191 protein-coding genes, 4 tRNA genes and 1 other RNA gene (2 of these 196 running past the window's edge) are annotated in these 230,686 nt (G+C 65.9%); 96 read left to right on the top strand and 100 right to left on the bottom strand.

Going from position 1 to position 230,686, the window contains the following annotated elements; genetic code table 11:
• The 4 genes in view from P0M04_RS14980 to P0M04_RS14965 are tightly spaced (at most 38 nt apart) and all read right to left on the bottom strand, a layout consistent with a single transcriptional unit that may run on beyond the window.
• Window positions 1-395, bottom strand: partial view of a S49 family peptidase gene (locus tag P0M04_RS14980; protein ID WP_259450037.1) — the start only. It extends 607 nt beyond the left edge of the window; only the first 395 of its 1,002 coding nucleotides appear in the window; its start codon is at window positions 393-395; the stop codon falls past the left edge of the window.
• A 15-nt stretch (window positions 396-410) separates the two neighbouring features.
• Window positions 411-809: a Rieske (2Fe-2S) protein gene (locus tag P0M04_RS14975; protein WP_259450036.1), complete on the bottom strand. Its 399-nt coding sequence runs from the start codon at window positions 807-809 to the stop codon at window positions 411-413.
• Window positions 806-1,465, bottom strand: a complete 660-nt coding sequence (locus tag P0M04_RS14970) for an HAD-IIIA family hydrolase (protein ID WP_259450035.1) — start codon at window positions 1,463-1,465, stop codon at window positions 806-808. Before P0M04_RS14970 ends, P0M04_RS14975 begins: the two co-directional genes overlap by 4 nt.
• 38 nt (window positions 1,466-1,503) lie before the next feature.
• Window positions 1,504-2,526, bottom strand: a complete 1,023-nt coding sequence (locus P0M04_RS14965; protein ID WP_259450034.1) for an RluA family pseudouridine synthase — start codon at window positions 2,524-2,526, stop codon at window positions 1,504-1,506.
• 822 nt (window positions 2,527-3,348) lie between these two features.
• Here P0M04_RS14965 and P0M04_RS14960 point away from each other — a divergent pair.
• The 5 genes from P0M04_RS14960 (at window position 3,349) to moeA (ending at window position 11,522) form a co-directional block, all read left to right on the top strand.
• The gene (locus P0M04_RS14960) at window positions 3,349-6,543 is read left to right on the top strand and encodes an Rne/Rng family ribonuclease (RefSeq protein WP_259450033.1); all 3,195 of its coding nucleotides are present in this window, start codon (window positions 3,349-3,351) and stop codon (window positions 6,541-6,543) included.
• 255 nt (window positions 6,544-6,798) lie between these two features.
• The gene (locus P0M04_RS14955) at window positions 6,799-7,167 is read left to right on the top strand and encodes a VOC family protein (protein WP_259450032.1); all 369 of its coding nucleotides are present in this window, start codon (window positions 6,799-6,801) and stop codon (window positions 7,165-7,167) included.
• Between the two features lie 42 nt (window positions 7,168-7,209).
• Entirely contained in the window at window positions 7,210-8,538 is a 1,329-nt protein-coding gene (chrA, locus tag P0M04_RS14950) for a chromate efflux transporter (RefSeq protein ID WP_259450031.1), read from the top strand.
• Complete coding sequence (gene moaA, locus P0M04_RS14945) at window positions 8,531-9,649, top strand: GTP 3',8-cyclase MoaA (protein WP_259450030.1); 1,119 nt, start codon at window positions 8,531-8,533, stop codon at window positions 9,647-9,649. Before chrA ends, moaA begins: the two co-directional genes overlap by 8 nt.
• A 4-nt stretch (window positions 9,650-9,653) precedes the next feature.
• Window positions 9,654-11,522 carry a molybdopterin molybdotransferase MoeA gene (gene moeA / locus P0M04_RS14940; protein WP_259450029.1) on the top strand — a complete coding sequence of 623 codons (1,869 nt, stop codon included), beginning with the start codon at window positions 9,654-9,656 and terminating at the stop codon, window positions 11,520-11,522.
• Here the strand turns inward: moeA and P0M04_RS14935 are convergent.
• From P0M04_RS14935 to P0M04_RS14920, 4 genes are read right to left on the bottom strand one after another with little or no spacing between them, the layout of a single operon-like run.
• A complete protein-coding gene (locus tag P0M04_RS14935; protein WP_259450028.1) occupies window positions 11,519-12,844 on the bottom strand; it encodes a DNA recombination protein RmuC in 1,326 nt (441 codons plus the stop codon). The genes moeA and P0M04_RS14935 overlap by 4 nt on opposite strands.
• A gap of 1 nt (window position 12,845) precedes the next feature.
• On the bottom strand, window positions 12,846-13,274 hold the full coding sequence (locus P0M04_RS14930) for a group II truncated hemoglobin (protein ID WP_036233936.1): 429 nt from the start codon (window positions 13,272-13,274) through the stop codon (window positions 12,846-12,848).
• Between the two features lie 37 nt (window positions 13,275-13,311).
• Window positions 13,312-15,843, bottom strand: coding sequence for an ABC transporter permease (locus P0M04_RS14925; RefSeq protein WP_259450027.1), 2,532 nt, complete (start codon window positions 15,841-15,843; stop codon window positions 13,312-13,314).
• Between the two features lie 5 nt (window positions 15,844-15,848).
• Window positions 15,849-16,865 (bottom strand): adenosine deaminase, encoded by a 1,017-nt coding sequence (locus P0M04_RS14920; protein ID WP_259450026.1) that lies wholly within the window; start codon window positions 16,863-16,865, stop codon window positions 15,849-15,851.
• Between the two features lie 621 nt (window positions 16,866-17,486).
• On the opposite strand from P0M04_RS14920, the gene P0M04_RS14915 reads away from it, so the two are divergent.
• The 16 genes from P0M04_RS14915 (at window position 17,487) to P0M04_RS14840 (ending at window position 36,412) form a co-directional block, all read left to right on the top strand.
• Complete coding sequence (locus P0M04_RS14915; RefSeq protein WP_105378977.1) at window positions 17,487-19,409, top strand: PrkA family serine protein kinase; 1,923 nt, start codon at window positions 17,487-17,489, stop codon at window positions 19,407-19,409.
• A 184-nt stretch (window positions 19,410-19,593) separates the two neighbouring features.
• The gene (locus P0M04_RS14910) at window positions 19,594-20,865 is read left to right on the top strand and encodes a YeaH/YhbH family protein (RefSeq protein WP_025511496.1); all 1,272 of its coding nucleotides are present in this window, start codon (window positions 19,594-19,596) and stop codon (window positions 20,863-20,865) included.
• A gap of 11 nt (window positions 20,866-20,876) precedes the next feature.
• The gene (locus P0M04_RS14905) at window positions 20,877-22,403 is read left to right on the top strand and encodes a SpoVR family protein (protein ID WP_025511494.1); all 1,527 of its coding nucleotides are present in this window, start codon (window positions 20,877-20,879) and stop codon (window positions 22,401-22,403) included.
• Between the two features lie 570 nt (window positions 22,404-22,973).
• Window positions 22,974-23,639 carry an energy transducer TonB gene (locus P0M04_RS14900; RefSeq protein ID WP_259450025.1) on the top strand — a complete coding sequence of 222 codons (666 nt, stop codon included), beginning with the start codon at window positions 22,974-22,976 and terminating at the stop codon, window positions 23,637-23,639.
• Window positions 23,640-23,723: 84 nt separating this feature from the next.
• Window positions 23,724-24,659, top strand: a complete 936-nt coding sequence (locus P0M04_RS14895; protein ID WP_259450024.1) for a MotA/TolQ/ExbB proton channel family protein — start codon at window positions 23,724-23,726, stop codon at window positions 24,657-24,659.
• Window positions 24,660-24,662: 3 nt separating this feature from the next.
• Window positions 24,663-25,091: an ExbD/TolR family protein gene (locus tag P0M04_RS14890; RefSeq protein WP_259450023.1), complete on the top strand. Its 429-nt coding sequence runs from the start codon at window positions 24,663-24,665 to the stop codon at window positions 25,089-25,091.
• 79 nt (window positions 25,092-25,170) lie between these two features.
• Window positions 25,171-25,602: an ExbD/TolR family protein gene (locus P0M04_RS14885; protein WP_197071585.1), complete on the top strand. Its 432-nt coding sequence runs from the start codon at window positions 25,171-25,173 to the stop codon at window positions 25,600-25,602.
• Window positions 25,603-25,671: 69 nt separating this feature from the next.
• Complete coding sequence (locus P0M04_RS14880) at window positions 25,672-26,904, top strand: tetratricopeptide repeat protein (RefSeq protein WP_259450022.1); 1,233 nt, start codon at window positions 25,672-25,674, stop codon at window positions 26,902-26,904.
• Window positions 26,905-27,065: 161 nt separating this feature from the next.
• Window positions 27,066-28,037 carry a bifunctional riboflavin kinase/FAD synthetase gene (locus P0M04_RS14875; protein ID WP_259450021.1) on the top strand — a complete coding sequence of 324 codons (972 nt, stop codon included), beginning with the start codon at window positions 27,066-27,068 and terminating at the stop codon, window positions 28,035-28,037.
• A 93-nt stretch (window positions 28,038-28,130) separates the two neighbouring features.
• Window positions 28,131-31,019 (top strand): isoleucine--tRNA ligase, encoded by a 2,889-nt coding sequence (ileS, locus tag P0M04_RS14870; protein ID WP_259450020.1) that lies wholly within the window; start codon window positions 28,131-28,133, stop codon window positions 31,017-31,019.
• Window positions 31,020-31,072: 53 nt separating this feature from the next.
• A complete protein-coding gene (lspA, locus tag P0M04_RS14865; RefSeq protein WP_259450019.1) occupies window positions 31,073-31,594 on the top strand; it encodes a signal peptidase II in 522 nt (173 codons plus the stop codon).
• A gap of 31 nt (window positions 31,595-31,625) precedes the next feature.
• The gene (coaBC, locus tag P0M04_RS14860; protein ID WP_259450091.1) at window positions 31,626-32,846 is read left to right on the top strand and encodes a bifunctional phosphopantothenoylcysteine decarboxylase/phosphopantothenate--cysteine ligase CoaBC; all 1,221 of its coding nucleotides are present in this window, start codon (window positions 31,626-31,628) and stop codon (window positions 32,844-32,846) included.
• Between the two features lie 25 nt (window positions 32,847-32,871).
• Window positions 32,872-33,321: a dUTP diphosphatase gene (gene dut, locus P0M04_RS14855; protein WP_259450018.1), complete on the top strand. Its 450-nt coding sequence runs from the start codon at window positions 32,872-32,874 to the stop codon at window positions 33,319-33,321.
• Window positions 33,322-33,335: 14 nt separating this feature from the next.
• Window positions 33,336-34,433 (top strand): M48 family metallopeptidase, encoded by a 1,098-nt coding sequence (locus P0M04_RS14850; RefSeq protein ID WP_259450017.1) that lies wholly within the window; start codon window positions 33,336-33,338, stop codon window positions 34,431-34,433.
• Between the two features lie 201 nt (window positions 34,434-34,634).
• Window positions 34,635-35,531: a DMT family transporter gene (locus tag P0M04_RS14845; protein WP_259450016.1), complete on the top strand. Its 897-nt coding sequence runs from the start codon at window positions 34,635-34,637 to the stop codon at window positions 35,529-35,531.
• Window positions 35,528-36,412 carry a DNA-3-methyladenine glycosylase family protein gene (locus P0M04_RS14840; RefSeq protein WP_259450015.1) on the top strand — a complete coding sequence of 295 codons (885 nt, stop codon included), beginning with the start codon at window positions 35,528-35,530 and terminating at the stop codon, window positions 36,410-36,412. The genes P0M04_RS14845 and P0M04_RS14840 overlap by 4 nt, the downstream gene beginning before the upstream one ends.
• Window positions 36,413-36,511: 99 nt before the next feature.
• On the opposite strand, the gene P0M04_RS14835 is transcribed toward P0M04_RS14840, so the two are convergent.
• Both P0M04_RS14835 and P0M04_RS14830 read right to left on the bottom strand, forming a co-directional pair.
• Entirely contained in the window at window positions 36,512-36,934 is a 423-nt protein-coding gene (locus tag P0M04_RS14835) for a T6SS immunity protein Tdi1 domain-containing protein (RefSeq protein WP_259450014.1), read from the bottom strand.
• Window positions 36,935-37,094: 160 nt separating this feature from the next.
• Window positions 37,095-37,171: transfer RNA gene (locus tag P0M04_RS14830), tRNA-Met, on the bottom strand.
• 172 nt (window positions 37,172-37,343) lie between these two features.
• Here P0M04_RS14830 and P0M04_RS14825 point away from each other — a divergent pair.
• From P0M04_RS14825 to P0M04_RS14810, 4 genes are all read left to right on the top strand, one after another.
• Window positions 37,344-37,928, top strand: a complete 585-nt coding sequence (locus P0M04_RS14825) for an NUDIX hydrolase (protein ID WP_025511499.1) — start codon at window positions 37,344-37,346, stop codon at window positions 37,926-37,928.
• A gap of 13 nt (window positions 37,929-37,941) precedes the next feature.
• Window positions 37,942-38,664 carry a leucyl/phenylalanyl-tRNA--protein transferase gene (gene aat, locus P0M04_RS14820; protein ID WP_259450013.1) on the top strand — a complete coding sequence of 241 codons (723 nt, stop codon included), beginning with the start codon at window positions 37,942-37,944 and terminating at the stop codon, window positions 38,662-38,664.
• Between the two features lie 61 nt (window positions 38,665-38,725).
• The gene (locus tag P0M04_RS14815; protein ID WP_259450012.1) at window positions 38,726-39,454 is read left to right on the top strand and encodes an arginyltransferase; all 729 of its coding nucleotides are present in this window, start codon (window positions 38,726-38,728) and stop codon (window positions 39,452-39,454) included.
• A 67-nt stretch (window positions 39,455-39,521) separates the two neighbouring features.
• Window positions 39,522-40,565 carry a quinone-dependent dihydroorotate dehydrogenase gene (locus tag P0M04_RS14810; RefSeq protein ID WP_259450011.1) on the top strand — a complete coding sequence of 348 codons (1,044 nt, stop codon included), beginning with the start codon at window positions 39,522-39,524 and terminating at the stop codon, window positions 40,563-40,565.
• A gap of 134 nt (window positions 40,566-40,699) precedes the next feature.
• On the opposite strand, the gene P0M04_RS14805 is transcribed toward P0M04_RS14810, so the two are convergent.
• From P0M04_RS14805 to P0M04_RS14775, 7 genes are all read right to left on the bottom strand, one after another.
• Window positions 40,700-41,632 (bottom strand): CysB family HTH-type transcriptional regulator, encoded by a 933-nt coding sequence (locus tag P0M04_RS14805; RefSeq protein WP_259450010.1) that lies wholly within the window; start codon window positions 41,630-41,632, stop codon window positions 40,700-40,702.
• Window positions 41,629-42,702, bottom strand: a complete 1,074-nt coding sequence (locus P0M04_RS14800; RefSeq protein WP_259450009.1) for a sulfate/molybdate ABC transporter ATP-binding protein — start codon at window positions 42,700-42,702, stop codon at window positions 41,629-41,631. The genes P0M04_RS14805 and P0M04_RS14800 overlap by 4 nt, the downstream gene beginning before the upstream one ends.
• Window positions 42,703-42,706: 4 nt before the next feature.
• Window positions 42,707-43,621, bottom strand: coding sequence for a sulfate ABC transporter permease subunit CysW (gene cysW, locus P0M04_RS14795; RefSeq protein WP_259450008.1), 915 nt, complete (start codon window positions 43,619-43,621; stop codon window positions 42,707-42,709).
• Window position 43,622: 1 nt separating this feature from the next.
• Window positions 43,623-44,465 (bottom strand): sulfate ABC transporter permease subunit CysT, encoded by an 843-nt coding sequence (gene cysT / locus P0M04_RS14790; protein ID WP_259450007.1) that lies wholly within the window; start codon window positions 44,463-44,465, stop codon window positions 43,623-43,625.
• Window positions 44,466-44,622: 157 nt separating this feature from the next.
• The gene (locus P0M04_RS14785) at window positions 44,623-45,396 is read right to left on the bottom strand and encodes a sulfite exporter TauE/SafE family protein (protein WP_259450006.1); all 774 of its coding nucleotides are present in this window, start codon (window positions 45,394-45,396) and stop codon (window positions 44,623-44,625) included.
• A 159-nt stretch (window positions 45,397-45,555) separates the two neighbouring features.
• On the bottom strand, window positions 45,556-46,194 hold the full coding sequence (locus tag P0M04_RS14780) for a peroxiredoxin (protein WP_036239855.1): 639 nt from the start codon (window positions 46,192-46,194) through the stop codon (window positions 45,556-45,558).
• A gap of 28 nt (window positions 46,195-46,222) precedes the next feature.
• The gene (locus P0M04_RS14775) at window positions 46,223-46,609 is read right to left on the bottom strand and encodes a diacylglycerol kinase (RefSeq protein WP_036239856.1); all 387 of its coding nucleotides are present in this window, start codon (window positions 46,607-46,609) and stop codon (window positions 46,223-46,225) included.
• 129 nt (window positions 46,610-46,738) lie between these two features.
• Between P0M04_RS14775 and P0M04_RS14770 the strand changes: the two genes are divergently transcribed.
• Entirely contained in the window at window positions 46,739-47,524 is a 786-nt protein-coding gene (locus P0M04_RS14770) for an IclR family transcriptional regulator (RefSeq protein ID WP_259450005.1), read from the top strand.
• A 3-nt stretch (window positions 47,525-47,527) separates the two neighbouring features.
• Here P0M04_RS14770 and pbpG read toward each other — a convergent pair whose 3' ends face one another.
• The 3 genes from pbpG to P0M04_RS14755 form a co-directional block, all read right to left on the bottom strand.
• Window positions 47,528-48,652: a D-alanyl-D-alanine endopeptidase gene (pbpG, locus tag P0M04_RS14765; protein ID WP_259450004.1), complete on the bottom strand. Its 1,125-nt coding sequence runs from the start codon at window positions 48,650-48,652 to the stop codon at window positions 47,528-47,530.
• 180 nt (window positions 48,653-48,832) lie between these two features.
• Window positions 48,833-49,528: a nitroreductase gene (locus P0M04_RS14760; RefSeq protein WP_259450003.1), complete on the bottom strand. Its 696-nt coding sequence runs from the start codon at window positions 49,526-49,528 to the stop codon at window positions 48,833-48,835.
• 11 nt (window positions 49,529-49,539) lie between these two features.
• Entirely contained in the window at window positions 49,540-50,400 is an 861-nt protein-coding gene (locus P0M04_RS14755; RefSeq protein WP_259450002.1) for a DMT family transporter, read from the bottom strand.
• Between the two features lie 324 nt (window positions 50,401-50,724).
• Here P0M04_RS14755 and phaP point away from each other — a divergent pair, with 324 nt between their 5' ends.
• The gene (gene phaP, locus P0M04_RS14750) at window positions 50,725-51,300 is read left to right on the top strand and encodes a TIGR01841 family phasin (protein ID WP_025511745.1); all 576 of its coding nucleotides are present in this window, start codon (window positions 50,725-50,727) and stop codon (window positions 51,298-51,300) included.
• A 197-nt stretch (window positions 51,301-51,497) separates the two neighbouring features.
• Here phaP and P0M04_RS14745 read toward each other — a convergent pair whose 3' ends face one another.
• From P0M04_RS14745 to P0M04_RS14715, 7 genes are all read right to left on the bottom strand, one after another.
• Complete coding sequence (locus tag P0M04_RS14745; RefSeq protein ID WP_259450001.1) at window positions 51,498-52,220, bottom strand: ABC transporter ATP-binding protein; 723 nt, start codon at window positions 52,218-52,220, stop codon at window positions 51,498-51,500.
• Window positions 52,220-52,987 carry an ABC transporter ATP-binding protein gene (locus tag P0M04_RS14740; protein ID WP_259450000.1) on the bottom strand — a complete coding sequence of 256 codons (768 nt, stop codon included), beginning with the start codon at window positions 52,985-52,987 and terminating at the stop codon, window positions 52,220-52,222. The genes P0M04_RS14745 and P0M04_RS14740 overlap by 1 nt, the downstream gene beginning before the upstream one ends.
• Window positions 52,984-54,195 (bottom strand): ABC transporter permease subunit, encoded by a 1,212-nt coding sequence (locus P0M04_RS14735; RefSeq protein ID WP_259449999.1) that lies wholly within the window; start codon window positions 54,193-54,195, stop codon window positions 52,984-52,986. Before P0M04_RS14735 ends, P0M04_RS14740 begins: the two co-directional genes overlap by 4 nt.
• 13 nt (window positions 54,196-54,208) lie before the next feature.
• Window positions 54,209-55,138, bottom strand: a complete 930-nt coding sequence (locus tag P0M04_RS14730; protein WP_259449998.1) for a branched-chain amino acid ABC transporter permease — start codon at window positions 55,136-55,138, stop codon at window positions 54,209-54,211.
• Between the two features lie 108 nt (window positions 55,139-55,246).
• The gene (locus P0M04_RS14725) at window positions 55,247-55,789 is read right to left on the bottom strand and encodes an adenine phosphoribosyltransferase (RefSeq protein WP_259449997.1); all 543 of its coding nucleotides are present in this window, start codon (window positions 55,787-55,789) and stop codon (window positions 55,247-55,249) included.
• An 8-nt stretch (window positions 55,790-55,797) separates the two neighbouring features.
• Window positions 55,798-56,742 carry a 4-hydroxy-3-methylbut-2-enyl diphosphate reductase gene (gene ispH, locus P0M04_RS14720; protein ID WP_259449996.1) on the bottom strand — a complete coding sequence of 315 codons (945 nt, stop codon included), beginning with the start codon at window positions 56,740-56,742 and terminating at the stop codon, window positions 55,798-55,800.
• 20 nt (window positions 56,743-56,762) lie between these two features.
• Window positions 56,763-57,218, bottom strand: a complete 456-nt coding sequence (locus tag P0M04_RS14715; RefSeq protein ID WP_025511734.1) for an FKBP-type peptidyl-prolyl cis-trans isomerase — start codon at window positions 57,216-57,218, stop codon at window positions 56,763-56,765.
• A gap of 187 nt (window positions 57,219-57,405) precedes the next feature.
• On the opposite strand from P0M04_RS14715, the gene radC reads away from it, so the two are divergent.
• The 7 genes from radC to P0M04_RS14680 all read left to right on the top strand — a co-directional run bounded on the left by radC (window position 57,406) and on the right by P0M04_RS14680 (window position 61,452).
• A complete protein-coding gene (gene radC / locus P0M04_RS14710; protein ID WP_259449995.1) occupies window positions 57,406-58,080 on the top strand; it encodes a RadC family protein in 675 nt (224 codons plus the stop codon).
• A gap of 185 nt (window positions 58,081-58,265) precedes the next feature.
• Window positions 58,266-58,628, top strand: a complete 363-nt coding sequence (locus tag P0M04_RS14705; RefSeq protein ID WP_259449994.1) for a hypothetical protein — start codon at window positions 58,266-58,268, stop codon at window positions 58,626-58,628.
• 81 nt (window positions 58,629-58,709) lie between these two features.
• Entirely contained in the window at window positions 58,710-59,249 is a 540-nt protein-coding gene (locus P0M04_RS14700) for an NADPH-dependent FMN reductase (RefSeq protein ID WP_259449993.1), read from the top strand.
• Between the two features lie 158 nt (window positions 59,250-59,407).
• Window positions 59,408-59,644, top strand: a complete 237-nt coding sequence (gene rpmB, locus P0M04_RS14695; protein WP_025511730.1) for a 50S ribosomal protein L28 — start codon at window positions 59,408-59,410, stop codon at window positions 59,642-59,644.
• 13 nt (window positions 59,645-59,657) lie between these two features.
• Window positions 59,658-59,825: a 50S ribosomal protein L33 gene (gene rpmG / locus P0M04_RS14690; RefSeq protein ID WP_029755886.1), complete on the top strand. Its 168-nt coding sequence runs from the start codon at window positions 59,658-59,660 to the stop codon at window positions 59,823-59,825.
• 136 nt (window positions 59,826-59,961) lie between these two features.
• Entirely contained in the window at window positions 59,962-61,062 is a 1,101-nt protein-coding gene (locus P0M04_RS14685) for a hypothetical protein (protein WP_259449992.1), read from the top strand.
• 144 nt (window positions 61,063-61,206) lie between these two features.
• Window positions 61,207-61,452: a hypothetical protein gene (locus tag P0M04_RS14680; RefSeq protein ID WP_259449991.1), complete on the top strand. Its 246-nt coding sequence runs from the start codon at window positions 61,207-61,209 to the stop codon at window positions 61,450-61,452.
• On the opposite strand, the gene P0M04_RS14675 is transcribed toward P0M04_RS14680, so the two are convergent.
• From P0M04_RS14675 to P0M04_RS14645, 7 genes are all read right to left on the bottom strand, one after another.
• On the bottom strand, window positions 61,449-62,483 hold the full coding sequence (locus tag P0M04_RS14675) for a GGDEF domain-containing protein (RefSeq protein ID WP_259449990.1): 1,035 nt from the start codon (window positions 62,481-62,483) through the stop codon (window positions 61,449-61,451). The genes P0M04_RS14680 and P0M04_RS14675 overlap by 4 nt on opposite strands.
• 51 nt (window positions 62,484-62,534) lie before the next feature.
• Window positions 62,535-62,768, bottom strand: coding sequence for a hypothetical protein (locus P0M04_RS14670; protein ID WP_259449989.1), 234 nt, complete (start codon window positions 62,766-62,768; stop codon window positions 62,535-62,537).
• 190 nt (window positions 62,769-62,958) lie between these two features.
• Complete coding sequence (locus P0M04_RS14665; protein ID WP_259449988.1) at window positions 62,959-64,170, bottom strand: DesA family fatty acid desaturase; 1,212 nt, start codon at window positions 64,168-64,170, stop codon at window positions 62,959-62,961.
• 150 nt (window positions 64,171-64,320) lie between these two features.
• Window positions 64,321-65,658 carry a mechanosensitive ion channel family protein gene (locus P0M04_RS14660; RefSeq protein ID WP_259449987.1) on the bottom strand — a complete coding sequence of 446 codons (1,338 nt, stop codon included), beginning with the start codon at window positions 65,656-65,658 and terminating at the stop codon, window positions 64,321-64,323.
• Between the two features lie 9 nt (window positions 65,659-65,667).
• Window positions 65,668-66,969, bottom strand: coding sequence for an RsmB/NOP family class I SAM-dependent RNA methyltransferase (locus P0M04_RS14655; protein ID WP_259449986.1), 1,302 nt, complete (start codon window positions 66,967-66,969; stop codon window positions 65,668-65,670).
• Between the two features lie 18 nt (window positions 66,970-66,987).
• On the bottom strand, window positions 66,988-67,599 hold the full coding sequence (gene purN, locus P0M04_RS14650; protein ID WP_259449985.1) for a phosphoribosylglycinamide formyltransferase: 612 nt from the start codon (window positions 67,597-67,599) through the stop codon (window positions 66,988-66,990).
• Between the two features lie 64 nt (window positions 67,600-67,663).
• On the bottom strand, window positions 67,664-68,113 hold the full coding sequence (locus P0M04_RS14645; RefSeq protein ID WP_259449984.1) for a barstar family protein: 450 nt from the start codon (window positions 68,111-68,113) through the stop codon (window positions 67,664-67,666).
• A 386-nt stretch (window positions 68,114-68,499) separates the two neighbouring features.
• Here P0M04_RS14645 and P0M04_RS14640 point away from each other — a divergent pair, with 386 nt between their 5' ends.
• The 5 genes from P0M04_RS14640 to P0M04_RS14620 all read left to right on the top strand — a co-directional run bounded on the left by P0M04_RS14640 (window position 68,500) and on the right by P0M04_RS14620 (window position 72,234).
• Window positions 68,500-69,021: a glycine zipper 2TM domain-containing protein gene (locus P0M04_RS14640; RefSeq protein WP_259449983.1), complete on the top strand. Its 522-nt coding sequence runs from the start codon at window positions 68,500-68,502 to the stop codon at window positions 69,019-69,021.
• Window positions 69,022-69,152: 131 nt separating this feature from the next.
• Window positions 69,153-69,941 (top strand): spermine/spermidine synthase domain-containing protein, encoded by a 789-nt coding sequence (locus tag P0M04_RS14635; protein WP_259449982.1) that lies wholly within the window; start codon window positions 69,153-69,155, stop codon window positions 69,939-69,941.
• A 1-nt stretch (window position 69,942) separates the two neighbouring features.
• Window positions 69,943-71,715 carry a type IV pilus assembly ATPase TfpB gene (tfpB, locus tag P0M04_RS14630; protein WP_259449981.1) on the top strand — a complete coding sequence of 591 codons (1,773 nt, stop codon included), beginning with the start codon at window positions 69,943-69,945 and terminating at the stop codon, window positions 71,713-71,715.
• Window positions 71,716-71,770: 55 nt separating this feature from the next.
• Window positions 71,771-71,846 (top strand) — tRNA-Lys (locus P0M04_RS14625).
• Window positions 71,847-72,158: 312 nt separating this feature from the next.
• Window positions 72,159-72,234 (top strand) — tRNA-Lys (locus P0M04_RS14620).
• A gap of 60 nt (window positions 72,235-72,294) precedes the next feature.
• Here the strand turns inward: P0M04_RS14620 and P0M04_RS14615 are convergent.
• Window positions 72,295-72,690: a GYD domain-containing protein gene (locus tag P0M04_RS14615; protein WP_259449980.1), complete on the bottom strand. Its 396-nt coding sequence runs from the start codon at window positions 72,688-72,690 to the stop codon at window positions 72,295-72,297.
• A gap of 279 nt (window positions 72,691-72,969) precedes the next feature.
• Between P0M04_RS14615 and P0M04_RS14610 the strand changes: the two genes are divergently transcribed.
• Entirely contained in the window at window positions 72,970-73,521 is a 552-nt protein-coding gene (locus P0M04_RS14610; RefSeq protein WP_259449979.1) for an energy transducer TonB, read from the top strand.
• 3 nt (window positions 73,522-73,524) lie between these two features.
• Here P0M04_RS14610 and P0M04_RS14605 read toward each other — a convergent pair whose 3' ends face one another.
• A complete protein-coding gene (locus P0M04_RS14605) occupies window positions 73,525-76,212 on the bottom strand; it encodes a bifunctional diguanylate cyclase/phosphodiesterase (RefSeq protein ID WP_259449978.1) in 2,688 nt (895 codons plus the stop codon).
• 170 nt (window positions 76,213-76,382) lie between these two features.
• On the opposite strand from P0M04_RS14605, the gene P0M04_RS14600 reads away from it, so the two are divergent.
• Complete coding sequence (locus P0M04_RS14600; RefSeq protein ID WP_259449977.1) at window positions 76,383-77,768, top strand: hypothetical protein; 1,386 nt, start codon at window positions 76,383-76,385, stop codon at window positions 77,766-77,768.
• Here P0M04_RS14600 and P0M04_RS14595 read toward each other — a convergent pair.
• Window positions 77,741-79,237: an FAD-dependent oxidoreductase gene (locus P0M04_RS14595; protein WP_259449976.1), complete on the bottom strand. Its 1,497-nt coding sequence runs from the start codon at window positions 79,235-79,237 to the stop codon at window positions 77,741-77,743. The two genes, P0M04_RS14600 and P0M04_RS14595, sit on opposite strands and share 28 nt — an antisense overlap.
• Window positions 79,238-79,307: 70 nt before the next feature.
• Here P0M04_RS14595 and P0M04_RS14590 point away from each other — a divergent pair, with 70 nt between their 5' ends.
• Window positions 79,308-79,787, top strand: coding sequence for a MarR family winged helix-turn-helix transcriptional regulator (locus tag P0M04_RS14590; RefSeq protein ID WP_307734410.1), 480 nt, complete (start codon window positions 79,308-79,310; stop codon window positions 79,785-79,787).
• Between the two features lie 12 nt (window positions 79,788-79,799).
• Here the strand turns inward: P0M04_RS14590 and P0M04_RS14585 are convergent, their stop codons facing one another.
• Together P0M04_RS14585 and P0M04_RS14580 are read right to left on the bottom strand one after the other, a co-directional pair.
• Entirely contained in the window at window positions 79,800-80,237 is a 438-nt protein-coding gene (locus P0M04_RS14585; protein WP_259449974.1) for a hypothetical protein, read from the bottom strand.
• Between the two features lie 241 nt (window positions 80,238-80,478).
• Window positions 80,479-81,444: a diguanylate cyclase gene (locus P0M04_RS14580; protein ID WP_259449973.1), complete on the bottom strand. Its 966-nt coding sequence runs from the start codon at window positions 81,442-81,444 to the stop codon at window positions 80,479-80,481.
• A 160-nt stretch (window positions 81,445-81,604) separates the two neighbouring features.
• On the opposite strand from P0M04_RS14580, the gene P0M04_RS14575 reads away from it, so the two are divergent.
• The 4 genes from P0M04_RS14575 (at window position 81,605) to P0M04_RS14560 (ending at window position 86,519) form a co-directional block, all read left to right on the top strand.
• Window positions 81,605-81,680 (top strand) — tRNA-Lys (locus tag P0M04_RS14575).
• A 196-nt stretch (window positions 81,681-81,876) separates the two neighbouring features.
• A complete protein-coding gene (locus tag P0M04_RS14570; protein WP_259449972.1) occupies window positions 81,877-83,898 on the top strand; it encodes a TonB-dependent receptor plug domain-containing protein in 2,022 nt (673 codons plus the stop codon).
• 2 nt (window positions 83,899-83,900) lie between these two features.
• A complete protein-coding gene (locus tag P0M04_RS14565; RefSeq protein ID WP_259449971.1) occupies window positions 83,901-84,431 on the top strand; it encodes a YfiR family protein in 531 nt (176 codons plus the stop codon).
• Window positions 84,432-84,446: 15 nt separating this feature from the next.
• On the top strand, window positions 84,447-86,519 hold the full coding sequence (locus P0M04_RS14560) for a putative bifunctional diguanylate cyclase/phosphodiesterase (protein ID WP_259449970.1): 2,073 nt from the start codon (window positions 84,447-84,449) through the stop codon (window positions 86,517-86,519).
• An 18-nt stretch (window positions 86,520-86,537) separates the two neighbouring features.
• Here P0M04_RS14560 and P0M04_RS14555 read toward each other — a convergent pair whose 3' ends face one another.
• Window positions 86,538-88,379 (bottom strand): glycoside hydrolase family 13 protein, encoded by a 1,842-nt coding sequence (locus P0M04_RS14555; RefSeq protein ID WP_259449969.1) that lies wholly within the window; start codon window positions 88,377-88,379, stop codon window positions 86,538-86,540.
• Between the two features lie 128 nt (window positions 88,380-88,507).
• Here P0M04_RS14555 and P0M04_RS14550 point away from each other — a divergent pair, with 128 nt between their 5' ends.
• Together P0M04_RS14550 and P0M04_RS14545 are read left to right on the top strand one after the other, a co-directional pair.
• Window positions 88,508-89,122, top strand: a complete 615-nt coding sequence (locus P0M04_RS14550; protein WP_259449968.1) for an IMPACT family protein — start codon at window positions 88,508-88,510, stop codon at window positions 89,120-89,122.
• Window positions 89,123-89,225: 103 nt separating this feature from the next.
• The gene (locus P0M04_RS14545) at window positions 89,226-90,395 is read left to right on the top strand and encodes an MFS transporter (protein WP_259449967.1); all 1,170 of its coding nucleotides are present in this window, start codon (window positions 89,226-89,228) and stop codon (window positions 90,393-90,395) included.
• Window positions 90,396-90,401: 6 nt separating this feature from the next.
• Here the strand turns inward: P0M04_RS14545 and P0M04_RS14540 are convergent, their stop codons facing one another.
• Window positions 90,402-90,956: a cysteine hydrolase family protein gene (locus P0M04_RS14540; RefSeq protein ID WP_259449966.1), complete on the bottom strand. Its 555-nt coding sequence runs from the start codon at window positions 90,954-90,956 to the stop codon at window positions 90,402-90,404.
• A 103-nt stretch (window positions 90,957-91,059) separates the two neighbouring features.
• Here P0M04_RS14540 and P0M04_RS14535 point away from each other — a divergent pair, with 103 nt between their 5' ends.
• The 6 genes from P0M04_RS14535 (at window position 91,060) to P0M04_RS14510 (ending at window position 97,530) form a co-directional block, all read left to right on the top strand.
• Window positions 91,060-91,968, top strand: coding sequence for a LysR family transcriptional regulator (locus P0M04_RS14535; protein WP_259449965.1), 909 nt, complete (start codon window positions 91,060-91,062; stop codon window positions 91,966-91,968).
• Between the two features lie 91 nt (window positions 91,969-92,059).
• Entirely contained in the window at window positions 92,060-92,824 is a 765-nt protein-coding gene (locus P0M04_RS14530) for an isocitrate lyase/PEP mutase family protein (RefSeq protein WP_259449964.1), read from the top strand.
• Window positions 92,821-93,861: a hypothetical protein gene (locus P0M04_RS14525; RefSeq protein WP_281042420.1), complete on the top strand. Its 1,041-nt coding sequence runs from the start codon at window positions 92,821-92,823 to the stop codon at window positions 93,859-93,861. The genes P0M04_RS14530 and P0M04_RS14525 overlap by 4 nt, the downstream gene beginning before the upstream one ends.
• Before the next feature lie 91 nt (window positions 93,862-93,952).
• Window positions 93,953-94,717, top strand: coding sequence for a DUF4198 domain-containing protein (locus P0M04_RS14520; protein ID WP_259449962.1), 765 nt, complete (start codon window positions 93,953-93,955; stop codon window positions 94,715-94,717).
• 48 nt (window positions 94,718-94,765) lie between these two features.
• The gene (locus P0M04_RS14515) at window positions 94,766-95,578 is read left to right on the top strand and encodes a helix-turn-helix domain-containing protein (protein WP_259449961.1); all 813 of its coding nucleotides are present in this window, start codon (window positions 94,766-94,768) and stop codon (window positions 95,576-95,578) included.
• A gap of 143 nt (window positions 95,579-95,721) precedes the next feature.
• Window positions 95,722-97,530, top strand: a complete 1,809-nt coding sequence (locus P0M04_RS14510) for a family 49 glycosyl hydrolase (protein WP_259449960.1) — start codon at window positions 95,722-95,724, stop codon at window positions 97,528-97,530.
• 12 nt (window positions 97,531-97,542) lie between these two features.
• Here P0M04_RS14510 and P0M04_RS14505 read toward each other — a convergent pair whose 3' ends face one another.
• From P0M04_RS14505 to P0M04_RS14450, 12 genes are read right to left on the bottom strand one after another with little or no spacing between them, the layout of a single operon-like run.
• Entirely contained in the window at window positions 97,543-100,047 is a 2,505-nt protein-coding gene (locus tag P0M04_RS14505; protein WP_259449959.1) for a glycoside hydrolase family 31 protein, read from the bottom strand.
• Window position 100,048: 1 nt separating this feature from the next.
• Window positions 100,049-101,029 (bottom strand): glucokinase, encoded by a 981-nt coding sequence (locus tag P0M04_RS14500; protein ID WP_259449958.1) that lies wholly within the window; start codon window positions 101,027-101,029, stop codon window positions 100,049-100,051.
• A gap of 8 nt (window positions 101,030-101,037) precedes the next feature.
• The gene (locus P0M04_RS14495; RefSeq protein ID WP_281042419.1) at window positions 101,038-102,390 is read right to left on the bottom strand and encodes a hypothetical protein; all 1,353 of its coding nucleotides are present in this window, start codon (window positions 102,388-102,390) and stop codon (window positions 101,038-101,040) included.
• Window positions 102,351-103,601, bottom strand: a complete 1,251-nt coding sequence (locus P0M04_RS14490; protein ID WP_281042418.1) for an MGH1-like glycoside hydrolase domain-containing protein — start codon at window positions 103,599-103,601, stop codon at window positions 102,351-102,353. The genes P0M04_RS14495 and P0M04_RS14490 overlap by 40 nt, the downstream gene beginning before the upstream one ends.
• Window positions 103,598-104,851 (bottom strand): sugar MFS transporter, encoded by a 1,254-nt coding sequence (locus tag P0M04_RS14485; RefSeq protein ID WP_259450090.1) that lies wholly within the window; start codon window positions 104,849-104,851, stop codon window positions 103,598-103,600. The genes P0M04_RS14490 and P0M04_RS14485 overlap by 4 nt, the downstream gene beginning before the upstream one ends.
• Window positions 104,852-104,897: 46 nt before the next feature.
• Window positions 104,898-106,058 carry an ABC transporter ATP-binding protein gene (locus tag P0M04_RS14480; protein ID WP_259449956.1) on the bottom strand — a complete coding sequence of 387 codons (1,161 nt, stop codon included), beginning with the start codon at window positions 106,056-106,058 and terminating at the stop codon, window positions 104,898-104,900.
• Between the two features lie 4 nt (window positions 106,059-106,062).
• Window positions 106,063-106,887, bottom strand: coding sequence for a carbohydrate ABC transporter permease (locus tag P0M04_RS14475; protein WP_259449955.1), 825 nt, complete (start codon window positions 106,885-106,887; stop codon window positions 106,063-106,065).
• Window positions 106,884-107,822 carry a carbohydrate ABC transporter permease gene (locus tag P0M04_RS14470; RefSeq protein WP_259449954.1) on the bottom strand — a complete coding sequence of 313 codons (939 nt, stop codon included), beginning with the start codon at window positions 107,820-107,822 and terminating at the stop codon, window positions 106,884-106,886. The genes P0M04_RS14475 and P0M04_RS14470 overlap by 4 nt, the downstream gene beginning before the upstream one ends.
• Window positions 107,816-109,084: an ABC transporter substrate-binding protein gene (locus tag P0M04_RS14465; protein ID WP_259449953.1), complete on the bottom strand. Its 1,269-nt coding sequence runs from the start codon at window positions 109,082-109,084 to the stop codon at window positions 107,816-107,818. The genes P0M04_RS14470 and P0M04_RS14465 overlap by 7 nt, the downstream gene beginning before the upstream one ends.
• Window positions 109,085-109,105: 21 nt before the next feature.
• Window positions 109,106-111,031, bottom strand: a complete 1,926-nt coding sequence (locus tag P0M04_RS14460) for a glycoside hydrolase family 66 protein (protein ID WP_259449952.1) — start codon at window positions 111,029-111,031, stop codon at window positions 109,106-109,108.
• A gap of 13 nt (window positions 111,032-111,044) precedes the next feature.
• Window positions 111,045-112,556: a tryptophan halogenase family protein gene (locus P0M04_RS14455; protein ID WP_259449951.1), complete on the bottom strand. Its 1,512-nt coding sequence runs from the start codon at window positions 112,554-112,556 to the stop codon at window positions 111,045-111,047.
• 8 nt (window positions 112,557-112,564) lie between these two features.
• Entirely contained in the window at window positions 112,565-115,267 is a 2,703-nt protein-coding gene (locus P0M04_RS14450; protein ID WP_259449950.1) for a TonB-dependent receptor, read from the bottom strand.
• A gap of 319 nt (window positions 115,268-115,586) precedes the next feature.
• Here P0M04_RS14450 and P0M04_RS14445 point away from each other — a divergent pair, with 319 nt between their 5' ends.
• The gene (locus P0M04_RS14445) at window positions 115,587-116,651 is read left to right on the top strand and encodes a LacI family DNA-binding transcriptional regulator (protein ID WP_259449949.1); all 1,065 of its coding nucleotides are present in this window, start codon (window positions 115,587-115,589) and stop codon (window positions 116,649-116,651) included.
• A 12-nt stretch (window positions 116,652-116,663) separates the two neighbouring features.
• Here the strand turns inward: P0M04_RS14445 and P0M04_RS14440 are convergent, their stop codons facing one another.
• The 4 genes from P0M04_RS14440 to P0M04_RS14425 form a co-directional block, all read right to left on the bottom strand.
• A complete protein-coding gene (locus P0M04_RS14440; protein ID WP_259449948.1) occupies window positions 116,664-117,500 on the bottom strand; it encodes an HDOD domain-containing protein in 837 nt (278 codons plus the stop codon).
• A 129-nt stretch (window positions 117,501-117,629) separates the two neighbouring features.
• A complete protein-coding gene (locus P0M04_RS14435; RefSeq protein ID WP_259449947.1) occupies window positions 117,630-118,679 on the bottom strand; it encodes a BON domain-containing protein in 1,050 nt (349 codons plus the stop codon).
• Between the two features lie 112 nt (window positions 118,680-118,791).
• Window positions 118,792-119,481, bottom strand: coding sequence for an NUDIX hydrolase (locus P0M04_RS14430; RefSeq protein ID WP_259449946.1), 690 nt, complete (start codon window positions 119,479-119,481; stop codon window positions 118,792-118,794).
• Window positions 119,482-119,587: 106 nt separating this feature from the next.
• A complete protein-coding gene (locus tag P0M04_RS14425; protein WP_259449945.1) occupies window positions 119,588-120,547 on the bottom strand; it encodes an AraC family transcriptional regulator in 960 nt (319 codons plus the stop codon).
• Between the two features lie 78 nt (window positions 120,548-120,625).
• On the opposite strand from P0M04_RS14425, the gene P0M04_RS14420 reads away from it, so the two are divergent.
• On the top strand, window positions 120,626-121,852 hold the full coding sequence (locus P0M04_RS14420) for an MFS transporter (protein ID WP_259449944.1): 1,227 nt from the start codon (window positions 120,626-120,628) through the stop codon (window positions 121,850-121,852).
• A gap of 13 nt (window positions 121,853-121,865) precedes the next feature.
• A complete protein-coding gene (gene curA, locus P0M04_RS14415) occupies window positions 121,866-122,873 on the top strand; it encodes an NADPH-dependent curcumin/dihydrocurcumin reductase (protein ID WP_259449943.1) in 1,008 nt (335 codons plus the stop codon).
• On the opposite strand, the gene P0M04_RS14410 is transcribed toward curA, so the two are convergent.
• The 5 genes from P0M04_RS14410 to P0M04_RS14390 all read right to left on the bottom strand — a co-directional run bounded on the left by P0M04_RS14410 (window position 122,874) and on the right by P0M04_RS14390 (window position 130,847).
• A complete protein-coding gene (locus tag P0M04_RS14410; RefSeq protein WP_281042417.1) occupies window positions 122,874-124,514 on the bottom strand; it encodes a methyl-accepting chemotaxis protein in 1,641 nt (546 codons plus the stop codon). It abuts the gene before it with no gap.
• A 257-nt stretch (window positions 124,515-124,771) separates the two neighbouring features.
• Entirely contained in the window at window positions 124,772-126,481 is a 1,710-nt protein-coding gene (locus P0M04_RS14405) for a DUF8614 domain-containing protein (protein WP_259449942.1), read from the bottom strand.
• 146 nt (window positions 126,482-126,627) lie between these two features.
• On the bottom strand, window positions 126,628-128,082 hold the full coding sequence (locus P0M04_RS14400) for an efflux transporter outer membrane subunit (RefSeq protein WP_259449941.1): 1,455 nt from the start codon (window positions 128,080-128,082) through the stop codon (window positions 126,628-126,630).
• Window positions 128,083-128,104: 22 nt separating this feature from the next.
• Window positions 128,105-129,610, bottom strand: coding sequence for a DHA2 family efflux MFS transporter permease subunit (locus P0M04_RS14395; RefSeq protein WP_281042454.1), 1,506 nt, complete (start codon window positions 129,608-129,610; stop codon window positions 128,105-128,107).
• A gap of 118 nt (window positions 129,611-129,728) precedes the next feature.
• Window positions 129,729-130,847 (bottom strand): HlyD family secretion protein, encoded by a 1,119-nt coding sequence (locus P0M04_RS14390; protein WP_259449939.1) that lies wholly within the window; start codon window positions 130,845-130,847, stop codon window positions 129,729-129,731.
• 125 nt (window positions 130,848-130,972) lie between these two features.
• Between P0M04_RS14390 and P0M04_RS14385 the strand changes: the two genes are divergently transcribed.
• The 9 genes from P0M04_RS14385 (at window position 130,973) to P0M04_RS14345 (ending at window position 142,836) form a co-directional block, all read left to right on the top strand.
• On the top strand, window positions 130,973-131,626 hold the full coding sequence (locus tag P0M04_RS14385; RefSeq protein WP_259449938.1) for a TetR/AcrR family transcriptional regulator: 654 nt from the start codon (window positions 130,973-130,975) through the stop codon (window positions 131,624-131,626).
• 131 nt (window positions 131,627-131,757) lie between these two features.
• Window positions 131,758-131,943, top strand: a complete 186-nt coding sequence (locus P0M04_RS14380; protein WP_259449937.1) for a hypothetical protein — start codon at window positions 131,758-131,760, stop codon at window positions 131,941-131,943.
• 166 nt (window positions 131,944-132,109) lie between these two features.
• Window positions 132,110-132,529: a DUF2141 domain-containing protein gene (locus P0M04_RS14375; RefSeq protein WP_259449936.1), complete on the top strand. Its 420-nt coding sequence runs from the start codon at window positions 132,110-132,112 to the stop codon at window positions 132,527-132,529.
• A gap of 14 nt (window positions 132,530-132,543) precedes the next feature.
• Window positions 132,544-134,037, top strand: a complete 1,494-nt coding sequence (locus P0M04_RS14370; RefSeq protein ID WP_259449935.1) for a carotenoid oxygenase family protein — start codon at window positions 132,544-132,546, stop codon at window positions 134,035-134,037.
• 12 nt (window positions 134,038-134,049) lie between these two features.
• Window positions 134,050-135,159, top strand: coding sequence for a sensor histidine kinase (locus P0M04_RS14365; RefSeq protein ID WP_259449934.1), 1,110 nt, complete (start codon window positions 134,050-134,052; stop codon window positions 135,157-135,159).
• A gap of 64 nt (window positions 135,160-135,223) precedes the next feature.
• Window positions 135,224-135,979: a LytR/AlgR family response regulator transcription factor gene (locus P0M04_RS14360; protein ID WP_259450089.1), complete on the top strand. Its 756-nt coding sequence runs from the start codon at window positions 135,224-135,226 to the stop codon at window positions 135,977-135,979.
• 250 nt (window positions 135,980-136,229) lie between these two features.
• Window positions 136,230-138,464 (top strand): NADP-dependent isocitrate dehydrogenase, encoded by a 2,235-nt coding sequence (locus P0M04_RS14355; protein WP_259449933.1) that lies wholly within the window; start codon window positions 136,230-136,232, stop codon window positions 138,462-138,464.
• A 236-nt stretch (window positions 138,465-138,700) separates the two neighbouring features.
• Complete coding sequence (locus P0M04_RS14350; protein WP_259449932.1) at window positions 138,701-139,252, top strand: PEP-CTERM sorting domain-containing protein; 552 nt, start codon at window positions 138,701-138,703, stop codon at window positions 139,250-139,252.
• A 23-nt stretch (window positions 139,253-139,275) separates the two neighbouring features.
• Complete coding sequence (locus P0M04_RS14345; protein ID WP_259449931.1) at window positions 139,276-142,836, top strand: pectinesterase family protein; 3,561 nt, start codon at window positions 139,276-139,278, stop codon at window positions 142,834-142,836.
• On the opposite strand, the gene P0M04_RS14340 is transcribed toward P0M04_RS14345, so the two are convergent.
• Genes P0M04_RS14340 through P0M04_RS32875 form a run of 3 tightly spaced genes read right to left on the bottom strand, consistent with a single transcriptional unit; the run spans window position 142,837 to window position 145,934 of the window.
• The gene (locus tag P0M04_RS14340) at window positions 142,837-144,420 is read right to left on the bottom strand and encodes a DUF4139 domain-containing protein (RefSeq protein WP_259449930.1); all 1,584 of its coding nucleotides are present in this window, start codon (window positions 144,418-144,420) and stop codon (window positions 142,837-142,839) included.
• 7 nt (window positions 144,421-144,427) lie between these two features.
• Window positions 144,428-145,780, bottom strand: a complete 1,353-nt coding sequence (locus tag P0M04_RS14335; RefSeq protein WP_259449929.1) for an RNA-guided endonuclease InsQ/TnpB family protein — start codon at window positions 145,778-145,780, stop codon at window positions 144,428-144,430.
• Complete coding sequence (locus P0M04_RS32875; RefSeq protein WP_371877333.1) at window positions 145,752-145,934, bottom strand: MerR family transcriptional regulator; 183 nt, start codon at window positions 145,932-145,934, stop codon at window positions 145,752-145,754. Before P0M04_RS32875 ends, P0M04_RS14335 begins: the two co-directional genes overlap by 29 nt.
• Window positions 145,935-146,131: 197 nt before the next feature.
• Here P0M04_RS32875 and aqpZ (P0M04_RS14330) point away from each other — a divergent pair, with 197 nt between their 5' ends.
• A complete protein-coding gene (aqpZ, locus tag P0M04_RS14330; protein ID WP_259449928.1) occupies window positions 146,132-146,860 on the top strand; it encodes an aquaporin Z in 729 nt (242 codons plus the stop codon).
• A gap of 142 nt (window positions 146,861-147,002) precedes the next feature.
• On the top strand, window positions 147,003-147,749 hold the full coding sequence (gene aqpZ / locus P0M04_RS14325) for an aquaporin Z (RefSeq protein ID WP_281042416.1): 747 nt from the start codon (window positions 147,003-147,005) through the stop codon (window positions 147,747-147,749).
• Here the strand turns inward: aqpZ (P0M04_RS14325) and P0M04_RS14320 are convergent, their stop codons facing one another.
• A complete protein-coding gene (locus tag P0M04_RS14320) occupies window positions 147,750-148,055 on the bottom strand; it encodes an amidohydrolase family protein (protein WP_259449926.1) in 306 nt (101 codons plus the stop codon).
• On the bottom strand, window positions 148,012-148,662 hold the full coding sequence (locus tag P0M04_RS14315) for a CCXG family PEP-CTERM protein (RefSeq protein ID WP_259449925.1): 651 nt from the start codon (window positions 148,660-148,662) through the stop codon (window positions 148,012-148,014). The genes P0M04_RS14320 and P0M04_RS14315 overlap by 44 nt, the downstream gene beginning before the upstream one ends.
• Window positions 148,663-148,795: 133 nt before the next feature.
• On the opposite strand from P0M04_RS14315, the gene P0M04_RS14310 reads away from it, so the two are divergent.
• Window positions 148,796-149,140 carry a hypothetical protein gene (locus tag P0M04_RS14310; protein ID WP_259449924.1) on the top strand — a complete coding sequence of 115 codons (345 nt, stop codon included), beginning with the start codon at window positions 148,796-148,798 and terminating at the stop codon, window positions 149,138-149,140.
• On the opposite strand, the gene P0M04_RS14305 is transcribed toward P0M04_RS14310, so the two are convergent.
• Window positions 149,141-150,019, bottom strand: a complete 879-nt coding sequence (locus P0M04_RS14305) for an NAD(P)-dependent oxidoreductase (RefSeq protein WP_259449923.1) — start codon at window positions 150,017-150,019, stop codon at window positions 149,141-149,143.
• 321 nt (window positions 150,020-150,340) lie between these two features.
• Between P0M04_RS14305 and P0M04_RS14300 the strand changes: the two genes are divergently transcribed.
• Window positions 150,341-152,785: an alginate lyase family protein gene (locus P0M04_RS14300; RefSeq protein ID WP_259449922.1), complete on the top strand. Its 2,445-nt coding sequence runs from the start codon at window positions 150,341-150,343 to the stop codon at window positions 152,783-152,785.
• 125 nt (window positions 152,786-152,910) lie between these two features.
• Window positions 152,911-153,351, top strand: coding sequence for a potassium channel family protein (locus P0M04_RS14295; RefSeq protein ID WP_259449921.1), 441 nt, complete (start codon window positions 152,911-152,913; stop codon window positions 153,349-153,351).
• Between the two features lie 14 nt (window positions 153,352-153,365).
• Here P0M04_RS14295 and P0M04_RS14290 read toward each other — a convergent pair whose 3' ends face one another.
• Entirely contained in the window at window positions 153,366-155,063 is a 1,698-nt protein-coding gene (locus P0M04_RS14290; RefSeq protein WP_259449920.1) for a tetratricopeptide repeat protein, read from the bottom strand.
• A 383-nt stretch (window positions 155,064-155,446) separates the two neighbouring features.
• Here P0M04_RS14290 and P0M04_RS14285 point away from each other — a divergent pair, with 383 nt between their 5' ends.
• Window positions 155,447-157,894, top strand: a complete 2,448-nt coding sequence (locus P0M04_RS14285) for a discoidin domain-containing protein (protein ID WP_259449919.1) — start codon at window positions 155,447-155,449, stop codon at window positions 157,892-157,894.
• Window positions 157,895-157,940: 46 nt separating this feature from the next.
• Here the strand turns inward: P0M04_RS14285 and P0M04_RS14280 are convergent, their stop codons facing one another.
• Window positions 157,941-158,753: a class I SAM-dependent methyltransferase gene (locus tag P0M04_RS14280; RefSeq protein ID WP_259449918.1), complete on the bottom strand. Its 813-nt coding sequence runs from the start codon at window positions 158,751-158,753 to the stop codon at window positions 157,941-157,943.
• Between the two features lie 207 nt (window positions 158,754-158,960).
• Between P0M04_RS14280 and P0M04_RS14275 the strand changes: the two genes are divergently transcribed.
• Entirely contained in the window at window positions 158,961-159,992 is a 1,032-nt protein-coding gene (locus P0M04_RS14275) for a S41 family peptidase (protein ID WP_259449917.1), read from the top strand.
• Between the two features lie 248 nt (window positions 159,993-160,240).
• Entirely contained in the window at window positions 160,241-160,537 is a 297-nt protein-coding gene (locus P0M04_RS14270; RefSeq protein WP_259449916.1) for a hypothetical protein, read from the top strand.
• A 61-nt stretch (window positions 160,538-160,598) separates the two neighbouring features.
• Here P0M04_RS14270 and lpdA read toward each other — a convergent pair whose 3' ends face one another.
• The 3 genes from lpdA to aceE all read right to left on the bottom strand — a co-directional run bounded on the left by lpdA (window position 160,599) and on the right by aceE (window position 166,554).
• Window positions 160,599-162,425, bottom strand: coding sequence for a dihydrolipoyl dehydrogenase (gene lpdA, locus P0M04_RS14265; RefSeq protein ID WP_259449915.1), 1,827 nt, complete (start codon window positions 162,423-162,425; stop codon window positions 160,599-160,601).
• Window positions 162,426-162,434: 9 nt separating this feature from the next.
• Complete coding sequence (gene aceF / locus P0M04_RS14260; protein ID WP_259449914.1) at window positions 162,435-163,769, bottom strand: dihydrolipoyllysine-residue acetyltransferase; 1,335 nt, start codon at window positions 163,767-163,769, stop codon at window positions 162,435-162,437.
• 88 nt (window positions 163,770-163,857) lie between these two features.
• On the bottom strand, window positions 163,858-166,554 hold the full coding sequence (aceE, locus tag P0M04_RS14255; protein WP_259449913.1) for a pyruvate dehydrogenase (acetyl-transferring), homodimeric type: 2,697 nt from the start codon (window positions 166,552-166,554) through the stop codon (window positions 163,858-163,860).
• Between the two features lie 296 nt (window positions 166,555-166,850).
• On the opposite strand from aceE, the gene folD reads away from it, so the two are divergent.
• The 6 genes from folD (at window position 166,851) to P0M04_RS14225 (ending at window position 172,645) form a co-directional block, all read left to right on the top strand.
• On the top strand, window positions 166,851-167,708 hold the full coding sequence (gene folD, locus P0M04_RS14250; protein ID WP_259449912.1) for a bifunctional methylenetetrahydrofolate dehydrogenase/methenyltetrahydrofolate cyclohydrolase FolD: 858 nt from the start codon (window positions 166,851-166,853) through the stop codon (window positions 167,706-167,708).
• A gap of 59 nt (window positions 167,709-167,767) precedes the next feature.
• Entirely contained in the window at window positions 167,768-169,855 is a 2,088-nt protein-coding gene (locus tag P0M04_RS14245; protein ID WP_259449911.1) for a M3 family metallopeptidase, read from the top strand.
• 5 nt (window positions 169,856-169,860) lie between these two features.
• A complete protein-coding gene (locus P0M04_RS14240) occupies window positions 169,861-170,475 on the top strand; it encodes a glutaredoxin family protein (RefSeq protein ID WP_259449910.1) in 615 nt (204 codons plus the stop codon).
• Window positions 170,476-170,623: 148 nt separating this feature from the next.
• On the top strand, window positions 170,624-171,049 hold the full coding sequence (locus P0M04_RS14235; RefSeq protein WP_259449909.1) for a DNA polymerase III subunit chi: 426 nt from the start codon (window positions 170,624-170,626) through the stop codon (window positions 171,047-171,049).
• Entirely contained in the window at window positions 171,046-171,417 is a 372-nt protein-coding gene (locus P0M04_RS14230; protein ID WP_259449908.1) for a DUF2486 family protein, read from the top strand. Before P0M04_RS14235 ends, P0M04_RS14230 begins: the two co-directional genes overlap by 4 nt.
• Window positions 171,418-171,508: 91 nt before the next feature.
• Window positions 171,509-172,645: a branched-chain amino acid ABC transporter substrate-binding protein gene (locus tag P0M04_RS14225; protein ID WP_259449907.1), complete on the top strand. Its 1,137-nt coding sequence runs from the start codon at window positions 171,509-171,511 to the stop codon at window positions 172,643-172,645.
• 63 nt (window positions 172,646-172,708) lie between these two features.
• Here P0M04_RS14225 and P0M04_RS14220 read toward each other — a convergent pair whose 3' ends face one another.
• Window positions 172,709-173,023 carry a c-type cytochrome gene (locus P0M04_RS14220; protein ID WP_259449906.1) on the bottom strand — a complete coding sequence of 105 codons (315 nt, stop codon included), beginning with the start codon at window positions 173,021-173,023 and terminating at the stop codon, window positions 172,709-172,711.
• A gap of 175 nt (window positions 173,024-173,198) precedes the next feature.
• Between P0M04_RS14220 and P0M04_RS14215 the strand changes: the two genes are divergently transcribed.
• A complete protein-coding gene (locus P0M04_RS14215) occupies window positions 173,199-173,423 on the top strand; it encodes a TIGR04438 family Trp-rich protein (protein ID WP_259449905.1) in 225 nt (74 codons plus the stop codon).
• A gap of 208 nt (window positions 173,424-173,631) precedes the next feature.
• Here P0M04_RS14215 and ilvD read toward each other — a convergent pair whose 3' ends face one another.
• Entirely contained in the window at window positions 173,632-175,317 is a 1,686-nt protein-coding gene (ilvD, locus tag P0M04_RS14210; RefSeq protein ID WP_259449904.1) for a dihydroxy-acid dehydratase, read from the bottom strand.
• Between the two features lie 116 nt (window positions 175,318-175,433).
• Here ilvD and P0M04_RS14205 point away from each other — a divergent pair, with 116 nt between their 5' ends.
• Both P0M04_RS14205 and lgt read left to right on the top strand, forming a co-directional pair.
• Window positions 175,434-176,321 (top strand): LysR family transcriptional regulator, encoded by an 888-nt coding sequence (locus P0M04_RS14205; protein ID WP_259449903.1) that lies wholly within the window; start codon window positions 175,434-175,436, stop codon window positions 176,319-176,321.
• Window position 176,322: 1 nt separating this feature from the next.
• Window positions 176,323-177,135 (top strand): prolipoprotein diacylglyceryl transferase, encoded by an 813-nt coding sequence (gene lgt / locus P0M04_RS14200; RefSeq protein ID WP_259449902.1) that lies wholly within the window; start codon window positions 176,323-176,325, stop codon window positions 177,133-177,135.
• Between the two features lie 99 nt (window positions 177,136-177,234).
• Here the strand turns inward: lgt and P0M04_RS14195 are convergent, their stop codons facing one another.
• From P0M04_RS14195 to P0M04_RS14180, 4 genes are all read right to left on the bottom strand, one after another.
• Window positions 177,235-177,711 carry an EVE domain-containing protein gene (locus tag P0M04_RS14195; protein ID WP_259449901.1) on the bottom strand — a complete coding sequence of 159 codons (477 nt, stop codon included), beginning with the start codon at window positions 177,709-177,711 and terminating at the stop codon, window positions 177,235-177,237.
• Window positions 177,712-177,781: 70 nt separating this feature from the next.
• Window positions 177,782-177,962, bottom strand: a non-coding RNA gene (gene ssrS / locus P0M04_RS14190) — 6S RNA.
• A gap of 44 nt (window positions 177,963-178,006) precedes the next feature.
• The gene (locus P0M04_RS14185) at window positions 178,007-178,318 is read right to left on the bottom strand and encodes a cell division protein ZapA (RefSeq protein ID WP_259449900.1); all 312 of its coding nucleotides are present in this window, start codon (window positions 178,316-178,318) and stop codon (window positions 178,007-178,009) included.
• Entirely contained in the window at window positions 178,315-178,542 is a 228-nt protein-coding gene (locus P0M04_RS14180; RefSeq protein WP_259449899.1) for a DUF4403 family protein, read from the bottom strand. Before P0M04_RS14180 ends, P0M04_RS14185 begins: the two co-directional genes overlap by 4 nt.
• Before the next feature lie 363 nt (window positions 178,543-178,905).
• Here P0M04_RS14180 and groES point away from each other — a divergent pair, with 363 nt between their 5' ends.
• From groES to P0M04_RS14165, 3 genes are all read left to right on the top strand, one after another.
• Window positions 178,906-179,196 (top strand): co-chaperone GroES, encoded by a 291-nt coding sequence (gene groES / locus P0M04_RS14175; RefSeq protein WP_056130611.1) that lies wholly within the window; start codon window positions 178,906-178,908, stop codon window positions 179,194-179,196.
• 38 nt (window positions 179,197-179,234) lie between these two features.
• The gene (groL, locus tag P0M04_RS14170) at window positions 179,235-180,878 is read left to right on the top strand and encodes a chaperonin GroEL (RefSeq protein ID WP_259449898.1); all 1,644 of its coding nucleotides are present in this window, start codon (window positions 179,235-179,237) and stop codon (window positions 180,876-180,878) included.
• A 133-nt stretch (window positions 180,879-181,011) separates the two neighbouring features.
• Window positions 181,012-181,434, top strand: a complete 423-nt coding sequence (locus P0M04_RS14165) for a hypothetical protein (RefSeq protein ID WP_259449897.1) — start codon at window positions 181,012-181,014, stop codon at window positions 181,432-181,434.
• On the opposite strand, the gene P0M04_RS14160 is transcribed toward P0M04_RS14165, so the two are convergent.
• Window positions 181,424-182,833 (bottom strand): serine hydrolase, encoded by a 1,410-nt coding sequence (locus tag P0M04_RS14160; protein ID WP_259449896.1) that lies wholly within the window; start codon window positions 182,831-182,833, stop codon window positions 181,424-181,426. The genes P0M04_RS14165 and P0M04_RS14160 overlap by 11 nt on opposite strands.
• Before the next feature lie 7 nt (window positions 182,834-182,840).
• On the bottom strand, window positions 182,841-184,925 hold the full coding sequence (locus P0M04_RS14155; RefSeq protein ID WP_259449895.1) for a TonB-dependent receptor plug domain-containing protein: 2,085 nt from the start codon (window positions 184,923-184,925) through the stop codon (window positions 182,841-182,843).
• A 226-nt stretch (window positions 184,926-185,151) separates the two neighbouring features.
• Here P0M04_RS14155 and P0M04_RS14150 point away from each other — a divergent pair, with 226 nt between their 5' ends.
• On the top strand, window positions 185,152-186,828 hold the full coding sequence (locus tag P0M04_RS14150) for a serine hydrolase (RefSeq protein ID WP_259449894.1): 1,677 nt from the start codon (window positions 185,152-185,154) through the stop codon (window positions 186,826-186,828).
• Between the two features lie 56 nt (window positions 186,829-186,884).
• Complete coding sequence (locus P0M04_RS14145; protein ID WP_259449893.1) at window positions 186,885-187,334, top strand: hypothetical protein; 450 nt, start codon at window positions 186,885-186,887, stop codon at window positions 187,332-187,334.
• 131 nt (window positions 187,335-187,465) lie between these two features.
• On the opposite strand, the gene P0M04_RS14140 is transcribed toward P0M04_RS14145, so the two are convergent.
• Window positions 187,466-188,260 (bottom strand): AraC family transcriptional regulator, encoded by a 795-nt coding sequence (locus tag P0M04_RS14140; protein ID WP_259449892.1) that lies wholly within the window; start codon window positions 188,258-188,260, stop codon window positions 187,466-187,468.
• A gap of 75 nt (window positions 188,261-188,335) precedes the next feature.
• Between P0M04_RS14140 and P0M04_RS14135 the strand changes: the two genes are divergently transcribed.
• Window positions 188,336-189,553, top strand: coding sequence for an MFS transporter (locus P0M04_RS14135; protein ID WP_259449891.1), 1,218 nt, complete (start codon window positions 188,336-188,338; stop codon window positions 189,551-189,553).
• Between the two features lie 112 nt (window positions 189,554-189,665).
• Here the strand turns inward: P0M04_RS14135 and glk are convergent, their stop codons facing one another.
• Both glk and P0M04_RS14125 read right to left on the bottom strand, forming a co-directional pair.
• Complete coding sequence (gene glk / locus P0M04_RS14130) at window positions 189,666-191,528, bottom strand: glucokinase (protein WP_259449890.1); 1,863 nt, start codon at window positions 191,526-191,528, stop codon at window positions 189,666-189,668.
• Window positions 191,528-193,156, bottom strand: a complete 1,629-nt coding sequence (locus tag P0M04_RS14125) for an alpha-amylase family glycosyl hydrolase (protein ID WP_259449889.1) — start codon at window positions 193,154-193,156, stop codon at window positions 191,528-191,530. Before P0M04_RS14125 ends, glk begins: the two co-directional genes overlap by 1 nt.
• 198 nt (window positions 193,157-193,354) lie before the next feature.
• Here P0M04_RS14125 and P0M04_RS14120 point away from each other — a divergent pair, with 198 nt between their 5' ends.
• Window positions 193,355-196,069, top strand: a complete 2,715-nt coding sequence (locus P0M04_RS14120; RefSeq protein WP_259449888.1) for an alpha-1,6-glucosidase domain-containing protein — start codon at window positions 193,355-193,357, stop codon at window positions 196,067-196,069.
• A gap of 7 nt (window positions 196,070-196,076) precedes the next feature.
• Here P0M04_RS14120 and P0M04_RS14115 read toward each other — a convergent pair whose 3' ends face one another.
• Both P0M04_RS14115 and P0M04_RS14110 read right to left on the bottom strand, forming a co-directional pair.
• On the bottom strand, window positions 196,077-196,823 hold the full coding sequence (locus P0M04_RS14115; protein ID WP_259449887.1) for a LytR/AlgR family response regulator transcription factor: 747 nt from the start codon (window positions 196,821-196,823) through the stop codon (window positions 196,077-196,079).
• A gap of 7 nt (window positions 196,824-196,830) precedes the next feature.
• Entirely contained in the window at window positions 196,831-198,525 is a 1,695-nt protein-coding gene (locus P0M04_RS14110; protein WP_259449886.1) for a sensor histidine kinase, read from the bottom strand.
• A 174-nt stretch (window positions 198,526-198,699) separates the two neighbouring features.
• Between P0M04_RS14110 and ahr the strand changes: the two genes are divergently transcribed.
• A complete protein-coding gene (gene ahr / locus P0M04_RS14105; RefSeq protein WP_259449885.1) occupies window positions 198,700-199,728 on the top strand; it encodes an NADPH-dependent aldehyde reductase Ahr in 1,029 nt (342 codons plus the stop codon).
• 4 nt (window positions 199,729-199,732) lie between these two features.
• Here ahr and P0M04_RS14100 read toward each other — a convergent pair whose 3' ends face one another.
• Complete coding sequence (locus P0M04_RS14100; protein ID WP_259449884.1) at window positions 199,733-200,779, bottom strand: sensor domain-containing diguanylate cyclase; 1,047 nt, start codon at window positions 200,777-200,779, stop codon at window positions 199,733-199,735.
• Between the two features lie 185 nt (window positions 200,780-200,964).
• On the opposite strand from P0M04_RS14100, the gene P0M04_RS14095 reads away from it, so the two are divergent.
• Window positions 200,965-202,455 (top strand): pectinesterase family protein, encoded by a 1,491-nt coding sequence (locus P0M04_RS14095; protein ID WP_259449883.1) that lies wholly within the window; start codon window positions 200,965-200,967, stop codon window positions 202,453-202,455.
• Here P0M04_RS14095 and P0M04_RS14090 read toward each other — a convergent pair.
• On the bottom strand, window positions 202,443-203,453 hold the full coding sequence (locus P0M04_RS14090) for an AraC family transcriptional regulator (RefSeq protein ID WP_259449882.1): 1,011 nt from the start codon (window positions 203,451-203,453) through the stop codon (window positions 202,443-202,445). The genes P0M04_RS14095 and P0M04_RS14090 overlap by 13 nt on opposite strands.
• Window positions 203,454-203,610: 157 nt before the next feature.
• On the opposite strand from P0M04_RS14090, the gene fabF reads away from it, so the two are divergent.
• Together fabF and P0M04_RS14080 are read left to right on the top strand one after the other, a co-directional pair.
• Window positions 203,611-204,858: a beta-ketoacyl-ACP synthase II gene (gene fabF / locus P0M04_RS14085; protein ID WP_281042453.1), complete on the top strand. Its 1,248-nt coding sequence runs from the start codon at window positions 203,611-203,613 to the stop codon at window positions 204,856-204,858.
• Between the two features lie 60 nt (window positions 204,859-204,918).
• Window positions 204,919-207,222, top strand: coding sequence for a DUF4214 domain-containing protein (locus P0M04_RS14080; RefSeq protein ID WP_259449880.1), 2,304 nt, complete (start codon window positions 204,919-204,921; stop codon window positions 207,220-207,222).
• A gap of 9 nt (window positions 207,223-207,231) precedes the next feature.
• On the opposite strand, the gene P0M04_RS14075 is transcribed toward P0M04_RS14080, so the two are convergent.
• The 3 genes from P0M04_RS14075 to P0M04_RS14065 form a co-directional block, all read right to left on the bottom strand.
• Window positions 207,232-208,038 carry a DMT family transporter gene (locus P0M04_RS14075; protein ID WP_259450088.1) on the bottom strand — a complete coding sequence of 269 codons (807 nt, stop codon included), beginning with the start codon at window positions 208,036-208,038 and terminating at the stop codon, window positions 207,232-207,234.
• A 55-nt stretch (window positions 208,039-208,093) separates the two neighbouring features.
• Window positions 208,094-209,962: a glucokinase gene (locus P0M04_RS14070; protein ID WP_259449879.1), complete on the bottom strand. Its 1,869-nt coding sequence runs from the start codon at window positions 209,960-209,962 to the stop codon at window positions 208,094-208,096.
• A gap of 152 nt (window positions 209,963-210,114) precedes the next feature.
• On the bottom strand, window positions 210,115-211,455 hold the full coding sequence (locus P0M04_RS14065; protein WP_259449878.1) for an MFS transporter: 1,341 nt from the start codon (window positions 211,453-211,455) through the stop codon (window positions 210,115-210,117).
• Between the two features lie 133 nt (window positions 211,456-211,588).
• Here P0M04_RS14065 and P0M04_RS14060 point away from each other — a divergent pair, with 133 nt between their 5' ends.
• Both P0M04_RS14060 and P0M04_RS14055 read left to right on the top strand, forming a co-directional pair.
• On the top strand, window positions 211,589-213,697 hold the full coding sequence (locus tag P0M04_RS14060; RefSeq protein WP_259449877.1) for a sensor histidine kinase: 2,109 nt from the start codon (window positions 211,589-211,591) through the stop codon (window positions 213,695-213,697).
• Window positions 213,694-214,293, top strand: a complete 600-nt coding sequence (locus P0M04_RS14055) for a response regulator transcription factor (RefSeq protein ID WP_259449876.1) — start codon at window positions 213,694-213,696, stop codon at window positions 214,291-214,293. Before P0M04_RS14060 ends, P0M04_RS14055 begins: the two co-directional genes overlap by 4 nt.
• Here the strand turns inward: P0M04_RS14055 and P0M04_RS14050 are convergent.
• From P0M04_RS14050 to P0M04_RS14010, 9 genes are all read right to left on the bottom strand, one after another.
• On the bottom strand, window positions 214,290-215,291 hold the full coding sequence (locus P0M04_RS14050) for an alpha/beta fold hydrolase (RefSeq protein ID WP_371877326.1): 1,002 nt from the start codon (window positions 215,289-215,291) through the stop codon (window positions 214,290-214,292). The two genes, P0M04_RS14055 and P0M04_RS14050, sit on opposite strands and share 4 nt — an antisense overlap.
• A 51-nt stretch (window positions 215,292-215,342) precedes the next feature.
• On the bottom strand, window positions 215,343-217,025 hold the full coding sequence (locus P0M04_RS14045) for an alpha-amylase family glycosyl hydrolase (RefSeq protein ID WP_259449875.1): 1,683 nt from the start codon (window positions 217,023-217,025) through the stop codon (window positions 215,343-215,345).
• 143 nt (window positions 217,026-217,168) lie between these two features.
• Entirely contained in the window at window positions 217,169-218,800 is a 1,632-nt protein-coding gene (locus P0M04_RS14040) for an alpha-D-glucose phosphate-specific phosphoglucomutase (RefSeq protein WP_259449874.1), read from the bottom strand.
• A gap of 73 nt (window positions 218,801-218,873) precedes the next feature.
• The gene (locus P0M04_RS14035; RefSeq protein WP_259449873.1) at window positions 218,874-220,208 is read right to left on the bottom strand and encodes an MFS transporter; all 1,335 of its coding nucleotides are present in this window, start codon (window positions 220,206-220,208) and stop codon (window positions 218,874-218,876) included.
• Between the two features lie 189 nt (window positions 220,209-220,397).
• Window positions 220,398-222,170 carry a DEAD/DEAH box helicase gene (locus P0M04_RS14030; RefSeq protein ID WP_259449872.1) on the bottom strand — a complete coding sequence of 591 codons (1,773 nt, stop codon included), beginning with the start codon at window positions 222,168-222,170 and terminating at the stop codon, window positions 220,398-220,400.
• A gap of 67 nt (window positions 222,171-222,237) precedes the next feature.
• Window positions 222,238-223,746, bottom strand: coding sequence for a tryptophan halogenase family protein (locus P0M04_RS14025; protein WP_259449871.1), 1,509 nt, complete (start codon window positions 223,744-223,746; stop codon window positions 222,238-222,240).
• An 81-nt stretch (window positions 223,747-223,827) separates the two neighbouring features.
• Window positions 223,828-226,569, bottom strand: coding sequence for a TonB-dependent receptor (locus tag P0M04_RS14020; protein ID WP_259449870.1), 2,742 nt, complete (start codon window positions 226,567-226,569; stop codon window positions 223,828-223,830).
• A gap of 361 nt (window positions 226,570-226,930) precedes the next feature.
• Window positions 226,931-228,442 carry a tryptophan halogenase family protein gene (locus P0M04_RS14015; RefSeq protein ID WP_259449869.1) on the bottom strand — a complete coding sequence of 504 codons (1,512 nt, stop codon included), beginning with the start codon at window positions 228,440-228,442 and terminating at the stop codon, window positions 226,931-226,933.
• 91 nt (window positions 228,443-228,533) lie between these two features.
• Window positions 228,534-230,686: the 3' portion of a TonB-dependent receptor gene (locus tag P0M04_RS14010; protein ID WP_259449868.1), read on the bottom strand. 721 nt of this gene lie beyond the right edge of the window; only the last 2,153 of its 2,874 coding nucleotides appear in the window; the start codon falls outside the window, past its right edge; the stop codon is at window positions 228,534-228,536.

The following is a 230,686-nucleotide window of genomic DNA, read 5'->3' as shown; positions in this document are numbered from 1 at the left end:
GCCTGTACCGGACTGCCGCCCGGGCTGTTGATACGCAGGACGATGGCCGCCGACCCCGGATCGGAAAACGCCTTGTTCAGCGACGGGATGACGGTATCGGCGGCGCCGCTGCCTTCGTCCTCGATGGCGCCGTCGATTTCGATCAGCGCAGTGTGGCGGCCCAGCGCCTCGATATCCGAGCTACCGAAGTTGAAGTCGAAATAAGCCCAGATCGCGAAAAATGCCAGCAAAAGAAAGGACAGCTTGAAGAAGATGCCCCAGCGGCGCGAGGCCCGCTGCTCGCGTACGGTGGCAAACACGAGACGCTCCAGGGTCTCGCGCTCCCAGTTGCTGAAGGTCGCCGGGGCAGCCGGCCGGTTGTCGTTCGGATTGTCGTTCCTGGTGTTGTCGCTCATAGATACCTGGTGTGGTTACCCCATCTGGCTGTCGCGCAGGCCCGCTGTCGGCGGACGGATATGCTGGTCCGGTTGCCAATAAATCCGGCTATCGGCCTCCCGTACGGTGATCGGCCGCAGTTTGCCGCCACGGCAAGGTCCGCCCGCGCAGGCGCCGCTCTCGGGCAAGTAAATGGCGCCATGCGTCGAGCACATGAGGTAAAGCTTGCTCGATTCGAAGAATTCGCCCTTGAACCAGTCCAGTTCGACCGGCACGTGGGCACAGCGGTTGAGGTAGGCGTAGATCTTGCCGCCGAAGCGCACGACAAAACCGGTCGCATCGTCGCCGAACGCCAGCACGGGGAAACGGACGCCCTTGCCGCCATCCTCGACGGTCGCGGAATCGCAGATGTAGACGTCTTCGGTATCGCTCATGCGTTCTCGACCAGCCACTGGTGCAATTCGGGCACGTTTTTCGCGGTGAACACCGGATGACATGCCTGCAGTTGCTGGACCGGGTGGGCGCCATACTCGACGGCGATGCCGGAGGCGCCGGCATTATTTGCCATAAGCAAGTCATGCGTTGTGTCGCCGATCATAACGGTACGCCGCATGTCCTGGCCGAGTTCCCTTGTCAATTCTTGCAACATTGCCGGGTGCGGTTTGGAAAATGTCTCGTCGGCGCAACGGGTTGCGTCGAACACGGACAGCAGGCCTGCCGCGTTCAGGGCGCGGTTCAGGCCGACCCGGCTCTTGCCTGTCGCCACTGCAAGGAAGTACCCCTCCTGGGAAAGCGCGTCCAGCATCGCCCGCACACCCTGGAACAGGACCAATTCGTGGTCCTTCGTCAGGAAGTGGTAGCGATAGCGTTCGACCATGCGCGGATACAGGGCCGGATCGATGTTCGGCATCACGGCCTGCATGGCTTCGCCCAGGCCGAGGCCGATCACGTGCGAAGCCGCGGCGTCGCTCGGGACGGCCAGGCCCAGGTCCTTGGCCGCAGACTGTATACATTTGACGATGGTGGCGGTGCTGTCCATCAGCGTGCCGTCCCAGTCGAAGACAATCAGGTCGAATTGCTTTCTTGCCATGTCTCCCGGCGCTCGTGGCGCCGGCTCCTCATTCCGCGTTATCGATGGGTACTGCGTGTTTTGAGTTCCTGCGCTGGCCCCAAGCTTACCAAGAAACGCTCGCATTCCGCCGGCAACGGCGCCTTCAGGGTGAGCGGCTCGCCCGTGTCGGGATGCTGGAACGTGATCTGGTACGCGTGCAGGAACATGCGGCGCAAGGCGCCACGTGCGTCGGTTGCCTTCTGAAGCTGCTTGTTGAGCGCAAAATCGCCGTATTTCTCGTCACCGAGGATCGGAAAGCCACTTGACGCCAGGTGCACGCGGATCTGGTGCGTGCGCCCCGTCTTGAGCTCCGCCTCCAGCAAGGCGTATTCCGGCCATTTGCGCAGCAGGTTGAATACCGTATGTGCTTCCTGACCGCCGGCCTGCACGACGACGCGACGCTCGCCATCCGGCGTCGTGTATTTATGTAGCGGCAATTTCACGTGCTGGCGCGGATTGCGCCAGTCACCCGCGACCATGGTCAGGTAGCGCTTGTCGGTTGTGCCGTCGCGCATCTGCTCGTGCAGGCTCGTCAACGCGGAACGTTTCTTTGCAAGCAGCAGCAAGCCGGACGTTTCACGGTCCAGGCGGTGCACCAGTTCCAGGAATTTGGCATCCGGCCGGGCCGCACGCAATTGTTCGATGACGCCATACGACACGCCCGAACCGCCGTGCACGGCTACGCCAGCCGGCTTGTCGATCACGAGCAGGTGGCTGTCTTCGTGCACGATGGCAAATTCCGCGCCCGGCACAGGGGCGCTGCCGGCGGCCTTTTCGGCAATGCGGACAGGCGGGATACGGACGATGTCGCCCGTCGCCAGGCGGTACAACTGGTCGATGCGGCCTTTGTTCACGCGCACTTCGCCAGAGCGCAGGATCCGGTAAATATGGCTTTTTGGGACACCTTTGCAGACGCGCAGCAGGTAGTTATCGATGCGCTGGCCTGCTTCTTCCTCGGTGATTGTGACAAACTGAGCAGTGGCAGGGGGGCGGCTATCTGTCTGTGATGAAGGGGGAACAACATCGTTTTGCAAGGTCATTCGCTCTGTCTTCCCAGAAATTCTCTCTAAGTCCTTCATTTTGAATATATAATCGACAGGCGGCGGTCAAACCTCTGCAGGTGTAAGAATTAAAACGATATTTTACACAGGGGCGTCTCCATCGGCCCCGCCAAAATGCAAATTCGATGGAAAAAAACGGAATCCCCAAACCGTCGCAAGCGGCAGCAGTGTCGCGGCATCGCAGCGACAATGCGAAAGCGCAGCGGCGGATTTCAAGGATTTCTAGATGTGTACGCACATTCCTGTGCGAACCTGGGTTGCACCGCAGTTGCAATCGGGTAGCCGCACAGGATGCAGGATTGGATTGTTTGGAACTGTAAGGATAAGTACCGGCAAGCCGGCCGCAGGGTCGGCTCGCCGGGTGATGGCGTCGATAACGCTTGCCGTTTGCCCGACCCGAAGTAAGGAGCCGCTAGACCGTCGTGAGCTGTAGCAGTGTTGTTGAAGACAGTCATCCGGGAAGATCCTGCAGGTGCGCAGTACGCACCGCGGTCTTCACGCCCCGGAGCGCCCGTTTCGCCAACACCCTTCCGCTCCCCGGCATGCACGCCGACTGAAGATCTGGCTGTGTCGCACCGCTTGCCAGCCCCTGTGCCGCCCCGATCGGGCCGCCCGGGCCGGCAAGGACGTTCGTGCGCGGGCAATTACGTTCGACGCCACTGCGCCCTGTGGCCGGCCATGCCGTGTCACACCCCGGGCATACCACCGCCAACACTCCCTTCCCCGCGTACATCCCTGTACTTTCGCCGCTCTTGCATAAAGACGGCATGAAACGGCCCACGGGTCGCGGAGTTTATAAAAATGAAACGTATGTTGTTTAACGCTACGCAGCAAGAGGAGCTGCGCGTAGCGATCGTCGATGGCCAGAAACTGATCGACATCGATATCGAGACCGCCGGTCGCGAACAGCGAAAGTCGAATATCTACAAAGGCGTCATCACCCGCATCGAACCCTCTCTTGAAGCCTGCTTCGTCAGCTACGGCGAAGAGCGCCACGGTTTCCTCCCCTTCAAAGAAGTTGCCCGCTCCTATTTCCGCGACGGCGTCGACGTCCGCAACTGCACGATCAAGGAAGCCCTGCGCGAAGGCCAGGAAATCATGGTCCAGGTCGAAAAGGAAGAACGCGGCAACAAGGGCGCGGCCCTGACCTCGTTCATCTCGCTGGCCGGCCGCTACCTGGTCCTGATGCCGAACAATCCGCGGGGTGGCGGCGTGTCGCGCCGCGTCGAAGGCGAAGAGCGCCAGGAACTGCGCGAGACGATGGACAAGCTGGACCTGCCGCAGGGTATGTCGGTCATCGCCCGCACCGCCGGTATCGGCCGCAACGTCGAAGAACTCCAGTGGGACCTGAATTACCTGATGCAACTGTGGCGCGCGATCGAAGGCGCCGGCAAGTCGGCCCCCGGTCCGTTCCTGATCTATCAAGAGTCCTCGCTGGTCATCCGCGCCATCCGCGACTATTTCCAGCCTGACATCGGCGAAGTCCTGATCGACACCGACGAGATCTTCGACCAGGCCCAGCAGTTCATGAGCCACGTGATGCCCGACATGGCGCACCGCGTGAAGCGCTACACGGACGACGTGCCGCTGTTCTCCCGTTTCCAGATCGAACACCAGATCGAGACCGCGTATTCGCGCACCGTCCCGCTGCCGTCCGGCGGCGCGATCGTGATCGACCACACGGAAGCCCTCGTCTCCATCGACGTCAACTCGGCGCGCGCGACGCGCGGTTCGGACATCGAGACGACCGCCTTCAACACCAACTGCGAAGCGGCCGACGAAGTGGCCCGCCAGCTGCGCCTGCGCGACCTGGGTGGCCTGATCGTCATCGACTTCATCGACATGGAAGTCGCCAAGAACCAGCGCGAAGTGGAACAGCGCCTGAAGGATGCCCTGCACCATGACCGTGCACGCGTCCAGATGGGCAAGATCTCGCGCTTCGGCCTGATGGAACTGTCGCGCCAGCGCCTGCGTCCGTCGCTGTCGGAAGGTTCGCACGTGACCTGCCCGCGCTGCTCGGGCACCGGCCACATCCGCGATACCGAATCGTCCGCCCTGCAGGTGCTGCGCATCATCCAGGAAGAGGCGATGAAGGAGAACTCGGCCGCGATCCACGTCCAGGTCCCGGTCGACGTCGCCGCTTTCCTGCTGAACGAAAAGCGCGGCGAAGTGCTCAAGATCGAGACGCGCCACCGCATCACGGTCATCCTGGTCCCGAACAAGCACCTGGAAACCCCGCACTACAAGCTCGAGCGCATCAAGCACGACGATCCGCGCCTGGACGACGACGCCGCCAGCTACACGATGGCCGAGTCGGCCGACACGGACATGGCCTTCGCCAAGCGCCAGAAGGAAGAAGCGAAGCCGCGCCAGGAAGCCGTCGTCAAGACGATCACCCCGGCCCAGCCGGCACCGGTGGTCGACCGCCAGCCGGCCAAGCCGGTCGAGGCGCCCGCCCCGGCAGCGGCCGCGCCCGCCGCGCCGGCCTACGCGCCGCCGGTCCAGGAAGGTTTCTTCGCCAAGCTGCGCAACTTCTTCTTCGGCCGTCAGGTCCCGATCGCCCCGCCACCCGCCCCGGTCGCACCGCCCAAGCCCGCTGAAGCGGCACCGGCTGCCGGCGAACGCGGCGAGCGCGCCGGCCGTGGCCCGCGCAACGCCCGCGGCGGCCGCAACGCCACCGCCGGCGGCAATGGCCGCAACCGCGCCGAGCGCGAGGAACGCGATGTGAACGCCGCCGTGGAAGGCGCCAAGCCGGTCGAGGCCGAAGGCAAGCCGGCACGTCCGCCGCGCCAGCCGCGTCAACCGCGCGAAGCCCGCGAGCCGCGCGAACAGGCAGCCGTCACGGCGGATGCACAGCCGCAGGCCCCGCGAGGCGAGCGTGCCGAACGCGGCGAGCGTCCGGAGCGTGGCGAACGTCCGGAACGCGCACCGCGCCAGCCGCGCCCGCCGCGTGAAGGTGGCGAGCGTGCCGAGCGTACGGAACGCACCGAACGCGCCCCGGCCGAGGCCAAGAGCGAAGAGCTGAATGCCGCCCAGGCCGTGGCGGCCCAGGCGGCCATCACGCTGGCCGGCGAGCCGCAGATTCCGGAAGCGCTGAAGCCGGTGACGGCGAACGCAGCGGTAGCGACCGTCGGCCCGGATAACGAGGAACTGGAAACGGACGCGCATGGCGACGAGCCGCGCCGCCGTCGCCGTCGTGGCGGCCGCAACCGCAACCGTCGCGACCGTGACCAGGTCGAGGGCGCCGAGCAGGACGTCGTCGAAGGCGAAGCACCGGCCTTCACGCCGGTGGCCGACGAGGAAGCCGCCAAGGTCCAGGCCGAAGCGAAAGCTGCACAAACCAAGCCTGAGGCGGCGCCCGTCAAGGCCGTCGCACTGGGTCCGTGGCCGTTCCCGACCACGGAATCGGTCAAGGCTGCCGCTGTGAAAGCCGCCGCCGAGAAGGCTGCCGCCGAGCAGGCGGAAGCGGCCCGCGCCCAGGCTGAACAGGCTGCGGCCGCTGCCGCAGCGGCTGCAGCTGAGCAGGCCGCCGCGCCGGCCGAACCTGTCGTCGAGGCCGCCCCGGCTGCCCAGACGCCGTGGCCGTTCCCGACCACCGAGTCGGTCGCCGCCGCCGTCGCCGACAAGGCCGAGGCCGATGCAGCCGCCCAGCCGGTCGAAACCACCGTCGAAGCCCCGGCCGCTGCGCCTGCTTCTGCTCCTGCTCCTGTGTCGGCGCCGGTATCGGCTCCGGTCGAGGCCGAACAACCTGTCGTCGCGCAAGCGGCACCGGTTGCCGCCGCACCGGCCCCGGCACCGGTCGCCGCAGCACCGGCCAACCTGAACGACCTGCTCGAGAAAGCCGGCCTGACGCTCGCGTCGACGGATCCGGAAAAGCTGCGCGCCGCCCAGGAAGCGGCCGCGCAGGTGGAGCCGCCGGCACGTCCGCGCCGCACGCGCAAGCCGGCGCCGCCGCCGGTCGACGAGCCGCTGATCCAGGTGGATACACGCCAATAACGAGCCAATAAGCGCGTCGGCATCGTAAAAAAGGGAAGCTTCGGCTTCCCTTTTTGCTTCCTGTGCTACGATGGCGGCGTCGAAAAAGGCAGGATCGTCTTTGGTAAGCCCGGTCCCTTCGCGCGACATGCGCCGAAGCTCTGTTCCATGCGTACGCGCATGAGTACCCGCGACGAACCGTCCGGCGCTGTTGCGCCCAACGGGTTCGTTCGCGCATGCCTGCATCCCGAGCGAGCCCATCTATCGGAGCATGCCATGCAACTGAATCACCTCGACCTTCCCGTCCCCGACGTCGCGGCCACCGCCGCCTTCTTCACGACCCATTTCGGCTTCCGCCTGCTCGACACACGCGGCAATAACGGCTTCGCCCTGCTGCTCGGCGAAAGTGGATTCGCACTCGTCCTCACGCGGCGCCGCGCAGAAGGCGTACAGGACTATCCCGACAACTTCCACATCGGCTTTCTCGTCGAGTCCGACGCGGCCGTGCACGCCGCCCACGCGCGGATGCAGGCCGCGGGCGTGCCCGACCTGCCGCCCGTCTCGTCCCAGCGCGGCGCGACGCTGTTCTACGTCCACGCACCGGGCGGCATCCTGGTGGAAGTAAGCCATCGCTCACCTGCCTGATGCGTGTAAGATGGGCAACTCATCAACCGTTGCCCATCCGCCTTGTCCGCCCCGCCCGCTCCCGTTTCCTTCCGCACCGCCCTGCGCTACTGGCTCAAGCTGGGCTTCATCAGTTTCGGCGGCCCGGCCGGGCAGATCGCCATGATGCATGCCGAGCTCGTCGAGCGCCGCCGCTGGATATCCGAGCGCCGGTTCCTGCACGCGCTGAATTACTGCATGCTGCTGCCGGGGCCGGAAGCGACACAGCTCGCCATCTACATCGGCTGGCTGCTGCACCGCGTGCCGGGCGGGATCGCGGCCGGGATGCTGTTCGTGCTGCCGTCGCTGCTCGTCCTGATCGCGCTGTCGTGGATCTACATGGCATGGGGCCAGGTGCCCGCCATCGCCGGCATCATGACGGGCATCAAGCCGGCCGTCGTCGCGATCGTGCTGGCGGCCGCGTGGCGCATCGGCAGCCGGACACTCCGCAATGGCCTGCTGGTCGGCGTCGCGCTCGCGGCGTTCGTCGGCATCGACCTGCTGGGCGTGCCGTTCCCGCTGATCGTGCTCGGGGCGGCGGTGGTCGGACTGGCTGGCGGCCGGTGGAGGCCCGCGCTGTTCGACCTGGGCGGTGCGCACGCGGTCGCGGCCGATGGCTCGCCCCATCCGCCGGCGCTGATCGACGACACGACGCCGACGCCGGCCCACGCCCGCTTCACCTGGCGGCGACTGATGACGGTCGGCGTGGCCGGCTGCGCCATCGGGCTCGCGGGCTGGGCGGGACTGGCCCTCGTCTACGGGCCGGACGGCGAGTTGCCGCGCATGGGCGCGTTCTTCGGCAGGATGGCGCTGCTGACGTTCGGCGGCGCCTATGCCGTACTGCCATACGTCGTGCAGCACGCCGTCGAGCAGTACCACTGGCTCGACGCCGGCCAGATGATCGACGGCCTCGCGCTGGGCGAAACGACGCCGGGTCCCCTGATCATGATCGTCGCGTTCGTCGGCTTCGTCGGCGGCTGGACCCATGCGCTGTTCGGTCCGGACGCCCGCTTCCTGGCCGGCACGGCGGCAGCTTGTGTCGTGACATTCTTCACGTTCCTGCCGTCGTTCGTGTTCATCCTCGCGGGCGGCCCGCTGGTGGAGTCCACGCGCGGGGACGTGCGGCTGACGGCGCCGCTGACGGCGATCTCGGCGGCCGTCGTCGGCGTCATCGCGAGCCTGGCCGTCTTCTTCGGTGCCCACGTCTTCCTCGATCACGGCGCGCCGCGCTGGGACGCGATCGCCATCGGCACGGCCGCCGCGGTGGCGTTATTGCGCTACAGAACCGGGACGATCAAGACCATCCTTGCCTGCGCCCTCGCCGGCCTTCTGCTATCGTATTGGCATGGCTGAAAAAATCATCATGGTGGCCGATGCGCGCGCCCCCGCGCTGGCCGTCCCCGACACGCTGGAGACACCGAACGGCCTGCTCGCCGACGCCCTCGGACGCCCCCTGCACGACCTGCGCATCTCCGTCACGGACCGCTGCAACTTCCGCTGCGTGTACTGCATGCCGAAGGAAGTCTTCGACAAGGATTACGCCTACCTGCCCCACTCGGCCCTCCTCAATTTCGAGGAGATCGCGCGCGTGGCGCGGCTGTTCGTCGCGCACGGCGTCGAAAAGATCCGCCTGACGGGCGGAGAGCCGCTGCTGCGCAAGAACCTGGAGCGCCTGGTCGAACAGCTGCGCGCCATCGAGACGCCGTCCGGCCGCCCGCTCGACCTCACGCTCACCACCAACGGTTCGCTGCTGGCGAAAAAAGCGCAGCTGCTCAAGGATGCGGGCCTGGACCGCGTGACGGTCTCGCTCGACGCCATCGACGACGCCGTGTTCAAGCGCATGAACGACGTCGACTTCGCCGTGGCCGATGTCCTGGCCGGCATCGACGCCGCCCACGCCGCCGGCCTGGGGCCCATCAAGGTCAACATGGTCGTCAAGGGCGGCATGAACGACGACCAGATCCTGCCGATGGCGCGCCACTTCAAGGGCACGCCGGCCATCCTGCGCTTCATCGAATACATGGACGTGGGCGCGTCGAACGGCTGGAACATGACGGAAGTCGTGCCGTCGGGCGAAGTCGTGCGCCGCATCTCGGCCGAGATGCCGCTGGAGCCGATCGGCGCCAACTACGCGGGCGAGACCGCACAGCGCTGGCGCTATGTGGACGGCGGCGGCGAAGTGGGCATGATCTCCAGCGTCACGCAAGCGTTCTGCCGCGACTGTTCGCGCATCCGCCTGTCCACCGAGGGCAAGCTGTACACCTGTTTGTTCGCGACGCGCGGCCACGACCTGCGCGAGCTGCTCCGGGCGGGGCGTACGGACCAGGAGATGCAGACGGCCATCGCCCGGCTCTGGCGCGCGCGCGACGACCGCTACTCCGAAACCCGCACCGTCAACACGGCGGGCCTCTCGCCGCGCGCGGAGAGCGCACAGAAAATCGAAATGTCCTACATCGGCGGATAACAAAATGAACAAGGAATCCATCAGCGGCCTGATCCTCGCCGGCGGCCGCGGCACGCGCATGGGCCACGTCGACAAGGGCCTGCAGCCCTTCGGCGGCACGACCATGGTCGCGCACGTGCTGGCGCGCCTCGCGCCGCAGGTGGCGACGGTCGCCATCAACGCCAACCGCAACGAGGACACGTATGCCGGGTACGGGGTGCCCGTCTGGCCGGACGATACGCCCGACTTCGCGGGCCCGCTCGCCGGCCTGCAGGCGGGCCTGCGCCGCTGCGCGACCACGTACCTGCTCACGGCGCCGTGCGATTCGCCGTTCCTGCCGGCCGACCTCGCGGAGCGCCTGCACGACGGCCTGCGCGCGGCCGGCGCCGATCTCGCCGTCGCCGTCACCGAGGAAAACGGCCGGCGCCAGGTGCACCCCGTGTTCTGCCTGCTGAAGGCGGGTCTGGAACCGGTGCTGTCCGCGTATCTCGACGGCGGCGGACGGCGCATGGACGGCTGGTACCCGCAGATCAAGGTAACCGAGGTGCTGTTCGACGATGCCGACGCCTTCCGCAACATCAACACGCTGGACGAGTTGCACGCGCTCGATACCGTGAAAGTGCCGCGCCTGGCCGACGTGGTCAGCTGCCTGTCCGCGTACGATCCGGATGCCCTGCCCGTGCGCGACGCCCAGCGCATCATCCGCGAATTCGTCACGCCCGTGCGCGCGACGGAAATGGTGGCCCTGCGCGCCGCGCTGGGCCGCGTACTCGCGGCCGACATCATCTCGCCGATCAACGTGCCGGCCCACGACAACTCGGCGATGGACGGCTATGCCTTGCGTGGATCGGACCTGCCGGCGGACGCGCCCGCGCGCCTGCGCGTGATCGGCACCGCGTACGCGGGCCGCGCGTTCGAGGGCAGCCCGCAGCCGGGCGAATGCGTGCGCATCATGACGGGCGCCGTCATGCCGGCCGGCTGCGACAGCGTCGTGCCGCAGGAATTCGTCAGCGTCGAGGACGACACGATGGTCATCGCGCCCGGCACCCTGCGCGCCGGCGACAACCGCCGCCTGGCCGGCGAAGACCTCAAGGCCGGCAGCGCCGCCCTGCGCGCCGGCAAGATCGTGCGTCCGGCCGACCTCGGGCTGCTCGCGTCGCTGGGCGTGGCGGAAGTCCCGGTGCAGCGCCGCCTGCGCGTGGCCTTCTTCTCGACCGGCGACGAACTGCGCTCGATCGGCCAGCCGCTGGACGAGGGCTGCGTCTACGACAGCAACCGCTACACGATCTACGGCATGCTGCAGCGCCTGGGCTGCGACCTGATCGACATGGGCGTCGTGCGCGACGATCCGCAGGCCCTGGAACAGGCCCTGCGCGACGCGTGCGAAAACGCGGACGCCATCATCACGTCGGGCGGCGTCTCGGTCGGCGCGGCCGACTACACGAAGCAGATCATGGCGCGCCTGGGCGACGTGACGTTCTGGAAGATCGGCATGCGCCCGGGCCGCCCGCTGGCCTTCGGCCGCATCGCGTCGAACGGCCGCAGCGCCTTCCTGTTCGGCCTGCCGGGCAATCCGGTGGCGGTGATGGTGTCGTTCTACTTCTTCGCACGCGAGGCGCTGCTGCGCATGATGGGGGCCGAGGCGCCACTGGAACTGGTCCGGGCCCGCTCGGCCGCGACGATCCGCAAGAAGCCGGGCCGCACGGAATACCAGCGCGGCATCCTGGCCCGCGGCGCGGATGGTCAGCCGACCGTCACCATCACGGGGGCGCAGGGGTCGGGGATTCTGCGGTCGATGTCGGAGGCGAATTGCATGGTGGTGCTGCATGACGAGCAGGGCACGGTGCAGGCCGGCGACATGGTCGACGTGTTGTTGTTCGAAGGTTTGATTTAATCGTCGGCGTCGACGTTCGACGCGCCCAACATCAACTGCGCCGCCTCGCTCGGCAACGCCTCCACCGACTTGAGCTTGCGTGCCATCTGCCGGCTGCGCACCTCGGCGCTTTCGATGTTTTTCGCCGCGCGCTCCAGCGTCAATTTGGTCTGCGCCAGCACGTCGCCGAACTTGCCGAACTCCGTCTTCACGGCCCCCAGCACCTGCCACACTTCCGACGACCGCTTTTCCAGCGCCAGCGTGCGGAAGCCCATCTGCAGGCTGTTGAGCAGCGCCGCCAGCGTCGACGGCCCCGCGATCGTCACGCGCAACGTGCGCTGCAGGTCGTCGGCCAGGCCCGGGCGGCGCATCACTTCGGCGTACAGGCCCTCGGTGGGCAGGAACAGGATGGCGAAGTCCGTCGTCGCCGGCGGGGCCACGTATTTTTCGCAGATGGTCTTCGCTTCGCCACGCACGGCGCGTTCCAGTTCCGCACCCGCGCGCGCGACGCCGTCCGCATCGCCCTGCTCGGCCGCTTCCAGCAGGCGCTCGTACTGCTCCTTCGGGAACTTGGCGTCGATGGGCAGCCACAGCGGGGGGCCGCCGTCGACGACGCCCGGCAGCTTGATCGCGAATTCGACGCGCGCGTTCGAGCCGCGCACGGTCTCGACGTTCTTCGCGTACTGGTCGACGGTGAGGATCTGCTCGAGCAGCATCTCCAGCTGCACTTCGCCCCACGTGCCGCGCGTCTTCACGTTGACGAGCACGCGTTTCAGGTCGCCCACGCCTACGGCCAGCTGCTGCATCTCGCCCAGCCCCTGGTGCACCTTTTCCAGCCGGTCGGACACCTGGCGGAACGATTCCGTCAGACGCGTCTCCAGGGTCGCGTGCAGCTTTTCGTCGACGGTCTGGCGCATCTCTTCCAACCGCTTGGCGTTATCGTCCTGCAGGTCGCGGATCTTGGCCTCGAGCGTCGCGCGGATCTCCAGCATGCGCTGCGCGTTCGATTCCGTCAGGTTCGCCAGCGCGCCGTTCAGCGTGTCGGAAAAACGCTTGAGCGCGCGCGCCTGTTCTTCGCGGCCGCCCTGGGAATTCAACTGGATCTGCTGGCGCATGCCGTCCAGCTGCTGCACGGTGGCGGCCTGGTTCTGCGCGAGATGCGCGGCCAGTTCCTGGCGCGTGGACTGGGCGCTGATCTGCAATTCCTGGCGCAGTTCGCGCTCCAGGCGTTCGAAGGCGTGGCGCTCGTCGCCGCCTCGGCGCGCGCGACTCAAGAGGACGACCTGCAAGCCGAGCACGGCCAGCAGCGCCACCGCGAGCACGATGAATTCAAGCGTTGGCATATTAATGCGGACGGTTCCGCATCCAGTCGGCCGTCTGATAAAAGGATTGCATCAGCGCGAGCCGCAGGTCGTAGTCATAGCCGAGATCTTCCAGCGCCATCGCCATGCAGCGCAGCCACTGGTCGCGCTCGGACGTGCCGATGGCGAACGGCAGGTGGCGCGCGCGAAGCATCGGATGACCGTAGCGTTCGATGAAGAGGTTCGGCCCGCCCATCCAGCCGGACAGGAACATGAACAGCTTCTCGCGCGAGCTGTCGTTGGGGACGGGGTGCATCGCGTGGATGCCGGCGAAATCCGGCTCCAGTTGCATCAGGTCGTAGAAACGGTCGACCAGTTCGCGCAGGCGGGTTTCGCCGCCGATGATTTCGTAGAGGCTGCGAGTCTCTTCCTGCGCGTCCTGGGACTCTTGGGGTGCGTTGGTATCGGACATCTATCCATGATAGCGCAACGCACGCACCACGGGTAAATCAAGCTTCCCGCAACGTCTGCAACGGCGGCTGCCGCAACACATTGCGCAGTCCGAGCCAGCCGCCGACGAGCGCGCACACCGCGCCCACGACCAGTCCCGCGATCCACACGGTCGGATCGAACGTCCACGGGAACTTGAACTGGTAGTTGGCCAACGCCCAGCCCAGCGCCGCCGCGCCCGATGCCGCCAGCAACCCGGACAGGCCGCCGACCAGCATGAACTCGATACGCTGCGCCTGCGCCAGCTGGCCGCGCGTGGCGCCCAGCGCGCGCAGCAGGCCCGCTTCGCGCGTGCGCTCGGCCTGGGATCCCATCAGTGCCGCGTACAGGACCAGCACGCCCGAGGCCAGCGTAAACATGAACAGGAATTCCACCGCCACGACGACCTGGTCCAGCACTTCCTGCACCTGGCGGATGATGCCGCTGACATCGATGACGGTGAGATTCGGCCACGCGCGCGTCAGCGTGTTGGCCAGGCCGATGCCGCGCGCGGCCAGGTGGAACGCGGTCATGTACGTCGTCGGCGCATCCTTCATTGCGGCCGGGTTGATGATGACGAAGAAGTTCGCCCGCATCGAGCCCCATTCCAGCTTGCGCAGGCTCGTGATCTTCGCCTCGACGATCTGGCCGCCCATGTCGAAGCGCATCGTATCGCCCAGTTTCAGGCGCAGCGTGTTCGCGAGGCCCTGCTCGACCGAGGCCTCGGCGACGCCCGGCGCGTCGCGGTACCAGCGGCCCGCCACGATCTCGTTCGTCGTCGGCAGGTCGCGCGTCGAGGACAGGTTGAATTCGCGCTCGGCGAGGCCTTTCGCGCGCTCGTCCGTGTACGTGGTCGCGGTGACCGCGTTGCCGTTCACGGCGACGAGGCGGCCGCGGATCATCGGGTACAAGGTCGGGGCGGGCACGCCGGCCGCGCGGATCGCGCCGGCGACGCCGTCGCGCTGGTCGGGCTGGATGTTGATGATGAAGCGGTTCGGCGCATCCGGCGGCGTGGCGAGGCGCCAGGCGGCCATCAGGTCGCCGCGCACGACGGTCAGCACGAGCAGCGCCATCAGGCCCAGCGACAGCGACACGATCTGTACGACCGTCGCGCCCGGACGCCGCTGCAGCGACGTGATGGCGAAGCGCCACGCCTGGTGGCGGAACACGCCGCGCAGACGGCGCAAAGACAGCAGCGCAAGCCAGCCGACGAGCGCGAACAGGGCGAACGCGCCGACGAAGCCGCCGGCGGTGAGCAGCGCGAGCTGCAGGTCGCCGGCCTGCCACAGCAGCAGCCCGACGAAGACGGCCGCGCCGAAGCCGTACGTGACCAGCGCGAGCGGCTTCGGCGCCGCCTGTTCGCGTCGGATCACGCGGTTGTGCGGCACGTTGCGCAGCTGGAGCACGGGCGGCAGCGCGAAGCCCACGAGCAGCAGCATGCCGGTGGCGATGCCCTGCAGCGCGGGCAGCAGCGACACGGGCGGCAGCTCGGTGGGAATCAGACCCTTGACCATCTCGAGCAGCACGAAGTGGGCGCCGAAGCCGACCAGCACGCCGAGCACGCTGCCCGCGAGTCCGACGATGACGAATTCGATGAGGAACAGCGCCCCGACCTCGTTCTGCGTCATGCCGAGGCAGCGCAGCATCGCGCAGGCATCGAGGTGGCGCTGCATGAAGCGGCGCGCGGCCATCGCGACGGCCACCGCGGCCAGCATCGCAGACAGCAACCCGACGAGCGACAGGAAGCGCTCGGCGCGGTCGATCGTCGAGCGCATCTCGGGGCGGCCGTTTTCCAGCGTCTCGATGCGCACGCCGCGCACGTTGTCCGCCGCGATCCTGCCGCGCAGCCAGCGCTCGTAATCGGCGATCGCCGCCTGGTCGTTGGGCGACTTCGCCGCCACCTGCATGCGGTATGTGACGCGCGCATAGTTGTCGACGAGGCCAGTGGCTTTCAGGTCGCCGAGCGCCAGCATCACGCGCGGCGCGAAGTTGGCGAACGATGCGCCGCGGTCCGGCTCCGACGCGATCAGGCGGGAAATCTTGAAACTCTTGTCGCCGAGCTGGATCGTCGAGCCGACCTTCACCCGCAGCGGCGGCAGCAGATTGACGTCGACCCAGACCGTGCCCGGCGCGGGCGTGTCGTGCGTGATGTCGCCGAGGGCCTCGCTCGCATCGATCGTGCTCGTCGTCACGCGCATGGCGCCGCGCAGCGGATAGTTGGTCGACACGGCCTTCACGGACGCCAGCAGCGCCTGCGACTCGTCACCCTGCCCTGCCTGCGCCATGCTGGGAAACGTCACGGTATCCGCCAGCACCAGGCCGCGCCGCGCCGCTTCATCGCGCCAGGCTTGGGAGAGCGGCTGGTCGGCGTTCACGAGCAGGTCGGCGCCGAGCAGCTGGCGTGCGTCGCGGTTCAATCCCGCGCGCATGCGGTCGACAAAGAAGCCGACGGCCGCCAGCGCCGACACCGCGACCACCAGCGCCACCAGCAGGAACCGCAGTTCGCCGGCACGCCAGTCGCGTGCGGTCATGCGCAGGGATTGGATCAGCATGGCGGTCACGCGGCCTGTGCGGCGTCGAAGAAGGCGTCGACTTCGGCCAGCCAGGCACGCTTGCGCTCGGGCTCGAGGAACGCGGCGGCGAAGCTGTTCTTCGCCAGCCGGCGCGCATGGCTGGCGTCGAGCGGCAGCGCGTCGAACGCGGCCAGGTAGTTGTCGTTGATGTAGCCGCCGAAATAGGCCGGATCGTCCGAATTCACGGTGGCCGCGAGGCCTTCGTCGAGCAGGCGGCGCAGGTTGCTGTCGCCCATCACGTCGAACACGCGCAGCTTGATGTTCGACAGCGGGCACACGGTCAGCGCCATCTGTTCGCGCACCAGACGCGCCGTCAGTTCGGCATCCTCGAGGCAGCGCACGCCGTGGTCGATGCGCTCCACGTTCAGCACGTCGAGCGCGCTCTCGATATAGGCCGGCGGGCCCTCTTCGCCGGCGTGCGCGACGAGGTGCAGGCCCAGGTTGCGGGCACGCTCGAACACGCGCGCGAATTTTTCCGGCGGGTGGCCGACCTCGGACGAGTCGAGGCCCACGCCGATGATCTTGTCGCGGAACGGCAGCGCCTCTTCCAGCGTCGCGATGGCCTCTTCCTCGGACAGGTGGCGCAGGAAGCACATGATGAGCGTGGCGCTGATCGGCCCGTCCTGGCAGGCGCGCCAGATGCCGTCGACGACGGTCTGGAACGGCACGCCGCGCGCCGTGTGCGTCTGCGGGTCGAAGAAGATCTCCGCATGGCGGACGTTGTCCGCGGCCGCGCGGCGCAGGTACGCCATCGTCATGTCATAGAAGTCCTGCTCGGTCAGCAGAACACTTGCGCCTGCGTAATATATGTCCAAGAACGACTGTAGATCGGTGAAAGCGTACGCTTGACGCAACGCTTCGACCGATGCATACGGGAGCGACACACCATTTCTTTGCGCGAGCTCAAAAATCAGCTCGGGCTCGAGCGAGCCTTCGATGTGGATGTGCAATTCTGCTTTCGGCATCGCCTGCAACATATGGCGCAGCTGTTCGTTCAGCATGGGATCTCCGCGTTGAATCATTGGAATGGAATCAGGCAGCCAGTGTAGCGCATGGATGCAAGCCTTTCATTCCACTGAAGAATTCCTGATATGTCAGTACACAATACGCGTGCGCCACTGCTTAGCAAGATGGTGCACTATTTACTTAACGATTAATAAACATGATCGTGGCTGACGGGATCAAAAGTCTTGGTTGGAAACCATGTCTGAAATACCAAAAAAGGGGTAAAGGCATGGTTCGCAATGATCTTAAAAATGGTTATTTCCTTATTCGTTTCAAAGACTTGGAAAGGCCGGACACGCGTGCACGACACTGTTTTGACTTCGAGAACTAATAGGCAGATAATAAATTTCATAAGCGTAAGAAGACGCTCTCAGCGGGCGCTAACAAAACCGGCTAGGGACCTCGCTGCCACTGCGGAACCACCACAGCGGGCTGCACGAGGTCCTGGTTAAAACCGGATGAGAACAAGAACATCGCCCTTCGTTTTGTGTCAGATCTTCTGACCTCCAAATCCGGACGGCGACCCCAACAAGAACACCTGCCAAGGCCGGGGCTTGGGCGGCAATCTCAGTCAGCCGCCAGACGTGATCAGTGTTAGCACATTAGAGGACATTCACATGACCATTTTTGATAACTACGCAGCCCGCTATGAGCGTACCCGGGAAGAGGAATACTCCCTGTCTGAGTACCTTCAGCTTTGCAAAAAAGATCCCCTGACTTACGCCAGCGCTCCCGAGCGCATGCTGGCCGCAATCGGCGAACCCACCCTGGTCGACACCCGCCTCGACCCGCGCCTGTCGCGCATCTTCGCCAACAAGGTCATCAAGGTATATCCCGCATTCCGCGAGTTCTACGGCATGGAGGAAGTGATCGAACAGGTCGTTTCCTATTTCCGCCATGCGGCGCAAGGCCTGGAAGAGCGCAAGCAGATTCTTTATCTGCTCGGACCCGTCGGCGGCGGCAAGTCGTCGATCGCGGAGAAATTGAAACACCTGATGGAACAGGTGCCGTTCTTCGCGCTGAAAGGCTCGCCGGTGAACGAATCGCCGCTCGGCCTGTTCAACGAAGAAGAGGACGGCGCGATTCTCGAGGAAGACTACGGCATCCCGCGCCGCTTCCTGCGTGCGGTGCCGAGCCCGTGGGCCGTCAAGCGCCTGCATGAATACGGCGGCGACATCAGCAAGTTCCGCGTCGTAAAACGTTATCCGTCCATCCTGAAGCAGATCGCGATCTCGAAGACGGAACCGGGCGACGAAAACAACCAGGACATTTCCTCGCTGGTCGGCAAGGTCGACATCCGCAAACTGGAAGACTATGCCCAGGACGATCCGGACGCCTACAGCTATTCCGGCGGCCTGTGCCTGGCGAACCAGGGCCTGATGGAATTCGTCGAGATGTTCAAGGCGCCCATCAAGGTCCTGCACCCGCTGCTGACGGCCACGCAGGAAGGCAACTACAAAGGGACCGAGGGCTTCGGCGCGATCCCGTTCGAAGGCATCATCCTGGCGCACTCGAACGAATCCGAGTGGAAGACCTTCCGCAACAACCGCAACAACGAGGCATTCCTCGACCGTATCTATATCGTCAAGGTGCCGTATTGCCTGCGTGTGTCGGACGAGGTCAAGATCTACGACAAGCTGTTGCGCAATTCCTCGCTCGACAAGGCGCCCTGCGCCCCGGGCACGCTGCGCATGATGGCCCAGTTCGCGATCCTGTCGCGCCTGAAGGACCCGGAAAACTCGAGCGTCTATTCGAAGATGCTGGTGTACGACGGCGAGAACCTGAAGGACACCGATCCGAAGGCGAAGTCGCTGCACGAATACGTCGACTACGCCGGCGTGGACGAAGGCATGAACGGCCTGTCGACCCGCTTCGCGTTCAAGATCCTGTCCAAGGTCTTCAACTTCGACAACACCGAAGTGGCGGCGAACCCCGTGCACCTGCTGTACGTGCTGGAACAGCAGATCGAGCGCGAGCAGTTCCCGGGCGAGACCGAGCAGCGCTACATGTCCTATATCAAGGAGCACCTGGCGAACCGCTACGTTGACTTCATCGGCAAGGAGATCCAGACGGCCTACCTGGAAAGCTATTCCGAGTATGGCCAGAACATCTTCGACCGCTACGTCACGTTCGCCGACTTCTGGATCCAGGACCAGGAATTCCGCGATCCGGACACGGGCGAAAGCTTCGACCGCGAAACGCTGAACGCCGAGCTCGAGAAGATCGAGAAGCCGGCCGGCATTTCGAACCCGAAGGATTTCCGCAACGAAATCGTCAACTTCGCGCTGAGAGCGCGGGCGACGAACGGCGGCAAGAATCCTGCGTGGACCAGCTACGAGAAGTTCCGCACCGTGATCGAGAAGAAAATGTTCTCGAATACCGAGGAACTGCTCCCGGTGATTTCGTTCAACGCGAAAGCCAGCGCGGAAGATGCGACCAAGCACGCCGACTTCGTGGCCCGTATGGTCGAAAAAGGCTATACGCCCAAGCAGGTCCGCCTGCTGTGCGAGTGGTACTTGCGCGTAAGGAAGTCCTCGTAAAGGCCATCGCAAAACCAGGAGCGTGGGGCGGGCGATGGAGCGCCCGCCGGGCAGGACCGGTGGACCGGCACGACGCCGTCCACCGAATCCGCGACGCCAACCACGTTACGACGCGGCGCGTTATATTATGTAAGGAACCGGGAAGCTTATCCGGCCCGCCGCGACTTTCAGCAGGAGGCCTGTTTTGACTTACCTCATCGACCGACGCTTGCAGGGCAAGAACAAGTCTGCGGTCAACCGCGAACGCTTCTTGCGCCGCTATAAGGCGCAAATCAAGGATGCGGTGGGCCGGGCGATCAAGGGTCGCTCGATCACCGACGTAGAGAATGGCGAGAAGGTCTCGATTCCCGTCAAGGACGTGAGCGAGCCGCATTTCGGACACGCCCATGGCGGCGTCTGGGAGACCGTCAACCCCGGCAACACGGAATACCAGAAAGGCGACACGATCAACCGTCCCCGCGGCGGTGGCGGCGGCGCCGGACGCGGCCGTGCCGGCAACAGCGAGCAGACGACCGAAGACGATTTCATCTTCGAGCTCAGCCGCGAAGAATTCATGAATTACTTCTTCGAAGACCTCGAGCTGCCGAACATGGTCAAGACGCAGTTGACCCAGGTCGTCGAATACAAGAACCAGCGCGCCGGCTACAACATTTCCGGCACACCGTCGAACATCCACGTGCTGCGCTCCCTGCGCGGCGCGCTCGGCCGGCGCATCGCGGTGGGCGGCCCCTCCCGCAAGCAACTGACTGCGCTCGAGCACCAGTTGCGCGACCTGCGCGAACAGGGTGCGGAGGACGACGACCCGCAGGTGATCGAACTGAAGCACAAGATCCACCACCTGCACACGCGCCTGCTGGCGATCCCGTTCATCGACCCGATCGACCTGCGCTACAGCAACCGCATCAAGATCCCGAAACCGTCCACGGCAGCCGTCATGTTCTGCATCATGGACGTGTCCGGATCGATGGATGAAAGCCGCAAGGACACCGCCAAGCGCTTCTTCATCCTGCTGTACCTGTTCCTCAAGCGGGTTTACGAACGGATCGACGTCGTCTTCATCCGCCACCACACGGCGGCGGCCGAGGTCGACGAAAACGAGTTCTTCCACTCGCGCGAATCGGGCGGCACGGTCGTCTCGTCGGCGCTGCACCTGCTGAACAAGGTCATCACCGAACGCTACAGCAACGGCGACTGGAACAGCTACGTGGCCCAGGCTTCGGACGGCGACAACTGGGATAACGACTCCGTGCTGTGCAGGCAGATCCTGAGCAATGCGATCATGCCCAGGGTCCAGTACTACACGTATGTCGAGATCACCGACGGTCCGCCCCAGAACCTGTGGGAGCAGTACGCTGAAGTGGCGTCCACGCACCAGAACTTCGCCATGCAGAAGATCGTGACGCCGGCGGACATCTATCCGGTGTTCCGCGAATTGTTCAAGAAGCAGCCCAAGTAGCGAGGCCCGCTATGCCAAGAGATCCCAACAACCCGCGTGCCCTGCCCGAGCAGTCGGAATGGACGTTCGACCTGATCGAACAGGCGCACGAGGAAATCCGCAGGGTGGCCAGGAAGTTCGGCCTGGACACCTATCCCAACCAGCTCGAAATCATCACGGCCGAGCAGATGATGGACGCGTACACGTCCGTCGGCATGCCCGTCTCGTACAACCACTGGTCGTTCGGCAAGCATTTCCTGACGACGGAAAAGAGTTACAAGCGTGGCCAGATGGGCCTCGCCTACGAAATCGTCATCAACTCGAATCCCTGCATCGCCTATCTGATGGAGGAAAACAGCCTGACGATGCAGGCGCTCGTGATCGCGCACGCGGCCTACGGCCATAATTCTTTCTTTAAAGGCAATTACCTGTTCCGAACGTGGACCGATGCCGACGCCATCGTCGACTACATGGTCTTTGCGAAGAACTATATTGCCGAGTGCGAACAGCGGCATGGTATCGATGCCGTCGAGGAATTGCTCGATTCCTGCCACGCGATCCAGAACTATGGCGTGGACCGGTATAAACGGCCGGCCAAGCTGTCGGTCGCACAGGAAGCGGCGCGCCAGAAGGAGCGCGAGGAATACATGCAGTCGCAGGTCAACGAGCTGTGGCGCACCTTGCCGCGGCGCGAGGAACAGATCAAGGACCAGCCGCCGCCGCGCTTCCCGCCCGAGCCCGAGGAAAACCTGCTCTACTTTATCGAGAAGTACGCACCGCTGCTCGAACCCTGGCAGCGCGAGCTCGTACGGATCACGCGCAAGATCTCGCAGTATTTCTATCCGCAGCGCCAGACCCAGGTGATGAACGAAGGCTGGGCGACCTTCTGGCACTACACGATCCTGCAGGAGCTCTATAAAGAAGGAATCGTCGGCGACGGGTTCATGCTGGAATTCCTGCAGAGCCATACGAACGTCGTCTACCAGCCGCCGGCCACGAGCCCCTATTACAATGGCATCAATCCGTATGCTCTCGGGTTTGCGATGATGACAGACATCAAGCGCATCTGCGAAGAGCCGACGGACGAGGACAAGGCCTGGTTCCCGGACATCGCGGGCAGCGACTGGCTCAAGACGCTCGACTTTGCGATGCGCAACTTCAAGGACGAGAGCTTCATCGCCCAGTACCTGTCGCCCAAGCTGATCCGGGAATTCCACTTCTTCGCCGTGCTGGACGACGACCGCAGCGACAAGCTGACGATTTCGGCCATCCACGACGAGGCCGGATACCGCTATGTTCGCCAGCAGCTCGCTGATCAATATAATATCGGCAACCGCGAGCCGAACATCCAGGTCTGGCAGGTCAACACGCGAGACGACCGCGCGCTGACGCTGCGTCACACCCAGTTCCAGCGCCGCCCCCTGAACCAGCAGGCGCATGAGGTTCTGAAGCACGTCGCGCGGCTGTGGGGCTTCGATGTGCGCCTCGAGACCGTTGACCCATCCGGGCGTGTCGTCAGCAGCCTGGAGTGCCGCCGCGAGAAGCGCGCGCGTTACTGATCTCCCTGCCCGCGCTGCTCGGCGCGGGCATTTTTTTCTTCCATCCTGTTGACACCATCTTCCCCTTGTGATGTAGTTCAACTAACATCTGACGTGGTGAGTGAGCCATATCAAGTGCCTGTATCGACATAAGGACTTGTTATGGCTGACCCCTCTTATCCGGGGTCAAAACCGCTTCAACAGTACGCGCTCCCGCTTGAAACTTCGATATAGTTGGCAGAAACGCCACGCGTCTTTCTTATGATATTTGCTGAGCTGCAAAATAGGCATGGAAAATTTGGCGTTTTGGGGGCGTTCGCCTCATCTTCTACACATCATGAAAGGGGTCCATATAACATTGCAAAACAACTAACTTCCACCTCCATCGGCATGCCCACGGCCCTTCTTTATTGATCACTTTCTTTGCCTGTTTTTACAGACAAATAGGCTCACTTTGAGGGTGTAAAAATGTATGTGCAAAAAAGAATTCGTAGGTATAATTCGCCGATGTCCCGGATGCGGCTCTTAGCTTTTTGTCGTGTTTTGTGGGTTTAGTAGCAACAAAAAAAGGTTGGTATTGGAGAAAGCAGGATGAATTTTTCGCATGAGAAGAACCCCGGGAAGAATTTGACTGGTATCGCCATTGTCATCATCTTGCACCTGATCGTTGCTTACGGGATCGTGACTGGTCTCGGCAAAAAGATGATCAGCAAGGTGACCGAGGCAGTGGAGACCAAGATCATTGAAGATGTAAAACCGCCGCCACCTCCGGAGACGCCGCCCCCGCCGCCGCCGCCGGAAATGAAGGCTCCGCCTCCGCCGTTCATCCCGCCGGTGGAAGTGCAAGTGCAGACCCCGCCGCCGCAGCAGAATGTGATCGCTAACACGACGCAGGCCAAGCCGCAGACGACGGAACTCCAGAAGGCATTGCCGCAACCGTCGGCCCCGCCCGCTCCGGCCGCCAAGCCGGCAGGCCCGGCCCGGACCCCGGCAGTCGCGGACTTCAATACGTGCTCGAAGCCGGAATATCCGAAGTCGTCGCTGCGTAACGAAGAAACGGGTGTGTCGACCATTTCGTTCCTGATTGCTGCGGACGGTGGCGTGAAGGATTCCAAGGTCACGAAGTCCAGCGGCTTCCGCGACCTGGATAAGGCTGCTCAGGTGGCACTGGGCAAGTGCCGGTTCAAGCCGGCAACTGAGAACGGCCAGGCCATCGAGTCCTGGCAGCCGGTTCAGTACGTCTGGACGCTGGAATAACCAGAGACAGCGTATCGTCTCAAAAGCATGATTTTCGTTGTTATTAGTTCAGCGAACTGTTCATTTTAAATTTTTGGAGGAAGCATGTTTAAGAATACCCGTTTGTCCGCTACCGTAGCGGCTCTCCTGTTCTCGGTCACTGCGGCATCGGCACTGGTGTCCGCTCCGGCCTTCGCCGACGCTCCGGCCTCGGCAGCAGCGAGCGCACCGGCAGCGGCACCGGCGGCTGACGCAGCAGCACCGGCAGCCGACGCTGCCGCTTCGGCACCGGCAGCAGCCCCGGCAGCTGGCGGCGAAGCCAAGAAAGAAGAAGTCGAGAACCCGTTCGGCCCTGAAGCTGTGTGGAACGGCGGCGTCGTGTCGCGCAGCACCCTGATCATCCTGGCGATCATGTCGATGGGTTCCTGGTACATCATCATCACCAAGCTGCTGGACCAGATGAAGATCTTCAAGCAGTCGAAGGAAACCAACCAGAAGTTCTGGAAAGCTCCGTCGATCGCTGCTGGCTCGGCTCAACTGAGCGAAGGCTCGCCTTTCCGCTTCATCGCTGAAACCGGCACCAAGGCAACCCAGCACCACGACGGCGCCCTGCTCGAGCAGATCGACCTGTCGACCTGGGTGACCATGCAGATCCAGCGCGCCGTGGACAAAGTCCAGTCGCGTCTGCAGGATGGCCTGTCGTTCCTGGCAACCGTCGGCTCGACCTCGCCGTTCATCGGCCTGTTCGGTACCGTCTGGGGTATCTACAACGCACTGACCAACATCGGTATGACGGGTAACGCGTCGATCGACAAGGTCGCAGGTCCGGTGGGTGAAGCACTGATCATGACCGCATTCGGTCTGTTCGTTGCAGTTCCGGCCGTTCTGGGCTACAACTGGCTGGTCCGCCGCAACAAGTCGGCAATGGAAGACGTCCGTTCGTTCAGCGCTGACGTGCACTCGGTCCTGATCTCGGGCGCAATGCACACCTCGGAAGCTGCACGTGCACAAGGCGCCAGCACCGCTAAAAAGGTTGGCTAAACCATGAGCATGAGTGTTGGCTCCGATAGCGGAGATGAAGATGCAGTGATGTCAGAGATCAACACCACGCCCCTCGTGGACGTGATGCTGGTTCTCCTGATCATCTTTCTGATCACCAGCCCGGTTGTCCTCCACCTGCAGAAGATTGCCCTGCCGATCGAGACCAACCAGGTCGTGAAAACCACGCCGGAAGACGTGAACATCGTCGTCAACAAAGATGGCGAGATGTACTGGAACCAGAAGCACCTGAACAACACCGACGAACTGTTCGATTTCCTGGCCAAGGAATCGGTGAAAGTTCCGCAGCCGGAAGTGAAGATTCGTGGCGACCAGCAAACCCGCTACGAAGCTATCGGCAAGGTTCTGTACACGGCCCAGCGTGCCGGGATTCAGAAGGTCGGTTTCATCACCGAACCGCCTGATAAGGGCTGATCCTCCAGGATGCAACCCGCCAGCGTGATAGTGGTTTACTGCTGTCACGCTGGTTTCCCAAGATTTGAAAGGAAACACCATGGGTATGAACGTTGGTTCGTCCGGAGCTAAAGGAGCAGATCCGGAACCGATGATGGAAATGAACATGACGCCGCTGATCGACGTCATGCTGGTGCTGATCATCATGATGATCATCACCATTCCGAAGCAAAACCATTCGGTTAACTTGAACATGCCGGTTGGCAACCCGCCACCGCCGACCAAGGAACCGGTAGTGATCACGATTGACGTGGACTTCGACGGTACGATCCTCTGGGATAACGCCCCGGTCCCGGATCGTGCCACCCTCGAAGCGAAGCTGGCGAACGTGGCAGCCCAACCTGATCAGCCGGAAGTGCACCTGCGTCCGAACAAGCTGGTCGAGTACAAGGTTGTCGCTGGCGTGATGGCATCGGCCCAGCGTCTTGGTGTCACCAAGATCGGTATGGTCGGTAACGAACAGTTCCAGTAATCGCTTTGGCTATAATGAACACGGCAGGGTTTCCCTGCCGTGTCTATTTTGAATGAGAGAATTTCGATAATGGTTAAATTCCGCCTCGCACACCTCGGCCTCGCACTGGCCGCACTCGGATTCACCGCCGCCGCTCCGGTGGTCGGCCTGGCCCCGGTCTACGCCGCGGAGACCCTCCGTCCCGAAATCGGCAAGCCCCTGCAGGAAGCCCAGCAGCTGATGAAGTCGGGCAAGAACAAGGATGCCCTCGCCAAACTGCGCGACCTGGACAAGGTCGGCGGCAAATCGGCCAACGAGACGTACCTGATCGAACGTACCCGCGCGGGTGCAGCCTCCGCCGCCGGTGATTACGACACCGCTGCCAAGGCATTCGAATACCTGATCGGTTCCGGTAAGCTGTCGGGCGCCGAAAAAGCCCAGTTCTCGGAAGGCCTGATCGGCATCTATATGCGCGCCGGCGACCTGGGCAAGGCCAATGAAGCCATCCAGCGCCAGCTCAAGGATCACGACGATCCGAAGCTGCGTGCCTACCTGATGCAGAACTATTACAAACAGGGCAATATCAAGGCCCTGGAAGACGAGCTGCGCGCGGCCGAAAAGAGCGGCCGCATGAGCGAAGACCAGCTGGGCATGCTCGCCAACATCCAGCTCAAGAAGAACGACAAGGCCGGCTACGTCAACACGATCGAGAAACTGGCCGCGAACTATCCGAAGGCCCAGTACTGGACCGACCTGCTGAACCGCGTGCAGGGCAAGCCGGGCTTCTCGGGCCGCCTGCAGGTGGACCTGTACCGCCTGAAGCTGGCCAATGGCCTGCTGAAGAAGCCGAGCGAGTACATGGAAATGGCCCAGCTCGTGCTGCAGGCCGGCGCGCCGGCTGAAGCCCTGAAGGTCATCGACAAAGGCTACAAGGCGGGTGCACTGGGCACCGGTCCGGACGCCGCGCGTCACCAGCGCCTGAAGGACCTGGCCGAGAAGACCCTGGCCGACCAGAACAAGAACCTGGCCGCCACCGAAGCCCAGCTGGCCAAGGACGGCGACAACGACGGCCTGGCATCGCTGGGTTACGCTCTGGTCCAGTCCGGCCAGGCCGACAAGGGCCTGAAGATGCTGGAAGCAGCGTCGAAAGCCAAGGACCTGAAGCATCCGGAAGACGTCAAGCTGCGCCTGGGCGAAGCGTATGCCGTCGCCGGCAAGAAGTCGCAGGCGATCAGCACGCTCAAGTCCGTCGGCGGTACCGATGGCACGGCGGAAGTGGCCCGTTACTTCATCATGGCGATCAACAAGCCGATCTCCGGCTGATCTCCCTGCCCGGGCTGAAAAAAAGCGCAGTCTGCGTCATGCAGGCTGCGCTTTTTTATTGGGGGCAACGCTACCCCATCCATTGCAACAAAGGCATTGCGCTGTGCAACATGCCCTTTGCCGTATAATCTGGTATTTCGCCTAGAAGCACGAACCATCCCATGAAGGTATTTCGCGGACTTCCCAACGACAGGGCACGCGCGCCTTGCGCTCTCACGATCGGCAATTTCGACGGTGTCCACCGCGGGCACCAGGCGCTGTTGGCCCACGTGACAGCGAGCGCCCGCAAGCTCGGCCTGGAAGCCGCCGTGATGACCTTCGAGCCCCATCCGCGCGAATATTTTGCGCAGCGCAGCGGCGATTTGTCGAAGGCGCCGGCGCGCATCGCCAACCTGCGCGACAAGCTCGAATCGCTGGAACATGCCGGCGTCGATCGCGTCATCGTCGAACACTTCAACGAGCATTTCGCGTCGATGTCGCCGGACGAATTCACGCAGCGCGTGCTGGTCGACGGCCTGCACGTAAAATGGCTGATGGTCGGCGATGACTTTTGCTACGGCGCCCGCCGCGCCGGCAACGTCGCCCTGCTGGCCGAAGCCGGCAAGCGCTACGGCTTCGAAGTGCACAGCCTGCCGGCCGTGCTGCACGACTCCACGCGGATCTCGTCCTCGGCCGTGCGCGCCGCGCTCGCGGCCGGCGATTTCGACGCCACCCGCGCCCTGCTGGGCCACCCGTATTCCATGTCCGGCCACGTCATCCATGGCCAGAAACTGGGCCGCACACTGGGCTTCCCGACGCTGAACCTGCGCGTCGCCCACCGCCCCGCACTGGCCGGCATCTTCGTCGTGCAGGTGCACGGCCTGGCCGACCGGCCGCTGCCGGCCGTCGCGAGCCTCGGCGTGCGCCCGACCGTCGAGGACGCGGGCCGCATGCTGCTGGAAGTCCATGTGTTTGACTGGAACCAGCCCTGCTACGGCAAGCTGGTGCGCGTGGAATTCCTCACCAAGTTGCGCGACGAGGAAAAATACGTCGACCTCCCCACACTGACGGCCGCCATCGACCGCGACGCGCAGCAGGCCCGCGCCTGGTTCGCCCAGCGCGCCGGCGCGCTCACCGCCACCGACCGAATTTGACCGGGACTTCCAGAGTCTCAACGGCGCCAAGAACGGGATAACGGCGCGCCGTCCCGTCATCACGAATAACAGCAGTCCATTTTAGAAATCACCATGTCCGATACCAAGCAAGGCCAGAAAGGCCAACAAGGCAACAAGAAGCCGGAGAGCAAGTACCCAGTCAACATGACCGACACCCCTTTCCCGATGCGCGGCGACCTCGCCAAGCGCGAGCCGGGCTGGGTCAAGCAATGGCAGGACAAGAAGATCTACGAACGCGTCCGCAAGGCCGCCGCCGGCCGTCCAAAGTTTGTCCTGCACGACGGTCCGCCGTACGCGAACGGTGACATCCACCTGGGCCACGCCGTCAACAAGATCCTGAAGGACATGGTCGTCAAATCGCGCACCATGGCCGGCTTCGACGCACCCTACGTGCCGGGCTGGGACTGCCATGGCATGCCGATCGAGATCCAGATCGAAAAACAGTTCGGCAAGAACCTGCCGACGGCCGACGTGCTGCAAAAAGCCCGTGCCTACGCACTCGAACAGATCGACCGCCAGCGCACCGGCTTCATCCGCCTGGGCGTGCTGGGCGAATGGGACAACCCGTACCTGACGATGAACTTCAGTAACGAGGCGGACGAACTGCGCGCCCTCGGCACGATGCTCGACAAGGGTTACGTCTACCGTGGCCTGAAGCCCGTGAACTGGTGCTTCGACTGCGGTTCGGCGCTGGCCGAGGCGGAAGTGGAATACCAGGACAAGCGCGACCCGGCGATCGACGTCGGCTTCCCGTTCGCGGAAGGCGACAAGGTCGCGCAGGCGTTCGGCCTGGATGCCCTGCCCCCGGGCGACGGCTTCATCGTGATCTGGACGACGACCCCGTGGACGATCCCGTCGAACCAGGCGCTGAACGTGCACCCGGAAGTGACGTACGCGCTCGTCAAGGCGGATCGCAACGGCCAACCGATCCTGCTGATCGTCGCAAAAGACCTGGCCGAAAGCGTCCTGCAGCGCTACAAGCTGGAAGGCGAAGTCGTCGCGACGACGACCGGCGAGAAGCTGGGCGGCATCCGCTTCAAGCACCCGCTGCACGCGGCCGATCCGTTCTACGATCGCACGTCGCCCGTCTACCTGGCCGACTACGTGACGACCGACAGCGGCACGGGCGTCGTCCACTCCGCGCCCGCCTATGGCCTGGAAGACTTCCAGTCCTGCAAGGCGCACGGCATGAAGGACGACGAGATCCTGAAGCCCGTGATGGGCGACGGCCGTTTCGCGAGCACGCTGCCGCTGTTCGGCGGCATGACGATCTGGGAAGCGTCCAAGCCGATCTGCAATGCCCTCTCCGAAGCCGGCGCCCTGTTCGAACTGAAGATGTTCGACCACAGCTACATGCATTGCTGGCGCCACAAGACCCCGATCGTGTACCGCGCGACGAGCCAGTGGTTCGCCGGCATGGACGTCAAGCCGAAGGACGGCGGCCCCACGCTGCGCGAATCCGCGCTGGCCGGCATCGCCGAGACGCAGTTCTTCCCCGACTGGGGCCAGGCGCGCCTGCACGGCATGATCGCCAACCGTCCGGACTGGACCCTGTCGCGCCAGCGCCAGTGGGGCGTCCCGATGGCCTTCTTCCTGCACCGCGAAACGGGCGAGCTGCATCCGCGCACGCCGGAGCTGCTGGAGCAGGTGGCCAAGCTGATCGAACAGGGCGGCATCGACGCGTGGCACAAGCTCGACCCGCGCGACCTGCTGGGCGATGACGCCGCGATGTACGAAAAGAACCGCGACACGCTGGACGTGTGGTTCGACTCGGGCACGACGCACCAGACCGTGCTGCGCGGCTCGCACGCCGCGCAATCGCACTTCCCGGCCGACCTGTACCTCGAAGGCTCGGACCAGCACCGCGGCTGGTTCCACTCGTCGCTGCTGACGTCGTCGATGCTGAATGGCCGCCCGCCGTACAAGGCGCTGCTGACGCACGGCTTCACGGTCGACGAGCAGGGCAAGAAGATGTCCAAATCGCTCGGCAACACGCTGGCGCCGCAAAAGATCTCCGATACGCTGGGCGCCGACATCCTGCGCCTGTGGGTTGCATCGACCGACTACACGGGCGAGCTGTCGATCGGCGAAGAGATCCTCAAGCGCGTGACGGAATCGTACCGCCGCATCCGCAACACGCTGCGCTTCCTGCTCGCGAACACGTCGGACTTCGATCCGGTCAAGAACGCCGTGCCTGTCGCGGAACTGCTCGAGATCGACCGCTACGCAATGGCCGAGACGGCGCGCCTTCAGGCGGACATCGCCGCGCACTTCGAGCGCTACGAATTCCACCCGGTCGTCGCGCGCCTGCAGAACTTCTGCTCGGAAGACCTGGGCGGCTTCTACCTCGACATCCTGAAGGACCGCTTGTACACCACCGGCGTGGACTCGTTCGCGCGCCGCTCGGCGCAGACCGCGCTGTGGCACATCGCGCACGCGCTGCTGCGCATCATGGCGCCGATCCTGTCGTTCACGGCCGAGGAAGCGTGGGCCGTGTTCGCGGGCGAACAGGCCTACAAGGACAGCGACGAGACCATCTTCACGCAGACGCTGTGGACCTTCCCGGCCATCGCGGACAGCGCCGCCCTGCTGGACAAGTACGCGCTGCTGCGCGCCGTTCGTGCGGACGTCACCAAGCAGCTGGAAGAAGTGCGCGCATCGGGCGCGATCGGCTCGTCGCTGCAGGCGGAACTGGCGATCAAGGCCGCCGGCGAGAAGTACGCCACGCTGGCCAGCCTGGACGACGACCTGAAGTTCGTGTTCATCACGTCGCAGGCCACCGTCGAACAGGTGGCGGATGCGGCGGCGGAAGCCGTCACCGTCACGCCGTCCGACGCCGCCAAGTGCGAGCGCTGCTGGCACTACCGCCGCGACGTGGGACATGACCACGCGCATCCGGGCCTGTGCGGCCGCTGCACGAGCAACCTGTTCGGCAGCGGGGAACAGCGCCGCTTCGCCTGACGTACCTGCGCCCCGGGCCACGTGCCCGGGGTTTCCACTCTACGACCATCGACATGGCCAGCAAAAAAAAACCAACATTCTCCGCCGTCTCGTCGCGCTCGGGCGGCAGCCTCACCCCGTGGCTCGGCATCGCCTTCATCGTCATCCTGCTCGACCAGATCAGCAAGATCACCATCACGCGCACCTTCGTGCACGGCGAAGAGAAACACATCACCAGCTTCTTCAACCTGGTCCTCGCGTATAACAAGGGCGCCGCATTCAGCTTCCTGTCCGACCAGGGCGGCTGGCAGCGCTACCTGTTCGCCGGCATCGCCATCGCGGCCGTCGGCTTCATCATCTACCTGCTGCGCAAGCACGCGGGCCAGCGCATGTTCTGCTGGGCCCTCGCGCTGATCATGGGCGGCGCCCTCGGCAATCTCGTCGACCGCGTCGCGTACGGCCACGTGATCGACTTCCTCGACTTCTACTGGCGCGGCGTCGGCCACTTCCCGGCCTTTAACATTGCGGATACCGCCATCACGATCGGCGCCTTCCTGTTCATCATCGATGAACTGCGCCGCGTGAACAAACACTGAGCAAGCACTGAGCATGGGAGAGATCATGAGCATGGACCTGAAGGGCAAGAAGATCGTCCTCGGCCTGTCCGGCGGCGTGGCCTGCTACAAGGCCGCGGAACTGTGCCGCGCCCTCACCAAACAGGGCGCGCACGTGCAGGTCGTGATGACCGAAGCGGCCACCCATTTCATCGGCACCGTGACGATGCAGGCGCTGTCCGGCCGCAGCGTCTACACGGACCAGTGGGATGGGCGCATCCCCAACAACATGGCGCACATCGACCTCACGCGCGATGCCGACGCCATCCTCGTCGCGCCCTGCTCGGCCGACTTCCTGTTCAAGCTCGCGCACGGCGCCACCGACGACCTGCTGTCGACCCTGTGCCTCGCGCGCCCGCACCACGTGCCGCTGCTCGTCGCGCCGGCGATGAACGTCGAGATGTGGGAAAAGGCGCCCACGCAGCGCAACGTCGCGCAACTGCGCGAGGATGGCGTATGCATCCTCGGCCCGGCCGCGGGCTCGCAGGCCTGCGGCGAGACGGGCATGGGCCGCATGCTCGAACCGGACGAACTGCTCGAGGAACTCGTCGCCTCGTTCCAGCCGAAACTCCTGGCCGGCAAGCGCGTCCTGATCACGGCCGGTCCGACGTATGAAGCGATCGACCCCGTGCGCGGCATCACCAATCTGTCGTCCGGGAAGATGGGCTATGCGATCGCGCGTGCCGCGCGCGAGGCCGGCGCCGACGTCACGCTCGTCTCCGGCCCGACGTCGCTGCCCGCGCCGCATGGCGTGCGCCGCATCGACGTGCAGAGCGCGCGCCAGATGCTGGACGCCGTCATGCAGGCCGTCCCGGGGCAGCACATCTTCGTGGGCGTGGCGGCCGTCGCCGACTGGCGCGTGGACAATGCCAGCGACCAGAAGATCAAGAAGGACGGCAGCGGCGACGCCCCGCAACTGCACTTCGCCCAGAACCCGGACATCCTCGCGACCGTCGCCGCGACCACGTCGCTGAACGGCTGGCCGTATTGCGTCGGCTTCGCGGCCGAATCGGAAAACCTGATCGAATACGGCGCCGTCAAGCGCGAGAAAAAAGGCATTCCTCTGCTCGTGGGCAATATCGGCCCGCAGACGTTCGGGCAGGATGAGAATGCGATCGTGCTGTTCGACGAAAGCGGCCACACGGTGCTCCCGCGCGCGACCAAGCTGGAACTGGCGCGCCAGCTCGTTTCCGAGATCGCCAAGCGCCTGGAACAGCGTTCGCTGCTGGCCTGATTCACCTGTACCACTCAAGCACTCCATGAAGACTATCGACCTGAAAATCATCGACCCGCGCATGAAGGACTTCCTGCCGGCCTACGCCACCGCGGGCAGCGCCGGCCTCGACCTGCGCGCCTGCATCGAGGCGCCCATGACCATCGCCCCCGGCGAGACCGTGCTGGTGCCGACCGGCCTCGCCATCCACATCGGCGATCCGGGCTATGCGGCGATGATCCTGCCGCGCAGTGGGCTCGGCCATAAGAACGGCATCGTTCTGGGTAATCTGGTAGGCTTGATCGACTCCGATTACCAGGGCCAGCTGATGGTCTCGACCTGGAATCGCGGCCAAGCCACGTTCACGCTGCAGCCGATGGACCGCCTGGCGCAGCTGATCGTGGTGCCTGTCATGCAGGTGGGCTTCAACGTCGTGGAGGATTTCGCAACGAGCGACCGGGGCGCCGGAGGATTCGGCTCCACCGGCAAACAATAAACTATGAGGAGCACATGACCGGACATCGTCGTCAGCGCCCCGCGGGCATCAAGACTGCCGCGCTGGGCATCACCGCAGCCCTGCTGCTGTCGGCCTGCGCCACGCAGGCACCGCGCCAACCATCGGCCACGCCGCGCGTCACCGAACGCCCCGTCGAAGCCCCGGCCCTGAGCCCGCAGATGGCTGCCGCCGCCGACACCCTGACGAAGATGGCGGTCCTGCAGGAGCGTCTGTACAAGGTCGCAGCGCCCCTGCTGATCCAGAATGCGGAACTGTGCAAGGGCCAGGCCCGCAACCTGCTCGGCTTCACGGCGAAGAACCGCTGGTCCTATCCGGGCGAATACAACGAAGCCGCGCACGTCGCCTTCGGCATGGACGAGCGCCTGCAGGTGACCGACGTGCTGGCCGGCAGCGGCGCGGCGCGCGCCGGCCTGCAGTCCGGCGACGTGCTGCTCGCGGCCGCCGGCAAGCCCCTGCCGACCGGCGAACATGCGCTGTCCCAGGCGGGCGCCGTGTTCGGCAAGATCATCGCGTCGCAAGCGAGCCTGCCGATGACGATCGAGCGCCGCCGGAGCGAGCGCCAGCTGACCATTCCCGTCACGCGTGCGTGCGCCTTCGCGATCGAACTGGGCAACGCCGACAACGTCAACGCGTACGGCGACGGCAGCCGCGTGCTCGTCACGCGCGGCATGATCAACTTCACGCACGACGACGACGAACTGGCCTTCGTGCTGGCGAAGACGATGGCCCACAACATGCTGGGCCACCCGTCCTCGCAACGCAACAGCGCAACGCTCGGCAGCATCATCGACAACCTGAAAAGCATCACGCCCGACACGTCGATGCTGATCGGCAGCGGCGGCATCAAGGCCATGCCGGCCGATGCCGATGCAGCCGCCGACCGCCTCGCCATCTACCTGGCCGCGCGCGCCGGCTACGACGTCAAGGATGCGCCCGCGTTCTGGAACCGCCTGGCCGAAAGCTATCCGCCCAGCGTGTTGAACGGCTACAGCGCCAATCATCCCGCGCTGCCGCAGCGCCTGTCCGCCATGGAGAAAGCGATCGCGGACGTCAAGGCCAAGCGGTCCGCGAAGAAGCCGCTGGTGCCTTGAGCATCGACGCATCCGCGTGATCGACCAGGGCCGCGCTTGCGGCCCCTTTTCATGCCCCCTCCGGCAGGGTTTCCCACCTTTTTGTATCATTACCAATTCCCCGCCCCCGTCGCGCAATTCGAGCGCAAGAAACGGGAAGGCGAAGGAAGCCCGCGCGTCCATCATCCGGCGCCGGCCCGACCTGATACCGATCCAGGAACCATGAACACTGCCAACCTGCTGCGCCTCATCCTGCTTGCCTCCATCTGGGGCGGCTCCTTCCTGTTCATGCGCATCAGCGCGCCGACACTCGGCCCCGCGGTGCTCATCGAATTCCGCGTGCTGTTCGCGGCGCTGTTCCTCGCCATCGTCGGCGTCGTCCTCAAGAAGCGCCTCGACCTGCGCGCCCACTGGAAGCATTACTTCATCCTCGGCTTCTTCAACTCCGCGTTCCCGTTCCTGCTGTTCGCGTTCGCGGCGCGCACCTTGCCGGCGTCGGTGCTGGCCGTGCTGAACGCGACCGCGCCGATGTGGGGCGCGCTGCTCGGCGCCGTGTGGAGCCGCCAGGCGATCCGCGCGCGGACGGCCCTGGGCCTCGTGCTCGGCACCGTCGGTGTCGCGCTGCTCGTCGGCTTCGACCACGCGACGAGCCGCCCCGGCGCCGGCCTCGCCGTCGCCGCCGCGCTGGTGGCCGCGTTGAGCTACAGCGTCGCGAGCCTGTACGCGCGCACGGCGAAAAGCGTGGAGCCCTTCGCCAACGCGCACGGCACGATGTGGACGTCCGCATTGATGGTCCTGCCCGCCCTGCCCCTGTTCCCGCCCGCCGGCGCGCCGACCGTGGGCATCGTCGGCGCCGTGATCGCACTGGGTGTGCTGTGCAGCGGCATCGCGTACATCCTGTACTTCAGGCTGATCGAGCAAGTCGGCACGACGTCCGCCCTCACCGTCACGTTCCTGAGCCCCGTCTTCGGCATCCTGTGGGGCGCGCTGTTCCTCGGCGAGGCGATCGGCTGGTACACGATCGTGGGCTCGGCCATCACGCTGGTCGGCACCGCGTTCGTCACCGGCTTCGTTCCCCGCTTCGGCCGCACCGCGCCGGTGCCGGCATCCAGCAAATGAGCCACAGCCGTCATACGATCGCGCTGCCTGCCGGTTATCGGCACGCGGACGCCTGTACGTTCCATGGCCGCGATGCCGATGCGCTGGCCGAAGTCGTCGACGCGGACGCGGGCCGCATCCGCAAGGGCGTGCTGCTGGGTGGCGTGCCGACGCTGATCGACATCGCGCTGCATGCGGACCGCGCCGAGTGCGTCGTCGAGAGCGACGGCACCGTCTCGGCGGCTGCAATCCACGACGCCCTCGTGAACATGCTGGGCCTGCGCATCGACCCCGCGCCGTTCGAGCAGGCCGTGCGCGACGATCCGTTGTTCGGCCCCGTCGTCGCGCGCCAGCCGGGCCTGCGCGTCATCCAGTCGGCCACCGTGTTCGAGGCGCTGACGTGGGCCATCATCGGCCAGCAGATCAACCTGCCGTTCGCCATTTCCCTGCGCCGCACGTTCATCGGCCTGGCGGGACGGCCGCATTCGAGCGGCCTGTGGTGCTATCCGGAGGCGGCCGACGTGGCCCGTCTAGATCTCGATCAACTGACCAGTCGAAAATTTTCCGGCGCAAAGGCGGAGACGCTGCTGCGCTTCGCCCGCCTCGTGGCCGACGGCGCGCTGCCGCTGGACCGCAGTGATGACCCGGCCGGCGTGAGCGAGCGCCTGCTCGCGGTCAAGGGCATCGGCCCGTGGACCGTCAACTATGCGCTGCTGCGCGGCTGGGGCTACGCCGATTGCTCGCTGCACGGCGACGTGGCCGTGCGTAACGCCATCGGCCGGCTGACGGGCGGCGAGCGGCCCGGCATGCGCGAAGCCGAAGCATTTCTCGAAGCCTATCGTCCGCACCGCACGATGGCTGCGGCCTACCTCTGGGCCAGCCTGAACCAGCCCGCCGGCTGACGCCGCTTTGTGCCGCCACAAGGCGCGGCCGTCCCGCTTGTGGTGCCCGATGGACGAGCAGCCCGTCACCCGGTCGGCCTGCTGCGGCGGTTCCAGGCTCTAGTTGTAGTCCTGCCAGCGCGGCAGCCCGTCGAACTGCTGGGCGCCTTCGCCGGCGAACCGGATCAGTTCCGGCAGCGGCACCATGGCCAGGTTGTCGCGCCCGTAGTGCCCGCCCAGCGCACTGGGTATTTTCAGACAATACTTGCGCCCGGCCGTCAGCGGGCCCAGGGCCGTCTCGGCCAGGCGGACCTGCTCGGGCATGTACCAGCCATCGAGGAATTCCTGGTTGTACGACAGGGCGTCGAGGGCGGCGCGGTCTTCGGCCACCGGTTCGCAGCGCAGGTCTTGCGGCGACAGGCGCCAGTACATGCCGTCCTCGTCGCGGACGATCAGATTGCCGAAGGCGTTCTCGCCCAGCACCTCGACGGCGTGGAGGCCGGTCCAGCCCCACGCCTCGTTGATGTCTTCCACAGTAATCATTCGTTGGCTCCGCTTTCAACGCACACGGAGACTTCGACCGGGCCGGGCGGCGATCGTTGCGGGGATCGTTGGTATGCTTGAGACGGGTCGAACGGGCCGGCGCGGCCGGCCCAAAATGAAAAAGCCGCTGATCCGGAACAGGATCAGCGGCTTTGGAATCTGGTTGCGGGGACAGGATTTGAACCTGTGACCTTCGGGTTATGAGCCCGACGAGCTGCCAGACTGCTCCACCCCGCGTCTGATGATTCGTATTATACGCACCTTCCACACTTTAGGCAATCGCAGTTCTCCGGCTCGCCCGGATCGCAGCATAAGCTGCCTCCGCCGGGGTGCGAAGCGCCGGCGGATTGCGGCCCAGTCGCCCCCAATACAGTGGTAAAGTAAAGGCAATTCAATTCATCCGTTTCCTATGAAATTCTGTTCCGAGTGCGCCCACCCGGTCACGGTGGCCATCCCCGAGGGCGACAACCGTCCGCGTTTCGTGTGCACCCATTGCGGCACGATCCACTACCAGAACCCGAAGATGGTGATCGGCTCGATCCCCGTGTGGGAACAGGACGGCGAACTGAAGGTCCTGCTGTGCAAGCGCGCCATCGAGCCGCGCTACGGCTACTGGACGCTGCCGGCCGGCTTCATGGAAAACGGCGAGACCACCGGCGCGGCCGCCGCACGCGAAACGGAAGAGGAAGCGGGCGCCAACATCGAACTGGGCAATCTGTTCACCCTGCTGAACGTCGTGCACGTGCACCAGGTCCATATGTTCTATCTGGCGCGCCTCGTCGACCTGGACTTTGCCCCTGGCATCGAAAGCCTGGACGTGCAATTGTTCAGCGAAGCCGAGATCCCGTGGGGCGACCTGGCCTTCCCCACGATCCGCACGACGCTCGAACTGTTCTTCGCCGACCGCGCGCGGATGCGCGAAAGCGGCGGCACCTATGAATTCCACACCCGCGACATCGCGGGCCCGATGCGGGCGCCCGTCCAACCCGACTGAAACACGCACGACGATGATCCCCTGGCTCGAGGCCCATACGCCGTTTCCCGACGTGTCCGAGGCGTTGACGACCGACGCGCCGGGCCTGCTCGCGGCCGGCGCGGACCTCTCGCCGCAACGCCTGCTGCAGGCGTACCGGAACGGCATCTTCCCCTGGTTTTCCGAAGGCCAGCCGATCCTCTGGTGGAGCACCGACCCGCGCATGGTGCTGTACACCGACCGCTTCAAGGTCAGCGCAAGCCTCCAGAAGACGCTGCGCAAGATCGAGCGCAGCCGCCAGGCCGGCGGGCCGTGGGTCGTGCGCTTCGACGGCGCCTTCGAAGCCGTGATGCGTGCCTGCGCCGCGCCCCGCAAGGACGGGCCCGGCACGTGGATCTCGGAAGACATCATCGCCGGCTACACGGGCCTGCACCGCATGGGTTTTGCGCACTCGTCCGAAGTGTGGCTGGACGGCGAGCTGGTCGGCGGCGCCTACGGCGTCTGCATCGGCCGCATGTTCTACGGCGAATCGATGTTCGCGCGCGTGTCGGACGCGTCGAAGGTCGCGCTGGCCTACCTGGTCGCCTTCTTGCGCAACCACGGCGTCACGATGATCGACTGCCAGCAGGAGACGGGCCACCTGGCCTCGCTCGGTGCCGTGCCGATCCCGCGCCGGGAATTCCTGCAGCACCTGCGCCAGGCGATCCAGGAACCGCCGATCGCGCGCTGGGAAGTCGCGTCACCGTTGACCACCTAACGGTGCGCGGCGCCGTCTTTGGCTACAATGGGTCCAACACACGTCGTTCCGAGAGCTTTGCATGACGCACCTGAATGATCTGCCATTTTCCACGCTGCAGTTCTATACGACGGCACCGTATCCTTGCAGCTACCTCGACGCACGCCAGGCCCGCTCGCAGGTCGCCACGCCGTCGCACCTGATCAATGCGGACGTGTATTCGGAACTCGTGCGCAACGGTTTCCGCCGCAGCGGCATCTTCACCTACCGTCCCTATTGCGACGGCTGCCGGGCCTGCATCCCCGTGCGCGTCGCCGCCGAGCGCTTCACGCCCAACCGCAGCCAGCGGCGCGCGTGGAAGCATCACGAGGACCTGACGGCGATGGTGGCCAACCTGTCGTTCTCCGACGAGCACTATGCACTGTACCTGCGCTACCAGACCACGCGCCACGTGGGCGGCGGCATGGACCAGGACAGCCGCGACCAGTACGCGCAATTCCTGCTGCAGAGCCGCGTCAACACGCGCCTCGTGGAATTCCGCGAGCCGGACGGGACGTTGCGCATGGTGTCGATCATCGACGTGCTGTCGGACGGCCTGTCGTCCGTCTACACGTTCTTCGACCCGGACGTGGCCGGCGCCTCGTTCGGTACGTACAACGTCATGTGGCAGATCGGCCAGGCGCGCGAACTGGGCCTGCCCTACGTCTACCTCGGTTACTGGATCGAGCAGAGCCCGAAGATGGCGTACAAGATCAATTTCAAGCCGCTGGAAGCCCGTATTGACGGCGTATGGGGTGTGCTGGATCGTTGAAGGCCGAAGGACATGCGGTATTGCTGCCACACAAGGTAAAATGTCGCGAATTCTCGATTAGGCCACCATGTCCGACAAACTCCTGTACGCCCTCGCCCGCCCGCTGCTGTTCTCTCTCGATCCCGAAACGGCCCACAACGTCACCCTGCCCGCCCTGCGCCGCGCGGCGGCATTGGGATTGACGGGCATCGTCAGGAAACCGAAACCGGATCCGCGCACGGTCATGGGCATCACGTTCCCGAACCCGGTCGGCCTGGCCGCCGGCCTGGACAAGGACGGCGCCTACATCGACGGCCTGGCTGCCCTCGGCTTCGGCTCCATCGAGATCGGCACCGTGACGCCGCGTGCCCAGCCGGGCAATCCGCGGCCGCGCATGTTCCGCCTGCCGGCCGCGCGCGGCATCATCAACCGGATGGGCTTCAACAACGGCGGCGTCGACGCCTTCGTCGCCAACGTCCAGGCATCGCGCTTCTATCAGGAACGCCAGGGCGTGCTGGGCCTGAACATCGGCAAGAACGCCGACACGCCCATTGAACGCGCGGCCGACGACTACGTGGCTTGCCTGCGCAAGGTGTATCCGTATGCCAGCTACGTCACCGTGAATATTTCGTCGCCGAATACGAAGAACCTGCGCCAGCTGCAGGGCGCGTCCGAACTGGATGCCCTGCTGTCGCAGCTGAAGGAAGAACAGTCGCGCCTGGCCGACAAGTACGGCCACTACGTGCCGCTGGCGCTGAAGATCGCGCCGGACGTCGACGGCGACCAGATCCGCAATATCGGCGGCGCCCTCGTCCGTCACGGCATCGATGGCGTGATCGCCACCAATACCACGCTGGCCCGCCGCGACGTGGAAGGCATGCGCCACGCGACCGAACAGGGCGGCCTGTCGGGCGCACCCGTGTTCGAGCAGTCGACCATCGTGATCCGTGCGCTCAGGGCCGAAGTCGGCACCGCCGTGCCGATCATCGGCGTGGGCGGCATCCTGAGCGGACGCGATGCGAAGGCCAAGATCGATGCGGGCGCCCAGCTCGTGCAGTTGTACAGCGGCCTGATCTACCGGGGGCCCGCACTCGTGCGCGAGTGCGCAGACGCGCTGCGCGCGCAACGCTGACAAGGGCGTTTGCCCTAGCACGTCGTCCCCGCGGAGGCGGGGACCCAAGTATGAGGATTAGCCCATAAACCGTCATTCCCGCCTGCGCGGGAATGACGTTGGTTTATGTTGCGTTCGATTGTGTGTAGCGGCTTTTAATCCGCTACCACCGGATGCAGCGCCTTCTCGATATCCATCTTGGTAAAGCCCTGCGCGAAGCGCTCAATGAAGTCATAGGCATACGCGCGCAGGTAGGCACCGCGGCGCACCGCGAGACGCGTCACGTTCGGCGCGAACAAATGCGACGACTCGATCGCACGCAGCCCGCGGTCGCGGCCGTGGTCGAACGCCATCGAGGCGACAATACCGACACCCATCCCCAGCGACACGTATTGCTTGATGACGTCCGAATCCATCGCCGTCAGCATGATGTCCGGGCTCACGCCGGCAGCGGCGAACGCGGCGTCGATGTGGCTGCGGCCGGTAAAGCCCACGTCGTACGTGATCAGCGGGAATTCGGCCAGGTCGGACAGTTTGATGGGCGACTGCTGCAGCAGCGGATGACCATCCGGCACGACGACGAGGTGGCTCCAGCGGTAGCACGGGAACGACACGAGGTCGGGGAACGTCGACAGGCCTTCCGTCGCGATGCCGATGTCGGCGCGGCCCGACAGCACCCATTCCGCGATGTGTTCCGGCGCACTCTGCTGCAGGGCGATGCGCACGCCCGGGAACGCCGTACGGAACGCCTGCACCACCTGCGGCAGCGCATAGCGCGCCTGCGTGTGGGTGACGGCGACCGTCAGCGTGCCGCTGTCCTGCGCGGCGTATTCGCTGCTGGCCTGCTGCAGGTTTTCCGCTTCGACGAGCAGGCGCTCGATGATCTTCAGGATGCCCTTGCCCGGATCCGTGAGGCCGGTCAGGCGCTTGCCGTTGCGCTCGAAGATGACGACGCCCAGCTCGTCCTCCAGCTCACGGATCTGGCGCGACACGCCCGGCTGCGACGTGAACAGGGCATTCGCCACATCGGTCAAATTAAAATTGCGGCGCGCGGCTTCGCGCACCGAACGCAACTGCTGGAAATTCATATGTCCGCTCCCTGATCAACAAATACGTGCATGCGCTTGGGTTTCACCAGCAGCGTCTCGCCGTCGCGCAGTCCCAGTTCGCGATAGCGCTCGTTCGGGATGACGGCTTCGATGATCTGGGCGTTGTCGGCGCGCTCCAGGTCCAGCTGGGCCAGCGGGCCGATCGCGTGCGCGCGGCGCAGTTTCACCGCGACCCCCTCCCCGCCTGCGACATAGCGCTCGACGTCGAGGTCGTGGGGACGGACGTAGGCGATGCCTTCGCCGTTCTTCACGTCCGCGAACTGGGGCGCGTGGAACGTGGCGTCGCCGCTGGCCAGCACGCCGTCGTTCACGCGGCCGTGGAACAGGTTGACGTTGCCCAGGAAGCCGTAGACGAATGGCGACACGGGGTGGTTGTACACGTCGCTAGGCGTGCCCAGCTGCTCGATATGGCCCTTGTTCATCAGGACGACCTGGTCCGCCACTTCGAGCGCCTCTTCCTGGTCGTGGGTGACGAAGATCGACGTCACGTGCAGCTCGTCGTGCAGCTGGCGCAGCCAGCGGCGCAGTTCCTTGCGCACTTTCGCATCGAGCGCGCCGAACGGTTCGTCCAGCAGCAGCACGCGGGGCTCCACGGCGAGGGCGCGCGCGAGGGCGATGCGCTGGCGCTGGCCGCCGGACAGTTGCGGCGGATAGCGGTCGGCAATCCAGTCCAGCTGCACGAGCTCCAGCAGCTTTTTCACTTTCTCGCGGATCACTGCTTCCGACGGACGCTCCTTGCGCGGCTTGACGCGCAGGCCGAAGGCGACGTTCTCGAACACGGTCATGTGCTTGAACAGCGCGTAATGCTGGAACACGAAACCGACCTGGCGCTCGCGCACATGGCGGTTCGACGCGTCGTCGCCGTCGAGCAGCACGCGGCCCGCGTCCGGGAACTCCAGGCCGGCGATGATGCGCAGCAGCGTGGTCTTGCCGCAGCCGGACGGGCCCAGCAGCGCCGTCAGCTCGCCGTCGGCAAACTTCAGCGACACGTCGTCCAGGGCCGTGAACTGGCCGAACTGCTTGCGGATGTGTTGGACTTCGATCGTCATGGTATTACTCCGTGGTGTGGTCCTGCACGCTGGCCTTCCGGGCCTGGTGCATGCGCCATTCGATAAAGGTTTTCACCGCCAGGGTCACGAGGGCCAGCAGTGCCAGCAGCGACGCGATCGCGAACGCGGCGGTGAAGTTGTATTCGTTGTAGAGGATCTCGACCTGCAGCGGCATCGTGTTCGTCTCGCCGCGGATGTGGCCGGAGACGACCGACACGGCGCCGAACTCGCCCATCGCCCGGGCGTTACAGAGGATCACGCCGTACAGCAGGCCCCACTTGATGTTCGGGAGCGTGACCTTGAAGAAGGTCTTCCAGCCGGACGCGCCCAGCACGAGGGCCGCCTCTTCCTCTTCGCTGCCCTGCGCCTGCATCAGCGGGATCAGTTCGCGGGCGACGAACGGGAACGTGACGAAGATGGTCGCCAGCACGATGCCCGGCACGGCGAACAGGATCTTGATGTCGTGGTCCATCAGCCACGGGCCGAACCAGCCCTGCGAACCGAACAGCAGCACATAGATCAGGCCCGCGATCACGGGCGACACGGAGAACGGCAGGTCGATCAGCGACAGCAGGATGCTCTTGCCGGGGAAGTCGAACTTGGCGATGGTCCACGCGGCGGCCACGCCGAACACGAGGTTCAGCGGCACGGCGATGCCGGCGGCGATGAATGTCAGCTTGATGGCGGACAGCGCGTCCGGATCGATGACGGCTTCCTTGTACGTGTCCCAGCCCTTCTTCAGGGCTTCGGTGAACACGGCCACGAGCGGCACGAACAGGAACAGCGTGAGGAACAGCAGCGCCACGGCGATCAGCGCATAGCGCACCCAGCTTGGCTCCAGCGTATTGGTGGCCTTGCGCGGCGCCTGGGCGACGACCGCCGCCTTGTCTTTCAGGTGATTGTCGAGAACGGCACTCATATTATTTGCCCGCACGCTTGCGCGCCCAGGCCTGCAGCAGGTTGATGGCCAGCAGGAGGATGAACGACACGAGCAGCATCACGACGGCGATGGCCGTGGCGCCCGTGTAGTCGTACTGCTCCAGCTTGGTGATGATGAACAGCGGCGTGATCTCGGAGATCATCGGCATGTTGCCGGCGATGAAGATGACCGAGCCGTACTCGCCGGTGGCGCGGGCGAACGCGAGGGCGAAGCCCGTCAGCAGCGCCGGCACGACGCTCGGCAGGATCACGCGGGTAAAGGTCTGCCACGGGCTGGCACCCAGGCTGGCGGCCGCTTCTTCCAGTTCGCGCTCCGCGTCTTCCAGCACCGGCTGCACCGTGCGCACGACGAACGGCAGGCCGATGAAGGTCAGCGCGATGACGACGCCCAGCGGCGTGAACGCGACCTTGATGCCGAGCGGCTCCAGGTGCTTGCCGATCCAGCCGTTGGACGAATACAGCGACGTCAACGTGATGCCGGCGACGGCGGTCGGCAGCGCGAACGGCAGGTCGACGAGCGCATCGACGAAGCGCTTGCCGGGGAACTGGTAACGCACGAGCACCCACGCGACGATGCCCCCGAACACGACGTTGATCCCGGCGCCGATCAGCGCGGCGCCGAAGCTCAGGCGGTACGACGCCATGACGCGCGGCGACGTCACGGCGCTCACGAAGGCATCCCAGCTCATCGTGAACGTCTTCAGGAAGATGGCCGACAGCGGGATCAGCACCAGCAGCGCCAGATAGAAAATCGTGAACCCGAGCGAGAGCCCGAACCCGGGGATCACCCGGTTGGCGCTGTTACGGGATAGTAAAGTGGTCATCGGTCGCCTTATTACAATTTCTTCTAACGGAACGAAATAATCTCACTGGAAAGACATATTACAAACGAAGCATTCCTCATTTGCATAGACGTTTCCCGCATTAGCAAGATCCAAAAAGCAGGAAAGGCGCCTTGCGGCGCCTTTTCCTCAGTTCAACTTAGTGGAGCAGCTTGACCGCCACTCCCGCCAGTGTCATCGCCAACAATCCCCGCAATACTTTCTCGGGAACGGCCCGGGCGGCCCATGAGCCGATCGTGATCCCGGGCAGCGAGCCGACGAGCAGCGCCGACAACAGCGCCCAGTTGATCGAGCCCAGCCACCAGTGGCCGAACGCCGCGATCGCGGTCAGCGGCACGGCATAGGCGATGTCGGTGCCGGCCACCTCGGCCGGCGTGAGGCGCGGGTACAGCATGACGAGCAGCGTGGCGCCGATCGCACCGGCGCCGATCGACGAGACCGTCACGAGCGTACCCAGCACCGCGCCGGACACGACCGTGGCAACGACGAGGCTGCGACCCTGCAGCTGGCGCGACGGCTTGGCGTTGACCCAGGCGAGCATCTTGCCGCGGAACAGGATGGCGACGACGGTCAGCAGCACGGACACGGCGATCGAATAGCGGATGACCTTGCCGAGGGACGCATTGAGCGGCCCGAAATATTGCAGGGCGAGCGTCGCGACGATGGCGGCCGGCAGCGCCCCGAGGCACAGGCGGCCGACGATGTCCCAGTGCACGGTCCCGCGTACACGGTGGGTGACGGTGCCGGCGGTCTTGGTGATCGAGGCGAAGGCGAGGTCGGTGCCGACGGCCACGGATGGCGTGACGCCGAACAGCAGCGTCAACAGCGGCGTCATCAGCGAACCGCCGCCGACCCCGGTCATGCCGACCAGCAGGCCAACGGCGAATCCCGACAGAATGTATTGAATGGACATGCTTTACCCCCAGAATGGCTCCAAGGGTAATGGTCCTCAGCCGCAAAACAAACAACACGTTCCTTATTTGCTTATGCGGGCTGTGCTTGAGGCCAACATGATGCCGGCGTCACGCGTGGACAGCGGAGCTGTCCACCCTACGAATAACGCGCTAAGCGATTATTTATTTGGCTGCGGGGTCAGACGGAGATACGGCTTCGGTGCATTGAAACCCTTCGGATATTTCTGCTTCAGCTGCTCCGGATCCTGAATGGTCAGCGGGATGATCACGTCGTCGCCATCTTTCCAGTTGCCCGGCGTCGCCACGGTATAGCCGTCGGTCAGTTGCAGGGCGTCGATCACGCGCAGCACTTCGTCGAAGTTGCGGCCAGTGCTCATCGGGTAGGTGATGATCAGGCGCACTTTCTTGGCCGGATCGATCACGAACAGCGAGCGCACGGTCGCGGTGGCCGACTGGTTCGGGTGGATCATGTCGTACAGCGTCGATACCGATTTATCGGCATCGGCGATGATCGGGAAGCCGACGACGGTCTGCTGGGTTTCCTCGATATCCTTGATCCATGCCTTGTGCTGCTCGGCCGGGTCGACGGACAGCGCGATCGCCTTGACGTTGCGCTTGTCGAATTCCGGCTTCAGTTTCGCGGTCAGGCCCAGCTCGGTCGTGCACACCGGCGTGAAGTCGGCCGGGTGCGAGAACAGCACCACCCAGGAATCGCCCGCCCACTCGTGGAAGCGGATGCGGCCGATGGTGGAATCCTGTTCGAAATCCGGAGCCGTGTCGCCCAGGCGTAAAGTCATGTTGTTCTCCTTAGTGTGAAGGGGTACGTCAGAAAAAGCGGTTGTACAGGACGACGGCCCAGGTTGCGCCCGCCATCGTGATCGCCAGCGCCACCGCGGCGCTGCCCAAGTCCTTGGCGGCCTTGGACAGCGGATGGCGCTCCAGCGAGACGCGGTCGACGACGGCCTCGATGGCCGCGTTGATCAGTTCCACGAGCAGCACGAGTCCCAGCACGGCGATCAGCGCCAGTTTCTGGAAGGCCGAGATCTTCAGCAGCAGCGCGACGACGGTGAGCGGCACCGCGACCATCACCTCCTGCCGGAACGCGTGCTCGTTCTTCCAGGCGGTCTGGAAGCCCTGCATCGAATAGCGGAACGCGCCCGCAATACGGCCCAGGCCGCCCTTACTCTTGAACTCGCTGCTCGGTTGATCCATGTATGTTCGACAATCTGTACAGAAACGCCATTATGCCCATACAGCTCGGCTCCCACGCAACATCATTACCTAATATTTTCACATTATGGTATAAAGTAGAGAAATATACCGCACTGCACCAACCACATCATGAAAATGGAAACCCCTGAACCGGCGAAGACTTCCATCCAGGTGATCGAGCGCATGGTGGCGCTGCTCGACGTACTGGCCAGTTATCCCGACCCCGTGAGCCTGAAAGAGTTGTCGAAGATCTCGGGCCTGCACCCGTCGACGGCGCACCGCATCCTGAACGACATGGTCGTGACGCGGTTCGTCGACCGCGTGGAACCGGGCACCTACCGTCTCGGCATGCGGCTGCTCGAACTGGGCAACGTGGTCAAGAGCCGGCTGTCCGTGCGCGAGGCGGCAGTCGACCTGATGCGGGCGCTGCACAACAAGACCAAGCAGACCGTCAACCTGTCGGTGCGCCAGGGCGACGAGATCGTCTACATCGACCGCGCCTTTTCCGAGCGTTCCGGCATGCAGGTCGTGCGCGCGATCGGTGGCCGCGGCCCGTTGCACCTGACGTCGACCGGCAAGCTGTTCTTGTCGATCGACGAACCGAAGGCGATCCGCGCGTATGCCACGCGCACGGGCCTCGCGGGCCACAACAAGAACTCGATCACGGACCTGACGCGCCTGGAGCGCGAACTGTCGCTCGTGCGCGCACGCGGCTATGCGCGCGACAACGAGGAACTGGAGCTGGGCGTGCGCTGCATGGCGGCCGGCATCCACGACGACAGCGGCAAGCTGGTCGCGGGCCTGTCGATCTCGGCGCCGGCGGACCGCCTGCAGGACGAATGGCTGGAAGACCTGGTGAACACGGCCGCGCAGATTTCCGCGACCCTGGGCCACCGCGTCGGTGGCGCGGTCTGACCCTTACTGAACGACCGGCGCGGTCGCTGCGGCGGAGACCGTCGCCGGCACCGTCGCCGACACGGTGACAGGCACGCCGGTGGCGGCCGTGGCGGGCACGCCGGCCGGCTTGAGCGCTTCGAGCCAGCGGCGCATGCGGCCCGCATCGGCCGTGCGCGACTGCTTGCCCTTCGAATCGAGGAACACCATGATCACGTTGCGGCCCTGGATCATGGCCTGCATCACGAGGCAGCGCCCCGCTTCGTTGATGAAGCCCGTCTTCTGCAGGCCGATGTTCCAGTCGGGCGAAGCGACAAGGTAGTTGGTGTTGTGATACTGCAGCGCCCGGCCGCTGGCCTGGACGACGTAGTTCGGATCCGTCGTGTACTGGCGCAGCAGCGGTTCCTGGTGCGCCACCTTGACGAGCTTGGCCAGATCGCGCGCGCTCGAGATGTTCTGGCTCGACAGGCCGCTCGAATCCACATAATGCGTATCGTTCATGCCGAGTTCGCGCGCCTTCGCATTCATCGCTTCGACGAAGGCCGTGATCCCGCCCGGATAATTGCGGCCCAGCGCCGCGGCGGCGCGGTTTTCCGAGCTCATCAGCGCGATGTGCAGCAGGTTGCCGCGCGTCATGCGGGCGCCGACGGGCAGGCGGGAGCTGGTGAATTTGTGGCGGTCGACGTCGGCCTCGGTGACCGTCAGCACTTCGTCCAGGTCCTGATGGGCCTCGACGACGAGCAGGCCCGTCATCAGCTTGGTGATGGAGGCGATCGGCAGCGCGACGGCGGCATTCTTTTCGAACAGTACTTCCGAGCTCTGCTGGTCCAGCACGTAGGCGACGTTCGAGCGCAGGTCGAGCGGATCGTGCGTGCGGCTCAGGCCGGCGATGTCGCCGGCGCTGAGCATGGCGACGGCGGGCGCGGCGCGGCGGACGCGCTGGATGACGACGCGGCGCTTGCCGTGCACCATCTCGATCCGGCGCACCATGCGCTGGCGGTTGTCGTCCGCGATGACCTTGGCCAGGTTGGTGCGCTTGGCCTTGACCCGCTTGGTCGCGGCCGCATGCCCCTTGTGCTTGGTCGCGGCTGCGGCGGGTTCGAGCACGAACATCATGGAAATGGCGGCTGCCAACGCGAGCTTAAGCATCTGAAAATCCTTGAACGCGAACTGAAGAGCACACAATGCAGTGTAGCGGATGACGAATGGAGCGCAAGTGCGCATCCGACGACTGTACCATCTACGCCCATTTTTTTCTACAACGCAAAATGCGATGCGTTGTAGAAATCTCTTGGTTTTTCAATAGCTTGCGAAGACAAGTATAGCGTGCTAGTCCAGGAAACGGGTGAACGACGAGAGGGGTTCGCGTTCCGTGACGAGCGTATTTTCCACCTTGCCGGGGTCGGCGAACCCCAGTGCCATGCCGCACACGACCATCTCGTTCTCGGGCAGACCGAGCTCATCGGAAATGATGCGGTGGAATTGCGTGAACGCGGCCTGCGGACACGTGTCGAGCCCGCGGCCGCGCGCGGCGACCATGATGTTCTGCAGGAACATGCCATAGTCGAGCCAGGAGCCCTGCTCCATGATGCGGTCGATGGTGAAGATCATGCCGACGGGCGCATCGAAGAAGCGGTAGTTGCGGCCGTGCTGGGCCGCCATGCCGGCCTTGTTGTCGCGCGTGAGACCCAGCAGCGCATACAGGTCCCAGCCGACCTTGCGGCGCCGGTCGACGAACGGCGACACCCATTCGCGCGGATAGTACGCGTACTCCTCGACGTGCTCGCGGTTCTGCACCGGGTCCGCATAGGCGGCCAGGATGCGGTCGGACAGCCGTTCTTTTGCCGCCCCCGTCAGTACGTGCACCTTCCACGGCTGCGTGTTCGTGCCGGACGGCGCGCGCGCCGCCACTTCCAGGATGGCTTCGATATCCTCGCGCGCGACCGGAGTCTCCAGGTAGGCGCGGATCGACCGCCGCGAGGTGATGGCGGCGTCCACCGCGCGTTGTTGTTCGTTGCTGATCATGCAATCTCCATTTATTTTTTGACGACGAATGCGACGCCCAGTACCGCGACGACCATGCCCGCCAGGCCAAGGATGTTCAGCTTCTCGCCGAACATCAGCCAGGCCATCAGGGCGGTGGTGGGCGGCGTCAGGTACAGCAGACTCGTCACGCGGGTCGCGTCGTTGCGGCTGATGAGGCGGAACAGCAGGAAGATGGCGCCGATCGACAGCGCCAGGATCGCCCACAGCAGCGCCCCCACGAATTGCGGCGTCCAGTGGATGTTTTCCAGGCGCGGCCCAAAACCTTCCAGCAGCACGGCAAACGGCAGCAGTGCGAGCACGGACGTCGCGTACTGGATCACGGTGCCGGTGCGCAGGTCGAATGTCGGACAGAAGCGTTTCTGGTACATCGTGCCCGCCGTGATGGACAACAGGGCCAGCACGCACAGCGCGATCGCGGCCGGCGACAATCCGTTCAGGTGGATCTTCGCGGCGACCACGAGGCCGACCCCGCACAGGCCCAGTCCCAGCCCCAGCCATTGGCGCGGCCGGACCTTTTCGCCGATCAATGGCGCGGCGATGGCCGTGAGGATCGGCTGCATGCCCACGATCAGCGCGGACAGCCCGGCCGGCATGCCCAGCTTGATCGCGCCCCATACACCGCCGAGGTAGCCCGCCTGCAGCAGCAGCCCGGCCACCGCTACGTGGCGGATGCGCCCACGCGGCCAGGCGGCACCCGTCAACAGTACGACGGGCAGCAGGATCAGGACGGCGCCCAGGCAACGCAGGATGAGAAAGGACATCGGCGGCGCGTACGGCAAGCCGTATTTCGCGGCAATGAAACCGGTGCTCCAAAGGACAACGAAAAACAGCGGCATCGGTTGAATGATCATTCGGCAAGTCTAGCATGGCTGACCTTACTCGTTTGCCCTTGCTGCAAAGCACTAAAGTGTTGTAACGGCGCAAACAAAAACGGCGCAAACGTTTGTATTTGTTGATCTTACTCAAGAGAGTACGGTTGTATTGTGCGACGCATCAAAAGTGCTTGACGCATAATCGAAAACCGGGAAAAATGACTTCATGTTGCGGCGCACCATCAGCGCACTTTATCAGGCAGTCCCGAGTTTTTCCCTGTTTCACCGCTTCACTGGTCCATGCAGGTGTCCCAAGACACCTGAAAAGCAAAAGTTCATAACGATCCATTACTGGAGAACCATATGTTTGCATTCCCTGAGCAGTTTTCGAACGCGACCAAAGCCAACCTCGAATCCCAGTTCGCCCTGTTTTCGGCCCTGACCTCCAAGACTTTCGAAGGCGTGGAGAAGCTGGTGGACCTGAACATCAACACCGTCAAGGCCGCCCTCGAGGACTCGTCGGCAACCACGCGTCAGCTGCTGGCTGTCAAGGATGCCCAGGAATTCTTCGCCGTGTCGGCTTCGCAAGCCCAACCGGCTGCTGAAAAAGCCCTGGCCTACAGCCGCCAGGTGGCATCGATCGCCGCCGACACCGGCGCCGAATTCTCGAAAGCTGCCGAAAGCCAGTTCGCTGAAGTCAACCGCAAGGTGATCTCGCTGGTCGACGAAGTGACCAAGAACGCCCCGGCCGGTTCGGAGACCTATGTCTCGGCCCTGAAAACCGCCATCAGCAACGCCAATGCCGGCTACGAACAGTTCACCAAGACGACCAAGCAGGCCGTCGAGGCGATCGAATCGAACCTGAACGCCGCCGTATCGCAGTTCACGCAAGCCACCCGCAAGGCTGGCGCTGCCGCCAACTCGGCTGCTGCTGCCTAAGCTGTACTAGTCACACCGCGCTGCTTCCTCTCCTGGAAGCCGAACGGCCCGGACCGCGCAAGCGGTTCCGGGCCGTTTGTTTTAGTTAGCGCTTGCTCCGTCGTTCCCGCGCAGGCGGGAACCCAAGTTGGTTGCATTTCGATAGCTCAAGCAAAATTGGGTCCCCGCCTTCGCGGGGACGACGATATACAAGGCAACTATTCTCCGAGGTACGCCGCCTGCACCCGCGGATCGTTCAACATGTCCTGCGCATTCCCCGTCATGGTGATCGCGCCGGATTCCATCACGTAGGCGCGGTGCGCCGCCTGCAGCGCCAGCTTCGCGTTCTGTTCCACGAGCAGGACCGTGATGCCCTGCTTCGACACGTCGCGGATCACCTCGAAGATCTTTTCGACCATGATCGGCGCGAGCCCCATCGACGGCTCGTCCAGCAGCAGCAGGGTCGGATGGCACATCAGCGCGCGCGCCATCGCCAGCATCTGCTGCTCGCCGCCGGACAGCGTCCCGGCCAGCTGGCCGGAGCGTTCTTTCAGGCGCGGGAACACCGTGTACCACTTCTCGACGTCGGCCTCGATGCCGGCCTTGTCGTTGCGCGTGTAGGCGCCCATCAGCAGGTTTTCGTGGATGGTCATGCGCGTGAACACGCCGCGGCCTTCCGGCACCATGGCCAGCTTCTGCTCGACGAGCTTGAACGATTTATTTGCGTTCAGCGCCTGGCCGAGATAAGTGATCGTGCCTTCCACCTTGCATGGCGGGAGCGTGCCCGTGATCGCTTTCAGCGTGGTCGTCTTGCCCGCGCCGTTGGCGCCGATCAGCGTGACGAGTTCGCCGCGGTTGACTTCCAGGTCGATCCCTTTGACGGCCTTGATGCCGCCGTACGCCACCTTCAGGCCGGAAATTTTCAAAACATTATCGGCCATCAGTGGGCACCTCCTAGATAGGCTTCGATGACGGCCTGGTTCTTCTGGATCTCGGCCGGCAGCCCTTCCGCGATCAGTTTGCCGTACTCCAGCACCGAAATGCGGTCGCACAGCCCCATCATGAGTTTCACGTCGTGTTCGATCAGCAGGATCGTGACGCCCGCGCCCTGGATCTTGACCAGCAGCTCGCGCAGCGCGACCTTTTCCGTCGCATTCATGCCGGCCGCGGGCTCGTCCAGCGCGAGCAGCTTCGGTTCCGTCGCCAGTGCGCGCGCGATTTCCAGGCGGCGCTGGTCGCCGTACGACAGGAAGCGCGCCGTGCGCTGGGCAAATTGCCCGATGCCGACGAAGTCCAGCAGCTCCTGCGCGCGGGCGCGGATCGCGGCCTCTTCCCGGCGCGCGGCGCCGTGGCGGAAGATGGCGCCGAACACGCCCTGGTGCGTGCGCACGTGGCGCCCGACCATCACGTTTTCCAGCGCGGACATTTCACCGAACAGGCGGATATTCTGGAACGTGCGCGCGATGCCCGCCTTGGCGACGGCATGCGGCGCGGACGGCGAATACGGCTTGCCGTCCAGCTCGAACGTGCCCGTGTCCGGTTGATACAGGCCCGTGATCACGTTGAAGAACGTGGTCTTGCCGGCGCCGTTCGGGCCGATCAGGCCGTAGATCTGGCCTTTCATGATCTTGATGCCGACGTCCGTCAGGGCCTGCAGGCCGCCGAAGCGTTTGTTGACGCCGGAGATGTTCAGCAGGATGTCGCTCATGCTTCGCTCTCTTCTTTCTCTTCCTTGGCGAGGGCGGCCGCCGGGCGGTCTTCCTTCACGGGCGACGGCCACAGGCCCGCCGGACGGTTCAGCATGATCAGGACCATCGCCAGGCCGTACAGCAGCTGGCGCAACACCTCGGCTTCGATGACGACCTTGCCGAACAGCGCCTGCTGCGCCGGCTCGACGACGTGGCGCAGCACTTCCGGCAACGCGGCCAGCAACACGCCGCCCATCACGACACCGGGAATGTGGCCGATACCGCCCAGCACAACCATCGCCAGCACGGCGATGGATTCCGTCAGCGAGAACGATTCCGGTGAGACAAAGCCCTGGAACGCCGCGAACATGGCGCCCGCCACGCCGCCGAACGACGCGCCCATCGAGAACGCGAGCAGTTTCACGTTGCGGGTGTTGATGCCCATCGCCTTCGCGGCGATCTCGTCTTCGCGGATCGCGACCCAGGCGCGGCCCAGGCGCGAATGCTGCAGGCGGCTCGTCATGAAGATCGTCACGATGCACAGCAGCAGGAACAGGAAGTAATAGGCATTCACGGACGGCATGCCGAAGCCGCCGATGTACACCGTCGCGCGGGACCCCGCCTCGCCGGCCAGCGACACGCCGAAGATCCGGATCGGATCGATCAGGTTGATGCCTTGCGGGCCGTTGGTGAAATTGATCGGATCGTTCAGGTTGTTCATGAAGATCCGGATGATCTCGCCGAAGCCCAGGGTGACGATCGCGAGATAGTCGCCGCGCAGTTTCAGCGTCGGGGCGCCCAGCAGCGCGCCGAACAGCGCGGCCACGAGCCCCGCCAACGGGACGACGAACCAGACCGACAAATGGATGCCGTTCGTGCGCACGTCCTCGCCGAAGGTGCGCACGATGGCGTCCTGCAGTTCGGGGTGGTAGTTCACGACGGATTCCAGCAGCGCGGCGAACTGCGGCGATGCGAACAGGCCCGTCAGGTACGCGCCGACGGCGAAGAACGCGATGTAGCCCAGGTCGAGCAGGCCGGCGAAGCCGACGACGATGTTCAGGCCCAGCGCCAGCATGATGTACAGCAGCGCCATGTCGAGGATGCGCACCCACGAGTTGCCGAACTGGGCGGCCACGAATGGGAAGATGAGCATCACGGCCAGCAGCACGGCCATGCTGGCGTACGACTGGCGCGGTTTGTGGACGGTGTCGAAAGTGAGGAGAGCCATGGGATCGATCTCCTTACGCGCGGTCGGCCACACGCTCGCCCATGATGCCGGACGGCCGCACGGTCAGCACGAGGATCAGCACGATGAACGCGAAGATGTCCTGGTAGTGGCTGCCGAGGAAGCCGCCGGTCAGGTCGCCGATATAGCCGGCACCGAGGCTTTCGATAATGCCGAGGACGATCCCGCCGATCATGGCGCCGTAGATATTGCCAATACCACCCAGCACGGCGGCCGAGAACGCCTTCATGCCCGGCACGGTTCCCATCGCGAACTGGATCGACGCATAGTTCGCGCCCCACATCACGCCGGCGACAGCGGCCAGCGCGGCGCCGATGGCGAACGTGGCGACGATGACGCGGTTGGAGTCCACGCCCATCAGCCCGGCCACGCGCGGATTCTCGGCGACGGCGCGCATCGCGCGGCCCATCCGGGTCTTCTCGACGAGGAACACGAGGCCGACCATCGCGGCGGCGGCCAGCACGAGCAGCAGCACCTGCGTATGCGAGATCACGGCGCCGCCCACCATGATCGGGTCGGACGACAGCAGTTGCGGGAACGGCAGCGGGCTGCGGCCCCAGATCATCATGGCGAACGTCTGCAGCAGGATCGACACGCCGATCGCAGTGATCAGCGGGGCCAGGCGCGGCGCGTTGCGCAGGCGGCGGTAGGCGACGCGTTCGATGAGGACGTTCACGAGCATCGTGACGGGGATGGCGCCGACGATGGCGATGGCGAGCTGCACGCCGCCGGGCAGGCCTGGGAAGGCGCCGTCCAGCAGTTTCAGGATCGACAGGCCGACCATGGCGCCGATCATCAGCACGTCGCCGTGGGCGAAGTTGATCAGGTTGAGCACGCCGTAGACCATCGTGTAGCCGAGTGCGACGAGCGCATACATGCTGCCCAGCACCAGCCCGTTCAGGATCTGTTGGACAAAAGTTTCCATGCTTGTGTGGTTTCCTTTCGAACTAACAAAAACGGCACCCGTGGTACGAGTGCCGCCATTCAAGCAACATAATTCCAAGCGTCATCATATCAGATGGCTTGATGAATATTACACGTCGCGCAGGGTCACCACCGGCATGGTCAGGTCGCGCTTGTCCTTGAAGAACGCCACGTCGAACAGGGCTGCGGCGCCGACTGCGTCCTTGCCGATACGGCGCAGCAGCGTTGCCGCCGCCTCGATCGTGCCGCCGGTCGCCAGCACGTCGTCGACGATCAGCACGCGCTGGCCCTTGATGCGCTCCGGCTGGATCTCGATCGTGGCGCTGCCGTATTCGCGGCGGTAATCGATGCCGATCGCGGCGCCGGGCAGCTTGCCCGGTTTGCGCGCCATCGCGAAGCCGATGCCGCGCTGGTACGCGAGCGCGCCCGCGAGCATGAAGCCGCGCGCATCCATCGCGAGGAGGAAGTCGACGTCGAGGTGGGCCGTGCGTTCGGTCAGCGCGTCGATGGCGAGCTGCCAGTGGGTCGGGTTGTCGAAGACGCAGCCCACGTCGATGAAGTTGACGCCCGGCTCCGGGTAATCCTGGAAGAATTCCAGCGGAATGGTGTCGAAACCGGAGGGCGAGCGCGGGCGCAGGTCGAATACGTTCATCGGATTGATCAGGCTGCAGCCTTGCCGCCGTCCAGGCCCTTGGGCAGCGGGAACGTGACGTTCTCTTCGACGCCCTCGAGCGCGCGCACGCTGGCGGCGCCCAGTTCCTTCAGGCGTTCGATGACGGCCTGCACGAGCACTTCCGGGGCCGACGCGCCGGCTGTGACGCCGATGCGCTTCCTGCCGGCGATCCAGGCCGGATCGATGCCGGCGGCGTTGTCGACCATGTAGGCCGGCGTGCCCATCTTGTCCGCCACTTCGCGCAGGCGGTTCGAATTGGAACTGTTCGGGCTGCCGACGACGATCACGACTTCCACCTGCGGCGCCATGAACTTCACGGCTTCCTGGCGGTTCGTCGTGGCGTAGCAGATGTCGCCCTTCTTCGGCTCGACGATGTTCGGGAAGCGGACCTTCAGCGCGGCGATGATCTCCGCCGTGTCGTCGACGGACAGGGTGGTCTGCGACACATAGGCCAGCAGGTCGGGATTGCCGACGTTCAGCTTCGCCACGTCGTCGACCGTCTCGACGAGGTGCATGCCCTGTTCCGCCTGGCCCATCGTGCCCTCGACTTCCGGGTGGCCGGCGTGGCCGATCATGATGATCTCGGCGCCCTGCTTGCGCATCTTGGCCACTTCCACGTGCACCTTGGTCACCAGCGGGCAGGTGGCGTCATAGACCTTCAGGCCGCGCGATTCGGCTTCCTCGCGCACGGCCTTCGACACGCCGTGCGCGGAAAACACGAGCGTGTTGCCGGCCGGGACGTCGTCCAGGTCTTCGATGAAGATGGCACCCTTGTTCCGCAGGTCGTTGACGACGTAGGCGTTGTGGACGATTTCGTGGCGCACGTAGATGGGCGCGCCGAACTGCTGCAGGGCACGCTCGACGATCTCGATCGCACGGTCGACGCCGGCGCAGAAGCCGCGCGGCTGGGCTAACAGGATCTCGTTTTCCATGTATCGGTGATGGGCTGTGGTCAGAGTACGGAAATCAGCTGGACTTCGAACTTCAGCGGCTGGCCGGCCAGCGGGTGGTTGAAGTCGAACACGGCGTCGTTGGCGCGCATCTCGCGCAGCACGCCGGCAAAGCGGCCGCCGCCCGGCGCACGGAAGTCGACGAGGTCGCCGACCTGGTAATCGGCATCCGGTTCCGAGTTCTCGTCCAGGGTCTTTTTCGTCACGACCTGGATCAGATCCGGGTTGCGCTCGCCGAATCCTTCTGCGGCGGTCAGGTCGAACGTCGTGTGCGTGCCTTCGGCCAGGCCGAGCAGGCGCTGTTCGAGGAACGGGGCGAGCTGGCCCTGGCCCAGCAGCAGCGTGGCCGGGGTGCTGCCGAAGGTCGTGACGATGTCCTTACCGTCGGCAGTGGCAAGACGATAATGGAGGGTCAGGTACGACGATTCGGTGACGACGGGAGCGTTAGTGGAGGACATTGTTGCGTGTTCGGTTGACGTGCAAACCGCTATTGTAAGCCACCCGTGCCCGTCCCGCCTCAGCCGGTGCGATTTCTGTCGCCGATCTGTTGCACTTGCAAAAACGTTACGATCATCGGCTTGCGCGTGCCCAAACCGCCCTCCTCCGGTCGCGCGAATAATGCACGGTCTTACATGGAGGGCACGGATGGGTATCGAAGACTGGCCGGAGCAGACCCGGCCGCGCGAACGGCTCGTGCGCGAAGGCGCGCAGGCGTTGTCGGATCCGGAACTGCTGGCATTGCTGCTGCGCGTGGGCGTGCGCGGCAAGAGTGCGGTCGAGTTGGGCCGCGACATCCTGCAACACTTCGGCTCGCTGCACGGCCTGTTCGGCGCGACCCTGGACGACTGTACCGAGGTGCACGGCCTCGGCATGGCGAAATATGCGCAATTGCAGGCCGTGATGGAACTGGCCCGCCGCGCCATCGCCGAACAATTGCAGGCGGGAGAGGCGTTCGGCTCGCCCGAGCTCGTCAAGCGCTACCTGCGCATGAAGCTGGGCGGACAGCGCCACGAATCGTTCGTCGTCCTGTTCCTGGACGTCAAGAATCGCCTGATCGCCGATCGCGAACTGTTCCGCGGCACGCTCACGCAGACGAGCGTGTATCCGCGCGAAGTCGTCATCGAAGCGCTGGACTACAACGCGGCCAGCGTGATCCTCGCGCACAACCACCCGTCCGGGCTGCCGGAGCCGAGCGACGCCGACCTGCGCCTGACGGGCGCCCTCGTCAAGGCGCTCAGTCTCGTGGACATCCGCGTGCTCGACCATTTCGTCGTCGCCGGGCCGCTCGTGCATTCCTTCGCGGAGCATGGGCAGATATAAGTGGTGCCGCGAACGGGAGAGCGATAAGCGCGCGATAAGCTGCGCCCTCAGCAAGAACCACGCAAACCGGCCCGGGTCGAACCCCTGCGCGTTGATGCTATCAATCGCGCAGCGCCTCGCTATCGCGCGGGCCGCATGACCTTCGTCACTTGAGATTTGCAACGACTGTTAGAAGGGGAACAAAAATGAAAACAACCGGGTTATGGGCTGCGGCGGCGTTCCTGTCGGCGCCCCTGGCAGGTAATATTGCCAACGCACAGGACGCGAATTTTATCCTGGCCAACAACACAGCGTTCACAGTGTCTTCCGTGTATATCTGGCCGACCGGGTCCCCTTACCAGGGACCGGACCTCCTGGGGGACACCACCATCGACAGCGGCGACACTTATCCACTCGAGCCGGACGCCGGCGTATGCACGTACAACATACGCGTCGTGTTGGAAGCTGCTTACCAAAAGCAGTGGAATGGCGTCGACTTGTGCAGGTTGTCCACGCTCACGCTGACGTACAACTATCTGAACCGAAATCTTTCGGCCAGCACGCAGTAGCAAGGCCTGCCTCGGCCATCCATTCGCGGCGCATGGACGGATCTGAGCTAGCATGGCTGTTTTCACAAGCCAGACGAGCCCATGCCTCTCAGCATTCTTGCCCTCTGCGGCAGCCAGCGCGCCCGTTCGATGAGCGCCGGCCTGCTGCGCGCCTGCCGCGACCTCGCCCCTGCCGGCGTTGCCATCGACCTCTTCGAGCAGCACAAGGATTTCCCGCTGTTCAATCCCGAGCGCACCGACATGCCGCCCGGCGTGCTCGCCCTGCAGGAGGCGATCACGGCGGCCGACGCCCTCCTCATCGCCAGCCCCGAGTACGCGCACGGCGTCACGGGCACCATCAAGAACACGCTGGACTGGGTCGTGGACCACGCCCCGTTCGCGGGGAAGCCGGTCGCCGTGCTGAATCCGTCGTATCAATCCTTCCACGCGGACGAAGCGCTGAAAGAGACGTTGCGCACGATGTCGGCCGACCTCGTCCTCGACGCCTGCCTGCGCATTCCCGTCATCGGCTCCCGCGTCGATCCGGACCGGATTGCATCCGAACCACGCTTCGCGGCGCCGGTCACGGCCGCACTACAGGCGCTCGTGGCGCATGTCGGACGCGCGAATAACAGTGTGTAAACAAGCCCTTACGAAGCAAACATTGCGAAAATTTACGATTGTTAAATTCCGACGATTTATCGAGTAACAATTTTTTTCCGCAAGTTGTTGATTACTCGACGGTTTTCGAGCTATACTCTCGTTTTTCCGATTGTGGAAGTTTATTCAAGGAGTGCGCTATGGCACGTGTTTGCCAAGTTACTGGCAAGGGTCCGATGGTTGGCAACAACGTCTCCCACGCCAACAACAAAACCAAGCGTCGTTTTCTGCCGAACCTGCAGAACCGCCGCATCTTCGTAGAATCCGAAAACCGCTGGGTCTCCCTGCGTATTTCGAACGCCGGCCTGCGCGTCATCGACAAGCTCGGCATCGACGCTGTGCTGGCCGATATGCGCGCCCGCGGCGAGAAAATCTAATTAGGGAGTCATCATGGCAAAAACTGGCCGCGACAAGATCAAACTGGAATCGACCGCAGGTACCGGTCACTTCTACACCACGACCAAGAACAAGCGCACGATGCCGGCGAAGATGGAAATCACCAAATTCGACCCGAAAGCTCGCAAGCACGTGGTCTACAAAGAAACCAAGATCAAGTAATCTGGTTCTTTCAAAAAAAGCCGCCCACTTCACAGTGCGCGGCTTTTTTGTTTTTCTGTGCCATTGATTGGGGTCATTTGATCCACTCTCCCGCGTCGCTATAGTCGATCGTCCGCCTTCGCTGGAGAATCGCCTTATGTGGCACAACCTGTGGCATACCCGACTGTCGCTCCTGCCTGTCCTGGCTTTTCTTTCCGCCTGCTCCACGCCCTACCGTCCACCCGTCGTCGTGCATGACAGCGCGACGTTTCCCGGCATTGCCAGCATCGTCGCGGAAGCGCGCGCGCGGCCTGTCGACGTGCTCCTCGTCCACGGCATGTGCACCCACGATACGGGCTGGGCCGAGCGGCAGATCGACCGCATCACGGGCATCGTCGAAGACCACGCGCCGACGCCGGCCAGCGCAACCACGCCGCCGCGCGTGGAAGTCGTCGAGCGTACGCGCAGGCTCGCCGGCGGCACGGTGCGCTTCCACGCCCTCGTGTGGTCGCCGCTGACGGCCGGGCTGAAGCACCAGCTCGACGTCGACATGACCGGCACGCCGACGGATTGCACGGCGGCCGGCGTCTGCAAGCCGAAGCGCGCCCGGCTGAACGGCTACGTCAAGGACAGGCTGCTGAACGATTGCCTGTCCGACGCCGTCATCTACCAGGGAGAAAGCCACGTCGCGATCCGCGATGCGATGGTGCGGACGATCGCGCAGGTGCTCGAGCAGGATCCGGACAGCGAGGCACCGCTCGTCGTCGTCGCGGAAAGCCTGGGCAGCAAAATGCTGTTCGACGCCCTGAGCGCCATGCTGGAATCGTGGCAGCCGCAGACGCGGGCGCTGGGCCAGCAGGCGGCGCGCCGGCTCGGGCTGCTGTTCATGGCCGGCAACCAGCTGCCCATCCTGGGCCTGGCGGAACAGCGGGCGATCGCGACGCAGAACATGCGCGTCGGCGACGCGCTGCAGCGCTTCCTCGACCTGCGCCGGCGCCAACCCAACCGCCGCGCGGAAACGCTGCAGCGCCTGGCCGTCGTCGCCTTCACCGATCCGAACGATTTGCTGTCCTACCGCCTGCTGCCTGCCCGCTACACGGCGCCGGACGTGGCTGTAGCCGACGTGCTCGTGTCGAACGACAGCACGTGGCTGGGCCTGATCGAAAACCCGGTGACGGCGCACCTGGATTACCTGGCGAATCCGGACGTCGGAACGATGATCGCTTGCGGCTATCCGTCGGTAGCGTCATGCCGTTGATCGTCCGGCCGCACTGCCGTGCGCCCGCCCATGACGGATGCGCGTAGAGTCGAACGATCACCAGTACCGCCCCATGCCATCTCGATGACGCGCATAGAGCGCCTTCAGGCCAGGCCCGGAAACGGGATATGAATCGAGAGCATCATGAAAGAATCCAGACCTTCCAATACCTTTCGCGGATTGCCGCTCACGTCCGAGCAGGACAGCGAAATCCGGCACTATATCCACCTCAAGGAACGCAGCGGCATGCCATGGGACACGCCCGAACTCGCCGCCATGCTGGCGGACATGCTGAATCCGCCCGAACTGGCCGCCGAGGAGCGCCAGTCGATCGATGACAGCATGGGGACCGAACATGCCACCGCGCGGGACGACGCCGACGCCACCTAGTGCAGGCGCCGCCGCTTTTCCAGATACATTTGCTGGTCGGCCAGGAGCACATAGTCGCGCAGACCGCGCTCCCCATCCGGATCACATTCCACGATCCCGGCGCTCACCGAGACCCGGTAGGGACGCTCCTGCATCAGGTTGAATGCACGCAGGTTGTCCTGCAGGCGGGACAGGATGACGTTAGGTTGCGCGTCGTCCAGCGTGAACGCGACGAACTCGTCGCCACCGAGTCGTGCGACCACGTCCGCGCCGCGGAACGACTCGCGGAACACGGACGCCGCATCACAGAGCAGATTGTCGCCGGCCTCGTGACCGAGACTGTCGTTCACCTGCTTGAGATTGTCGACGTCGGCGAAGATCACCGCGCTGTGCGCACGTCGGCGCCGCACCAGGCGGAAGGCTTGTCCCGCCTCGACGAAAAAGCCGCGGCGATTGTTCAGGCCGGTAAGGACATCGGTCGTCGCGACCAGGCGCATCTCGTCTTCGATCGCGTCGCGCCGCGCCAGTTCGCTGGCATGCGCACGCACGGAATCCGCCATTTGCTCATGTTGGGAGGCAACAAGTTCCTCGAGCGAGCTGCGCGTCTGTATCTTGCCCAGCGCTGCCACCGTCAAGCCGAGGATCGTCGTCAGCAGCCGCCGCCGTTCGCTGCCCCGGCCGTCGGCGTCGTCGCAGTCCCAGCCCACCGCCAGCGCCGCGACGGCGTTGGCAGCGGGAACACGCAGCGTCATGGTGCGTCCGCCCCGTGTGCCCTGGCGCCCGTGACCGCCCAGGGTATCCGCAGCGATGCGGTACCACGGATGCGAGGTATCGGCGCGCAGCGGACGCCCACGGCGGTCGAATGCGACGACGCGCTCCCCGTTGCAACGCACGATCAACAACGCCTCTTGCGCCCCTGCCAGTTCCACGATCGCCCGGCCCGCCAGCGCCAGCACGTCCGCCACCTCGTCCGTTTGCAGCAATTCACGTGATACGCCCAGCAGGGCGTGCATCCGCTCCAGTTCATAGGCTTGCGCGGTCTTGATCATCATGATCATCCCCCTGTTTCGATACGCGAACCGGACACGCCGGGTCGCGCCCGCCTATTCGCTGGACCCGGCCGGCGAAGGCGTGATGGCTTCCGAAATCGATTGCTCCGGGCTGAGCCGGCGGCGCAAGTCAGGGCGGGTCAGCACCCGGTGGATGACCTGGAGTGGAACATGTTTGTGTTCCATGTAGCGTTGGGCGAGGTCCGCGTTACGGACGTGAAGGATATTCACACCGCGCGCGACGGCGTTTGCGGTCGCTTCATCTGAACGGCGTTGACGTTCTATCATGACAGGTTCTCCTGACTTGGCAGGACACGCCCGATTGACGCCGATACCCTCCCTTCCGGCGATCATACGCGCGCCCTGTTCGATGCACCAGCCATTTAGGCACCGCCGCCGATCAGGACCCGGAAAAGAAAACACCCCTGCACGAGGGGCGTTTGTCACGGGCCGGCCATGCCGGCCGTGTCATGCCTGCTTACGCATAGCTGCGCAGGCGCATCGAAAACTCTTGCAGCGCCTTGATGCCCGACGCTTCGGCGCGGGTGCACCAGTCCTGCAGCTGGTGCAGCAGCTGGTCGCGGGTCGAGTGCGAGCGTTCCCAGATCGCGCCCAGCTCCACGCGCATCTGGTGCATCGTTTCGAGGGCTTTGCTGTGCTGGAACAGTTCGACCAGCTGCGCCTGTTGCGGCGCCTGCAGCTTGGCCGGTTCGCGCTGCATCAACTTGCGGGAGCTCTTCAGGAAGCGCGCTTCCAGCTCGGCCTTTTGCTTCAGGTGCTCCACTTCTTCGCGGAACGCATACTTGACGGATTTGGCATATTTCGCCATCACGTCGTAGCGGTTGGCAATGACGGCCTGCAGGGTGTCGAAGTCGGCTTCCAGCTTGTTCTTTTGCAGTTTCGGCTTCGGAATGGTCTTCTTGACCTTGGCCAGGCCCACCATTTCCATCATACGGATGTACGCATAGCCGATGTCGAACTCGTACCACTTGCTCGACAGCTTGGCCGACGTGGCGAAGGTATGGTGATTGTTGTGCAGCTCTTCACCACCGATGATGATGCCCCACGGCATGATGTTCCGGGCCGCATCGTTGCAGTCGTAGTTGCGGTAGCCCCAGTAGTGGCCGATACCGTTAATGATGCCGGCCGCCGTGATCGGGATCCACAGCATCTGCACGGCCCAGATCGTGATGCCGGCAACGCCGAACAGCGCGACGCTCAGCGGCAGCAGCATCGACACGCCCAGCCAGCTGTACTTCGTGTACAGGTTGTTCTCGATCCAGTCGTTCGGGCAGCCATGGCCGTACTTGTCCAGCGTTTCCTGGTTCTTCGTTTCGGCGCGATACAGCTCCGCGCCACGCAGCAACACTTCCTTGATGCCGCGCGTCACCGGGCTATGCGGGTCGTCTACGGTCTCGCACTTGGCATGGTGCTTGCGGTGCACTGCAGCCCATTCCTTGGTCACCTGGCCCGTGGTCAGCCACAGCCAGAAGCGGAAGAAGTGGCTCGGGATCGGATGCAGGTCCAGCGCGCGGTGCGCCTGGTGGCGGTGCAGGTAAATCGTCACGCCGGCGATCGTGATGTGTGTGACGACCAGCGTGTACACGACCATCTGCCAGACCGACAGGTCGAACAGACCGCCATCCAGGAAGGACAGCACGGCGTGCAGGATGTTGCTGAGAAAATTCATCGATACTCCACTAAGGATGAGAGGATGCTGTTCTTTCTATGGAACAGTCGCTATGACAAGAGTGTCACGCGTTAGTGCATGACGCAAAGATGCATTCTACGCGCAACCGGTGCCGCACGGCACGTCGTGACGCAATCCGTGCGCTCCCGGCTAAGAATTCTGCGCGGGCTGCGTGATCCGCGCCACAACCGATGCTATATGGGAGTCGAGGAGGCGTGTATCAACGGACGGATAGCCCAATTTGATGTCGCCCGACTGCACGAGGGCATAGATTTTCTTGTTGATTTCCGACACGACACCGCCCTGCCCGTTCTCCGGATCGGCGATCCAGAAGCCCAGGTCGAGCTCGTAGCCATCCGGACCGAAGCGCGACAGCGAAATGCCGGGCGCCGGATCTTCCAGCACGCGCGGCGTGCCGACGGCCTGCGCCACCAGCTGCGGCATCACCTGCTCCAGGTCGGAGCCATAGGCCACCGTGATTTTCGTCGACGCGCGCACCCTGCGCGTCGTCAGCGACTGGTTTTGGACGGGGCCGGAAATCAGTAGCTCGTTCGGCAACACGGTCTCGACGCCGTCCAGGCCCTGCAACACGGTGTAGCGCGTGTTGATCTGCGTGACTTTGCCGGTGAACGTGCTGACCGTGATCATGTCGCCGATGGACAGGCTCCGTTCCAGCAGGATGATGAAGCCGGACACGTAGTTGCTGGCAATTCTCTGCATGCCGAGACCGAGGCCGACGCCTAAAGCACCGCCGAACACGGACAGCACGGTCAAATCGATGCCGACCAGGTTCAGGCTCAGCAGCACGGCGCCGACGATCATCAGCGCGCGGCCCAGGCGTGCCAGCGCCACCCGCAGCGAGCTGTGCAGCGCGTGCACGCCCATCAACCGCTCTTCCAGCGCGGCGCCGGCCCACAGCGCCAGCATCAGCATCACGACGACGGACGCGACGGCCTGCGCGATGTCGGCCAGGGTGACGCTGTTGGATTTCTTCGGTCCGAACTGGATCTTGTAGCTGTCGAGGAAATCGAAGATGTCCGGCCACAGGCCCGTGATGTACAACGCCACCGCGAGCCACGCGACGAGCGCGAAGATCTTTTCGAACGTGACGAGCGTCTGTCCGAGGTGTCCGCGCCGCGCAAACACGCGGCGCAGCAGGTAGAACACGAGGCGGATGGCGGCCAGCGACCAGAACACGGGGATCGCCACCTTGACGATGTTCGTGTGGAAGTGGGTCTTGGTCAGCACGACCTGCGCCAGGTACAGCAGGCCGACGACGAGCAGCGGCGCCACGACGCGCGTAAAACTTTCCACGCCCGTGTGCAGCAGGCTGCCGTCCTCGCCGCGGCGGCGGCGCCACCACACGCGGACCAGTTGCGCGCTGAGCCAGCCGAACAGGATGGCCGCGACGATGGACCCGACCTGCCACGGCATGCCGGGGCGGCTCAGGTCGTCGAGCAGGTCATCGATCAGGTTGGTCAGCGGCATCGGCCCCAATTACTCCGAAGCAGCGTCTTCGTCGGACTCGTCGGCGACGGCCTTGGCGGGCGCAGCCTTGCGCTCCAGCACGGCGGCAAAGAAGCCGTCCGTGCCGTGCTTGTGCGGCAGCATCTTGAGGTAATCGCCCATCTCCAGCGGGATGCGTTGTTCGGCCAGGACCTTGTGCATCGGCACCAGCTCGAAATCCGGATGCGAGGCGAGGAAGCCCTGCACGATGCCCTCGTTTTCTTCGTCCAGCAGGCTGCACGTCGCATAGACGAGGCGGCCGCCGAATTTCACGAGGCGTGCGGCGCCGTCCAGGATCGAGGCCTGTTTTTCCGTCAACTCCGCGATACCTTCCGGCTGCTGACGCCATTTCACGTCAGGGTTGCGGCGCAGGGTACCCATGCCGGAGCACGGCGCATCGACGAGGACGCGGTCGATCTTGCCGGCCAAACGCTTCACTTTCGCGTCACGTTCGTGTGCGATGACGACCGGATGCACGTTCGACAGCCCGCTGCGCGCCAGTCGCGGTTTCAGCTTGGTCAGGCGCTTTTCCGACACGTCGAAGGCATACAGGCGGCCCGTGCTGCGCATGATGGCGCCGATGGCCAGCGTCTTGCCGCCGGCACCGGCGCAAAAGTCGACGACCATCTCGCCGCGGCGCGCGCCCAGCAGCTGGGCCAGCACCTGGCTGCCCTCGTCCTGGACTTCGATCGCGCCTTCCTTGAACAGCGGCAGGTTCTGCAGCGCCGGCTTTTTCCAGATGCGCAGGCCCAGCGCCGAGTACGGCGTCGGCTCGGCGGCGATCGGGGCGGTCGCCAGTTCGGCGATGACCTTGTCGCGGTCCGATTTCAGCGAATTCACGCGCAGGTCCAGCGGTGCCGGCGTATTCAGCACGGCGGCCAGGGCCAGCGTCTCTTCTTCGCCGTACTGGGCGACGAATTTGTCGTACAGCCAGTCGGGCAGGTTCGCCTGCTTCTTCGGCGGCAGCAGCGAACGGTCGATGTCCTTGATGCGCGCCAGCAGGGCCGTTTCGTCTTCCGTCAGGCCGCCCAGCGAATCGGCGCCGATGGCTTCCGCCATGCCCAGCACGGTGAGACGGCGCATCGACGCGCCGGTACCGGCGAAATCGGTGAAGAACGATTTATGGCGCAGCACGGCATAGACGCATTCGGCGATGGCGCCGCGTTCGCGTCCGCCGAGGCGGGGGTGGTCCTTGAAGTAGCGCGACAGGGTGACGTCGGCGGGCGAAGTAAAGCGCAGGATCTCGCGCAATACCTCTTCAGCATTGCCGAGTATCGCGGGTGGCAATCTCATGGGTGTTCCTTGGTGGATTCAGGGGGTCACGGCGATCCGGACCTCGCCGTTTTCGATGCTGAGCCTGTCTTCGATGAACAGGCGCACCGCTTTCGGATAAATGACGTGTTCCTCGGCCAGCAGGCGTTCGGCCAGGCTGTCTTCCGTATCGCCCGGCAGCACGGGGATGCGCGCCTGGATCACGGCCGGACCGTGATCCAGCTCGGCGGTGACGAAGTGCACGGTCGCGCCGTGTTCCGCCACGCCCGCGTCCAGCGCCTGCCGGTGCGTGTGCAGTCCCGGGAACAGCGGCAGCAGCGACGGGTGGATGTTCAGCATGCGGCCCGCGTAATGTTGGACGAACGGCGCCGTCAGGATGCGCATGAAGCCGGCCAGCACGACGAGATCCGGTTGAAACCGGTCGATCGTTTCCTGCAGGGCGGCGTCGAACGCTTCGCGGGTCGGGAATTCCTTGTTGGGGACGACGGCGGTCGGAATGCCGTGGGACGCTGCGAATGCAAGGCCCTTGGCGTCCGGCTTATTGCTGATCACGGCGGCGATACGGGCCGGCCAGGCTTCGGCCTGCTGCGCGCGCACGATGGCTTCCATGTTGCTGCCGCGGCCAGAAATAAGGATCACGATATTTTTCATAAGCGCGCATTGTAACCCGAGCCGCCGGGCGGACCCAAGGAAGGAAATGACGGCAACGCCGCGCTTACTTGAAGGCGTGGGGGCCCACCCACCCCACGGGCTGGGGCGATTGCGGCTCTTCGAAGGAATAAAATACGCGGAACGGGACTTTTTTCTCGGCCCAGAATTCGGCCGCGTCGCGGAACACGTCGAGCAGGGTTTCGCGTGCTTCCTTGTCGAATTTTTGTGTATTCGGCAATTGATCCAGCACGGCGATGAAGCCGGGCTGCGGTCCGGCGTCGGCGATAACTTCGGTGAGGCAGTTGCGCAGCGCGTCGAAATTCTTGCTGCAGGGCTTGGGGAAGAAGAATTGCTCGCCGATGCGGGCGCAAACCTGCTGCTTCGTCAGCGCATTCGTGCACAGGGCATAGAGAAAGTGATGACCAAGGCGCATCGCCTCCTTCTGCAGCTCCGGTGCACGGTAAGCGCGGATGGACTGCACAAGATTCGGCGGTACTCTCATCAACAAACTCATTTTTTCCTCAAGTCACCCAGTCTGGTTCTGCTGCTCCAGCGCGCGGTGTTTGCGGAAGCGGCGGTCTTGTTCGCTTTCTCCTGGTGTGATTTCCACGCGCCAATAAACCCTAAGTCTCCTAAGGGTAACGTTTTGTGGTAAGCGAATCAACCCGAATATGGACGAGCCGCTCATATTTGTAAAAAAAGACGAGTTTTTTCATCCATTGTTGGCGCTTTTTCCACGCTTTTCTCCTCTGAACCGGACGTTTGGGCGTGTATACCTCCTGTTACATTTTGTTGCCACACGGATCGGAAATGCGGGCAAACCAGCGCTAAGATTCAGTTGTGGGCGAAACGCCTTTCGATACCAACAGATCAGAAGCACCACCAAAACGAGGTATGAGCATGAACGTCAAAGCCAAACTGATTCTCTCCGCCCTGGGCGTGTGCGCCCTGCCGCTGGCCCAGGCACAGGCCGGCGATTTCGAGGACTTCGGCCGCGTGACGCGCGTCCAGCCGCGCATCGAGCAGGTGCGTACGCCGCGCCAGGAATGCCGTACCGACTACGTGCAGGCCCAGGTCCCGCAACAGCGCAGCCAGGCGGGCACCGTCATCGGCGGCATCGCCGGCGCCCTGCTGGGCAGCCAGGTGGGTGGTGGCAACGGCCGCGTCGCGGCCGCCGCGGCGGGTGCAATCGCCGGCGGCATGGTCGGCGACAACGTCGACAACAACGGCCGCAACTATGGCCCGCAAGTGCAGGAGCAGGCCGTGCAGCGCTGCCGCACCGTCGACTCCATCCAGGAGCGCACGAACGGCTACGACGTGACCTACGACTACCGCGGCCACAGCTACACGACCGTCATGAACCGCGACCCGGGCAACCGCGTGCGCCTGCGCGTGTCGGTCGAACCGGACCAGTACCAGTAACACTTCCGGTGCGGGGGACGTCCCCCTTCTCCGCACCGTCGGCTTCCTCCGCAGCGTCTGCTGCCATCCACGGCGCTTCTTGCGCTGTGGATTTCTCGCACCGATAATAGGATGCTTTTTTCGCACATCCTATGCTCATCAAACGCAAATCCATCGAACAGGCCGAATCGTCGCGCCGTCCCGCCCGCAAACCGAAGTTTGCGCCCGTCACCCTGTCCGAACAGGACGGTGTGCGCTTCCTCCATTTCGGTACCGAATGGGTGCAAGGCGCCATGCGCATCCGCAAGCCGGACTGGCCGGAACTCGAATACGCCCAGCAGATGATGGCGTGGATGCTCTTTATCGAGGACCCGCATACCATCGTCCAGCTTGGCCTGGGCGCAGCGACTTTGACCAAGTTCTCGTATCGCCAGTTCCCGCGGGCGCAGGTGACCGCGGTGGAACTGAATCCGTCCGTGATCGCGATCTGTAACTCGATGTTCAAGCTGCCGCCGGAAGACGAACGCCTGCGCGTGCTCGAGATGGACGCGATGGATTTCGTGCTCGACGACGCCAACCACGACACGATCGACGCGCTGCAGTGCGACCTGTACGACGCCACCGCGCGCGGCCCCGTGCTCGACACGCCCGAGTTCTACCAGGCCTGCAACGCCTGCCTGACGGAGCGCGGCGTCATGACCGTCAACCTGTTCGGCGACCACCCCAGCTTCGCGAAGAACATCAAGGCGATGCGTTTCGCGTTCGCCCACGTGATCTGCCTGCCGGAAGTCCACGAGGGCAACGTCGTCGCGCTGTGCTTCAGGACGAAACCGGATCTCGACAAGGACCGCCTCGCCGCGCGCGCCGCGCAGATCGTCGCGGCGACCAAGCTGCCGGCCAAGTCCTGGGTCAAGGGCATCGCGGCGGCCGGCGCGAACTGACATGCACAAGCCCAAAGCCCTCGACCTGCAAACCATTTTTTCATGGCTGCTGGCCGACGGCATCGTCGAGAAATCGACCGTCAAGCCGCACTTCGCCCAGGCGCAAAGCATCCTCAAGAATGCCGTCGGCTCGATGCACCCGCTGACGGCGGTCGCGCAGTGCAAGATCGTGTCGGCAAAACCACCGCATAAACTGCTCACGCTGGACGTGCTCAGCGAATGGTGCGCCGGCAAGGTCGGCCTGCCCTTCTTCCGCATCGATCCGCTCAAGATCGATTTCACGAAAGTCGCGGACGTGATGTCGGCCAGCTATGCGGCGCGTTTCAACATCCTGCCGGTGGAACTGGGGCCGGGCACGCTGGTCGTCGCGACGGCGGACCCGTTCCGCACTGAATGGCAGGACGAAATCGCGCGCATCTCGCGCCGCCGCATCGAGCTCGTGATCGCGAATCCGCTCGACATCGCGCAATACATCTCGCAATTCTTCAGCCTCGCGAAATCCATCCGCGACGCGAACAAGTCCAGCGGCCAGGACCTCGCCCTGCGCAACAACTTCGAGCAACTGGTCGAACTGGGCAAGACCAATAAACAGGTCGACGCCAACGACCAGCACATCGTCAACATCGTCGACTGGCTGTGGAGTTACGCGTTCGAGCAGCGCGCGTCGGACATCCACCTGGAGCCGAAGCGCGACGCCGGCGCCATCCGCTTCCGCATCGACGGCGTGCTGCACCAGGTCTACCAGGTGCCGGCCGTCGTGATGATCGCCATGACGGCCCGCATCAAGCTGCTGGGCCGCATGGACGTCATCGAAAAACGCCGCCCGCAGGACGGCCGCATCAAGACCCGCACGAACGACGGCCAGGAAGTCGAGCTGCGCCTGTCCACGATGCCGACGGCGTTCGGCGAAAAACTCGTGATGCGCATCTTCGACCCGGAAGTCGTCGTCAAGACGCTGCCGGAACTGGGCTTCCCGCCCGACGACGCGGCGCGCTGGGATGCGCTGACGAAGCGTGCGCACGGCATCATCCTCGTCACCGGCCCCACCGGCTCCGGCAAGACGACGACGCTGTACACGACGCTGAAGGCGCTGGCCACGAGCGAAGTCAACGTGTGTACGGTCGAAGACCCGATCGAGATGGTCGAGCCGTCGTTCAACCAGATGCAGGTACAGCCGGGCATCGACCTGTCGTTCGCCGACGGCGTGCGCGCGCTGATGCGGCAGGATCCGGACATCATCATGGTCGGCGAGATCCGCGACCTGGAGACGGCCGAGATGGCGATCCAGGCCGCGCTGACCGGCCACCTCGTGCTGTCGACCTTGCACACGAACGACGCCCCCTCGGCCGTCATGCGCCTGCTGGAACTGGGCGTGCCCTACTACCTGCTGGAAGCGACCCTGATCGGCATCATGGCCCAGCGCCTCGTGCGCACGCTGTGCCCGCACTGCAAGGCGGCGGACGGCGAGCTGTCCGACGACGTCTGGCAGGCGCTGGGCGGTGCCTGGAACCTGCCGAAGCCGACGACCGTCTACCGGCCGATCGGCTGCCCGGAATGCCGCCAGACGGGCTTCCGCGGCCGCACGGGCCTGTACGAACTCGTCACCGTGACCGAAAGCTTCTCGCAACGCCTGCAGGAAAAGACGGACCTGGCGGCGCTGCGCCAGCAAAGCATCGCCGACGGCATGAAGCCGCTCCGCATCGCCGGTGCCTACAAGGTGATCGAGGGCGTGACGACGGTGGAGGAAGTGCTGAAATCCACGGTTGCACACTGATTTACGTTACCTCTGGCGTAAATCAAAACGACCCGCTATAATGCGTGCCTTCTTCGGGTCGTTAGCTCAGCTGGTAGAGCAGCGGACTTTTAATCCGTTGGTCGCAGGTTCGAATCCCGCACGGCCTACCAAGATTCAGCGAAAACGCCAGCTCTCACGAGCTGGCGTTTTTGTTTTCCCCTTCAGAATTGTTTGTTGCCCTTCAGCAACCAACTCGATGCCCCGGCTGCCTATACTTGGTAGCGTCAATGCGGAAACCGAACATCGCATCCGCCATTCGCCGGGAGCCATCATGCGTACCTTGTCGACCCTGTTTGCCGCCACGTTTGCCGCCGCCTTCGTCCTGGGCAGCTTCGCGATCACCGCCGCCACGCCGCCCGTACGCACGGGCCGACGCGGGCGCTAGGCGAACGGCGGCCGAGCCGCTATAATGCTGCCTCTTCGGGTCGTTAGCTCAGTTGGTAGAGCAGCGGACTTTTAATCCGTTGGTCGCTGGTTCGAGCCCAGCACGGCCTACCAAGATTCAACGAAAACGCCAGCTTTCACGAGCTGGCGTTTTTGTTTCTGCAATATTCCCATTCATTCATTTCCATCTTGCGCACCTGGCGCAAGATGCCCACCTTCGCCTTCCCAGTTGGCGACCTCCGGGGGTATGTCATGGCCCGGTGGACGATAGGTCACGGTCTTGGTCACGGCTGCATCGATTTCCTGGGGCGTCAGCAGCACCGTCGTCTTGCACGTGGTGACGCCGGCGGCATCGACCCTGAGCGCCAGCGCCGCGGCGGCGGTGTTGTCGGGAAGCTCGCCGATGATGACGACATCCCTGTCGCCGAACACGAAATAAAAGGCTTCGACCTTCCCGCCGAGCGAATGGAATAATTGATCGACGGCCTCGCGCCGCCGCGTGCCGCCTTCCTTCAACAGGCCGTTGATCCCCTCGCTGAGATAGCTCGCTTCAACCAGAAATTTAGCCATGTGAGATCCTTCCAGAAGTTGCGTGCACCGATGTTTGACCGTGCGCGGGGCGCAGCGGTTCAACCGGCGCACCCTCGTCGCATTGGCAACACAGCATTGTTGCCATACCATGGATAACCACCGTAGCCGGAGATGGTTATCGTGCGACCCCACACTGCATTCGACCGCCCACGGCACGCGCTGCCCAGGCTTGCCGTCGTTCTCGCCCTCCACGTACTGGCCCTGTTCGCCTTCGTGTCACATGACCGCATCGAGCGCCCGAGGACGCCGCAAACCGTCATGCTGCTGACCCTCGTCGCGCCGAAGATCGTCGAGCCACCTCCCCCACCGCCGCCGCCGCGGCCCAGGAACAGGCCGCGGCCGCCGGGGCGCGAAGCCGCCGCACCGACGCCGCGCGACATCGACGTCGTGCCGCGCACCGAGGTGGCCGCCACCATCGTCGACAATGCCGTGCCGGTAGAGCCGGCCGGCGGCAGGCCCGACGGCGACGGCACCGCCGGTGCCGGCGACAGGAGCGAGGGAGCGGGCGCAGGCGATGGCGGCCGCGTTCCCGTCAAAGTGCGCGCCGTGGTCAATCCGGACAATTGCGCACGTCCGAGACTGCCATGGTCCGCCGAAGAGCGCCGGCTCGCCGGCGATGTGATCCTGGCGGTGCTGATCAACGTCGATGGTTGGGTAACGGATGCGCGCGTTGCCCGCTCGAGCGGCGAACCCATCCTCGATCGGACCGCGCTGGCCACTGCGCGCAAATGCCATTTCGTGGCAGCGACGATCGACAAGGTCCCGGTCCCGTCGTGGGAGCCCTTCCGGTTCTCATGGGTGAACCGGTGACGCCTACGCCTCCTGCAGCACGAAATTGCGCGCCACCGGCTGCGACGCCGCCGGCGGCTTGGCCTTCGAGATCAGCCAGCCCTGGATCTCGTCGCAATCGAGCGCGCGCAGCATGTCGACCTGCTCCATCGTCTCGACGCCTTCCGCCACCACGCGCATCGCGAGCGCACGCGCCATCGTCACGATCGCGCGAACGATCACGATGCCGCCCTCGGTCTTGCCGAGCTGGACGATGAAGGCGCGGTCGATCTTGAGACCGTCGAAATTGAGCTTGTACAGCTGCGACAACGACGAATAGCCGGTGCCGAAATCGTCCAGCAGCACTTTGATCCCGGCCTCGCGGATCGCCTGGATCGCGCTCACGACCGATGCCGTCTCGTTCATCACGGACGACTCCGTCAGCTCGACCTCGACCAGGCGCGGGTCGACCGCGTGATGTTCCAGTGCGCGCCGCAGCGTCTGCGCGACGTCCGTATCGTTGAACTGGCGCGGCGAGATGTTGATCGATACGGGCACCAGCTTGTCGCCGTTCTGCGCCCAGCGGGCCAGCTGGGCACAGACCTTGTCGATCACGAGATCGCCGAGCTTGAGCACCAGGCCCGTTTCCTCGACGAGGGGAACGAATTCGGCAGGCGCGACGACGCCCCGCGTCGGGTGCACCCAGCGCACGAGCGCTTCCAGGCTGGTGATCGAGCCGTCCGCCAGGTTCACGCGCGGTTCGTAGTACATGACGAACTGGTCGGCCGTCAGCGCGTGGCGCAGCTCGCGGATGCGCTCCAGGCGCGCCTTCAGCTGGTCGTGGAACTTGCCGTCGAAGAAGCGGTAGCTGCCCCGCTCGTTCATCTTCGCCGAATACATCGCGACGTCGGCATTCTGCAGCAGCGCGCGCGGTTCCTTGCCGTCCGCGGGGAACAGGCTGATGCCGATCGACGTGCCCACCACGTACTCGCCATAGGACAAGCGGATGCTGCGACGGAAGGCGCGCTGGATGCGCTCGCTCGCCTGGGCCGCGTCGAGGGCGTCGGCGATATTCTCGAGCACGATCACGAACTCGTCGCCGCCGAAGCGTGTCACGCAGTCGTGCGGCCGGACGGCTTCCTTCAGGCGGTGCGCGGCCGTGCACAGCAGCTCGTCGCCGGCGGCATGGCCCCAGGTGTCGTTGATGGCCTTGAAGCCGTCGAGGTCGATGAACAGCAGGGCGAACATCTTGTCGTCCTTTTCGGCCCGGGCGATGGCATCGCGCAGGTGGCCCTCGACCCAGTAGCGGTTGGGCAGGCGCGTGAGCGGATCTTCGTTGCTGCGCCGGACCAGTTCCTCTTCGTGGGCGCGTTCTTCCGTGACGTCGCGGGCCGAGACGGCGAGATTGTCGCCGTAGCGGAACATCTTGAGGGTCACCCACTTGGCCGGGAAGCTCTCTTGCGGGCGCCCCAGCGTCACCTCGTTGTAGCCGCTTTCCATCGCGCGGCGCAGGCTGTCCATGCGCGTGGCCAGGGTCTCGCCTTCGTACAGTTCCGTCACCTTCTTGCCGATCAGGTCCCGGCGTTCGCGTGCCACCAGTTCCGCGGCGCGCCGGTTGCAGTCGATGACCTCGAAGTCGGTCACCGCGCCCTGCTCGTCCCATTGCGGACGCAGCATGTAGAAGCCTTCGTTGCTGGCCTCGGTGGCCATCCGGTACGTGTCGCGGATCACGCGCAGGTCGCGGTCGCGGCGCGCGAGGCGCAGCGAATTGCTCATCGCGAGCACCGTGAACAGCAGGACGGCCGCCGTGCCCGCCCATGCGCTGCCGGTCCACGCGGCGCGCATCGCGGCCCACGGCGCGAGCGCGGCTTCCTGGTCGAGTCCCACCACCGCGTTCACGCCGCGCCGGTCCACGTGTTCCCAGCCGACGTAGCGCGGCCGGCCGTCGCCGAACCATGTCGCCCCGTCGACCAGTTCGCTGCCGGACGACAGCCGCAGCGGCGGCGCATGCACGAACGCCGGTGTGCGGACGGTGCCCGCCGGCCCTTCCGACCGCAGCGCGCGCGTGCGCCCGTCGTCGCCGACGATGGCCAGCAGGCCGTCCTGGCGGAACACCGCGTCCGCATCGCCCATCGTGAAATACGCGGGATCGACCGCGACGACGATGGCGGCCGCGAACCTGCCGTCGTGGTCCGACAGTTCCCACGCGAACAGCAGGCGGTGCCTGCGGCCGCTGCGTCCTTCGACCGGCACCTCGTCCACGAAGAAGTTGACCGGCATGCCGCTGCGCACGCGGGGCAGGATGTAGGCGACGGCAGGTGGCGACATCGTCGTCGGCGCGGTGGACGTCAGCACCCGGCCCTCGCCATCGACGATCGCCACGAGCAGGCGCGACGCATCGAGGAACAGGCCATGCTCGTCCGCATAGCCCAGGTGCACGGCGCCCTGTCTGGCCTCCCACTCATATTTCACGAACCGGACCGTCTGTTCGATCGTGTCGACGGCGCGCTGGATCTGTCCGGCGTAGCCGCCCGCGAGCGTACGGGCGCTTTGCAGCGTTTTGAATTCGAGCTCGCTGCGCTCGGCCTCCAGGCGCTGGAACAGGAAGAACCAGCCGAGCACGAGCACGACCGCTGCGCCCAGCGGCCAGGCCAGCAGCCGCCACAGGTGCTGCTTCCAGAACGCAGGGGCGCCGTCGCGCGCGTGCCGTGCTGCCGCAACGCGTGTTCGCAAGTACGTCAATAGTCTGCGATACATTGCTCGCCCCTTGCCAGACGATCCTGAATAGGAAAGTACGCCGGTTTCAGAAAAATTCAACTTCCGTACGTACAGGATGCAGAAGCCGCTTGTGTTGTGGTAGATATTCGTCTTTACAACAACACAAGGATACGAGGAGACGTGCAATGACAACATGGAGCATCCTGGCCGCGCTGCTGTCCGGCGCCCTGCTGGCGGTGAGCCGCGACACGGGACAGCTCGGCTGGCTAGTCCTCGCGGCACCCGTGCCGCTGCTCGTGGTCGCGTTGCGCGCACCGCGGGCACGGTGGATCGCCAGCCTCGCGTTCGCGGCCGGATTGATGGCCGAGGCGGGCCCGATGTGGTTTTATGGCCGGATCCTGCCGGTGATCTATGGTCTCGCGATCGCCCAGGCGCTGATATTCATGTTCACGGTCTTGTTCATGCGGGCACTGCATCGACGCTTCCCAGCGGCCGTGGCCGTGCTCGGGTTCGCCGTGATGACGGCGGCCCAGGAATACCTGCGCAGCCTGGTCTCGCCGAACGGCAGCTTCTTCGCGCTGGGCTACGCGCTGGTGGACGTCGCGCCGTTGCTGCAGACGGCCGCGCTGGCCGGCATCGCCGGGCTGACGTTCCTCGCGGCCGTGGTCCCGGCCGGGCTCGCCCTGCTGTGCGTCCGGCCGCGCGATACCGGCGCGGCGCTGGCATGGTCGACCCCGGTGCTCGCGGCGTTGCTGTACGGGTTCTGGCAACTGGCGCAACCGCCGGGACCGTCCGTGCGCGTCGCCCTGCTGAGCGACGACCGGTACGCCGGGCGGGTGTTCCATCATCCGGACGCGGGGCCCGGCATCGCCGCCGCGTTCGCGCGCCAGGTCGCCGCGGCCACCGCGCATGGGCCGGCGGCGATCGTCGTGCCGGAAAAGATCCTGGCGGCCGGTGCGGTGCTCGCACCGCCGCCGGGCGGTGTCGTCGTCGCGGGTCTCGACGCCCCCGCGCCGCAAGGCGGCCGGCTGAACATCGCCGCGCTGTATCGGCCCGGCGCGCCTGTCGACACCTACCTGAAGAAGCGCATGGTGCCAGGCCTGGAAGAAGAATACGTGCGGGGGACCGCCGAACTGGTCACACGGGTCGGCGGCCTGCCCGCCGGCATCGCCATCTGCAAGGACATGGATTTCGCCCAGGACCTGCGCCGGTACGGCCGGCGCGACGTCGGCCTGATGCTGGTGCCCGCCTGGGACTTCGACCGCGACGCGTATCTGCATGGCCGGATGGCGATCGTGCGCGGCGTCGAGAACGGTTTTGCGGTCGCGCGCTCGGCCTCGCAAGGCTTGATGACGCTGAGCGATGCGCACGGACGCATCGTCGCCGAGCGCCGCACGGCGCACGCCCCCGGCATGCTCGTGGGCGACCTGCCGACGGGGCGCGGCGGCACGGTCTACAGCCGTATCGGGGACGTGTTCGGCCAAGCCATGGCGGCGGCGTGGCTGTTGTTGCTGGCGACCCTGGCCTGGCGCTGGCGGCGTGTTCAGGCCAGCCCGGCACGCCGCATGTAGGCAGCCAGCGCATCGACGTCGGCGGATGCGGCGATGGCGCCGACGTAGCCGTCCGGACGCACCAGCACGAGCTCGCCGGGCTGCAACCCATAGGCCGCCTGGGCGTGACCATGCGTGTCGATCACATCGCCGCGCGCGCCGAACAGGTGCAGGCGCAGGCCCGGACGCCGCAACGCGTCCGCGACGCCGGGCGCGACGTCGCGGCCCAGCAAGGTCCAGTGCGGCCCCGCGAACAATGCGAAGAGCCGCGCCGGCTGCCCCGCCGCGCCCAGCACGACGGCGTCCGGCGCCCGGTCGCCGGGCTGTATGCCGTGCGCCCGCGCCGGCTGCGCGAACGACAGCGGCGAATCGGGATACGCCAGGTCGAGCTGCCGTACCTCGCGCCCGCGGCGCATCTCTCCGCCCCGGCGCGCGGCGTCCAGCAGCGCCGTGGACAACTGCAGCATCGCGGCCGCGACGGGGCGGCGCTCCGCCTCGTAAGTGTCCAGCAGATCGTCCGGCGCGCCCGCGAGCACGGCCGCCAGTTTCCAGCCCAGGTTGTACGCATCCTGCACGCTGGTATTCAATCCCTGCCCGCCCGTGGGTGGATGCGTGTGCGCGGCGTCGCCAGCCAGGAAGACACGCCCCACGCGATAACGGTCGGCCAGGCGCGCATTCATCGTGTACGCCGAGGCCCAGGACACGCTGCCCACGTGCACGTCGCGGCGGCCGGTCCGGTCCTTGAGCATCGCATCCAGGGCTGGCGCCGACAGGTCGACGTCGCCTTCGGGCGGAATCGGCGCCTGGATCTGGAACAGGTCCGTTCCCCCGAGCGGACACACCTCCATCCGGCGCGCCATGTCGTCGCCGTTGAAGCGATGCCAGGCATCGCGCTCGAGACCCGTCAAGGCGACGTCCGCCACCAGCGCCCGCACGCCCAGCGTCTTGCCGGGGAAGCCGACGCCGAGCAGATGGCGTACCGTGCTGCGTCCGCCGTCCGTGCCGACGACGTAGCGCGCACGCAGGCGCGACTCGCCGCCGCGGCCCGCGAGCGTGACCGTGACGCCATCCGCGTCCTGCGCCAGGTCCGTGAGCGCGAGGCCGGATTCGACCCGTTGTCCCAGCTCCAGCAGGCGCTCGCGCATCACCTGCTCGGTCATGGATTGCGGCAGCATCAGCGGCGTGGCGTAGGGCTCCGCCGGCGTCGCCGCCTGGTCCGCGGCAATCGGGGCATCGGCATGGCTGCCGTCCGCGGCGTGGATGCGCTGGGGCGGATACGGCCCGCCCAGCGCCACCGCCCGGTCGACGATGCCGAGGTCCTCGAAGACTTCCAGCGTACGGGGCTGGATGCCTTTGCCGCGCGAGCCGTGGAATGGCACGTCCTGCCGCTCGACCAGGCGGAACGGGACGTTCCGCCGCGCCAGATCAAGGGCCAGGGTCAGGCCGGCGGCACCCGCGCCGCAAATCAGTACATCGGTATCGAAGTCCATGTCGCTCTCCCAGTGTCTTATGTGTAAAATACACATAACTGGAGAGGAGTATATGGCAACGAAAAATAATGTGCAAGATACACATATATCGGCACGCCTGCGTGAATTGCACACGTCGCTGATCAGCATCGTCAGCGCGATGAACCGGCCGCAGCGCGATGAGGAACTCATCCGCCAGGCCGGCGTCAGGCTGGACCGGGCGCTGTTTCCGCTGCTGGTCGGGATCGAACGGCTGGGACCGATCGGCGTCGTCGAGCTGGCCGAACGGTCGGGACGCGACTACACCACCGTCAGCCGCCAGGTGGCCAAGCTAGACAGCCTGGGACTCGTGGAAAGGCGCGCGTCCGATGAGGATGCGCGGGTCCGGCTGGCCTCGATCACCCCGAAGGGAAAGGCCATGACGGACGCGCTCGACGCGGCGCGCGACAAGATGGCCCGTGACGTCTTCGCGTCATGGGACAAGGAGGATTTCGACAACCTGGTGCGGCTGATGCGCAGGCTGGCCGACGCGATCGACCAGCCGCCGGCCCCGCCCGGCGACGCGGGCTGAGCGGCCGGTGCTTCAGCGCTGCGCCATCTTCGCCGTCACGACGATCATCTGCGCCAGGCTCGGATCGGCAACGTTGCTCGGCACATAGCTCATCATCATGTCGTCGCGGTTGTCGCCCTTGTTGAACTCCATGATCACATTGCCGTCGCGCGACACGAAGCGGTCGGGCGATTGCGCGATGAGGTGCATCCGGCGCTGTTTGTCGATCTGGGCGACGATCCCGTCGCGTGCCGGCTGCACCTTCAGCCGCCAGCCGTTCGACAGCTCGTACGCGCCGCTGACTTCCTCGGCCTGGTAGTCCCAGATGCGGAATGCCGTGCGCGGCTGCGCGGTCACCTCGACGCGCGAGATCGGCGCGTCGTCATTGATCGGATAATTCCCCGACTGCGCGCCGGCACCGGGCGCGAACAACAGCAGGGATGCGGAAAGTGCCAAGGGAAGCGGACGCATGATGTCTCCTTCAGTGATGGACGGTACCGCGGTACGGGTCTGGCCGGCGGCGGCAATTCAGTCTAGGGCGCCGGTTGCCGGCCACAAGGGCGGCAAGGGCCGCATCACGAAACAGTCTGTATTTACACCGAATCAGATCGATGCGAAATGACTCGCCGCGGTCGGCGAAGGGCCGCTTCCCGTATCGCTATGCGCGGCACGGTGGCGGATATGCACGTCATTGCGACGTGCTGAATGACCGTCAGGAGGATGCGTCGCCGTCTACCACGACGCGATTGCGGCCACCACGCTTTGCCGCATACAAGGCCTTGTCCGCCGCCTCGATCAGGGCGGGAACCTCATGCAGGCGCTCAGGATCAAAGCTTGCGACACCGATGCTCAGCGTGACCATCGGCCAATGGGCCGCGGGGGCGTGCTGCAGCGCCAGTCCGGCCACGTGTTCGCGGATCGCGTTCGCGTGCAGCCTGGCCTGTTCGAGCGACGTGTCCGGCAGGATCGCCGCGAACTCCTCGCCACCATAGCGTGCCGCCACGTCGGCCGGGCGCTTCAGTTTGGCCGCGAGGGCCTGGGCCACGGTGGACAGGCAGGTGTCGCCCTGCTGGTGGCCGAAATGGTCGTTGTAGGCCTTGAAGGAATCGATGTCGATCAGCAGCAGCGACAGCTCGCCCTTCACGCGTTGCGCACGGCGCAGTTCGCGGTCCAGCGCGACGTCGAAGTAGCGGCGGTTGGCGATGCCGGTCAGGCCGTCGACGTACGATCGGGCGCGCAGCGATTCGGCGTGGTCGAGGAGACGCTTTTCGCGTTCGACGGCCCCGCTGACGTCGCGGATCTCGATCATGCAGTAGCGCTGCTCGCCATCGCGGAACGGCGTCACCGTCACGGCCTGGTCGATGCGCGGGCCGTCGAAGCTGCCCGCCTCGCGCAGGGGAAATGGCGCCCGGCTTTCCGTTTGCGGGATGGCCGTGCTCGCGCCATCGCTGAGCGCCGCCAGCACGGCCGCTTCGACGCGCGAACCGCGCAGTTCGGGGAACACCTCGAACAGCGGGCGCTCGCGCACGCGCGCGGCGGCGCGGGCGGAACGCGGCACCATCCAGCCGTTCCAGAGCACGATCTTGTGGTGGGCGTCGAGCACGATGATCCCGCTGTTGACGAGATTCAGGGCGCGCAGGGACAGGTCGGTGGCGGTATCGGAGTCGGTCGGGATCACGGCACGGCGTCGTGTGAGAGTGTTTGAATAAATATCTGAAAATCAACTGATCATACCGGAAATCAATCCCTGTGCGTTACTTCGGGCGAACAGTAATTGTTGCCAATTTTCACGAAAGCACTTGGCCGTGTGCCGATAAGCCGCTATAATGCTGCCCGTCGGGTCGTTAGCTCAGTTGGTAGAGCAGCGGACTTTTAATCCGTTGGTCGCAGGTTCGAGCCCCGCACGGCCTACCAGTATTACCCAGGAAGCCCATGAACTCCGGTTCATGGGCTTTTTGCTTTTCCTCGCTCTTGTCAGATTCTTCCTAGCTTTACCCTCGGAATTAGTTGCACCGGCCAATCAATTGGTTCTAGTCAACAGATTCGCTCCTGCACGTCCTTACACTGGGCCGCTCGGCCGCTCTGCCCAGCACTTCCTCGAGGACCTGCTATGTTGTCACACAAGGAAACGTCTCTGTCCCGTCACCTGTCGCGCGCGCTCGGCCTCCTGGCGGCCGGCTTCCAGGCCGGGGCCCTGGCGCAGCAGGGCCCCGATCTGAACGCTCTGCCGCTCGAACAATTGCTCAACCTCGAGGTCGTCACGGCGTCGAAGATTCCGCAGAAGATCAGCGAGGCGCCGTCGTCCGTCACCGTGATCACGGCCGAGGACATCCGCCTGCGCGGCTACCGCACGCTCACGGAGGTCCTGCAGAGCGTGCCGGGCATGACGGTGTCCTATGACCGCAACTACAACTACGCGAACATCCGCGGCCTGGGCAATCCGGGCGACCTGAATACGCGGCTTCTGATCCTGATCGACGGCCGGCGCCTGAACGACGTCGTCTACGACCAGGGCGCCATCGGCACCGAATTCCCCATCGACCTGGCCCTCATCGACCGCGTCGAGTTCGTGCCCGGTCCCGGCTCCGCCATCTACGGCAGCAGTGCGTTCTTCGGCGTGGTGAACGTGCTCACGAAAAGCGGTGCGGCACTCAAAGGGCAGACCGTCAGCGTTGGCCGGATCACTGGCCGGGGCCGCGAAGTCCGCAACACGTACGGCCGCGGGACGCCGGGCGGCACCGAGCTGCTGCTGGGCGCGTCGGCGTACGACAGCGTGGGACGCGACCTGTACTTTCCCGAATTCGACGATGCGATCAGCCACGGCATCGCCAGGGGGCTCGACTACGACCGCTACCACCGGCTGTTCGCGAAACTGAGCTCGGGCGGCGTCGTGGCCGAGACCTATTTCGGCAGCCGCACGAAAGGCATCCCGACGGCGTCCTACGGCCAGCAGTTCAACGATCCGCGCAGTTGGTCGCTGGACGAATACGCGGGTGCAGCCCTGTCCTGGCACCGCGCCGTCTCCGAGACGCTCGACCTGTTCGCCGGCGTGAGCGTGGCACGCTACCGCTACCGGACCGTCAACATCACCGAGCCGGCAAGCGACAGCACGACGTACAGCGTCGATACGGCCGAAAGCCTCAGCAGCGGCGCGGAGGTGCGTGCCATCAGCAGCGCACTGCGCGGCCACAAACTCATCGCCGGCGCGGAATACACGCGCGACAGCAAGCGGCAGATGTCGAACTACGACATGGCCCCGTACCACCTCAACCTCGACGCCGCTCATCCGAAGCGGCAGGCCGCCGTCTACCTGCAGGACGAGATGCGGCTCGGTAATAAACTCATCCTGAACACGGGCGTGCGCCACGACTACGATTCCGAAGGCGGCGCCACGACGAATCCGCGCGTGGCCCTGCTCTACAAGACGACGAACCAGGTGACGCTCAAGGCCTTGTACGGCACGGCCTTCCGCTCCGCCAACGCCTACGAACGCTATTACACGTTCGATTTCCGGGCGAATCCGGCGCTGCGCTCGGAGCGCATCAAGACGTATGAACTGATCGCGGAATATTTTCCGACCGACCGCTTCCGCGCCTCGGCCTCCGTCTTCCAGTACCGCATGCGCGACATGCTGGCGCTGGCCACCGATCCGGTCAACGGCATGCTTGTCTTCTCGAACATCGACGCGGCCCGCGCCACGGGCATCGAGCTGGACGCGGAATGGCTGCGCGAAGACGGCAGCGCCCTGAAGGGCAGTGCGAACGTGCAGTCGGCGCGCAACGACGCCGATGGCGCATGGCTGCCCAATTCGCCGCGCCGCCTGTTCAAGCTGAACTACGCGCTGCCGCCGCTCGGCGACCACTTGCGCGCGCATGCCGAGTACCGCTTCACGAGCCGGCGCCGCACGGTGCAAGGCGGCGAGGTCGGAGGATTCGGCGTCGTCGACCTGAACCTCGTCGGCACGCTGGGCCCGCACGTGGAGCTGTCCGCCGGCGTGCTCAATGTCTTCGCCAGGCGCTACGCCGATTCCGCCAGCGAGGAACACTACGACAACAGCACGCCGCCGCGCCACCTCGACGCCATCGGACAGGATGGCCGCACGCTGCGCTTCATGGCGACGGTCCGGTTCTGACGATGATGCGGCCCGGCCTCGCGCGCCTCCTGCTCCTTTGTTGCCTGCTGCTGCCGGCGGCCGCGCAGGCTCAAGCCCAACCCCAGGCCGCCGACGAATACGCGGCGAAGGCGGCGTTCATCTACAACATCGCGCAGTTCAGCACCCTGCCGAACATGAACGGCGTCGTGCGCCTGTGCGTGCTGGGGCGCGATCCGTTCGGCAGCGCGCTGGCCACGCTGGAAGGCAAGCCGCTCGGGAATGCGCGCCTGTCCATCGTGTATCCGCACTCGGGTCCGGAGGCGCTGATGCAATGCCACATCCTGTACATCAGCGCGTCGGAATCCGACGACATGACGGCGCTCGCCGACAGCGCCCGCGCGGCCGGCGTGCTGACGATCGCCGATACGCGCGGCGCCGCGCGCAAGGGCGTGATGCTCGAACTGGTGCTGGACGACCGCCGCATCGCCTTCGAGTTCAATGGTGCCGCAGCACGCGGTGCCGGCGTCGTCCTCAGCTCCAAGGTGCTGCGGCTGGCGCGTGCCATCTATTAGACCCGGACGGCCAGCATGGAACAACTCATCGAATGGATCAACCGGCAGGCCCTGAGCACCAAGCTCAAATGGACCTACCTCGTCACGAGCGGCGGCGTGATGCTGCTGTCGACGCTGTTCCTGATCGGCATCCAGCTGTACTTCTTCACGGCCGCGCTGGTGCGGCAGACGCAGTCGCAGGCGACGATGGTGGGCGAGAACCTGACGGCCGCCATGGCCTTCGCCGACGCCGAGGCGGCCGGCGACATCCTGTCCGCGCTGCGCGTGGCGCCGGACGTGCAGTCGGCCGTCGCCTATGACGCGAAAGGCAAGGCGTTCGTCAGCTTCGTGCGCGATCCGCAGTCGCCCCCCGCCGCGCGCGACCCGCGTGCGCGCGAGACGGTGGTGGACGTGCGCGGCGTCAGCGTCACGCGCCGGATCCAGGTCGGCAGCCGCCTGCTCGGCACCGTGGTCGTGCGCAGCAGCGTGACGAGCGTGTACGGCCAGCTCGCGCTGTATCTCGCACTGGCGCTGCCGATGTCGCTGGCCCTGCTCAGCCTCTCGTACTACGCGCTGTCGCGCCTGCAGCGCTACTTCACGGCCCCGATCCGCGCGCTGTCGGCGGTGAGCGAGCAGATTTCGCGGCAAGGCGATTATTCGCTGCGCGCCGAGGTGTCGCCCGCGGCGGACATCGGCCTGCTGGCGCGCACGTTCAACGGCATGCTGGACCGCATCCAGAAGCGCGAACGGGAACTGGAAGCGGAGATCAACGAACGCAAGCGCATCGAGGTCAAGCTGGACCGGCTGGCGCACTACGATCCCGTCACGCAGCTCAACAACCGGCACTTCTTCAACGAGCGGCTGGAATCGGTCCTCACGCGCGCCCGCAAATTCGACGAGCGCACCATCCTGATGTTCATCGACCTGGACAACTTCAAGACGGTCAACGACACGCTGGGCCACGACATCGGCGACGAGCTGCTGCGCCTCGTGTCGCGCCGGCTGTCGGAGACACTGCGCTTCGGCGACGTCCTGTCGCGCATCGGCGGCGACGAATTCGGCATCATCCTCGAGAACGTGAGCCAGGTCGGCGTCGCGTCGCTGATCGCGGAAAAATGCCTGTGCAAGCTGGCCGACCCGATCCACATCCACGGCCACGACATCCACATCGGCGCGTCCATCGGCATCAGCGTGTATCCGGACGACGCGACCGACATGCACGCACTGCTGAAATACGCCGACACCGCCATGTACTACGCGAAGAACGGCGGCAAGAACGCGTGGCGCATGTTCACGCCCAGCATGCGCGACGACGCCCATAAACGCTTCAAGCTGGACAACAACCTGCGGCGCGCGCTGGAACGCGACGAGTTCGTGCTGCACTACCAGCCGCAAGTCGACCTCAAGACGGGCGACATCGTCGGCGTCGAAGCGCTGATCCGCTGGATCCATCCGCAGCTGGGCATGGTCAGCCCCAGCGACTTCATCCCCGTCGCCGAGGACACCGGCGTCATCGTGCCGATCGGCGAATGGGTGCTGCGCGAAGCGTGCCGCGACCTGAAGCGCTGGCACGCCCAGGGCTATTCCCTCCGCGTGGCCGTCAACCTGTCCGGCCGCCAGCTCAAGGAAAACAACCTGGTCGCGGCCGTGCTGGCGACCTTGCGCGAGGCCGACATCGACCCGTGCTGGCTCGAACTGGAACTGACGGAGAGCATGCTGATGGACGCCTCCACCGACATCGTCGACCGCCTGCACGCGCTGACGGACGCCGGCATCCAGCTCGCGATCGACGACTTCGGCACGGGTTATTCATCGATGAGCTACCTGAAGACCTTCCCCGTGCGCGCGCTGAAGGTGGACCGCAGCTTCGTGCGCGGCCTGCCGCAGGATCCGGAAGACGCGGCCATCACGCGCGCGATCATCGCGATGGCCAGGAGTCTCAAGATGGAGATCGTGGCCGAGGGCATCGAGACACAGGAACAGCACGACTTCCTGCGCGCGCACGGCTGCGACAAGTCGCAGGGCTATCTGTACGGCCGGCCGTGCGCGGCCGCGCAGATCGGGCAGATGCTCGCGCGCACGGGCGCGGGCGCCTGCGAAGTCGACTAAAGGCCCGTCAAATGCGTATCACCACTCGACCACGACGGACGTCATGGCCGGTACCGCCAGCGGCGCGCGCAGGTCGACGGCGGCGCCGGTCAGCACGTTGCGGCCCTGGCGCGCATCCTTCACCATGCCGGCGAAGCGCGACAGGTCCAACTGCGTGTCCTGCGGATTCTTGTTCAGCACGACCATGACCGTCTGCCTGCCGTCGTGGCGGAAATACACGTAGTGGCCGTCGCCGGGGAGGTAGTGCGTCAGCTTGCCGGTCTTGACGGCGGAACTGGTCTTGCGCCAGTTGAACAGCGTGCGCACGAGGTGCTGCATGCCGCGCTGGGCCTCCGTCAACCCCGTGCCCGCGAACGCATCGACCTTGTCGCCCGCCCAGCCGCCCGGCATGTCCGCGCGCAGCACGCCGTCGACGCGCTCCTTCGGCCCCTGGATCAGCATCTCGGTCCCATAGAACATCTGCGGAATGCCGCGCGTCGTCGCCATCAGGATCAAGTCCGTCTTCAGGAGGTCGATGTTGCCATCCACCTGCGCCAGCGCGCGCGGACGGTCGTGGTTGTCCGGGAAGACCATCAACTTCAGCGGGTCCGCGTACAGGTAGTCGGCCGCGATGGTCTCGTAGATCTTGATGAGGCCCTGGCCGCTGTCTTCCGGCGCCGTCAGCGCTTTCGGGGCCGTGTCGACGAGCGGGAAATCCATCACCGTCGGCAGCTCGGAACGGAAGCCGTCGCCGTTGACGACGCCCTTCTGCCAGTACGCGACCATGTACGGACGGTCGTCCATCTCCTCGCCGACGACGTTCAGGTTCGGGTATTCCGCGCGCACGGCGCGGTTCCAGTCGTTCAGGAAGGCCGGGTCGGCATACGAATACGTGTCTTCGCGGATGCCGGACAGGTTCGCGTACTCGACCCACCACAGCGTGTTCTGGATCAGGTAGCGGGCCACCAGCCTGTTCTTCTGGTTCACGTCCGGCATCGACGTATCGAACCAGCCGTCGACGAAGCGCGCCTTGTCTTCCGGCGCCGCGTGGATGTCCTGCGCGACCGTGTGCTGGTTGTTGGTCTTCACGAACGTCTTGCCGTGGTTGATCCAGTCGGACGACGGCATGTCCTGCATCCACCAGTGGCCCGTGCCGATATGGTTCACGACGATGTCCTGGATCACGCCGATGCCGCGCGCATTGGCCGCGGCCACGTAGTTGCGGTAGTCCTCGTTGCTGCCGAAGCGCGGATCGATCCTGTAGTAATCGGTCAGCGCATAGCCGTGGTACGAGTACGCCTGCTGGTTGTTTTCCAGCAGCGGCGTGGGCCAGATCATCGTGAACCCGAGGCCGCGGATGTAATCGAGCTGCGCCTGCATGCCCGCCAGGTCGCCGCCGTGGCGCCCGTTCGGATCGCGCCGGTCGCTCTTTTCGCGCATGCCGGCGTCGTCGTTGGCCGGGTTCCCGTTCGAAAAACGGTCGGGCACGATCAGGTAGACCGCGTCGCCGGAGTCGAAGCCGCGCCGCGCCGCCGAATCCTTGCGGCGCGCTTCCAGGCGATACGGCACCGTCGTCACCACGTCCTTGCCGCGCTTGAACTGCAGTTTCAGTTCACCGGGCTTCGTGGTCGCGCCGATCTTCAGGTTCACGAACAGGAAGTTCGGGTTGTCCGTGCGCTCCACGCCGGCGATGCGCACGCCGGGGTAACTCAGCGCCGGCTCCAGCTCGGCGATCTTCTCGCCATGCACCATCACCTGCAGGTCGGACCACTTCATGCCGACCCACCAGTTCATCGGTTCCACGTGCTGGACGGCGTAGGGCGCGGCGCTGGCCCACATGGCGGGCAGGAAGGCCGAGATGGCAAGAACAAGCTTCTTCATGATGTCTCCAAGTTGATTTGTAGTAAAGTAACATCACAAATCGGCGACTTCAAGGCACCCTCTATAGACAACATGTAGTTTTACTTCCGCATGCGATCTGCGCGGAAATACAGTAAGCTGTTGGCCCCATGCCGCAGACCATCCTCACCCCTGTCCATCACGAACTGATCATCAAGAAAAGCCGCTTCATCGCCTGCGTCCAGCCGATGCCCGACCGGGCCGGTGCGCAAAAGATCGTGGCGGGGCTATGGGCCGACCATCCCGGCGCCGCGCACGTGTGCTGGGCGTTGTTGGCGGGCGGGCATTCGGCTGCCGTCGACGACGGGGAGCCCAGCGGCACGGCCGGCCGTCCCATGCTGGACGTGCTGCGCCACCAGGACCTGGAAGGCGTGCTGGCGACTGTCGTGCGCTATTTCGGCGGCGTCAAGCTGGGCGCGGGCGGCCTCGTGCGTGCTTACACAGACAGCGTCGCCCAGGCGCTGCTGGGCGCGCAGAAGATCGCCATCATCCGCCAGCGTCACCTGCGCTGCGACGCGCCCTACCCGCTCGAAGGCCTGATCCGGCGCGAACTGGACGGTGCCAGTGCCACGCTGGACACCGTCCAGCATGCCGATGTCGTCTCGTTCGCCTTCCACCTGCCGGACGACAAGGCCGCGGCGCTCATTGCCCGCCTGAGCGAGGCGGGCAACGGCCGCATCCATTGGCTCGCGGAAAACGACGCCCCGCAAGCGGACTCGGCCTGATACCGCTATCATGTGAGGCTATACCGGACATCACGACTCGAAAGCGGACTCGCCTGTCGCGAACCGCCATAATGTCCGGCTTCCTCCAGCAAAGACTACACACATGATCAAGAAGAGCCTGGCGCCCCTCGCCCTGGGCGGTTTCGGTATCGGCATGACGGAATTCGTCATGATGGGCATCCTGCCCGATATCGCGACCGGCCTGGACATTTCCATTCCCCAAGCGGGCTACCTGATTTCGGCGTATGCGGTCGGCGTGGTCGTCGGCGCGCCGACGCTCGTCAGCATGCTGTCGCACCGTCCGCCGCGCAGCGTGCTGATCTGGTTCATGCTGATGTTCACGGCATTCAACGCGCTCTCGGCCTTCGCGCCGAACTTCCATACCATGCTGCTGTTCCGCTTCCTGGCCGGCCTGCCGCACGGCGCCTTCTTCGGCGTGGGCGCCGTCGTCGCCACGCGTCTCGCGGACAAGGGCAAGGAAGCGGCCGCGCTCGCCAGCATGTTCTCCGGCCTGACGATCGCGAACGTATTGGGCGTACCGGCCGGCACCTGGCTCGGCCACAACATGAGCTGGCGCTTCGTGTTCCTGATCGTGGCCGTCATCGGCCTCGCGACGATGATCATGCTGCACAAGCTGATCCCGTATTTCGAGGCGACGCCGGGCGCCGGCCTGCGCCAGGACCTGAAAATCTTCCGCAAGCCGAACCTGTGGCTGGCGCTGGGCATCACGTCGATCGGCACGGGCGGCTTCTTCGCCTGGCTCAGCTACATCGCCCCGCTGCTGACGGACGTGACGCACTTCCACGCCAACACCATCCCGCTGATCATGACGGCGGTGGGCGTCGGCATGACGGTCGGCGTGAACGTGGGCGGCAAGCTGGCGGACCGCGTGCCGCCGCTGACCGCGATCATCATCCTGTTGATCACGATGGTCGCCCTGCTGTGCATGAACGCGTTGCTGGCGTCGTCGCAGCCGGCGATGATGGTGCTGGCGTTCGCCGTCGGCGCGAATGCGCTGGCGCTGGGCCCGCCGATCCAGATGCTCCTGATCGAACATTCGCGCGAAGCGGAGATGCTCGGCTCGTCGCTGGGCCAGTCCGGTTTCAATATCGGCAATGCGCTGGGCGCGTTCCTCGGCGGGATTCCGCTGACCCTGGGCTATTCGTATGCGTCGCCGCAGTGGGTGGCGGCGAGCCTGGCACTGTCCGGCGTCGTGCTGGCGCTCGCGATGCGGGCGCACGGCCGGCGGGCCGCGGTGGCGGTGCCGGCGTAACGCGTCCTATTCTGCCAACACGGCGGCCGTGCTGGTCGCCGTGGCAAATTCGCCATGCAGGCTCGCCACGGCCGTCGCATGCATCTGTTCCGCGCTGAACCACGTCCCATCCGGCCCCGTGCGCTCGTGCGTGGCGCAGGCATCCTCGACGAGGAACGTGTGAAAACCGAGATTGCCGGCCATGCGCGCCGTCGTCGACACGCAGTGATCGGTCGTCAGGCCGCACAGCACGACCGTGTCGATGTATGACGCGCGCAGCCGCGCTTCCAGATCGGTGCCGATGAAGGCGCTGTTCACATCCTTTCGAATGACGATCTCTCCCGGCAGCGGCTGCGCTTCCGGCTTGAAGGCGTGGCCCGGCGCGCCCGGATAAAACGCGCCCTTGTCGCTGCGCGAGCCGTGCTGGACGTGGAACAGCGGCCGCCCCGCTTCGCGCCAGGCGGCCAGCAGCGCGGCAATGTTCTGTTCGGCCTGGGGATGATTGCGCCGGCCCCAGCGCGGGTCGAGGAAGCCCTGCTGGACGTCGATGACGATCAGGGCGGCGTTGGTCAGCGTTTGCATGTGTGTCCTTTCATGAAAAACCACATGGTCGCCGCCCCGCCGCCATGCCGCTACCGAAATGCCGGATAATTGCCGGTTCATCCATGACAGATTTCGATGGCTCATGAAGCTCAGCCAACTTCACATGCTCGTCGCGGTGGCGGACCACGGCAGCTTCAGCGCCGCGGCGGCGGAGCTCGGGTGCACCCAGTCGCGCATCAGCCATGCGATCGCGGCGCTGGAACGCGAACTGGATACGCGCCTGCTGTCGCGTGCGCGCGACGGCTCGCTGCCCACCGAGGCCGGCCTGCGCGTGCTGGACAAGGCGCGCGCGATGCTGCGGCTCGAAGACGCCCTGCGCGCCAGCGTGCGTGAAGACGACGCGATCGAAGGCCGCGTGCGCATCGCGTGCTTCCGCAGCATCGGCACGCATCTGCTGCCGTACGTGGTCGAAGCGCTGGCGGCCCGTCATCCGCAGCTCGTGCTCGACATCGACGACGCTTGCAACGACCGCCTCGAAGTCGTCGCCGCGCTGCGCGCCGGCCGCGCGGACGTCGGCATCGCCCAGCTGCCCGTGGAAGACGGCTTCGTCGTCCATCCGTACGTGGCTGACGACTACGTGCTGGTCGTCCCGGCCGCGCGCGCGTTCGCGCAGCCCGTGACCTGGGACCAGCTCGACGGCCTCCCGTTCATCCGCCTCGGCTGCTCGGGCGCGGACGCGATCCTCGCGCGCTGCCGCGCGGCCGGCCTCACGGCCAGTGCCGAGCGCACGCTGGGCAACGACACGAGCATCGCGGCGATGGTGGCGCGGGGCATGGGCTGGTCGATCCTGCCCCGCCTCGCGACGTATCCCGAACCGGACGAGGTGCGCGTGCTGCCGTTGCCGATCCCGGCCCGGCGCCAGTTCGCGCTGGCGGGATCGCGCGACACGATGCGCAGCGCGCGTGTCAAAGCGGTGCTGGACGTGCTGCGCGACCGCCGGCTGCTGGCGGCCACGCGCGCATATCAGGCGGGCATCCTGCGTTGTCCATGACCTCGGAGGTCATGCCGGCATGACCTCGCACGTGATTGAGCGCGCCGCGCACAATCGCCACACTGTGGTCTCCGACAACCAGGAGATCACCATGTCCGACCAGATCCTCAAGGCCCGCGCGCTGCGCGCTCTGCATACGCCGGGTGCGCCGCTCGTCCTCGTCAACTGCTGGGATGCCGGCAGCGCCAAAGCCATTGCCGCCGCCGGCGCGCAGGCCATCGCCACGGCCAGCTGGGCCGTCGCCGCCGCCAACGGCTACGAAGACGGCGAACACCTGCCCCGTGACCTCGCCATCGCCAACATCGAGCGCATCGCCCGCGCCGTCACCTTGCCCGTGACCGTCGACCTGGAGCGCGGCTACGGCGCCACGCCCGATGAAGTCGCCGACACCGTCACGCACGCGATCCGCGCCGGCGCCGTCGGCTGCAATCTCGAAGACGGCATCGCGGCGGGCGGCCTGCGCGATCCCGGCGAACAGGCGCTGCGCCTGCAAGCCGCACGCGACGCCGCCGACAGGCTCGACGTCCCGCTCTTCATCAATGCGCGCACGGACGGCTTCCTGCTTGCGGCACCGGGCGATCACGACGACGCCCTGCTCGACGCCACGCTGGCGCGCGCCCGCGTGTACGCCGCGCACGGCGCGGATGGCCTGTTCGTGCCGGGCCTCGTCGACGCGACGCTGATCGAACGGCTCGTGCAGGCGTCGCCACTGCCCGTCAACCTGATGGCGGCCGCCGGCACGCCGCCGCTGGCGACCTTGCGCGCCCTCGGCGTCGCGCGCCTGAGCCATGGTCCCGGCCCGTACCTGCAGGCGATGCGCGCACTGGAAGACGCCGCGCGCGGCGTCGTCGCATGATGCTGGCCCGGCTCGCGCTCGCGGCGGCGCTGCTGCTGCCCTCCGTTCATGCGGCGGCGTCCGACCACCTGGATTCGCCCAGGGTCATCGCCGACCCGCGCGTCGACATCGGCGACATCTACGCGTGGACGTCCGCCGACGGCCGCCGGCTGAACCTCGTGATGACCATCGTCGGCCACGCGCTCGACAGGAATGCGGAATACGCGTTCCACATCGACAGCGGCCCGCGCTTCCCCGACACGACGGCGCGCACCGACATCGTCTGCCGCTTCCCCTCGAAAACGCAGGCGGACTGCCTGATCGGCCGCGACGAAGTCATCCAGGGCGACCCGGGCCAACCGGCGGGACTCGTGAGCGCGAGCGGCCGTAGCCGGCTGTTCGCGGGCCTGCGCGACGACCCGTTCTTCAACAACGTGAAGGGCTCGCGCGCCGCGTTCGACCTCGCTGCGACGACACTCCGGCAAGGCGTGCCGCGCGACGCGGCGGGCTGTCCCGCGTACACGCCGAAGCAGACGGCCGCGATCCTCGAGCAGTGGCGCCACACGGACGGCGGCCCGGCCCGCAACTTCCTCGCGGGCTGGACGCCGATGGCGATCGTGCTCGACGTCGACCTCGGCCTTGTCAACCGCGGCGGCCCCGTGCTGGCCGTATGGGCGGACACGCTCGTCGACGACGTCCGCATCGACCGCATGGGCCGGCCGCTGACCGGCAACGGCCTGCTCGCGCACCTGGGCAGCGACGACGAAGCCGACGCGTACAAGCTGCGCTACAATGCGGCGACGCCGGAGACGGCAGCCGAATTCGTGCCCGTCATCGCGAAGTCGCTCGCGCTGTACGACGGCTACGACGGCCGCTGCGGCAACCAGCTCATGATCGACGCCGCCGCGCCGCCCAGAAGCGCTACCTGCCGCTGGCACGGCTGCTGGCCGACGACCGGCTGTGGGTCGACAGCGCAGTCACCACGTGCACGCAGCTGTTCGGCGTGGAGCGCGGACTGCACGACTGCGGCGGCCGGACACTCCTATACGACGCGGTGAACGTGTACCGCTCGCTGCTCGCAGGCGGCGCCGTCACGGACGGCGTGCGCGCGGACGACCAGCAGCATTCGACCACGGTGTTCCCGTTCCTGTGAGCGCGCGCCTGCTTCTCATCCTGTGCCTGTGCCTGTGCATGCACGCCCGCGCGCACGACTTCTGGGTCAACCCGGACAGCTTCGTCGTGTCGGTGGGCGCCAGCACCGCCTTGAGCATGCAGGTCGGCCACGGCGACGCGCGCCGCACGTCGATGATCCCGTCGCGCCGCATCAGGCGCTTCGCCGCGTGGACGCCAGCCGGTGAAGTCATCGACCTGCGCAGCGACGGCAGGCTCGCGCCCGCGGAGCCTGGACTGCATCTGCTGGTACTGGAAACGGATGCGGACGCGCTGAGCCATCTGCCGGCCGACCGCTTCGACGCCTACGTGCAGGAAGAAGGTTTGTGGCCCGCAGCGGCGGCACGCGGACGGGATGTCTTCGAGCGTTACCGCCGCGTAGCGAAGGCGCTCGTACAGGCCGGCGCGCCCGGCGACGGCAGCCAGGACCTGGCCACGAAGCGCCTCGGCCTGCCGCTTGAGATTGTGCTGCTGACACCGCCGGCGGACGGCGGCATGCTCGCGGCGCAAGTCATTTATCAGGGCCGTCCGCTGGCACGCGCACTGGTGAAACTGACGGACCTCGACCACGACACGCAGCCCGTCGCCGCGCAGGTCACGGATGGCGAGGGCCTCGTCCGCCTGCGCCGTCCACCGCCGGGCCACTGGCTGCTGAACGTCGTGTGGACCATGCCGCTGGACGGTGACGACGGCATCGATTTCGACACGATCTTTTCGAGCCTGTCTTTCGCCATCGCCCCATGACCTCGGACGTCATGGTCCGGCGCCGCGCGGCCGGGTTATCATCGCCGGATGACGCCTCTCGACCTCGCCCCCGTCCCCGTCGGCCTGCTCTTGCGCGAATGGCGCGCGGCGCGGCGCCTGAGCCAGCTCGACCTGTCGCTGGACGCGAACATCTCCGCCCGCCACCTCAGCTGCATCGAAACGGGCAAGGCGCAGCCCAGCAGGACCCTGCTGATGCGCCTGGCCGACGTGCTGGACATGCCGCTGCGTGAACGTAACGCCCTGCTGCGCGCGGGCGGTTATGCGCCGAGTTATCCGGAAACGGGGCTCGACACGCCGGCCATGGGCCGCATCAACCAGGCCATCGATTTCATCCTGCGCCAGCAGGAGCCGTATCCCGCGTTCCTCATGAACCGCCACTGGGACATCCTCGCGACGAACGACGCGGCGCAGCGCGTGAACGGGTTCGTGCTCGACGGGCGGGCCAGCAAGCACGCGAACATGCTGCGCGCCGTATTCGATCCGGACGACCTGCGCGGCGCGCTTGCGAATTGGGACGACATAGGCGCCACGCTGATCGGCCACCTGCACGCGCTGGTCGCGGGGTCGCCGACCGATACGAAGGCGCGTGCGCTGCTGGATGAGATCCTGGCGTACCCGAACGTGCCGTCGCGCTGGCGCCTGCGCGACCTCGACACGCCGCCCGCGCCGCTGTTGACGACGGAGTTCCGTCACCGCGGCGTGACGCTGAGTTTCTTCTCGACGATCACGACCTTCGGCACGCCGCGCGACATCACCATCGACGGTCTGCACATCGAGTCGTGCTTTCCGATGGACGAGGCGACGGCGCAGTTCTGCCGCCGGCTCGGCGAGCAACCTTAGTTTTTCCATGTCAAACCCGTCGTGTCCGATTGATATTTTTTAACTCAATCGATTTCGTTAACGATAGTATCGTGTGCGCAATTCGGTGTAACGCACTACTAGAAACAGTTTACTCAATCGATTGATTAAACAATGGAGACAATATGCGGACCCTGATCACCCTCACCCTCGTTCTGCTTGCCATGCTCGCGCCAGGCATACCGGCGGCAGCGCAAACGACGGCCAACAATCCCAACCTGCGCACGTGGTGGCATGCCAAATACGAACTCAATGCCACGACCCCGGTCGCCGACGATGCCGTGCGGCGTTCCACGTTCTACGACGTCAAGGTGGCGACCGTCGCCGCCCCCAACGCGCGCTTCGATGCCTTTCCCTACATGTCGATTCCCAGGGGTGGCCGCGACAAATGGGGCTACAACGATGACGACGGCGCCGAGTTCGCCGATCGGGCCAACCTGACGATGAGCTGGAGCTCGTTCCTCTACAGTACGGACTGCTGGGTGTACGTCACGCTCAGGAACGGACTCACGATCGGTTCCGCCGATGACGTGACGATCCGGCCCACGGCGCTGAACCTGAGCAAGGAAATGGTCGACAGCACCACGATGCGCGTGCGGGTGCCGTATTCCGCGAACGGCTACCGGTTCTCCGTCGAATTCAACAACCAGCTCTACACGGCGTACAACGACATGAGCGGCACGAGCGGCAAGCTGAACGACCAGGGCCTCGGCCGCGCCATCCATACCGAGCCGCGCAATGCGCTGCTGATCTTCGCCGAGCCCATGGTGTCGGCCGCGGAGTCGGCTCGCCTCATTCCGACCGGCGCCAGCGGCAGCATCTACTATCCGGCGCCCGGCATGGTGAACAATCTCGACGCCATCACGCAGGAGATCGTCTACTTCCGTGCCGGCGTCTATTACATGCCCTGGAATTACCACGCCCAGCTGCCGGCGAACGTCAAGTGGGTGTACCTGGAACCGGGTGCATTCGTGAAGGGCGCCTTCCAGTTCGTCCACGATAACCAGGGCGTCTACAAGTTCACCGGTTTCGGCGTCGTCTCCGGCGAAAAATACGTGTACGAGCCCGATACCGACAACGGTTACCAGCACCGCATCGCGCCTGACTGCCACGGCAGCTGCGTCAAGCTGTTGCGCCTCCAGTCATCGCCCACGATGCAGCAATACCTCGACCTGCAGGGCGTCACGTTCATGGAACCGCCGTATCACTCCTTCGTCGTGTATGGCGACGAAAACAGCTTCCAGATGCGGGTCGAGAACTTCAAGATGGTGGGCGGCTGGTACTGGCAGACGGACGGACTCGAGCTGTACTCGAACGGCACGATGAAGAACACGTTCTTCCATTCCAACGACGACGTGCTGAAGGTCTACCACAGCAATCTGGCGATCGACAATACGGTCGTCTGGAAGAACGAGAACGGTCCCGTCATCCAGTGGGGCTGGTCGCCGCGCAACATGAACAACGTCCAGGTCAGCAACACCTACGTCATCCATAACAAGATGTACTGGACCGACGTGAAGGGCAATACCTGCATCGTGAATTCCTCGCCGTCCTGGTCATCCACCGATCCCGCTGCGGCGCCGAATGCCGGCACGACGGTGGCGAACCTGGACTTCGAGAACCTGTACGTGGAGGGCAAGACCAACTGCGCGCTCCGGCTGTACGCGCTGTCGAACACGGACACGGTCCACATCAGGAACCTGTTCATCGACGGCTGGAACGACCTCGACCCCGCCTCGCAGGCGAGCAAATTCCACCGGATGTCGACCGATCTGTGGATCGGCAACGAAACGGTCAGCGGACGCGGGCTGAAGCTCGAAAACTACCGCGTCGGCGGACAGCAGATCTACAAGGCGGGCAACAACTGGAACTCGACGTCGCCGGGGCGGCTCGATTTCGACGCCGAGTTGTGGGATGACTGGAACGCCTGGTAAGCGTTCCTTCCCTCAGGGCCTGCGTACCAGCACGGCCCCGGCCTGTGCCGCATCGTCCAGCGTGAAGCCGACGGTGCGCGCAGTTGCATCGACCCGGCTGGCCACCTTGCGTTCGCCCGCGCGCACGTCGGCCTTGCCCTGCCAGCCGTGCACGGTGACGGCCACTTCGCGCCACCAGGGTGCGAAGCTGCCCTCGCGCGGGCCGAACTCGATGGCGACGCCGTCCGGGCGCACGGTGCAGCGCACGGTCTGGCGCAGGTAGCCGCCCTTTTCGAAGGCCAGCGAATGGCCGTCGTCGACGTACAGCTCACCGGTGCAGTCTGGGCCCGGATAGACGTCCAGCATCAGCGGGCCGCGCGGCGTGTCGGCCGTGCTCTGCACGACGGCCTGGCGCGGCAGGATCGTGCCGGCGCGTACGTACACGGGCAGATGGTCGAGGCGCGGCGTCTCGTTCACGAACGAACCGCCGGCATGCGCCTCGCCGGTGGCCTGCGTGGCGGACTGGATCGCCCCGTCCTGCGCGGCCGGCACCGGCGTACCGGCCGGCAAACCGGTCCAGTAGTCGAACCAGCCGCCTTCCGGCAGGCAGGTTCGATAACCCTGCGGCGATTCGGGATGCGGCGGCGGCAACACGAGCAGCGCGCGGCCCAGCGTGAAGGTCCACGCATCCTGGCCCGCGCACGGCAGGTTCAGCGCCGACGGGTAGTCGTAGAACACGGGACGCAGGATCGGATCGCCCGTGCGCGCGTTCTGCTCGGCCAGCGCGTACAGGTAAGGCATCAGCTTGTAGCGCTCCTCGACGAAGCGGCGCCGGATGCGCAGGTGCGCGGCGCCGTCGACCCACGGCTCCACGCGCGGCGTGCCCTTGGCGGAATGGTTGCGGAACAGCGGATAGAAAGCGCCGATCTCGAACCAGCGCGTGAGCAGGTCGGGGCTCGGGCCGCCGGCGAAGCCGCTGACGTCGGCCGCGCCGTACGAAAAGCCGGACAGGCCCAGGTTGATGATCTGCTGGACCGACAGCTTCAAATGGTCCCAGGTGGCGAGGTTGTCGCCGGTCCAGGTGACGGCATAGCGCTGGCCGCCTGCATAGCTGGCACGCGTCATCACGACGGCGCGCTCGCCTGGTGCCAGCTTGCGCAGGCCGTCGTACGTGGCGCGCGTGTTCTGCATGCCGTACACGTTGTGGATCTCGCGGTGGTCGGCGGTGCGCGGCGCGAAATCGTCGGAGTCGATGCGGTGGCGCGTATCGAGAGGCATCGTCTTGGTCGGCGTATTGAAAATGGCCGGTTCGTTCATGTCGTTCCACGACCCGGCCACGCCCATCCGCACCTGCTCGGCGAACAGGCTGCCCCACCAGTCGCGCGTCCTGGCCTGCGTGAAGTCGGGGAAGACGGAATCGCCGGGCCAGACGGGTGCCACGTAGGTGCTGCCGTCCGGGTTCCTGACGAATGCATCGGCCTGCACGCCCGTGTCGTACGGGGCATGGCCCTGGCCGGCCGCCCTGGCCACGTGCAGGTCGCTGATGGTGATGACCTTGACGCCCTGGTGCCCCAGGTCGCGGATCAGGCCAGTCATGTCCGGGAAGGCCTTGCGGTCGACGGTGAACGGGCGGTTGCGGTCCTGCCAGTCGATGTCCAGCCAGACGACGTCGGTGGGTACGCGTTCGGCGCGCAGGCGCGCGACCACCTGGCGCAATTCATCGCCCGACATATAGCTGTAGCGCGACTGCTGGTAGCCCAGCGCCCAGCGCGGGACCAGCGGCGCCTTGCCGGTGAGGTCCGTGTAGCGGCGCACCACCTCGGCCGTCGACGGGCCGTGGATCAGGTAGTAGTCGGTCGGACCGTCCGGCGCGCCGAAGGCCAGCACGCCGTCCTCGCGGTGGCCGAAGTCGAACCAGCTGCGGTACGTATTGTCGAGGAAGACGCCATAGCTGCCGCCCGCGCCGCCGACGCCGATAAAGAAGGGAATCGACTTGTAGATCGGATCGTCCGCGGACGTGAAGCCGAAGGCGTCGGTGTTCCAGTTGATGAAGCTCTTGCCGCGCCGGTCCAGTCCACCCGTCTTGTCGCCGAGGCCGAAGTAGTGTTCCGACTGCGGCATCGCCTTGCGCAGGGTGAACGCGTGGCCATCGAGCTTGACGGGATCGATGGCGTCGGCCGAGATCACCTTGCCGGCCAGGTCGCTCACGACGAGACGCCCGTCCTGCACGTCGACGCGCAGCGAACGCGTGGCGAATCCGGTCGGACCCGCCTGCACGCCGACGCGGCGCGCACGCACGCCCGCCGGTACGGCCCAGCTGGCGTCTTCCGGCAATGCGCCGTTCGTGCTCAAGGTCACGCGCAGGACGTCGTCGGTGAGCGCCAGCACGCGGATGCGCAGGCTCCCTTGGCGGATGTCCATGCCGTCATTACGGGCGGCGATGGCGGCCGGCTCGGCGTGGAGCGGCGCGGCGGCGAGGATGGACAACGACATCGCGCATGCGGCGATGGCCGTCCGGACGGTGGTGCGAGTGTGCATGCTAGTGTCCTGGTCGTTCAGTGGTTGTATGTGACAACACGGCGGAGACCCCGAAGAATGCGGGGTAAGGCTCGGCGATCCAGTACGTCGGGATCCGGGCCAGCCAGGCGGACAGCCGCCCCTTCGCCTCGAACCGCGCGCGAAACGCCGAGCGCTCCAGCAGCGCCGCGATGCGCGGGACGATGCCGCCGCCGACATAGACGCCGCCGGTGGCGCCAAGGGTCAGCGCGACGTTGCCCGCTACCGAGCCCAGCATGGCACAAAACGTGTCGACCGTCAGCAGGCAATCGTCGCAGCCGCCCTCGAGCGCGCGGCGGGTGATGTCGGGCGCGGACCGGGTCCTGCCGCCGCTGACGATGCGATGGATGAATTCGAGGCCGGCGCCCGACAGCAAGCGCTCGGCCGACGCGTGCGGCCATTCGCGCCGCATGGCATGCAGCAGCTCGATCTCGAGATCGCTGTTCGGCGCAAAACTGACGTGGCCGCCCTCGCTCGCGAGCGCGGTCCAGCCTTCCCGCGTATGTACGAGGCCCGAGACGCCCAGGCCGGTCCCCGGGCCGACAAGGCCGATCGGCGCGCCGGAACGCGGACTACCTCCGCCGACTTGCACGCGCTGGTGCGGCGCGAGGTGGGGCAGCGACATGGCGAGTGCCGTAAAGTCGTTGACGACTTCCAGCGTCAGCAGATTCAACTCGCGCCTGAACGCCTCGATCGAAAAAGACCAGTGGTGGTTGGTCATTGCGACGACGTCGCCGTCGACCGCCGTGGCGATGGCGATCGCCGCGTGGCGGACGGCGGGAAGGCCCGGCATCCGGGCCGACACCACACCGAGGTAGGCCTGCGCAGCCGCCCTCAGGCTGGGGTAGTCCGCACAGCGCAATACCTCGATCTCTTCGAACACGAAGCGCCCCGTTTCGAGCGCAAAACGGGCGTTGGTGCCGCCCACATCGGCCAGCAGGCGCGGCCAGGCCCCCGATTGCATGCGGCCCATCATTCGAGCGGACGGATGCGCAGGCCGTAGAGATCGACGCGGTTCAGCGGCCCGGTCTTGCCGCCGCCCGCGCCGTACACGGCATTGCTGGACAAATAGCTCATGTTGTAGAAGTCGTGCACTTCGACCGTGTAGCGTCCCGGCTCCAGCTCGACGTCCGCCGGCGTCGAGTACATGGGGGCACTTTCCGGCGGAATGTGCGGCATCTGCACGACCCGTTGCGCCACCAGGCGGCCGGCGGCGTCCTTGATGGCCAATACCTTCACGCCGTTGCTGATGCCGGTGTTGATCGCATGGCCGGTGTTCACGTAGCGCAGCTGGAAGCCGTAGCTGCCTTGCGTGTCCAGGTCGATCCCGCCGATCGCCAGGCGGTCCTGCGGCGCGCCCCAGCCCTTGAGCCGCGGCGCGCCGTCGCGCGCGATGCCCACGCTGGAACGCACGCGGGCATCCGTGACGGGAATGTCCAGGCCCGGCTCGGCGCAGACGGCGGCGCTGTGGTGCGAGGCGTTGCCCGACGCGGCGGACACGGCTTCGACCGCATAGCAGTTGGCCCGGGCGGACGGCGCCGTGTCGATCCAGTGCGCGGCGTCCAGGCGGTCCGCGACGAGGCGGCCGTTGCGATAGATGCGGTAGTGCACGCCATCCTTGTTGCGCGCATCGGCAATGCGGACTTCGATATGCCCCTGGTCGTTGCGCGCGACGCCGGCGATCCGCGCCTCGAACGGCGCGAACAGCGGCCCCGCGGTCGCCAGCGGATCGCCGTCCACGCGGCGGATCGCCTGCCGTCCCGCGTTCAGCGCGCCCAGGCGCACTTCGATGTCGCTGCGCGCGCCGAGGCTGCTCCATGGCACGAGCCGGTCGGCCGCCTTGCCGTCCACCGTGATGCCTGCCACCTCGTAATAGCCGTCGCCGTCCTGGGCGGCAGGCAGCACGATCCGTACGCGCACTTCCTTGCCGTGCACGTGCAGTCGCTCGAGCAGGATCGCGTCGCTGTCCGCGAACTGCTCGCGCCGCAGCCTGGCGGTGACGAAGGGACGAATGCGCAGGCCGGCGTCGGTCACGCCGACGCCGAACACGTTACGGATCACCATGCCCAGGTAGGCGCCCACCGACCACAGCTGGCGGCGCGAGTTGATCACCGGGCCGTCGAGCGCCGGATCGGCCGGGTGGTGCAGGAGCGGCTTGCCCGACAACCACTCCATGTTTTCCATGTTCGACAGGTGCAGCGCCGCACCGCGCAGCAGCGACGCGTAGGCGGCGTCCGCGACGCTGACGTTGGCGCCGGCGACGGCCGCGTCCAGGCCGTACGCCGTCACGAATGGCCAGATCGAACGATTGTGATAGATCGGCACGCCCTGCTGCTGGGGTAGATGACCGGGGCACCCGCCGGCCCGTGCGGATAGACCGCCAGGATGCGGTCGCGCCGGTGCGCATCGGCGACGCCAGTGATGATCGCCAGCGATTGCCCGAGCCAGTCGAACTTGTGCAGCGGCGCGCCGTCGAAATGCGCGGCGGTGAGCGACGCGTACAGGCCCGCGTCCTCGAGCCAGAAGCGCGCGTTGATCGCGGCCTTCAACTGGACGGCCCAGTCGCCGTAGCGCCGCGCCCGCGCCGCATCGCCCTGCTCCGCGGCCAGTTGCGCCGCCAGGGTCAGCGCCTTGTAGTGGGCCACGTTGGTCGACACGGCCTTGGCGCTCGCCATGCGCGCGAGGTCGCCGGCGATGTCGTCGCCATACGTCTGCTCGCGCCAGTCCAGGAACGACTGCTCGCCCGTGTACAGCCCGTCGCGGGCGTCGAACGCGGCCAGCCTGTCGTTCTCGATCGTGTTCGACAGCGCCTTCAGGACGGTGACCGCGAACGCCGCGCGCTCGGCCGGCGGCAGCGACTTGAGCGCTTCGTCGGCGCCGAATGCCCAGCTCACCCGGTCGCTGCTGACAGGCCAGCTGCCGCCGCTGCCCGTGTCCTGCACCACCTGCAGGCCGTCCTCGCTGCCGGCGACGTGGGGCCCCTTGACGACCCCGGGCCGGTAGCCGGACAGCTTGAACAGCAGCGAATTGCGCACGCGCTGCGGATCCAGCATCGCCAGGCCGAGAGCGGCCGCGTACGACAGGTCGCGCGTCCACACGTAATGCCATTTTTCTCCCGTTTCGAAGCACTCGCACGGGATGGGCCGGCCATCGTCGTAGCTGCCGTCGCGGATCGCACTCACCGAGTCTTCCTTCATCTCGGACACGGCATGCGCGAACAGCGCATCGAATGCGAGGTTGCCGCTGCGGACGACGGGGAGCCCGGCGACTTCGCTGTAGACGATGGCGGACGGTGCGTCTTCGCGCGTCGCCATCGTACTCGTCTGGCCATAGGTGCGCAGGCCCCCGGCTTCGCCGCGGAGCGTGAATCCGGCCTGCTCGGGACGGCCGTCGGTGCCGGCGAACGCAAGGGTCGCGCTGCGTTGCGGGTGGGCGTCGTTGCTCAAGAGGGTAGTTCCTTGTGATGGGTTGGAGTGCGAGGCGCACAGGACGCCGAGGCCGACCAGGGCGGCGGCAACAGGTTTCATCCTCGTCATGCGGTCCTCCCTGCGCGGTACATGCCCGCATACTTCAGGCCGAAGAACAGGATGTAGACATAGCAGGCGGCCGGCACCAGGAAGGACAGCTGCAGGCCGGCGCCGTCGGCGGCCAGGCCCTGCACGAACGGCAGCACCGCGCCGCCGACGATCGCCATGCACAGCAGGCCGGAGCCCTGTCCGGTGGCGGGGCCGAGCCCGTGCAGCGCCATGCTGAAGATGGTCGGGAACATGATCGAATTGCACAGGCCGACCATGAGCAGCGCGGCCATGGCCAGCGGGCCCTTGCCGAACACCGCGACCAGGATCAGGGCGATCGAACACGCGGCGTTGAACGCGAGCGCCCGGCCCGGGCTCACCTTGCGCATGACGGCAAAGCCAACGAAGCGGCCCAGCATCGCTCCGCCCCAGTAATAACTGACGTAGGGCGCCGCGGCGGCCGCGGACAGGCCGGCGATGTGCGGCTCGCCCAGGAAGTTGATCATGAAGCTGCCGATGCTGACCTCGGCGCCGACGTAGGCGAAGATGCCGATCACGCCGAGCACGAGACGGCGGCTGGCGAGCGGGGATCCGCTATCGGCGGCACCTTCTTCGCGGCCGGCGATGCCCGGCAGGCGCGCGCAGGCGAAGCACAGCCCGAGCACCAGCAGTGCGGCCGCGAGCCACAAATACGGTCCCTGCACCGCGGCTGCCTCGTGCGCGCGGTAGGCCGCCTGCGCGGCCGCGGACAGCTGCGCCACTTCGGTGTCGGACTTGACGGTATCGGACAGGATCAGCATGCCGCCGATGGCAGGGGCCACCGTCGTGCCGAGCGAGTTGAACGCCTGGGTCAGGGTCAGCCGGCTCGATGCGGTGGCCGGATTGCCGAGGATGGTGACGTACGGGTTGGCCGCCACCTGCAGCACCGTGATGCCGGTCGCCAGCACGAAGAAGGCGAGCAGGAACAAGGCATAGCCGGCGCTGGCCGCCGGATAGAACAGCAGGCAGCCGAACGCCGCCACCGCCAGGCCGGCGACGACGCCGGCGCGGTAGCCGATGCGCCGGATGAGCGCCCCGGCCGGGATCGACACGATGAAATACGCGCCGAAAAAGCAGAACTGGACCAGCATGGCCTGCACATAGGTCAGCGTGTAGACGGCCTTCAGGTGCGGTATCAGCACGTCGTTCAGGGCCGTCAGCAGGCCCCACATGAAGAACAGGACGGTCACGATCGCCAGCGGGCCGGCGGTACGGTCGAAGCCGGCCTGCACGGGGGCGGCATGCGCTGGCGGATTGGATGGGGAAAAGCTTGCCACGTTATGTAGTCTCCAGGGTTGTCGTAATGTGTTCAGGCGCGGCGGCGGTGCGCGCGAAGCTGCGGCCGTCCTCGCGGAAGACGTGCACGTCGCCGGGGTGGCAGCGCACCGTCACCGTGTCGCCGACCCGGCTGCGCGCATCGCCCCGCTCGCGCACGGTGAACAGCTGGCCGCCGTCCAGGCGCACGTGGATGCAGGTCGACTCGCCCAGCTGCTCGACGAAAGCGACCGTGCCGGCCAGGGTGTTCGGCTGGCCGGCCACGCCGCCCAGCAGCACGTGTTCCGGCCGGATCCCGAGGGCGACGCGGGCGCCGCGCGGGCTGCCGGCGGCATCGACCCGGGCCACGAAGGCCGTGCCGCCGACGCGCGCCAGCACCTCGTGGGGCGCCGCGGATTCCAGTTCGGCATCGATGAAATTCATCTTCGGCGAACCGATGAAACCGGCGACGAAGCGGTTGGCCGGATGGTGATACAGGTCGAGCGGCGCGCCGAACTGGGCGACGCTGCCCTCGCGCTGCACCGCGTCCCCGCTGTTGAGCAGGACGATCTTGTCGGCCAGGGTCATCGCCTCGACCTGGTCGTGGGTCACGTAGATCATCGTCGTTGCCGGCATGTCGGCGTGCAGGCGCGCGATCTCGAGCCGGGTCTGCACGCGCAGTTCGGCGTCGAGGTTCGACAGCGGTTCGTCGAACAGGAACACGCGCGGTTCGCGCACGATCGCGCGGCCGATCGCGACCCGCTGCCGCTGGCCGCCGGACAGCTCGCGCGGCAGGCGCTCGAGCAGGCCGTCGAGCTGCAGCGCGCGCGCCGCGTTACGCACTTTCTGGTCGATGGCGGCACGGTCGGCCTTGCGCACCTTCAGGCCGAACGCGAGGTTCTGGTACACCGTCATATGCGGGTACAGCGCATAACTCTGGAACACCATGGCGATGCCGCGTTCCGACGGCGCCATCTCGTTGACGCGCTGTCCGCCGATGCGCAGCTCGCCGGCGGAGATGTCTTCCAGGCCCGCGATCATGCGCAGCATGGTCGACTTGCCGCAGCCCGAGGGGCCGATGAAGACGCAGAATTCGCCCTGCGCGATCGACAGGTTGATGTCGCGCAGGACCTCCGCGCCCTTGCCGTAACGCTTGCTTACGTTGTCGAAAACCAGTTCAGCCATCTCATCATCCCTTTACAGCGCCGGCCGTCAGGCCCGCCACGATCTTCTTTTGAAATACCAGCACCATCGCCACCAGCGGCAAGGTCACGAGGACGGATGCCGCCATCAGCTTGCCCCACGGGAGCTCGCGCGATGTCGCTCCGCCACCGATCAGCGAAATGGCCACGGGGACCGTGCGGCCGGCGTCCTGGTTCACGAACGTCAGCGCGAACAGGAATTCGTTCCAGGCCGCGACGAACGCCAGCAAACCGACCGACACCAGCACCGGCCACAGGAGCGGCAGGAACACGCTGACGAGGATGCGCCACGGGCTGCAGCCGTCCATCACCGCAGCCTCTTCCAGTTCGCGCGGCAGCTCGCGCATGAACGTCGTCAGCACCCACACCGTGAACGGCAGCGTGAACAGCATGTACGGCAGCACGAGCCCGAAGGTCCGGTTGTACAGGCCGAGCGCATGCATCAACTCGTACATGCCGGCCATCACGGCCACCTGCGGGAACATCGACACGGCGAGGATCGCCATCAGCAACAGCCCGCGGCCGCGGAACGCGATGCGGCCGAGGGCATACGCCGCCGTCACGCCCAGCAGCAGCGACAGGCCCACCACCGTCGTCGCCACCTGCAGCGAGTTCAGGATGCTCTGGCCGAAGTACTGGCCGCTCTCGAACAGGGCTGAATAATTCGCGATGCCGAAGCTGGACGCCTCGATGTCGCGCAGGTCGTACAGCGCGTTCCCGCCCAGGAAGGACGTGAAGACCGCGAAGCCGAACGGGAACAGCGCGAAGCCGACGACGAGCGCCACGAAGACGCGGAAACCCAAACGCTTCATGTTCCCTCCCCGGCGCGCACCCGCGCCGCCTTCATGTACACCAGCGTGCAGGCCGCGATGACGACGAACAGTACCGTCGACGCGGCCGAACCCAGGCCCACGTCGCCGTTCTCGATCATCTGGTCGCGCACGAAGCCGGACATGCTGATCGTGCTTTCGGTCGAACCGGTCAGCACGTAGATCACGTCGAACACGCGCAGTGCGTCGAGCAGGCGGAAGATCACCGCCACCGCCAGCGCCGGGCGGATCAGCGGCAGCGTCACGCGCAGGAACACTTTTACAGGATGGACGCCGTCCACCCGCGCCGCCTCGTAGCAGTCGCGCGGCAGCATCTTCAGTGCGGCCAGGATCAGCAGGGCCATGAACGGCGTCGTCTTCCACACGTCCACCAGCACGACGGACCACATCGGGTATTCGGTCGTGAACGCGATGCGCTCGAACCCCAGCTGGGCGAGGGCGAGGTTGACCACGCCGAACTGTTGTTGCAGCATCCAGTCCCACAGCTTGGCCGACACGACGGTCGGAACCGCCCAGGGCACCAGCACCGCCGCGGTGACGAGACTGCGGCCGCGGAACTCCGTGTCGAGCATCAGCGCCACCGCCAGCGCCAGCACGGTCTCGATGGACACGGAGACGACGGCGAAGCGCAAGGTATTGCCGACCGCCGTCGCCCAGCGCGGATCGATCCAGCCGTCGCCGGTGAAGAACAGGCCATACGCGCCGACATAGTTCGACAGGCCCACGAACTGCCCGGACAGGTTGTCGATCCTGGCATCGGTGAGGCTGAGCCACAGGCTGCGCGCGAGCGGCGCGAACGCGACCAGCACGAGCACCACCACCATCGGTGCGAGGAACGCCACAGCGCTGCGCCGGCGCTGGCGCGCGAGGCCGGTCGCGGACGTTTTCTGCGCGGGCCTCTCCAATGTCTTCACCACGCCGCGCCCCGCCGCACCTTGGTCAACTCCTTCTCCAGGCCCCGCACGGCGTCGGCCCCCTTCGTACGGCCGGACAGCGTCGCCTGGGTCGCGTTCCACACCGCCGACGACACGGCGTTGTACTTCGCCCCGGTGACGGTCGACGGCCGCGCCGTCGCGCCTTCGAACACGCCGGAAAAACGCGCCAGCCACGGCGCCGCCTTCAGCATCTGCGGGTCGCTGTAGAGCGCCGGCCAGGTCGGCAGCGAACCGGCCAGCAGCGCGCGCTTCCTCTGCATCTCCTTACTGGTCAGGAACAGGACGAGATCGGCCGCCTCGGCCGGGTGCGCCGAATACTTCGACACCGCCAGCTGCCAGCCGCCCAGGGTCGACGCGTTCCTGCCGCCCTCGCCCTTCGGCAGGGCCGTCATGCCGACCTTGCCCCGGATCTTGCTGCCGTCCTTCTGCGCCAGGTCCCAAGCATAGGACCAGTTGCGCATGAAGACCGCGTTCCCGCCCTGGAACACGCTGCGCGCCTCTTCCTCGGCGAAGCTGGTCACGTTCTTCGGCGCGATCGTGCCGGGCCAGCGCGCCGCCATGTCGAGCGCCTGCGCCGCCTTCGGATTGTTGATGCTGATCCGCCCGTCCGGCTCGACCACCGTGCCGCCGCCGTTCGCGGCGATCCATTCGAGCGCGTTGCACGTCAACCCTTCATACGCCTTGCCCTGGAAGACGAAGCCGACCAGGTCGCGGTTGCCGGCGCGCCGCTCCGCATCCTGGATGCGTTGCGCCGTCGCGCTCAACTCGGCCCACGTCGCCGGCACTTTTTCGTGGTATTTGTCGAGCAGGTCCTGGCGGTAGAACAGCAGGCCGGCGTCGGTGAACCACGGCAGCGCCAGCAGCTTGCCGCCGACCGTGTCGTTGGCGATGATGGCCGGGAAGTGCTGCGCCTGGACACCCTTCGCGTACGGCGTGAGATCGAGCAGGTGCTCCTTGATGATGCCCGGCCAGACCACGTCGACCATCAGCACGTCGACCTCGCCCGACCTGGCACCGAACTGCTGGCGGTACAGCGCCAGCTGGTCGGTGCTGGAATTCGGCGTGAGGAAGATGCGCACCTTGTTGCCCGTCTTCGCCGTCCAATCCGCCATCAGCTTGCGGCAGACCTCGATGTCGGTGCCGACCGATCCGCACGCGACGGTGATCTCGGCCGCACGCGCCGTGCCGGCCGCATGGATCATGGCGAACGCCGCGAGGGCGCGCCACAGCTTCTTGTAAATCATTCCTGTCTCCTCGATGACGACCTACGACGCCTTCCTGAAATACACCAGGTTCCAGTATTCCAGGCCGGGCACCGTGACTTCGACGTACGCGCCGCGCGCGTCCGATCCCTTCACCAGCGCCAGGCTGCGGCTGCGCCCACCCTCGGTATCGGGGCTGGCGACCCACGCCCGGTCCAGCTGCGACCCAGTGTAATACCGGAGCTTGAACGTGCCGAGGCTGGCCGGCTTCTTCTGCGTGGCGTTGGTGTCGCGCCAGCTCACGTCGGTCAGGCCCTTCAGGTTGATCAGGTTGACGGTCTCGTAGCGCGCATCGCCCTTCGCGAACGCCCACACGGTGTTCCTCGCGCCGTCGGCACTGACGGTCTGCCCGTCGATGGCGATGGCGCCCGTCAGCGCGACCTGGCCGTCGCGCAGCAGGTTTTCGTAGGCGACCGCGAAGTCGTAGTACTGGCGGATCGCCGTCTTCAGCGCGGGGCCCATGGCCAGCGCGCGATTGGGGAAATACTCGCTGCACAACATGCGGCCGTCGTCGCCCAGCTCCAGGCGCGAGCCGCCCGCGGCCAGCACGGTCGCCTCGGTGAGCAGCACGCCGGCATCGTTGAACAGGCCGGGCGCCTGGTCCGACTTCGTCTTCGCGTAGTCGTAGTCCATGTAGGCGGGCACGATCAGCGACTTGCCGCCCGACTCGGCACGCGCCTGGTCGACCACGTTCTTGAGCGACAGATAGTCGGGAAAGCCGTCCCAGGGCCAGACTTCCGTATAGACCGCGTCGACGTTGCTCGTGTTGACCTGCAAATGGCCCTTGTTGCCGACCGGGTTCATGACCAGGAGCTTGCCGCCCATGGCCGCCTTGGCCGCGTTCAGGAACGGCTTGAACGTGTCCTTGATGTCGACGGCATTGCCCTGGCCGTCGTACTTGATGCCGTTGTCGCCCACGGTGTCGGCATGCCAGCCGTCGAACGGAAACGCCTTGAACACTTCCAGCTCGCGCGCGATCAGGTAGTCCTGCCAGCCCTTGCTGACCGGGTTGAAGAAGTACAGGACCGGCGTCGCCCAGCTCGACGGCAGGCTGAATTGCCATTGCTTGTCGCCCGGCGCGTCGTACAGGCCCCAGGCCGGATCGACGCCGTCGCGCTGGTAGTCGATGCCCGCGCCGTAGATCAGGTTGTATTCCATCGCCGCCATGCCGGCGCCGTGGGCGGCGTCGATCAGGCCGCGCACGGTATCGCGGTAGACCGTGCGGTTGGCGATGTCGGGCCACGTGGCCTCGACGGCGCCCGCGCTGCCCTTGAGCGGCCGGTGGTGCTTCCACTGCCAGTCGTAGAACTGCAGGGCGTTGATGTGGTAGGCCTTCAGTTGTTCGATCGTCGCGTGGGTATCCGTGCCGGCGCCGTACTGGCTCACATAACCGTAGCGCGGGAATTTCAGCCAGCTCGAGGACACGTCGATCGCACCGCTTTCGCTCGCGATCACCGCGCCGGCGGCGTCGGTCACGGTCACGTCGAAGCGATAGCCCTGGAAGTCGGTGGCGGGCGCCGTCCAGGTGAATTCCACCGGGGCCGCCGCGCCGGTCGCCAGGACCAGGTCGGCCGACAGCGGCGCGCCCACGTCCTGCTCGAGGTGGCGCACGGTCAGCGTGACCTTGCCGCCCGCGATCGCGGCCGTGCCCTTGTTCGTGACGTCGACCTTGATGCGCACCGCCGCACCGGGCGCATAGGCCGCCTTGTCCGTGGCGGCCAGTACCAGCACGGTCGCGGCCGGGGCCGGCGTGGGCGTGGGCGCCGGTGCGGGGGCCGGTGTGGGGGCCGGGGCTGGCGCGGGTGTGCCCGCCTGGACCGGCGCCGCCGCGGAGCCGCCGCCCGCCGAACATGCCGTGAGGCCGGCGGTCGCGGCGAGCATCGCGGTCAGGGATACTGCACGGGCACTGCCCTGGTAAAACGCTTTCATCGTGTTGTCTCCGTTATTTTGAAACGGCGCGGCACAGCGCCGCGACGTAATCTTCATGGGCGGGCATCAGCTCCACGCAGCGCGCGATGGTCGCGCGCACCTGGCGCAGGTGCCGCCTGACCTCGTCGCCGCTCCACGCATCGACGAGGGGGTGGCAGGCGCGGGCACGCAAGCCTTGTCCATGCATCACCTGGAACCAGCTCGCTTCGGCAAACATTTCATTGTTCTCGCGGACGATCCTGCCCGTCGCTTCGAACAGGGCGATCTTGCGGCGCAGCGTGGCGGGCATGCCCATCGTCCGGCAGTGGTTCCAGAACGGCGTATCGGTGCGTGCCGTCTGGCGGTAGTGCAGGATCAGGAAATCGCGGATCCGTTCGTACTCCTCGTCGCTCTGGCGATTGAACTCGTCGATGCCGGCCTGCGCGAATGCGCGCGTCGGGAACAGCGCCGCCAGGCGCGCGATCGCCGATTGGATCAGGTAGATGCTGGTCGACTCGAGCGGCTCCATGAAGCCGCCGGCCAGCCCGACCGCCACGCAGTTGCGGTTCCAGATCCGGCGCCGCTTGCCCGTCACGAAACGCAGCAGCCTGGGGTCCGCGAGCGGTTCGCCGTCCAGGCCGGCGAGCAGCTGTGCCGTGGCTTCGTCGTCGCTGACGTAGCCGCTGCAGTAGACGTGGCCATTCCCCGTGCGATGCTGCAGGGGGATGCGCCAGCGCCAGCCGGCCGGACCGGCGGTACTGCGCGTGTAAGGCAGCAGCGGACCGTTCGGCGCACACGGCACCGCGAGGGCGCGGTCGCAGGGCAGCCAGTGGCGCCAGTCGTCGTAGCCGGTGCGCAGCGCCTCCTCGATCAGCACGCCGCGAAAACCCGAGCAATCGATGAAGAGGTCGGCCGTCACGACCTCGCCGCCGGCCAGCACCACCGCGTCGATGAACCCGTCCGCCTCGCGCAGCCGCGTGTGCACCACCCGCCCTTCGGTGCGCAGCACGCCGCGCTCCTCGGCGTAGCGGCGCAGGTAACGCGCATACAGCCCGGCGTCGAAGTGAAACGCATGCGCGAGGTCCGCCAGCGGCGAACCCGGCATGTCGTGCCGCGCCCGCATGAATTTGTTGCGCGCCGGCGCCGCCGAGTTGATCGAATAATCGGCCAGGTCGCCCGCCTCTCGCAGCCCGTGCAGCTTCAGCCAGTAGTGGTGGAACGGGGCCGCGCCGAGATCCTGGCCGATGCCGCCGAAGCCATGGAAATACGATTCGCCCAGCGCGCCCCAGTCGACGAACTCGATGCCCAGCTTGAACGTGCCCTGCGTCCGGCACAGGAACTCGTCCTCGTCGATGCCCAGCGACTGGTTGAACAGGCGCAGCGACGGAATGCTCGCCTCGCCCACGCCGACCGTGCCGATCTCGTCCGACTCGACGAGGCGGATCCTGCAGTCGCGCGGCACGATGCGCGCCAGCCCCGCCGCCGCCATCCAGCCGGCCGTGCCGCCGCCGACGATGAGGATGTCCCTGATTGGCTGCCCGTCCATCGCGCGGCTTACAGCTTGTAGTTCAGGCCGAACAGCACGGTCGAACCATACTTGGTCGAGTTGGTGATGTTGTCCGGACGGTCCTGGTACTCCTGGTACTTGGCGTTGTTGGCGTTATTCACCTGGAACAGCAGCGACGCGCCTTTCAGCCAGCCCTGCTGGAATTCGTACCCCAGCTGCAGGTCGATGACCCGCTCGGCCTTGATGTACTGGAACCGGCGCGTGGAAGCGAAGCCGATGATCTCGCCGAGGAAGTCCGAGCGCCGGCGCTGGGCCACGCGCGCCGAGAAGCCGGCGTTCTCGTAGTACAGCGTCAGGTTGCTGGTCCCGCGCGACAGGCCGGGCAGCGGGCTGCTGTCGTCGTTGCCGAACGGCTTGATGGCACTGCCGGTGCGGGCGTAACTGGCCTGCAGTCCGAACCCGTCCAGATACCTGTGCACCATGCCGAAGGGCAGCGAAGCCGACAATTCGATACCGTGGATACTGCCGCCGCTGCCGTTCTGCGGCTGGGTGTACTCGCCGATGTTCGAGGCCGGCACGAACGGCGACCGGTTCGGGTGGCCCGTGAAGTCGAACTGGCCGTTGGTGTAGGTATAGATGTACGAGTCGAGCTTCTTGTAGAACGCGGCCGCCGCGACGTAGGCTTTCTTGTCGAAGTATTTTTCGTACGACAGGTCGACCGCCTTCGCGAGGAACGGCCGCAGGTGCGGGTTGCCGCCGCCGCCTTTCCACGTCGGCCCGTCGATGTCGAGCCCGTCCACGTAATAGGTGCCGCTGTTGCTCATCTGGTCCATGCGGGGACGCGCCATGACGCGCGCGAGGCCCAGACGCACGGTCTGTTCGTGGGAGAACGACGCCGCCAGGTTCAGGCTCGGCAGCACGTCCGTGTACTTCGTGCCGTCGGTCTGCTGGACCACCGGGCGCCCGCTGTCGCCGCTGCCGCTGCCCGTGTCGACGGTATTCCCGCTCGAGCGCTGGTCGATGCGCACGACCTGCACGCCCGCATTGCCGCGCACGGGGATGGACGCGATCTCGGTATCGATGTCCAGCTTGGCGTAACCGGTCAGGTTCTTTTCCTTGACTTCCCAGGCCTTCAGGTAGATGTCGAAGAAGTTGTTGGTGACGAGGTCGTAGCGGCCGGCGATCCCCAGTTCGTTGTAACTCATGATCGGGATGCCCGAGTCGCCGGCCAGGGCCGAGCCGGTACCGGTCATCACACCGTTGTCGCCCGCCTTCAGCTGCATCTGGTACTCGGGCACGCTGCGGCTCTTGTAGCGGTCCGAGTAATTGACGCCGGCCGTCAGCTTGCTGAACGCCCAGCCGTCCGGCAGGGTGCGCTCGGCCGCCAGGCGCAGCGATTTCAGCTTGTCTTCCACTTCGAGGTTCTTGAGGTAACCCGCCATGCCCCAGCCGCCCGCATCCATCAGCGTGATGATCTTCGGATCGGTGTAGTTCAGGCCCGGCTTCCACTGCAGGCCGGCGAGGCCGGCGGCGCCATTGCCGAACGTGATCGCATCACCCGTGGTCTTGGACGCGCCGGCCCAGGTCTCGTAGGGCGACTCGTTGCGCATGGCTTCGGAATAGCTCAGGTCCGCCTCGACGCTCCAGTCATCGTTCAGGCGCAGGCGATTGTTCCAGCCCGCCGCTTTCAGATGCGACTTGTTCTGCTCGATGTTGTTCGCGATGACGGAATGGGTACCGTGCCAGACGCCGCTGTCGACCTTGCCGTCCTTGACCACCGCATCGGTGAGCGTGCAGTCCGGTACGCAGCCGCCGGTCCACGTGGCATTGGTCACGGTCTCGTAGCCCTTGCGCGTGGTCGGCGAATCGAATCTCGAGTAATACAGGTCGACCATGCTCGAGAAGTCCCGGTTCGGCTTCCACTGCAGCACGCCCATCAGGCCGTCGCGCGTTTCGTTCTTGTGATTGATGAAGTCCTTGAAGTGGACCGGCGCGCTGACCTTCTGCCCATCCACGACGATATCCGCGTAATCGCCGGTACGGGACGCCGAGTCGGCGCGGCTCTGGAAGCGCGCATAACCGACGGCGACGCCCAGGGTGCGGCCCAGGAACTGGTCGATGTAGAACGCCGACACCCGCACACCCTTGCCGCCGCCCGCGTCGCTGCCCACGCCCTCCTTCTGGCCGCGCACGTTCAGCGCCACTTCACGGCGCGCGAACGACAGCGGACGCACGGTCTGCAGGTCGATGGTGCCCGCCAGCCCCTGGCCGATCAGGGTCGCATCCGGCGTCTTGTAGATGACCACGCCGGACAGCAGTTCCGACGGATACTGGTCGAATTGCGCGCTGCGGTTGTCGCCCGTGCTGACCTGTTCGCGGCCATTCATGAGGGTCGAGGCGAAATCGCCGGACATGCCGCGCACGCTGATCTCCTGCGCACGGCCGTTGACGCGCTGCGCCGTCACGCCGGGCAGGCGCGCGATCGATTCGGCGATCGACGCATCCGGCAGCTTGCCGATGTCCTCGGCCGAGATCGCCTCGACGATGGACGTCGAGTCTTTCTTGACCGAGATCGCATCCTCGATCCCCTTGCGGATGCCGACGACCTGCACTTTTGCCGGCGCCGCCTGGTCGGCCTCGCCGGACACGCCTTGCGCCTCCACCGCCGGCGCCGCGGCACAGGCGGCGATCAGCGAACACGCGGCGGCGATCGGTTTCAAACGAAATGCGGTAATACCCGTGGTGGACATGTTGTCTCCTCAATCGTTGTAGTTGTTGACCGCCCTGGCGTCAGGTGGCGGCATTCTCCGTGGAATGCACACAGACTAATTTACTCAATCGATTGCGTAAACAGGTTTTTGTACGTACTGCCGCAAAAATGTTGTATATCCGACCCGCCCAAAGCTATCGACCGTCGGCGCGGCCACGTGGCATGTGTGAAATTACGAAAACGATTTCGTTAAAACCGTCTATAATGCAAAAATAATATCGCTGCGACAACAAGACCTTGGGCTAGAATCACGTGGTCACTCGCGGCCGCAGGCCGACCGTTTCCGTTACCGAATCCTTATGGCACCACGATCCAAGACAAGCACTTCCCGGGCCGATGCGGCCACCGAACGTCCCGCCCGGCCGCAGATGTCGGATATCGCCCGCCTCGCGGGCGTGTCCGTGTCCGCAGTGTCGCGCGCGCTGCGCGGCAGTCCGGAAATCGGCGAAGAGACGCGCAAGCGCATCGTCGAGCTGGCCCGCTCGCTCAACTACACGGTCAACGTCGGCGCCCAGAACCTGAGGTTGCGGCAAAACACGACGATTGCCGTCGTGGTGCCATCCTTTTCCAACCTGCGGCAACGCCTGACGGAACCGTTCTTCATCAGCCTGATCAGCGCGATCGCGAACGCCCTCACCGACCGCGGTTTCGAGATGCTGCTGATCCGCGTCGAGGCGACACGCACCAACTATGCGGACGCATACTGGACCGGCCGCGCTGCCGGCCTGATCTTCACCGGTCAATGGCTCGACCACGATCAGTTGAACGAACTGGCGCTCGGCAAGGTGCCGTTCGTCGTCTGGGGCGAGCAGCGCGAACAGCAGATCTACTGTACGGTCGGCACCGACAACTGCCAGGGCGGACGCCTGGCCACGGAACACCTGCTGGACAAGGGCGCACGCCGGGTCGCGATCGTCGGCGACTTCGGCACGCCGGAGCTGAAACAACGTTACGAAGGCTATCTGCTCGCCCATCGCGAGCGCGGCCTGGAACCGGACCCTGACCTCGTCGTGAATACCCGCTTCGACAACGAAACGATCGCTCGCGATACCGAGAAGCTGCTCGCGCGGACACCCGACGTCGACGGCATCTTCGCCTGCAGCGACCTGACCGCGATGACCGTCATTAACACGCTGATCCGCGAAGGCCGGCGCGTTCCCGAGGATATTCTCGTGGCCGGCTATGACGACATCGAGCTGGCGGGTTATTTCCGCCCGTCGTTGACGACCGTGCGCCAGCCGATGGAACGGGCCGCCGATGCGATCGTCGATGCCCTGGTCGAGCAGTTGAAGGGCGAACGTCCGAAGTCCAACCGGCTGGTGACGGAGCTCGTCACGCGCGAATCGACGGCGACGTCGAAGTAGCGTTGTAACGGCTCAGACGAGCAGCGCCCCGCCCATCGACGCGGCGATCTCGGACGCTTCGTCGATCATCCGGTTCAGGCTGTCTTCGTCCAGCAGGTAATCGAGCGCGCTCTCGCTGTGTTCCGGCAAGGGCGGGCGCACCGTGCCGAGCGGCGACGGCACGGTGGCATACATGTTCGCCAGCAGCAGCGTGTCGAGCAGCGAGGCGGGCGGCATGTGCAGCCAGGCGCCGCGCAGCTCGAAGATCGCCTCGGCGACCGTCTCGGGCAGCGCCAGCTTGCGCGCCACTTCGCGCGTGACGACGTCCTCGCACAGCTCGGCCCATTTTTCCGGATCGTCATCCAGCAGCCCCGGGAAGCCGTCGGCGCGCGACAGCAGATAAAAGCCGCCGACCTCGTGGACGATGCCGGCGAACATCGCCGTGTCCGGATTGACGAAGGTGACGTGGTGCGCGAACACATGGGCCAGCGCGGCCACCTGCACCGTGTGTTCCCACAGCTGCTCGGCCTTGGCGCGCAGGTCCGGGTCCTCGATGCGGGCGCCGAACTGGCGCACGACGAGGCTCGCGACGAGCATCTGCAGGTTGCGGTAGCCGACCCGCGTCACGGCCGAGCGCACGTTGGTGATGGGGCGCCCACTCTGGTTGAACGTCGAGGAATTGGCCAGCGCCACCGTGCGCGCCGCCAGTTGCGGCTCGCCCAGCACCAGGCGGATCGCATCCTCCAGGTGGCAATCGGGATCGTTGAGCGCGTGCTGCAGACGCAGCACGGCGTTCACGCTGGTGGGAAAGGAAATCTCACCGCGCGCCGCTTGGGCGGCGATGGTTCCGAAGGCTTCGAGTCTGTTCACGGCCGCGATTATACCGTGCCCTATCCTTCGTAAATGCGTTTCGGCCGGGTTCGCAACAACTTGTGGTAGATCAGCAAAAAAAACAGCCGGATACTCTGATCCGGCCGCACATTGCAGAAATCGGATTGCTTATTTGACCTTGATGGCGCTCTTGACGCTGGAGACGCCCTCGACGCCCTTCGCGACTTTCACGGCCTTGGCGGCCTCTTCCTTCGAATTCACGAAACCGCTGAGCATCACGACGCCCTTTTCCGTCTCGACATGGATGCCGAGCGAATCGAGGTTCGGTTCCTTGACGAGGCCAGCCTTCACCTTGGTGGTGATGGCCGTGTCGGAGGCGGCGATGCGGGTCTTGCCGGTAGCGTCGCGGGTCTTGTCGGCGGTGGTGTCGCCGGCGCGGTCCATGGCATTGTCGGTCTTCTGGGCAACGGTCGAACCCGCTTCCTTCGTCTTTTCGACGGCGGAATGCGCCACTTCCTTCGTCTTTTCAGCAACTGTCGCGGCCGCGGCCTTCACTTTGTCGCCCGCGGTCGCGGCAGTGTCGCGCGTCTTTGATGCCGCATCGGCGGCGTTCTCGCGCACGGCCGACGGTTTCGTTTCGACGAGGCAACCCGTCTTCGCGTCGGCGCCCATCTGCGCGCATTTGTCGACGGCGGCCGCCTTGGCCGGGTCGCGCGTGTCGGTGCCCGTCACGAGGCCGCCGCCGCTGGCCTGGCTGCCCCCGCCGCTGGCGCCGGTGGCGCGGCTGGCATTGTTGGTGGCCGCGTCGGCGCGGTCGGCCTTGGCGTCGGCCAGCGCGGCCGTGTGCACGGACTTCGCGTTATCCATGCAGCTGTCCTTGTCGGCGCCGCTCTTCGCATCGCATTTGGCCTTGGCCAGGTCGTACTCGGCATCGGCGAGGTTGGTGCGCGCGCGGGCGCGGCCGGCTGCCGTGTTGTTGTACTTGGACAAGGCATCGGCCTCGGTGCGGGTGCGCATCAGCCGGGCTTCGGCCATGCAGATGTCCTTGTCGTTGCCGCTCCTGGCGTCGCATTTCGCCGCCGCCGTGCGGTATTCCGATTCCGCCTTCTGCGTGAGATTCCGGTAGGTCTGCGGATCGTGGTTGAGTGCCGCAGTCGGTGCCGCGGCGAAGCTCGCGCCTGCAGCCGTCGCGAGCAAGGTCGCAATCAGCGTTTTCATGGTCTTGTCCCTGTATTGTTTGTTGTGACAGCCAGATTTAACGCCCGCACGCCAGGGACCTCTGTGCGGCACCGTACACTTGTCGGACAAACCATAAAACGGGCCATGCCGCTCAGTCGTCGCCGAGCAACCCCTCCCGCCACAGCGGGGCGGCATCTTCGAACGGCTTGCCGGCGCCGCCGAAGCGCGCACCGTCGCGCGCGAGGCGCACCCATGCGCGGGTGTCGTGGCCGTTGCGTGCGACCGGCTGGTCTTGCCTGAGCTTTTCCAGCCAGGCATAGATGCGGCCGTAGTCGCCCGGGTGACGGTCGTGCGTCCAGGCCAGCGCCACCAGGTCGGCATAGCCTTCCTCGCGGCGGGTTTCGCGCATCGCCTTCGACGCCGCCAGCAACGACGGGTCGTCCGCCGTCTCCTCGTTCACCTCGACGAAGCCGGCCGGCAGCGCATGCCACGCGCCCTGCGCATAGCGCCAGCAATGGCCGATCTCGTGGGCCGCCATCGCTTCGATCAGTTCGCCCTGCTGGGCCGCGGGCACGCCGTCGAGCTGGCGCTCGGCATCGGGATTGCCGCGCAGCGACAGCACGAGCTTGCAGCGGCCGCCGGCGAAGCCCATCGCCATCGGCACGTCGTTGGGACCGGCCTGCGGCTGGACAACGATGTCGATGGGGAGGTTCAGGCTGCGCGAGTACGCAAGGACGGGAAGTGCGGCGCCGAGCCAGCGCTGCTCCAGCGGCATGAGGTCGGCGGCGCCGACGGGAAGGGATGCGCACAGGAGCGCGGCGGCGAGGACGGCTTTGGACATGATGGGCTTCCCGTTGGATATTTAAAATGCCTAACGGCAATTTTAAATCCGGTTAAAGCCCTTATTTCGGCAATATTTTTGCGGCTGTCCAAAAGCGTAATCTTGCCTAGCCGGCCACGCGCGCCTCGCTGGGCGGATGCCCGATGACGCGTTTGAAAGCGCGGCTGAACGACGCTTCGGAATCGTAGCCGAGCCGGTTCGCGACGGTCGCCACGCGCATGCCGTCGCGCGCGATCCAGTGCCGCGCCTGGAACATCTTGACCTTGGCGACGTACTTCGCCGGCGTCTCGCCGACGGCGCTGGAAAACTTGTCGATGAAGCTCGACCGCGACGCGCCCATCAGGTCGGCCAGTTCGCCGATTGACCAGTCGCGCTCCGGCTGGCGGTGGATCGCCGCCAGCACACGGCCGACCTGCGGACAGCGCACGGCCGCGATCCACCCGCTCGCGTCGCTGCACGCGCATTCGACCCACGCGCGGATGATGCTGGCGGCCAGCACGTCGGCCAGCCGCGCCAGGATGCCGCAGGCACCGATACGGTCGAGCGCCACCTCGCGCTCCATCGCGTCCAGCATCGCGTGCACGGCCGGGTCGCGCTGGCCCAGGTCGGCGGCGCGCATCGCCTCCGGCATCATCGCCAGCAGCGGATGCAGCGGGTCGAGATTGAAGCGCATCGCGCCGCAGAACAGGACCTGCTCCGCCGCCGCGTCCTGCGGACCGGCGCCGTTCACCAGGTACAGGTTTTCCGACACGGCCTTGCGCGCCAGCGAGTCGATCTCCACCGCCGGCAGGTCCGGGCTGCTGGCCATCACGTGCGCCGTGCCGTGCGGCAGCAGCACGGCATCGCCGGGATTCAACCGCAGCCAGCCCTTCGTGGCCGTGTGCATCCAGCAGCTGCCCTGCGCGACGAAGTGAAAGCTCGCCTCGCGCTTGGCCGGGAACGCGACGGCCCATGGTTCGCGCATCACGCAGCGGCCGTATTCGACGCCGTCGAGGCGCAGGCCGAGGAGGATTTCCGTCAGCGCGTCCTGCCCGGTCTTCGGATCCCTGTTTGGACGAATGGTCATGAGATTCGGATTCAATGACATGGAAAGTCCAGAATCTTAACCCTACACTGCCATCTCCACAACATCCCGAGGTTTCCGATGAACGAATCCACCTGCGTCGACGCAGACGTACATGTGACACCGCCGCGCGTCGCGGCCCAGGTCTGGGAGGCCAATGAGGCCAACTGGGCCGGCATCGCCAGCTTGACGCTGGGCGTGTTCGGCCTCGTGACGGCCGAGTTCCTGCCGGCCAGCCTGCTGACGGCGATGGCGGCCGACCTCGGCGTGTCCGACGGCGCCGCCGGCCAAGCCGTCACCGCCACCGCGGCGGTCGGCGCCGCGGCCGCGCTGACGATCCCTATCCTCACACGGAACTTCGACCGCAGGCGGGTGATCCTCGCGCTGACGTCGCTGCTGGTGCTGTCCAACGTACTGGCCGCGACGGCCGGCAGCCTGCCGGTGCTGATCGCGGCGCGCGCGCTGCTGGGCATCGGGCTCGGCGGCTTCTGGTCGATGGCCGCCGCGCTCGCGATGCGGCTCGTGCCGGAGCATTTATTTGCGCGGGCGATGTCCCTCATCCTCACCGGCGTGTCCGTCGCCACCGTGTGCGCGGCGCCGGTCGGCGCGTACATGGGCGACCTGTGGGGCTGGCGCAGCGCGTTCATCGCCGCGGGTGTCGTCAGTGTCCTCACCTTGGCCGCGCAATGCGTCACCATTCCCCCGCTGCCGCCGAAGGACAACCCGAACGTGAAGGTCCTGTTCGAACTGCTGGGCCGGACCAATGTGCGCGTCGCGCTGCTCGCCGTGCTGCTCGTGATTTCCGGGCACTTCGCCGGCTTCACCTACATCCGGCCGTTCATGGAACAGGTCACGCACCTGTCGGTCAGTGCGATTTCCGCCGCCCTGCTGGCGTACGGCGTCGCAGGCTTCTTCGGCAATATCGCCGGCGGCTTCCTGGCCGAGCGCAGCGAGCGCCTCGCCATCGTGGCGGGCGCTGCCCTGATCGCGGTGCTGGCCGCCACGCTGTGGGCAGCCGGCACGTCGGTCCCCGTGACCATCGCGGCGATCGCGGCGTGGGGCTTCGCGTTCGGCGCCTTCCCGATCGGCTTCCAGACCTGGATCGTGCGCGCCGCGCCGGACCAGGCCGAGGGCGCGGGCGGGCTGCTCGTCGCGGCCTTCCAGATCGCCATCGCCAGCGGCGCCGTCGGCGGCGGCATCCTCGTCGACCACGTCGGCGCGCCGGGCGGCCCCATCTTCGCCACCGTCGCGCTCACCTTGGGCGCCCTGCTCGTCGTACGCTACGGCCCGCGCCCCGCATCCCATTAATCAGGAGACCACCATGACGAATCGCCGTATCGTCCTTGCCGCCCACCCGCAAGGCATCCCCGCCCCGACGGATTTCCGTCTCGAAGACACCCCGGTCCCGGTGCCGCGGGACGGCCAGGTGCTGCTGCGCACCGAATGGCTGTCGCTCGACCCGTACATGCGCAACCTGATGGAACGGGTCGGTCCTGGCTATGCGGACCCCGTGCCGCTGGGCGCGACGATAGTCGGCGGCACGGTCAGCCGCGTCGTCGAATCGCGCCATCCGGACTACAAGGCGGGCGACCTCGTCCTCGCCGGCGCCGGCTGGCAGGACCATGCGCTGTCCGACGGCAGCGGCCTGATGCCCGTCGGCGACCCGGCGCGGCCGTCGCTGGCGCTGGGCACGCTCGGCATGCCGGGTTTCACGGCGTACGTCGGGCTGCTCGACATCGGCATGCCGAAGCCCGGCGAGACGGTGGTCGTCGCCGCGGCCACCGGCGCCGTCGGCTCGGTCGTGGGCCAGATCGCGAAGATCAAGGGGGCGCACGTCGTCGGCATCGCGGGCGGCGCGGACAAATGCCGGTACGCGGTGGAAGAACTGGGATTCGATGCGTGCGTGGACCATCGCGATCCGCGCTTCGCGGCGTTGCTGGTGGCCGCCTGCCCGGACGGGATCGACGTGTATTTCGAGAACGTGGGCGGCGCCGTGTTCGATGCGGTGCAGCCGCTGTTGAACGTGAATGCGCGCGTGCCCGTGTGCGGCTTCATCTCTCACTACAACGGCGGGGATGCCGAGGGTCCGGACCGTCTTGCGGCGTGGATGGCGACCCTGCTGTCGAAACGCATCCGCATGCAGGGCTTCATCATCCTGGACCACTACGGGACGCGCTTCGACGCCTTCCGCGACGACATGGCCGGCTGGCTGGCAGCCGGCAAGATCAAGGTGAAAGAAGACGTCGTGGAGGGGCTGGAAAACGCCGCCGCAGCATTTATCGGCCTGCTGCAGGGGCGGAACTTCGGCAAGCTCGTCGTCCGCGTGTGATCACGCGGCGGCGATACGTCCCTGGCGCGCAACCGGCACGACGGCGAGGCTTGCCGACGGCCGCGCCGCGGGCGCATCCAATTTAAAAATGCTGACGAGGCGCGCAAGGTTCGCCGCTTCGTCCTGCAGCGAGGATGCCGCCGCGCCGGCCTGCTCGACGAGCGCCGCGTTCTGCTGCGTCGCTTCGTCCATCTGGCCGATGGCGCGGTTGACCTGTTCGATGCCGGCGCTCTGCTCCTGGCTCGCATGGCTGATCTCGGCCATGATGTCCGTCACGCGCTTGACGCTCGTGACGATCTCTTCCATCGTGCTGCCCGCCTCGTCGACGAGCTTGGCGCCATCGTCGACCTTGGCGACGGAATCGCTGATCAGGGTCTTGATTTCCTTCGCCGCCGCGGCCGACCGCTGGGCCAGGCTGCGCACCTCGCCCGCGACCACGGCGAAGCCCCGGCCCTGCTCGCCCGCACGGGCGGCTTCGACCGCCGCGTTCAGCGCAAGGATATTCGTCTGGAACGCGATGCCGTCGATGACGCTGATGATCTCGGCGATCTGCTTCGACGAGTCGTTGATCGACGCCATCGTCTGCACGACCTGCGCCACGACGGCGCCGCCGCGCTGGGCCACGCTCGATGCCGACTCGGCCAGGGTGTTCGCCTGGCGCGCATTGTCGGCGTTCTGGCGCACGGTGCCCGTCAATTCTTCCATCGACGACGCCGTCTCTTCCAGCGTGCCGGCCTGGCGCTCGCTGCGCTCGGACAGGTCCTGGTTGCCGGCCGCGATTTCCGTCGACGCATTCGCGATCGTGAGCGTGCCCGCGCGCACCTGGCTGACGATGTTCACGAGGCTGTCGCGCATGCCTTTCATCGCGAACAGCAGGCTGGAGCGGTCATCGGCACGGGTCTCGATCGGCACGGACAGGTCGCCGGCCGCGATGGCGCCCGCGATCCCGACGGCGTAATCCGGCTGGCCGCCCAGCTGGCGCAACAGGCCGTGGCTGATGAACCAGGCCGCGGCCGCGCCGGCTGCGGCGGCAACGGCCAGGATCGCGAGCATCCAGGCAAAGAAACTGTGCGACAGCGCGCGTGCCTGTGCTGCCGCGTCGTTGTTCAGCTTTTCTTCCAGGTCGATGAGGCGGTTGACGCTGGCGAGCCAGTCGACGAAGGCGGGGCCGGCCTGCTGGTCCAGCAATGCGGTGGCTTCAGCCGTGTTGTCGGCCTGGCGCAGCGCGACGAGTTTCGCGATCAAAGGCTGCGTGCGGGCCTCGATGTCCTTGATGGCGGCCAGCGCCTGCTTTTCTTCCGGCAGGATGTCCGTGCGCGCCGCGAACAGCTGGTCGAGCGGTGCGGCGGAGCGTTGATAATCGTCGTCCAGTTTCTTGATCAGGTCGGCGTGCCGCTGCGCCGTCGGGGCCGTGGCGGCCAGGACGACGTCGCGGATGGCGATCGAGCGGTCGTGCACGCTGCCGCGGAAATTGATCGCGTAGCGTTGCTTGACGCTGTTGACGTCGTTGATGTGGATGAGGATGTCGTCGATCTGGCCGACGCGGTGGATGGCGAGGCCGGCCAGCACCGCCATCAGCGCGAGGACGCTGCCGAAACCGAGTGCCAGTCGTTTGCCGATCGTGAGTCCAGAGGTTGTCATTGTGTGCTCGCGTGTTGGAGTCGGAATAGATATTTCCAATAGGAAACGATTCCAAATATAGCACACAAATGACAAATTTGATGTTGGGGCAGGTCGAAGACCTGTCTTTTTACCTGGTTTTACTGCCGAAAATAGCGAAGTCGTTCCCGCGAAAGCGGGAACCCATGCTGAGCTAGCAGTACCTTTGTCGCAAGCTCAGCATGGATCCCCGCTTGCGCGGGGATGACGGTCTCGGCGCTAGCTGATACGTTACATGCTCAGCGCTGCGGCACCAGCTTCCCCGCCGTCACGAACGCCGGCCGGATATCGTTCGGCACGGCCTTCATCTTGTCCAGCGCCTTCTGCACGTCCGGGCGGATGACGACGTAGCGCTTCATGAGATCCTGCGCCCTGGCATAGTCGCCCGTCGCTTCGATCGTCAGGAACTCGCGGTCCAGGTCCGCCACGGCGCCCTTGATCTTGGCAAAGTCGACGGAGAACGTGCCGTCGCCGTGCGACACGAAGCCGCCCTTGTCGAGCAGGTAGTTCATCTGGATGGCCATGCCGCGCGCGTGCGAATCGGTCAGGCCGAAGTGCAGCGTGCGGAACGCGGACGCGAGATAGGTGTTGTACAGCTTGCGCTCGGCGGCCGTGCCCTGCCCCAGCGACGCCTTCAACTGGCCCTTCTCCATCATGTAAGTGAGCGCCCACAGGCCCGTGACGTCGGCCTTCGCTTCCTCGATGGTCGAGTAGGCATCCTTCAGGTCCTGGCGCGGCGTGGACGGCTGGCCGTTCTGCGTCGTCGCGTGCGGGCCCAGGCCGTGCATGATCTCGTGCGCGAGGATGTGCGTGAAGAACGAGTCGAAATCGAGGTCCTTCTGGTCGGCCGGGCGCAGCACGAGCTTCGAGATCGGCGTGAGCGTCGCCTCGAACTTGGCTTCCTGGACGTTCTTCAGCATCACGCGCTTGGAGCCGCGCTGGCTGATGATGCGCTCGTCGTTCGGCAGGTTGTAGGCGGCCGTCTGCACACCCATGTTGCCGTCGCCGGCGCCGTAGACCTGGTTCACGACGACCATCGGCGCGATCGCCCCGACCTTCGGATTGCGGTACTTCGGATCGAGCGGAAGGTTGTTTTCCAGCTCCTGCATGTGCTTGCCGAAGAAGTTCAGCTTCTCTGTCTCCTTCTGGTCGCGCACGTTCACGTATGCTTCGAACGCGGCCTTGTAGCCGAACAGTTCGTCGTTGTACGTCTCGTACGGGCCGATGGTGACGTCGACCGGGGAATCGAGGTCCATCCACGCGAAGTCGGACGCGAGGTAGTCGTTCGACAGGAACGCGTCGGCGCGCAGGTTCAGGAATTTTTTCAGCGACGCGTTATCGGTGGCGTTCGCAGCGTCCTTCAGCAGTTTCGACAGCTTCTGCAGCTCGGCGCGGTACTCGTCCGAGTATTTCACGATGGCGAATTTGCCCGCCTTGTCCTTGCGGATCACCGTGAAGAACCACTGCGCCTGTTCCTTGTCGGCGGCCGGCAGCCCGTTCATCCACGATTCCAGCTCCTGCTTGGTCGCCCCTTCCGGATAAAAATTCGCGCCGGCCGGCTTCTCGGCGGGGATCCTGATGCCGGCGTACTCCGCGGGCATGAAGGATTCGTTGCCGTCGATGATAGACCACGGCCCCTTGTTCAGCCAGAAGTAGTCGCGGCGTGCCTTGCCCAGCGGCGTCGTGTCCTTGTGCAGCGCGGTCCACAGCGCCTCGTTGCCGGACCAGCGCTGGCGCAGCTGCAGGGTGTCGACAATCTTTGCCGCTTCGATCAGTTTGGCGATGGCGACGCGGTCGCCGGCGGACAGTTTCGCCGTGTCGGCCGTCAGGTCGACGGGAGCGAAGCGCTTGGCCATCGTCTGCAGTTGCGGGGCGGTGGCGGGGGCGGCGTGGACGGTGGCGCACAGGGTCGCTGCGGCCAGGGCCAGGGGGGCGAGGAGGTGCTTCATCAGGTTCCCTTGTGAGGTTGGCAATCGGGCGATTGTAATCCTCTTCAGGGTGATGCAAAAGAAATTGGGCCCCCGCCTGCGCGGGGGCGACGGATCATGGGCCAACATCCCAAGCACGTCATCCCTGCGAAGGCAGGGATCCAATTTCAGCGAGCAGCGACCGTCGCTTCCGCCTTGCCCTGCTGCCATCCGCCACCCAGCGCCCGCGCGACGGACACCGCCGCCAGCAACCGCTGCGTCCGGATCTGCGCCGCGGCGCGGTCGGCGGCCAGCGCGGAACGCTGCGCGTCCGTGACGTCCAGGTACGTGGACACGCCGCGGTCGAAGCGCGCCTGCGCCACCTGCACGGCGCGCGCGGCGGCCTGCTGCGCCTGCACCTGCACGTCGCCCTGCTTCTGGCGCTGCTGCACGTCCGACAGCGCGTCTTCCACTTCGCGCAGCGCCGTCAGCAGGCGGCCTTCGTGGTTCGCGACGGCTTCGTCGTAGCGCGCTTTCGCCAGCTTCACGTTGGCCTCGATGCGGCCGCCCTCGAAGATCGGGAGCGACAGTGCCAGCGGCCCGAACGAGAACTGGCGCGCGCTGCCCTTGGTGAGATTGCTCAGCGTCTCGGACGCGTAACCGAAATTCCCCGTCAGCGACAGGCTCGGATAGTACGCGCCTTCCGCAACGCCCACCTGCGCATTGAACGCCTTCAGGGTGGCGACGCTCGCGGCGAGGTCCGGGCGCTGGCCCAGCAGGCTTGCCGGCAGGCCGACGGGGATCGCGGGCGGCTGCGGCAACGCGGTGCCCGCGGCCGGGGCCACGATCGCCTGGCTCGGCGACGCGCCCACCAGCACGGCCAGCGCGTGTTCCAGCGTGTTGCGCTGGCGCTGGGCTTCCTGGATGTCGGCTTCGGCGTTGGCGCGCTCGATGCGGGTGCGCGAGACATCCAGCTCGTTCGACAGGCCCGCGTTGAAGCGCGCCTCGATCAGCTGCTGCGATTCGCGGCGCGTGGCCAGCGCATCGTTCAGGATGGCGATATCGGCATCGAGGCCGCGCAGCTGCCAGTACGTCGTCGCGACCTGGCCCGACAGCATCAGCATGACGCCGTCGCGGTCGTCCTGCGCGGCCAGCGCCTGGGCGTCGGCCGCTTCCACGGCGCGGCGCACGCGGCCCCACAGATCGAGCTCGTACGAGAAATTGGCGCCGACGGAGAACTCGTTGCCCTTGATCGAGCGGCCGCCGAACGTCACGCCCATCGGCGTTTCGGCCGAGGTACGCGAGTTCGCCACGCCGGCGGACACGCCCACGGTCGGCAGCTGGCTGGCGCGCGTCACGCCCAGCTGCGCCTGCGCCTGCACGAGGCGCTGCGCGGCGGCGCGCACGTTCGGGTTGTCGCGCAGGGCGCGTTGTTCCAGCTGGTCGAGCTCCTTGTCGCCGAACACCGTCCACCATGCGGCCGGCAAGCGTGCCGCCTGGTCCGAAGGTTCGGCCGCCGCGTGGCGGAAGGCCGGCGTATCGATGCCTTGCGGTGCCACGAAATCCTTGCCGACGGTGCCGCAGGCGGACAGCAGCGCGGCCACAGCCAGCGCGACGGCAGATTTGATATAAACAGTTTTCATACTTTATCCATTTATCCTTGGTTCAGTGGCCACCGCCACCGCCGCCGCTGGGCGACTTGAGCTTGTCCGAGAACCACAGCGGGATGATCGCCACGAGCAGGATCATGCCGACGATGAAGAAGCCGTCGTTGTAGGCCATCACGAACGATTCCCTCCGCACGATGCGGTCGATGGCGCCGATGGCCTGCTGGGCCGCCGTCGCCGGGTCGAAGCCCTTGGCGAGGAACGATTGCGTCAGCGCGTCCAGGCGGGCCTGCGTGGCGGCGGAGACCAGCGAGACCGACTCGCCCAGGCGCTCCGAGTGGAAGTGCTCGCGGTTCGTCAGGGCCGTCGCCAGCAGGGCGATGCCCACCGAGCCGCCCAGGTTGCGGGTCATGTTGAACAGGCTCGATGCCGACGTCATGTCCTTCGGCGGGATGCCGGCCATGGCGAAGTTCGACAGGGTCAGCATCACGAACGGCTGGCCCAGCGCGCGGATGATCTGCGACAGCATCAGCTGGTCGTAGCCCGTGCTCGCATCCATGTAGGCGTTCATCAGGCACGAGACGCCGAACAGCCCGAGGCCGAACGAGCACAGGATGCGGTTGTCGATCTTCTGCGACAGGCGCGCCACGAACGGCATCACGAACAGCTGCGGCAGGCCGACCCACGCGATCACTTCACCGATCTGCATCGGCGAGTAGCCCGCGATCTGGCCCAGGAACAGCGGCAGCAGGAACGACGAGCCGTACAGGCCCATGCCGATGACGGCCGACAGCACGGTCGCGACGAGGAAGTTGCGCTGGCCGTACAGGCGCAGGTTGACGAACGGTTCCGGGCGCGAAAACCCGATCACGACCCAGCCGAGGATGCCGACCAGCGCCAGCGAGGCGAACGTGATGATGAAGCCGGACTCGAACCAGTCCTTCGAATTGCCCTCTTCCAGGAAGATCGTCAGGCTCGCGAGCCCCGTCGCCATGAACGCGATGCCGAGCCAGTCGGCCTTGACCAGCGCCTTCAGGTCCATGGGCTCGCGGTCGATGCCCCAGTACATGCCGGCGATGAGCAGCACGCCCGGCACCCAGTTGATGTAGAAGATCGACGGCCAGCCGTACAACTCCGTCAGGTAGCCGCCCAGCGTGGGGCCCATCGCGGGCGCCAGGGTGGCGGTCAGGCCGAACATCGCCATGCCGACCGCGCGCTTGGCCGGGGGCAGGCGCGTCATCACGAGGGTCATCGCCATCGGGATCAGCGCGCCGCCGGTGAAGCCCTGCATCATGCGGAACACGATCATGCTGGACAGGCTCCAGGCCGCGCCGCACAGCGTGGAAAACACGAGGAACAGCGCCGTCGTGAGCATCAGGTAGCGGCGCTGGCCGAGGGCGCGCACGAACAGCGCCGTCATCGGGATCACCACGATCTCGGCGCACAGGTAGGCGGTCGAGATCCACGAGCCCTCCTCCTGCGTGGCCGACAAAGTGCCGAGGATGTCGCGCAGTGACGAGTTGGTGATCTGGATGTCGAGCACCGCCATGAAGGCGCCGAGCATGCCGGCCAGCACCGCGATCCAGGTGCGCGCGTCGATGTGCGCACCGTTCGCCGGGGCCCCGCCGGCGCGTTGTGCGCCACCGGTTTGGTGATCGTCGTGGACATGATGCTTCCCTGTGTTATTTAGCGGCGGCAGTCTTCTGGCGCAGGTCGATCTCGACGACGGTCGACATGCCCGGCACCAGGCGGCCCGCGTACTTCTTGAGGTCTTCCGGCGCAAACGTGATCTTCACGGGCACGCGCTGGACGATCTTGGTGAAGTTGCCGGTCGCGTTATCGGCCGGCAGCAGCGCGAACTGGTTGCCCGACGCCGGCGCGAAACTGTCCACGCGGCCGACCAGTTCGTGCTTCGGCAGCGCGTCCACCTGGATGTTGACCTGCTGGCCCGGCACGATGCCCGGCAGCTGCGTTTCCTTGAAGTTGGCGACGACCCACACGTCGTCCTGCACGATGGCGGCCAACTGCTGGCCCGGCTGCACGCGCGCGCCCACTTCCACGCTGCGCTTGCCGACGCGCCCGGAGACCGGCGACACGATGCGGTTGTAGCCGAGCTGCTGCCGGGCGTCCTTCAGCTGCGCCTCCAGCACTTTCACCTGCGCCTCGAGCACGCCACGCGCCGACGTGGCGGCGGCGATCTGGGCCTGGGCGGCGCTGGCGTTGTCGCGGCGGGCCGTGACGTCGGCCGTGGCGCCCGCGCGGGCGGCAGTGGCGGCATCGACTTCGGCTTTCGAGACGGCCTTCATCTGGGTGTTGTACAGTTGGCCGTAGCGCTCGGCGTCCTGTTTGGCGCGCACGAGGTTGGCCTGGGCTTGCACGACCTGCGCCTGCGCGGCCGAGGCCTGCGCCCTGGCCTGCTGGATGGCGGCGTCGGCCTGCACGATCTGCTGCTGCACGCTGGCGATCTGGGCCTGGATCTGCTCGACCTTCACGCCCTGGTCGGCCGGATCCAGCTCGGCCAGCACGTCGCCGGCCTTGATGATCTGGTTATCCTCGAACAGCACTTTGGTTACGACGCCCGGGATGCGTGACGACACCGGGTGCACGTGGCCCGTGACGTAGGCATTCTCGGTCTCGACGAAGTTATGGCTGCGGTACCACATGCGGCCACCGGCGGCCAGCGCGGCGGCGGCGATCAGGCCCACCACGATCAGCACGCGCTTCGGAGGCCCCTTGGCGGCATTGGCCGGTGGGACGGCTGCGGCCGGCTTGTGGTCGACCGTGGTTTGCGTATCAGGCATGTGAAACTCCGAAAAGAAATGAAATGTGTTCATCGCATTATTGGACAAGTTTTTGCCAAAGTCAAGAAATGAAACGATTGCATTTCATTAGAGATTCCACTAGCATGGAGCCCATGGACAAACATATGCATGACGCATCCGAATGCCCCGGCAAGGGCGCGGGCCGGCCGAAGGCCGCCGATGTCGAGGCGCGCACGCAGGAGTTGCTGCACACCGCCGGCACCCTGTTCCTCAAGAACGGCTATACGAAAACGAGTCTCGAATCGATCGCCCGCGCGGCGCACGTCGCGGTGCGCACGATCTACGTGAAATTTGGCGGCAAGGAAGGCCTGCTGGCCGCCGTGCTGGCCGCCAAGCGCCACCGTTTCTTCCGCAGCCAGCCGATGGAGACGGATACGCGCCCGCTGCGCGAGATCATCGACGACTTCGCGCACCAGATGTACGCGCTGATCACGTCGCAGGAAGCGATCGACCTGCAGCGCATCGTGCTGGCCGAGGCGCCGACGAACCCCGAACTGGCCGAGGCGTTCTGGAACAGCGGGCCGCGCATGACGCGCGAGATGCTCAGCCGCTTCTTCGCCCGGCCGGACATCCGCGCCCAGTTGCGTCCCGGCCTTCCGTTCGACCTGCTGCCCTGCCACCTGATGAGCACGATCACGGGCGAACTGGCCATGAACCTCATGCGCCCGCACCACGTCATCGACCAGGAAAAGGCGAAGCGGGACCTGGAAGGCAGGCTCGAATTGTTCTATTACAGCATCCTGCCGCCAAGAACTTAATTCCTTTCAGAAAAGACAATGTGCGTCATCGCACCGACCTAATCGGTGGGAACAGGTAGCCTGTGGTCTTTGAAGGAGGATGTCATGAACAAAACCAATACGAAGACGGCAGTTCGCCGCAAGGAGGGTGCATGAGCAAGTCGTCCCGTTATGAATGGCGCGACCAGCAGGCCGCGCTGCACGAGCGCATGAAGGGCTTCCTCGCCAACCCCAGCAACGAGCAGATCGAGGCCATCGTCGCCGAGATGCGCGCGTATGCGGATGCCGCACAGAGCGGCAGTATCGAGATTCCGCAGCGCTGGACTGCGTACAGTTGACCTTATAACTTTCTTGTTTCCCGATCGGCAGGCAGACGCCTGCCGTTTTCTTTTGGCGCCTCACCGCTGCATTTCGCGCCGCCCCGCTGCATGTCGTCGGATCGCCGCCAGCGCGATCCCGCCCCTGGCTACAGTGTGTTCACCAACACAACAACTGGAGCCCATCATGATCCGCACCGCCCTCTTGACCCTGGCCCTCGCCGCCCCGTTCGCCGCGCAGGTTACGCATGCCGCCGATCTCGTCGTCCACGTCGACAACGTCAAATCGGCGTCGGGCCAGGTCATGGTCGCCCTCTACGACAACGCCGACGCCTTCCTCAAGCACCCGGTCCGGGCGGAGAAGGCGAAAGCCGACAAGGCCGGCACGACGCTCGTGTTCCACGACGTCGCGCCGGGCGACTACGGCCTCGCGGTGTTCCAGGATATCAATGACAACGGCCGCATGGACCGCAACCTGATGGGCATCCCGACCGAGCCGATCGCCTTCAGCAACAACGCCCAGGGCCGCATGGGCCCGCCTGACTTCGCGGCCGTGAAACTGGCCGTGCCGGCCGCCGGCCTGGACACGTCCGTGACCCTGCGCTGATCGGGGAGACCGCCATGCAACGCCGCCACTTCCTCAAAGCCGGCCTCGGCTTCGCCGCCCTCGGTCTGTCCGGCCTCGCCCGCGCCGACGCCTACACGACGTACCAGCGCTTCCACGCCGCCCTCGCCCGCGACCCGGAGCTGACGGTGTACGCGAACCTGGAAGGCAACCAGCAGGGCCACGCCCACGTCGAAGGCCGGATCCCGGGCGAGCTGCAAGGCACGTTCTTCCGCAACGGTCCCGGCCGATTCGAACTGGGCGGCGAGCGTTACCACCACTGGTTCGACGGCGACGGCTACGCCCAGGCCTGGTGCATCGACGGCGGCACGGTGACGCACCAGGGCCGCTTCGTCGAGACCCGTAAATTCCTCGACGAGTCCGCCGCCGGCCAGTTCCTGTATCCCGCCTTCGGCACGGACATCGCGCGGCGCGGCTTCCGCGACAACGACAGCCTGAACACGGCCAATACGAACCTGCTGCCGTTCAACGACCGTCTGTACGCGCTGTGGGAAGGCGGCTCCGCGACGGAGCTCGATCCCGCGACGCTCGCCACGATCGGCATCCACACGTGGCGCGACGACCTCGCCGCGATGCCGTTCTCCGCCCATCCGAAGGTCGAGCCGGACGGCACGCTATGGAACTTCGGCGCCCTGCCCGGCGGCGACAAGCTCGCCCTGTACCGCATCGGTGCCGATGGCAAGGTGAGGCAGGCGGGCGTGATCGACGTCCCGAAACTCGCGCTGCAGCACGACTTCGCCGTCAGCGCGCGCCACCTCGTGTTCCTCGTGCCGCCGTACGACATTTCGGACGACAAGAATCTGAGCCTGGCCGACCGTCACGTGTGGGCGGCAGAGAAGCGCGGCGCCCGCATCGTGGTGGTGGCCAAGGACACGCTCACGATCCGCCGCGTCTACGACCTGCCGCCGCGCATGGCGTTCCACTTCGGGAATGCGTGGGACGAGGCCGGCGGCAACGTCACCCAGGTCGACCTCGTGCTGCACGACGGCGATTTATTAAAGGCGGCGAGCCGCGTGATGGAAGGCGAGCGCGAGCCGAACCGGCCCGCGCTGCATGCCGCCGTACGCATCAGCCTCGATCACGCCAGTGGCAAGGTGTCCACGACGCGCCTGCTCGACGGCGCCGAATTCCCGCGCGTGATGCCGCAGGTCGTCGGGCGGCGCCACGGCCGTCTCGCGATGCTGTCCAGCGATGCGCGGAACACGTCGCTGATGCTCGACACGGTGAACGTCGTCGACGTGGAGCGCGGCCGTGCGGACAGCTGGCGCTTCGCCCCCGGCTGGCGCGCCGAGGAACACGTACTCGTGCCGCGCAAGGGCGCCCGGTCCGAAACGGACGGCTGGCTCGTGGGCGTCGCGCAGGACACGAACACGGCCACGAGCGTCTTGAGCGTGTTCGACGCGGCGCGCGTGGCCGCGGGTCCGGTCGCGCTGGCGCGGCTGCCCTATCGCACGCCACATTGTTTCCATGGTAACTTTCTGGCTGCTTGAAACAAGGACACCATGCCGACACCCGCCACGACCTCGATGCACCCGCTGGAATCGTTCGCGCCCTTCCGGCGCTGGCGCCCTTCGTCGCTGCGCAACCTCGTCTACACGTTCGTGTGGAACGGCATCATCGGCGTCGCGCTGACGTGCGTGGCGCTCCTGTTCGGCACCCGCGCACCGGTCGCCACGCTGCTGACGGAAATGCTGTTCGCATCGAACGTGATCGGCTTCCTCATCCACGGCATGGTGCACCTGCTGCGCCGCATCGCGCCCGGACGCAACAGCGCGGCCATGCGGGTCGCCAGGCTCCTGCTGACGGCATGTTGCGCCCTGCTCGGCCTGGCGGTCACGGACACCGTGTTCGGCGGACGCAGCACCTTCGATGCGCTGCTGCACACGGGCCTGATGGCGCGCTACCTGCCGGGCGCCGTCGTGGTCGCGCTGCTGATGGTCGGCGTGCTCACGGCCGGCGAGCGCCGCGTCGCGCGCGAGATCGAGGCCGCGCGCCAGCAGGAGCAGATTGCCGAGGCGGCGCGCCTGCTCGCGGAAGCGAAGCTGCGCACCCTGCAGGCCCAGATCGAACCGCACTTCCTGTACAACACGCTGGCCAACGTCGTGAGCCTGATCGGTTCGGACCCGATCCGGGCCCGCCACATGCTCGAGCGCCTGATCGATTTCCTGCGCGCGAGCCTGTCGGCCAGCCGCGCGGAACATGCGACCCTGGGCGCCGAAATCGACCTCGCCCGCGCCTATCTCGACCTGCTGACCGTCCGCATGGGCGCCCGGCTGCGCTACCGCATCGACGTGGACGACGCCTGCCGCGCCGCCCCCATTGCGCCCATGCTGATCCAGCCGCTCGTGGAAAACGCCGTCATGCACGGCATCGAGCCGAAGGTGGATGGCGGCACGATCGTCGTGCGTGCACGCCGGGTCGATGCCGGCGTGTGCGTGGAAGTCCTGGATGACGGCGTCGGCCTCGTGCCGGCGGCACCGCGACCAGGCGGCGGCGTCGGCCTGTCCAATCTGCGCGAGCGGCTGCGCAGCTTGCACGGCAATAACGCTCAGCTACAATTGCTCGAAAATCAAGACGGAGGCGTCACCTCGCGTCTGATCCTGCCCGTATAACCTGTTCCATCGAGGTCCCGCCATCGATCCCATCCGCGCCCTGCTTGCCGACGACGAACCGCACCTGCTGGCCTATCTCGAAGAACAACTGGCCGCCGCCTGGCCCGATCTGCGCATCGTCGGGCGCGCCGGCAACGGCATCGAGGCGCTGCGCCTGATCGACGAACTCGCGCCCGACGTCGTCTTCCTCGACATCCAGATGCCCGGCCTGACCGGCCTCGACCTCGCCGCCCGCCTCGTCGATGACGCCAAGGCGCCGCGCGTCGTGTTCACGACCGCGCACGAAGCGTACGCGCTGCAGGCGTTCGAGCACGCCGCGTTCGACTACCTGCTGAAACCCATCCGCCTGGAGCGGCTGCAGCGCACCGTCGAACGGTTGAAAGAAGCGCTGGCGGCACCCGCACCGGCCGCGCCGTCCGCCGACATGCTGGCCGGCCTGCTGCGCCAGCTCGGCATGGCACCGGCCGCGCCGGCTGCCGCGCCCGCCCCGGCCGCGCCGCTGCAATGGATCCGCGCCGCGCAGGGCCAGGAAACGCGGCTGATCGCCATCGACGAAGTCATTTACTTCCAAAGCAACGACAAGTACACGAGCGTGTTCGTGGCCGACGGCGAGCACCTGATCCGCACGCCGATGCGCCAGCTGCGCGACCAGCTCGACCCGCAGCAGTTCTGGCAGATCCACCGCGGCGTGATCGTCGCCGCGCGCCACGTCGCCGGCACGCGCACGGACTTCCGCGGCCGGCTGCTGGTGAGACTCAAGGGCCGCGACGAGCAGCTCGTCGTCAGCCGCAACTACGCCGACCTGTTCCGCCAGATGTAAATCCCACATTACGAAAAGGCCTTTCACGATCTGCTTCGCCTTTACGAAAAGGTCGTGCATAATAGCGGCTGTCCTATGTCTTATATAAGACTTAGTCGCACGGCAACATGCGACATGCGTGGCCGCCGGATCGATGTTTGACGGAGTATGATCCTCGATCTGTTCACCACCTTGGCATCCGTGGCCCGGACAGCCGATGACATTTTAGAAATAGTATTCCAAACCCTCCCGCACATCGAGGAACCAGCGTATGAGCAGTGATCAGACCATCATCTATACCCTAACCGACGAGGCGCCCCTGCTGGCCACCCACGCCTTCCTGCCCGTCGTCGAGACGTTTGCCAAACCCGCCGGCATCCGTATCGAAGAGAGCGACATCTCCGTCGCGGCGCGTATCCTGGCCGCCTTCGCGGACCGCCTGCCGGCGGACCAGCGCGTGCCGGACACGCTGTCGGAACTCGGCAAGAAGACGCTGCAGCCGGATGCCAACATCATCAAGCTGCCGAACATCTCGGCATCCGTGGGCCAGCTGCAGGCAGCCATCAAGGAACTGCAGGGCAAGGGCTACAACATCCCCGACTACCCGGCGGATCCGAAGACGGACGAAGAAAAAGAGATCAAGGCCCGCTACGGCAAGTGCATCGGCTCGGCCGTGAACCCGGTCCTGCGCGAAGGTAACTCGGACCGCCGCGCGCCGAAGGCCGTCAAGGAATACGCTCGCAAGAACCCGCACTCGATGGGCGAATGGTCGCAGGCATCGCGCACGCACGTGTCGCACATGACCCATGGCGACTTCTACCACGGCGAGAAGTCGATGACGCTCGACCGCGCGCGCGACGTCAAGATGGAACTGATCACCAAGAGCGGCGAGACCATCGTCCTGAAACCGAAGGTCTCCCTGCTGGACGGCGAGATCATCGACTCGATGTTCATGAGCCGCAAGGCCCTGCTCGAGTTCTACGAACAGCAGATCGAAGACGCGCACAAGACCGGCGTGATGTTCTCGCTGCACGTGAAGGCGACCATGATGAAGGTGTCGCACCCGATCGTGTTCGGCCACGCGGTCCGTACCTTCTACAAAGAAGCCTTCGAGAAGCACGGCGAAACGCTGGCGGCCCTGGGCGTCAACGTCAACAACGGCATGGCCGACCTGTACAACAAGATCGCCAAGCTGCCGGATTCGCAGCGCGAAGAAATCATCCGCGACATCCACGCCTGCCAGGAACACCGCCCGGCGCTGGCGATGGTCGACTCGGCCAAGGGCATCACCAACTTCCACTCGCCGAACGACGTGATCGTCGATGCATCGATGCCGGCAATGATCCGCGCCGGCGGCAAGATGTACGGCGCCGACGGCCGCCTGAAGGAAGTCAAGGCCGTGATCCCGGAATCGACGTTCGCCCGTATCTACCAGGAGATCATCAACTTCTGCAAATGGCATGGCGCCTTCGACCCGCGCACGATGGGTACCGTCCCGAACGTCGGCCTGATGGCCCAGCAGGCCGAGGAATACGGCTCGCACGACAAGACCTTCGAAGTGCAGGAAGACGGCGTGGCCAACATCACCGACCTGGCGACGGGCGAAGTGCTGCTGTCGCAGAACGTCGAGAAGGGCGACATCTGGCGCATGTGCCAGGTGAAGGACGCCCCGATCCGCGACTGGGTCAAGCTGGCCGTTACCCGTGCCCGCAACTCCGGCATGCCGGCCGTGTTCTGGCTGGACCCGTACCGTCCGCACGAGAATGAACTGATCAAGAAGGTCAAGACGTACTTGGCCGACCACGACACCAACGGCCTGGACATCCAGATCATGTCGCAGGTGCGCGCGATGCGCTTCACGCTGGAGCGTGCCTTCCGCGGCCTGGACACCATCTCGGTGACCGGCAACATCCTGCGCGACTACCTGACCGACCTGTTCCCGATCCTGGAACTGGGCACCAGCGCCAAGATGCTGTCGATCGTCCCGCTGATGGCCGGCGGCGGCATGTACGAGACGGGCGCCGGCGGTTCGGCACCGAAGCACGTGCAGCAGCTGACCGAAGAAAACCACCTGCGCTGGGACTCGCTGGGCGAATTCCTCGCGCTGGCCGTGAGCTTCGAAGACCTGGGCCTCAAGACCGGCAACGCGAAAGCCAAGCTGCTGGCCAAGACGCTGGACGCCGCCACCGGCAAGCTGCTGGACAACCGCAAGTCGCCGTCGCCGAAGACCGGTGAACTCGACAACCGCGGCAGCCAGTTCTACCTGTCGATGTTCTGGGCCCAGGAACTGGCCGCGCAAACGGAAGACGCCGAACTGGCCGCCTACTTCGCGCCGCTGGCCAAGCAACTGGCCGAGAACGAGCAGAAGATCGTCGCGGAACTGATCGAGATCCAGGGCAAGCCGGTCGACATCGGCGGCTACTACAAGCCGGACAATGCCAAGGTCAAGGCCGTGATGCGCCCCAGCGCGACCTTCAACAAGGCACTGGAAAGCGTCGGCGCCTGATAGCGTCCTGCTCTCCGTAGTCCTCCGAAACCCCGGCTCCGCATCATGCGGGCCGGGGTTTTGTTTTTTCCGGCTTTTTAATTGGTCAAACCAATTCCAATTCTGGTCTAAAAATATTTAAACTGGCCCGACCAATTTAAATATCCTCGTGCTAACATTTCCCGACCTGGCGGCCCGGCATCCCGGCCAGGCACCGCCACGGCTCATCGGGAATAACAATGAAAACGACTACAATCTTGGAGACCCTGGTCCTGGCAGCCCTTGCCACCGGCCCGGCACAGGCAGCACCGCTTTCCCTGCAAGACGCCCGCATCACCGCCACCTACAACGGCAGCGCAGCCGACGTCCTCGGACTCGACCACCTGTTCGCCCAGGAACCCGGCAGCAACACGAGCACGCTCGACCCGACGAACAGCGGCGTGGAATTCCTCACGGCCGACTTCCTGTTCGGCTTCGATTTCGCCACGGACGGCACACTCACCATCTACGAGAACATGCCCGTCCCCGCCGGCGACTACAAGCTGACCTTCGACTTCGGCGCGACGCTCCCCGCCGCGATCACCAGCTTCACGCTGCTGGACGGCAGCGCGGTCGACGGCGTGCCCGGCCTTGCCGTCGTCGATGGCCACACCATCGCCGTCGACCTGGGCGGACTCGCGTGGCACGGCGACTTCGGCGCCATCACGGCGCGGATCGGTGCCGCGGATGTCCCCGAACCCGCGGTCCCCGCCCTGCTGCTGGCCGGCGCCGCCGGTCTCGCATTCAGCCGCCGCACCCGCCGCACCTAAGCCACGCCTGCCAGGAGACTTTCATGAGATACGCACGTATCAGGGCGGCGCTCGCGCTCGCCGCGCTCTGCCTTACCGTCAATGGCGCCAACGCCGCCACCGACCCGGCCCGCGCCACCGCGCCGCCCGACGGCTGGGCGAGCCAGGGCGGCGGCACCATCGCCGGCGCCAACGCCGCCCTGGAGCAGATCTACACGGTGACGAACCGCGCGCAGCTGCTCGCGGCCATCGCCAACGGCGGCACGACGCCCAAGATCATCAAGCTGTCCGGCCTTGTGGACATGACGGAAGGCCGGCCGTACACGAGCACCGCCGACCAGTCGGCCCGCGGCGCCATCCGCCTCAAGAGCAACACGACCCTGATCGGCGACGGCGCGAATTCAGGCCTGGTCAACGGCCACATCATCCTGTCGAACGTCAGCCAGGTCATCATCCGCAACCTCAGGATCCAGAACCCGTGCGACGTCGGCCCCGTGTGGGACCCGACGGACGGATCGACCGGCAACTGGAACGCGGCCTATGACGCCATCGGCATCTCCGGCTCGGACCACGTCTGGATCGACCACAACTCGTTCACCGACGCGCCGGTCACGGACAACTACCTGCCCATCGAGAACGGCCACGTGAAGCAGTGCCACGACGGCGCCGTCGACATCACCAACGCGTCCGACTACGTGACCGTGTCGTACAACGTGTTCGGTGAACACGACAAGAACAACCTGATCGGCTCGAGCAGCTCCGCCACGGCCGACGAGGGCAAGCTGCGCGTCACCTTCAGCAACAACGTGTTCCGCGCGATCCAGTCGCGCGCGCCGCGCGTGCGCTTCGGCCAGGTCCACCTCTTCAACAATTACTATGTGGGCAGCAAGACGGCCGACGTGTACAAGAATAGCTACAGCGTGGGTCCGGGCACGAATGCGAAGATCCTGTCGAACGCGAACGTGTTCGAGATCGCCGGCGCGACCGGCTGCGACAGCGTGATCCGCAATCCGGGCGACGCCACCGCCGGCACCTTCAAGGACACCGGCTCGCTGCTGAACGGCGCGGCACTGGGCGCGTGCACGGTCTCCAGCGCGACGACGTGGACGCCGCCTTACGCCTACACGCCGCGCCCGGCCGCCCTCGTGAAAGCGAACGCATTGGCGCAGGCCGGCGGCGGCAAGCTGGCGACGGCAATCACCGGCACCGGCAAGACCACCATCGACACGGGCCCCGCGCTGAACTGCCCCGCCACTGGCCTGTACTTCTGCGACGATTTCCAAAGCGGCAGCACGGCCAAGTGGAACCTGCTTCCCTTATCTACGCCGACCTCCGGCGCGAACGGCATGTTCAGCGTGACGGAAGAAGCGGCGGGCAGCGCCAGCAAGGTGCTGCAGTACACGGCCGCGACGACAGGCGGCGTGCTCGCGCTCGTGAAGCCGGACGCGTTCGGCGGCGTACCGTCCGCCGACTATTACGTGGAAGCGCGCATCCGCCCAATGGCCAACGGCACGACGGGCAACAAGCTGCTGTACCTCGTCGCACGCTATGCCGATGCAGGTAACTGGTACGGCGCGGGCCTGAACGTCCAGAGCAGCACGACGAGTACCCAGGTCGAGATCGCGCGCATGCTGAACGGAACACTCAGCCGCCCGAAACAGGTCAAGGCGCCGATCGCGATGGATGCCCAGTTCTACACGGTCCGCTTCGAAATGATCGGCACCACGCTCACGGTGTACCTGGACGGGAAGAACCTCGGCAGCGTCACCGATGCGTCGTTCGCGCAGCGTGGATCGATCGGCCTGTACACGGCCAATAAATCGTTCCAGGTCGACGACGTGCGCGTGGGCGACCCGCGCCAGAAACCCGTGCAGCTGACGCTCGATCCGGCCGCGACGACCTACACGGCCGAAGCGGGCGATGCGCCTTTGAACATCGCCGTCACGGCAGTCACGGCGGACGGCACGGCCGACAGTTTCAACGTCGCGTCCAGCAATCCGGCCGTCGTCGGCGCGAGCGCGAACGGCAACACCGTCACCTTGACGCCGCTGTCCGCCGGCACGGCCGGCATCGTCTTCACGAGCGGCTCCGAACCGGGCCTCACACGCACGATCGCGGCGACCATCGGCGCGCAATTCGTCCAGCCGACGCAGACGTATGCGCTGCAGGGCGCCAGCAGCCCGGCCGCGCAGGCGGGCGCGGTCAACGTCGACACGGTCCTGAAGCTCACCTTCGACAGCCCGCCGACACTCGGTACGAACGGCAGCATCCGCATCTTCCGCAAGGCCGACGATGCGCTCGTCGACGTGATCCGCACGAGCGGCGAGACGGACGCCCTCGGCTACCCCGGCCAGGCCCTCGTGCGGCGCGTGAACACGGCGCCGATCCGCATCGACGGCAACACCGTGCGCATCACGCCGCACTCGGGCAAGCTCGCCTACGGCACGGAATACTATGTCGCGATTGCCGATGGCGTGTTCACGAACACCTCGCTGGGCGGCCTGCCCTTCGTCGGTATCGGCAAGCTCGGTGGCTGGTCGTTCACGACGAAGGCGGCCGCGCCGACCTCCAGCACGGTCACCGTCGACGACGACGGCAGCGCCGACTTCCGCACCGTGCAGGGCGCGCTGAACCACGCGATGCAGAACTTCGCGAAGACGGCGCCGGTGACGATCACCGTGAAGAACGGCACCTACGACGAGCTGCTGTACCTGAACGGCAAGGACAACGTCACGCTCAAGGGAGAAAGCCGCGACGGCGTCGTGATCCGCTACACGAACAACGAAACGCTGAACTCCGGGACCGGTAGCAGCCAGTCGCCGACGGTGGCCGGCTCGCCGGCGGGCGGACGGGCCGTCATGCTGGTCGAGAACGCGGACATGCTGGTGCTCGACACGCTGACCCTCGCTAACACGACGATCCGCTCGGCGTCGATCTCGGGCCAGGCGGAGACGCTGTACTTCAACAGCGACACGCGCCTCGTTGCGAAGCACGCGAACTTCACGAGCGAGCAGGACACGCTGAACCTGAAGGGCTGGGCGTGGTTCTACGACACGCTCGTCGCGGGCAACGTCGATTTCATCTGGGGCAGCAGCCACGCGGCCCTGTTCGAGAACAGCGAGATCCGCAGCGTGGGCGACAGCGCCAACGCATCGAGCGGCGGCTACGTGCTGCAGGCGCGCGTGCCGGTGGCGACGGACATCGGCTACGTCTTCCTGAACAGCGCGCTGACGCATGGTCCCGGCCCCGGTCCGAACCACGGCGACGTGCCGGCCGGCGCGACGTATCTGGCGCGCAGCCCGGGCACCACGAGCACATGGGACAACGTCGCGTTCGTGAACTGCCGGATGGATGCGCACGTGGCGCCCGCCGGCTGGGCGGGCCAGGGTGTCAATAACCAGCCGGCGCCGAATCCGGCCGTGGCGACGGCGGACGCCGGCTGGCGCGAATACGGCAGCACGACGCTGGGCGGCACGCCGCTCGACCTGCGCACGCGCGTGGGCGGCTACGTGCTGTCCGATGCGGACGTGGCGAACCGTTTCGCCACGCGCGCCAAGGTATTCGCGGCCTACGGCGGCGGCGCGGGGTGGAATCCGCAGCCGTGATCAGGGCAAGCCCTGCACGTAGCCCTCTTTCGGATAATCGATGACGTAGTCGACGTCGAAGCGGGCCGTCTCGTTCGGCTTCAGGGTCCGCGTCCATCCGACCAGTCCGCGCCGCTGCTCCCAGTCGCGGACGTCCGGTTCCGGACGCAGGGCCGTCTTGACGGTCACCTTGTCCGACTCGCTGACCGGCGTCGGTTCGAGCACGAGCACGTCGATGGGCTGGCGATGGGTGCTCGTCACGACATACGTCTGCGCGATGCGGCGCTGGTTGGCGCCGTTGAAGAAGCCCGTCCGGCCCGACTTGCGGTCACGGTCCTCGACTTTTACGCGCACGAGCGGATCGCGTCCGAACGCCAGCCGGAACCGCTCGCCCGCCTGCGGGTCCCAGCGCAGCGCGCCGACATAAGTGCCGTCGCGCTGCAGCTGCACCTGGCCGGGCAGCCAGACGCCGTCGGGCCGGGCCGCCTGCGCCGTCAGGACCGCCGCATCGTTGCCGCTCCTCGGCGCGACGAGGACGCGCTGCTCCGCCTTCAGGGTCTGGCGCGACAGGCTGACGGCGATCTCGCGGCCGTCCGATGCCAGGGTGACGCGGGCCGGTACCTCGAACTCGGTGGTGAAGTTCCCCTGCGATTCCAGGATGGGGGCGATGTAGTCGTCCTGTTTGCCCTCGGGCGGAGGCGGCGGCGCCGCAGGCGCTGCGGGAGCCCGCATGGCGTGGAACATGATGGAATCGTTGGCCCGGGTATCCACCGGCGGCCGGTAATCCAGCAGCCACGGCTCCGGATCGGGCGCGACCACGACGAGGCTCGGCTGGCCCGTCGACAGGCGCAGCTTCACGTTGGTCCAGTCCTCGCCCGTCTTTTGCGAAATCGTCGCCATCCGCTCCAGGTCGATGGTGGCCGCACTGGAGTCCAGCGCGGCCCGGTACGCCGGCTTCCAGCCCGCGCGGTCCACCTGGTAAGTCAGCACGATCTTCCCGCCCTGCCGGGCCGCCACCTGCACCGTGATCGTCCGGCCCGCGCGTGCGCCGGCCTGCGCCTGCGCGAGCTCGCGCCTGGCAGCGTCGAGCTGCTTCGTCAACGCGCGCTTTTTCGTCTCGTCGTTGCGCACGCGCTCGAGCGCATCGAACGCGCCCTTGCGGATCGCATCGAGCGTGCCGGCCAGGTTCTTCGCATCGACCGGCGCGGCCTTGTCGCCGCCCGTGCCCAGCTTTTCGAGATAGCCCTGGACGATCTGGGCCGACTTGATGTCCGCGTCGATCGCGGCGACCTGGTCCTGCAGCGCCTGCACCTTCGCCTCGAGGTCCGCCTCGCGTGCACTCGGGCTGTCGGCCCTGGCCTGGTCGCGCGTGACGACCTGCCCGACCTGGATGCCGGCATCGGCCTGCAGCCGCACGGTGTCCTTGTCGAAGTTGGCGGGCAGGCCCGTGATCTCGACCTCCGTCGCGCCGGGTGCGACCTGCGCGACGCGCTCCACGGTGGCGCTGCCGGGATACAAGGTGACGCTCTGGATCGGGGCGTCCACCGCCGCGGCGGTCGTCACAACGAACGCCAGGCCGACTGGCCATGCCTGCTTGAATTCCATGATGCTGCTATCGATTACGTGTGCAAATGTGCACAGCGTTCTCTTCCTGCCCCAAGCCGTCCTGCTGACCGTGCTCGTGCCTGACAGGCGTCACTTCCCCGCCTCCCGCCGGCATCAGGCCGGCGGCAGTGCCACGCGTTACCGCCTGGCTCGCCTCGGGTAGCGCCGTGCGCGCCGCGAAGGCGCCGGTGGCGAGCCGTTGCAGGTTGATGGCCGCGTTCACGTCGCGGTCGTGCCGCGCGCCGCAATCGGAGCAGCTCCACGCCCGGTCACCCAGCGCCAGCGCCGCGTTGCGGATACCGCATTCCGAACACAGTTTGCTGGACGGGTACCAGCGGTCGGCAAGCACGATTTGCGTACCGTAGCGCTCCGACTTGTACGTCAGCTGGCGCCGGAATTCGTAAAAGCCGACATCGGCGATCGCGCGTGCCAGTCGCGCATTGGCCAGCATGCCGTGCACGTTCAGGTCTTCGATCACCAGTACTTGGTTCTCGCGGCACAGCCGGGTCGTGAGCTTATGGGTGAAATCCCGGCGCACGCGCGCGATGCGCGCCTGCAGCCGCGCCAGCGCCAGCGCGCCTTTGGTCCGGTTCTTCGATACAGGCAGGCGCGTGCCCTTGCCGATCCGGCCGACGATCCCGGCCGCGGCCTTGGCCGCCTCGAGTTTGCGCGACTGTCGGCGCGAGCGGATGCGCAGGCGCCGCAGCGCCGCCTTCAACGGCTGGGGCGCCGCGATCTTTTCGCCGCTGGACAGCGTTGCCGCGCTGGTCACGCCCAGGTCGAGGCCGGTGACGGCGTTGCCCGTGCGGCGCCGCCGGGCAAGGCGGTCCGGCACGTCGACCTGAATCGCCAGGTACCAGTGACCGGCGTCGCGCGAGACACTCGCGCCCATGATCTTGCCGCCCCAACGTAGGACCTCGCGCAGTGCGACGCGGCCCACCTTCGGCAGCACGGCGCTGCGTCCCTCGAGCCGGAATTTGTCGTTCGCGAGGTAAAAACTCTCGGCCGAGCGGCCCTTCTTCTTGAAACGCGGCGCGTGTGCTGGCTGGCCCGTGCGGCGCTGCTCGAAGTAACGGCGCCACGCCTTCGCGAGGTTGGCGAACGGCTGGGCGTGGGCGTCGCGGTGGATGGCGCGCAGCCACGGCTTGCCGTCGGCGTCGAGCCATTCGGGATCGGAATACTTGATGCGGTTGAACGCCTTCTTGAGCGCCATCGCGTTTGGCCGCAGGCCGACGGCTGTCTGGCGGTTCCACTCGGCGAGTGCCCAGTTCCAGACCCGGCGGGCGGTGCCGGCCGCGCGCGCGAAATAGTCGCGCTGGGCCGCTGTCGCGTCAATCCTGATCCGGTGCGCCAGCATCATGGTCACTCTCCATGGCCGCACGTAGCTGGCGGCGTCGGTTGCTGGCGGTGCGGGCGACTGGTACCAGTCGGCACTCGCGCTCCCACTGGTGAAGCGTCTTGACGGTGATTCCCAGCAGTCTGGCGGCCTCGCCTGCGCCTATCGTCTTTTCCATGATCACGATTGGACACGTTCAATCACGTCTAGTTCGACCAGAGTCGCACTCCTTCGGGATTGAACCCGCCGAGCTTAGCAAATGGCGCTGACGGAAAAGCCGCGAAATGTAACGATGTCAACCATCATTTTATTGCAACATTGTTGTTGTACTATTTCCTTTGGGACAGTCGTGCCCCTTTTTCAGGAGATCACACCATGTTTCGTAAATGCTTTGCCGAGTTCCTCGGCACGTTCTGGCTCGTGCTGGGCGGCTGCGGCAGCGCCGTGCTGGCGGCCAAATTCGCCGACGTCGGCATCGGCCTCGCGGGCGTCTCGCTCGCCTTCGGCCTGACCGTGCTGACGGGCGCCTACGCGTTCGGCCCCATTTCGGGCGGCCACTTCAATCCGGCCGTCACGGTGGGCCTGTGGGCCGGCGGCCGTTTCCCCGCACGCCACATCGCCCCCTACATCGTCATGCAGGTCTGCGGCGCCGTCGCGGCGGCGGCCGTGCTGTATACGGTCGCGAGCGGCAAACCGGGCTTCGACCTCGCCGGCGGCTTCGCCTCCAACGGCTATGGCGAACACTCGCCGGGCGGCTACTCGCTCGGCGCCGCGCTCGTCACGGAGCTGGTCATGACGTTCATGTTCGTGCTGATCATCCTCGGCGCGACGCACACGCGCGCGCCGGTCGGCTTTGCCGGCCTGGCGATCGGCCTGGCGCTGACGCTGATCCACCTGATCAGCATCCCCGTCACCAACACGTCCGTCAACCCGGCCCGCAGCACGGGCCCCGCACTGTTCGTCGGCGGCTGGGCGGTCGCGCAACTGTGGCTGTTCTGGCTCGCGCCGCTGGCGGGCGGCGTGCTGGGCGGCGCCGTGTACCGCATCCTGCTCGAACGCGACGAGACCGAGCCGGCGGTGGAAGGACGTCCGGTCCGCACCTGAACGCCGGCCGAACAGGGCGCACAGGGCGCACAGGCGGGCTGCTGCACGATTTTGCTGGCGGCCCGCCGCGCGGCACCTAGAATGATACGAGCGTCATGCCCGCGGGCGCGGCGACGTGGCGCCCTCATTCCGGGAGGTTGCCATGTATCGTAAATGTCTCGCCGAATTCATCGGCACGTTCTGGCTCGTGCTGGGCGGCTGCGGCAGTGCCGTGCTGGCCGCGACATTCCCCGACGTCGGCATCGGCTTCACCGGCGTCGCGCTGGCCTTCGGGCTCACCGTGCTGACGGGCGCCTACGCGCTCGGCCCGGTCTCCGGTGGCCACTTCAATCCGGCCGTGACGGTCGGACTCTGGGCCGGCGGGCGCTTCCCTGCCCGCCAGATCGGCCCGTACATCCTCGTGCAGGTCGCCGGCGCCATCGCCGCCGCGGCCGTCCTGTACGCCATCGCGAGCGGCAAGCCGGGCTTCGATGCGGCGGCCGGCTTCGCCGCCAACGGCTATGGCGCGCACTCGCCCGGCAACTTCTCGCTGGGGTCGGCGCTGATCACCGAATTGGTCATGACGTTCATGTTCGTGCTGATCATCCTCGGCGCGACGCACGCGCGCGCGCCGGTCGGCTTTGCCGGCCTCGCGATCGGGCTGGCGCTGACGCTGGTCCACCTGATCAGCATCCCCGTGACCAACACGTCCGTCAATCCCGCCCGCAGCACGGGGCCCGCGCTGTTCGCCGGCAGCTGGGCGCTTGCACAGTTGTGGCTGTTCTGGCTCGCGCCGCTACTGGGCGGTGTATTGGCCGGCATGTTGTACCGCGCCGTGCTGGAACGCGATGTGCCCGAGCCGGCCGTGGAAGGCCAGCCCGACGTTGGCCTGCGGCCGGCCCACCGCTGATCAGCGCGCGGCGTTCCTGCGTACGACGATCCCGTCCTTCATCACGAACACCGGCCGCTCGGTCACCGTGATGTCGGCGATGGGATTGCCCGGCACGGCCACGACGTCCGCCAGCTTGCCCGCTTCCAGCGTGCCGACACGGTCGATGGTACCCAGCAGCCGGGCCGCGTTGGCGGTGCCGGCCAGCAGCGACTGCGCGGGCGTCAGGCCGTTCTCGACCATGTAGCGGAACTCGCGCGCGTTGGTGCCGTGCGCGATCGGATTACGCTGACTTGCGGCGACGGCGGCGGATGAGGGCCATCGCACCGGCACCCAGGCCGAACGTCGCGATGCTGACCGGTTCCGGCACGGCGTTCAGCTTGTCGTTGCCGGCGAACGTCGCATAGGCGGAGGCATTCGCGGCCTTGAACTGGGCCTGCATGGCGCCGTCGCAGCAGCCTTCCAGGCCGTAGATCTTCACGATGTGGTTGCCGGCCGCGAGGTTGATCGCACCCTGCAGGCTGCCGTTGGCCGCGCTGTAGCTGTTGGCCCACCACATGTCGTGCGTGTTGTAGCCGAGCGCGACGCCGTCGACGAACAGGGCGCCGCCGAAGCCGAAGTCGACGCCGGTGCGGAAGTTCCACGTGCCGGCCTGCGCCGCGGTGACGCCGAAATTGATCGTGGACTCGAAGGCGTAGTTGCTGATCCCGCCGAAGTAATTCTTGACCGCCAGGTTGTCGTACACTGCGACGGACTTGCTGCCCTTGTACGCGGCAGGATTGGCGATCGCGGCGTCCACGGCCAGCTTGTACGCAGCCGCACTCGCCTGTGCCGCGGGCGACGTCGCCGCCACCTGTACGGTGATGACGCTGGCGTTGGCATTGAAGGCAAGGCTGGCAAGCAGGGCAAGGGCGAATCGGGAGCGCACGTTCATCGCAGATTTCCTTAATTTGTTTAACTTAGATCAATATATCATTCCAAAAAGAACTTTGTCATTACAGAAAGTAATCTTTGTTGTTTTTATTTTATCCAACGTCAATGCGACGCAACACAACCGGCCTCCATCCATGACGCCACGCTGCCAATCGGTTTCCGCGAACTTCCTGATGGGTGCAGGCATCCTGCCCCTGGCCCTGTACATCGCCTGGGTCGCCGCCTTCCTGATCACGACCGTGCCCGGCCAACCGCCTCGCATCCCGATCATCGATCCCATCGGCATGATCGGTCTCGGCATGTTCGTGTACCTCGGCTCGTCCATCGTCGCCGGGCTGGGCATCGTGTGGTCATGGCTGTTGGCGCGGGCCTACCCGGAGCGGCGCACGCGCTGGGCACTGGCCCTGCGCGCCATCGTCGTGCTGGTGCTGGTGCTGCCGTTTGCTTTTAACTTCCTGGCCAGCATGCACCTCGTGTAATCAGCCCAATCGACCCCGCCGCGCCGCGTGCTTGCCCAGCGCGGCCAGGTCGAGATCGGCATCGCCCTGCGCGACCGCATCCTGCAGGGTCGCCTTCAGGGTCTCGCCGAACGCCAGCGGCAGGCCCTTGCCCTGTCCTGCTTCCACCGCGAGGCGCACGTCCTTCAGGCCCAGCGCCAGCCTGAATCCCGCCGGGGAGTAGCGCTCCTCGGCGATCATCGCGCCATAGCCCTTGTAGACGGGCGAGCCGGCGAACAGCGTGCCCGTGACGAGGTCGATGAAATCCGCGGCCGGCACGCCGTGCGCGCGGGCCAGCGCGGCGCCCTCGCCCGTCGCTTCGATCGCGCAGGCGAGCATGAGGTTGCACGCGAGCTTGATCGCATTCGCCTGTTCCGGCTCGCTGCCGAAGCGCCACGTTTTCTGCCCCATCAGGTCGAACAGCGGCTGCACCCGCGCGATCAATTCGTCGCTGCCGCCGGCGAGGATGTTCAGCTTGCCCGCCTGCGCGACATCCACGCGGCCCAGCACGGGCGCGGCGACGTAGCCGACGCCGCGCTCGACGTGCAGCGCCGCCATCTCGCGCGCGAATGCGACGGAGACGGTGGCCATGTTGACGTGGATGCTGCCGGGCGCCATCGCGGCCAGCACGCCGCCGTCCAGCAGCACGGCGCGCGTCGCGTCATCGTCCGCGAGCATGGTGAAGACGACGTCGGCGATGCCGCACTCGGCGGGCGTGGCGGCCGGCTTCGCGCCCAGTGCCGCGAGCGCCTGCACGGGTTCGGGGCTGCGGTTCCAGACGTGGACGGGCTGGCCGGACTTCAGCAGATTGGCGGCCATGTGGTGGCCCATGCTGCCCAGGCCGATGAATGCGATGCTCATGCGTGCTCCTTTGTTCAAGTCCGTGCCCGCCTGCGGGCCAAAGCGGTATTAAACCAGCAATCCGCAGGCAAACTGTGTTCCAAACGTTGTTATCGTTAACTTGATATAACTTAAATATACAAACGAAACATAACGTGCGGGGTGATACGCCCTCCATAATTCATAAGTTTTTTGCTCGCACAAATATCTCGCATGCTTGCGAGACCACGGGCAAGGCGACGGGGACGCCCGGGACGCCCTTGAACGTGACAGTCCCGGCGCGCGAGCTCGTGAGGCTGAGGTCGGCGCCGGTTAATGATGTTCACTCATGAAGGGGTACCGATGAAACATAGTTCTAGAGAACCGTCCATAGGCATCCGACACATCCTCGCAACGCTGCTCCTGGCGAGCACCGCCGCGCTGCCGGGTCATGGCTCGGCGCAGGTCACCGGTTTCACGCATCCGGGCACGCCGCTCACCGTCTCCGATCTCGCGACGCTCAAGTCCTACGTCAATCAAGGCAGGCAGCCGTGGAAGTCCGGCTATGACCAATTGAAGGCCGACGGCAAATCGCAGTCCACCTACGTCATGGCGGGTCCATTCGCGACCGTGAGCCGCAGCCCCGACGTGAATCTCTGGCCATGGCGCAACGACATGATTGCCGTCTGGAATCTCTCGCGGATGTGGTATTTCACCGGCAACGACGCCTACGCAAAGAAGGCGCACGACATCCTGATCGCGTGGGCCACCAACCAGACGGCGTTCTCGGGCAGCGAATCGATGCTCGACCTGGGCGACTATGCCTACCGGTTCGTGGGCGGCGCGGACATCCTGCGCGGCACCTGGCCGGGTTGGACGGCCAGCGACACGGCCACGGTGAAGGCCTATTTCGCCAATGTCCTGATTCCGGCATCGAACCCTTACGGCGAAAACATGTTCGGCGCCGCCAACAAGGGCGCACTGGCCCTGAACGCGCTCGGATTGATGGCCATCTTCAATGACGACACCGCGTTGCTGGACCGGGTCGTTGCCCAGACCCGCACCCTCGCGCACATCGGCCTGCGCAGTTCCAACGACATCGGCATGCTCGGCGACTCCCTGCGCGACCAGGGGCACGCGCATGGACAACTGCTGTCGCTGACCATGCTCGCCGAAGCACTGTGGAAACAGGGCATCGACGTCTATGCCGATCTCGACGAGCGCCTGCTGGCGGCAGGGGAATACTTCGCGCGGGTGAACGAGCTCGCGCCCACGCCCTTCCTCCCGTTCGGCACGACCGATGCGTACTACATCGCCGACAACACCAACCGCGGCTGGGGCGGCGGGAACATCGCGCTCAATATAGTTCATGGCGCCTACGTCGTCCGCAAGGGCATGCCGGCCCCCTACATCGCGCAACGACGCCTGTGGATGCCGGTGGACAGCACCAGCTTCATGTTCATGAAGGACGTCGACACCTCGACGGCCACGCCCGCGCCGGCGCTCGCCATTCCCGCAACCACGTCGATTACGTCGGGCTTGAATGATATCGATATCGGAAACAGCGCCCCGGCTGGCACGTCCTCGTACGCCAACGGCACATGGACCGTGAAGGGCGCGGGCGCCGACAGCTGGGGCACGGTCGATGGCGGCCACTTCGCCTATAAGGCCCTCACCGGCGACGGCGCCATCATCGCGAAAGTCGAGACGATCCAGAACACCAGCCCATACGCCAAGGCGGGCGTGATGATGCGCACCGGCCTGGTCCAGGGCGCCCCGCGCGCCACGATGCTCGTGACGAACCAGGTCAAGGTCGAACAGAACATGCCGAACCTCTCGGTGTACGGCGGCACGAACTACGGCAACAAGGCGCTTCCCATCGCGAATACCGTACCCTCTTACTGGGTGAAGCTCGAACGTATCGGCAACATGATCACCGGCTACCTGTCGCCCGACGGCACCAACTGGGCCGCCACCGACGTCGGCCGTATCGACGGCACGCTGCCCGCCACGATCTATGCCGGCCTGGCGGTCGTCTCGCACGCCAACGGCACGCTGAACACCTCCACCTTCAGCAACGTCCAGGTCACGGGTGGCAACGGTGGCGCGCCGGCCGTCATCCCGGCCGCGCCCGCCACGCTGCTGGCCGAGCCGGGCGATGGCGCCGTCCCGCTGCGCTGGCAGCAGTCCTTCGGTGCGACCAGCTACACGGTGAAGCGCTCCACGTTCAGCGGCGGCCCCTACACGCCCATCGCATCGGGCGTTACGGGCGGCAGCTACACGGATAATGCGGTGAGCAACGGCATGACCTACTACTACACCGTCACCGCGACCAACGCCGCCGGCACGAGCGCCAATTCTCCCGAGGACAGCGCCACGCCGGTCCATCCGCTGACGAACGTCGCCACCGGCGGCAGCGCCACCGACGGCGCGAACAACGCGGCCAACGCCGGCCAGGCCTTCGACAAGAACTCGGCGACGAAATGGCTCTACGGGGCCCCGACCGGCTGGCTGAAGTACGACCTGGGCCACACGGAGACCGTCCTGCGCTACACGGTCATCAGCGCCAGCGACATGGCCCCGCGCGATCCGAAGGACTGGCAGTTCCAGGGCTCCAACGACGGCGTCGGCTGGACAACGCTCGACGCGCAAAGCGGCCAGGTGTTCGTCAACCGTCTCCAGCCGAAAAGCTACCCGGTCGCGGGTGGGGGCGCATATCGCTGGTATCGGCTCAACATCACGGCCAATAATGGCGATACCGCCTCGACGGCCTTGTCGGAGCTTGGGCTGTTTGCTGCGAAGCCGTGATACGCGGCAGGCGCCAGACGTAAAGAAGACCGGGACGCGCAGTCCCGGTTTTTTTCATCGCGAGCACGCACCGCCGAGCTTTGCTATGCTCCCCTGCATCGAACATCGTCCCGGAAAGTCAGAGCATGGGCATCGCCATCGCCGCCTGCGCATTCCTGCTGATCGCCACGACCGTGATCCACTACGAGGTCCTGCGCCTGATGACGACGGCGCTGCCCGCGTTGCGCATCCCGCCGCGCATGCGGCTCGTGTTCGTGATCGTCGGCGCGTTCGGCGCGCACTTCATCGAAATCCTGCTGTACGGCCTCGCCTACTACCTGCTCGCGACCCGCTTCGGCATCGGCCCGATGGGCGATCCCGGCCCGCTGCCGTTCACACGCTGCCTGTACTTCTCCGCCGAGACCTACACGACGCTGGGCTACGGCGACGTGCTGCCGCACGGCGACCTGCGCCTGCTGGCGGGCATGCAGGCGCTGAACGGGATGCTGCTCATCGGGTGGACGGCGTCGTACACCTATTTGTCGATGGAGCGGTTGTGGGATGACGCCGGACGCCGCCGGTCATAGATCAACGCGGGGTCCTACCGTCGGCTGTGCATCCACGACCGGGCGCCGGGAACCGTCGTGCGTTCCGCCCGCATCGCCGCCAGCAGTTCATCCCGCGGCACGCCCTTCTCCAGCCTGGCGAGCCAGATCGTTGCCCATGCGGCGCTGTCGGTATCCCGCGTGTTGCGCGCCAGCGTATTGAACACCTGATAGGCGCCGGCGGCATCTCCCAGCCATGCCTGCGCCAGCGCGGCCGCGCGCGCGAACGCGAAGACATCGTGCCCGTGGCGCCAGGCGTCGATTGCCCTGGTCATGTCCTTGTCGGTCGGCTGCGTGCCCATGAGCCCGACGCGGAACAGCGCGTACGACACGTCGGGCGCTTCCGGCGCCAGCAGGGCGGCCTCCGTCAGGCTGGCACGGGCCGCCGCCAGCCGCTCCTGCCTGTCGGCCCCCGCCCGTTCCGCCAGCTTCGCGTACGCCAGGCCCAGCAGATAATACGGCTCGGGATTGTACGGATCGTTTTCGACGGCGTGCGTCAGGTAGCCGATGGCATCAAGGGGATCGCCCCACTCGACCTGGGCGCGGCTCAGCGAGATCCGGGCAAGATCGACGGCGGGCGCCTGCGCTGCCTTCTGCTGCAAGCGCGCCAGCATTGCCCTGCCGTGGGCGGGCGCGGGGCAGGTCTTCAGCGCGGCGTTGTCGAGCACGAACTCGCCCTCGATGCGGCTCAGGCGGGTGAACTCGATGTGGGCGCGAGGCAGGTCGGGCACCTCGACCTGGAGGATCTTCATGGACATCCTGCGGTAACGCCACATCGCCGTATCGAGTTCCTGTCCCGACAGGCCAAATATGTCGGCAAAAGAATCGGCGGGATCGCCGCCCTCGTTGACCCGTTCGAGATACCTGGCCATCTTGTTGCGGTTGTCCTCGGACGAGAGCATGTAGTGCACGAGATTGAACGCGCGTCCGAGGAATTCCGATTGCAGGTAATGCGCGTTCGTGCCGACCGCAAACCTCCCGGCCGGCGAGCGGTCGTGCAGGACGTCGTCGAACCGCAGGCGCCTGGTCCAGCCCGCGTCGATCAACTGCAGCAGATCGTAGGACGTGCCAGCATCGCGGCCGACCAGCATCTGGTTGTCGGTGAATCGCATGCCGCCGAAATACGCATCGAAGCCGGCAAAGAACCATACGGGTGCGCGGATGCGCGTATGGCGGTACAGGAAGTTATCGGCGTATATCCAGAAATTCGTCATCAGCGTGTAATCGTCCTCCGGTCGGAGCAGCGACGCATTGTCCAGCTTCCAGCTCTTTGCCTTGCTGAACGTGAACGCGAGCGTCCCGGAGGGACAGATGCTGGTCAGGGCGGTGGCAGAGCTGTCGATCGCACCCAGCTCCGGCGGCAAGTCCGGCCGCCCCTGGAAGTACAGCGTGAACTTGGGCAGCGCCTCCCGCCCATCCAGGAACGGCTTCAGGTACAGGCGCAGCACGGCGTCGAGCCGTTCCAGGTTGTTGACCAGTTCGATGACATCGTCGGGGTCGTCGTTCGAATAGACGATCAGGTGCTGGCTCACGATCCGGAACCATGCCGACGGATCGCGCACGCCCTTGACGATGACCGTGGACGAATCGTGTTTGCCCTTGACGATCACCTTCGGGGGCTCGTTGCCGGACGCGTGCGCAGGCACGAGGGCGATCGTCATGAGCAGCGAAACAACGTGTTTGTAGTTGGCCATGCGCGTCTTTCTTTTTTTGGGACGGACAGCGACGACCAACATAGCAGATGGACTGCCGGTTGAAATGCGCACATTCCCACCTTATCCACGTTAACAAAACCGGGTGCGCACGACATTGCAAGATGAACCACACCAAAGTCAACGTTAATGTTAAATTAATGAGACAGTTACCCACATACCTACGTAAACTTATTGCCGCATGGAAATATGACTGCCATAATTTAATAGTTTGACGCTCGAACGAAAACCTCTCTTCCCTCTGAGGCGAGGCTGCGGGCAAGGCGACGGGGACGCCCGGGACGCCCTTGAACGTGACATTTTCGGGGCGCGCTGTCGCAATCACGGCAGCGCGCCGTTTGGATGTTCATTAATGAAGGCTACCGATGAAAAATAGTTCCACGATGTTTGGCCGCACCCGTCTTGCCGCCGCACTGCTCATGCTGAGCACCGCCGTGCTGCCGGGTTACGGTACGGCGCAGGTCACCGGTTTCACCCATCCGGGCACGCCGCTCACTGTCTCCGATCTCACGACGCTCAAGTCGTACGTCGATCAAGGCAGGCAGCCATGGAAGTCCGCCTACGACCAGTTGAAGAACGACGGCAAGGCCAGGACCACCTACGTCATGGCGGGACCGTACGCGACCGTGAGCCGCGCCCCCGACGTGAACCTCTGGCCGTGGCGCAACGACATGGTCGCGATCTGGAATCTGTCGCGGATGTGGTATTTCACCGGCAACAAGGACTACGCGAAGAAGGCGCACGACATCCTGATGCAGTGGGCCACCGTCCAGACCGAATTCGCGGGCCGCGAGTCGATGCTCGACCTGGGCGACTACGCCTACATGTTCGTGGGTGGCGCGGATATCCTGCGCGGCACGTGGCCGGACTGGACGGACGCCGACACGGCCACGGTGAAGGCCTATTTCGCCAACGTCCTGATTCCGGCATCGAACCCGTATGGCGACAACATGTTCGGCGCCGCCAACAAGGGCGCGCTGGCCCTGAACGCGCTCGGGTTGATGGCCATCTTCAATGACGACACCGAGCTGCTGAACCGGGTCGTCGCCCAGACCCGCACGCTCGCCCACGTCGGCCTGCGCAGTTCCAACGACATCGGCATGCTCGGCGACTCCCTGCGCGATCAGGGACACTTTCACGGGCAGCTCAAATCGCTGGTCATGCTCGCCGAAGCGCTGTGGAAGCAAGGCATCGACGTCTATTCGGATTTCGACAACCGCCTGCTGGCGGCGGGCGAATATTTCGCGCGGGTGAACGAGCTCGAGCCCACGCCCTTCCTCCCGTTCGGCACCACCGACGCCTACTACATCGCCGACAACACGAACCGTGGGTGGAACGGCTGGGGGGGCGGGAACATCGTGCTCAACCAGATCCATGGCGCGTACGTCGTCCGCAAGGGCATGCAGGCACCGTTCATCGCGCAGCGTCGCCAGTGGATGCCGGTGGACAGCGGCAGCTTCGTGTTCCTGAAGGACGTCGACACGTCGACGGCGACGCCTCCGCCGCCACTGGCCATTCCCGCGACCGCATCGATCACGTCGGGCCTGACCGATGTCGACATCGGGGGCGCCGCTCCGGCCGGCTCGGCCACCTACGCCGACGGCAAATGGACGGTGAAAGGCGGAGGCGCCGAGATCTGGGGTGGGAACGACAGCTGCCACTTCGCGTACCAGGCGCTCACCGGCGACGGCGCGATCATCGCGAAAGTGGAATCGCTCCAGAACACCAGCCCGTCCGCGAAAGCAGGCGTCATGATGCGCACGAGCCTGGCCCAAGGCGCGCCGCGCGCCTGGATGGCCATCACCAACCGGATCCAGGCCGAACAGAACATGCAGAATCTCGCCGTGTACGGCGGCAACAACTACGGGAACAAGGTCCTTCCCATCGCCAGCGCCACTGCCTCTTACTGGGTGAAGCTCGAGCGCATCGGCAACATGATTACCGGCTACCTGTCTCCCGACGGCACCAACTGGGCCGCGACCGACGTGGGCCGCATCGACGGTCCGCTGCCCGATACGATCTATGTCGGCCTGGTCGTTTCCTCGGTCGCCAACGGCACGCTGAACAGCTCCACCTTCAGCAACGTCCAGGTCACGGGCGGAGACGGTGGCGCGCCGGCCGTCATCCCCGCCGCGCCCGCCACGCTGCTGGCCGAGCCGGGTGACGGCGTCGTCCCGCTACGCTGGCAGCAGTCCTTCGGGGCCACCGGCTACACGGTCCTGCGTTCCACCGCCAGCGGCGGCCCCTACACGACCATCGCGGCCAATGTCACGGGTGGCAGCTACATCGACACGTCGGTGACCAACGGCACGACCTACTACTACACCGTCACAGCAACGAACGCCGCCGGCACGAGCGCGAACTCCGCCGAGGACAGCGCCACGCCGGTGCATCCGCTAGTGAACGTCGCTACCGGCGGCACGCCCAACGACAGCAGGAACAACGCGGCCAACTCCGGCAACGCCTTCGACCGGAACTCGGGGTCGTACTGGTTCTACTCGGGCGTGATGGGCTGGCTGCAGTATGACCTCGGCCACACGGAGACGGTGCAGCGCTACACGGTCATCAGCGCCAACGACAAGATCGGGCGCGACCCGAAGGACTGGCAGTTCCAGGGCTCCAACGACGGCGTGAACTGGACGACGCTCGACACGCAAAGCGGCCAGGCGTTCGCCAACCGCTTCCAGTTGAACAGCTACACGGTCGCGAGCCCGGGCGCGTATCGCTGGTACCGGCTCAACATCACGTCCAATAACGGCGATACCGGCTTTACGGATCTCGCTGAAATTGGACTGTTTGCGGCCAAGCCGTGACGATTCGACCGGCGTAAAAAAACCGGGACACGCGTGTCCCGGTTTTTTATGGCTTCACGAACTTGAGCGTCATACGGTCGCTCTCGCCGATCGCCCGGTATTTGTCGCGGTCCTGGTCGCGGTTGGTCAGGGTCGGCGGCAGGGCCCACACGCCGCCCTTGTGGTCGGCCTTGTCCTTCGGGTTGGCGTTGATGTCGGATTTGGCGGCCAGCTTGAAGCCGACGCTTTCCGCCATCTTGATCACATAGGACTCGTGCACATAGCCGCTCGAGGCCTTCGCATCCTGCGGCATTGCTTCGGGCAGGCGATGTTCTTCGATGCCCAGCACCCCGCCCGGCTTCAGGCTGGTGTAGGCGGCCTTGAACACGCTCTTGAGCGCTTCGTCGCCGCCCCCCTCGATCCAGTTATGCAGGTTGCGGAAGGTGACCACCATGTCGACGCTGCCGGGGGCCGCGAAGTTGTAGGTCGACGGCGGCTCGAACACGCCCTGCACGACCTTGCCGAAGACTGCCGGGTTGGCGTCCAGCTTCTGCTTGAAGGCGACGGTGGAGCGCTTCGCCGGATCGAAGGCCGCGCCTGCGGCGATCAGCTTGCCGTTATCGCGCAGGTAGGGCGCCAGGATCTCGGTGTACCAGCCGCCACCCGGCGTCAGCTCGACCACGGTCATGTTCGGCTTGATGCCAAAGAACGTCAGGGTTTCATAGGGATGGCGCCACTGGTCGCGCGCCGCGTTGTTGCTGCTCCGATGGCTGCCGGCGATGGCCGCACGCAGCTGTGCGTCATCGGCCTTGTCGGCTGCCTGCGCGAGGCCGGCCAGGCCGCCCGCCAGCAGGCCGGCGGCCAGGATGAATCGTTTCATTGTGTCGTCTCCAGGGTCGAGGGCAGCGGCGTCATGCCGCGCCGCCCGGCAATCATCGGCGACCACCTACTTGTCGTCAAGCCAATATGCACGCCGGATAATTGCCAAAGATACTACCATTTGATAGTAATTTTTGTGCTACTCTGATTTCACTTCATTACCCATACAATGAAGTAATCGTTTCCTATACACTGCCAAAGGAAAAAAATGAAAAAGAAATGGATCCTCGTATCGTGTTTGCTGCTGCTGACCGCACTCGGCGCCCATGCCGTCACGCCCGAGCCGCCGCCCAAGGTTGCTGTCGACAGCGCGATGCGCGTGCAAGCGATCGATGCGCTCGTGGCAAAGCTGAACGATCACTATGTCTTTCCCGACCGGGCCAAACAGGTCGAAACGGTCCTGCGCCAGCGCCAGCGCGAGGGCAAGTACGATGGGATCACGGATGGCGAACAACTGGCAAAACAGCTCACGGCCGATCTTGCCGACGTCCTTCATGACAAGCACTTGTTCGTCGGATTCAACCCCGGGCTGGTGCAGCCCGACCGTGTAGACGGGCCGCCACCGAAATCGCTGGCCGAGTGGGAACGAATGGCGCCCCCCGATGTGCGCCAGCATGTGCTCGCGTCCAGCCTTGGCGTGGAAAAAGTCGATCACCTGAGCCCCAGGATCGGCTACCTCGACATTTCCGGCTTTCCGCCGCCTTTCCTTGTGGGACCAAGATACGCCGCAGCGATGGACAAGCTCGCCGACACCGACGGCCTGATCGTCGACCTGCGCAACAACCACGGCGGCACACCAGACGGGGTGGTTTTGCTGGTCAGCTATTTCGTCGATGCGCGTACGCGCCTCAATGACATCTGGGACCGTGATACCGGCGTCACCACGCAGCAATGGACGATCGACCAGCTGGACGGCAAGCGTTATGGTGGCAAGAAGCCGGTCCTGATCCTGACGGGCCCCGGCACGATGTCGGCCGGCGAGGACTTCGCCTACACGATGCAGGCACTGAAACGCGCCACGCTGATCGGCGAGCGGACCTGGGGCGGCGCCCACCCCACGCGTCCCTTCCGCCTTGCGGACCATTTTTTCGCCGCGATACCCAATGCGCGCACCATCAGTCCCATTACCCATACCAACTGGGAGGGCGTGGGCGTCGTACCGGATATCGCAGCAACGCCGGACAAGGCGCTTGCGATGGCGAAAGACATGCTGCAACGCCGGCTTCACGGAACGAATTGACCGTGGACTCGAAATAAAAAAAACCGGGACACATGGTCCCGGTTTTTTTTCGACGTCATGAAATGCTTGCAAGAACCCCGAGCGGAATGCATGGAACTTAATTCGAAACTGTGGAATTGCGTGACATTTGTATTTAACTTTATGAAATACAATCAAATGCCGACTGTGGAGAGTCCCGGACAGGTTCTCTTCACTGACGGCTAGCGCCTCAACTGGGCTATTTCTAAAAATTCTTGGAGGAGTTCCCTATGAAATTCTTGTCTGTTAACTATAAAAAACAGATTGCCGCTGCCGTCGCCGTATTCGCGGCAATTGCAATCCCGGCCCAGGCCACGGACTGCACTACCGTTTGCCAAAATGCTGCGGGCCAGGCAGCGTATAACGCGGCAATGCAAGCGCAGCAGGATGCGCTGACATACTGCTATGCCCATTACTACGGTCAGGCTATTGGCGACTGCATGAACGGCAAAGTTCCGCAAATTCAGGCAGCATACGATCAGGCATATCAGCAGACGATGACTTCGTGCATGGGTTCCTGCCACTGATCTGACTTCCGGACGTAAAAAAACCGGGACACGCGGTCCCGGTTTTTTGCAGCGCGCCGAATCAGCGCTTGCGCGGCGGCGGCAGGTCGGTGCAGACGCCTTCGTAGGCCTCCGCCGCCATGCCGATCGATTCGCCCAGCGTCGGGTGCGGGTGGATCGTCTTGCCGATGTCCACGCCGTCCGCGCCCATCTCGATGGCCAGCGCGACTTCGCCGATCATGTCGCCGGCGCTCGTGCCGACGATCGTGCCGCCGATGATGCGGTGGGTCTCGGCGTCGAACAGCAGCTTCGTGAAGCCTTCCGAGCGGCCGTTGGCGACGGCGCGGCCCGATGCGGCCCACGGGAAGTGGCCCTTCTCGATCTTGATGCCCTTCGCTTTCGCTTCGTCTTCCGTCAGGCCGACCCATGCCACTTCCGGATCGGTGTACGCGACCGACGGGATCACCTTCGCATCGAAGAAGGCCTTCTCGCCGTGCGCGGCTTCCGCGGCGACGTGGGCTTCATGCACGGCCTTGTGCGCCAGCATCGGCTGGCCCACCAGGTCGCCGATGGCGAAGATGTGCGGCACGTTGGTGCGCATCTGGCCGTCGACCGGGATGAAGCCGCGGTCGGTGACCGACACGCCGGCCGCTTCCGCGCCGATCTTCTTGCCGTTCGGGCTGCGGCCCACGGCCACCAGCACGAGGTCGTAGACCTGCGCTTCCGGTGCCGGCTGACCTGCCTCGGCGGCTTCGAACGTGACCTTGATCCCTTCCGGCAGCGCTTCCACGCCGACGGTCTTGGTCTTCAACATGATGTTGTCGAAGCGGGACGCGTTGAACTTCTGCCAGACCTTGACGGCCTCGCGGTCCGCGCCCTGCATCAGGCCATCCATCATCTCGACGACGTCGATGCGCGCACCCAGCGTCGAGTACACGGTCGCCATTTCCAGGCCGATGATGCCGCCGCCGATGACGAGCATGCGCTTCGGCACCTGGCGCAGTTCCAGCGCGCCCGTCGAATCGACGATGCGCGGATCTTCCGGCACGAACGGCAGTTTTACCACGGCCGAACCGGCCGCGATGATCGCCTTCTGGAACGCGACGACCTTCTTCGCGCCATCCGGACCGGTCACTTCGATGTGGTTCGGGCTCAGGAATTTACCGACGCCCTGCACGACGTTGACCTTGCGCGCCTTGGCCATGCCGGCCAGGCCGCCCGTCATCGTCTTGATGACCTTGTCCTTGTAGGCGCGCAGCTTGTCGATGTCGACGTCCGGCTTGGCGAACGACACGCCGAGATCGGCCATGTGCGCCGTCTCGTCCATGATGTGCGCCACGTGCAGCAGCGCCTTGGACGGGATGCAGCCCACGTTCAGGCACACGCCGCCCAGCGTCGCGTACTTTTCGACGAGGACGGTGTTCATGCCCAGGTCCGCCGAGCGGAAGGCGGCCGAGTAGCCGCCGGGGCCGGCGCCCAGCACCATCATCTCGCATTCGACGTCGACCGGGCCGCTATAGCTGGCCGCGTTCGGAATGGGTGCTGCCGGTGCCGACGGGGTCGGGTGTGCCGGTGCGTACGAATCGGCCGGCTTGTTGGCCGGTGCCTGCTCGGCGGCAGGCGCCGCAGCAGGTGCCGGAGCAGCTGCAGGTGCCGCAGCAGCGCCCGCGCCTGCGTCGTCGACGGTCAGCAGCAGCGAGCCTTCGCTCACCTTGTCGCCGACCTTGACCTTCAGTTCCTGCACGACGCCGGCGTGGGTCGACGGGATCTCCATGCTGGCCTTGTCCGATTCGACAGTGACCAGCGACTGGTCGACCTTGATGGTGTCGCCGGGCTTGACCATCAGCTCGATGATTTCGACTTCCTTGAAATCGCCGATATTCGGGACTTTGACTTCAACGGTGCTCATGGGCTCTCCTTACAGCAGCGTCTTGCGCAGGTCGGCCAGGACATCGGCCAGGTAGGTCGTGAAGCGGGCGCCGGCGGCACCGTCGATCACGCGGTGATCGAACGACAGCGACAGCGGCAGCATCAGACGCGGCTGGAAAGCCTTGCCATCCCACACCGGCTTCATCGAGGACTTGGACAGGCCCAGGATCGCGACTTCCGGCGCGTTGATGATCGGGGTGAACGCGGTACCGCCCAGGCCACCCAGCGACGAGATCGTGAAGGTCGCGCCCTGCATGTTCGCCGGCGACAGCTTGCCTTCGCGCGCCTGTGCGGACAGCTCGCCCATTTCGGTGGCGATCTGCGACACGGACTTCTTGTCGGCGTCCTTGATGACCGGGACGACCAGGCCGTTCGGCGTGTCGGCCGCGAAGCCGATGTTGTAGTACTTCTTGAGGATCAGCTGGCCGTTGGCTTCGTCCAGCGACGCGTTAAAGTTCGGGAACTTCTTCAGCGCGGCGACGGAGGCCTTGATCACGAACGCCAGCATGGTCAGCTTGACCGGCGACTTGGCTTTCGCATACGCGGCGTTCGATTCGACACGCAGGTCTTCCAGGTCGGTCACGTCGGCTTCTTCGAACTGCGTCACGTGCGGGATCATGACCCAGTTGCGGTGCAGGTTCGGGCCGGAGATCTTCTTGATGCGCGACAGCGGCTGCGCTTCGGTCTCGCCGAACTTGGAGAAGTCCAGCGACGGCCACGGCAGCAGGTTCAGGCCTGCGCCACCGCCGGCTGCGGCCGGCGCGGCCGTCGGGCCTGCGGCCAGTGCCGACTTGACGAAGCCCTGCACGTCTTCCTGGGTGATGCGGCCCTTCGGACCGGAACCCTTGACCTTGTTCAGGTCGACGCCCAGTTCACGCGCGAACTTGCGCACGGACGGCGACGCGTGGGCCGATGCGAAGCTCGCGGCAGGCGCGGCGGCGGCGGCCGGTGCAGGTGCCGGTGCTGCGGCGGGAGCCGGGGCCGGTGCTGCGGCGGGTGCCGGCGCCGGTGCAGGCGCTGCGGCCGGAGCCGGTGCCGGTGCTGCGGCTGCAGGTGCCGGCGCCGGTGCGGCTTCCGCGCCGCCAGCGGCTTCCTCGAGCAGCAGCACGAGCGAGCCTTCGCCGACCTTGTCGCCGACCTTGACCTTGAGTTCCTTCACGACGCCCGCATGGGTCGACGGGATCTCCATGCTGGCCTTGTCCGATTCGACCGTGATCAGCGACTGGTCGACCTTGATGGTGTCGCCCGGCTTGACCATCAGCTCGATGATTTCGACTTCCTTGAAGTCACCGATGTCGGGGACTTTGACTTCCACAATGCTCATAGTGTGTTAGCTCCGTATTATTGTCAGCTCAATCATACGTTGCCCCCGTCAGGAACGCTATTCCTGCGGGGGCAACGGGCTTAGAGCATTACTGGGTCACAGGATTCGGCTTGTTCGGATCGATGCCGTACTTGGCGATCGCGTCCGCCACCACCTTCGCGTCGATCTTGCCTTCTTCGGCCAGCGACTTCAGCGCGGCGACCGTGATGTAGTAACGGTTCACCTCGAAGAACTCACGCAGCTTGGCACGGCTGTCCGAACGGCCGAAGCCGTCGGTGCCCAGGACCTTGTACGTGCGGCCGCTCGGGATGTACGCGCGGATCTGTTCGGCGAACAGGCGCATGTAGTCGGTCGTCGCGACGATCGGGCCTTCGGAACCCTGCAGCAGCTGGGTCACGTACGGCACGCGCGGTGCTTCGGTCGGATGCACCAGGTTCCAGCGGTCGGCATCCTGGCCGTCGCGGGCCAGCAGGGTCAGCGACGGGCACGACCACACGTCGGCGGCGACGCCCCAGTCGTTCTTCAGCAGTTCGGCAGCGAACACGGACTCGCGCAGGATGGTGCCGGAGCCCATCAGCTGCACGCGCTGCTTGGCCGACTTGTCGCCTTCCTGCAGCAGGTACATGCCCTTGATGATGCCCTCTTCCGTACCCGGCTTCAGGCCCGGCTGCTCGTAGTTCTCGTTCATGATGGTGATGTAATAGAACACATCTTCCTGCTTCTCCACCATGCGATGCAGGCCGTCCTGGATGATCACCGCCACTTCGTGCGCATACGTCGGGTCGTACGGGACGCAGGTCGGGATGGTCGCCGCGAAGATGTGGCTGTGGCCATCTTCGTGCTGCAGGCCTTCGCCGTTCAGCGTCGTGCGGCCGGCCGTACCGGCCATCAGGAAGCCGCGGGCGCGGATGTCGCCGGCCAGCCAGGCCAGGTCACCGACGCGCTGCAGGCCGAACATCGAGTAGTACGTGTAGAACGGGATCATCACGCGGTTGTTCGTCGAGTACGACGTCGCCGCGGCGATCCACGAGCACATGCCGCCCGCTTCGTTGATACCCTCTTGCAGGATCTGGCCCGCCTTGTCTTCGCGGTAGTACATCACCTGGTCCTTGTCGACCGGCTCGTACAACTGGCCCTGCTGGTTGAAGATACCGATCTGGCGGAACAGGCCTTCCATACCGAACGTACGCGATTCGTCGACCAGGATCGGGACGATGCGCTGGCCGATGGCCGGATCCTTCAGCAGCGCGGTCAGCGTACGCACATAGGCTTGCGTCGTCGAGATCTCGCGGCCGGCGGCGGTCGGGTCGGTGACGGCCTTGAAGTTCGACAGCGGCGGGACCGGCAGCTTCTCGTCGGCCTGCTGGCGGCGCTGCGGCAGGTAGCCGCCGAGGGCCTTGCGGCGCTCGTGCAGGTATTTCATTTCAGGCGCGTCGTCGGACGGCTTGAAGAACGGGATGTCGGCCAGCTTGTCGTCCGGGATCGGGATGGCGAAGCGGTCGCGCATTTCGCGGATGGCCTCGTCGTCCAGTTTCTTGGTCTGGTGCGCCGTGTTGCGCGCCTCGCCCGACTTGCCCATGCCGAAGCCCTTGACGGTCTTCACGAGCAGCACGGTCGGGGTGCCCTTGTTTTCCTGGGCGTTCTTGAAGGCCGCGTAGATCTTGTGCGGGTCGTGGCCGCCGCGGGTCAGGCGCCAGATGTCGTCGTCGGTCATGTTCGCGACCATCTTCAGCAGCTCGGGGTGCTTGCCGAAGAAGTGCTTGCGCACGTACGCGCCGTCTTTCGCCTTGTAGTTCTGGTATTCGCCGTCGACGGTTTCCATCATCACGCGCTGCAGGATGCCGTCCTTGTCCTTGGCCAGCAGGGCGTCCCAACCCGGGCCCCAGATGACCTTGACGACGTTCCAGCCGGCGCCGCGGAAGTCCGCTTCCAGTTCCTGGATGATCTTGCCGTTACCGCGCACCGGGCCGTCCAGGCGCTGCAGGTTGCAGTTGACGACCATGACGAGGTTGTCGAGCTTTTCGCGCGCGGCCATGCCGATCGCGCCCATCGATTCCGGCTCGTCCATCTCGCCGTCGCCGCAGAAGACCCAGACCTTGCGGTTGTCGGTCTTGGCGATGCCGCGGGCTTCCAGGTACTTCAGGAAGCGCGCCTGGTAGATCGCCATGATCGGGCCCAGGCCCATCGACACGGTCGGGAACTGCCAGAAGTCCGGCATCAGTTTCGGGTGCGGGTACGACGACAGGCCCTTGCCGTCGACTTCCTGGCGGAAGTTCAGCAGCTGCTCTTCGGTCAGGCGGCCTTCCAGGAACGCACGGGCGTAGATGCCGGGCGACGAGTGGCCCTGGATGTACAGCAGGTCGCCACCGTGGTCTTCGGTCTCGGCGTGCCAGAAGTGGTTGAAGCCGATGCCCAGCATGTTGGCCAGCGAGGCAAACGACGAGATGTGGCCACCGAGGTCGCCATCCAGGCGGTTGGCCTTGACGACCATCGCCATCGCATTCCAGCGCATCCACGAGCGCAGGCGCTCTTCGTATTCCAGGTTGCCGGGGCAGTGGGCTTCCAGGTGGGCCGGAATCGTGTTCACGTAGGCGGTGTTGCTCGAGAACGGAACATGGGCGCCGCGGCGGCGCGCCAGGTCGACCAGGCGCTCCAGCAGGTAGTGCGCGCGATCGGTACCTTCGAATTCGATGACCGCTTCAAGCGCGTCGAGCCATTCCTTGGTCTCGAGCGTATCCGGGTCGTTGGCGGCTTGTGCCGTCAACTGGTCGAGTTGAGCTGACATTGCTACGTCTCCTTGAGTGTGGTGCCCCACCCGATCCTGAAATTCGTCACGGACGTTTGGTGGCGAAAAGACTATCCCTTTGATAAAGCCTGACGATTCTACCAGTGGAGCACGCAATTTTCAAAATATGATATTCGATTTCATAATGTGAGATGAAGGCCATGTGAGGCGCATGAAATGCGGGTTCTGCCCGACACAGGCACGTCGATAAATATGACAACGAACGGCGCCGGGCGGCGCGCGATACCGTTGCGGCACGTATAATTTCGTTTTTGTCCAGCACACGAGTCCCTGCCATGACCGCCCAACTGATCGACGGAGTCAAACTTTCCCAACAACTGCGCGCCGACATCGCCGCCCGCACCGCCGCCCTCACCGCTGCCGGCCACCAGCCCGGCCTGGCGGTGATCATCGTCGGCGACGATCCGGCCAGCCACGTCTACGTGCGCAACAAGGTCAAGGCCTGCGGCGACGTGGGCTTCCACTCCGTGCTGGAAAAGTACGAGGCCGATCTCTCCGAGCAGGCCCTGCTCGACCGTATCGCCGCCCTGAACGCGGATCCGGCCATCCACGGCATCCTGGTGCAGATGCCGCTGCCGAAGCACATCGACGCAACGAAGGTCATCGAAGCCATTGCGACCAGCAAGGACGTGGACGGCTACTCGGTGCTGTCCGCCGGCGAACTGATGGCCGGCCTGGAAGGCTTCCGCCCATGCACGCCGTACGGCTGCATGAAGCTGATCGAGACGACCGGCGTCGACCTGCGCGGCAAGCATGCCGTCGTCATCGGCCGCAGCAACACGGTCGGCAAGCCGATGGCGCTGCTGCTCTTGCAACAGAATGCCACCGTCACCATCTGCCATAGCGGTACGCCGGACCTGGGCTACCACACCCGCCAGGCGGACGTCGTCGTGGCCGCCGTCGGCCGCCGCAACACGCTGACGGGCGACATGGTCAAGCCAGGCGCCATCGTCATCGACGTGGGCATCAACCGCAACGACGAAGGCAAGCTGTGCGGCGACGTCGACTTCGACAGCGTCAAGGAAGTCGCCGGCCACATCACGCCGGTGCCGGGTGGCGTGGGTCCGATGACCATCACCATGCTGCTCATGAATACGCTGGAGTCGGCCGAGCGCGTCGCCAAGCGCGCATAAGCGCCTTAAACGGCCGGCCCGGGTAAGATGGCGGTGAGATTGAATAAAGGACTCTAGACATGACGACCGAAACGACCAATCCCCTCCTCGACTTCTCGGGCCTGCCCCGGTTCGACCTTATCCGCCCCGAGCACGTCACGCCGGCGATCGAACAGCTGATCGCCGAAGCGCGCACCGCCGTGACCCAGGCCGAAGCACCGGCGCAAGGCGCGGTCACGTGGGACAACTTCGTCGTCCCGCTCGAGGAAGCGACGGAACGCCTCGGCCGTGCCTGGGGCGTGGTCAACCACCTGAACCACGTGATGGACACGCCCGAGCTGCGTGCCACCTACAACGAGAACCAGCCGAAGATCACCGAGTTCTGGACGGAGCTGGGCCAGAACGAGGCGCTGTTCGACAAATACAAGCAGCTGCGCGCGAGCGCCGACTTCGCGAACCTGACCCCGGCCCGCAAGCGCATCGTCGAGAACGCCCTGCGCGACTTCCGCCTGGGCGGCGCCGAGCTGCCTTCGATGCAGAAGGAACGCTTCGCCGAGATCCAGGAAGAGCAGGCAAAACTGTCCACGCGCTTCTCGGAAAACGTGCTGGACGCGACCAACGACTTCAAACTGCTCGTCACGGATGAAGCCGACCTGTCCGGCCTGCCGGACGACGTGAAGGCGGCCGCACGCGCGGCGGCCGAGCGCGACGGCAAGACGGGCTGGCAATTCAGCCTGCACTTCCCGTCCTACTTCCCGATCCTGCAATTCGCCGACAAGCGCGAGCTGCGCGAACAGATCTACCGCGCCAACGCCACCAAGGCGTCGGAAATGGGCGCCGTGTTCTCCGAGCTGGAAAAGTGGGACAACACGGGCAACATCGCCCAACTCTTGAGGCTGCGCGACGAGGAAGCGAAGCTGCTCGACTTCCAGAGCTTTGCCCACGTCTCGCTCGAACCGAAGATGGCCGAGACGCCGGAACACGTGATCGAGTTCCTCGAAGACCTCGCCCGCCGCGCCCGTCCTTACGCCGAGAAGGACCTGGCCGAGCTGCGCGCGTTCGCGAAGGACGAACTGGGCATCGCCGACATGCAGGCCTGGGACGTGACCTATGCGTCGGAAAAGCTGCGCGAGAAGCGCTACGCATTCTCCGCGCAGGAAGTGAAGGAATACTTCCCGGAGCCGAAAGTCGTCGCGGGCCTGTTCGGCCTGATCTCCAAACTGTTCGACGTGACGATTTCTCCGGACGACGCACCGGTCTGGCATCCGGACGTGCGCTTCTTCCGCATCGAGAAGAACGGCCAGCTGATCGGCCAGTTCTACCTCGACCTGTACGCGCGTCCCGGTAAAGGCCAGGGCGCGTGGATGGACGACGCGCGCGGCCGTCGCCTGACGACGGGCGGCATCGTGCAGACGCCGATCGCCTACCTGACCTGCAACTTCACGCCGCCCGCCGAAGTCGACGGCAAGCTGCAGCCGTCGCTGTTCACGCACGACGAAGTGACGACGCTGTTCCACGAATTCGGCCACGGCCTGCATCACATGCTGACGGAAGTGGACGAGCTGTCGGTGTCCGGCATCTCGGGCGTGGAATGGGATGCCGTCGAGCTGCCGTCGCAGTTCATGGAAAACTTCTGCTGGGAGTGGGACGTCCTGCAGGGCATGACAGCGCACGTGAAAACGGGCGAGCCGCTGCCGCGCGCGCTGTACGACAAGATGCTCGCGGCGAAGAACTTCCAGTCCGGCATGCAGACGCTGCGCCAGGTCGAGTTCTCGCTGATCGACATGCACCTGCACTACGACTTCGATCCGAACAGCCAGAAGACCGTGCAGGAACTCGTCGACGAGGTGCGCACGAAATTCTCCGTGCTGATCCCGCCGTCGTTCAACCGCTTCCAGCATTCGTTCGGCCACATCTTCGCGGGCGGCTACGCGGCCGGCTATTACAGCTACAAGTGGGCCGAGGTGCTGTCGGCGGACGCGTATGCCGCGTTCGAGGAAGCCGTCGAAGCGGGCGGCGGATCGCTGCTCGACGAGACGGGCAAGCGCTTCCACCGCGAGATCCTGGCCGTGGGCGGCTCGCGCCCGGCGCTCGAATCGTTCAGGGCCTTCCGCGGCCGCGAACCGAAGATCGACGCGCTGCTGCGCCATAACGGGATGCAGGCCTGATCGACATGCGCGCCTTGGCCGCATTCGCACTCGTCGTCGCCGCTGCCGCCGCGCACGGCCAGACGTACAAGTGGAAGGATGCGGCCGGCGTCGTGCATTACAGCGATACGCCGCCGGCCAAGGGTTCAGCGCAGGTGCTGCGCCCCGACAGCCGGCCGGAAGCGGCGCCGTCGCTGCCGTACGAACTGGCGCGCGCCATGAAGCTGCACCCGGTGACCCTGTACACGACGGCCCGCTGCGACGCCTGCGACCAGGGCCGCGCCCTGCTGCGCGCGCGCGGCATTCCGTTCGCGGAAAAGACCGTGAACACGGCGGAAGACCGCGAGCAGCTGCAGCGCGCCGGCGGCAAGGACGAGCTGCCGCTGCTCGTCGTCGGCAACCGCCCGGTGACCGGTTTTACGGCCGGTGCGTGGAACGAAGCGCTCGATGCCGCGTCTTATCCACGCAAGTCCGTACTCCCGCCGGGCTACCGGACCGGGGCCAGCGATGCGGCGGCACCGGCCCCGCCGCCACGATTGCCGGCGGCACCGGCGCCGGATGCGGCGGCCGCGCAGGCGGAACGGCAGCAACCGCGCCAGCAGCCGCAGCCGAAGAAAACGACACCGGATTTTCAGTTCTGAGCATAATGCCGACATTGTTCATTTCATCGTTAGCACAAGCACGTCGTTCCCGCGCAGGCGGGAACCCAATTCCGCACGTGCAGCCGGCTGCGCAAAATTGGGCCCCCGCCTGCGCGGGGGCGACGGTGGTTTATACTCCCGACCGACCATGACCCGGATCGACTTCCACACCAACATCCCCGACAAGCTCAGCTACGTCTGCCGCCTCGCGCGCAAGGCGTACGCGGCGCGCGCGAAGCTCGTCCTGCTGGCCGACAGCCCCGCGCAGGCGGAGGCCCTGAACGAGGCGCTGTGGACGCTGTCCGGCACCGACTTCATCCCGCACGTGATGGCGGGCGATCCCCTCGCGCCGGAGACGCCGGTCATCGTCACGACCGACGAAAGCGTCGAGCTGCCGCACCGCGACATGCTCGTGAACCTGACGCGCCGCACGCCGGCCGGCTTCGAGCAGTTCGCGCGCGTGTTCGAGATCATCTCGACGGACGAGGAAGACGCCGCCGCCGGCCGCGCGCGCTATGTCGCCTACAAGAAGCAGTCCTATCCGTTGACCCACTTCGTGGCGGGACAATCATGAGCGATATTCCCTTCAACGACGAAAGCATTCCCGTCCTCACCGAGGTCGTGGCCGAGGTTGTGCCCGACAGCGCGCCGGAACCGGCGGCACAAGCCCAGCCGGAACCGGAGCAGCCCACGCCGCGCGAGCTCGACGACGACGCCTGGCGCGCCCTCGAGGAACGCCTCGTCGCACGCGTGCTCGACCGGTTGCAGGACCGCGTCGAGCTGGTGCTGGAAGACCAGGTCCGCAGCAGCATGGCGCCCGTGCTGGACCACGTGGTGACGCGGCTCGCGACCGAATTGCGCGACGGGCTGCAGGTGACGGTCGAGCAGGTCGTCGCGCGCGCCGTCGCGCAGGAACTCACGCATCTGCGGTCGCGCGACTGAACCCGGTCGTTCTCTCGATTAGAACGCTTTGCGCGCAGCGTAAATTAGAGTAACTTTGCTCAGCGCACATAACATTCTTCCTGGAGAGAACATGCAGGTCACTACGAAACTCATCCCCTTCGCCATCGCCCTCGCCTTCGCGGGCACGGCAAGCGCGCAGCAAGTCGTCAAGATCGGCCACGTGGCGCCGATCTCCGGCCCCAGCGCCCACCTCGGCAAGGACAACGAGAACGCCGCGCGCATGGCGATCGACGAGCTCAACGCAAAGGGCTTCACGCTGAACGGCCAGAAAGCCACGCTGCAGCTGATCTCCGAGGACGACGGCGCCGATCCCAAGCAGGGCACGGCGGTGGCGCAGAAGCTCGTCGACGCGAAAGTCAACGGCGTGGTCGGCCACCTGAATTCCGGCACCACCGTGCCCGCGTCGAAGATCTACAACGATGCCGGCATCGTGCAGATCTCGCCCGCCACGACGGCGCCCGTCTACACGCGCCAGCGCTTCCCGGGCGCGTTCCGCGTCGTCGCCAGCGACGCCAAGCTGGGCAGCACGCTGAGCAAATACGCGATCGACACGCTGCACGCGAAAAACATCGCCATCATCGACGACCGCACGACGTACGGCCAGGGCGTCGCGGACGAATTCGCGAAGGGCCTGAAAAAGCCGGGCATCAAGGTCGTCGGCCGCGAATTCACGAGCGCCACGGCCACCGACTACACGGCGATCCTCACGTCGATCAAGGCGAAGAAGCCGGACCTGATCTTCTTCGGCGGCATGGATTCCGTCGCGGGCCCGATGCTCAAGCAGATGAAGGCACTGGGCATCCAGGCCGTGTTCATGGGCGGCGACGGCATGTGCACGGACGCGCTGGGCCGCCTGGCCGGCGATGGTCTCGGCGAAGGCAAGGTCTATTGTGCGGAAGCGGGTGGCGTGAAGGGTCCGCAGGAAAAAGTCATGGAAGACTTCCGCGCCCGCTACAAGAAGAAGTTCAACATGGACGTGCAGCTGTACGCGCCGTACGTCTACGATTCCGTGATGGTAATGGCGACGGCGATGCAGAACGCGAAATCGGCCGATCCCGCCAAATACCTGCCGGTCCTCAAGAACATCAAGTACGAGGGCGTGACCGGCACGATCCAGTTCGATGCGAACGGCGACATCAAGGATGGCGCGCTGACCCTGTTCACCTACAAGGGCGGCAAGCGCACGAAGCTGGACGTGATCCGTTAAGCGCAATAAAAAAAGCGCGCCTGCACATGCATGGCGCGCTTTTTCAGGCGTTGGATCGCAGGATTATTTCTGCGCCAGGACCCACTTGACCAGCGTGTGCGCTTCGGCTTCGCTGACTTGCGGATTGGCCGGCATCGGGACCGGACCCCAGACACCCGAACCACCCTTCAGGACCTTGGCAACCAGCTTGCCTTCGGCATCTTTCTGGCCTGCGTATTTGGCGGCGACATCCTTGTAGGCCGGGCCGACCAGCTTGGTTTGCACGGAGTGGCAAGCCATGCAATTCTTGGCCTTCGCCAGGGCGGCCGCGTCTTGCGCGAAGGCGCCGGTCGAAGCCAGGGCAGAGACTGCAGCAAACAACATCATGGTACGTTTCATCGACTATCTCCAGTTGGGGGTATTCCTGTAATTCGAATTCTATCGGGTTTCCTGCGCAGAAGCGGCGTGGACATATTCAGTAACGGATGATACAGATAGTCGTTGACCAGATGGCAGTATTCCGTTGCTTATCAGCAGCACTGTTGTACCATGGCCGCTCGAAAGGAATTCCGTTATGCCCCTGATCCTCCTGATCCTCGTCCTCGTCGTGCTGCGCTATTTCGAGGTCTGGCGCTTCGCCGAACTGTCCTGGTGGTGGATCATCGGCCTGATGGTCGCCGGCTTCATCTGGTTCGAATTTATCGAAAAGATGCTGGGCCTCGACAAGCGCAAGGCCCACGACCTCGACGAGAAGCGGCGCAAGGAGCGCGTGAAGCAGAGCTTCGACAAGCGCAAATAAGCGCCCGGCAGCATAGCACGCGCGCTTCATTGCCGAACAGGCCATGTGGCGTATATGGCATGTTCTTGGGACGTATAAAGACCGTCGTCCTCGCGAAAGCGGGGACCCATACTGAAGCACCGAAGTCGGTCGCAATGCGTCTCTGCGACGTACTCAAGTTCCGAAACTCAACATGGGTTCCCGCTTTCGCGGGAACGACGTTTCAAATTCAGCAGGTGACGGCGCCCTTGCTGGCAGGCTGTGCGATCGCCGCGAACTTGGCCAGCACGCCACGCGTATAACGCGGTGCCGGCCGCACCCACGCCGCGCGGCGGCGGGCGATCTCGTCGTCCGGCACGTTCAGCTGGATCAGCTGCCGGTGCGCGTCGATCGTGATCGAATCCCCTTCCTGCACGAGCGCGATCGTGCCGCCCTCGAACGCTTCCGGCGCCACGTGGCCCACGACCATGCCCCAGGTGCCGCCGGAGAACCGGCCGTCCGTGATCAGCCCCACGGATTCTCCGAGGCCCTTGCCGATCAGCGCCGCCGTCGGCGCCAGCATCTCCGGCATGCCCGGACCGCCGCGCGGGCCCAGGTAGCGCAGCACGAGCACGTCGCCCGGATTGATTTTATTCGCGAGGATCGTGTCCATCGCGCTGTACTCGTCGTCGAACACGCGCGCCGGCCCCGTGATCACGGGATTTTTCAGGCCCGTGATCTTGGCCACGCAGCCTTCCGGCGACAGATTCCCCTTCAGGATGGCGAGATGGCCTTCGTTGTACAGCGCCCGGTCCAGCGGCCGGATGACGTCCTGGCCCTCCGGCGGCGCGGATGGCACATTCTCCAGTTCCTCCGCCAGCGTGCGGCCCGTGATGGTGATGCAGTCGCCGTGCAGCAGGCCCGCGTCCAGCAACAGCTTCATCACCTGCGGGATGCCGCCGGCCTGGTGCAGGTCCGTCGCGACGTATTCGCCCGACGGTTTCAAATTGCAGATCACGGGCACCTTGCGCCGCACGCGCTCGAAATCGTCGATCGTCCATTCCACCTCGGCCGCGTGCGCGATGGCGAGGTAGTGCAGCACGGCGTTCGTCGAACCGCCCGTCGCCATGATCAGCGCGACCGCGTTCTCGATGGACTGTCTCGTGATGATGTCGCGCGGCTTCAGGTCGCGCTTGACGGCTTCCACGAGCACGCGCGCGGACTCCGCCGCCGATCCCGTTTTTTCGTCGTCCGGATTGGCCATCGTCGACGAGTACAGCAGCGACATGCCGAGCGCCTCGAACGACGATGACATCGTGTTCGCCGTGTACATGCCGCCGCACGACCCGGACGACGGACAGGCGTTGCGCTCGATGCCGTCGAAATCCTCCTGGCTCATGCGCCCCGCCGTGAATTCGCCCACGGCTTCGAAGGCCGAGACGATCGTCAGGTCCTTGCCCTTCCAGTGTCCCGGCCGGATCGTGCCGCCATAGACGTAGATGCCGGGGACATTCGTGCGCGCCAGCGCGATCATCCCGCCCGGCATGTTCTTGTCGCAGCCGCCGATCACGACGACGCCATCCATCCACTGCCCGTTCACGCACGTCTCGATGCAGTCGGCGATCACCTCGCGCGAAATCAGCGAGAACTTCATGCCCTCCGTCCCCATCGACATGCCGTCGGAAATGGTAGGGGTGCCGAACACCTGCGGATTCGCACCGGCATCGCGGATGGTGGCGATGGCCACGTCGGCCAGTTTCTGCAGGCCGGAATTGCAGGGCGTGATCGTGGAATGGCCGTTGGCGACGCCGATCATCGGCTTGTCGAAATCCTCCTTGCGATAGCCCATCGCGTAATACATCGAGCGGTTCGGGCTGCGGGCGACGCCTTCGGTCACATGGCGGGAACGGCGGTTGTAGCGCGCTTGGTCTGACATGGTCGGCTCCTGATGGGACGATTTTTCCAGCATGCCGCGCGGACCGGTCCGCGTCAAATGGGCGCTCACGCGTGCTTCTGATATGCTGCGCGAATCACAGACACGTCACCCATACGATGAACCTGGAATTGCGCCAGCTGCGCTACTTCGTCACCGTGGCCGAGGAATTGCACTTCGGCCGCGCCGCCGCGCGCCTGCACATGACGCAGCCGCCGCTGTCGCAGGCGATCGCCGCGCTGGAAGACGGCCTCGGCACCGCGCTGTTCCTGCGCAACCGGCGCACGGTCGCGCTGACGCCGGCCGGCAGCGCCCTGCTGCCCGAAGCCCGCCGCATCCTGTCCGAGGCGGCCCTGCTGCCCGACCTGGCGCGGCGCGCGGCCAGCGGAGAAGCGGGACGGCTGGCGCTCGCGTTCATCACGTCGGCCGACTACAGCGTGCTGCCGCCGTTCCTGCGCCGCTACAGCGAACGCTATCCGGGTGTGCAACTCGTGCTGCAGGAAGCGACGTCGGACGTGCAGGTGGACGAGCTGCTGCGCGGCCGCATCGACGCCGGTTTGCTGATTCCCCCGCTGCCCGACCGCGCGCGCGCCGGGCTCGATTACATGAAGGTGCTGGACGAGCCCCTGATCCTGTGCGCGCCCGCGGGCCTGCTGCGCAGGAAGGGCCCCGTCGCGCTGCGCAACCTGCCCCCTCTCCCCTTGATTGTGTTCCCCCGCGAGATCTCGCCCGCGCTGCACGACGCGATCCTGTCCTGCTTCCGTGAAGCCGGCATCACGCCGGCCATCGGCCAGCAGGCGATCCAGATGCAGACCATCGTCAGTCTCGTCTCAGCCGGCATGGGGTTGGCACTTGTGCCACAATCCGTGTCGAACCTGATGCGGCCGGGCGTAGAATACCGTGCCCTCGCCGACGCGACCCCACTGGTCGAGACCGGCATCGCATGGCGCCGCGATAATCCTTCGCCGGTGCTCAAGGGCTTCCTGGAACTACTGAGGACAATTTAATATGCTCGTTCACCCGAATCCCAATCCGGTCGCCTTCAGCATCGGCCCCGTCGACATCCACTGGTACGGGATCATGTACGTGGTCGCCTTCGCCCTGTTCATCCTGCTGGGCCGCGTCCGCATCAAGACCCAGGCCCACGTGCAGGCGCAGGGCTGGACCAACGCCGACCTCGACGACATGCTGTTCTACGGGATGCTGGGCGTGGTGATCGGCGGCCGCCTCGGCGAAGTGCTGTTCTACCAGCCCGCCTACTATTTCTCGCATCCGGCCGAGATCTTCATGACCTGGCACGGCGGCATGTCGTATCACGGCGGCTTCCTCGGCGTGCTGATCGCGATGGCGCTGTGGGCGAGGAAGCGCGGCCGCAACCTGATCGACGTGTACGATTTCATCGCGCCGATGGTCCCCATCGGCTACGCGTGCGGCCGCCTCGGCAATTTCATCAACCACGAACTGCCGGGCCGCCTGGCCGACCCGAACCTGCCGTGGGCGATGCTGTGGCCGGGCGTGGAAGGCCCGCGCCATCCGTCGCCGCTGTATCAGATGCTCGTGGACGGCCTTCTCGTCTTCGTGATCATGTGGCTGTTCGCGCGCAAGCCGCGGCCGCGCCTCGCCGTCGGTGCGCTCTACACGCTGCTGTACGGCTGCGCGCGATTCTTCACGGAGTATTTCCGCGTGCCCGATTGGGAGACGCATGTGATGGGGATGCCGATCACGTCGGGGCAGGTGTTGTCGCTGCCGATGATCGTGGCGGGGCTGATCATGCTGGGGTGGGCGTATTCCGGTTCAAATAAACGCGCCGTGCACGCTTGAATACCACGTCGTCCCCGCGCAGGCGGGGATCCAATTTGCACGCGTATCGCCAACGCACGCAAAATTGGGCCCCTGCCTTCGCAGGGGCGACGGTTCGAGTTACGTGGCCGAGATAGACACACCCATCAACTCCAGCACCTTGTCCCACTGCCCTTTTGTAACGGGCGAAATGGACAACCGGCTGCCCTTCTGCAGCAGCACCATGTCTTCCAGCGCCGCCACCCCGCGCATCTCGGTGAGCGGCAGATAACGCCCCTCCGCCACCGCCGTCACGTCGACGGAGATCCAGCGCGGCTGCTCGCGCGTCGCCTTCGGATCGAAATAGTGGCTGTCTGGATCGAATTGCGATGCATCCGGATAGGCCCCGCTAGCAACGCGAGCGATGCCCGCGACGCCCGGCACGGCGCAACTGGAGTGATAAAACAGGACGCCGTCACCGACTTCCATCTGGTCGCGCATGAAATTGCGGGCCTGGTAGTTGCGCACGCCGAACCAGGCGACCGTCTTGCCGGGGGCCGCGAGGACATCGGCGAAACTCACTTCATCGGGTTCGGATTTCATCAACCAGTAACGCATGCGCGGATCTCCATTCGGAAGCACCAATGAAAAAGCGGCTGCGAACTTATCGTACGCAACCGCTTTGGAATATATCCCCGCCTGTGCCGTTTTTGCCGGCATCCCGAACCTGATGGCTCAAGGTGGTCGTAGTCAGTTCAATTTCGGGTTCGTCGAACTAGCGACGATCGCGCCCACCAAACATGTTCCACAACCTATGCGAAAGAATGGTTCAAGGAATATATGGCAAATCTCGAACACCGCAGGGTAGACGGCAGTTTACTACGATGGCCGGGCATGTCAAACGTTTTTAGGCTCAGGCCAGGTTTTGGTCGGCCGAGAGTGCGGCATCCAACACCGTGTGCATCGCCTCGAGTTTCTGCTTGACTTCCAGGATCGTCAGGTCGGACAAGGGGCCCTGCGGCGCTTTCACGGACAGGAATTCGGCCGCCACCGACAGCGCCGCCATCACGGCAATGCGGTCCGTGCCCTTCACCTTGCCCGAGTCGCGCAAAGCGCACATTTTGCCGTCGAGATAGGCCACGGCTTCGCGCAGTGTTTTTTCTTCGCCGTCGCGGCAGGCCAGGCGATACGGCATGCCCATGATGTTCACGTCGAGCTGGATCATTGGGCGGCCTCGGCGTCGTCGGTCGTTTCGGGAGCGGGTTCGAGGTGCGCCAGCAGGGCTTCGACGCGCTGCTGGGCCGCGATCAGCCGGTTCTTGAAGTCGACGTTTTCCGCGCTGAGCAAGGTGTTCGCCTGGCGCAGCAAGTAGTTCTCGCTGCGCAGCGCCTGGGTCAACTGGGCGAGCCGGTCGATCTTATCGGAGAGGTCTTGGAATTCGGAAATCATCCGTAACTATAGGATCGTCTTGAATTTTTCGTCAACAGGCGCGCGCTCTTGTGCGAACGTGCGCCCTGTGATGGACGATAGATGTTACCCTCACATGCTTATGCGTTCATCAACCGCCGCCCGGTCTCGCACCCGGCGGCGCGCCCTCCGCATTGTCCCTCCCCGTCCGAATCGGTTGCGAAACCGCAAAAAAGTCGGTTAAAACCCGAACACTGTGGCTTGAAATGCCAAATTATCGTCCCTATAATTAGCACTCGTTAGTAGAGAGTGCTAACAAACCTTTCTACCCCGCAGCCGGTCGATCCCAGGATGGCCGGCTGCGGACCCTGGATAGCTCGTCAAACCAACTAAAAGGAGTTTTGCATGAACCTTCGCCCATTGCACGATCGCGTGATCGTGAAGCGTCTCGACCAGGAAACCAAGACCGCATCCGGCCTGATCATCCCCGATGCGGCGGCCGAGAAGCCGGACCAAGGTGAAGTGCTGGCCGTCGGCAACGGCAAAGTGCAGGAGAACGGCAACGTTCGTCCGCTGGAAGTGAAAGTCGGCGACCGCGTCCTGTTCGGCAAGTACTCGGGCCAGGCCGTCAAGGTCAACGGCGAAGAGCTGCTGGTCATGCGCGAAGAAGACATCATGGCCGTCGTGGCCCAGTAATTCGTCCAATAACTTCCTGAAAAATCGGAGAATCAAATATGGCAGCTAAAGATGTAGTGTTCGGCGACGTAGCACGCGCCAAGATGGTCGAGGGTGTCAATATCCTGGCCAACGCAGTCAAGGTCACCCTGGGCCCGAAAGGCCGCAACGTCGTGCTGGAACGTTCGTTCGGCGCCCCGACCGTCACCAAGGACGGTGTCTCGGTCGCCAAAGAGATCGAACTGAAAGACAAGCTCATGAACATGGGCGCGCAGATGGTGAAAGAAGTCGCGTCGAAGACCAGCGACAACGCCGGTGACGGCACCACCACCGCGACCGTGCTGGCACAAGCCATCGTCCGCGAAGGCATGAAGTTCGTTGCCGCCGGCATGAACCCGATGGACCTGAAGCGCGGCATCGACAAGGCCGTCGCCGCCACCGTCGAAGAACTGAAGAAGATCGCCAAGCCGACCACGACCTCGAAAGAGATCGCACAAGTCGGTACCATCTCGGCCAACTCGGATTCGTCCGTCGGCGAGCGCATCGCTGAAGCGATGGAAAAAGTCGGCAAGGAAGGCGTCATCACCGTCGAAGACGGCAAGTCGCTGAACGACGAGCTGGACATCGTCGAAGGTATGCAATTCGACCGCGGCTACCTGTCGCCGTACTTCATCAACAACCCGGACAAGCAGGTTGCCGTTCACGAGAGCCCGTTCGTCCTGCTGTGCGACAAGAAGATCTCGAACATCCGTGACCTGCTGCCGGTGCTGGAACAAGTCGCCAAGGCTGGCCGTCCGCTGGTCATCGTCGCCGAAGACATCGAAGGCGAAGCGCTGGCGACCCTGGTCGTCAACAACATCCGCGGCATCCTGAAGACCGTTGCAGTGAAAGCACCGGGCTTCGGCGACCGTCGCAAGGCCATGCTGGAAGACATCGCCATCCTGACCGGTGGCCAGGTGATCGCGGAAGAAGTCGGCCTGACCCTGGAAAAGGTCACGCTGAACGAACTGGGCCAGGCCAAGCGTATCGAAGTCGGCAAGGAAAACACCATCATCATCGATGGCGCCGGTGCCGCCGAAGCGATCGAAGCGCGCGTCAAGCAGATCCGCATCCAGATCGAAGAAGCGACCTCGGACTACGACCGTGAGAAGCTGCAGGAGCGCGTGGCCAAGCTGGCCGGCGGTGTTGCCGTGATCCGCGTCGGTGCCGCAACCGAAGTCGAAATGAAAGAGAAGAAAGCACGCGTGGAAGACGCGCTGCACGCCACCCGCGCTGCCGTCGAAGAAGGCATCGTTCCGGGCGGCGGCGTGGCCCTGCTGCGTGCCCGTGCCGCGCTGAACATCAAGGGTGACAACCCTGACCAGGACGCCGGTATCAAGATCGTCCTGCGCGCCATGGAAGAGCCGCTGCGCATGATCGTCCAGAACGCCGGTGAAGAGCCGTCGGTCGTCGTCGCCGCCGTCATCAACGGCCAGGGCAACTACGGCTACAACGCGTCGAACGGCACCTATGGCGACATGGTCGAACAAGGCGTGCTGGATCCGGCCAAGGTCACCCGCTCGGCTCTGCAGAACGCAGCGTCGATCGCCGGCCTGATGCTGACCACCGACTGCATGGTCTCCGAGATCGTCGAAGACAAGCCGGCAGCCGGCGGCCATGGCATGGGCGGCATGGGCGGCATGGGCATGGACGGCATGATGTAATAGCCGTACCCCGTCGTACCGGAAGCCCGCAGGGTTCGCGCCCTGCGGGCTTTTTCTTTTGTCCGGCCGAACCGTGCGAGCCTGGAACCGCAGCCGCTGCATACTGGCGGCATCGACTTCAAGCGGAGGCACCATGGCGGCAGTGAACCTGGACGAACTTGAACACGCGGCCCTCGTCGTCGACGATGGCGAAGGCCGCGCCACGGCCCTCGTCGCGCGCGCGACGGGCATGATCCATGTGCTCAACGACGACTACATGGACGAGGAAGCGCCAATGCCGGCCGACCCGGGCGACGGCGACGGCGACTACGTGGCCGTGCCGCCCGCGAGCACGCTCGGCATCGGCGACCAGCTCGTGTTCCGCTTCGCCGCCGCGCACCTCGCGGGCGACCAGGCGGCGATCCGCGACCTCGTCCGCGCCGAAGACATCGACGGCTTCGAGCGCCTGCTCGACGAGCGCGGCGCCACCGAATCGTGGCAGCGCTTCCGCACCGAGGAAACGCAGGCGGCGCTGCGTCGTTGGTGCGACGAGCACGGGCTGCGGGTCAGCGGCTGACGGCCGGCTCGATGCGCCGGCCCGGGCGCGGCCGGCCGTCGACGAACGTGAGCGTATTGACGTTACCGTCGGCCTCCGTGTCGAAGTGCAAGGTCGCGTCCTTTTCGCGCACGAAGAAATCGGCGTCGCCGGCCGGGATCAGCTCGACCGGTTCCGGGCCGAGCGGCGGACCGGCCAGGGTCAGTACATCGCCGCGACGTTCCACGCGCAGGACCACGTTCGACACCGCATAGCTGCCCGTGTAGCGGTCGAACAGCGCCGTGTTGCCGGGGACGGCCGCGCGCTCGATGGGTCGCCAGTCTTCCCAGCCATATTCGGCAGCGATGGCGCCCATGAGTTCCGCGATCAGCTTGGCGCCGTTGTCGCCGTTCGTCAGGATCACGGCGCCCTGCCCCGTGCGCGTGTACGCCCACAGCTGCGCCTTGTAGCCGGCGTTCGAACCGCTGTGGTGGAACGCAGGTTCCCTGCCCGCGTGACCGAGTTCGAAGCCGAGGCCGTAATCGCCGCGCACGGGCGTCAACAGCATCTCGAGCTGCTGCTTGCTCAGGAATGCGTGTTTGCGGTCTTGCAGCGCGATGGCGAAGCGCGCCAGGTCGGCCGCCGTCGTCCACAGGCCGGCTGCGGCTTCCTCCGGATAGCAATGCCAGCCGCCCGCGATCGGCGTGCCGTCCAGTGCATGCCCTTTTGCCGCGCGCGGCGCCAGCGCGGCGGGCAGCGTCGAGGCGAACAGCGAATCGCGCATGCCGAGAGGTGCGAACACCGTGTCACGCGCCAGCGCATCGAACGGCCGACCCGTCGTATCGACCAGCACCTGCTGCAGCACGCCGTAGCCGAGGCTCGAATACGCATAGCGACTACCGGGTTCGGACGTGATCGCGGCCTTCTCCAATTCCTGCCGCAAGGTGGGACACGATGCCGTCGCCGGATAGCCGGCCAGGCCCCCGTCCGACACGCCGGCCGTATGGCTCAGCAGAGCGCGCACCGTCACCGGCTGATGCGCCGTGAACGCGTTCTCCGGCACGCGCCACCCGCGCAGCCGCGTGTTCACGTCCGCGTCGAGATCGATGCGGCTCTTCACCGTGGCGACCGCGGCGACGGGCTTGCTGATCGATGCAGCCTGGAACAGCGTCGCCGGCGTCACCGGGCGGCCGGTCTCCACATCGGCCACGCCGTACGCCCGCGTCCACACGATGCGGCCGTGGTCGATGACGGCGATGCTCACGCCGGGCACGTGCAGGTCGCGCATGCGGTCAACGAGGCGCATCGTGCGCGCGGGCGCGCCGCGCACGGCAACCGGTTCGCGCAGGCCGTTCTCGATGCGGGTGATGCGTTCGTCGGCGGCCGCGTGCAGGGTCCAGGCGAAGGCGCACAGGCCCAGAAAAATACGTTGAGGGTTCATCGTCAGCTCAGAACTTTGTTTCGAAAGCGGCCCGCACACTCGGGCGGCGCACGTTGGTGATACGGTTGCGCAGCACGCCGTCGATGGTCGCATAGCTGCTGTCGTTGACGAAGTCCGAGCCCAGCACGTTCACGGCCGTCACGCGCAGTTGCGACCCGGCGTCCAGCTTCCACGAGGCGTAGATGTCGAGATCGCGCTGCGCGTGCAGGTAGACGGTCTGGTTCGCGGAGACGCGGACAACGCCGCCCTGCCGGAACCCGAAGTTGGCGCCGGCCGCAAACCGGTCGCGCCGCCAGTCGGCGCCGAGGTTCGCGGACAGCGGCACCTGCTGGTCGAGCCGGTTGTCCGGGCCCGGCACCGCATCGACGTGCGACCAGTTGCGCGCGACGTCGCCGCGCAATTCCACCGTCCGCAGCGGGAAGTGCGTTTCCAGTTGCAGCGTGCGCGTCGTCGCGCTGCCCACGTTTTCCGGCTGCGACACCCAGCGCCCGCCGGCCGCGTCGAAGCGGACCAGGTTGCGCGTCGTGTCGTCGATGCGGCGCTGCGACGCGCTCACCGAGAACAGCGCGCCCGGCGCCCATTCGCGTTCGTAGGCGGCGTCGATGGCGAGCGCCAGTTCCGGCTTCAGGTCCGGATTGCCCTGCACGTCCGGCTCGACCTGGCTGTTGTTGACGGTCGTGTAGCGGTGCGGCAGCAGGGCCTCCATGCCGGGCGCCTTGTACGTGCGCGCGACGGCGAGGCGTACGCGGTCGTTGCGCCGGCCCGGAAGTTTATAGAGTGTCTGGACGATGGGACTGAACACGCTCGCGCGCGACCGCGCGCTGCCGAAGCCGGCGCCGTCGGCGCGGATGCGCACGCCCTCCCAGCGCGTGCCGAGATAGGCCGACCACGCGGGCGTCACCTGCCACTCGTCCTGCGCGTACAAGGCCAGGCGCGTGACGGTGCCCGTGTAGCGTTCGTCGCCATTGGGGATCACGAGCGCGGGCTGCGTCGGATCGCGTTCGCGGCGCGCGTCGTCGCGGTGCGCGCGGCCGGCATCCCAGCCGATGGCCAGCGCATGGCCTTCCCACAGCGGCAAGGTCGCCTTGCCGGTCGTGCCGGCGTCGCGGTCGTGGCCCGTCGAGCCGATGTCCCGACGGAGCGGGCCGACGGCCGGATTGCCGCCCGCATCGCGGTCGCTGCCGTTGTCCGTATAGCCGCCGGAGGCATTGAACTTCGTCTCCAGCTGGCCGCCGCCTTCGAACCGGTGCACCCACTCGAGCGCCGCACGCATCGAACCCATGTCGTTCGTCATGCGGATGTCCTGGCGCGGATACGGCGCCATCTCGCCCAGCCACGTCGTCACCGGAGAACGGACGCCGACGCGGAAGCGGTTCAATGTCGCGAGGCCTTCCAGCGCGAGCGTGTCGCCGCCGTCCAGTGTCCACGCGAGCCGGGGCACGAGGCTTAGCGTCGTCAAGTGGCCGTGTTCCCGGCTGGCCGTCGTGCGCAGCAGTGTCGGGCGGCCGGCAGCGTCGACACCTTCCTCGCGTGCGGGCACGTCGCCGTCGAAGTCATTGCGCATCGCTGCCAGCGCCAGCGAATACGAGAACCGGTCGCGCTTGTCCGCGAGGCGCAGGCTCGCGTTCGGGCTGCGCGTGTCGCGCCCCGCTTCGATACCGGCCTTGAACTCGCGTTCTCTCGTCCGGACGACCTTCTTCAGCACGATATTGATGGTGCCCGCGATGGCCTGGGTCGGCAGATCCGCGCTGGCCGCGCGGCGCACCTCGATGCGCTCGACGGCATCGGGCGCCAGCGTGTCGAACGCGAAGCCGGGCGGCATGCGTTCGCCGTCGACGAGCACCTGCGTGTAGCCGTTGCCCAGTCCCTGCAGCCGCACTTCGCCGCCGTGTCCGGCGCCGCCGTTCACCATCACGCCCGGAATCCGCTTGAGCGCGTCGAGCAGATTGGTGTCGCCGTATTTCACGAGGTCGTCGTGGCGGACGACGATGCGGGCCGCGGTGTCGTCGCGGCGCGGGTCGTAGTCGGCGACTTTGCCGCGCACGTCGACCTGCGCGGGCGGCGTGTCCTGTGCGAAGGCAGAGGCGGACACGATCAATGTGACAAGGATGGTGCAACGTGGCGACATGGGAGCCCGGCTGGTTAATTGTTCAATATGTCAGCCGGACTGTAGCACTCAATTCTCATGATGCGCAATTATTACTTCCAATGGATAGCACTTACTATTTCCATCAAATTGCAAAAATATATGCCTGCGCCTGATATTTTCTGTTCAGTATCTGCCATACTGGCCGCAACACATCGACGAGGACGACACCATGAAACGCATCGCCTTGCTTGCGGCCTTCCTGACCACCACCGCAGCGGCAGCCCAATCCGCCCCGTCGCCGGAACGGCAGATCGACGCGCTGTTCGCCACGTGGAACCAGCCGGGCAAGCCGGGCGCCGTGGTCGGCGTGATCCGCGACGGCAAGGTGCTGTTCACGAAGCGTTACGGGATGGCGGATATCGAGCGCGGCGTGCCGATGTCTCCGTCCGCCAAGTTCTTCATCGGCTCGATGTCCAAGCAGTTCACCGCGTTTGCCATCCACCTGCTGGCCCACGACGGCAAGCTGTCGCTCGACGACGACATCCATATGTACCTGCCCGACGTGCCGGACTTCGGCAGGAAGATCACCATCCGCCACCTGTTGCAGCACACGAGTGGATTGCGCGACTACTTCGACCTGATGGCCATGGCGGGCCTGCGCCCGGGCGACGTCATCGAGGAGGACAAGGCACTGGCATTGATCAGGCGCCAGCGCACACTCAACTTCGAACCCGGCCAGGAATGGGACTACTCCAACACCGGCTACGTGCTGCTCGCGCGGATCGTGGAGCACGTGTCCGGCAAACCGTTTCCCGAATTTGCACGCGAACGCATCTTCGTCCCGCTCGGCATGACGCACACGCTGTTCCAGCAGGACTACCGCACCCTCGTGCCCGGCCGTGTCCTGTCGTACGTGCCCGCCGACACCGGCGGCTACCGGTTCGCGCCGGTCAACATCTCGATGGCCGGCGACGGCGGTGTGTTGACGACGATGGGCGACCTGGCCCTGTGGGACCGCAATTTCTACGACGGACGCGTCGGCGGCATGGACGTGGTCAGGCAGATGCAGGTAACCGGCGTGCTCAATGACGGCAAGCCGATCGAATACGCAGCGGGGCTGTTTGTCCATGCCTACCGTGGCTTGCGGCTGGTCGAACACAGCGGCATGGCCGGCGGCTATGGCAACCAGCTGTGGCGTTTTCCAGACCAGCATCTTTCGGTGATGGTGTTCGCCAACACGTCCGACATCGATACGGACCTGACTGTGCGCAGGATCGCCGACATGGTCCTGGACCGCGTACCGGGCGCGGCGCCGGCCTCCCCCTCGGCACCCGCGACAACGTTCAAGGAAATCCGGCTCGACCCTGCGCGACTGGATGCGCTGGTCGGCTTTTACGCGACGTCGCCGCAATCGGGGATCACCTTCACCAAGGAGAACGGCCGGCTGATGGCGCTCGGCATGGGATTCCCGAAAATGCCCGCGTTTCCCTATAGCGAGCGCGATTTCTTCGCCAGGATGACGGACTCCCGCTTCAGCTTCGATCCACCCGGCCCGGACGGCATTGTCGCGGGCGGCATCCTGCACTGGGGCGAGCAGGATATTCCCGCCACCCGCACCGCACGTCCGATTCCTTCCGCAGCCGAATTGAAGCGAGTCGAAGGCGATTTCTACAGCGACGAGCTGCACGTCCTGTATTCGATCACCGGCAAGGACGGCGACCTCGTGCTGACCTATCCGGGCGGCACGGTCACGCTCGGTTTTAACGGCGAACGCGATTATGCTACGGGCTTCGGCACGATCAAATACCAGTGCAGCGCCGATGGCTGCACCGGGTTCACGATGAGCACGGACCGGGCGCGCAACGTGCAGTTCACACGGGTCGCACTGGCGTCGCCGAGCCGTTAAGTTGCCGGGCAACACCAGTTGGTTTAGACTGGTTCTTTCCCTTCCAACTTGCCGACATGTCCGCACGCCCCGTTCGCCTGCTGAGCGCCACCCTCTTCGCCCTGGCCGCGCTGGCCGCATGCAAGGGCGAAAAACCGGCGCCGCCGCCGAAGCCGGCCGCCGTCCAGGCCCCGGCCGTGCCCACGCGCACGCGCGACCAGGCGATCGCCGCGCTGCTGGCGCTGCCGGAACTCAAGACGTGGTCGGAGCAGATCGAAAAGCGCTCGCACGGCGCGGCCCACGGCGCCGTCATCGAGGACGACCCGAACCCGCGCGTCATCGAAGGCAGGAAGTATTACCAGCTGAGCTTCGTGGAAGACCGCAAGCAGAACGTGCACCGCCGCGCCAGCTTCCTCGTGTCGCACGAGGGCGACGAGATCCTCGTCGAAGACCTGGACAATGATTCCGTGCAATCGCTGGCCGAATGGCGGCGGAATATCCGCAACGTCGAACTGAAGTCGCATTGATCGGCCACAAACCAACCCCTATCCGACGCGTCTATCGTGGACGCTGCCGCTGACCGTGCAGCTCCACCGCCAACTCGCGTGAACGGTGGCGCCACTCCTCCCCCGGTCGGCGGCGCCTCCCCTTCATCGCTTCAAACCCGCGCCCGCCACTCCGCCAGATAATGCTGCGGCGTCTTGCCGAGCAGCTTGCGGAACATGCTCGTGAACGCGCTCGGGCTCGCATAGCCCAGCGACTGCGCAATCCTGCCCACGCTCTCGCCGCGCGCCAGCATCTCGAACGCGTGCGCCAGGTGCACCTGCTGTACCCACTGGCGGTAGTGCAGGCCCGTCTCGCGGGGAAACAGCCGGATCAGCGTGCGCGCGCTGGCGCCCGCGTCGAGCGCGTAGTCGTCGAGCCGGCGCTGGCTGGCCGGATGCGCCATGATGTCCGTGCACAGGGCTTGCAGGCGGCGGTCGCGCGGCCACGGGACGGCGATTGGCACCGTCTCCATCGCGGTCAGTTCCGACAGGATCAGCCGCGCCAGTGCCTCGCCGCGCCCGCCAGGCGGATAGTCGACGGGCTCCGCCGACAGCGCCAGGATCAGCTCGCGCAACAGCGGACTGACTTCCAGCACCTTGCAGCCGTCGACGAGGTTGCCCGCCGCGTCCGGCTCGATGTACAGCGTGCGCATATTGACGCGGCTGAGCATCGTCAGCTCGTGCACGATGCCGGGCGCGATGAGGAGTGCCCGGCGCGGCGGGATGATCCACACGCCCAGCTCGGTGCGCACGCGCATCACGCCTTCGCTGGCGTACAGCAGCTGCACCCACGGGTGGCTGTGGGCTTCGACCAGTTCGCCGTGCTGCACTTCGGACGGCACGGCCGTCACGCTGCGCGGCAGCTTGCGGAATTTCTGGCGATAGCGGGGAGAAGGAACGATTGTCACTTCGGCGACGAAAGATGGAATATGCGTTCGAATCGACGATATTACACTGGCCTGCCATTCCCATCGAAGATCATCATGACCACGCCAACCTCGCCCGCCGCAACGCACGCCGGGCCGGCCAGCGCCGCGCCCGGGGCCGTGCTCCAGATCCTGTTTTCCGTCGCCTTCGTGCACCTGCTGAACGATTGCGTGCAGGCCGTGCTGCCGTCGATCTATCCGCTGTTGAAAGCGCAGTTCGCGCTCAGCTTCACGCAGGTCGGCCTGATCACACTGACGTTCCAGTGCACCGCATCGCTGCTGCAGCCATGGATCGGCCTCTACACCGACAAGCGCCCGATCCCCTTCCTGCTGCCGGCCGGGATGTGCGTGACGCTGGCGGGCGTCGCGCTGCTGGCCGTCGCCGGCACCTTTCCGATGCTGCTGCTGGCTGCGGGCATGATCGGCATCGGCTCGTCGACGTTCCACCCGGAAGCCTCGCGCGTGGCGCGGCTCGCGTCCGGCGGGCGCTTCGGCTTCGCGCAATCGCTGTTCCAGGTCGGCGGCAACCTCGGCTCCGCGTTCGGCCCGCTGCTGGCCGCCGCCATCATCGTGGGCCGCGGCCAGGGCCGTATCGCGTGGTTCATGCTGTTCATCCTCGTCGCCGTCATCGTGCTCGTGGGCGTCTCGCGCTGGTACGGCAGCCACCTCAAGACGGTCACGCGCAAGGCCGCCGCGCACGCGGGTCCGGCACTGCCGCGCGCGACCGTCATCCGCGCGCTGGCCGTACTAGCGATGCTCGTGTTCTCGAAATACGTGTACATGGCCAGCCTGTCGAGCTATTACACGTTCTACCTGATCGAAAAATTCCACGTCGGCGTCGGCACTGCGCAGCTGTACCTGTTCGTGTTCCTCGCGGCCGTCGCGGCAGGCACGTTCGCGGGCGGCCCGATCGGCGACCGCATCGGCCGCAAGCGCGTGATCTGGGTATCGATCCTCGGCGCCGCGCCGTTCACGCTGGCGCTGCCGTATGCGGACCTGTTCTGGACCGGCGTGCTGTCGGTGGTGATCGGGCTCGTGATGTCGTCCGCGTTTTCCGCGATCGTCGTGTTCGCGCAGGAGCTCGTGCCGGGCAAGGTCGGCATGATCGCGGGGATTTTCTTCGGATTGATGTTCGGCGTGAGCGGCATCGGGGCCGCGGCCATGGGGCATCTGGCGGACGTATCCGGGATCGAGACGGTGTACCGGCTGGCGTCGTTCCTGCCGTTGCTGGGGATACTGGCGGCGGCGTTGCCGAAGATCGAAGCACGTAAATAACCGCACCACTTAACAGCGTCGTCCCTGCGAAGGCAGGGACCCAATTTGCACGCGTTGCGATAACGCGTGCAGAACTTGGGCCCCCGCCTGCGCGGGGGCGACGGTTTTACAGCTAGCTGTCGAGGTGCGAGATGAGCGCCCTGCGCCCTTCCCCCTCGCCTTCCACCGCCGCCGGCGGCAACGCCCGCGCATGGTGCACGTCGACGGAGATGCCAACGGCCATGATGTCGATGAGGAGCAGCTGCAGGATCCGCGAGATCATCGCGAGGAAATGCGTGCTGTCCTCCGCGTGGTCCACGGCCAGCAGCACGTCCGCGCGGCGCGCGAGCGGCGACTGGCTGTTGCAGATCGCGATGACGTCGGCACCGGCCGCGCGTGCCGCATCCACGGCCGACAACAGGTCCGGCAGGCGGCCCGAGTTCGAGATCGCGACGACGACGTCGCCTGGCCCCAGCAGCTCGGCCGCCAGCTTGAACAGGTGCGAGTCGCCGTACAGCGCCGTCGGGATGCGGAAGCGGAAGAACTTGTGCTGGCCATCCAGCGCCACCACGCGCGAATTCCCCATCGCGTAGAACTCGACCCGCTTCGCGCGGCTCACCAGTTCGATCGCACGATCGATGGCGCGCACGTCCAGCTGGTCGCGGAATTGCAGGATCGCGGAGATCGTGTTGTCGATGACCTTCGCGGACAGATCGTGCGTGCTGTCGCTGCCGCGCACCTGGCTGTGACGCACCGGGATCGAGCCCGTGAGGCTGCTCGCGAACTTCAATTTGAAATCGGCGAGGCCGAGGAAACCGAGCGAGCGGCAGAAGCGGATCACGGTCGGCTGGCTCACGTCCGCCAGCTTCGCGATGCCGGCGATCGGTTCGTTCAGCACGAGGCGCGGCTGTTCCAGCACGAGGGCCGCCACGCGCTGCTCGGCCGGCGTCAGTTCCGGGCGCAGCTTGTGGATGCGGTCCATCAGCGTATTGCCGCCGCTGCGGCCGCGCAGGTGTTCCGACAGGATGTTCGCGACACCGTCGAACGCCACGTGCGGCGTCGAGATCACGTACGTCGGGATGTCGGACAGGTAGCTGGAAAAGCGGCCCTTCGCTTCGAAGCGCGTGCGGAACGGCGATGTCCTGAACCACTCGCCCAGGCGCGGCACGATGCCGCCGCCGATGAAGATGCCGCCGAACGCACCGAGCGTCACCGCCAGGTTCGCCGCGGCGCCGCCCAGCATGCCGCAGAAGCATTCGAGCACTTCGAGGCACAGCGGATCGTGGTCGTCGAGCGCGCCGGTGATGATCTCGGCGGACGTGCGCGCAGCCGCGTCCACACCATTGCGTTCGGCGAGCGCGCGGAAAATGATTTCCATGCCGGGGCCGGAGATCAGGCGCTCGTTCGACACGTGGCTCCATTCGCGCCACGCGGTCTGCAGGATTGCGAACTCGCGCTCGTCGCTGGGCGCGAAGTTGACGTGGCCGCCCTCGCTGCCGAGGGTGACGAAGCCGTCGACGGTCGGGATGCCGCCCGAAACGCCCAGGCCCGTGCCCGGTCCGAGCACGCCCAGCACGGCGCCCGGCACGGGTTTGCCGGGGCCCACCTGCATCAGGTCCGATTCCTTCAGGCCCGGGATCGCCATCGCCAGTGCCGTGAAGTCGTTCACGATCAGGAGCGTGTCGAGGCCCAGTTCGCGCCGCACGGCGTCCGTGGAGAATTCCCAGGGCCGGTTCGTCATGCGCACATAGTCGCCGTCGACGGGGTTCGCGAGCGCGAGCGCGCCGTGGTGCAGGCGCGTGTCCGCGTGTTCGGCGAGGTAGAAGCGCAGCATCGGGACGATGCCCGAGTAGTCGTCGCACTTCAGCACGCGCACCGAGCGATAGGTGCCGGGCGCGGTCTGCAGCGCGAAGCGCGCATGCGTCGCGCCGATGTCGGCCAGCAGGCGCGGGCCGTCGGCGAACGCGGTGCGGGTATTGTCTGGTTGCTCTTCCATTATGCGATTGTACCGAACCAGCCGCCGTACGGCGGCAGCGTGACGGTCGTGCCGTTCACGTCGCCGGACAGGCCGTGGCCGTCGAGCTTCTTCGCGCCGGCCGCGTCAGGCCAGTCGAAGGTCAAGGGGGCGTTGGTCACGTTGAACACGGCCAGCACGGACGGGAAGCCTTCCTCGTCGCGGCGCAGCGCCAGCGCCTGTTCCGGCACGTCGAAGAACGCGATCTCACCGCGCGTCAGTTGCGGCAGGCCGCGGCGCCACTGGATGATGTTGCGCGCGAAGTTCAAGGTCGATTGCGAGTCCTTGTCCTGGCCTGCCTCGGCCAGCGCCACATGTTCGGGCGGCACCGGCAGCCACGGTTTGCCGGTCGTGAAGCCGGCGTTCGGGCCCTCGTTCGTCCACGGCATCGGCGTGCGGCAGCCGTCGCGGCCCTTGAACTCCGGCCAGAACGTGATGCCGTACGGGTCCTGCAGCAGCTCATAAGGCACGTCCGCTTCCGGCAGCGCCAGTTCGTCGCCCTGGTACAGGCACGGCGTGCCTTTCAGCGACAGCTGCAGCGCCAGCACGAGTTTCGACAGGGCCGGGGTCTGTTCGCCGCTCGACCAGCGCGTGGCGACGCGAATGCTGTCGTGGTTACCGACCGACCACGAGGCCCAGCCATCCTTCACGCGCGCATTGAATTCCTCGACCTGGCGGCGGATGTGGCGGCTGGAAAACTGGGGCGTCAGCAGGTTGAAGCTGTAGGCCATGTGCAGCTTGTCGCCGCCCGACGTGTAGTCCGCCATCACGGCCAGCGAATCGTCCGCGCCCACTTCGCCGATCGCGACGGCGCCGTATTCGTCCAGCAGCTTGCGCAGCCTTTGCAGGAACGCGATGTTCTCGGGCTGCGTCTTGTCGTGGATGTGCGCCTGCATGCCGTACGGGTTCACGTCCGTGACGGTCGACGTGTCGCGCACGAGGGCCGGCGGATTGCTCTGGAGCGTACGGTCGTGGAAGTGGAAGTTGCAGGCGTCCATGCGCACGCCGTCGACGCCGCGCTCGAGCCAGAAGCGCAGCGAATCCAGGTGCGCCTGCTGCACGGCCGGATTATGAAAATTCACCTGCGGCTGGTTCACGAGGAAGTTGTGCATGTAGTACTGCTTGCGGCGGCTGTCCCACTGCCACGCCGAGCCGCCGAACACGGACAGCCAGTTGTTGGGCGGGTTGCCGTCCGGGAGAGGATCGGACCACACGTACCAGTCGGCCTTCGGATTGTCGCGGCTCGAGCGGCTTTCGACGAACCACGGGTGGATCTCGGCCGTGTGCGCCATCACCTGGTCGATCATGATCTTCAGGCCCAGGCTGTGCGCCTTCGCGACGAGCGCATCGAAATCGGCCAGGGTGCCGAACAGCGGGTCGACATCGCAGTAGTCCGCGATGTCGTAGCCGAAGTCCTTCATCGGCGACTTGAAGAACGGCGACAGCCAGACGATGTCCACGCCCAGGCTGGCGATGTAATCCAGCTTGGCGGTGATGCCCGGCAGGTCACCGACGCCATCGCCATTCGTGTCGAGATAGCTGCGCGGGTACACCTGGTAGATGATGGCTTCGCGCCACCACGGATTCTTGTCGTGCGAGGAAGTGGTCATGTGGTGTCTCTCCAGTAATTTTACGCAATATACAGGATGACATCGGCGATGACAATCGGCTCAAAAATCGCCAGCTATAGTAAATCTTCATTTAAATCATTGACTTAGAATATTTCATACAAAAATGACTGTTACGGATCGGTAGTCAAACTACATCAATAAGTGTTAGCCTGTCGCGTCAACAGAACACCCACGACCATGACCCGAACGACTCTCCGCGCCGCCGGCGCCCTGCTCTCCTGCCTGGCCGCGACCGGCGCCCACGCCGCCATCGGACCGGACGCCTGCGACAATAAAAACTTCCAGGCCGTGCTGCACCCGGCGGCCGCCCGTTTCGACGCGCGCGCCGTCTGGCTCGACGGCCGGACGATCCAGTGGCCGGGCAGCGCCTCCGCCGGCACCGTGAAGCTGTATCACGCGAAGCGCGGCGCGATCGCGGCGGCGCCGGGCGGAAAGGTGGCCGGTGCGGACGGCGCGATCCGTCTCGATCCGTTCTCCGGCCCCGTCCCCCAAGGTTTCACCTACCTGGCCCCGGGCCCGGTGCTGCGCGTGGGCGACGCGGATGCGCCCCGCCTGCCCGACCTGCACCGCGGCCAGCTCGTGCTCGTGCGCGAGGATGCGGAGGGCAACGTGCTGGACGCCACGCGCATCCAGGCGGCCGGCGCCCTCGACGACTTGTATGCCGCTGCCGCCGACCTGCCGCAACTGGGCGTGGACATCGGCGGCGGCCGCACGCGCTTCACCGTGTGGGCGCCGACCGCACAGCAGGCCGCCGTCTGCGTCTACAACGGCGGCACGGGCGCCGTCCGCGCCGTCTACCAGATGGAATTCGACCGCCGCACGGGCGCGTGGCGCGCCGCGCTGCCGGGCGACCTGACCGGCAAGTACTACAAATACGCGGTCGACGTGCCGGTCGATGCGGGCATCGTGCGCAACCTCGTCACCGATCCGTATTCCATCAGCCTGACGACGGATTCGAAACGCAGCTATATCGCACGCCTCGATTCGCCGCGCCTGAAACCGGCCGGCTGGGACACGACACCCGCGCCGCAGACGGTGAAACACCAGACCGACATGGTCGTCTACGAACTGCACGTGCGCGATTTTTCGCGCGACGATGCCACCGTGCCGTCCGCCCATCGCGGCAAATACCTCGCGTTCACCGACACGGGCTCGAACGGCATGAAGCACCTCGCGGCGCTGGCTCAGAGCGGCCTCACGGACATCCACCTGCTGCCCGTGTACGACATCGGCAGCGTGCCCGAGACGTCGTGCGCGGTGCCGCAACCGTCCGGCACGCCCGACGGCGACACGCAGCAGGCCCTCGTCAAGCGCACGGCGGAGACGGACTGCTTCAACTGGGGCTACGACCCGTTCCACTACAACGCTCCGGAAGGCAGCTACGCGACCGATCCGGCCGACGGCGTGCGCCGCATCGTCGAGTTCCGCCAGATGGTGCAAAGCCTGCACAAGACCGGCCTGCGCGTGGGGATGGACGTCGTGTTCAACCACACGTTCATCGCGGGACAGAACGAAAAGTCCGTCCTCGACCGCATCGTGCCCGGCTACTACCACCGCCTGAACGCGAGCGGCGTGATCGAACGCTCGACATGCTGCGACAACACGGCGACGGAACACCGCATGATGGGGAAGCTGATGATCGATTCCGTCGCGCTGTGGGCGAAGGAATACAGGATCGATTCGTTCCGCTTCGACCTGATGGGCCACCAGCCGCGCGCCGTGATGGAAGACCTGCAGAGGAAGGTCAACGCGGTCGCCGGCCGCGACGTCCAGCTGATCGGCGAAGGCTGGAACTTCGGCGAAGTGGCGGACGGCGCGCGCTTCGTGCAGGCGTCGCAACTATCGCTGAACGGCAGCGGCATCGGCACCTTCAACGACCGCCTGCGCGACGCCGTGCGCGGCGGTTCCGCGGGCGATTCGGGCGACGCGATGTTCAGCCGCCAGGGCTGGATCAATGGCCTCGTCTACGATCCGAACACGCAGGCGGGCGCGCGCCCCGCCGCCGACCTCTTGAAAGCCGCGGACCTCGTGCGCGCGGGACTCGCGGGCTCGATCCGCTCGTATCCGCTGCACACGTTTGACGACAAGACCGTGCCGCTGGAAGCCATCGACTACAACGGCCAGCCGGCCGGCTATGCGAGCGAGCCGGGCGAGGTCGTGAACTATGTCGAGAACCACGACAACCAGACGCTGTTCGACATCGACGTGTTCAAGCTTCCCCTGTCCACGACGAGCCGGGAACGGGCACGCGTGCAGGTGTTGGGCATGGCAGTCGACGCGTTCGCGCAAGGGGTCGCGTACTACCACGCGGGCATCGACGTTCTGCGTTCGAAATCGCTGGACCGCAACAGCTTCAATTCCGGCGACTGGTTCAACCGCATCGACTGGACCTACCGCGACAACCATTTCGGTACGGGCCTGCCGCCCGCGGACGACAACGGCAAGGACTGGCCGCTGCTGCAGCCCCTGCTTGCCAACGCCGCCATCAAGCCGGCCCCCGCCGACATCGCGTTCGCGCGCGACGCCTTCCGCGACCTGCTCGCGATCCGCGCCAGTTCGACGCTGTTCCGCCTGCCCACGGCGGTCGACATCGAACAGCGCCTGCGCTTCTTCAACACGGGAAGCAGCCAGGTGCCGACGGTGGTCGCCGCGCACCTGGACGGCCGCGGCCTGGCCGGCGCAGGGTTCGCCGGCATCGCGTACTTCATCAACGTGGACAAGGTCGGGCACACCGTGACGGACCCGGAGGCCGTCGGCAAGCGCCTGCACCTGCACCCCGTGTTCCTGTCCGAACACGCGGCGGACAAGCGGGCCACGCAGGCGACGTTCGACGGCGCGACGGGCGCGTTCTCGATCCCGCCGCGCACGGCCGTCGTGTTCGTCGAAGACTAAGGCCGCATCACATCGGCCGGAAGCGCCAGGCGAACGTCTGGCTGGCGCGGAAGACTTCGTCGCGGCCGCGCAGCTGCACGGTGATGCGGCCCATCAGGTCGCGCCGCGCATGGGCGATCGCATCGGCGCGCACCGCCACGCCGCGGTGGATCTGCCAGAACTCGTCCGGATCGAGCGCGTCGAGGAGTTCCTTCAGCGATTTGCGCACATGCGTCTCGCCGTCGGTGGCGACGACGCGCGTGTACTTGTCTTCCGACTGGAAGAACAGGATGCTCGAGACGGGAATGACCTTGATCGTGTCGCCGACGCTGGCGCTGATCCAGCGCATGCGCGGCGCAGCCTGCGGCTGCAGGCGCCGTTCCAGGTCGGCGAGGCGCCGGCCGAGGTCCTGGTCGTGCACGCCCGCGCGCGCCCGCACGCGCTCGACGCACTGGCGCAGCCGCGCGGGCGTGACGGGCTTGAGCAGGTAGTCGAGCGCGCCCGCCTCGAACGCCTCGAACGCGTGCGCGCTGTAGGCCGTGGTGAACACGACGTTCGTGACGCCGTCCGCGGCCGCCACCTCCAGGCCACTCAGTCCCGGCATGCGGATGTCGAGGAAGGCCACGTCGGGCCGGTGCTGCACGATGGCCGCGAGCGCGCCGGTGCCGTCCGCGCATTCGGCCACGATGCGCAGGTCGGGCCAGGCGTCGGCCAGCAGCCGGCGCAATTCGCTGCGCGGCAGGTCTTCGTCGTCGGCGATGATTGCGGTGGGCATCGTGCGTTCAGGCTGTCAGGGGCAGGCGCAGGATAGCCGCAACGCCTCCCTCGGGCAAGGCCTTGAGCGTCATCCCCGCCGTGCCGCCATACAGCCCCGCGAGGCGCTCCTGAATGTTCGCGAGGCCCACGCCGGTGCCGGATGTGGCGCTGCCGAAGCCCACGCCGTCGTCGCGCACCTCCAGTTCCAGCAGCGCCACGCCGGCATCCACCACGCGGCGCGCGGTCACCGTGATGCGCGCCGGCCCGGCCTTCGGCTCGACGCCATGCTTGACCGCGTTCTCGACGAGCGAGATCAGCATCAGCGGCGGCACCTGCGCGGCCTCGAGCCCCGGCTCGGCCTCCACCGCGAACGCGAGCCGCGGCATGCGCTCGTGCATCAGCGCCAGGTAGGCGCGCGCCGCGTCGAGCTGGCGGGCCAGCGGCACGCTGCCGCTCGCGGCTTCGTGGCGCATCTGCGGGATGGTCGCGCGCAGGTAGTCGGCCAGGTGGTCGACGATGGCGGCGGCGCGCGCCTGGTCGGACACGATGGCCGAGCGCACGCTGGCCAGCGTGTTGAACAGGAAGTGCGGTTCGACCTGGGCCGCGAGCACGGACAGCCGCAACTCCGCCTCGACGCGCGCGGCATCGGCGCGGCGCAGCGCCTGGTCGCGCAGCACGTCATCGAGCTTGCCGCGCTGGCGCACGAACGCGACCAGGTCGGTGATGCCGCCCAGCCAGCACACGAGCAGCACGACCGCCAGCAGCATGACGACAGCGCCCGCCGTGCCGGCGGTGCTGTGGCCGCCGGGCCGCGGTGCCGCTGCGGGCATCGCCGTGGCGGGTGCGTGCCGCGCCTGGACACGCTGGAATTCGGCCAATGCCTCGTCGTACTTCGCCTGGGCCGCCACGTACGCCGGGCTTGCCGGCGCAGCGCGTGCGGGTTGCGGCCGCGTGCCCTGTTCGACCTGGTAGCGCAGCAGCTTTTCGAACGCGGCGCGGCCGGCCTGCGTGGCCTGTTCCTGGGCCGGCGTCAACGACGTGTTCGCGCTCTTCAGTTTCAGGTAAGCCTCCACGGCGGCGGATTCCTGAGGGGTCAGAGGCACTTCGCCGGCGGGCGCCACGCGGGCCAGCGCCGCCTGTGCGCTTTGCAGGACATCGAACGCCTTCAGCTCCTCCGGACTCATCTTGCGCCAACTCGTGCCCGGCTCGACGCTGAACCTCGGCCCGGCCTGCCAGTTCACCGTGAACTGCACGCGCGGCAGCAGATGGACGACGCGTCCGCCGGTGGCGGGATCGACACGCGCCGCCTCATACCAGTGCTTCAGCTGAAACGCCGTGGCCAGGCTGGCCGCCATCCCCAGCAGCAGCATGCACAGGAGGCCCGCGAACTCGCGCCGGACGGGCCAGCCGCGCGCACGCACCCACACGGCCAGCCCCGGGCCGAGAAGCACGAGCACCACGCAGGGCACGCCGAACACGAAGCCGATACGCAGCACATCGACCCAGTCGACGTTTTGCGGCTGCAGCGGAATCGCCGCCAGCGCCGCGTTCAGCAGCGCCGCCGCGAGCAACCCGGTCAGGAACGCGATGCTGCGGTAGCGGAACCACGCCATACTGAAGATGGGAAACTGGCGCGCGCGGCCGAACCAGCTGGCGTGCACGACGACGTCGGGCGGCAGCGGCATGGCGGAAGAGACTGGCACGGGACTGGACACGGACATCGGAACGCTCTCTGGTCAACTCGAAAGACGCCAGTGTAGAGCGCGGGGTGCGGCCATGGGAACCTTGCGACGAAACGGGCCCGGGTGCGACGAAGCGGCCTGCGGCGGCGCGAACGGCGCGCGCCCGCAACCCCGCCGGTGCTAGCATTTTTGCGTCACCCAACGGAGGCGCTCATGAATACCGGCACGATCAGGGCATGGGCCGCGGCCACGGCCGGCGGCCCTTTGGCACCGTTCGCATATGACCCGGGCCCGCTGGGACCGGAAGACGTGGAGGTCGAGGTCGAGCATTGCGGCGTCTGCCATTCCGACCTCTCCATGCTGGACAACGAATGGGGCATCACGGCGTTCCCGTTCGTGCCCGGCCACGAAGCCATCGGCCGCGTGGCCGCGCTCGGTGCCATCGCCGCGACCAAGGGCCTGTCGGTCGGCCAGCGCGTGGGCGTGGGCTGGAACGTGCGCAGCTGCCAGCACTGCGCGGCCTGCCTCCGTGGCGATTTTCACCTGTGCGCCAGCGTGCAGGCGACCATCGTGGGCCACCACGGCGCCTTTGCCGACCGCGTGCGCGCCCACTGGATCTGGACCATCCCGATTCCCGGCGCGCTGGCGGCGCAGAACGCCGGCCCGCTGCTGTGCGGCGGCATCACCGTGTTCGCGCCGCTGTTGCAGCTGCACGTGCCGCCGACGGCGCGCGTGGCGGTGTTCGGCATCGGTGGTCTCGGACACATGGCGCTGATGTTCACCAGGGCCTGGGGCTGCGACGTGACGGCGTTCACGTCTTCGCCCAGCAAGGTGCAGGAAGCGATGAGCTTGGGCGCCCACCACACGGCCTCGAGCCGCTCCGACGCCGACCTGCAGCGCCTCGCGGGCAGCTTCGATTTCGTCTTCATCACGGCCAACGCGCCGCTCGACTGGGATGCCGTCATCGCACTGCTCGCGCCCGGCGGCCGCCTGCACTTCCTCGGCGCCGTGCTGCAGCCCGTGCCGGTGCAGGTCATGAGCCTGATCATGGGCCAGCGCGCGATCTCGGCGTCGCCGACGGGCAGCCGCGCCCAGATCGACACGATGCTGCGCTTCGCCACCCACCACCACGTGGCGCCGAAGGTCGAGCATTTCCCGATGCGCCGCGTGAACGACGCGATGGACCATCTGCGCGCCGGCAAGGCGAGCTACCGGATCGTGCTGGACGCGGATTTCGCCTGATCGCTCAGGCTGGCGCGGCAGCGTGCGCGACATCGCCCTTGCCGCGCGCCTTGACGCCGTACATGGCGCGGTCGGCCGCGGCGAACAGGCGCACGGGATCGAAGTCGCCATCGGCGGTCGCGATGCCGATGCTGCAACCGACCTGCGCCCGCACGTCGCCCACCGCGACCGGTTCGCACACGACATTCAGCATGCGCACGGCCAGTGCATCCAGCGCCGCACGGGACGGACCGGTCGTGAGGCAGGCGAACTCGTCGCCGCCGAGGCGCGCCACCAGGTCGCCCTTGCGGCTGGCCGCACGCAGCCGTGCCGCAACCGTGCGCAGCACGTCGTCGCCGGCCAGGTGACCCAGCGTGTCGTTGACCTGCTTGAAGCCGTCCAGGTCGATCAGGAGCAGCGACACCGGACTCGCCAGCCGCTCGGCGCGTGCGAGCGCCAGCCCGACCTCATGGTCGAACGCGGCCCGGTTGGCCAGGCCCGTCAACGCGTCGTGCTGGGCGCGATACAACAATTCCTGCTGCGTCAGGCGGGATTCCGTGACGTCGCGCGCGATCGCATACGTGTGCGTCATCGCGCGCCCGTCCTTGGTCGGCGCCGGCGTGGTCCAGGCGAGCCAGCGGTAGCGGCCATCCTTGTGACGCGTGCGTGCCTCGAAGTTCACGCCGTCGGTGCCCTCGGCGATCGTGCGCAGATGCGTGAGCACGTCCGCCAGGTCGTCCGGGTGCGCGCTGTCCTCCAGCGGCAGGCGCATGAACTCCTCCGGCGTATAGCCCAGCAGGCGTTCGACGGCCGGATTCACGCGCAGCAGGCGCCCGTCCAGGCCGTGCACGATGAGCATGTCGAGCGAGTTCGCAAAGAACCAGTCCCACCCTTCCTTGATTTCCTCGTATTCGCGCAGGCGCGAGTCGACGTTGCACGCCACGCGCAACAATTCCTCGCGGTCTTGTTCGAGGCCAGCGATCTTCTGCTCGAGTTCGGCCATCTTGTCGACCTGGCGACGGAGGTATTCGAGCAGTTCGGATTGGGGAAGCTGGATGAGTTCGTTGGGCATGGAAGTGTCGCCGGGGATGTCGCGGACAGGCGGACATCGATTGTAACACTTTGATTCCACGAGGCAATTCTCGTAACAACAGCTGTTGTCATTCCGGGACAGCGCCGCAATCCGGCTGGACCACTTGTCGATCCGGACCGACCACACTACAATGGGCCGACGACAGGCTGCCTTCCACGGAGACCATGAAACCCGCGTTCCTTGCCGTCCTCGCCCTCTGCACCCCGGCCGGTGCCGCCACCCAGCTTCCACCGAACGGCGCCACCAACGTCAATCCGGACACGCATCTCGTACTCCGCTTCGCCAGCCCGCCGACCATCGGCCACGCCGGCAGGATCCGCATCTACGACGCGGCCGACGACCGCCTGGTCGACGAACTGGACATGGGCATCCCGGCCGGCCCCACGGAACGCGCGGCCGGTCCGTATCCCCCGTACCTCGCCACGCCGTACGAGTACGACGGACCGCGCCGGAGCAATGCCGATACGAAGCCCGGCACGCCGTCCGCACCGGGCGTCGCGCCCGCCGCCGGCAACTACCAGCTGACGATCATCGGCGGCTTCACGGACGGTTTTCATTTCCACCCCGTGATCGTGCACGGCAACGCGGCCACGATCTACCCGCACCACGACCTGCTCCGCTACGGGAAGACGTATTACGTGCGGATCGATCCGGGCGTGCTGACGATGGCCGACGGCAGCTTCGAGGGCGTCAGGGACTGGCGCTTCACGACGAAGGCCCGCGCGCCGGCTGCGGATGCGCGCCGCGTGACCGTGGCGGCGGACGGCAGCGGCGATTTCGACACCGTGCAGGGCGCGCTCGACTGGGTGCCGGACCGGCACACCGGCCGCGTCACGGTGTTCGTGAAGAACGGCGACTACGAGGAAATCGTCTACGCCCGCAACAAGCACGACGTCACGGTGCGGGGCGAAAGCCGCGAGGGCGTGCGCATCCATTACGCGAACAACGAGGTGTTCAATCCGCACCCGCCGAACGTCGGCACGAACGAGTTGCCGGGCACGTTCCCGTCGCGGCGCGCGGCGTTCGCGCTCGACCATGTGCACGACATGGTGCTGGACAACCTCACCATCGCGACGACGGCGAACGGGCAGGCGGAAGGCCTGCTGCTCAACGGCGAGCGCACCATCGTCAGGGACGTGACGGTCGAAGGCGCCGGCGACGCGCTGCAGACGAACGGCAGCGCGTACTTCGAGAACATTCGCCTGACGGGCACCGGCGACACGATCCTCGGCCGCGGTCCCGCGTACTTCCGCCACTGTGACATCACCTCGCGCGGCGCGTTCATGTGGATTCGGAATACGCAAGCGAATCACGGCAACGTGTTCGACCGCTGCACGTTCCATGCGACCGGCGGGGAGACTGTCCTCGCGCGCCTGCCCGACAACAAGGGCCGCAATTATCCGTACGCGGAAGCGGTGCTGCTGGATGCGACCCTGACCGGCATCGCGCCGGAAGGCTGGGGGCCCGTCGACGGCGATGCGTCGCACGTACGGTTCTGGGAATTCAACAGCCGCGCTGCGGACGGCAAGCCGGTGGACGTCGGCAAGCGGCATCCGGCATCGCGCCAGCTCGATAGGGACCGCGACGCGGACACGATCGCGCACTACCGCGATCCGGCCTGGGTGCTGGGCGGCTGGACGCCTCACTCGCCCTGACGATTGCCCTTGCGATAATCGGTCGGGCTGCTGCCCGTCCACTGCTTGAAGGCGCGGCAAAATCCGGTGGCGTCCGCGAAGCCCAGGTCGTACGCCAGCGCCGCCACGCCCGTGTTCGAATTGGCGAGCCGGTGGACGGCGATGTCGCGCCGCAGGCCATCCTTCACCAGCTGGAAGCGCGTGCCCTCTTCCGCGAAGCGCCGGTTGAGCGTGCGCACGGAGACGTGCAGGGCCTGCGCGAGATCCTGGATCGTCACCGGCTGCGCGATGTGCTGCTCGAGATAGGCGCGCGTCCTCGCCATCAGGGTGCCACGCTGGCCGGCGCTGAACGTCCAGTCTTCCGGCGCGCGTTTCAGGAATGCCCACAGCTCGTGTTTCTCGCGCTTGAACTGTTCGGCGCAATCCGCGTAGGAAAAATAAATGCACGTCACGTCCGCGTCGAAGCGCACCTCGCCGGGGAACAGGAACGCGTGATCTTCCGCATGCCGCGGGCGGGCGAAGGTGAAGTCGATGCGGTGCAGGCTGATCTCGCGGCCGAGCAGCCACGAGGCGATCCCGTGGATCAGCTTCATCATCAGCTCGTGGCCCAGCGGCGTGACGGGCGTGCCCGGCGCCCGTTCCACCAAGGCGAGGCGCACCAGGTCGTTCTTCGTCGAGATCTGCAGCCGGTAGTCGTCCAGCAGCAGGTTCCAGAAGCGCACCAGGCGGTTGAGCGCGACCAGCACCGTCGGCGCGTCCAGAAGGCTGAGCATCAGGTACTTCAGCGTGCCGCCGCGGATCGGCCGGGACCACAATCCCAGCATCTCGTCGTCGAGCGTCGCCGCGATCGTCCGGTACAGCGCGACGTATTGCTGGCGCGTGAGGCGCGCGTCGGGCTGGTCGAGCAGCGATGGCGGAATCGCGGCACCGGCGAGCACCTGCGCCGCCACGTCGTCGCCGTGCCGGGCGCGGATGGCGTGCAGCATCCCGTGCAGGAAGTGGGCAGAGAGCGTGATCATGCCGTAATTATGGCGCGTTTTGCATACTGATTGGCGCGATGCACCAACTTTTGCTACGCAACCTCCCTATACTGGCGCTTAATTCTGCGCCAAGTGGCGCATTTTGCAAACCTTTGGGGAGCATGAAGTGAATACGAAACGCATCGTCGTGACCGGCATGGGCCTGGTGTCGCCGTTGGGCTGTGGGGTCGAAACCGCGTGGGGACGCCTGTTGAAGGGCGAGTCCGGCCTGGTCGGCCTGTCCGAGGAGATCACGGAAGCGATTCCGGCCAAGGTTGCCGGCGTCGTGCCGGCGTTGACGGACGACCGCCCGTGGGGCTTCGATGCCGACCGCTTCGTGGAACCGAAGGACCAGAAGAAGATGGACCGGTTCAGCATGTTCGCGCTGGCCGCTGCCAGGGAAGCCTTGCAGCAGGCCGGCTGGCAGCCGCAGACCGACGATGAGCGCGAACGCACGGCCACCATCGTGGCATCCGGCATCGGCGGCTTTGGCGCCATTGTGGAAGCCGTGCGCACCACAGACGGCCGCGGACCGCGGCGCCTGTCGCCGTTCACCGTGCCGAGCTTCCTGGCCAATATGGCGGCCGGGCAGATCTCGATCCGCCACGGCCTGCGCGGTCCGCTGGGTGCGCCCGTGACGGCATGCGCCGCGAGCGCACAGGCCATCGGCGATGCCGCGCGCCTGATCCGTGGGGGCGAGGCCGACGTCGCCGTGTGCGGCGGCGCCGAGGCGTGCATCGACCGGGTCAGCTTCGGCGCGTTCGCCGCCGCGCGGACGATGTCCACCAGCTTCAACGACGATCCCACGCAGGCATCGCGTCCATTCGATGCGGCGCGCGACGGCTTCGTGATGGGCGAAGGTGCCGGCATCCTCGTCATCGAAGAGCTGGAGCACGCGCTGCGCCGCGGCGCGGTGCCGATCGCGGAACTGGTCGGCTATGGCACCAGTGCCGATGCGTACCACATGACGTCCCCGCCCGAGGACGGCGACGGCGGACGGCGCGCGATGGCACAGGCGATCCGGCAGGCCGGCGTCGCGCCCGAACTCATCGGGCACCTGAATGCCCACGCGACGTCCACGCCGGTGGGCGACGTGAGCGAACTGGCCGCCATCAAGACCATCTTTGGCGCGGGACGGGGCCCCGCCGTCTCGGCCACCAAGTCCGCGACGGGCCATCTGCTCGGCGCGGCCGGCGGCGTGGAAGCCATCTTCACCGTGCTCGCCCTGCGCGACCAGGTGGCGCCGCCGACCTTGAACCTTGTGCAGCCCGATGCGGCGGCGGAAGGCGTCGACGTCGTCGGCGGCGCGGCGCGCGCGATTGCGACGGACTATGCGATCTCGAACGGGTTCGGGTTCGGCGGCGTCAACGCGAGCCTGCTGTTCCGGCGCATGATGCCTGCTTAATATTTACACAAAACGGTTTATATCGAATAGCATGGGGGTTTCGTTCCACTCACCTCCCCCATGCGCACACTGATCCGGGCCGCCGCCTCGGCCCTGCTTGTTGTCCTCCTGGCGTCCTGCGGCGGCGACCAGCAACCGGTGCAGCACACCGGTGCCGAGCGCACCGCCGCCGCCCTCGGCACCCCGGCGAGCGTGGATGCGGAATACGAATACCTGGTGCAGCAGCTGTACCTCGGCTACTTCGGCCGTCCCGCCGATCCTGCCGGCCTGGCCTACTTCACGAAAGCCTACCGCGCGGCCGGGGCTCCGACCACGATCGGGGGCCTGTTCGATGCTTACGGGACGAATGCCGCCGTGCGCAACCTGGTCGATGCCTTCGCCGCGAGCGAGGAATCGAAGCAGCTCTATCCCGTCTGCGTGATCACCTGCTACGACGCGGAATGGGTACTCGCCCTGTACCAGAACCTGTTTTCGCATTACCCGGACGCGGCCGGCGACAAGTTCTGGGTCGATGCGCTCAACCTGCACGGCGTCACGCGGGCGAACGTCCTGTTGTCCGTGCTGGCCGGCGCCCAGGGGACGGACGCCGACCTGGCGACGCGCAAGGTGCGGGCCGCCGTGCAGTTCACGCGTACGCTCGATGCGGCCGGGCAGCGCGCCTTGTACGACGGCCACATCGCGAACACCATCGTACGCGGCCTGATGCACAACGTGGCCGGCATGGCCGACGACGCCGCCGTGCAGGCGAATATCGACGCCACCATCGGACGCCTCGCCGATCTCGCTGCCGGCAAGTTCGACGAGGCGGTGCCGGGCACGCGCAGGATTCTCCTGCTCGCGGCCCCGGAACGCCTGGCCGACAACGGCACCCGCCTAGCCGCGCTGGCCGGCGCGCTGGGCAACGACCTGACCGCCCTGCGCCGTAACGGCCCCGCGTGGAGCGTGGACGTCGCCGCCGCCGCCACTACCATCAGCGCGATCCGTGCCCAATTGGAGGGCTACGACGGCGCCCTCCTCGTCGGCCAGGTCCCCATCCCCACCGCCGGCGATGCGCCGTTCCTCGACGTGTATCGCCTGCCCGATTGCCCCGCCTTCGACCTGAATGCCGGAGGCCAGGTCCTCAATGCCCTGGCCCTGCATTCGGCCGACCCGCGCTGCCAGAACGGCCTGGTGCTGTCGGTCCTGCGCGGGACCAGCCCCCAGGCGGAAGCGGGCGAACTGGCGAACAAGCTGGACCAGATGATCGCCTATCACCGCGCCGGCGCGAGCGCGAATGCGGGCTGGGTCCAGCGCTTCCGCATGATCGAAGCCGGCTGGTTCGGCGGTCCGGCAGCCCAGTGGGGCGATCAATCGGACAAGTGGGCGAACGTCGGCCTGTATCCGGCCGGCGCCATCAGCTACCTGAACGAGGGCACGTCGGTACAACGGCGCGACGCCTTCCTCGACTGTATCGGCCAGAACACGGAAATGTGCGTCGTGAACGTGCATGGCGCACCGCAGTATCTCGACTTCGAGGGTCCCGGCACGCCCGGCGTCTTCTATTCGAGCGACAGCACCGACTGGAACGCGTCGAGCGTGGCCGCGCAATCCGTCAAGGCCAAGTACATCGAACTGGCGTCCTGCAGCACGCAGAACTTCCTGTACCCGGACTCGGTCGGGACGACGCTGCTGATGCGCGGGAATGCGCTGCTCACGCGCGGCACGACCACCGTCACGGCGGTCACGAGCCTCTACGAAGACGACATCATCAAGAACGAATACGCCCTGCTCCAGAACGGCAGCACCTTCGCGGAAACCGTGTACGGCCGCCTGGAAGGCTCGCCCGTGAGCCTGCAAGGCGATCCCTGGATCACGATGCGTCCCGTACCGGCGGGGCCCCAGCCGAAGCTGGTCATCGACGGCAAGCACCAGAACGGCGGCGCGCTGACCATGCCGATCACGATGGCCGATGCCGTCGGCGGCGCGGGCGCGCGGCGGGTGGTGATCTTTTCCAACCGCGGCGACGCCGACCTGCACGTCCGCATCGGTACGATTTTCGTCGTCACGGGCGTCGACTACGGCACGCCGCAGGGCGGCCAGTACGAATATGGCGAGAACGCGCAATTCGAGACGGATTCCCAGCAGAGTTTTTCCGACGGCCGCGTGCTGCTCTGGCCGAACTACCCGTTCGAGCAGATGGGTGGCGTGATGCCAGTCACACTCAAGCCGGGCCAAAGCGTCGCGATCACGTACCGGCTCAGCGTGCGCACGGGCCCCGACGGCAAGCCGAAGCGACCGGGCCTGTACACCGGCCAGCTCACCGTCACGTCGGACGATCCGGCCAGCGCGCGCGTCTATCTCGCGATGCAGGGGCGCGTGCGCTGATCGGGCGGATCAACCCCGCTTGCGCGCCCGATCCGTCAGCACGAGCGCGATCCCGCCCAGGATCGCGACGACGGCAGCCAGCAGCCGCGGCGTGAACGCCTCGTCCAGCCACAGCGTGCCGCCGACGGCCGCGATCACGGGCACCGACAGTTGCACGCTCGCGGCCTGCAGCGCCGACAGCCCGCGCAGCGCCGCGTACCAGATCACGTAGCCGAGCCCTGACGTCAGCGCACCGGACGCAATGGCAAGCACGATCCCGGCCGTATCCGCATGAGCGCGTGCAGCGAACAGGAAGCCTAGCAGCAGCGCGAGCGGCGTGGCGCGCAGGAAGTTCGATGCGGTGGCCGCGAGCGGGTCGGGCACGCCGCGCCCGCGCAATGAATACGCGCCCCACGCGATGCCCGCGACGGCCATCAGCGCGGCGCCCGTCAAGGGCGGCGCGGCCACGCCGGGCAAGACGAGTACGATGAAGCCGGCCAGCGCCAGCGCGAGGCCCGCCCAGCCGCGCGGCGCGAACCGTTCGCCGCCCGCGAGGCCCACGGCGAACATCGTCAGTTGCACGGCGCCGAACAGGATCAGCGCACCGGTCCCCGCCGGCAAGGTGAGGTAGGCAAACGAAAACGCTGCCACGTAGGCGAACAGCATGGCGGCGGCGCGCCAGTCCGGCGTTGCCGCGGGACGCGACCGCAGACGCATGGCAAGCATCAGCACGAGCGCACCGGACGTCACGCGGATGACGCCGAACGTGGCGGGATCGATGTGGGCATCGCGCAAGGCGATGCGGCACAACAGCGAGTTGGCCGCGAACGCGGCCATCGCAAGTGCCGTCAGGGCGATCGTGGCGGAGGTCGCGCGCGCCACGATGCGCCGGTCAGATGTCGAGGTGGGAGATCAGCAGGCGGCGGCGTTCGCTGTCGCCCTCCGCCGCTTCACCGGCCGGGCCGAGCGAGATGCCGACGGCCATGATGTCGATGAGGAGCAGCTGCAGGATGCGCGAGATCATCGACAGGAACGTCGTGCTGTCCTCGCTGTGGTCGACGGCCAGGCAGACGCTTGCCTTGCGCGCCAGCGCGGACTTGCTGCTCGTGATGGCGATGACGTCGGCACCGGCGGCGCGCGCCACGTCGACGGCGTCCAGCAGTTCCGGCAGCTGGCCCGTCGTCGAGATGGCGACGACCACGTCGCCCGGTCCCAGCAGCTCGGCCGCCAGCGCGAACAGGTGCGAATCGCCGTACGACGACGTCGGGATGCGGAAGCGGAAGAACTTGTGCTGGCCGTCCAGCGCCACGACGCGCGAATTGCCCATCGCGTAGAACTCGACGCGCTTGGCGCGGCGCAAAATGTCGATGGCGCGGTCGATCGAGTTCACGTCCAGCTGGTCGCGGAACCTGAGGATCGCGGACACCGTGTTGTCGATGACTTTCGCCGACAGGTCATGGGTGCTGTCCGTCATGCGCACCTGGCTGTGGCGGACGGGAATCGTGCCCGTCAGGCTGCCTGCGAACTTCAGCTTGAAGTCGGCGAGGCCGGAGAAGCCCAGCGAGCGGCAGAAGCGGATCACGGTCGGCTGGCTGACGTCGGCCAGTTTCGCGATCTCGGCGATCGGCTCCGACAGCACCTTGCGCGGGTGCTCGATCACGAGCTGCGCCACGCGCTGCTCGGCCGGCGACAGTTCCGCCTGCAGGTGCTGCACGCGTTCCATCAGCGTGTTGGCGCCGCTGCGGTTGCGCAGGTGTTCCGACAGGATGCTCGACACGCCGTACAGGGCCGGCGTCGGCATCATGATCACGTAGGTCGGGATCTGCGCGAGGTAGCTGGAGAAGCGACCCTTGGCTTCGAAGCGCGTGCGGAACGGCGACGTCTTGAACCACTCGGCCATGCGCGGCACGATGCCGCCGCCGATGAAGATGCCGCCGAACGCGCCCAGCGTGACGGCCAGGTTCGCAGCCGCGCCGCCCAGCATGCCGGCGAAGCATTCCAGCACTTCCTGGCACAGCGGATCCTTCTGGTCCAGCGCCGCGGCCATGATCGCGGCGGCATCGCGCGGCGGCGCTTCCACACCGTTGCGCAGCGCGAGTGCGCGATAGATGATTTCCATGCCCGGGCCGGAGATCAGGCGCTCGTTCGACACGTGCTGCCATTCTCGCCAGGCGTATTGCAGGATCGCGAATTCGCGTTCGTCGGCCGGGGCGAAGTTGACGTGGCCACCCTCGCTGCCGAGGGTGACGAAGCCGTCCACGGTCGGGATCACGCCGGAGACGCCCAGGCCGGTGCCCGGACCGAGCACGCCGGCCACGGCATTCGCGATCGGCTTGCCGCCGCCGATCTGCAGCAGGTCTTCCGGCTTGAAGCCGGGCAGCGCCATCGCCAGCGCCGTGAAGTCGTTCACGATCAGCAAGGTCGTCAGGCCGAGTGTGCGGCGCACCTCTTCCGTCGAGAACTGCCAGTCGCGGTTGGTCATGCGGATGAAGTCGCCGCTGATCGGATTCGCGAGCGCGAACGCCGCATGCGTGATGCGGGTATTGCCGCTCTGGGCCTGGGTCTGGGCCAGGTAGGCGTTCAGCAGCGGGACGATGCCCGGATAGTCGTCGCACAGCAGCACGGCCACGTTGCGCAGCACGCCCGGCGCGATCTCCAGGGCAAAGCGCGCATGGGTCGCGCCGATGTCGGCCAGCAGGCGCGGACCGTCGGAATAGGCGCCGCGGGTGTGCTTCTGTTCGGTGTCGGGCTCAAGCGTCATGGTGTTGCTCTTCTCGCGAAGGTCTCCTCTATTGCGCGTAGGATACCATTGATTGAAATGCACCAAAAAGCGATTATGACCCGATTCGGGTGGTTACAACGAAATAAGCGGCCCCGAAGGACCGCTCTTTCCACATCGACAACGCCGGATGCTTATTGGCCGCGCGCTTCCGCGTCGATCTTCGACAGCGCGCCGGTGTCGCGCATGAACCAGCAGACGACGAGGGTGCAGGCGATGACGGCCGTCGTGTACCAGTAGAAGCCGCTTTCCAGGCTGATGGATTTGAACCACAGCGCCAGGTACTCGGCCGTGCCGCCGAACACGGAGACGGCGAATGCATACGGCACGCCGACGCCGGTGGCGCGGATCGAGGCCGGGAACAGCTCGGCTTTTACCAGTGCATTGATCGACGTGTAGCCGGACACGATCATCCAGGCACAGGCGATCAGGCCGAACGCTTCCCACGGGCCGCTGGCGTGGCGGATACCGGTCAACAGCGGCACGGTGAACAGGGTGCCCAGCAGCGCGAAGCCGATGAGCAGCGGCTTGCGGCCGATGCGGTCCGACAGCGCGCCATACAGCGGCTGCAGGCACATCGCGAACAGCAGCGACGCGGCCGAGACGGCGGTGGTCTGCCCATCCGTCAGGCCGACGGACAGGCGCAGGAATTTCTGCATATAGGTCGTGTAGACGTAGAAGGCCAGGGTGCCGCCCATCGTCAGGCCGATCACCAGCATCACTTCGCGCGGGTGCTGCATCAGTTGCTTCAGGCCGCCCATCGGTTTCGCCTTTTTACGCGCGGCCTCGAACGACGCGGTCTCCGGCAGGTTGTGGCGCATGCGCAGGGCCAGCAGCGCGAGGCAGGCACCGGTGAAGAACGGGATGCGCCAGCCCCAGGCACGCAGCTGGTCGGCGTCGAGCAGGAAGTTCTGCAGCACGAGCAGCAGGACCAGCGCCAGCAGCTGGCCGCCGATCAGCGTCACGTACTGGAAGCTGCTGTAGAAGCCGCGGTGCTTCGAGTCCGCCATCTCCGACAGGTACGTCGCGCTGGCGCCATATTCGCCGCCCAGGCTCAGGCCCTGCAGCAGGCGCGCCAGCAGCAGGATGCACGGCGACAGGATGCCGGCCGCGGCGTAGGTCGGCGCGCAGGCGATCAGCAGGGAGCCGAAGCACATCAGCAGTACGGAGGTCATCAGCGCCGTCTTGCGGCCGAGGCGGTCGCCGATGTGGCCGAACAGGATGCCGCCGATCGGACGCACGAAGAAGCCCAGCGCGAAGATGCCCGCCGTGGACATCATCTGCGCCGTGGGATCCTGCTTGGGGAAGAACGAGTTCGCGAAGTACAGCGCGAACGCCGAGTAGCAGTAGAAATCGAACCACTCGACGAGGTTGCCGGCCGAGCCGATGAAGATGGCCTTCAGGCGCGAGCCGGAAATGCGCTCGCCGGCGCCGGCCGCCGCCTGGGCGCCGACCTTGGATGTGATGGTGTTCATGGATGTCTCCTCTTTTGGTATGCCCACTATCCCAGCCATGGGCCGCGCACACATCCGCAATGTCGGCGCGCCCTCCTCCGTAAAACTACGGAGACGGTTTTCTTCAGGCCGCGCAACTGCTATCGTTGGCGCCATGGCCAAACTGCTCAACCTCCTCATCGGCGCCTTCGCGCTGGCCGTCATCGCGGCGTCGGGGAACTGGGCCGAGCGCCACGAGCTGCAGACCAAGACGGAAGGCCTGCGCCAGGCCGCGGCCGCGCACGTGCTGGGCCTGCGCGGCCTCGTCGAGAAGCACGACTTCCTGCCGCACGCGGCGGCCCGCCACCCGGACGTGCAAGACCTGCTGCGCACCCCGCGCGACGGCGCGCTGCGCTCACGCGTCAACGATTACTTCGCCGACCTGCAGGCGACGACGGGCGCCGCCGCGCTGTTCCTCGTCGACCGCGCGGGCCTCACGCTCGCGGCCAGCAACTGGAACCTGCCGTCCAGTTTCGTCGGCCAGTCCTATCGCCAGCGCCCCTACTTCGAGGATGCCGTGCAGGGCCGGCGCGGCATCTTCTATGGCCTCGGCCTCACGACGGGCCAGTCCGGGCTGTTCATCGCGGAACCCGTGCGCGCGGACGGCGCTATCCTGGGCGTCGTCGTCGTGAAAATCAGCCTGGAACCGCTGCAGGCCGCATGGATGCGCGGCGCCGACCCGGTGGTGCTGCGCGACAGCCGCGGCATCGTCTTTCTCTCCGCCGTGCCGGACTGGCTGTTCCACGCGATCCGGCCCGTGTCCGCGGCCGACCTGCACTGGATCGTCGAGCACCGCCAGTACGGCAACCGCGAACGCTTCTACGTGCTGCCGTGGCAGACGGAGACGCGCGGGGCGTCCCCCGGCTTCGTCCTGCACACGAACATGGGCGGACGCCGGCTGGACCTGCTCGCGCTGGACACGCCGCTGCCGGAACTGGGCTGGACCCTGACCGTCACGACCGACATGAAGGAAGTGGTGCAGGCGCGCCAGCTCGCGCTGATGCTGGCCGCCCTGGCCGTCGCGCTGCTGCTGCTCGGCGTGCTGTACTGGCGCCTGCGCGAAAAACGCTTCCGCGAACAGCGCTCGGCCCGCATCGAACTCGAACGCCGCGTCGAGGAACGCACCCACGACCTGGAAGAAGCGCACGCGTTCCGCAAGGCGATGGAAGACTCGCTCCTCGTGGGCATGCGTGCGCGCGACCCGGAGGGCACCATCATCTACGTCAACCCGGCCCTGTGCGCGATGGTGGGCTACAGCGCGGACGAATTGCTCGGACGCCGTCCGCCTTACCCGTACTGGCATCCGGACGACCAGGAAAAACACGAGCGCGAAAGCGCCGACGCGCTGCAGGGCCGCGCCGCCCCGCACGGCTTCGAATCGCGCATCCGCCACAAGGACGGCCACGACGTGATCACGATGGTCTACACGGCCCCCCTCGTCGACGCGCAGGGCGTGCACCGGGGCTGGATGAGTTCCGTCGTCGACATCACGGCGCAGAAGCAGGCCGAGGCCCGCCAGCGCGACCAGGAAGTGCGCCTGCAGCGCAGCGCGCGCCTCGCGAGCGTGGGCGAGATGGCGTCCACGCTCGCGCATGAACTGAATCAACCGCTGATGGCGCTGTCGAACTTCGCCGTTGCCGCGCGCGCCCTCACCGCGCAATCGGCGCCGCCCGACATGCTGGCCGGCGCGCTCGACGAGATCGTCGAACAGTCGAAACGCGCCAGCGAGATCGTCAAGCGGGTGCGCGCGTTCATCAACCCCAAGCGGGGGCATTACGAAAACCTCGCGGTCGACGGCGTCATCGCGCACGCGGCGGCGCTGCTGGAGCCCGAGCTGAAGCAGGCGGGCATCGCGCTGCAGCTTGCACTGGACGATGGCGGCACCGTGGTACGCGGCGACCGGGTCCTGCTCGAACAGGTGCTCGTGAACCTGATCCACAACGCGATGCACGCGATGCAGGACCGCCCGCGCGGCGCCATCGACCTGACCAGCCGGCGCGTCGACACGGGCGTGCGTATCACCGTCACCGACCATGGTCCCGGCATACCGCCCGAGCAGCTCGACCAGATCTTCGCGCCCTTCTTCACCACCCGCCCCGACGGCCTGGGCCTGGGGCTGAACATCTGCCGCACCATCGTCGAGGCCCACGGCGGTTGCATGACCGTCGAGAACCCCGCGGGCGGCGGCGCCGCCTTTTCCTTCACACTTCCGATCGCGCCATGAAAGACATCCCGCTCACCCTGTACGTCGTCGACGATGACGAAGCCCTGCGCCGTTCCCTGCTGTTGCTGCTGTTTTCGCAGGGCCTGGCCGTGCAGGCGTTCGAATCGGGCGAGGCGTTCCTAGAGGCCGTCGACATGCGCCAGCCGGGCTGCGTGATCCTCGACCTGCGCCTCGGCGGCATGAGCGGCCTGGCCGTGTTCGACCGCCTGCGCGCGGCACACAGCCCGCTCGTCACGCTGTTCCTGTCCGGCCACGGCGACATCCCGACCGCCCTCGAAGCCGTGCGCCAGGGTGCGTGGGACTGGGTGGAAAAGCCGGACACGCAGCACCTGCTCGACAAGCTGCCGGCCGCCATCGCGGAGGCACGATCCCGTGCACACGCGCTGCGGCTGTGGGCGGAGCTGACGCCGCGCGAACGGGAAGTCGCGCGGCTCGTGGGGCTCGGCCAGCCGAACAAGGAGATCGCGCGGGTGCTCGTGCCGCCATGCGGACCGCGGTCGGTGGAGACGCATCGCGCGAACATCTTCAGCAAGCTGCAGTGCGCGAACGATAACGAGTTGGGGCGGTGGCTGGCGGCGCACCCGTGGCTCGGCTAGCGCTTGCTCAATCCTGTCAACAACGCCTGGTGAAACCGCGCCGGATCCTGCATCTGCGGCGCGTGGCCCATGTCGTCGAACTCGACGAGCGTCGCATGCGGAATCGCCTTCGCCGCAGCCTTGCCCAGCGCCGCGTAGTTGCCCAGCTTCGGCCGCAGTTCGGCCGGCGCGGCATCCTTGCCGATGGCCGTGTTGTCCTTCGTCCCGATCAGCAGCAGCACGGGCATCTTCAGTAACGGGAATTCGTACACGACCGGCTGCGTGTAGATCATGTCGTACAGCAGGGCCGAGTTCCACGCGACGAGTTTTTTACCGGGCCCGCGGTACAGCCCCGCGAGCATCTGCACCCACGGCTCGTACACGGGCTTCCAGTCGTTGACGTAGTACGTGGCTTTTTCGTACGCGCGGATCCTGTCGGCCGTCGTCTGGAGCTCCCGCTCGTACCACTTGTCGACGCCCAGCGCCGGGACGCCCAGCGCCTTCCAGTCTTCCAGCCCGATCGGGTTCGCGAGCACCAGCTGCTCCGTCTCCTCCGGATACAGCAGACCGTAGCGCACGGCCAGCATGCCGCCCGTCGAGTGGCCCATCACGGTGGCCTGTCTGACGCCGATGGATGCCAGCAGCGCGTGCGTGTTGGCGGCCAGTTGCTGGAAGCTGTATTGATAGTGCTCCGGCTTGCTCGACTTGCAGAAGCCGATCTGGTCGGGCGCGACGACGCGGTAGCCGGCCTTCGTGAGCGCGTCGATGGACGACTTCCACGTCGCGGCGCAGAAGTTCTTGCCGTGCAGGAGGACGACGGTGCGGCCGTTCGGCTGCGCCGGTTTCACGTCCATGTAGGCCATGTGCAGCGGCACGCCCTGCGACGTGAAGCGGTATTGCTGCACGGGGTACGGGTAATCGAAGCCTTCCAGCTCGGGGCCGTAGGCGGGTTCGGCGGCGTGGGCTGCGCTCATGATCAGCGCAGCGCACGCCGCCGCGGTCAGGCGTGCTCGGGGCATCGGATTCTCCTGGTGGATGCGATGCCCCGCAGTCTAGCGGAGATGCGGTTTTCAGTCCTGCGCGATCAGCGCCACCGGTGCGCGCGTATCGAACTGCACCTTGCCGCCCGAGACGATGGCCGTCTTGCCCGTGTACGCATCGCGCACCGTCTGGCCGTCGCCGAACACGCCGGCCACGGAGATGGCGACCGTGCGGTCCTGCGGCAGGTCGAGGGCGACGACGACGCGGTCGGAGACGCCGTTTTTCTCGTACGTGCGCTTGAACGTGTACGGGCTGGAGGCGATCATCTGGTGCACGCCCGCGCCCACGGCCGGATGCGCGTGGCGGAAGCGGCCCAGGCGCGCCCAGTGGTCGCGCACCTCGGCCACGCCGTGCAGGCCGACCTGGGCATTGTTCTTCAACTGGTCCCAGTTCATGAACGAGCGCAGGTTCGCGTCGCCCACGGCGCCTTCGATCTTCAGTACGCGCGCCGTCTCGTCGCCGTAGTAGACCTGGGCCTGGCCCGGCGCCAGCAGCAGCTTGTTCGCTGCCTCGAACGGGCGCGCGCGCATTGCGTCGAACGGGTGGCTGTCGTCGTGCGAGTCGAGGTAGTTCAGGACCGTGACGCCTTTCAGCGGGCCGTTCAGCAGGGTCGAATACTTCGAGAACAGCGTCTCGTAGCTCTGGCCGGCGTCGTTCGGCAGGCTGAAGTTGATCATGCTGTCGAAGCCGTTGTTGTAATAGTCGACCTTCGTGCCGTCCTCGTAGGCGAACTGGCGGCCGTCCGCGATCGGATGGCCGAACGCCTCGGCCGTCATGAAGAACGGCACATTGCCCATCTTGTCGACGGCCTGCTTGCCGGCCGGCGTGCGCTTCCAGTCCTCGTAGGCCTGGCTCGCCACCTTTTTCAGGTCCTTCCACACGCCGGGTTCCGTGTGCTTGACGGTGTCGCCGCGGAAGCCGTCGAAGCCGTACTTGCGCACCCAGTCGGCGTGCCATTTCATCAGGTAGTAGCGCGGTGCGCGCGGGTAGCCCGTGCGCTTGAAGAAGTCGTCCAGCTCCTTCACTTCGCGGTCGTAGCGCCCTTCCTTCTTCCACTTCGCGACGAGGAACGGCGGCAGGTCGACCTTCGCATTGCTGTCGGTGCGGAAGTCCGGCAGGTTTTTCACGAGCGCGCAATCGACCGTGCCCCTGACGTCCTTGAAGTTGCAGACGGGCGACGTGCGCACCCAGTCGGACGGCCACACGGTATCTTCCGGAGTGACCGGCCCCGTGTGGTTCATCACGACGTCGAGCAGCACGCGGATGCCGCGCGCATGCGCCGCCTCGACGAGGTCGCGCACGTCCTTCTCGGTGCCCACGTTGGCGTCGACGGCCGTGAAGTCGCGCGCCCAGTAGCCGTGGAAGCCGTAGCTGACGCCCGTGCCCTCGTCGGTGGACGCGTGGATCTGCTCGACCGGCGGCGAGATCCAGATCGCGTCCACGCCCAGGTCCGTGAAATACCCTTCCTTGACCTTGGCCGTGACGCCGGCCAGGTCGCCGCCCATGAAGCCGCGCGCGACGGCCGCGTCGTTCTTGCGGCCGTAGGCGAGGTCGTTCGACGGATCGACGTTGTTGAAGCGGTCGATCACGAGGAAGTAGACGGTCGCGTTATCCCAGGTGAACGGCTTGCCCTTGACCGGCGACAGGTCGGGCGCGGCCGAGGCGGCGCCGAAGGCGAGCATCAGGGAGGCGGCGAGAACGGGGAGTTTCATGCGGGGTCCTGTCAGTAGTTATAAGCGTCGTTCCCGCGAAGGCGGGAACCCAAGTTCATGCGCCGTCGAAACGCATGCAAGATTGGGTCCCCGCCTGCGCGGGGACGACGTTGGTTGAGTGCGCGGTAGATCGTGCGGTTGCATCACGTAATCACGCTCGGCTGCTCCCGCCCGGTCCGCGCCTTCAGTCCCGACACCTGCTCCGCGATGGCGATGAGCGGCGCCAGCGCCTGCTGGGTATCGAGGTTGTGGCGGGCCGGGTCGGCTTCGTAGCGTTCCAGGTACAGGCGCACGGTGGCGCCTTCCGTGCCGGTGCCGGACAGGCGCATCACGATGCGCGAGCCGTCCGTCATGACGATGCGCACGCCCTGGCGGGAAGACACGGAATTGTCGACCGGGTCGGTATAGGTGAAATCGTCGGCCAGCTGGACACGGAAATCCCCCAGCGTCTGGCCTGCCAGCGATGCGAGCTTGCCGCGCAAGTCGTCCATCATTGCGTTGGCGGCGCCGGCGTCCACGGCCTCGTAGTCGTGGCGCGAATAATAGTTGCGGCCGAAGCGGGCCCAGTGTTCCTGCACGATCTCGTTCACGGACTTGCCCGTCGCGGCGATCAGGTTCAGCCAGAACAGCACGGCCCACACGCCATCCTTTTCGCGGATGTGCATCGAGCCCGTGCCGTAGCTCTCTTCGCCGCACAGCGTGGCAAGGCCCGCGTCGAGCAGGTTGCCGAAATACTTCCAGCCGGTCGGGGTCTCGAAGCAGGACACGCCCAGCGCGGCGGCCACGCGGTCTGCGGCCTGCGACGTCGGCATGGAGCGCGCGATGCCCTTGATGCCGTCGCGGTAGCCCGGCGCAGCGGTCGCGTTGGCGGCGATGATGGCGAGGCTGTCCGACGGCGAGACCGCGAGCTTGCGGCCGACGATCATGTTGCGGTCGCCGTCGCCGTCCGATGCGGCGCCGAAGTCGGGCGCGTCGGGGCCGTCCATCAGCGCGATCAGTTCGGCCGCGTTGACGGGGTTCGGGTCCGGGTGGTGGCCGCCGAAGTCTTCCAGCGGTTCGGCGTTGACGACGGTGCCGGCGGGCGCGCCCAGCATGCCTTCGATGATGGCCTTCGCGTACGGGCCGGAGACCGCGTACATGCCGTCGAAACGCATCGTGAAGCCGCGCTGGAACAGGGCGCGGATGGCGTCGAAGTCGAACAGGCCGGCCATCAGCTCGGCGTAGTCGGACACGGAATCGATCACCTCCACTTCCATGTCTTCGAGGCGGATGCTGCCGATTCTATCCAGGTCGACCGGGCCGGCGTCGCTGATGCGGTACGCGCTCAAGGTCTTCGTATGTTCGTAGATCGCGTCGGTGATTTTCTCGGGCGCCGGGCCGCCGTTGTCGATGTTGTACTTGATGCCGAAGTCGCCGTCGGGACCGCCCGGGTTGTGGCTGGCCGAGAGGACGATGCCGCCCAGCGCGGCACGCTTGCGGATGACGCAGCTGACGGCCGGCGTCGACAGGATGCCGCCGCGGCCCACGAGCACGCGGCTCACGCCATGGGCGGCGGCCATGCGCAGGATGGTCTGGATGGCGTCGCGGTTGAAATAGCGGCCATCGCCGCCGAGCACCAGGGTGCGGCCCTGGAAGTCACCCAGCGTCAGGAAGATGGCCTCGACGAAGTTTTCGAGGTAGCCGGGCTGCTGGAACTCCGTCACCTTTTTGCGCAGCCCGGACGTGCCGGGGCGTTGCCCGGCGAACGGGGTCGTCGCAATCGTCTGAATTGTCATGTCTTGCTCCTGTCGGGGGGGTTGTTGTCAAACCCGTAAGGATACGGCACTCGCCCCGACTGCGGCGCCGCTCTCAGTGGGCGGCGCGCTCCGGACGGTCGGTGACGAACAGCGCCAGCACGGCCGCGATGACCATCGACACGCCGCCCAGCACCAGCGTAAGTACCGCGTGGTTGCCGAACATATGCTTCGTGAACCAGCCGAGCACGAGACCGCTGACGATCTGCGGAATCACGATGAAGAAGTTGAACAGGCCCATGTAATAGCCCATGCGGTTCGGCGGCAGCGCGGCAGCCAGGATCGCATACGGCATCGTGAGGATGCTCGCCCACGCCACGCCCACGCCCAGCATCGGAATCAGCAGCAGGTGCTTGTCGTGGAAGAAGAACACGCTGACCAGCGACAGGCCGCCGATCGCAAGGCAGACGGCGTGGCACGCCTTGCGGCTCGTGCGGCGCGCCAGCACGGGCAGCACGAACGCGGCCAGCGCGGACATGCCGTTGTAGACGGCGAACATCACGCCGACCCAGTTGCCCGCGTCCTGGTAGCCCGCCGACAGAGGATCCGTCGTGTTGTAGACGTTGTCGGCGATCCCGGGACCGGTGTAGATCCACAGCGCGAACAGCGCGATCCACGAGAAGAACTGGACGAACGCCAGCTGCACCATCGCCTTCGGCATGCGCGCGAAGCCGCCCATGATCTCGCGCAGCGCCACGCCGAAATTGCGTGAATGCTTGCGCTGGGCCGCGAAGCGGTCGAGGTCCGGCGGCGGCAGTTCGGTCGACGTGAACACGGTCCACGTCACGGCCAGCAGGAACGCGGCGCCGCCGATATAGAACGAGTAGCGCACGGAATCCGGCACCCCGCCGTCGACGGGCACGTTGGAGACGCCGAGGTAGTTCGTGAAGAGGATCGGCAGCAGCGACGCGATCACGGCGCCGCAGCCGATGAGGAAGGTCTGCATCGCGAAGCCGGCGGTCTGCTGCGACGTATCGAGCTTGTCGCCGACGAACGCGCGGAACGGCTCCATCGAGATGTTGATCGAGGCATCCATCAGCCACAGCATGGCCACGGCCATCCAGACGGCGGAGGAATTCGGCATCACGAACAGCGCGATGGCGGCCAGCACGGCGCCGAGGAAGAAGAACGGACGGCGGCGGCCCCAACGCGGGTGCCACGTGTTATCGCTGAGGTAACCGATCACCGGCTGCACGAGCAGGCCCGTAACGGGCGCCGCGAGCCAGACGAGGGCCAGGTCGTCCATCGACGTGCCCAGCGTGGCGAAGATCCGGCTCGTGTTCACGTTCTGCAGCGCCAAGCCGAACTGGATGCCGAAGAAGCCGAAGCTCATGTTCCACAGCTGCCAGAAAGTCAGCCGCGGCTTGAGTGCATGTGTTTGCATTTCCATCTGTGTCCCCTAATGCGCCTGGACTCCCGCCAGGCTGCCACATGTAGCAAAGTAACATGGGGTTTTCTGGGTGTCAACGAAACAACACCCTGAATCTAAAGGGAAGCCACAGAAAATGTAGTCAAACAACAACCGGGGTCAGAGCCCTGTTTTGGGCAATTGCCAAAAATCGGGCTCTGACCCCGGTGTTTATTTGCGGGGTTTCTTGTCCGCGAACTTGCGCTTTGCCGGCTTTTTCTCCGGCGGTTCTTCGCCGTCGCGCGTGATGCCCAGCTGCTGGCCCGCCACCCACACCTTTTTCAGATGGTCGAGCAGGTCCCGCGGCAGGTCGGCTGGCATGTCGAGCGTGCTGAAGTCGTCGTAGATCTCGATGCGGCCGATCTCCTTCGATGGCACGCCGCCTTCGTTGGCGATCGCGCCCACGATGTTGCCCGGCTTGACGCCGTGGAAGTGGCCCACCTCGATGCGGTACGTGGCCATGCCCGGCTCCGGCGCGCGCACGACGCGCTCCTTCTTGAAGCCCTGGCGGCCTTCCCCATCCCGGCCGGCACGGGCCGGGCGCTCGTCGCCGAAGCTTTCGCGGCCCGCGCGCGCCGGGCGTTCCTCGCGTTCGCGGAATTCCGGCTTGGGCTCGCGGTCCGGCTTTTCCAGCAGCAGCGGCTCGTCGCCGCGATACAGCTTGGCCAGCGCGGCCGCGATGTCGATCGCGGGCACGTTCTGCTCGCGCTCGAAGTCCTCGATCAGGGAACGGAACACGTCCAGGCCGCCCGCGGCCAGCGTCTCGCCGATCTGCTCCTTGAACTTCGTGATGCGCACCTCGTTGACGGCCTTGATGGTCGGCAGCGTGAGCGGCGCCACCGGCTGGCGCGTGGCGCGCTCGATCGCCTTCAGCAGACCGCGTTCGCGCGGCGTGATGAACAGGATCGCGTCGCCGCTGCGGCCCGCACGGCCCGTGCGGCCGATGCGGTGCGTGTAGCTTTCCGGGTCGGACGGCACGTCGTAGTTGATCACGTGGCTGATGCGCTCCACGTCCAGGCCGCGCGCGGCGACGTCGGTGGCGACGAGGATGTCGATCTTGCCGTTCTTGAGCTGTTCGATCGTGCGCTCGCGCTGTTGCTGGGCCATGTCGCCGTTGATGGCGGCCGCGGCGAACCCGCGTGCCTGCAGCTTGGACGCCAGTTCCTCGGTGCCGAGCTTCGTGCGCGCGAAGACGATCATGCCGTCGAACGGCTCCGCTTCCAGGATGCGCGTGAGCGCGTCCAGCTTCTGCAGGCCCGCGACGAGCCAATAGCGCTGCGTGATGTTGGTGGCCGTCGTCGTCTTGGCGGCCACCGTCACCTCGCTCGGCTCATTCAGGTACGTCTTGGCGATGCGCTTGATCTGCTGCGGCATCGTGGCCGAGAACAGCGCGGTCTGGCGCCCTTGCGGGGTTTCCTGCAGGATGCGCTCGACGTCGTCGATGAAGCCCATGCGCAGCATCTCGTCGGCTTCGTCCAGCACGAGGGTCTTCAGCTGCGAGATGTCGAGCGAGCCCTTGTCGAGGTGGTCGATGACGCGGCCCGGCGTGCCGACGACGACCTGCACACCGCGGCGCAGCGCCGACAGCTGCGGGCCGTAGCTCTGGCCGCCGTAGATCGGCAGCACGTGGAAATTCTTCAGATGCGCGGCATAGCTCTGGAACGCTTCGGCGACCTGGATCGCGAGCTCGCGCGTAGGCGCGAGCACGAGGGCCTGCACGGCCGGGTTCTTGACGTCGATGCGCGACAGCACGGGCAGCGCGAAGGCGGCCGTCTTGCCGGTGCCCGTCTGCGCCTGCCCCAGCACGTCGCGTCCCTCCATCAGGAGAGGAATGGTGGCCGCCTGGATCGGCGACGGCGTCTCGTAGCCGACCTCCTTCAGTGCCTTGAGGATGGGTGCGGGGATGTCGAGGTCGGCGAAGGTCGGGAGCTGTGTGTCTTGCATGTAGGAATCTTCAAATAAAATCGTAAGCAAACGAGTAGTTTACTACTTCAGGCGGCCGAGCTCCCGATTATTTCGCGGCGGCGACGGCCGCCACGAAATCCTTATGCGCCGGCATCACATCCACGCACCGCCCGATCACGCGCTCCGTATTGGCGAGGAAATCGCGCAGATCCCCTTCGCCCATCAAATCGACCAGCGGGTGGTAGCCGCCCGCTTGCACGCCCTGCCCGTGCAGCACCTGCTGCCAGCCGACCGGCGTAAACAGCTCCTCGTTCTCGCGCACGACCCGGCCATGGGCCTTGAACAGGTCGATCTTGCGGCGCAGCGTGTCCGGAATGTCCATCGTGCGTACATGGTTCCAGAATGGCGTGTCGGCGCGGGCCGTGGCGTGGTAGTGCAGGATGAGGAAATCGCGGATGCGCTCGACCTCGAAATCGCCCTGGCGGTTGAACTCGTCGATGTCGGGCTGGTGAAACCCCTTGTCCGGGAAAAAGGCCAGCAGGCGCGAGAGCGCGGACTGGATCAGGTGGATCGACGTCGATTCGAGCGGCTCCAGGAACCCCGACGACAGGCCGATGGCCACCACGTTGCGGTGCCACGCCTTGCGGCGGCGGCCGGCAGTAAAGCGCAGCAGCTTCGGCTCGGCCAGCGCTTCGCCATCCAGGTTATTCAGCAGGATGGATGCCGCTTCGTCCTCGCTCATGTGGCGGCTGGAAAACACGTGGCCGTTGCCCGTGCGGTGCTGCAGGCCGATGCGCCATTGCCAGCCGGCCGGGCGCGCATGCGCGATCGTGTACGGCAGCAAATCGCCCGACAGCGCGCACGGCACGGCCCAGGCGCGGTCGCACGGCAGCCAGTGGCTCCAGTCCTCGAAGCCCGCGTGCAGGGTCTGCTCGATCAGCAGGCCGCGGAAGCCGGTGCAGTCGAGGAACAGATCGCCCGTCACGACTTCTCCGCTGGCCAGCACCACGGACTCGATGAACCCGTCGTGCGGGCGCTGGCGCACCTCGACCACCTTGCCCTCGGTGCGGCGCACGCCGCGCGCTTCGGCGTAGGTGCGCAGGTAGCGGGCGTACAGGCCGGCGTCGAGGTGGAACGCGTACACGATGTCGGCCAGCGGCGAATTCGGCGCCTCCGGCGGTGGGCGCATGAACTTGCCCGCACGCGCGCCCATCCGGTTGATCGAATAGTGCTCGAGGTCGGGCGCGATCCCGGCCTGGTGGGCCTTGAGCCAGTACTGGAAGAAGTCGACGGTCTGCACGTCCTGGCCGAAGCGGCCGAACCCGTGCATGTAGCGCTCGCCCGGGCGGCTCCAGTCCTTGAATTCGATGCCGAGCTTGAATGTGGCCTTCGTCTCGCGCACGAACTCGTCCTCGTTGATGCCGAGGACGTCGTTGAACAGGCGGATCATCGGGATCGTCGATTCGCCCACGCCGACGGTGGAAATCTCGTCCGACTCGACGAGGCGGATGGCGAAGCGGCCCTGCAGCAGGCGCGCCAGCGCGGCGGCGGCCATCCAGCCGGCCGTGCCGCCGCCGACGATCACGATGTCTTGGAGAGGAGTCTGTTGCGTCATGGTCGTAGGATACAAAAAAAAACCCTTGCCGGCGCAAACCGGCAAGGGTGGGAGCATCAGCACAGGGCCGACATAGGAGACTTACATCTTGTAGTTCAGGCCGATCAGCACCGTGCGGCCCAGCGGGCGGTCTTCGATGACGTTATCCTTGGTCTTGCGATAACGGGTGAAGTGCGCGCTCTTGACGTTGTTCATCTGCACCAGCAGCGACAGGTTCTTCAGCGGACCGTCCTGGAACTCGTAGCCGAACTGCAGGTCGAGGACCTTGCCGCCGACGACGTAGGTCAGCTGGCGGTCGCCCGTGTTCTGCGTCACTTCGCCGATGAAGTCCGAGCGGTAGGTTTCGGCGGCGCGGGCCGAGAAACCGTTCTTCTCGTAGTACACCGTCAGGTTGGCGGTGCGCTTCGACAGGCCCGGCAGGTTCATGTTGCCGCCGCCGTTGTCCTGCGTCGTGTTCGGGATCGACACCGAGCTCGCGTTCTGCGCCACGTTGGCGACGACGCCGAAGCCGTCCAGGTAACGGGTCAGGACGTTCAGCGGCAGCGACGCGGCCAGCTCGACACCCTTGATATTGCCGCCCGTGCCGTTCAGCGGCGTGTTGTAGGTACCGATCGTGCTCGGCGCCTGGTACGAGGTCGGCAGCAGCACGGACGAGAAGTCGAACTGGCGGTCCGTGTTGATGATGTAGCTGTCGAGCTTGCGGTAGAACACGGCGGCGCTCACGTACGCCTTGCTGTCCCAGTATTTTTCATACGACACGTCCACGCCCTTGGCACGGAACGGCTTCAGCTGCGGGTTGCCGCCGCCGCCGGTGTAGTAGCCCTTCGACGCGTCGTAGCTGAAGCTGCCCGAGGCACGCATCTGCTGCAGTTCCGGACGGGCCATGATCTTTTCCAGCGAGAAGCGCAGGGACTGCTGGTTGCCCAGGTCGCCGACCAGGTTCAGGCTCGGCAGCACGTCGTTGTAGCTGGTGCCGTCGGTGACGGTCGCGGTCGGGCGGTGCAGGTCGTCCGTGCCCTGGTTCTTGTCCACCGAGAACGCGGTCGATTCCTGTTTGGTGTGCACGAACTGCAGGCCCAGCGCGCCGCGCACCGGGATGCCGGCGGCTTCGGTATCGATGCCCAACTTGGTGAACGCCGTGTCGACCTTCTCGCGCACCACCCAGTCCTTGTTGTAGATGTCCGGGTGCTGCTTCGGATTCACGTTGTAGACGTTGGCCAGCGCGGCGACCGGGTCGAAGCCGAGCACGGTCAGGCCGGTCTCGCCGACGCCCTGCGCGCTGCTGCCCGACGGGAACGGTGCCGTTGCGTAGCGGTCGGCGCCGCCCTTGATCGACAGCAGGCCTTCGACGAACGAACGGGTCTTGGAGCGGTTCGACACGTTCACGCCACCGGTGAACTTGCTGAAGAACCAGCCTTCAGGCAGGTCGCGCGACACGTCCAGGCGCACGGCGCCCAGGCGGTCGTACACGTGCGGGAACTTCACGTAGCCGGCCTGGGTTTCGGTACCGCCCCAGCCCTGCGGGTCGGTCAGCACGACGTTGTTCGGGTTGGTGAGATCGACGCTGCTGGTGAACGCGCGGCTGCCGCGGGCGAAGCCGATCGTGGTCAGGTTGTTGGCCGCGACCGAACCGTAGGTCTCGAGGTTGGTGCCGTTACGTTCGGCGCTGTTCCACGACAGGTCGAGCGACGCGGTCCAGTCCTGGTCGATCTTCAGCTTGTTGTTCCAGCCGATCGAACGGGTGACGTCGTTCCACACTTCGTTGTCGTTGCGGATGATCGGACGCACGTTGTTGATCTGGCCGCTCATCACGTCGGCACCCGACAGCGTGGCGTTGATCAGCTGGCTCGGCTTGTCGTAGGCGCTGGTGCCGGTATCGTTCAGCGGCGCCTGGAAGCCGACGTTGCGGGTGCTGCGGTCGTACTTCGAATAGAACAGGTCGACCGTGCTGGTGAAGTTGCGGCTCGGACGGTACTGGACCACGCCCATCAGGCCGTTGCGCGACTGGCGGTAGGTCTCGGTGTACGCTTCGAAGCCGGTGTACGGGATGTTGACGGTCTGGCCGTTGTACGTGGTCGTGCCGTTGCCCCAGCCGTTGAAGCGCGACGATGCCGGGCCCTGGCCCTGCAGGCGCGCGAAGCCGAAGGCGACGCCGACCTGGCGGTTCATGAACTGGTCTATGTACGAGAACGTGAAGCGGTTGCCGGTGCCCTTGTCGTATTGCAGGCCCAGGCCGCTCTTTTCGCGGCGGTAGTTCACGGCCATCGTGCGGCCCTTGAAGTCCAGCGGACGCACGGTCTGCAGGTCGACGGTGCCCGACAGGCCCTGGCCAATCAGCGCGCCGTCCGGCGTCTTGTACACGACGACGCCCGACAGCAGTTCGCCCGGATACTGGTCGAATTCGATCGAGCGGCTGTCGCCGGTCGACACCTGCTCGCGGCCGTTCAGCAGGCCCGTCGAGAAGTCGGGCGACATGCCGCGGATCGAGATGATCGATGCATTGCCGTGCACGTCGCGCTGCGTGGTCACGCCCGGCAGGCGCGCCAGCGATTCGGCGATGCTCTGGTCCGGCAGCTTGCCGATGTCTTCGGCGGAAATCGCCTCGACGATGGAGTCGTTGTTCTTCTTGACCGAGATGGCCGCCTCGATACCGCGGCGGATACCGGTCACCTTGACGGTCTGGACGCCCGTGGCGGCGTCGGCCTGGCTGGTCGTCTGCTGGTCCTGCGCCGACGCGGCGTGGCCGGTCAGCGCCATGAACACGGCGCAGCCTGCTGCGACCGGACTCAGTTTCCAGGTCTGCATACCCTTCGAAATCTTCATGTGTCCCCTCACCTAAATTCGCTATCTGTATTCACACCAGCCGCCTGTCGAAACACGTCGTGCCGACCCAGCGCTGGAGTCCGGAACGAATTTTGTATTAAAACTAGATATGCAGTCAACGGAACATGTAATTCCGCGAGCAAATTGGCATTTTCCCCACAGATTTCCGAAAAAATCTGCAATTTTGTCCGTAATTTAAGTACTAGAACGCGTATTTACTATGTAGTCGCGATAAAACTATGACATCTGCATGGACATGGGCATGTCCCGCGGATCGACGCTGTCACGGGGAGGCGGGGAAAGAGGAGGAAGGAACGAAACGGGAGGGGGACGGCGCGCGGGCGCCGTCCGGGTACTGCGATTACATCTTCGGCGCCTTGCAGTAGTCGGCGATGAACCGGTCATGGCCCGGCATGAAGCCGACGCATTGCCGGATCACGTCGGCCACGCCTTCCATGTAGTCGTGGATGCCCTCTTCCGACTGCACGTCCACGAGGGGGTGATACACGTCCGGATGGATGTTCTGCCCGGCGAGCACCTGCAGCCAGCCCACTTCCGTGAACAGTTCGCCATTGAAGCGCTGGATGCGTCCGTGGCTCTTGTACAGGTCGAGCTTTTCGCGCAGCGTGGCGGGAATCGCCATGTTGGCGCACGCCTGCCAGAAGTCGCTGTCGGTGCGCTGGTTGGCGTGGTAGTGCAGGATGATGAAGTCGCGGATGCGCTCGTAGTGGAAGCGTGTCAGGTCGTTGTAGGCATCGATGTCGACCTGCGCGAAGCCGCGGTCCGGGAAGAAGTCCAGCAACTGCTGCAGGCCCGACTGCACCATGTGGATGCTGGTCGACTCGAGCGGCTCCAGGAAGCCGCTGGCGAGGCCCAGCGCCACCACGTTCTTGACCCAGGCCTTCTTGCGCATGCCGGTGGTGAAACGGATCGGACGCGGATCGGCGAGCGGCTTGCCGTCCAGGTTCGCCAGCAAGGTAGCCGCCGCCTCGTCGTCGCTGATGTGGCGGCTGCAGTACACGTGGCCGTTGCCGATACGGTTCTGCAGCGGGATGCGCCATTGCCAACCCGCCCCGTGCGCGGTCGCGCGCGTGTAGGGCGTCGTCACGGCCGCCGATTCGCACGGCACGGCCAGCGCGCGGTCGCACGGCAGCCAGTGGCTCCAGTCCTCGAAGCCCGCATGCAGCGTCTGTTCGATCAGCAAACCACGGAAGCCCGAGCAATCGATGAACAGGTCGCCCTCGACCCGCTGGCCGCTCTCCAGCACGACGGCGTCGACGAAGCCGTCGTGCGCACGCTGGCTGACCTGCACGATCTTGCCCTCGATGCGCTCCACGCCGCGCGACTCCGACAGCTTGCGCAGGTGGCGCGCATACAGGCTGGCGTCGAAGTGGTAGGCGTAGGCGATGTCGGCCAGGGGCGAATTGCCGACGTCCGTGCGCGCCGGCATGAACTTGTTCGCCTTCGCCGCCATGCGCGTGATCGAGTACTCGTCCAGCGGGCGCGCGCGGCCGAGGCCACGCATCTTGTGCCAGTACTGCTCGAATCCGACCATCCACAAGTCCTGGCCGAGGCGCCCGAAACCGTGCATGTAGCGCTCGCCCTGGCGGCCCCAGTTGACGAACTCGATGCCCAGCTTGAAGGTGCCGTTGGTCGCCTTCATGAACTCGGCCTCGTCGATGCCGGCCACGGTGTTGAAGCGCTGGATCATCGGGATGGTCGCTTCGCCCACGCCGACGATGCCGATCTCGTCGGATTCGACCAGGCGGATGTTGTAGCGCCCGCGCAGCGCGGTGGCGAGGGCAGTGGCGGCCATCCAGCCAGCGGTGCCGCCGCCCACGATGACGATGGTATTCAGGAGAGGTGCGTTCATGGCTTCTTCAAATACGGTAAAGAAAAAACACCCCTGCGGACCTGGGTCGGCAGGGGTGTTCGCTTACATCCGTCGACGTCGACAGGATAGCTTAGAACTTGTAGCTTGCGCCCAGGCCGTAGGTACGGCCGAAGCGGTAGTGTTCCACTGCGACGTCCGGGGTGGTGTTGAAGCGGTCGAACGCGGCGTTCGTCAGGTTGTTCGCCGATGCGGTGATCGACAGGCCCTTGAACATGCTCTTGTCGTCGAAGTCGTAGGTCACCTGGGCGTCGATCAGCGTGCTGGCCTTGATGTAGGTCAGCTGGTGATTGTCCTGGAAGTCGGTGACTTCACCCAGGAAGTCGCCACGCTTCTTGGCCGCCAGCGATGCACGGAAACCGTTCGCTTCGTAGTACAGGCGGGCGTTGGTCACGATGTGCGACAGGCCCGGCAGCGAGACGTTGTTCGGCGTGTCCTTCGTGTTGCCCAGGCCGGACGACGGCAGGCTCAGCGAGCTCAGCGTGCTCGAGTAGTTCACTTCGAGGCCGAAACCGCTCAGGTACTTCGACACCATCGCGAACGGCAGCGAGACGGTGGCTTCCATGCCCTTGATGTTGCCGCCATTCAGGTTGGTCGGCACGGTCAGGATACCGACCGTCGAACCGGCGTACGGGCCACTGGTCGGCAGCGCCATGCCCGGCTGGTAGTAACCGGTCGTCTTGAAGTCGACTTCGGTGCCGTATTGCAGCACGTAGGTGTCCAGCTTCTTGTAGAAGCCGGCCACGGCCACGTAGCCCTTGGCGCCGTTGACCGAGAAGTATTTCTCGTACGACAGGTCGAGTGCCTTGGCGCGGAACGGTTCCAGCTTCGGATTGCCGGCGCCGCCGGACAGGCGCGGGCCGGTCGGGTTGCTGTTGTTCACGGTCACGCCGCCGCCCGGACGCATGTCGCTCATCTTGGTGCGCGACAGGGTCTTGCCCAGGCCGAAACGCAGCATCTGGTCGTACGGCAGCTCGAAGCTCAGGTTAATGCTCGGCAGGAAGTCGTTGTACTTCGCGCCGCCGCCGATGGCGTAGCTCGCGCAGGGCTTGCCCGCATCGCCGCAACCCGACGGATTGCCCGGCTGGACGACGACGCCCGACGACGACTGGTTGGTGCGCACGTACTGGGCGCCCGCGTTGCCGCGGTACGGGATGCCGAACAGTTCGCCTTCCAGGTTGCCCATGGCGTACAGCGTCGTGATGCGCTCGGACACTTCCCAGTTCTTGTCGGTCTGGATCGGCTGGTCCTTCTTCGGCAGCAGCGTGTAGACCGTACCGAGCGTGCCGGCCGGGTTGAAGCGCACGATGGGGATGCCGTTCGGGGTCACGCCCGTCTCGGTGCCCGGCACCGTGGCCGAACCGTACTGCAGGTTATTGATCGTCAGGTTGCCTTCGTCCGAGACGCGTTCCTTGTCGCGATTGCTGTGGTACACGCCGAAGTCGAGCGCGGTCACCGGGCCCCATTCGACGTCGCGCTTGGCGGACAGGCGGACGGCCTTCAGGTCGTCGGTCTGGTCGCCGACGGCCACATAGCCTGCCTGCGGGACGCTGCCGCCCCAGCCGTTCACGTCGGTCAGCACGTAGCGGCTGCGGTCGGTGAGGTTGGCGTTGACCTTGTAGGTCGGGCTCAGGTTGCTGGTGCCGTTGAAGCCGGTCCAGGAGATCGTGTCGAGGTCGGTGGCATTGCCCGGACGGCCGGCGGTCGTCTCGTAGCGGTCGGTGTGGTGCGTCACCTTCGAGCCGGACAGGTCGCCGGTGAAGGTCCAGTCGCCCGACTTCAGGCGGCTGTTGAGGCCCCAGGAGTTCAGCGTGTCGGCCTGGCCGACGATGTCGTTGCGCTGGACAGCCTTGTAGCCCGAGCAGGTGCCGGACACGGCCACGCCATTGACGATCTGGGCGTTCGAGAGGACGCCGGACGGGTCATAGCTGCCGTTGTTGCCGCAGACCGCGCCTTCCAGGCCGTTCTTGCGGGTGTCGTCGGTGAACTTGGAGTGGAACAGGTCGACCGTCGTCACGAATTCCTTGCTCGGACGGAACTGCACCACGGCCATCGCCGACTTGTTGCCCTGCGGGTCACGCTGCTTCACGCTCTGGAAGCCGCCCGGGACCTTGATGCTGTCCGAACCATTGTAAGCCGGCACGCCGACATCCTTCAGCGTCGGCGTCCAGCCGCCCCAGCCGTCGCCGCGGGTCTGGTCCGCGCCCGAGTCGCTGAACTTGACCA

This window comes from Telluria mixta (genome assembly GCF_029223865.1).
Lineage (GTDB): Bacteria > Pseudomonadota > Gammaproteobacteria > Burkholderiales > Burkholderiaceae_D > Telluria > Telluria mixta.
The sequence above is the reverse complement of the archived record's forward strand: the minus strand, read 5'-3'. Positions and strand labels throughout refer to the sequence as shown.

Bases quoted from the DNA above. Each gene is read 5' to 3' on its own strand.
- P0M04_RS14975 (WP_259450036.1), bottom strand. From the start codon at position 809: ATGAGCGATACCGAAGACGTCTACATCTGCGATTCCGCGACCGTCGAG.
- P0M04_RS14970 (WP_259450035.1), bottom strand. From the start codon at position 1,465: ATGGCAAGAAAGCAATTCGACCTGATTGTCTTCGACTGGGACGGCACG.
- P0M04_RS14965 (WP_259450034.1), bottom strand. From the start codon at position 2,526: ATGACCTTGCAAAACGATGTTGTTCCCCCTTCATCACAGACAGATAGC.
- P0M04_RS14960 (WP_259450033.1), top strand. From the start codon at position 3,349: ATGAAACGTATGTTGTTTAACGCTACGCAGCAAGAGGAGCTGCGCGTA.
- P0M04_RS14955 (WP_259450032.1), top strand. From the start codon at position 6,799: ATGCAACTGAATCACCTCGACCTTCCCGTCCCCGACGTCGCGGCCACC.
- moaA (WP_259450030.1), top strand. From the start codon at position 8,531: ATGGCTGAAAAAATCATCATGGTGGCCGATGCGCGCGCCCCCGCGCTG.
- moeA (WP_259450029.1), top strand. From the start codon at position 9,654: ATGAACAAGGAATCCATCAGCGGCCTGATCCTCGCCGGCGGCCGCGGC.
- P0M04_RS14935 (WP_259450028.1), bottom strand. From the start codon at position 12,844: ATGCCAACGCTTGAATTCATCGTGCTCGCGGTGGCGCTGCTGGCCGTG.
- P0M04_RS14930 (WP_036233936.1), bottom strand. From the start codon at position 13,274: ATGTCCGATACCAACGCACCCCAAGAGTCCCAGGACGCGCAGGAAGAG.
- P0M04_RS14925 (WP_259450027.1), bottom strand. From the start codon at position 15,843: ATGCTGATCCAATCCCTGCGCATGACCGCACGCGACTGGCGTGCCGGC.
- P0M04_RS14920 (WP_259450026.1), bottom strand. From the start codon at position 16,865: ATGCTGAACGAACAGCTGCGCCATATGTTGCAGGCGATGCCGAAAGCA.
- P0M04_RS14915 (WP_105378977.1), top strand. From the start codon at position 17,487: ATGACCATTTTTGATAACTACGCAGCCCGCTATGAGCGTACCCGGGAA.
- P0M04_RS14905 (WP_025511494.1), top strand. From the start codon at position 20,877: ATGCCAAGAGATCCCAACAACCCGCGTGCCCTGCCCGAGCAGTCGGAA.
- P0M04_RS14900 (WP_259450025.1), top strand. From the start codon at position 22,974: ATGAATTTTTCGCATGAGAAGAACCCCGGGAAGAATTTGACTGGTATC.
- P0M04_RS14895 (WP_259450024.1), top strand. From the start codon at position 23,724: ATGTTTAAGAATACCCGTTTGTCCGCTACCGTAGCGGCTCTCCTGTTC.
- P0M04_RS14890 (WP_259450023.1), top strand. From the start codon at position 24,663: ATGAGCATGAGTGTTGGCTCCGATAGCGGAGATGAAGATGCAGTGATG.
- P0M04_RS14885 (WP_197071585.1), top strand. From the start codon at position 25,171: ATGGGTATGAACGTTGGTTCGTCCGGAGCTAAAGGAGCAGATCCGGAA.
- P0M04_RS14880 (WP_259450022.1), top strand. From the start codon at position 25,672: ATGGTTAAATTCCGCCTCGCACACCTCGGCCTCGCACTGGCCGCACTC.
- P0M04_RS14875 (WP_259450021.1), top strand. From the start codon at position 27,066: ATGAAGGTATTTCGCGGACTTCCCAACGACAGGGCACGCGCGCCTTGC.
- ileS (WP_259450020.1), top strand. From the start codon at position 28,131: ATGTCCGATACCAAGCAAGGCCAGAAAGGCCAACAAGGCAACAAGAAG.
- lspA (WP_259450019.1), top strand. From the start codon at position 31,073: ATGGCCAGCAAAAAAAAACCAACATTCTCCGCCGTCTCGTCGCGCTCG.
- coaBC (WP_259450091.1), top strand. From the start codon at position 31,626: ATGGACCTGAAGGGCAAGAAGATCGTCCTCGGCCTGTCCGGCGGCGTG.
- dut (WP_259450018.1), top strand. From the start codon at position 32,872: ATGAAGACTATCGACCTGAAAATCATCGACCCGCGCATGAAGGACTTC.
- P0M04_RS14850 (WP_259450017.1), top strand. From the start codon at position 33,336: ATGACCGGACATCGTCGTCAGCGCCCCGCGGGCATCAAGACTGCCGCG.
- P0M04_RS14845 (WP_259450016.1), top strand. From the start codon at position 34,635: ATGAACACTGCCAACCTGCTGCGCCTCATCCTGCTTGCCTCCATCTGG.
- P0M04_RS14840 (WP_259450015.1), top strand. From the start codon at position 35,528: ATGAGCCACAGCCGTCATACGATCGCGCTGCCTGCCGGTTATCGGCAC.
- P0M04_RS14835 (WP_259450014.1), bottom strand. From the start codon at position 36,934: ATGATTACTGTGGAAGACATCAACGAGGCGTGGGGCTGGACCGGCCTC.
- P0M04_RS14825 (WP_025511499.1), top strand. From the start codon at position 37,344: ATGAAATTCTGTTCCGAGTGCGCCCACCCGGTCACGGTGGCCATCCCC.
- aat (WP_259450013.1), top strand. From the start codon at position 37,942: ATGATCCCCTGGCTCGAGGCCCATACGCCGTTTCCCGACGTGTCCGAG.
- P0M04_RS14815 (WP_259450012.1), top strand. From the start codon at position 38,726: ATGACGCACCTGAATGATCTGCCATTTTCCACGCTGCAGTTCTATACG.
- P0M04_RS14810 (WP_259450011.1), top strand. From the start codon at position 39,522: ATGTCCGACAAACTCCTGTACGCCCTCGCCCGCCCGCTGCTGTTCTCT.
- P0M04_RS14805 (WP_259450010.1), bottom strand. From the start codon at position 41,632: ATGAATTTCCAGCAGTTGCGTTCGGTGCGCGAAGCCGCGCGCCGCAAT.
- P0M04_RS14800 (WP_259450009.1), bottom strand. From the start codon at position 42,702: ATGACGATCGAAGTCCAACACATCCGCAAGCAGTTCGGCCAGTTCACG.
- cysW (WP_259450008.1), bottom strand. From the start codon at position 43,621: ATGAGTGCCGTTCTCGACAATCACCTGAAAGACAAGGCGGCGGTCGTC.
- cysT (WP_259450007.1), bottom strand. From the start codon at position 44,465: ATGACCACTTTACTATCCCGTAACAGCGCCAACCGGGTGATCCCCGGG.
- P0M04_RS14785 (WP_259450006.1), bottom strand. From the start codon at position 45,396: ATGTCCATTCAATACATTCTGTCGGGATTCGCCGTTGGCCTGCTGGTC.
- P0M04_RS14780 (WP_036239855.1), bottom strand. From the start codon at position 46,194: ATGACTTTACGCCTGGGCGACACGGCTCCGGATTTCGAACAGGATTCC.
- P0M04_RS14775 (WP_036239856.1), bottom strand. From the start codon at position 46,609: ATGGATCAACCGAGCAGCGAGTTCAAGAGTAAGGGCGGCCTGGGCCGT.
- P0M04_RS14770 (WP_259450005.1), top strand. From the start codon at position 46,739: ATGAAAATGGAAACCCCTGAACCGGCGAAGACTTCCATCCAGGTGATC.
- pbpG (WP_259450004.1), bottom strand. From the start codon at position 48,652: ATGCTTAAGCTCGCGTTGGCAGCCGCCATTTCCATGATGTTCGTGCTC.
- P0M04_RS14760 (WP_259450003.1), bottom strand. From the start codon at position 49,528: ATGATCAGCAACGAACAACAACGCGCGGTGGACGCCGCCATCACCTCG.
- P0M04_RS14755 (WP_259450002.1), bottom strand. From the start codon at position 50,400: ATGATCATTCAACCGATGCCGCTGTTTTTCGTTGTCCTTTGGAGCACC.
- phaP (WP_025511745.1), top strand. From the start codon at position 50,725: ATGTTTGCATTCCCTGAGCAGTTTTCGAACGCGACCAAAGCCAACCTC.
- P0M04_RS14745 (WP_259450001.1), bottom strand. From the start codon at position 52,220: ATGGCCGATAATGTTTTGAAAATTTCCGGCCTGAAGGTGGCGTACGGC.
- P0M04_RS14740 (WP_259450000.1), bottom strand. From the start codon at position 52,987: ATGAGCGACATCCTGCTGAACATCTCCGGCGTCAACAAACGCTTCGGC.
- P0M04_RS14735 (WP_259449999.1), bottom strand. From the start codon at position 54,195: ATGGCTCTCCTCACTTTCGACACCGTCCACAAACCGCGCCAGTCGTAC.
- P0M04_RS14730 (WP_259449998.1), bottom strand. From the start codon at position 55,138: ATGGAAACTTTTGTCCAACAGATCCTGAACGGGCTGGTGCTGGGCAGC.
- P0M04_RS14725 (WP_259449997.1), bottom strand. From the start codon at position 55,789: ATGAACGTATTCGACCTGCGCCCGCGCTCGCCCTCCGGTTTCGACACC.
- ispH (WP_259449996.1), bottom strand. From the start codon at position 56,742: ATGGAAAACGAGATCCTGTTAGCCCAGCCGCGCGGCTTCTGCGCCGGC.
- P0M04_RS14715 (WP_025511734.1), bottom strand. From the start codon at position 57,218: ATGTCCTCCACTAACGCTCCCGTCGTCACCGAATCGTCGTACCTGACC.
- radC (WP_259449995.1), top strand. From the start codon at position 57,406: ATGGGTATCGAAGACTGGCCGGAGCAGACCCGGCCGCGCGAACGGCTC.
- P0M04_RS14705 (WP_259449994.1), top strand. From the start codon at position 58,266: ATGAAAACAACCGGGTTATGGGCTGCGGCGGCGTTCCTGTCGGCGCCC.
- P0M04_RS14700 (WP_259449993.1), top strand. From the start codon at position 58,710: ATGCCTCTCAGCATTCTTGCCCTCTGCGGCAGCCAGCGCGCCCGTTCG.
- rpmB (WP_025511730.1), top strand. From the start codon at position 59,408: ATGGCACGTGTTTGCCAAGTTACTGGCAAGGGTCCGATGGTTGGCAAC.
- rpmG (WP_029755886.1), top strand. From the start codon at position 59,658: ATGGCAAAAACTGGCCGCGACAAGATCAAACTGGAATCGACCGCAGGT.
- P0M04_RS14685 (WP_259449992.1), top strand. From the start codon at position 59,962: ATGTGGCACAACCTGTGGCATACCCGACTGTCGCTCCTGCCTGTCCTG.
- P0M04_RS14680 (WP_259449991.1), top strand. From the start codon at position 61,207: ATGAAAGAATCCAGACCTTCCAATACCTTTCGCGGATTGCCGCTCACG.
- P0M04_RS14675 (WP_259449990.1), bottom strand. From the start codon at position 62,483: ATGATGATCAAGACCGCGCAAGCCTATGAACTGGAGCGGATGCACGCC.
- P0M04_RS14670 (WP_259449989.1), bottom strand. From the start codon at position 62,768: ATGATAGAACGTCAACGCCGTTCAGATGAAGCGACCGCAAACGCCGTC.
- P0M04_RS14665 (WP_259449988.1), bottom strand. From the start codon at position 64,170: ATGAATTTTCTCAGCAACATCCTGCACGCCGTGCTGTCCTTCCTGGAT.
- P0M04_RS14660 (WP_259449987.1), bottom strand. From the start codon at position 65,658: ATGCCGCTGACCAACCTGATCGATGACCTGCTCGACGACCTGAGCCGC.
- P0M04_RS14655 (WP_259449986.1), bottom strand. From the start codon at position 66,969: ATGAGATTGCCACCCGCGATACTCGGCAATGCTGAAGAGGTATTGCGC.
- purN (WP_259449985.1), bottom strand. From the start codon at position 67,599: ATGAAAAATATCGTGATCCTTATTTCTGGCCGCGGCAGCAACATGGAA.
- P0M04_RS14645 (WP_259449984.1), bottom strand. From the start codon at position 68,113: ATGAGTTTGTTGATGAGAGTACCGCCGAATCTTGTGCAGTCCATCCGC.
- P0M04_RS14640 (WP_259449983.1), top strand. From the start codon at position 68,500: ATGAACGTCAAAGCCAAACTGATTCTCTCCGCCCTGGGCGTGTGCGCC.
- P0M04_RS14635 (WP_259449982.1), top strand. From the start codon at position 69,153: ATGCTCATCAAACGCAAATCCATCGAACAGGCCGAATCGTCGCGCCGT.
- tfpB (WP_259449981.1), top strand. From the start codon at position 69,943: ATGCACAAGCCCAAAGCCCTCGACCTGCAAACCATTTTTTCATGGCTG.
- P0M04_RS14615 (WP_259449980.1), bottom strand. From the start codon at position 72,690: ATGGCTAAATTTCTGGTTGAAGCGAGCTATCTCAGCGAGGGGATCAAC.
- P0M04_RS14610 (WP_259449979.1), top strand. From the start codon at position 72,970: ATGCTGCTGACCCTCGTCGCGCCGAAGATCGTCGAGCCACCTCCCCCA.
- P0M04_RS14600 (WP_259449977.1), top strand. From the start codon at position 76,383: ATGACAACATGGAGCATCCTGGCCGCGCTGCTGTCCGGCGCCCTGCTG.
- P0M04_RS14595 (WP_259449976.1), bottom strand. From the start codon at position 79,237: ATGGACTTCGATACCGATGTACTGATTTGCGGCGCGGGTGCCGCCGGC.
- P0M04_RS14585 (WP_259449974.1), bottom strand. From the start codon at position 80,237: ATGCGTCCGCTTCCCTTGGCACTTTCCGCATCCCTGCTGTTGTTCGCG.
- P0M04_RS14570 (WP_259449972.1), top strand. From the start codon at position 81,877: ATGTTGTCACACAAGGAAACGTCTCTGTCCCGTCACCTGTCGCGCGCG.
- P0M04_RS14565 (WP_259449971.1), top strand. From the start codon at position 83,901: ATGATGCGGCCCGGCCTCGCGCGCCTCCTGCTCCTTTGTTGCCTGCTG.
- P0M04_RS14560 (WP_259449970.1), top strand. From the start codon at position 84,447: ATGGAACAACTCATCGAATGGATCAACCGGCAGGCCCTGAGCACCAAG.
- P0M04_RS14555 (WP_259449969.1), bottom strand. From the start codon at position 88,379: ATGAAGAAGCTTGTTCTTGCCATCTCGGCCTTCCTGCCCGCCATGTGG.
- P0M04_RS14550 (WP_259449968.1), top strand. From the start codon at position 88,508: ATGCCGCAGACCATCCTCACCCCTGTCCATCACGAACTGATCATCAAG.
- P0M04_RS14545 (WP_259449967.1), top strand. From the start codon at position 89,226: ATGATCAAGAAGAGCCTGGCGCCCCTCGCCCTGGGCGGTTTCGGTATC.
- P0M04_RS14540 (WP_259449966.1), bottom strand. From the start codon at position 90,956: ATGCAAACGCTGACCAACGCCGCCCTGATCGTCATCGACGTCCAGCAG.
- P0M04_RS14535 (WP_259449965.1), top strand. From the start codon at position 91,060: ATGAAGCTCAGCCAACTTCACATGCTCGTCGCGGTGGCGGACCACGGC.
- P0M04_RS14530 (WP_259449964.1), top strand. From the start codon at position 92,060: ATGTCCGACCAGATCCTCAAGGCCCGCGCGCTGCGCGCTCTGCATACG.
- P0M04_RS14525 (WP_281042420.1), top strand. From the start codon at position 92,821: ATGATGCTGGCCCGGCTCGCGCTCGCGGCGGCGCTGCTGCTGCCCTCC.
- P0M04_RS14515 (WP_259449961.1), top strand. From the start codon at position 94,766: ATGACGCCTCTCGACCTCGCCCCCGTCCCCGTCGGCCTGCTCTTGCGC.
- P0M04_RS14510 (WP_259449960.1), top strand. From the start codon at position 95,722: ATGCGGACCCTGATCACCCTCACCCTCGTTCTGCTTGCCATGCTCGCG.
- P0M04_RS14505 (WP_259449959.1), bottom strand. From the start codon at position 100,047: ATGCACACTCGCACCACCGTCCGGACGGCCATCGCCGCATGCGCGATG.
- P0M04_RS14500 (WP_259449958.1), bottom strand. From the start codon at position 101,029: ATGCAATCGGGGGCCTGGCCGCGCCTGCTGGCCGATGTGGGCGGCACC.
- P0M04_RS14490 (WP_281042418.1), bottom strand. From the start codon at position 103,601: ATGACGAGGATGAAACCTGTTGCCGCCGCCCTGGTCGGCCTCGGCGTC.
- P0M04_RS14480 (WP_259449956.1), bottom strand. From the start codon at position 106,058: ATGGCTGAACTGGTTTTCGACAACGTAAGCAAGCGTTACGGCAAGGGC.
- P0M04_RS14475 (WP_259449955.1), bottom strand. From the start codon at position 106,887: ATGAAGCGTTTGGGTTTCCGCGTCTTCGTGGCGCTCGTCGTCGGCTTC.
- P0M04_RS14465 (WP_259449953.1), bottom strand. From the start codon at position 109,084: ATGATTTACAAGAAGCTGTGGCGCGCCCTCGCGGCGTTCGCCATGATC.
- P0M04_RS14460 (WP_259449952.1), bottom strand. From the start codon at position 111,031: ATGAAAGCGTTTTACCAGGGCAGTGCCCGTGCAGTATCCCTGACCGCG.
- P0M04_RS14455 (WP_259449951.1), bottom strand. From the start codon at position 112,556: ATGGACGGGCAGCCAATCAGGGACATCCTCATCGTCGGCGGCGGCACG.
- P0M04_RS14450 (WP_259449950.1), bottom strand. From the start codon at position 115,267: ATGTCCACCACGGGTATTACCGCATTTCGTTTGAAACCGATCGCCGCC.
- P0M04_RS14445 (WP_259449949.1), top strand. From the start codon at position 115,587: ATGGCACCACGATCCAAGACAAGCACTTCCCGGGCCGATGCGGCCACC.
- P0M04_RS14435 (WP_259449947.1), bottom strand. From the start codon at position 118,679: ATGAAAACGCTGATTGCGACCTTGCTCGCGACGGCTGCAGGCGCGAGC.
- P0M04_RS14430 (WP_259449946.1), bottom strand. From the start codon at position 119,481: ATGTCCAAAGCCGTCCTCGCCGCCGCGCTCCTGTGCGCATCCCTTCCC.
- P0M04_RS14425 (WP_259449945.1), bottom strand. From the start codon at position 120,547: ATGACCATTCGTCCAAACAGGGATCCGAAGACCGGGCAGGACGCGCTG.
- P0M04_RS14420 (WP_259449944.1), top strand. From the start codon at position 120,626: ATGAACGAATCCACCTGCGTCGACGCAGACGTACATGTGACACCGCCG.
- curA (WP_259449943.1), top strand. From the start codon at position 121,866: ATGACGAATCGCCGTATCGTCCTTGCCGCCCACCCGCAAGGCATCCCC.
- P0M04_RS14410 (WP_281042417.1), bottom strand. From the start codon at position 124,514: ATGACAACCTCTGGACTCACGATCGGCAAACGACTGGCACTCGGTTTC.
- P0M04_RS14405 (WP_259449942.1), bottom strand. From the start codon at position 126,481: ATGAAGCACCTCCTCGCCCCCCTGGCCCTGGCCGCAGCGACCCTGTGC.
- P0M04_RS14400 (WP_259449941.1), bottom strand. From the start codon at position 128,082: ATGAAAACTGTTTATATCAAATCTGCCGTCGCGCTGGCTGTGGCCGCG.
- P0M04_RS14395 (WP_281042454.1), bottom strand. From the start codon at position 129,610: ATGCTCGGCGCCTTCATGGCGGTGCTCGACATCCAGATCACCAACTCG.
- P0M04_RS14390 (WP_259449939.1), bottom strand. From the start codon at position 130,847: ATGCCTGATACGCAAACCACGGTCGACCACAAGCCGGCCGCAGCCGTC.
- P0M04_RS14385 (WP_259449938.1), top strand. From the start codon at position 130,973: ATGCATGACGCATCCGAATGCCCCGGCAAGGGCGCGGGCCGGCCGAAG.
- P0M04_RS14380 (WP_259449937.1), top strand. From the start codon at position 131,758: ATGAGCAAGTCGTCCCGTTATGAATGGCGCGACCAGCAGGCCGCGCTG.
- P0M04_RS14375 (WP_259449936.1), top strand. From the start codon at position 132,110: ATGATCCGCACCGCCCTCTTGACCCTGGCCCTCGCCGCCCCGTTCGCC.
- P0M04_RS14370 (WP_259449935.1), top strand. From the start codon at position 132,544: ATGCAACGCCGCCACTTCCTCAAAGCCGGCCTCGGCTTCGCCGCCCTC.
- P0M04_RS14365 (WP_259449934.1), top strand. From the start codon at position 134,050: ATGCCGACACCCGCCACGACCTCGATGCACCCGCTGGAATCGTTCGCG.
- P0M04_RS14355 (WP_259449933.1), top strand. From the start codon at position 136,230: ATGAGCAGTGATCAGACCATCATCTATACCCTAACCGACGAGGCGCCC.
- P0M04_RS14345 (WP_259449931.1), top strand. From the start codon at position 139,276: ATGAGATACGCACGTATCAGGGCGGCGCTCGCGCTCGCCGCGCTCTGC.
- P0M04_RS14340 (WP_259449930.1), bottom strand. From the start codon at position 144,420: ATGGAATTCAAGCAGGCATGGCCAGTCGGCCTGGCGTTCGTTGTGACG.
- P0M04_RS14335 (WP_259449929.1), bottom strand. From the start codon at position 145,780: ATGATGCTGGCGCACCGGATCAGGATTGACGCGACAGCGGCCCAGCGC.
- P0M04_RS32875 (WP_371877333.1), bottom strand. From the start codon at position 145,934: ATGGAAAAGACGATAGGCGCAGGCGAGGCCGCCAGACTGCTGGGAATC.
- aqpZ (WP_259449928.1), top strand. From the start codon at position 146,132: ATGTTTCGTAAATGCTTTGCCGAGTTCCTCGGCACGTTCTGGCTCGTG.
- aqpZ (WP_281042416.1), top strand. From the start codon at position 147,003: ATGTATCGTAAATGTCTCGCCGAATTCATCGGCACGTTCTGGCTCGTG.
- P0M04_RS14315 (WP_259449925.1), bottom strand. From the start codon at position 148,662: ATGAACGTGCGCTCCCGATTCGCCCTTGCCCTGCTTGCCAGCCTTGCC.
- P0M04_RS14310 (WP_259449924.1), top strand. From the start codon at position 148,796: ATGACGCCACGCTGCCAATCGGTTTCCGCGAACTTCCTGATGGGTGCA.
- P0M04_RS14305 (WP_259449923.1), bottom strand. From the start codon at position 150,019: ATGAGCATCGCATTCATCGGCCTGGGCAGCATGGGCCACCACATGGCC.
- P0M04_RS14300 (WP_259449922.1), top strand. From the start codon at position 150,341: ATGAAACATAGTTCTAGAGAACCGTCCATAGGCATCCGACACATCCTC.
- P0M04_RS14295 (WP_259449921.1), top strand. From the start codon at position 152,911: ATGGGCATCGCCATCGCCGCCTGCGCATTCCTGCTGATCGCCACGACC.
- P0M04_RS14290 (WP_259449920.1), bottom strand. From the start codon at position 155,063: ATGGCCAACTACAAACACGTTGTTTCGCTGCTCATGACGATCGCCCTC.
- P0M04_RS14285 (WP_259449919.1), top strand. From the start codon at position 155,447: ATGAAAAATAGTTCCACGATGTTTGGCCGCACCCGTCTTGCCGCCGCA.
- P0M04_RS14280 (WP_259449918.1), bottom strand. From the start codon at position 158,753: ATGAAACGATTCATCCTGGCCGCCGGCCTGCTGGCGGGCGGCCTGGCC.
- P0M04_RS14275 (WP_259449917.1), top strand. From the start codon at position 158,961: ATGAAAAAGAAATGGATCCTCGTATCGTGTTTGCTGCTGCTGACCGCA.
- P0M04_RS14270 (WP_259449916.1), top strand. From the start codon at position 160,241: ATGAAATTCTTGTCTGTTAACTATAAAAAACAGATTGCCGCTGCCGTC.
- lpdA (WP_259449915.1), bottom strand. From the start codon at position 162,425: ATGAGCACCGTTGAAGTCAAAGTCCCGAATATCGGCGATTTCAAGGAA.
- aceF (WP_259449914.1), bottom strand. From the start codon at position 163,769: ATGAGCATTGTGGAAGTCAAAGTCCCCGACATCGGTGACTTCAAGGAA.
- aceE (WP_259449913.1), bottom strand. From the start codon at position 166,554: ATGTCAGCTCAACTCGACCAGTTGACGGCACAAGCCGCCAACGACCCG.
- folD (WP_259449912.1), top strand. From the start codon at position 166,851: ATGACCGCCCAACTGATCGACGGAGTCAAACTTTCCCAACAACTGCGC.
- P0M04_RS14245 (WP_259449911.1), top strand. From the start codon at position 167,768: ATGACGACCGAAACGACCAATCCCCTCCTCGACTTCTCGGGCCTGCCC.
- P0M04_RS14240 (WP_259449910.1), top strand. From the start codon at position 169,861: ATGCGCGCCTTGGCCGCATTCGCACTCGTCGTCGCCGCTGCCGCCGCG.
- P0M04_RS14235 (WP_259449909.1), top strand. From the start codon at position 170,624: ATGACCCGGATCGACTTCCACACCAACATCCCCGACAAGCTCAGCTAC.
- P0M04_RS14230 (WP_259449908.1), top strand. From the start codon at position 171,046: ATGAGCGATATTCCCTTCAACGACGAAAGCATTCCCGTCCTCACCGAG.
- P0M04_RS14225 (WP_259449907.1), top strand. From the start codon at position 171,509: ATGCAGGTCACTACGAAACTCATCCCCTTCGCCATCGCCCTCGCCTTC.
- P0M04_RS14220 (WP_259449906.1), bottom strand. From the start codon at position 173,023: ATGAAACGTACCATGATGTTGTTTGCTGCAGTCTCTGCCCTGGCTTCG.
- P0M04_RS14215 (WP_259449905.1), top strand. From the start codon at position 173,199: ATGCCCCTGATCCTCCTGATCCTCGTCCTCGTCGTGCTGCGCTATTTC.
- ilvD (WP_259449904.1), bottom strand. From the start codon at position 175,317: ATGTCAGACCAAGCGCGCTACAACCGCCGTTCCCGCCATGTGACCGAA.
- P0M04_RS14205 (WP_259449903.1), top strand. From the start codon at position 175,434: ATGAACCTGGAATTGCGCCAGCTGCGCTACTTCGTCACCGTGGCCGAG.
- lgt (WP_259449902.1), top strand. From the start codon at position 176,323: ATGCTCGTTCACCCGAATCCCAATCCGGTCGCCTTCAGCATCGGCCCC.
- P0M04_RS14195 (WP_259449901.1), bottom strand. From the start codon at position 177,711: ATGCGTTACTGGTTGATGAAATCCGAACCCGATGAAGTGAGTTTCGCC.
- P0M04_RS14185 (WP_259449900.1), bottom strand. From the start codon at position 178,318: ATGATCCAGCTCGACGTGAACATCATGGGCATGCCGTATCGCCTGGCC.
- P0M04_RS14180 (WP_259449899.1), bottom strand. From the start codon at position 178,542: ATGATTTCCGAATTCCAAGACCTCTCCGATAAGATCGACCGGCTCGCC.
- groES (WP_056130611.1), top strand. From the start codon at position 178,906: ATGAACCTTCGCCCATTGCACGATCGCGTGATCGTGAAGCGTCTCGAC.
- groL (WP_259449898.1), top strand. From the start codon at position 179,235: ATGGCAGCTAAAGATGTAGTGTTCGGCGACGTAGCACGCGCCAAGATG.
- P0M04_RS14165 (WP_259449897.1), top strand. From the start codon at position 181,012: ATGGCGGCAGTGAACCTGGACGAACTTGAACACGCGGCCCTCGTCGTC.
- P0M04_RS14160 (WP_259449896.1), bottom strand. From the start codon at position 182,833: ATGAACCCTCAACGTATTTTTCTGGGCCTGTGCGCCTTCGCCTGGACC.
- P0M04_RS14150 (WP_259449894.1), top strand. From the start codon at position 185,152: ATGAAACGCATCGCCTTGCTTGCGGCCTTCCTGACCACCACCGCAGCG.
- P0M04_RS14145 (WP_259449893.1), top strand. From the start codon at position 186,885: ATGTCCGCACGCCCCGTTCGCCTGCTGAGCGCCACCCTCTTCGCCCTG.
- P0M04_RS14135 (WP_259449891.1), top strand. From the start codon at position 188,336: ATGACCACGCCAACCTCGCCCGCCGCAACGCACGCCGGGCCGGCCAGC.
- glk (WP_259449890.1), bottom strand. From the start codon at position 191,528: ATGGAAGAGCAACCAGACAATACCCGCACCGCGTTCGCCGACGGCCCG.
- P0M04_RS14125 (WP_259449889.1), bottom strand. From the start codon at position 193,156: ATGACCACTTCCTCGCACGACAAGAATCCGTGGTGGCGCGAAGCCATC.
- P0M04_RS14120 (WP_259449888.1), top strand. From the start codon at position 193,355: ATGACCCGAACGACTCTCCGCGCCGCCGGCGCCCTGCTCTCCTGCCTG.
- P0M04_RS14115 (WP_259449887.1), bottom strand. From the start codon at position 196,823: ATGCCCACCGCAATCATCGCCGACGACGAAGACCTGCCGCGCAGCGAA.
- P0M04_RS14110 (WP_259449886.1), bottom strand. From the start codon at position 198,525: ATGTCCGTGTCCAGTCCCGTGCCAGTCTCTTCCGCCATGCCGCTGCCG.
- ahr (WP_259449885.1), top strand. From the start codon at position 198,700: ATGAATACCGGCACGATCAGGGCATGGGCCGCGGCCACGGCCGGCGGC.
- P0M04_RS14100 (WP_259449884.1), bottom strand. From the start codon at position 200,779: ATGCCCAACGAACTCATCCAGCTTCCCCAATCCGAACTGCTCGAATAC.
- P0M04_RS14095 (WP_259449883.1), top strand. From the start codon at position 200,965: ATGAAACCCGCGTTCCTTGCCGTCCTCGCCCTCTGCACCCCGGCCGGT.
- P0M04_RS14090 (WP_259449882.1), bottom strand. From the start codon at position 203,453: ATGATCACGCTCTCTGCCCACTTCCTGCACGGGATGCTGCACGCCATC.
- fabF (WP_281042453.1), top strand. From the start codon at position 203,611: ATGGGCCTGGTGTCGCCGTTGGGCTGTGGGGTCGAAACCGCGTGGGGA.
- P0M04_RS14080 (WP_259449880.1), top strand. From the start codon at position 204,919: ATGCGCACACTGATCCGGGCCGCCGCCTCGGCCCTGCTTGTTGTCCTC.
- P0M04_RS14075 (WP_259450088.1), bottom strand. From the start codon at position 208,038: ATGGCCGCGTTCGCGGCCAACTCGCTGTTGTGCCGCATCGCCTTGCGC.
- P0M04_RS14070 (WP_259449879.1), bottom strand. From the start codon at position 209,962: ATGACGCTTGAGCCCGACACCGAACAGAAGCACACCCGCGGCGCCTAT.
- P0M04_RS14065 (WP_259449878.1), bottom strand. From the start codon at position 211,455: ATGAACACCATCACATCCAAGGTCGGCGCCCAGGCGGCGGCCGGCGCC.
- P0M04_RS14060 (WP_259449877.1), top strand. From the start codon at position 211,589: ATGGCCAAACTGCTCAACCTCCTCATCGGCGCCTTCGCGCTGGCCGTC.
- P0M04_RS14055 (WP_259449876.1), top strand. From the start codon at position 213,694: ATGAAAGACATCCCGCTCACCCTGTACGTCGTCGACGATGACGAAGCC.
- P0M04_RS14050 (WP_371877326.1), bottom strand. From the start codon at position 215,291: ATGCCCCGAGCACGCCTGACCGCGGCGGCGTGCGCTGCGCTGATCATG.
- P0M04_RS14045 (WP_259449875.1), bottom strand. From the start codon at position 217,025: ATGAAACTCCCCGTTCTCGCCGCCTCCCTGATGCTCGCCTTCGGCGCC.
- P0M04_RS14040 (WP_259449874.1), bottom strand. From the start codon at position 218,800: ATGACAATTCAGACGATTGCGACGACCCCGTTCGCCGGGCAACGCCCC.
- P0M04_RS14035 (WP_259449873.1), bottom strand. From the start codon at position 220,208: ATGGAAATGCAAACACATGCACTCAAGCCGCGGCTGACTTTCTGGCAG.
- P0M04_RS14030 (WP_259449872.1), bottom strand. From the start codon at position 222,170: ATGCAAGACACACAGCTCCCGACCTTCGCCGACCTCGACATCCCCGCA.
- P0M04_RS14025 (WP_259449871.1), bottom strand. From the start codon at position 223,746: ATGACGCAACAGACTCCTCTCCAAGACATCGTGATCGTCGGCGGCGGC.
- P0M04_RS14020 (WP_259449870.1), bottom strand. From the start codon at position 226,569: ATGAAGATTTCGAAGGGTATGCAGACCTGGAAACTGAGTCCGGTCGCA.
- P0M04_RS14015 (WP_259449869.1), bottom strand. From the start codon at position 228,442: ATGAACGCACCTCTCCTGAATACCATCGTCATCGTGGGCGGCGGCACC.